Annotated in this window: 193 protein-coding genes, 1 tRNA gene, 2 pseudogenes and 1 riboswitch (2 of these 197 only partly in view); of the genes and pseudogenes, 81 read left to right on the top strand and 115 right to left on the bottom strand. The window is 52.1% G+C overall.

All coding sequences use genetic code 11. From position 1 onward, the window contains the following. On the bottom strand, positions 1 to 1,034 hold the 5' portion of the coding sequence (locus F608_RS0120905; RefSeq protein WP_022667646.1) for an MFS transporter. Its footprint begins 151 nt before the window's first position; only the first 1,034 of its 1,185 coding nucleotides appear in the window; the start codon lies at positions 1,032 to 1,034; its stop codon lies beyond the left edge, outside the window. A 1-nt stretch (position 1,035) separates the two neighbouring features. Then, the gene (locus tag F608_RS0120910) at positions 1,036 to 1,734 is read right to left on the bottom strand and encodes a cytochrome c biogenesis CcdA family protein (RefSeq protein WP_022667647.1); all 699 of its coding nucleotides are present in this window, start codon (positions 1,732 to 1,734) and stop codon (positions 1,036 to 1,038) included. 253 nt (positions 1,735 to 1,987) lie between these two features. On the opposite strand from F608_RS0120910, the gene F608_RS0120915 reads away from it, so the two are divergent. Next, positions 1,988 to 2,248, top strand: a complete 261-nt coding sequence (locus F608_RS0120915; RefSeq protein WP_022667649.1) for a hypothetical protein — start codon at positions 1,988 to 1,990, stop codon at positions 2,246 to 2,248. A 17-nt stretch (positions 2,249 to 2,265) separates the two neighbouring features. Then, complete coding sequence (locus tag F608_RS0120920; protein WP_022667651.1) at positions 2,266 to 2,544, top strand: GIY-YIG nuclease family protein; 279 nt, start codon at positions 2,266 to 2,268, stop codon at positions 2,542 to 2,544. A 123-nt stretch (positions 2,545 to 2,667) separates the two neighbouring features. Here F608_RS0120920 and F608_RS0120925 read toward each other — a convergent pair whose 3' ends face one another. After that, positions 2,668 to 2,865, bottom strand: a complete 198-nt coding sequence (locus F608_RS0120925) for a tautomerase family protein (RefSeq protein WP_022667652.1) — start codon at positions 2,863 to 2,865, stop codon at positions 2,668 to 2,670. A gap of 204 nt (positions 2,866 to 3,069) precedes the next feature. Here F608_RS0120925 and F608_RS35150 point away from each other — a divergent pair, with 204 nt between their 5' ends. From F608_RS35150 to F608_RS0120950, 4 genes are all read left to right on the top strand, one after another. Continuing rightward, entirely contained in the window at positions 3,070 to 4,194 is a 1,125-nt protein-coding gene (locus tag F608_RS35150) for a GGDEF domain-containing protein (RefSeq protein WP_022667653.1), read from the top strand. 186 nt (positions 4,195 to 4,380) lie between these two features. Beyond that, on the top strand, positions 4,381 to 6,189 hold the full coding sequence (locus F608_RS0120935; RefSeq protein ID WP_022667655.1) for an AMP-dependent synthetase/ligase: 1,809 nt from the start codon (positions 4,381 to 4,383) through the stop codon (positions 6,187 to 6,189). Positions 6,190 to 6,500: 311 nt separating this feature from the next. After that, positions 6,501 to 8,513: a methyl-accepting chemotaxis protein gene (locus tag F608_RS35155; RefSeq protein WP_022667660.1), complete on the top strand. Its 2,013-nt coding sequence runs from the start codon at positions 6,501 to 6,503 to the stop codon at positions 8,511 to 8,513. A 190-nt stretch (positions 8,514 to 8,703) separates the two neighbouring features. Then, complete coding sequence (locus F608_RS0120950; RefSeq protein ID WP_022667661.1) at positions 8,704 to 9,189, top strand: cache domain-containing protein; 486 nt, start codon at positions 8,704 to 8,706, stop codon at positions 9,187 to 9,189. A 197-nt stretch (positions 9,190 to 9,386) separates the two neighbouring features. On the opposite strand, the gene F608_RS32830 is transcribed toward F608_RS0120950, so the two are convergent. Then, positions 9,387 to 11,342 carry a methyl-accepting chemotaxis protein gene (locus F608_RS32830; protein ID WP_022667662.1) on the bottom strand — a complete coding sequence of 652 codons (1,956 nt, stop codon included), beginning with the start codon at positions 11,340 to 11,342 and terminating at the stop codon, positions 9,387 to 9,389. A 778-nt stretch (positions 11,343 to 12,120) separates the two neighbouring features. On the opposite strand from F608_RS32830, the gene F608_RS0120960 reads away from it, so the two are divergent. Genes F608_RS0120960 through F608_RS32835 form a run of 5 tightly spaced genes read left to right on the top strand, consistent with a single transcriptional unit; the run spans position 12,121 to position 17,356 of the window. Further along, positions 12,121 to 14,049, top strand: coding sequence for a TonB-dependent receptor plug domain-containing protein (locus F608_RS0120960; protein WP_161626882.1), 1,929 nt, complete (start codon positions 12,121 to 12,123; stop codon positions 14,047 to 14,049). 14 nt (positions 14,050 to 14,063) lie between these two features. Further along, the gene (locus F608_RS0120965) at positions 14,064 to 14,552 is read left to right on the top strand and encodes a hypothetical protein (RefSeq protein WP_022667666.1); all 489 of its coding nucleotides are present in this window, start codon (positions 14,064 to 14,066) and stop codon (positions 14,550 to 14,552) included. Next, positions 14,549 to 15,559, top strand: a complete 1,011-nt coding sequence (locus F608_RS0120970) for an ABC transporter substrate-binding protein (protein ID WP_022667667.1) — start codon at positions 14,549 to 14,551, stop codon at positions 15,557 to 15,559. The genes F608_RS0120965 and F608_RS0120970 overlap by 4 nt, the downstream gene beginning before the upstream one ends. Beyond that, positions 15,552 to 16,562: a FecCD family ABC transporter permease gene (locus tag F608_RS0120975; RefSeq protein ID WP_027362976.1), complete on the top strand. Its 1,011-nt coding sequence runs from the start codon at positions 15,552 to 15,554 to the stop codon at positions 16,560 to 16,562. Before F608_RS0120970 ends, F608_RS0120975 begins: the two co-directional genes overlap by 8 nt. Beyond that, positions 16,562 to 17,356, top strand: coding sequence for an ABC transporter ATP-binding protein (locus F608_RS32835; protein ID WP_051148613.1), 795 nt, complete (start codon positions 16,562 to 16,564; stop codon positions 17,354 to 17,356). The genes F608_RS0120975 and F608_RS32835 overlap by 1 nt, the downstream gene beginning before the upstream one ends. A gap of 10 nt (positions 17,357 to 17,366) precedes the next feature. Here F608_RS32835 and F608_RS0120985 read toward each other — a convergent pair whose 3' ends face one another. The 15 genes from F608_RS0120985 to F608_RS0121065 form a co-directional block, all read right to left on the bottom strand. Further along, complete coding sequence (locus tag F608_RS0120985; RefSeq protein ID WP_022667672.1) at positions 17,367 to 18,974, bottom strand: acyl-CoA carboxylase subunit beta; 1,608 nt, start codon at positions 18,972 to 18,974, stop codon at positions 17,367 to 17,369. Beyond that, positions 18,962 to 19,474, bottom strand: a complete 513-nt coding sequence (locus F608_RS35160) for an acyl-CoA carboxylase biotin carboxyl carrier protein subunit (protein WP_022667673.1) — start codon at positions 19,472 to 19,474, stop codon at positions 18,962 to 18,964. Before F608_RS35160 ends, F608_RS0120985 begins: the two co-directional genes overlap by 13 nt. Before the next feature lies 1 nt (position 19,475). Then, on the bottom strand, positions 19,476 to 20,954 hold the full coding sequence (locus F608_RS34205; RefSeq protein WP_022667674.1) for an acetyl-CoA carboxylase biotin carboxylase subunit: 1,479 nt from the start codon (positions 20,952 to 20,954) through the stop codon (positions 19,476 to 19,478). A gap of 30 nt (positions 20,955 to 20,984) precedes the next feature. Next, positions 20,985 to 21,797 carry a TIGR03084 family metal-binding protein gene (locus F608_RS0121000; RefSeq protein WP_027362977.1) on the bottom strand — a complete coding sequence of 271 codons (813 nt, stop codon included), beginning with the start codon at positions 21,795 to 21,797 and terminating at the stop codon, positions 20,985 to 20,987. A 23-nt stretch (positions 21,798 to 21,820) separates the two neighbouring features. Further along, positions 21,821 to 23,152 (bottom strand): phenylacetate--CoA ligase family protein, encoded by a 1,332-nt coding sequence (locus tag F608_RS0121005; RefSeq protein ID WP_027362978.1) that lies wholly within the window; start codon positions 23,150 to 23,152, stop codon positions 21,821 to 21,823. A 42-nt stretch (positions 23,153 to 23,194) separates the two neighbouring features. Then, positions 23,195 to 23,959 (bottom strand): enoyl-CoA hydratase/isomerase family protein, encoded by a 765-nt coding sequence (locus tag F608_RS32845; protein ID WP_022667677.1) that lies wholly within the window; start codon positions 23,957 to 23,959, stop codon positions 23,195 to 23,197. Positions 23,960 to 23,980: 21 nt separating this feature from the next. Then, positions 23,981 to 25,282: a TRAP transporter large permease gene (locus F608_RS0121015; RefSeq protein WP_022667678.1), complete on the bottom strand. Its 1,302-nt coding sequence runs from the start codon at positions 25,280 to 25,282 to the stop codon at positions 23,981 to 23,983. Further along, complete coding sequence (locus F608_RS0121020) at positions 25,279 to 25,809, bottom strand: TRAP transporter small permease (RefSeq protein WP_161626883.1); 531 nt, start codon at positions 25,807 to 25,809, stop codon at positions 25,279 to 25,281. Before F608_RS0121020 ends, F608_RS0121015 begins: the two co-directional genes overlap by 4 nt. A gap of 71 nt (positions 25,810 to 25,880) precedes the next feature. Further along, complete coding sequence (dctP, locus tag F608_RS35165; RefSeq protein WP_022667681.1) at positions 25,881 to 26,951, bottom strand: TRAP transporter substrate-binding protein DctP; 1,071 nt, start codon at positions 26,949 to 26,951, stop codon at positions 25,881 to 25,883. Positions 26,952 to 27,002: 51 nt separating this feature from the next. After that, complete coding sequence (locus F608_RS0121030) at positions 27,003 to 27,614, bottom strand: TetR/AcrR family transcriptional regulator (RefSeq protein ID WP_022667682.1); 612 nt, start codon at positions 27,612 to 27,614, stop codon at positions 27,003 to 27,005. 537 nt (positions 27,615 to 28,151) lie between these two features. After that, positions 28,152 to 28,574, bottom strand: a complete 423-nt coding sequence (locus F608_RS0121035; RefSeq protein ID WP_022667683.1) for a bacteriohemerythrin — start codon at positions 28,572 to 28,574, stop codon at positions 28,152 to 28,154. 302 nt (positions 28,575 to 28,876) lie between these two features. Continuing rightward, entirely contained in the window at positions 28,877 to 29,233 is a 357-nt protein-coding gene (locus tag F608_RS35170; RefSeq protein WP_022667685.1) for a PTS sugar transporter subunit IIA, read from the bottom strand. 10 nt (positions 29,234 to 29,243) lie between these two features. Then, entirely contained in the window at positions 29,244 to 29,561 is a 318-nt protein-coding gene (locus tag F608_RS35175) for a hypothetical protein (protein WP_153307557.1), read from the bottom strand. A gap of 365 nt (positions 29,562 to 29,926) precedes the next feature. Beyond that, positions 29,927 to 30,610, bottom strand: a complete 684-nt coding sequence (locus F608_RS0121055; protein WP_022667687.1) for a cation:proton antiporter domain-containing protein — start codon at positions 30,608 to 30,610, stop codon at positions 29,927 to 29,929. A 160-nt stretch (positions 30,611 to 30,770) separates the two neighbouring features. Continuing rightward, complete coding sequence (locus F608_RS0121065) at positions 30,771 to 31,904, bottom strand: PQQ-dependent sugar dehydrogenase (RefSeq protein WP_022667689.1); 1,134 nt, start codon at positions 31,902 to 31,904, stop codon at positions 30,771 to 30,773. A gap of 418 nt (positions 31,905 to 32,322) precedes the next feature. Here F608_RS0121065 and F608_RS0121070 point away from each other — a divergent pair, with 418 nt between their 5' ends. Beyond that, positions 32,323 to 32,643: a helix-turn-helix domain-containing protein gene (locus F608_RS0121070; protein ID WP_022667690.1), complete on the top strand. Its 321-nt coding sequence runs from the start codon at positions 32,323 to 32,325 to the stop codon at positions 32,641 to 32,643. A gap of 92 nt (positions 32,644 to 32,735) precedes the next feature. Beyond that, complete coding sequence (locus F608_RS35185; protein WP_027362980.1) at positions 32,736 to 33,395, top strand: class I SAM-dependent methyltransferase; 660 nt, start codon at positions 32,736 to 32,738, stop codon at positions 33,393 to 33,395. Between the two features lie 122 nt (positions 33,396 to 33,517). On the opposite strand, the gene F608_RS35190 is transcribed toward F608_RS35185, so the two are convergent. Then, on the bottom strand, positions 33,518 to 34,186 hold the full coding sequence (locus F608_RS35190) for a 4Fe-4S binding protein (protein WP_022667692.1): 669 nt from the start codon (positions 34,184 to 34,186) through the stop codon (positions 33,518 to 33,520). A 110-nt stretch (positions 34,187 to 34,296) separates the two neighbouring features. Here F608_RS35190 and F608_RS0121085 point away from each other — a divergent pair, with 110 nt between their 5' ends. Both F608_RS0121085 and F608_RS0121095 read left to right on the top strand, forming a co-directional pair. After that, complete coding sequence (locus F608_RS0121085) at positions 34,297 to 34,878, top strand: TetR/AcrR family transcriptional regulator (protein WP_022667693.1); 582 nt, start codon at positions 34,297 to 34,299, stop codon at positions 34,876 to 34,878. A gap of 238 nt (positions 34,879 to 35,116) precedes the next feature. Continuing rightward, positions 35,117 to 35,515 (top strand): hypothetical protein, encoded by a 399-nt coding sequence (locus F608_RS0121095; protein ID WP_022667694.1) that lies wholly within the window; start codon positions 35,117 to 35,119, stop codon positions 35,513 to 35,515. Positions 35,516 to 35,639: 124 nt separating this feature from the next. Here the strand turns inward: F608_RS0121095 and F608_RS0121100 are convergent, their stop codons facing one another. Continuing rightward, entirely contained in the window at positions 35,640 to 36,860 is a 1,221-nt protein-coding gene (locus F608_RS0121100; protein ID WP_022667695.1) for an aminotransferase class I/II-fold pyridoxal phosphate-dependent enzyme, read from the bottom strand. A 137-nt stretch (positions 36,861 to 36,997) separates the two neighbouring features. On the opposite strand from F608_RS0121100, the gene F608_RS0121105 reads away from it, so the two are divergent. The 4 genes from F608_RS0121105 (at position 36,998) to F608_RS35200 (ending at position 39,845) form a co-directional block, all read left to right on the top strand. Beyond that, positions 36,998 to 37,498, top strand: coding sequence for an Lrp/AsnC family transcriptional regulator (locus F608_RS0121105; RefSeq protein WP_022667696.1), 501 nt, complete (start codon positions 36,998 to 37,000; stop codon positions 37,496 to 37,498). 179 nt (positions 37,499 to 37,677) lie between these two features. Beyond that, positions 37,678 to 38,208, top strand: coding sequence for a GbsR/MarR family transcriptional regulator (locus F608_RS35195; protein ID WP_022667697.1), 531 nt, complete (start codon positions 37,678 to 37,680; stop codon positions 38,206 to 38,208). Positions 38,209 to 38,217: 9 nt separating this feature from the next. After that, complete coding sequence (locus tag F608_RS0121115; protein ID WP_022667698.1) at positions 38,218 to 39,405, top strand: ArsA family ATPase; 1,188 nt, start codon at positions 38,218 to 38,220, stop codon at positions 39,403 to 39,405. Further along, positions 39,402 to 39,845, top strand: a complete 444-nt coding sequence (locus tag F608_RS35200; protein ID WP_022667699.1) for a hypothetical protein — start codon at positions 39,402 to 39,404, stop codon at positions 39,843 to 39,845. Before F608_RS0121115 ends, F608_RS35200 begins: the two co-directional genes overlap by 4 nt. Positions 39,846 to 39,945: 100 nt before the next feature. Here F608_RS35200 and F608_RS35205 read toward each other — a convergent pair whose 3' ends face one another. The 5 genes from F608_RS35205 to hrpA all read right to left on the bottom strand — a co-directional run bounded on the left by F608_RS35205 (position 39,946) and on the right by hrpA (position 50,410). Continuing rightward, on the bottom strand, positions 39,946 to 41,646 hold the full coding sequence (locus F608_RS35205; RefSeq protein WP_022667700.1) for a methyl-accepting chemotaxis protein: 1,701 nt from the start codon (positions 41,644 to 41,646) through the stop codon (positions 39,946 to 39,948). Positions 41,647 to 41,993: 347 nt separating this feature from the next. Continuing rightward, entirely contained in the window at positions 41,994 to 42,869 is an 876-nt protein-coding gene (locus F608_RS0121130; protein WP_022667701.1) for a methylenetetrahydrofolate reductase, read from the bottom strand. 244 nt (positions 42,870 to 43,113) lie between these two features. Further along, the gene (gene selD, locus F608_RS0121135) at positions 43,114 to 44,184 is read right to left on the bottom strand and encodes a selenide, water dikinase SelD (protein ID WP_084681217.1); all 1,071 of its coding nucleotides are present in this window, start codon (positions 44,182 to 44,184) and stop codon (positions 43,114 to 43,116) included. 226 nt (positions 44,185 to 44,410) lie between these two features. Continuing rightward, complete coding sequence (locus tag F608_RS0121150) at positions 44,411 to 46,021, bottom strand: ABC transporter substrate-binding protein (protein ID WP_022667704.1); 1,611 nt, start codon at positions 46,019 to 46,021, stop codon at positions 44,411 to 44,413. 369 nt (positions 46,022 to 46,390) lie between these two features. Beyond that, positions 46,391 to 50,410 (bottom strand): ATP-dependent RNA helicase HrpA, encoded by a 4,020-nt coding sequence (gene hrpA / locus F608_RS0121155; RefSeq protein ID WP_027362983.1) that lies wholly within the window; start codon positions 50,408 to 50,410, stop codon positions 46,391 to 46,393. A gap of 195 nt (positions 50,411 to 50,605) precedes the next feature. On the opposite strand from hrpA, the gene F608_RS35885 reads away from it, so the two are divergent. The 5 genes from F608_RS35885 to F608_RS32885 all read left to right on the top strand — a co-directional run bounded on the left by F608_RS35885 (position 50,606) and on the right by F608_RS32885 (position 57,598). Further along, positions 50,606 to 51,925 (top strand): (Fe-S)-binding protein, encoded by a 1,320-nt coding sequence (locus F608_RS35885; protein ID WP_084681264.1) that lies wholly within the window; start codon positions 50,606 to 50,608, stop codon positions 51,923 to 51,925. Positions 51,926 to 52,096: 171 nt separating this feature from the next. Continuing rightward, complete coding sequence (locus tag F608_RS0121175; protein WP_022667707.1) at positions 52,097 to 52,858, top strand: ParA family protein; 762 nt, start codon at positions 52,097 to 52,099, stop codon at positions 52,856 to 52,858. Positions 52,859 to 52,871: 13 nt separating this feature from the next. Next, positions 52,872 to 53,744: a ParB/RepB/Spo0J family partition protein gene (locus F608_RS0121180; protein ID WP_022667708.1), complete on the top strand. Its 873-nt coding sequence runs from the start codon at positions 52,872 to 52,874 to the stop codon at positions 53,742 to 53,744. Beyond that, positions 53,741 to 55,456 (top strand): 4-hydroxy-3-methylbut-2-enyl diphosphate reductase, encoded by a 1,716-nt coding sequence (ispH, locus tag F608_RS0121185; protein ID WP_022667709.1) that lies wholly within the window; start codon positions 53,741 to 53,743, stop codon positions 55,454 to 55,456. Before F608_RS0121180 ends, ispH begins: the two co-directional genes overlap by 4 nt. Positions 55,457 to 55,537: 81 nt before the next feature. Next, on the top strand, positions 55,538 to 57,598 hold the full coding sequence (locus F608_RS32885; RefSeq protein WP_161626884.1) for a FapA family protein: 2,061 nt from the start codon (positions 55,538 to 55,540) through the stop codon (positions 57,596 to 57,598). A 26-nt stretch (positions 57,599 to 57,624) separates the two neighbouring features. On the opposite strand, the gene F608_RS0121195 is transcribed toward F608_RS32885, so the two are convergent. Together F608_RS0121195 and F608_RS0121200 are read right to left on the bottom strand one after the other, a co-directional pair. Then, positions 57,625 to 58,515, bottom strand: coding sequence for an acyltransferase (locus tag F608_RS0121195; RefSeq protein ID WP_022667711.1), 891 nt, complete (start codon positions 58,513 to 58,515; stop codon positions 57,625 to 57,627). Between the two features lie 20 nt (positions 58,516 to 58,535). Further along, positions 58,536 to 60,011, bottom strand: coding sequence for a sigma 54-interacting transcriptional regulator (locus F608_RS0121200; RefSeq protein WP_027362987.1), 1,476 nt, complete (start codon positions 60,009 to 60,011; stop codon positions 58,536 to 58,538). A gap of 329 nt (positions 60,012 to 60,340) precedes the next feature. Between F608_RS0121200 and F608_RS0121210 the strand changes: the two genes are divergently transcribed. Next, on the top strand, positions 60,341 to 72,088 hold the full coding sequence (locus F608_RS0121210) for a type I polyketide synthase (RefSeq protein WP_022667713.1): 11,748 nt from the start codon (positions 60,341 to 60,343) through the stop codon (positions 72,086 to 72,088). Between the two features lie 100 nt (positions 72,089 to 72,188). Here F608_RS0121210 and F608_RS35210 read toward each other — a convergent pair whose 3' ends face one another. After that, on the bottom strand, positions 72,189 to 73,670 hold the full coding sequence (locus F608_RS35210; protein ID WP_153307558.1) for a HAMP domain-containing protein: 1,482 nt from the start codon (positions 73,668 to 73,670) through the stop codon (positions 72,189 to 72,191). 367 nt (positions 73,671 to 74,037) lie between these two features. Then, positions 74,038 to 74,649: a short chain dehydrogenase gene (locus tag F608_RS0121225; RefSeq protein WP_244154311.1), complete on the bottom strand. Its 612-nt coding sequence runs from the start codon at positions 74,647 to 74,649 to the stop codon at positions 74,038 to 74,040. A 204-nt stretch (positions 74,650 to 74,853) separates the two neighbouring features. On the opposite strand from F608_RS0121225, the gene F608_RS0121230 reads away from it, so the two are divergent. Together F608_RS0121230 and F608_RS0121235 are read left to right on the top strand one after the other, a co-directional pair. Then, positions 74,854 to 75,495 carry a GntR family transcriptional regulator gene (locus F608_RS0121230; protein WP_022667717.1) on the top strand — a complete coding sequence of 214 codons (642 nt, stop codon included), beginning with the start codon at positions 74,854 to 74,856 and terminating at the stop codon, positions 75,493 to 75,495. 87 nt (positions 75,496 to 75,582) lie between these two features. Next, positions 75,583 to 75,804: a hypothetical protein gene (locus tag F608_RS0121235; RefSeq protein WP_022667718.1), complete on the top strand. Its 222-nt coding sequence runs from the start codon at positions 75,583 to 75,585 to the stop codon at positions 75,802 to 75,804. Positions 75,805 to 75,873: 69 nt separating this feature from the next. Here the strand turns inward: F608_RS0121235 and F608_RS32895 are convergent, their stop codons facing one another. Both F608_RS32895 and F608_RS0121245 read right to left on the bottom strand, forming a co-directional pair. After that, the gene (locus tag F608_RS32895; RefSeq protein ID WP_022667719.1) at positions 75,874 to 76,353 is read right to left on the bottom strand and encodes a thioredoxin family protein; all 480 of its coding nucleotides are present in this window, start codon (positions 76,351 to 76,353) and stop codon (positions 75,874 to 75,876) included. 41 nt (positions 76,354 to 76,394) lie between these two features. Continuing rightward, the gene (locus tag F608_RS0121245; RefSeq protein ID WP_022667720.1) at positions 76,395 to 77,183 is read right to left on the bottom strand and encodes a TIGR00266 family protein; all 789 of its coding nucleotides are present in this window, start codon (positions 77,181 to 77,183) and stop codon (positions 76,395 to 76,397) included. Between the two features lie 445 nt (positions 77,184 to 77,628). Here F608_RS0121245 and F608_RS0121250 point away from each other — a divergent pair, with 445 nt between their 5' ends. Beyond that, on the top strand, positions 77,629 to 78,252 hold the full coding sequence (locus F608_RS0121250) for a PAS domain-containing protein (protein WP_022667721.1): 624 nt from the start codon (positions 77,629 to 77,631) through the stop codon (positions 78,250 to 78,252). Here F608_RS0121250 and F608_RS0121255 read toward each other — a convergent pair. Beyond that, positions 78,247 to 78,633: a VanZ family protein gene (locus F608_RS0121255; RefSeq protein ID WP_022667722.1), complete on the bottom strand. Its 387-nt coding sequence runs from the start codon at positions 78,631 to 78,633 to the stop codon at positions 78,247 to 78,249. The genes F608_RS0121250 and F608_RS0121255 overlap by 6 nt on opposite strands. A 12-nt stretch (positions 78,634 to 78,645) precedes the next feature. Next, positions 78,646 to 80,559, bottom strand: a complete 1,914-nt coding sequence (thrS, locus tag F608_RS0121260) for a threonine--tRNA ligase (protein ID WP_022667723.1) — start codon at positions 80,557 to 80,559, stop codon at positions 78,646 to 78,648. 84 nt (positions 80,560 to 80,643) lie between these two features. On the opposite strand from thrS, the gene F608_RS0121265 reads away from it, so the two are divergent. The 5 genes from F608_RS0121265 (at position 80,644) to F608_RS0121290 (ending at position 89,643) form a co-directional block, all read left to right on the top strand. Further along, the gene (locus F608_RS0121265; protein ID WP_022667724.1) at positions 80,644 to 81,768 is read left to right on the top strand and encodes a ribonuclease D; all 1,125 of its coding nucleotides are present in this window, start codon (positions 80,644 to 80,646) and stop codon (positions 81,766 to 81,768) included. 29 nt (positions 81,769 to 81,797) lie between these two features. Continuing rightward, positions 81,798 to 82,658 (top strand): diaminopimelate epimerase, encoded by an 861-nt coding sequence (gene dapF / locus F608_RS0121270; protein WP_022667725.1) that lies wholly within the window; start codon positions 81,798 to 81,800, stop codon positions 82,656 to 82,658. 602 nt (positions 82,659 to 83,260) lie between these two features. Beyond that, positions 83,261 to 85,501 (top strand): vitamin B12-dependent ribonucleotide reductase, encoded by a 2,241-nt coding sequence (locus tag F608_RS0121275; RefSeq protein ID WP_022667726.1) that lies wholly within the window; start codon positions 83,261 to 83,263, stop codon positions 85,499 to 85,501. A gap of 510 nt (positions 85,502 to 86,011) precedes the next feature. Then, positions 86,012 to 89,038, top strand: coding sequence for an AfsR/SARP family transcriptional regulator (locus F608_RS0121280; RefSeq protein ID WP_022667727.1), 3,027 nt, complete (start codon positions 86,012 to 86,014; stop codon positions 89,036 to 89,038). A 212-nt stretch (positions 89,039 to 89,250) separates the two neighbouring features. Beyond that, positions 89,251 to 89,643 (top strand): hypothetical protein, encoded by a 393-nt coding sequence (locus F608_RS0121290; protein ID WP_022667728.1) that lies wholly within the window; start codon positions 89,251 to 89,253, stop codon positions 89,641 to 89,643. A 249-nt stretch (positions 89,644 to 89,892) separates the two neighbouring features. On the opposite strand, the gene F608_RS0121300 is transcribed toward F608_RS0121290, so the two are convergent. From F608_RS0121300 to F608_RS0121360, 13 genes are all read right to left on the bottom strand, one after another. Next, positions 89,893 to 91,023 (bottom strand): homocitrate synthase/isopropylmalate synthase family protein, encoded by a 1,131-nt coding sequence (locus tag F608_RS0121300; RefSeq protein ID WP_244154312.1) that lies wholly within the window; start codon positions 91,021 to 91,023, stop codon positions 89,893 to 89,895. Positions 91,024 to 91,046: 23 nt separating this feature from the next. Next, positions 91,047 to 91,355, bottom strand: coding sequence for a (2Fe-2S) ferredoxin domain-containing protein (locus F608_RS0121305; protein ID WP_022667729.1), 309 nt, complete (start codon positions 91,353 to 91,355; stop codon positions 91,047 to 91,049). 110 nt (positions 91,356 to 91,465) lie between these two features. Continuing rightward, positions 91,466 to 92,752 (bottom strand): nitrogenase cofactor biosynthesis protein NifB, encoded by a 1,287-nt coding sequence (gene nifB / locus F608_RS0121310; RefSeq protein WP_022667730.1) that lies wholly within the window; start codon positions 92,750 to 92,752, stop codon positions 91,466 to 91,468. A gap of 14 nt (positions 92,753 to 92,766) precedes the next feature. Further along, positions 92,767 to 94,161 (bottom strand): nitrogenase component 1, encoded by a 1,395-nt coding sequence (locus F608_RS0121315; RefSeq protein ID WP_022667731.1) that lies wholly within the window; start codon positions 94,159 to 94,161, stop codon positions 92,767 to 92,769. Continuing rightward, positions 94,158 to 95,519 carry a nitrogenase iron-molybdenum cofactor biosynthesis protein NifE gene (gene nifE, locus F608_RS0121320; protein WP_027362991.1) on the bottom strand — a complete coding sequence of 454 codons (1,362 nt, stop codon included), beginning with the start codon at positions 95,517 to 95,519 and terminating at the stop codon, positions 94,158 to 94,160. The genes F608_RS0121315 and nifE overlap by 4 nt, the downstream gene beginning before the upstream one ends. Positions 95,520 to 95,687: 168 nt before the next feature. Continuing rightward, positions 95,688 to 97,064 carry a nitrogenase component 1 gene (locus tag F608_RS0121325; RefSeq protein WP_022667733.1) on the bottom strand — a complete coding sequence of 459 codons (1,377 nt, stop codon included), beginning with the start codon at positions 97,062 to 97,064 and terminating at the stop codon, positions 95,688 to 95,690. Positions 97,065 to 97,126: 62 nt separating this feature from the next. Further along, the gene (gene nifD, locus F608_RS0121330; RefSeq protein ID WP_022667734.1) at positions 97,127 to 98,773 is read right to left on the bottom strand and encodes a nitrogenase molybdenum-iron protein alpha chain; all 1,647 of its coding nucleotides are present in this window, start codon (positions 98,771 to 98,773) and stop codon (positions 97,127 to 97,129) included. A gap of 38 nt (positions 98,774 to 98,811) precedes the next feature. After that, a complete protein-coding gene (locus tag F608_RS0121335) occupies positions 98,812 to 99,192 on the bottom strand; it encodes a P-II family nitrogen regulator (protein ID WP_022667735.1) in 381 nt (126 codons plus the stop codon). Beyond that, complete coding sequence (locus tag F608_RS0121340) at positions 99,189 to 99,542, bottom strand: P-II family nitrogen regulator (protein WP_022667736.1); 354 nt, start codon at positions 99,540 to 99,542, stop codon at positions 99,189 to 99,191. The genes F608_RS0121335 and F608_RS0121340 overlap by 4 nt, the downstream gene beginning before the upstream one ends. A gap of 36 nt (positions 99,543 to 99,578) precedes the next feature. Further along, positions 99,579 to 100,403 (bottom strand): nitrogenase iron protein, encoded by an 825-nt coding sequence (nifH, locus tag F608_RS0121345; RefSeq protein ID WP_022667737.1) that lies wholly within the window; start codon positions 100,401 to 100,403, stop codon positions 99,579 to 99,581. Positions 100,404 to 100,735: 332 nt separating this feature from the next. Beyond that, the gene (locus tag F608_RS0121350) at positions 100,736 to 101,206 is read right to left on the bottom strand and encodes a GNAT family N-acetyltransferase (protein ID WP_022667738.1); all 471 of its coding nucleotides are present in this window, start codon (positions 101,204 to 101,206) and stop codon (positions 100,736 to 100,738) included. A 78-nt stretch (positions 101,207 to 101,284) separates the two neighbouring features. Further along, positions 101,285 to 102,157, bottom strand: coding sequence for a thioredoxin domain-containing protein (locus F608_RS32900; RefSeq protein WP_022667739.1), 873 nt, complete (start codon positions 102,155 to 102,157; stop codon positions 101,285 to 101,287). Positions 102,158 to 102,318: 161 nt separating this feature from the next. Further along, the gene (locus F608_RS0121360) at positions 102,319 to 102,510 is read right to left on the bottom strand and encodes a hypothetical protein (protein ID WP_022667740.1); all 192 of its coding nucleotides are present in this window, start codon (positions 102,508 to 102,510) and stop codon (positions 102,319 to 102,321) included. 269 nt (positions 102,511 to 102,779) lie between these two features. Between F608_RS0121360 and F608_RS32905 the strand changes: the two genes are divergently transcribed. The 4 genes from F608_RS32905 to F608_RS0121380 all read left to right on the top strand — a co-directional run bounded on the left by F608_RS32905 (position 102,780) and on the right by F608_RS0121380 (position 107,191). Further along, a complete protein-coding gene (locus tag F608_RS32905; RefSeq protein WP_022667741.1) occupies positions 102,780 to 103,652 on the top strand; it encodes a LysR substrate-binding domain-containing protein in 873 nt (290 codons plus the stop codon). Positions 103,653 to 103,932: 280 nt separating this feature from the next. Continuing rightward, positions 103,933 to 104,778 carry an aminotransferase class IV gene (locus tag F608_RS0121370; protein ID WP_022667743.1) on the top strand — a complete coding sequence of 282 codons (846 nt, stop codon included), beginning with the start codon at positions 103,933 to 103,935 and terminating at the stop codon, positions 104,776 to 104,778. Next, positions 104,778 to 105,944: an alanine racemase gene (alr, locus tag F608_RS0121375; RefSeq protein ID WP_022667744.1), complete on the top strand. Its 1,167-nt coding sequence runs from the start codon at positions 104,778 to 104,780 to the stop codon at positions 105,942 to 105,944. The genes F608_RS0121370 and alr overlap by 1 nt, the downstream gene beginning before the upstream one ends. Positions 105,945 to 105,958: 14 nt before the next feature. Then, complete coding sequence (locus F608_RS0121380; RefSeq protein WP_022667745.1) at positions 105,959 to 107,191, top strand: CapA family protein; 1,233 nt, start codon at positions 105,959 to 105,961, stop codon at positions 107,189 to 107,191. Between the two features lie 19 nt (positions 107,192 to 107,210). On the opposite strand, the gene F608_RS32910 is transcribed toward F608_RS0121380, so the two are convergent. Beyond that, positions 107,211 to 108,404 carry a pyridoxal phosphate-dependent aminotransferase gene (locus F608_RS32910; RefSeq protein ID WP_022667746.1) on the bottom strand — a complete coding sequence of 398 codons (1,194 nt, stop codon included), beginning with the start codon at positions 108,402 to 108,404 and terminating at the stop codon, positions 107,211 to 107,213. Between the two features lie 46 nt (positions 108,405 to 108,450). Beyond that, positions 108,451 to 109,290 (bottom strand): 3-methyl-2-oxobutanoate hydroxymethyltransferase, encoded by an 840-nt coding sequence (gene panB, locus F608_RS0121390; RefSeq protein ID WP_022667747.1) that lies wholly within the window; start codon positions 109,288 to 109,290, stop codon positions 108,451 to 108,453. Positions 109,291 to 109,852: 562 nt separating this feature from the next. Between panB and F608_RS0121400 the strand changes: the two genes are divergently transcribed. Next, the gene (locus tag F608_RS0121400) at positions 109,853 to 110,272 is read left to right on the top strand and encodes an acyl-CoA thioesterase (protein WP_022667749.1); all 420 of its coding nucleotides are present in this window, start codon (positions 109,853 to 109,855) and stop codon (positions 110,270 to 110,272) included. Positions 110,273 to 110,438: 166 nt separating this feature from the next. Here the strand turns inward: F608_RS0121400 and F608_RS0121410 are convergent, their stop codons facing one another. The 4 genes from F608_RS0121410 to F608_RS35215 form a co-directional block, all read right to left on the bottom strand. Further along, positions 110,439 to 111,044 (bottom strand): hypothetical protein, encoded by a 606-nt coding sequence (locus tag F608_RS0121410; protein ID WP_022667752.1) that lies wholly within the window; start codon positions 111,042 to 111,044, stop codon positions 110,439 to 110,441. Then, on the bottom strand, positions 111,044 to 112,252 hold the full coding sequence (locus tag F608_RS0121415; RefSeq protein WP_022667753.1) for a (Fe-S)-binding protein: 1,209 nt from the start codon (positions 112,250 to 112,252) through the stop codon (positions 111,044 to 111,046). Before F608_RS0121415 ends, F608_RS0121410 begins: the two co-directional genes overlap by 1 nt. A gap of 20 nt (positions 112,253 to 112,272) precedes the next feature. Then, positions 112,273 to 114,750 carry an FAD-dependent oxidoreductase gene (locus F608_RS0121420; RefSeq protein WP_022667754.1) on the bottom strand — a complete coding sequence of 826 codons (2,478 nt, stop codon included), beginning with the start codon at positions 114,748 to 114,750 and terminating at the stop codon, positions 112,273 to 112,275. 121 nt (positions 114,751 to 114,871) lie between these two features. Continuing rightward, complete coding sequence (locus tag F608_RS35215; RefSeq protein ID WP_051148616.1) at positions 114,872 to 115,786, bottom strand: rhomboid family intramembrane serine protease; 915 nt, start codon at positions 115,784 to 115,786, stop codon at positions 114,872 to 114,874. Between the two features lie 106 nt (positions 115,787 to 115,892). On the opposite strand from F608_RS35215, the gene F608_RS0121430 reads away from it, so the two are divergent. Next, positions 115,893 to 116,696, top strand: coding sequence for a fumarylacetoacetate hydrolase family protein (locus tag F608_RS0121430; RefSeq protein WP_022667757.1), 804 nt, complete (start codon positions 115,893 to 115,895; stop codon positions 116,694 to 116,696). Positions 116,697 to 116,784: 88 nt separating this feature from the next. Here the strand turns inward: F608_RS0121430 and F608_RS32920 are convergent, their stop codons facing one another. Next, positions 116,785 to 117,279 (bottom strand): Spy/CpxP family protein refolding chaperone, encoded by a 495-nt coding sequence (locus F608_RS32920; protein WP_022667758.1) that lies wholly within the window; start codon positions 117,277 to 117,279, stop codon positions 116,785 to 116,787. Positions 117,280 to 117,761: 482 nt separating this feature from the next. On the opposite strand from F608_RS32920, the gene F608_RS0121445 reads away from it, so the two are divergent. From F608_RS0121445 to F608_RS0121455, 3 genes are read left to right on the top strand one after another with little or no spacing between them, the layout of a single operon-like run. Beyond that, on the top strand, positions 117,762 to 119,576 hold the full coding sequence (locus tag F608_RS0121445; RefSeq protein ID WP_022667760.1) for a two-component system sensor histidine kinase NtrB: 1,815 nt from the start codon (positions 117,762 to 117,764) through the stop codon (positions 119,574 to 119,576). Next, the gene (locus F608_RS0121450; RefSeq protein WP_022667761.1) at positions 119,573 to 120,922 is read left to right on the top strand and encodes a sigma-54-dependent transcriptional regulator; all 1,350 of its coding nucleotides are present in this window, start codon (positions 119,573 to 119,575) and stop codon (positions 120,920 to 120,922) included. The genes F608_RS0121445 and F608_RS0121450 overlap by 4 nt, the downstream gene beginning before the upstream one ends. Next, on the top strand, positions 120,919 to 121,128 hold the full coding sequence (locus F608_RS0121455) for a hypothetical protein (protein ID WP_153307559.1): 210 nt from the start codon (positions 120,919 to 120,921) through the stop codon (positions 121,126 to 121,128). The genes F608_RS0121450 and F608_RS0121455 overlap by 4 nt, the downstream gene beginning before the upstream one ends. Positions 121,129 to 121,148: 20 nt before the next feature. Here F608_RS0121455 and F608_RS0121460 read toward each other — a convergent pair whose 3' ends face one another. Both F608_RS0121460 and tyrA read right to left on the bottom strand, forming a co-directional pair. Then, entirely contained in the window at positions 121,149 to 122,276 is a 1,128-nt protein-coding gene (locus F608_RS0121460; protein WP_022667763.1) for a hypothetical protein, read from the bottom strand. A 113-nt stretch (positions 122,277 to 122,389) separates the two neighbouring features. Next, positions 122,390 to 123,532: a bifunctional chorismate mutase/prephenate dehydrogenase gene (gene tyrA, locus F608_RS0121470; RefSeq protein ID WP_022667764.1), complete on the bottom strand. Its 1,143-nt coding sequence runs from the start codon at positions 123,530 to 123,532 to the stop codon at positions 122,390 to 122,392. Positions 123,533 to 123,639: 107 nt separating this feature from the next. Here tyrA and F608_RS32925 point away from each other — a divergent pair, with 107 nt between their 5' ends. Further along, the gene (locus F608_RS32925; RefSeq protein WP_022667765.1) at positions 123,640 to 124,515 is read left to right on the top strand and encodes a DMT family transporter; all 876 of its coding nucleotides are present in this window, start codon (positions 123,640 to 123,642) and stop codon (positions 124,513 to 124,515) included. 97 nt (positions 124,516 to 124,612) lie between these two features. Here F608_RS32925 and F608_RS0121480 read toward each other — a convergent pair whose 3' ends face one another. Continuing rightward, positions 124,613 to 125,521, bottom strand: a complete 909-nt coding sequence (locus F608_RS0121480; RefSeq protein ID WP_022667766.1) for an MBL fold metallo-hydrolase — start codon at positions 125,519 to 125,521, stop codon at positions 124,613 to 124,615. Positions 125,522 to 126,159: 638 nt separating this feature from the next. Between F608_RS0121480 and F608_RS36290 the strand changes: the two genes are divergently transcribed. After that, the gene (locus F608_RS36290; protein ID WP_022667768.1) at positions 126,160 to 126,909 is read left to right on the top strand and encodes a VPLPA-CTERM sorting domain-containing protein; all 750 of its coding nucleotides are present in this window, start codon (positions 126,160 to 126,162) and stop codon (positions 126,907 to 126,909) included. Positions 126,910 to 126,984: 75 nt separating this feature from the next. Here F608_RS36290 and F608_RS0121495 read toward each other — a convergent pair whose 3' ends face one another. The 5 genes from F608_RS0121495 to F608_RS0121515 are packed head-to-tail and all read right to left on the bottom strand — an operon-like array spanning position 126,985 to position 131,765. Continuing rightward, positions 126,985 to 127,776 carry an ABC transporter permease gene (locus F608_RS0121495; protein WP_022667769.1) on the bottom strand — a complete coding sequence of 264 codons (792 nt, stop codon included), beginning with the start codon at positions 127,774 to 127,776 and terminating at the stop codon, positions 126,985 to 126,987. After that, positions 127,773 to 128,645 (bottom strand): ABC transporter permease, encoded by an 873-nt coding sequence (locus F608_RS0121500; protein WP_022667770.1) that lies wholly within the window; start codon positions 128,643 to 128,645, stop codon positions 127,773 to 127,775. Before F608_RS0121500 ends, F608_RS0121495 begins: the two co-directional genes overlap by 4 nt. Continuing rightward, positions 128,632 to 129,852, bottom strand: coding sequence for an ABC transporter substrate-binding protein (locus tag F608_RS0121505; protein WP_022667771.1), 1,221 nt, complete (start codon positions 129,850 to 129,852; stop codon positions 128,632 to 128,634). The genes F608_RS0121500 and F608_RS0121505 overlap by 14 nt, the downstream gene beginning before the upstream one ends. A gap of 15 nt (positions 129,853 to 129,867) precedes the next feature. Beyond that, positions 129,868 to 130,815 (bottom strand): ABC transporter ATP-binding protein, encoded by a 948-nt coding sequence (locus tag F608_RS0121510; RefSeq protein ID WP_022667772.1) that lies wholly within the window; start codon positions 130,813 to 130,815, stop codon positions 129,868 to 129,870. Next, complete coding sequence (locus F608_RS0121515) at positions 130,791 to 131,765, bottom strand: aminoglycoside phosphotransferase family protein (RefSeq protein WP_022667773.1); 975 nt, start codon at positions 131,763 to 131,765, stop codon at positions 130,791 to 130,793. Before F608_RS0121515 ends, F608_RS0121510 begins: the two co-directional genes overlap by 25 nt. 431 nt (positions 131,766 to 132,196) lie before the next feature. On the opposite strand from F608_RS0121515, the gene F608_RS32930 reads away from it, so the two are divergent. The 5 genes from F608_RS32930 (at position 132,197) to F608_RS0121545 (ending at position 138,830) form a co-directional block, all read left to right on the top strand. Next, positions 132,197 to 134,626, top strand: coding sequence for a M14 family zinc carboxypeptidase (locus tag F608_RS32930; protein WP_022667775.1), 2,430 nt, complete (start codon positions 132,197 to 132,199; stop codon positions 134,624 to 134,626). Between the two features lie 194 nt (positions 134,627 to 134,820). Continuing rightward, positions 134,821 to 135,255, top strand: a complete 435-nt coding sequence (locus tag F608_RS0121530) for a GNAT family N-acetyltransferase (protein ID WP_022667776.1) — start codon at positions 134,821 to 134,823, stop codon at positions 135,253 to 135,255. 119 nt (positions 135,256 to 135,374) lie between these two features. Next, positions 135,375 to 136,550 (top strand): acetylornithine transaminase, encoded by a 1,176-nt coding sequence (locus tag F608_RS0121535; protein WP_022667777.1) that lies wholly within the window; start codon positions 135,375 to 135,377, stop codon positions 136,548 to 136,550. A 76-nt stretch (positions 136,551 to 136,626) separates the two neighbouring features. Then, complete coding sequence (locus F608_RS0121540) at positions 136,627 to 137,124, top strand: hypothetical protein (protein WP_022667778.1); 498 nt, start codon at positions 136,627 to 136,629, stop codon at positions 137,122 to 137,124. 113 nt (positions 137,125 to 137,237) lie between these two features. Further along, positions 137,238 to 138,830, top strand: a complete 1,593-nt coding sequence (locus F608_RS0121545) for an aldehyde dehydrogenase (NADP(+)) (protein WP_022667779.1) — start codon at positions 137,238 to 137,240, stop codon at positions 138,828 to 138,830. Positions 138,831 to 138,845: 15 nt separating this feature from the next. On the opposite strand, the gene F608_RS32935 is transcribed toward F608_RS0121545, so the two are convergent. After that, the gene (locus F608_RS32935) at positions 138,846 to 140,066 is read right to left on the bottom strand and encodes a M23 family metallopeptidase (protein ID WP_033398945.1); all 1,221 of its coding nucleotides are present in this window, start codon (positions 140,064 to 140,066) and stop codon (positions 138,846 to 138,848) included. Between the two features lie 510 nt (positions 140,067 to 140,576). Here F608_RS32935 and F608_RS0121555 point away from each other — a divergent pair. The 3 genes from F608_RS0121555 to F608_RS0121570 all read left to right on the top strand — a co-directional run bounded on the left by F608_RS0121555 (position 140,577) and on the right by F608_RS0121570 (position 143,244). Continuing rightward, on the top strand, positions 140,577 to 141,017 hold the full coding sequence (locus F608_RS0121555; protein WP_022667781.1) for an Hsp20/alpha crystallin family protein: 441 nt from the start codon (positions 140,577 to 140,579) through the stop codon (positions 141,015 to 141,017). Between the two features lie 39 nt (positions 141,018 to 141,056). After that, complete coding sequence (locus F608_RS0121560; RefSeq protein ID WP_022667782.1) at positions 141,057 to 141,443, top strand: Hsp20/alpha crystallin family protein; 387 nt, start codon at positions 141,057 to 141,059, stop codon at positions 141,441 to 141,443. Positions 141,444 to 141,726: 283 nt separating this feature from the next. Beyond that, positions 141,727 to 143,244 carry a hypothetical protein gene (locus F608_RS0121570; protein WP_022667785.1) on the top strand — a complete coding sequence of 506 codons (1,518 nt, stop codon included), beginning with the start codon at positions 141,727 to 141,729 and terminating at the stop codon, positions 143,242 to 143,244. Positions 143,245 to 143,537: 293 nt separating this feature from the next. Here F608_RS0121570 and F608_RS0121585 read toward each other — a convergent pair whose 3' ends face one another. Together F608_RS0121585 and F608_RS0121590 are read right to left on the bottom strand one after the other, a co-directional pair. Next, on the bottom strand, positions 143,538 to 144,011 hold the full coding sequence (locus F608_RS0121585) for an L-2-amino-thiazoline-4-carboxylic acid hydrolase (RefSeq protein ID WP_022667788.1): 474 nt from the start codon (positions 144,009 to 144,011) through the stop codon (positions 143,538 to 143,540). A gap of 55 nt (positions 144,012 to 144,066) precedes the next feature. Then, positions 144,067 to 145,056 (bottom strand): dipeptidase, encoded by a 990-nt coding sequence (locus tag F608_RS0121590; protein WP_022667789.1) that lies wholly within the window; start codon positions 145,054 to 145,056, stop codon positions 144,067 to 144,069. A 212-nt stretch (positions 145,057 to 145,268) separates the two neighbouring features. Between F608_RS0121590 and F608_RS0121600 the strand changes: the two genes are divergently transcribed. Then, positions 145,269 to 146,093 carry a nitroreductase family protein gene (locus tag F608_RS0121600; RefSeq protein WP_022667791.1) on the top strand — a complete coding sequence of 275 codons (825 nt, stop codon included), beginning with the start codon at positions 145,269 to 145,271 and terminating at the stop codon, positions 146,091 to 146,093. A gap of 5 nt (positions 146,094 to 146,098) precedes the next feature. On the opposite strand, the gene F608_RS0121605 is transcribed toward F608_RS0121600, so the two are convergent. From F608_RS0121605 to F608_RS0121615, 3 genes are all read right to left on the bottom strand, one after another. Continuing rightward, a complete protein-coding gene (locus F608_RS0121605; RefSeq protein ID WP_022667792.1) occupies positions 146,099 to 147,124 on the bottom strand; it encodes a B12-binding domain-containing radical SAM protein in 1,026 nt (341 codons plus the stop codon). Positions 147,125 to 147,248: 124 nt separating this feature from the next. Then, on the bottom strand, positions 147,249 to 149,387 hold the full coding sequence (locus F608_RS0121610; protein WP_161626885.1) for a xanthine dehydrogenase family protein molybdopterin-binding subunit: 2,139 nt from the start codon (positions 149,385 to 149,387) through the stop codon (positions 147,249 to 147,251). Between the two features lie 15 nt (positions 149,388 to 149,402). Continuing rightward, positions 149,403 to 149,864: a (2Fe-2S)-binding protein gene (locus F608_RS0121615; RefSeq protein WP_022667794.1), complete on the bottom strand. Its 462-nt coding sequence runs from the start codon at positions 149,862 to 149,864 to the stop codon at positions 149,403 to 149,405. Positions 149,865 to 150,110: 246 nt separating this feature from the next. Between F608_RS0121615 and F608_RS0121620 the strand changes: the two genes are divergently transcribed. The 3 genes from F608_RS0121620 (at position 150,111) to F608_RS0121635 (ending at position 152,791) form a co-directional block, all read left to right on the top strand. Further along, positions 150,111 to 150,725, top strand: a complete 615-nt coding sequence (locus F608_RS0121620; protein WP_022667795.1) for a TetR/AcrR family transcriptional regulator — start codon at positions 150,111 to 150,113, stop codon at positions 150,723 to 150,725. Beyond that, a complete protein-coding gene (locus F608_RS0121625) occupies positions 150,726 to 151,601 on the top strand; it encodes an alpha/beta fold hydrolase (RefSeq protein ID WP_022667796.1) in 876 nt (291 codons plus the stop codon). A gap of 446 nt (positions 151,602 to 152,047) precedes the next feature. Next, complete coding sequence (locus F608_RS0121635; protein WP_022667798.1) at positions 152,048 to 152,791, top strand: sulfotransferase-like domain-containing protein; 744 nt, start codon at positions 152,048 to 152,050, stop codon at positions 152,789 to 152,791. A 211-nt stretch (positions 152,792 to 153,002) separates the two neighbouring features. On the opposite strand, the gene F608_RS35220 is transcribed toward F608_RS0121635, so the two are convergent. The 10 genes from F608_RS35220 to F608_RS32955 form a co-directional block, all read right to left on the bottom strand. Further along, a complete protein-coding gene (locus F608_RS35220; protein WP_084681220.1) occupies positions 153,003 to 154,802 on the bottom strand; it encodes a two-component system sensor histidine kinase NtrB in 1,800 nt (599 codons plus the stop codon). Positions 154,803 to 154,963: 161 nt separating this feature from the next. Further along, positions 154,964 to 155,377, bottom strand: a complete 414-nt coding sequence (locus tag F608_RS0121645) for a DUF2000 domain-containing protein (protein ID WP_027363000.1) — start codon at positions 155,375 to 155,377, stop codon at positions 154,964 to 154,966. 152 nt (positions 155,378 to 155,529) lie between these two features. Beyond that, the gene (locus tag F608_RS32945; protein ID WP_022667801.1) at positions 155,530 to 155,958 is read right to left on the bottom strand and encodes a helix-turn-helix transcriptional regulator; all 429 of its coding nucleotides are present in this window, start codon (positions 155,956 to 155,958) and stop codon (positions 155,530 to 155,532) included. Continuing rightward, on the bottom strand, positions 155,873 to 156,259 hold the full coding sequence (locus tag F608_RS35890; protein WP_084681221.1) for an AraC family ligand binding domain-containing protein: 387 nt from the start codon (positions 156,257 to 156,259) through the stop codon (positions 155,873 to 155,875). The genes F608_RS32945 and F608_RS35890 overlap by 86 nt, the downstream gene beginning before the upstream one ends. A gap of 242 nt (positions 156,260 to 156,501) precedes the next feature. Then, a complete protein-coding gene (locus F608_RS0121670; protein ID WP_022667805.1) occupies positions 156,502 to 157,164 on the bottom strand; it encodes a hypothetical protein in 663 nt (220 codons plus the stop codon). A 144-nt stretch (positions 157,165 to 157,308) separates the two neighbouring features. Continuing rightward, positions 157,309 to 158,718 (bottom strand): permease family protein, encoded by a 1,410-nt coding sequence (locus F608_RS0121680; protein WP_022667807.1) that lies wholly within the window; start codon positions 158,716 to 158,718, stop codon positions 157,309 to 157,311. A gap of 126 nt (positions 158,719 to 158,844) precedes the next feature. Continuing rightward, a complete protein-coding gene (locus F608_RS0121685) occupies positions 158,845 to 160,152 on the bottom strand; it encodes an acetyl-CoA hydrolase/transferase family protein (RefSeq protein ID WP_022667808.1) in 1,308 nt (435 codons plus the stop codon). Next, positions 160,088 to 160,417, bottom strand: a complete 330-nt coding sequence (locus F608_RS32950) for a hypothetical protein (protein WP_033398552.1) — start codon at positions 160,415 to 160,417, stop codon at positions 160,088 to 160,090. Before F608_RS32950 ends, F608_RS0121685 begins: the two co-directional genes overlap by 65 nt. Positions 160,418 to 160,427: 10 nt before the next feature. Beyond that, the gene (locus F608_RS0121695; RefSeq protein WP_022667810.1) at positions 160,428 to 161,876 is read right to left on the bottom strand and encodes a 4-hydroxyphenylacetate 3-hydroxylase family protein; all 1,449 of its coding nucleotides are present in this window, start codon (positions 161,874 to 161,876) and stop codon (positions 160,428 to 160,430) included. Positions 161,877 to 162,199: 323 nt separating this feature from the next. Then, on the bottom strand, positions 162,200 to 163,936 hold the full coding sequence (locus F608_RS32955) for a sigma 54-interacting transcriptional regulator (protein ID WP_022667812.1): 1,737 nt from the start codon (positions 163,934 to 163,936) through the stop codon (positions 162,200 to 162,202). Positions 163,937 to 164,139: 203 nt separating this feature from the next. On the opposite strand from F608_RS32955, the gene F608_RS0121710 reads away from it, so the two are divergent. Genes F608_RS0121710 through F608_RS0121720 form a run of 3 tightly spaced genes read left to right on the top strand, consistent with a single transcriptional unit; the run spans position 164,140 to position 167,534 of the window. Next, positions 164,140 to 164,976: a flagellin N-terminal helical domain-containing protein gene (locus F608_RS0121710; protein WP_022667813.1), complete on the top strand. Its 837-nt coding sequence runs from the start codon at positions 164,140 to 164,142 to the stop codon at positions 164,974 to 164,976. A 4-nt stretch (positions 164,977 to 164,980) separates the two neighbouring features. Continuing rightward, positions 164,981 to 165,874 (top strand): DUF362 domain-containing protein, encoded by an 894-nt coding sequence (locus F608_RS0121715; RefSeq protein ID WP_022667814.1) that lies wholly within the window; start codon positions 164,981 to 164,983, stop codon positions 165,872 to 165,874. After that, complete coding sequence (locus F608_RS0121720) at positions 165,813 to 167,534, top strand: 4Fe-4S binding protein (protein ID WP_022667815.1); 1,722 nt, start codon at positions 165,813 to 165,815, stop codon at positions 167,532 to 167,534. The genes F608_RS0121715 and F608_RS0121720 overlap by 62 nt, the downstream gene beginning before the upstream one ends. Here F608_RS0121720 and F608_RS0121725 read toward each other — a convergent pair whose 3' ends face one another. Next, on the bottom strand, positions 167,535 to 168,365 hold the full coding sequence (locus F608_RS0121725; RefSeq protein WP_027363002.1) for a DUF2279 domain-containing protein: 831 nt from the start codon (positions 168,363 to 168,365) through the stop codon (positions 167,535 to 167,537). It lies immediately after the preceding gene. A 280-nt stretch (positions 168,366 to 168,645) separates the two neighbouring features. Between F608_RS0121725 and F608_RS0121730 the strand changes: the two genes are divergently transcribed. Together F608_RS0121730 and F608_RS0121735 are read left to right on the top strand one after the other, a co-directional pair. After that, positions 168,646 to 169,179, top strand: a complete 534-nt coding sequence (locus F608_RS0121730) for a MerR family transcriptional regulator (protein WP_022667817.1) — start codon at positions 168,646 to 168,648, stop codon at positions 169,177 to 169,179. Next, positions 169,166 to 170,395, top strand: a complete 1,230-nt coding sequence (locus F608_RS0121735; protein WP_027363003.1) for an MFS transporter — start codon at positions 169,166 to 169,168, stop codon at positions 170,393 to 170,395. The genes F608_RS0121730 and F608_RS0121735 overlap by 14 nt, the downstream gene beginning before the upstream one ends. Here the strand turns inward: F608_RS0121735 and F608_RS0121740 are convergent. Both F608_RS0121740 and F608_RS32960 read right to left on the bottom strand, forming a co-directional pair. Next, entirely contained in the window at positions 170,367 to 170,867 is a 501-nt protein-coding gene (locus F608_RS0121740) for an acyl-CoA thioesterase (RefSeq protein ID WP_161626886.1), read from the bottom strand. The genes F608_RS0121735 and F608_RS0121740 overlap by 29 nt on opposite strands. Before the next feature lie 200 nt (positions 170,868 to 171,067). Then, positions 171,068 to 172,075, bottom strand: a complete 1,008-nt coding sequence (locus F608_RS32960) for a hypothetical protein (protein ID WP_033398553.1) — start codon at positions 172,073 to 172,075, stop codon at positions 171,068 to 171,070. Positions 172,076 to 172,628: 553 nt separating this feature from the next. On the opposite strand from F608_RS32960, the gene F608_RS0121755 reads away from it, so the two are divergent. Together F608_RS0121755 and F608_RS0121760 are read left to right on the top strand one after the other, a co-directional pair. Then, positions 172,629 to 173,606 carry a TAXI family TRAP transporter solute-binding subunit gene (locus tag F608_RS0121755; RefSeq protein ID WP_022667822.1) on the top strand — a complete coding sequence of 326 codons (978 nt, stop codon included), beginning with the start codon at positions 172,629 to 172,631 and terminating at the stop codon, positions 173,604 to 173,606. A 48-nt stretch (positions 173,607 to 173,654) separates the two neighbouring features. Beyond that, positions 173,655 to 175,439 (top strand): TRAP transporter permease, encoded by a 1,785-nt coding sequence (locus tag F608_RS0121760; RefSeq protein ID WP_027363005.1) that lies wholly within the window; start codon positions 173,655 to 173,657, stop codon positions 175,437 to 175,439. A 170-nt stretch (positions 175,440 to 175,609) separates the two neighbouring features. Here the strand turns inward: F608_RS0121760 and F608_RS0121765 are convergent, their stop codons facing one another. Continuing rightward, a complete protein-coding gene (locus F608_RS0121765) occupies positions 175,610 to 176,500 on the bottom strand; it encodes a sirohydrochlorin cobaltochelatase (protein WP_244154313.1) in 891 nt (296 codons plus the stop codon). 250 nt (positions 176,501 to 176,750) lie between these two features. After that, a riboswitch (cobalamin riboswitch) is annotated at positions 176,751 to 176,940 on the bottom strand. Positions 176,941 to 177,049: 109 nt separating this feature from the next. Between F608_RS0121765 and F608_RS0121775 the strand changes: the two genes are divergently transcribed. Both F608_RS0121775 and ybaK read left to right on the top strand, forming a co-directional pair. Then, complete coding sequence (locus F608_RS0121775; protein ID WP_022667825.1) at positions 177,050 to 178,048, top strand: methyltransferase; 999 nt, start codon at positions 177,050 to 177,052, stop codon at positions 178,046 to 178,048. A 38-nt stretch (positions 178,049 to 178,086) separates the two neighbouring features. Further along, entirely contained in the window at positions 178,087 to 178,554 is a 468-nt protein-coding gene (gene ybaK, locus F608_RS0121780) for a Cys-tRNA(Pro) deacylase (RefSeq protein ID WP_022667826.1), read from the top strand. Between the two features lie 4 nt (positions 178,555 to 178,558). On the opposite strand, the gene F608_RS0121785 is transcribed toward ybaK, so the two are convergent. Further along, on the bottom strand, positions 178,559 to 179,314 hold the full coding sequence (locus tag F608_RS0121785; protein ID WP_022667827.1) for a methyltransferase family protein: 756 nt from the start codon (positions 179,312 to 179,314) through the stop codon (positions 178,559 to 178,561). 277 nt (positions 179,315 to 179,591) lie between these two features. Between F608_RS0121785 and F608_RS0121790 the strand changes: the two genes are divergently transcribed. Further along, on the top strand, positions 179,592 to 181,994 hold the full coding sequence (locus F608_RS0121790) for a penicillin acylase family protein (protein WP_022667828.1): 2,403 nt from the start codon (positions 179,592 to 179,594) through the stop codon (positions 181,992 to 181,994). Positions 181,995 to 182,133: 139 nt separating this feature from the next. On the opposite strand, the gene F608_RS0121800 is transcribed toward F608_RS0121790, so the two are convergent. The 8 genes and pseudogenes from F608_RS0121800 to mttB all read right to left on the bottom strand — a co-directional run bounded on the left by F608_RS0121800 (position 182,134) and on the right by mttB (position 190,535). Then, positions 182,134 to 183,447: an aspartate aminotransferase family protein gene (locus F608_RS0121800; RefSeq protein ID WP_022667830.1), complete on the bottom strand. Its 1,314-nt coding sequence runs from the start codon at positions 183,445 to 183,447 to the stop codon at positions 182,134 to 182,136. Between the two features lie 110 nt (positions 183,448 to 183,557). Next, positions 183,558 to 184,955 (bottom strand): annotated as a pseudogene (gene mtbB, locus F608_RS0121810) ([dimethylamine--corrinoid protein] Co-methyltransferase). A gap of 43 nt (positions 184,956 to 184,998) precedes the next feature. Then, positions 184,999 to 185,370 (bottom strand): pyrrolysine--tRNA(Pyl) ligase small subunit, encoded by a 372-nt coding sequence (gene pylSn / locus F608_RS0121815; protein WP_022667831.1) that lies wholly within the window; start codon positions 185,368 to 185,370, stop codon positions 184,999 to 185,001. Between the two features lie 4 nt (positions 185,371 to 185,374). Continuing rightward, positions 185,375 to 186,571 carry a methylornithine synthase PylB gene (pylB, locus tag F608_RS32965; protein WP_022667832.1) on the bottom strand — a complete coding sequence of 399 codons (1,197 nt, stop codon included), beginning with the start codon at positions 186,569 to 186,571 and terminating at the stop codon, positions 185,375 to 185,377. 242 nt (positions 186,572 to 186,813) lie between these two features. Next, complete coding sequence (locus F608_RS0121825; RefSeq protein WP_022667833.1) at positions 186,814 to 187,467, bottom strand: cobalamin B12-binding domain-containing protein; 654 nt, start codon at positions 187,465 to 187,467, stop codon at positions 186,814 to 186,816. Positions 187,468 to 187,594: 127 nt separating this feature from the next. Then, positions 187,595 to 188,392, bottom strand: a complete 798-nt coding sequence (locus tag F608_RS0121830; RefSeq protein WP_022667834.1) for a methyltetrahydrofolate cobalamin methyltransferase — start codon at positions 188,390 to 188,392, stop codon at positions 187,595 to 187,597. Positions 188,393 to 188,443: 51 nt separating this feature from the next. Next, positions 188,444 to 189,082, bottom strand: coding sequence for a cobalamin B12-binding domain-containing protein (locus F608_RS0121835; RefSeq protein WP_022667835.1), 639 nt, complete (start codon positions 189,080 to 189,082; stop codon positions 188,444 to 188,446). Positions 189,083 to 189,098: 16 nt separating this feature from the next. After that, positions 189,099 to 190,535: pseudogene (mttB, locus tag F608_RS37000) on the bottom strand ([trimethylamine--corrinoid protein] Co-methyltransferase). A 744-nt stretch (positions 190,536 to 191,279) separates the two neighbouring features. Here mttB and F608_RS35225 point away from each other — a divergent pair. The 7 genes from F608_RS35225 (at position 191,280) to F608_RS36295 (ending at position 199,622) form a co-directional block, all read left to right on the top strand. Further along, the gene (locus tag F608_RS35225) at positions 191,280 to 192,539 is read left to right on the top strand and encodes a trimethylamine methyltransferase family protein (RefSeq protein WP_161626887.1); all 1,260 of its coding nucleotides are present in this window, start codon (positions 191,280 to 191,282) and stop codon (positions 192,537 to 192,539) included. A gap of 860 nt (positions 192,540 to 193,399) precedes the next feature. After that, positions 193,400 to 194,422, top strand: a complete 1,023-nt coding sequence (locus F608_RS0121865; RefSeq protein ID WP_022667839.1) for a glycine betaine ABC transporter substrate-binding protein — start codon at positions 193,400 to 193,402, stop codon at positions 194,420 to 194,422. Positions 194,423 to 194,590: 168 nt separating this feature from the next. After that, the gene (locus tag F608_RS0121870) at positions 194,591 to 195,802 is read left to right on the top strand and encodes a quaternary amine ABC transporter ATP-binding protein (RefSeq protein WP_022667840.1); all 1,212 of its coding nucleotides are present in this window, start codon (positions 194,591 to 194,593) and stop codon (positions 195,800 to 195,802) included. Between the two features lie 20 nt (positions 195,803 to 195,822). Further along, positions 195,823 to 196,674: an ABC transporter permease gene (locus F608_RS0121875; protein ID WP_022667841.1), complete on the top strand. Its 852-nt coding sequence runs from the start codon at positions 195,823 to 195,825 to the stop codon at positions 196,672 to 196,674. 174 nt (positions 196,675 to 196,848) lie between these two features. Then, positions 196,849 to 198,246, top strand: a complete 1,398-nt coding sequence (locus F608_RS32975) for a sigma-54 interaction domain-containing protein (RefSeq protein ID WP_022667842.1) — start codon at positions 196,849 to 196,851, stop codon at positions 198,244 to 198,246. 254 nt (positions 198,247 to 198,500) lie between these two features. Beyond that, the gene (pylSc, locus tag F608_RS0121885) at positions 198,501 to 199,337 is read left to right on the top strand and encodes a pyrrolysine--tRNA(Pyl) ligase large subunit (protein ID WP_022667843.1); all 837 of its coding nucleotides are present in this window, start codon (positions 198,501 to 198,503) and stop codon (positions 199,335 to 199,337) included. A 114-nt stretch (positions 199,338 to 199,451) separates the two neighbouring features. Then, a complete protein-coding gene (locus F608_RS36295) occupies positions 199,452 to 199,622 on the top strand; it encodes a hypothetical protein (protein ID WP_022667844.1) in 171 nt (56 codons plus the stop codon). Positions 199,623 to 199,704: 82 nt separating this feature from the next. On the opposite strand, the gene F608_RS0121895 is transcribed toward F608_RS36295, so the two are convergent. Continuing rightward, positions 199,705 to 200,634 carry a hypothetical protein gene (locus F608_RS0121895; RefSeq protein ID WP_022667845.1) on the bottom strand — a complete coding sequence of 310 codons (930 nt, stop codon included), beginning with the start codon at positions 200,632 to 200,634 and terminating at the stop codon, positions 199,705 to 199,707. 173 nt (positions 200,635 to 200,807) lie between these two features. On the opposite strand from F608_RS0121895, the gene F608_RS0121900 reads away from it, so the two are divergent. The 5 genes from F608_RS0121900 (at position 200,808) to F608_RS0121925 (ending at position 208,567) form a co-directional block, all read left to right on the top strand. Next, the gene (locus F608_RS0121900; RefSeq protein ID WP_022667846.1) at positions 200,808 to 201,302 is read left to right on the top strand and encodes a DUF4442 domain-containing protein; all 495 of its coding nucleotides are present in this window, start codon (positions 200,808 to 200,810) and stop codon (positions 201,300 to 201,302) included. Positions 201,303 to 201,495: 193 nt separating this feature from the next. After that, positions 201,496 to 202,989, top strand: a complete 1,494-nt coding sequence (locus F608_RS32980) for an efflux transporter outer membrane subunit (protein ID WP_022667847.1) — start codon at positions 201,496 to 201,498, stop codon at positions 202,987 to 202,989. 33 nt (positions 202,990 to 203,022) lie between these two features. Then, complete coding sequence (locus tag F608_RS0121910) at positions 203,023 to 204,174, top strand: efflux RND transporter periplasmic adaptor subunit (RefSeq protein ID WP_027363013.1); 1,152 nt, start codon at positions 203,023 to 203,025, stop codon at positions 204,172 to 204,174. Next, positions 204,171 to 207,341: an efflux RND transporter permease subunit gene (locus tag F608_RS32985; RefSeq protein ID WP_022667849.1), complete on the top strand. Its 3,171-nt coding sequence runs from the start codon at positions 204,171 to 204,173 to the stop codon at positions 207,339 to 207,341. Before F608_RS0121910 ends, F608_RS32985 begins: the two co-directional genes overlap by 4 nt. 260 nt (positions 207,342 to 207,601) lie before the next feature. Next, positions 207,602 to 208,567: a class I SAM-dependent methyltransferase gene (locus tag F608_RS0121925; RefSeq protein WP_022667851.1), complete on the top strand. Its 966-nt coding sequence runs from the start codon at positions 207,602 to 207,604 to the stop codon at positions 208,565 to 208,567. A 1-nt stretch (position 208,568) separates the two neighbouring features. On the opposite strand, the gene F608_RS35230 is transcribed toward F608_RS0121925, so the two are convergent. Beyond that, positions 208,569 to 211,115, bottom strand: coding sequence for a response regulator (locus tag F608_RS35230; protein WP_051148619.1), 2,547 nt, complete (start codon positions 211,113 to 211,115; stop codon positions 208,569 to 208,571). Positions 211,116 to 211,299: 184 nt separating this feature from the next. On the opposite strand from F608_RS35230, the gene F608_RS0121940 reads away from it, so the two are divergent. Then, complete coding sequence (locus F608_RS0121940; RefSeq protein WP_022667853.1) at positions 211,300 to 212,604, top strand: helix-turn-helix domain-containing protein; 1,305 nt, start codon at positions 211,300 to 211,302, stop codon at positions 212,602 to 212,604. Between the two features lie 54 nt (positions 212,605 to 212,658). Here F608_RS0121940 and F608_RS0121945 read toward each other — a convergent pair whose 3' ends face one another. Continuing rightward, positions 212,659 to 214,317, bottom strand: a complete 1,659-nt coding sequence (locus tag F608_RS0121945; protein WP_022667854.1) for a glutamate synthase-related protein — start codon at positions 214,315 to 214,317, stop codon at positions 212,659 to 212,661. 306 nt (positions 214,318 to 214,623) lie between these two features. Here F608_RS0121945 and F608_RS0121950 point away from each other — a divergent pair, with 306 nt between their 5' ends. Continuing rightward, positions 214,624 to 214,836, top strand: coding sequence for a hypothetical protein (locus F608_RS0121950; RefSeq protein WP_022667855.1), 213 nt, complete (start codon positions 214,624 to 214,626; stop codon positions 214,834 to 214,836). A gap of 12 nt (positions 214,837 to 214,848) precedes the next feature. Here the strand turns inward: F608_RS0121950 and F608_RS0121955 are convergent, their stop codons facing one another. The 10 genes from F608_RS0121955 to F608_RS0122005 all read right to left on the bottom strand — a co-directional run bounded on the left by F608_RS0121955 (position 214,849) and on the right by F608_RS0122005 (position 223,951). Beyond that, on the bottom strand, positions 214,849 to 215,340 hold the full coding sequence (locus F608_RS0121955; protein ID WP_022667856.1) for a GNAT family N-acetyltransferase: 492 nt from the start codon (positions 215,338 to 215,340) through the stop codon (positions 214,849 to 214,851). A 13-nt stretch (positions 215,341 to 215,353) separates the two neighbouring features. Continuing rightward, positions 215,354 to 215,863 (bottom strand): MarR family winged helix-turn-helix transcriptional regulator, encoded by a 510-nt coding sequence (locus tag F608_RS0121960; RefSeq protein WP_022667857.1) that lies wholly within the window; start codon positions 215,861 to 215,863, stop codon positions 215,354 to 215,356. Between the two features lie 420 nt (positions 215,864 to 216,283). After that, positions 216,284 to 216,475, bottom strand: coding sequence for a rhodanese-like domain-containing protein (locus tag F608_RS0121970; protein WP_022667859.1), 192 nt, complete (start codon positions 216,473 to 216,475; stop codon positions 216,284 to 216,286). 124 nt (positions 216,476 to 216,599) lie between these two features. Continuing rightward, entirely contained in the window at positions 216,600 to 218,237 is a 1,638-nt protein-coding gene (locus F608_RS0121975; protein ID WP_022667860.1) for a hypothetical protein, read from the bottom strand. 84 nt (positions 218,238 to 218,321) lie between these two features. Beyond that, entirely contained in the window at positions 218,322 to 219,479 is a 1,158-nt protein-coding gene (gene dsrP / locus F608_RS0121980) for a sulfate reduction electron transfer complex DsrMKJOP subunit DsrP (protein ID WP_022667861.1), read from the bottom strand. 11 nt (positions 219,480 to 219,490) lie between these two features. Next, positions 219,491 to 220,315 carry a sulfate reduction electron transfer complex DsrMKJOP subunit DsrO gene (gene dsrO, locus F608_RS0121985; RefSeq protein WP_022667862.1) on the bottom strand — a complete coding sequence of 275 codons (825 nt, stop codon included), beginning with the start codon at positions 220,313 to 220,315 and terminating at the stop codon, positions 219,491 to 219,493. Further along, positions 220,312 to 220,707 carry a sulfate reduction electron transfer complex DsrMKJOP subunit DsrJ gene (gene dsrJ, locus F608_RS0121990; RefSeq protein WP_022667863.1) on the bottom strand — a complete coding sequence of 132 codons (396 nt, stop codon included), beginning with the start codon at positions 220,705 to 220,707 and terminating at the stop codon, positions 220,312 to 220,314. Before dsrJ ends, dsrO begins: the two co-directional genes overlap by 4 nt. A 1-nt stretch (position 220,708) precedes the next feature. Continuing rightward, positions 220,709 to 222,370, bottom strand: a complete 1,662-nt coding sequence (gene dsrK, locus F608_RS0121995) for a sulfate reduction electron transfer complex DsrMKJOP subunit DsrK (RefSeq protein ID WP_022667864.1) — start codon at positions 222,368 to 222,370, stop codon at positions 220,709 to 220,711. 3 nt (positions 222,371 to 222,373) lie between these two features. Continuing rightward, on the bottom strand, positions 222,374 to 223,381 hold the full coding sequence (gene dsrM / locus F608_RS0122000; protein ID WP_022667865.1) for a sulfate reduction electron transfer complex DsrMKJOP subunit DsrM: 1,008 nt from the start codon (positions 223,379 to 223,381) through the stop codon (positions 222,374 to 222,376). A gap of 54 nt (positions 223,382 to 223,435) precedes the next feature. Beyond that, the gene (locus F608_RS0122005; RefSeq protein WP_022667866.1) at positions 223,436 to 223,951 is read right to left on the bottom strand and encodes an RsbRD N-terminal domain-containing protein; all 516 of its coding nucleotides are present in this window, start codon (positions 223,949 to 223,951) and stop codon (positions 223,436 to 223,438) included. Positions 223,952 to 224,174: 223 nt separating this feature from the next. Between F608_RS0122005 and F608_RS0122015 the strand changes: the two genes are divergently transcribed. Beyond that, positions 224,175 to 224,690 carry an acyloxyacyl hydrolase gene (locus tag F608_RS0122015; protein WP_022667867.1) on the top strand — a complete coding sequence of 172 codons (516 nt, stop codon included), beginning with the start codon at positions 224,175 to 224,177 and terminating at the stop codon, positions 224,688 to 224,690. Between the two features lie 60 nt (positions 224,691 to 224,750). Here the strand turns inward: F608_RS0122015 and F608_RS0122020 are convergent, their stop codons facing one another. From F608_RS0122020 to F608_RS0122085, 11 genes are all read right to left on the bottom strand, one after another. Continuing rightward, a complete protein-coding gene (locus F608_RS0122020) occupies positions 224,751 to 224,966 on the bottom strand; it encodes a DUF3820 family protein (protein ID WP_022667868.1) in 216 nt (71 codons plus the stop codon). Further along, positions 224,963 to 225,214 carry a YheU family protein gene (locus F608_RS0122025; RefSeq protein WP_022667869.1) on the bottom strand — a complete coding sequence of 84 codons (252 nt, stop codon included), beginning with the start codon at positions 225,212 to 225,214 and terminating at the stop codon, positions 224,963 to 224,965. Before F608_RS0122025 ends, F608_RS0122020 begins: the two co-directional genes overlap by 4 nt. A gap of 646 nt (positions 225,215 to 225,860) precedes the next feature. Further along, positions 225,861 to 225,996: transfer RNA gene (locus tag F608_RS36300), tRNA-OTHER, on the bottom strand. Positions 225,997 to 226,067: 71 nt separating this feature from the next. Further along, a complete protein-coding gene (locus tag F608_RS0122035) occupies positions 226,068 to 226,949 on the bottom strand; it encodes a tyrosine-type recombinase/integrase (RefSeq protein ID WP_027363017.1) in 882 nt (293 codons plus the stop codon). 52 nt (positions 226,950 to 227,001) lie between these two features. Beyond that, on the bottom strand, positions 227,002 to 227,478 hold the full coding sequence (locus F608_RS36520) for a hypothetical protein (RefSeq protein WP_161626888.1): 477 nt from the start codon (positions 227,476 to 227,478) through the stop codon (positions 227,002 to 227,004). A 27-nt stretch (positions 227,479 to 227,505) separates the two neighbouring features. Then, positions 227,506 to 227,670 carry a hypothetical protein gene (locus F608_RS36305; RefSeq protein ID WP_022667873.1) on the bottom strand — a complete coding sequence of 55 codons (165 nt, stop codon included), beginning with the start codon at positions 227,668 to 227,670 and terminating at the stop codon, positions 227,506 to 227,508. A 75-nt stretch (positions 227,671 to 227,745) separates the two neighbouring features. Continuing rightward, on the bottom strand, positions 227,746 to 228,372 hold the full coding sequence (locus F608_RS0122050) for a hypothetical protein (RefSeq protein ID WP_022667874.1): 627 nt from the start codon (positions 228,370 to 228,372) through the stop codon (positions 227,746 to 227,748). A gap of 41 nt (positions 228,373 to 228,413) precedes the next feature. Next, positions 228,414 to 228,887, bottom strand: coding sequence for a hypothetical protein (locus F608_RS0122055; protein WP_022667875.1), 474 nt, complete (start codon positions 228,885 to 228,887; stop codon positions 228,414 to 228,416). Between the two features lie 115 nt (positions 228,888 to 229,002). Then, on the bottom strand, positions 229,003 to 229,665 hold the full coding sequence (locus F608_RS35235) for a DUF5131 family protein (protein WP_022667877.1): 663 nt from the start codon (positions 229,663 to 229,665) through the stop codon (positions 229,003 to 229,005). Positions 229,666 to 230,496: 831 nt separating this feature from the next. Next, the gene (locus F608_RS36310; RefSeq protein ID WP_022667880.1) at positions 230,497 to 230,661 is read right to left on the bottom strand and encodes a hypothetical protein; all 165 of its coding nucleotides are present in this window, start codon (positions 230,659 to 230,661) and stop codon (positions 230,497 to 230,499) included. A gap of 11 nt (positions 230,662 to 230,672) precedes the next feature. After that, positions 230,673 to 230,686: the final stretch of a hypothetical protein gene (locus tag F608_RS0122085; RefSeq protein WP_022667881.1), read on the bottom strand. Its footprint extends 340 nt past the window's final position; only the last 14 of its 354 coding nucleotides appear in the window; the start codon falls outside the window, past its right edge — the gene reads right to left on this strand; it ends in the stop codon at positions 230,673 to 230,675.

Raw genomic sequence — 230,686 nt, forward strand, 5'->3', positions numbered from 1 at the left:
ACGGCGTAAAATGCCGACAGGGTGGACGCCCGGAATTCCGGGACCAGTTCCGTGGCCAGGCCCATGGATGTGACAAGGGTAAATTCAAAAAAGAAAAAGACCAGGAACAGCCCTGCCAGAACAAAGACAAGTCCCCGGTCCAGAACAGGCAGGAGAAAATAGGCCCCGCTGCACAGGACTCCTCCCAGGAGAATGGCCCGTCTCAGTCCCAGGCGGTCGGAGATCAGGGCCGTGCATCCTTCCCCCAGAAGTTCGGCCAGGCCGATGAGGATGGTTCCGAAGCCGATGGCGGCCAGGGAAAGACCATAGGATTGTTCCAGCCAGGCCCCGTACACGATGAACAGATTGTCGGAGCCAAGGGACATGAAAAAGGCGAATCCCAGCATCCCCAGGACCTTGGGGTTTTTCATGATGATCTTCCAATTGGACAGGAACAGGGCGCGGGAAGGGTGCTTTTGAGATTCCGGGATCTTGTCCCGGGCCATGAATTTCAGGATTCCCACAAAGCAGAAAACGGTCAGCACGCCCAAGATCAGGAAAGGGGCATGCCAGGAGAACCGGGCGATGACCAGTCCGGCCAGGGGGATGCCCATCAGGGTGGAGCCGGCCCAGGCGATTTCCATGATCCCGATATACCTTCCCCGCTGCTCATAGGGAACCGATTTCCCGATATAGGCCTGGAGGGTGGGATCAAAGATGCACTTGGCCAGACCCCCGAAAAAGAGGCAGAGGGCCAGGGTGGTGTAAAAGGGGAAAAAGCCCACTCCAAAGGCTCCGATAGCGGCCAGGACCAGGGCGGCCAGCATGACGCGCTTGTATCCGTATCTGTCGGCAAAGGCGGCGCCCACGGGTCCCAGGACTCCGGTGATCTGGTTCAGGGCAATGATGGGGGTGATGGCTGCCAGGCCCACCCCGGTTCCCCGGGCAAATTCAGGGGCAAAGGGATAGACCAGCCTCCGGGTGATGTTGAGCAGGAGCTTGGTAAAGGTGGCCACGCCGATAAAGGCGTGGAACTGCCTGGGTGTCTGATCCATATTAAATAACGGCCAGGAGCCTGAACTTGTCAAAGATCAGGAGCAGCCCGATGAGAATCAGCAGGGCCCCGGCAATCCGGTTGATGATCCCGATCATTCGGGTGGCCTTTTTCATGAAATCCAGCATGGAGTTGATGAAGATGGAGATGAGGATAAAGGGCAGTGCCATTCCGGCCGAGTATACCGCCAGGAGCCAGACCCCCTTGAGCACGGTTTCCTGGTTCCCGGCCACGATGAGGATGGTTCCCAGCATGGGGCCGATGCAGGGGCTCCACCCGGCCCCGAAGGCCATTCCGATGAGAAAGGTGCCGAAGAGGTGGAGGGGTTTTTCCTTGACATGAACCCGCTTTTCAAACTGAAAAGCCTTGATGTTGATGAGGCCCAGAAGGTGGAGGCCGAAGATCAGGATCACCCCGCCGCCCACATATCTGACCACCCAGGAGTATTCCGAGGCCAGCTTTCCCAGAAATGAGGCCGAGGCCCCGAACAGGATGAAGATAAAGGAAAAACCTGCCACATAGGCCAGGGTGGAGAGGATCACCTTTTGCCGGATCTCTTTTCTGTCTGCGGTCATTTCATCCAGGGAAAGCCCGGTGATAAACGAAAAATAGGCCGGAATCAGGGGCAGAACGCAGGGAGAGAGAAAGGAGAGCAGACCTGCTGCAAAGGCTGCCGGGAATGTAATGGTCTCGGTGAACATGGGGTATCCTTACATAAGGGTCAAAAGTCTAAAGCCCAAAGCCAAAAGCAGAAAATTTCAGGGTGTTCAACTCTGGTCGACTACGCAGGGGCCGGTTCATAACAAACTAAGCCATCTGCCTTCTCGTTTCAAGGGAGGGGTTTGTTTTTTTATTTCAGGCTTTTTACAGAACCCGATCTCTGATATGGTTTTACCAGGTTTATGCGGATTTATCTTTAAGAAAAGGTGCCAGAAACTTGGGGAATCATCGATCATGATCATAAAAACCCAGAAAGGCCGGTCCATTGATACGGCAGTTGACCTGGGTCCGGCGGAACGCCATATCCTCCAGAAACTCTTTGCCTGGCAGTCTGTGGTCGATTCCATTTCCCTTTTTAGGGAGAAAAAAGCCAGGGCCCTGGAGGTCGGATGGAACGATTCCGGTCCGATCCGGGAGAGCCGGGCCCTTTCCCTGGTTATTCAGGAGATGGAAGAGCAGATCCTCAACCGGTTGAAGAAGCATCCTTCTTTGTAACATAGGGGCATTTGGCATTGAAAAATAAGACAGAGGCCAAAGACTGGCAGGTTTACCTGCTGACCTGTTCAGACGGCTCTCTCTACTGCGGGGTCACCAAGAACCTTGAAAACCGCCTGGCTCTCCATAACCTGGGCAAAGCCTCCAAGTACACCCGGTCCAGACGGCCCGTAACACTGGCCGGGGCCACAAAGGGGATGACAAAAGCCATGGCCTTCCGGCTGGAGTACCGGATCAAGCAGTTAAAGCCCGGTGAAAAACTGGCCGCTCTGGACCGGGAGGCTTCCCTTGGTTAATCCGGGGACGGAATCCATCTTGTAAGGACCTTTTGAATGAAATCTGTTTTCGCCCCGGTTGGGCTTCCCGGGCTATTTTCCTGCCCAACTGTTTGAGGCGGAGCGCTTTTCAGCCCCTTATTTTTACCTCTTCCTTATGGAAGTGACGGTTTCACCTCCGATTCCCCAATTGTCGGTATTAACTTCCTCTATGATGACAAAGGTGGTCTTGGGATTTTTCCCCAGAACCTTCTGCAGCAGGTCTGTTGCCCCCTGAATCAAAGCGGTTTTCTGTTCTTTGGTCACCCCTTCATCCGTTATCTTTATATTTACGTAAGGCATATGTTTTTCCATCCTTTTCAAATGATTCAAAAGTAATCATCCCGGTTTCGCCTGGAAATAGCAAGCTCAAAACAGGGATGCCGCCCACTGGGCTCTTGATTTTCAGATTCTGCTCCGGATATTGAATATTCCCTGGTGAACTGGTAAAGAATCCTCTATAAAAGGCATGATTTTCATTTTACCCATAACCTGAGTATAGCCTGGATGTGGAACCGCTTAAATAAAGTAAAGATATTCAATGATTTTCCCCTGGACAATGATGACGGGAGAAGACGGCGGCTGACCGGGATGCTGCTCATTGCCGGATCAATGGTGGCTGCCGGATTGATGGCCCAGGACATTGCCGCCGGAAATTTTGTGGAAACAGGCATTGATCTTTTTATCCTCTTTTCCTTTGCCCTCTGTTTTATATGGCTGCCTAGAGTCCGGAGGGCGGAATGGATCTATCGGCTCGCCGTGGGGAGTCTGGCGACCGGGCTCCTGTTTATTGCCTTTACCGATGAGGATCAGACCAAATTCCTTTTGCTTTTATTGTTTCCCCAGCTCTTTCATTTCATCCTGGGTAACCGGGAAGGGCTGGTCTGGAATATATCCACCCTGGTTCTCATAATGGTCCGTCTTACCGCCTTTGCCTTGTCCGGAGAGGCCTATCCCCTGGCATTTATCCTGCGGTTTTTCATCGCTTATGCCTGCATCTCCCTTGTGGCCTATACCCAGGAATGGATCCGGGCGCTTTATTTTAAAAAACTGATCGATGAAAAAGAAGAACTGAACCGGGCAAATCGTGAAATCCGGAAATTATCCTGCATTGACAATCTGACCGGGGTTTTCAACAGGGGCTACCTGGACCGGCAGCTGGAAAAGGAATTCAAGTATTCCCGGAGATCTGAAAAATCCCTTGCCGTTGTGCTCTGCGATATCGACCATTTTAAAAGAATCAATGACCAATACGGCCACCCGGTGGGGGATCAGGTGCTGAAAATCATATCCAATGTCTTTTCAGAGGGAGTCCGAAGGGATATCGACTGGGTTTCCCGGTACGGAGGGGAGGAATTTCTCCTTGTCCTTCCGGGAACCGATACCCCGGGGGCCAAAAAGGTGTCCGAGCGTATCCGGCTGCGCATTTCCCGGGGCAACTACGAGGTGGACGGCATTTCCATCCGCACCAGTGTAAGCTTTGGGATCTCGGTGCTGGACGACCCTTTAGCCTCGACAATATCCAATCCCGAAGTTCTTTTGAAGATGGCGGATGATGCCCTCTACCATGCAAAGCAGACCGGCAGAAACAAGGTGATCTGCCACAGCGATCTGGAAGGACGGACCGGCTGAAGTTACAAGATGGGATGGGCCTTCTTAAAAAATCCCTGCCCAGTTGAAATTAATGTACGGACCCGGATCCTAGGCATCATATCCGGGCAGAAGTTCTTTTAAATAAGAATAGATTGTGGAAGGTGTAATGAAAAGCCAGATTCCATCATTCCGGCAATCCTAACTTACAATTTCAGGGGAAAGGCAATGTCATACGAGCATATCGGCAGGATCATAACCAGGGGCTTTGCAGATCACGCGACCCGGACCGCTTTAAAGTACAAAGAGGGGGAAGAGTGGATTCATCTCAGCTACGGCGATCTAAAAGAAAGAATTCATCTTGCGGCGTGCGCCCTGATCCGGGCCGGTATTGAACCCGGGGACCGGGTGGGGATCTATTCCGCCAACCGGTATGAATGGGCTATCACCGATTTTGCCTGTGTCCTTGCCGGGGCCGTGTCCGTTCCCATCTATGCCACCAATACCCGGGAACAGAGTCTTTTCATCATCCGGAATGCCGGTATCCGGCTGCTGTTTGTGGGAAATGCCTTCCAGCTTGACAATACCCGGGCCCTGGGGTCAGGGGAGGATCCAATTAAAATTGTCTCCTATGATTCCGGCCTGGCCGCTAAAACCTCCCATGCGGTCTCCTTTGAGGCCTTTATCCGCCCGGATATCTCCGGCCGGTTTGAACCGGAACTGGCCCGCCGGGAAGCCTCTATCCAATCCAAGGATATCGTCACCATTATCTATACCTCGGGAACCACGGGCAATCCCAAGGGAGTCATGCTCAGCCACGCCAATTTCCTTCATCAGTTCAAGGCCCTGGACATCCATTTTTCTGTAACCCGGGAAGATGTGTCTCTCTGCTTTCTGCCCTTAAGCCACGTGTATGAGCGGGTCTGGTCCTATTATGTTTTTTCCAAGGGGGCCCTGAACACCTATCTTGAAGATCCTAAAAAGGTCATAGAAACCCTGAGAATCGTCCGGCCCACGGCCATGGTTTCCGTGCCCCGGCTCTATGAGAAAATCTATGCTGCCGTGAACAATGCCGGTGAAACCGCATGGCCGATAAAAAAATATTTATTTAAAAAGGCCGTTGAGACGGGCTTTGCCTATCACACATGCCTCAAGGAAAATAACCCAATCTCTTTGGGGCTCAGGCTTAAATTCAGGATTCTGGACCGGCTGATTCTGTCCAAGGTCAGGGAAATCGTGGGCGGTCCCAAAAATTTCTTTTCCGCCGGCGGAGCCCCCCTTGCCCAATCCATTGAAGAGTTCTTTTTTGCCTGCGGCCTGCTCATCTGCCAGGGGTACGGGCTGACGGAAACCGCTCCCATGATTTCTTTTAATACCCCCGGGGACTATAAATTCGGCACCGTGGGCAAGCCTGTGCCCGATTGTGAGGTCCGGATCGGTGCACAGGGGGAAGTCCTGGTCAGGGGAGGGCAGGTCATGGCCGGGTATTTTAACAGCCCGGAAAAAACCGCCCGGGCCATTGTGGACGGCTGGTTCAAGACCGGGGATATCGGTCGGTTTGACAGGGACGGATTTTTAAGGATCACAGACCGGATCAAAGAGCTGATCATCACCTCGGGGGGGAAGAACATTGCCCCCCAGCATATTGAAACCCTTGTGGGAAAAGATTATTTCATCGAACAGATCGTGGCCATCGGCGATGGAAAAAAATTCATATCCGCCCTGGTGGTGCCGGCCATGGAAGCCCTTGAAAAATGGGCCGAAAAAAAGCAGATCACCTGGCATTCCGTGGAAGGACTGATCAACCGGCCCGAGGTCAAGGCCCTTTACCGGAAACGAATCGACCTCAACTCCGGAAAACTGGCCCGGTTCGAAACCATTAAAAGCTTTACCCTCCTGCCCAGGCCCTTTACCGTGGAGACGGGAGAGATCACCCCCACCATGAAATTAAAACGTAAAATCATCAATGAGAAATATTATGAACTCATTGAATCCATGTACCAGAAGGCCGTTGCAGGGCCGTCTCCGACTGCCTGAACAGGGAAATTCATCGCGCTCCTGATCATTTTTCGGCCCTTTTCTGACGAAAAGCAAGTTTCATTTAATCCGGCTGCTGTTGAATTGTTAAAATTTGATAAAAATTGCGAATTTTGTTGCATTTTTTTAGAAATTCTATAATATCCATCCAATTTTTTAAGTTATTAGTATTAAAGTTATGAAATAAAACCCGGATGCGCCAGGGGGTGAGGCCCGGGATACCGGCGTGTTTTTTAAAGGTCCGGAACTGAATTTCAAATCTTAGATGTAATGCCGCGTCTGGAAAATCCTGCCGGCAGGGGAGATATATCATGCTCAAATCAATCCGGTCAAAGCTCATTGTTTTTTCTTTTTCTTTGATTCTGATTACCATTCTTCCGGTGGTTGTTGCCGTGAACATTCTGATCAATACTTCGGTTCATGGCACCTACCTTGAAAATGTGGCCCAGCAGGTAAACACCATCGAACAGATACTGGAGGTGTTTTACGATGATCTGGACCGAAATATTGATATGTTCGCCAACCTTGATAAGGTTAAAGCTGCGGACCCGACCCTGTCCAGATATTTTACCGGGTATGACGGCAGCACAAAAATGACGCCCTCCCAAAACGGTGGGATTGAGCAGGAGATATTTGAGGCCTTTGACAATTATGCAAAAACCCATCCCGGAACCCTTTACGTCTATATGGGGACCGAAGACGGTGGGTATATTCAATGGCCTGAAACCAAAAACGCCAAGGACTATGATCCCAGAAAGCGGCCCTGGTATACGGCCGCCATGGAGAAAAACGGGAGTATTATCCGGACCAATCCCTATACAGACGCGGTCACCGGTTCCGCCATCGTTTCCAATGCCAGGACCTTTAAGGATAAGACCGGAAAGGTATACGGGGTAATGGCCATTGATGTCTCCTCCGATAAACTGGCCCAGATCATGAAAGGGGTTAAAATCGGGGAAACCGGGTATGTCATGATGCTCCACAAAACCGGTCTGATCCTGGCCGATCCCAGAAATGAAGAAAACAATCTCAAGAACGTCAAGGAGATCGGCATTGACAAAATGGAGACCATTCTGGAAAAGGAAAAGGCCAGCTTTGAAACCACCATAGACGGTATCCCTTTTCAGGTGGATTCATTTCAGTCCGGCAGAACCGACTGGGTCATGGCGGTTCTCATTGAAAAGTCCGAATTATCCCAGGTCTCCACTAAAATAAGAACCATCATCCTGATGATCACCCTCCTGGTGCTGGCCGTGATCGGGGGACTGGCCTATGTGATCTCGGCAAGATTCATCAAACCCATCAACCTCATGGTGGAAGGTCTTAAGGATATCGCCCAGGGAGAAGGAGATCTGACCATGCGCCTGGCCGCGGACAGCCGTGATGAGATCGGTGAAATGGCAAAATGGTTCAATACCTTTGTGGAAAAACTCCAGGGGATAATAAAAAGCATTGCCCAGGATTCCGAGGAACTCAACACCTCTTCTTCCTCTCTTTTGACCGTTGCCGGAAAGGTGTCCCAGGGGGCGGACAATATGTCGGGGAACGCCAATTCCGTGGCCTCGGCAACAGAGGAGATGAGTTCCAATATGACCTCGGTGGCGGCAGCGGTTGAGCAGTCTTCCACCAATATCAGCATGGTGTCGGCGGCTGCCGAGGAAATGACCTCCACCATCGGTGAAATTGCCCGGAACACTGAAAAAACCCGGGACACAAGCAATAAGGCCGTGTCACAGACCCAAAGGGCATCGGAGAAAATCAATGACCTGAACCGTTCGGCCCGGGAAATCGGAAATGTGGTGGAAACCATCAACGATATTTCCGAGCAGACAAATCTCCTGGCCCTCAACGCTACAATCGAGGCTGCCCGGGCCGGCCAGGCCGGCAAGGGATTTGCCGTTGTGGCCGCCGAGATCAAAGAACTGGCCCGTCAGACTGCCGAAGCCACACTTGAGATCAAGGAGAAGATCCAGGGGATCCAGACCTCCACCCATGATACGGTTTCCGAGATTCAGGAGGTTACCGGCGGCATTGCCAGCGTGAATGAGATGATCGACACCGTGGCTGCAGCAGTGGAAGAGCAGTCCGTTACCACCCGGGAGATTGCCGCCAACGTGAGCCAGGCCGCTGAAGGAATCCAGGAGGTGACCCAAAACGTATCCCAGAGTTCCGGGGTGGCCAATGAGATCTCCCAAAATATCACCGATGTGAGCCAGGCTGCCGCAGACATGTCCGAGAGTGCCACTCAAATCGATACCAGTGCCCAGGGGTTAAGCCGCCTGGCCGGCAAGCTTAAGGAAACCGTAACCCTGTTTAAGGTGTAAAAGAGGGCGGATTCAGACGGGTAATAAAATCCGTAATACTTCCACCCTGGTTTTTCAACAGTGGACTATCTTGATCAGCGGCTGGGGTGCGGATATAGGGTCTTGCTATTTGGTTGCGAAAATTCTATACTTGTTTCATTGTCAAAACATCCATAAAATTCGTAACCGATAATCAAGCAAGGAGTCAATTATGCGAAAATTCTTCTGTGTCTTTTGTTTTGTAACGGTCCTGGTTTTTTCTTTTCAAAACGTAAATGCCCAAGATTCTGCAACCCCTGAAGAGGTTTATCAACTGGTGCTAAAAGCCTATCCAGTGCTCCAGAATCTCAAGGAGGAATCTTTTTCTGCTTTTAACGATCCAAAAGGGGAATTCGTTTACAAGAACACCTATGTGGTGGTGATCAAATGCCCCAGCCACACCATGACCCATCCCTTTGCGGAAAATGCCAGAGGGATGGAAATGCCTGAAAGATTCAGCTGGTTTCCAACGATGTGTGAAGCGGCGAATCACCCCAATGGGAAATGGGTGGAGTATGAATGGCCCAAACCCGGAGAGACCGAACCGTCAAGAAAGATTTCATTTGTTATTGCCGTGGAAGGCACTCCCTTTGCACTTGTGGCAGGGATATATACGGATTCCGGTTCGGTTGACGATCTGAACGCCACCCTGAAATAATACGCCGGATCCTGTTCCAAGGAGTTGCAGACTGTCCGGTAAATATAATTTTAGAGTTTGGTAAGGTCCTTTTCCTATTATCCTGGGAACCTTGTCCAGCCAGCTCGAATTATTGTCCGGAACTGAGAGCAATGGAAAAGGAGGAGGAGACGCCCGCATGGGCTCATTCGTTTTTTGACGGATGAATCTCCATTGTCTTATATTTTAAACCGGCCAACCATCTGACTTAAGGTATCGGCCAGATCGGCTAGTCCTGATGCGCTGTCGCTGACTTTTTCACTGTTTTGGGAGATTTTAGAAGTGCTTTGGCTGATGTCGGTAATCTCCTGAGAAATCTGAGAACTGACTGTATTGGTATGGGCGATATTCTCATTCACCTCATTAATCCCCAACGAAACCTGGGATACATTCTCAGCGATTTCTTTTGTGGTGGCGGATTGCTCTTCCACTGCCGCAGCGATGGTTGAATTGATGTCGCTGACCTCTTTAACGACGCTGCTGATTTTATCAATCTGTGAGATTGTATTTTCCGTGGATGCCTGTATATTTTGAGCTCTTTCCTTGATTTCGCCGGTGGCACCGGCAGTCTGCCGGGCCAGCTCCTTGATTTCATTGGCGACAACGGCAAATCCTTTGCCCGCTTCACCGGCTCTGGCCGCCTCAATAGTGGCATTCAGTGATAAGAGGTTGACCTGTTCGGAAATATCTGTAATCGTTTCAACCACCTCATCAATCTCTAGGGCGGCCTTCCCGAGTTCTTTCATCTGGACCGAAGACTTCTCGGTCTGTTCAACGGCATCGAGTGCTATGCCGCGTCCCTTTTCACTGTTAGCGGCTATCTCATTAATGGTTGCCGTCATTTCTTCTGTAGCAGAGGAGATCATATGGATATTGGTTGTGGCCTGTTCCATGGCTGCTGCCACTGCATTCATATTTTCACTGACCTCTTTTGTGGATGAGGCAGCAGAATTCGTTTTTTGGGAGGTATTGGCCGCGCCCTCGGTCATTTGCATGGCAATTTCAGACAATCTGCCCGACGATGTTGTCAGACGTCGTGCATTGTCGGCCACATCCTTGATAATAATCTGGACCTTTTCGGCAAATTCGTTGAACCACCTGGCCAGTTCGCCGACTTCATCACTGCTTTTGACATCCAAACGCTTGGTCAGATCCCCCTCACCCTCTGCCGCATCCTTGAGGCCTGCGACCACGGCGTTGATAGGACGGACAATGGTTCCGGCGATCACCCAGACGATCCCGGCGGCCAGAAGGGTGACAAGGACCGAGGTGATAAGGGTGAAACGGGTGATGGCTGTGATGGGCGCAAATATTTCTTCATCATCCGACTGGACCACAATCATCGCATTGAGCTTGGCAGAATGCCGGAACGCATTATGCACCTCTTTTCCATCCGCGATTGCAGCCATATATCCGTTTTTTTCATTGATTATTTTCCGGCCGTAATCCGTCTTTTTCAGGTCAAGATGATTGATCTTGGTTTTATCCGGATGAGCCACGACCATTCCCTTATCGTCTATAATATATCCATATCCCTTTTCACCGATTGTAATGGAATCCGTGAATTTTTTGGAAAATGCCATCAGATCCACCACGGCAAACAGCACCCCTTCAACACCGCTTTTACCCTTGATGGGCGCGGAAATTACAAAGATCGGGTTCCCGCTGTTCTTGCTGATCAGGATCGGTGACAGGGAGATCTCCCCGGCCATGGATCCCTTGAAATATTCCCTCGTTCCTATATTGATCTTCCCGATAACCGTGGTCGGAAATCCGGCGATGATTTCTCCGGATAGATCGGCCAGGCTGATTCCCTCATAATATCCGTAGCTTTTTCGCCATTCCCCAAACATGTTATTTATATTTTTACGGGCAGCTTTCCCCACAAAGGAATCTTTTAATGCGGTCTGGCAGATCTCCAGCGTACTCCAGGTAGCGATATCCTGGGTCCGGTCAACCACCCACGAATCCATGGTTGCAAGGGTTGACCCGCAGATGGTGACAATCTGTTCGGTTATGCTGTTTTTTAGCGCATTTTTGGCTTTTGAGCTGGAAATAAAGCCTAAAGCGCCCAGGCCCAGTATGATCAGGATCAAAACGGGAAAAACGATTTTCTGTTTGAAATTTAGCTTCACGGCTCCTCCATCGTATATGTTTTATTAAAACACCCAAATCAGAACAGACTAATGTCCCAAGCTGCCTGAAAACAATTTCTCTTATATATTGTCACACAGAGGTGTGACGAATATGGATTCGTTTTTTTATTGATGATGTCTATTGTGTATTTTTTTAACTTTACATGAAATCGTTATAGAAAACAAATCCTATTTTCTGCTGTAACGCCAACCCAGAAGGACAAATGAATCATTACGGGATGATGACAGGAGGGTGCGTTTTATCAATAAAAGTCTTTAAACAAAGAGAAACCCAAGTGCAAATGATTATTAATACTGCCAAAAAGCAAGGCTGAATTGAGGCAGAATCCACACAATTTAAGGGTTGACTTTTCTTTTCTCCTATCATATCTGAAACAGCACAAAAATTGGCGGCAGAAGCCGCCGGCAGAACAGACCCGGCAAAGCCGGGGAAAGATAGCCATAAACTCGAATGAGGCCATGAAGGTCCGTTCCCATTCAGGGAAGCCGGATGTTCATGGCCTTTTTTTGTGGTTTTTCAAGCGAATAAAGAGTCGGATCCCATCAATACTGCCGCAGCAAAGCAGAACAAGGAGGGGTCACTGAAAAGTTGTTATTGAACGTGGATTGGCAGCAGAGAAGATTCTGCTGCATTTTTAAGGAGCTGAAGATGAGAGCGTACATACGGTTTGGATGGATACTCGGGATAATACTATTGTTGCAGCCTGGGTTTCTTTGGGCAGATGAAAGCATCAATGGACAAAGCGGAAACCTGGAAATGGATGAAATAGTCGTCACTGCTTCAAAAACACCCCAGTCTCCGGGCAATGTCACCCAGAAGGTCAGAATCATCGACAAAGAGAAAATCGATAAGATGGTAACGGGAAAGAGTAATCTTGCAGAACTTCTGACCTGGGAGCCGGGCATTTTTATCAGCGCTTTGTCCAGAAATGACGCCAACTGGGGATCCAGCGGTGGTCTGGGCGGGGATTATAACACCTATATGCTGGACGGACTTCCCGTGGACAGTTATGTGGATCCCCAGGCCCTGTCCCTCAATGCCGTGGAACGCATCGAGGTTCAGCGGGGGCCGGCTTCGGTGCTGTATCCCAATTATATGGCCATGGATTTCGGCGGAAATCAGAGTCCGCTGACCGGTACCACCAATATCATACTGAAAGACCGGATCGATAAAACCATGACCCAGGCAGAGGCCTATTACGGATCTTACAACACCTTTGGAGGGAAGTTCTACCACCAACAGGGAATGGACAACCTCCATTTCCTGGTGGGAGGCGACTATGAATCCTCCGATTACACCAACTACGGAACGGACGATTCATGGCTGAACATGCTGGATGATCCGGAGTATGAAAAGAGCAAATTGTTTTTTAAAACCACCCTGTTCTTTGATAAAAATGAAGATCACAAATTATTTCTGTTCGTGAACCGGGCTCACCACGAGGGGGATACCGGCCGTCCCAACCGGGATTTTGATCATACCTACTGGACGGTGAATTCCGGATATACCCTGCCAATAAACGACAGCCTCACTGCCGCGTTCAAGATTGGTCTCCGGGACTATGCCCGGACCTGGGAAGAGGACAACTATCCCACAAATCTGGCCCTGGCCTCGGAAAACGGGGTGGACCAGCAGGTTATCCCGGCAGACCTCTCCTTTTCCTTCCGCCATCTGGAAGATGCCCGGCTGACCCTGGGTACGGATTTTCAGGCCGTTTCCTATGAAACCTGGTCCGAAGCCGGTACAAGAACCATGGGGAACGATGCCGACGCTTATCAGTACGGAGTATATGTCCAGGAAGAACTGCCCGTGTCCGATTTTATCCTCCGGTCAGGGCTCCGCTACAGCTATACCCGTCATGAGATTGACCTGCTCAGCGGCAGTGTGCCGGGAAATGACAACGAGTCCTGGAATGAACTGCTCTGGAGTCTGGGAACCCGGTATCACTGGACCCCGGCCCTGTCCGTCTATGCCAATGCCGGTACAAGCTTTACCGCGCCCTCATTGAAATCCGTGGGCGGCACTATTTCCGAGTCAGATATGGGAGTGGCTGGAAGGGACGGACAACTGCCGAACCCGGACCTTAAACCAGAATCGGGTACCGGGCTTGATCTGGGCCTGGACATCAAACCTTGGGAGACTGTTAAAATGGGGGTCCGCGGATTTTATAATAAGGTGGATGACCAGATCGTGACCGTTGTCGTCAGCAATAGCCCTTCCCAGACCAGGGATATCAACGCCGGAGACACGACAAGCTGGGGTCTTGAGCTTTCCTTTACCCACTCTCCTCTGCCGTGGCTGGACTGGTTTGCCAATTATACTTATACTTCTTCCGAGATCAGTAATGATACCGACCCGGACCAGGATGGGAACGAGGTTTCCTTTGTGCCCGAGCACATGGGCAATATCGGTGCCACCCTGAATCTCCCCCTGGAGATCCAGTGCTCGGTTTATCTTCATCTGGCAAGTGAGATCTATGACAGTACGTCCAGCGCCAGCCGACAGAAGTTCAGCGGGTATGAACTGCTCAATGCCAGCCTGAAAAAGAAGATTAACCTGAGCCAGTCCTATGATGCGGAAATTTATCTGGACCTGTACAACCTGACGGACAACCGGTTTGAAATGCCCTGGCAGTATCAGGATCCAGGCATTTCAGGGGTGGGCGGCATCAGAATTACCTTTTAAGAGAAGAATGAATTATGCAGGTTATTCTTGAACTTTTCATATGTGCCCATGATGGTGATTCCCGGGTCTGTTTCCAGAAACACTGTCTGAATGTCAGTCAGAGCACCCGGGATCCGGACCGGGAGCTTGGGAGCTTCCTGGAGTCCATGGGGTTCCCTTTGGAGCTGGACAAGGCCTGTGCCCATTCCACCAGCTGGCGGTATCATGACCAAGGTATCGTTCTCACCTACCTGGTTTGGGTAGGTAAAGAGGCCATCCCTTTGGCTGCCCGTGAATATCTGAACCTGGATGGAGCTGATCCGCCAGGTTCCCGGGGGCCTTTTCGCCCCCGGCCAGCCCGGATCGAGGAGGAGGATGTCCTGGTACACGGGCTCCGCCACCTGAGCCACCTGGTCCGGAACCAGGACCCCTTTGTCACCCGGGCGGCGGAAAAGACAAGGGCCATCCATTTTTTCCGGTCCCTCACACCGGTATTGGCCGGCCAGTACTGGCGGGCCTCATGACCATGACAAAAGTGAAGCAATTGGTCCTGGTCCTGGCTTTCTTTCTGGCAGCCGGATTGCCGGCCCGGGCCGGAACTTTGACCGTCACCGATTTTTCAGGCCGGACCCTCACCCTGGATTGTCCGGCCCGAAGGGTGGTCTGTCTCATTGAAAGCGCCCTTTCAGGGATCTATATGCTCGGGGCCCAGGATCAGGTGGCCGGGGTTTCTGCCCAGGTCTACCAGGAAGGGATTTTTAAATATTATGCGGCCATGGATCGACGCATCGCCGAAAGGGAAATACCAAGCCCGGGGAGCTGGGATCATGTGAATCTGGAAAGTCTGGTCAGCCTCTCTCCGGACCTTGTCATCATCTGGGCTAACCAGACCGAGGCCATTGAGGCAATTGCCGGCAAGGGCATTCCCGTTTACGGGGTTTCCCTGTCATCCATTGAGGATGTATTGAAAGAGATCGGCGATCTGGGGCAACTGCTGGGAAAGAATGATCGTGCGGCAGTCCTCCGGGGCTTTGCCAGGCAGGAACTGGACCGGTTTGCCCTGGCCGAGAAAAAGTTCAGACACCGGCCGGAGGTTTATTTTATCTGGTCCCAGGGACTGCTGGAAACATCAGGCTCCCCCAGCACCGTGGATGACATGATCACCCTGGCAGGCGGGCGAAATGTCTGCGGTCATATCCCCCTGGAACATACGGTGATCAATCAGGAGACCCTGATTTCCCTTAAGCCGGACATCATGATTTTGTGGCCCAATAGCCGCCTTTCTCCTGAAGATATTACCGGACATCCAATATGGCGTAATCTGCCGGCATCAAAAAACAAACAGGTGTTTGAACTGCCTTCCCCTTTTTTCTGTGATCTGTGGACCTTGAAGTGCTTCTACGTCATCGACCGGATCCAATCGGTTTGCCAGCCGGCGGCGTCAGGACCCTTTGATGAGAAACGGGAGAAGCGACAGCTGATGACGGTCCTGTACGGACCTGAACTGGGACAGAGGATACCGGTTGAATAGCAGGGTTAAATTCTGGTTGCTGGCGGGGCTGCCCCTGCCTGTGCTTCTGTTTTCTCTGTTTGTCGGGCCTTCCGAGGTGGTGGGTCCAAGGGATACGGCCGACTGGATTGCCGGGTTCCTGGGACTTCACATCCCCGGCGGTAAAGGAAACAGTGACATGGTCCGCCTTATCATGGCCCAGGTCCGCCTGCCCCGGATTCTTCTTTCCTTTCTGGTGGGAGGATCCCTTTCCGTCACCGGCATAGGGCTTCAGGCCCTGTTCAGAAATCCTCTTGTTTCATCCTATATTCTGGGGCTTCAGTCAGGTTCGGCCTTTGGGGCGGCCCTGGCCCTGGGAACCGGGTGGCTGCCGGTCCAGCCCGCGGCATTTTTTTTCGGCCTGGCCGCTGTGGGATCCTCTTTTTTCCTGGCCAGGAAAAACGGGGTCGTATCCGGGGTGACCCTGATTCTTTCCGGCATCGTCGTTACCGGGGTTTTTACCGCTCTTCTGACCATCGTACAGTTCCTTACCGATCCGTTTAAGCTACAGACCATTGTACACTGGACCATGGGTAATCTTCATACCGCATCCTGGGACAAGCTGGCAGTTACCTGGCATATGATGGGCGCCGGTATCCTGGGATTGTTTTTGCTCCGGTGGCGGATGAACGTCCTGGCCCTGGGGGATGACGAGACCCGTTCCGTTGGGCTGAATCCCGAGCGTCAGAAAGCCCTGGTCCTGATCTTTTCCTCCCTGGCCGCTTCCGCCGCTGTTTCCGTTGCCGGGGTCATCAGCATGGTGGGCCTGGTCGTTCCCCATATGGTACGCATGATCATGGGAGCGGACAACAGGGCCGGGGTCCCTGTCTGCTTCACCTTTGGCGGTTCCTTTCTGCTCATGGTGGACAATATTTCGAGGACGGCGGCAAGCTTTGAAATTCCCATCGGTATTTTCACCACCCTGATCGGAGGGCCTTTTTTCATATTTTTGCTGAAAAGGACCCGGGTGGGATGGGAGATGTGATGGCGATTCAGGTCAAAAATCTAAATTTTTCCGTCGGGAGGCGTCGGATCCTTACCAATATCTGCCTTTCTGTTCAAGAGGGATGCTTTACCGTAATTCTGGGGAAAAACGGAAGCGGAAAATCCACCCTGTTCCGCCTCATCACCGGCTGTCTAAAGCCGGACAAAGGGCAGATCCTGATCCAGGGCAGGCCGTCCCCAGAGTTGAATATCCGTGACCGGGCCAGGGTTCTGGGATTTCTCTCCCAGCACCACCGGCCGGTATTCCCGTTCCGGGTCAGGGATGTGGTGCTCACCGGTTGTGCCGGACAGGCCGGGCTTTTACCCGGCAGAAACGAGAGAAGAAAAGCCGATGAAGCCATGGACCGGATCGCTATCCGGCATCTGGAAAACCGTTGTTTTACCGAACTGTCCGGTGGAGAGCAGCAGCTGGTCATGATTTCCCGGGTTTTGGCCCAGGACCCGCCCGTGATTCTTCTGGATGAGCCGGTTTCCCACCTTGATTTTTATTTCCAGGCAAAGGTTATGCAGACCATCCGTGACCTTGTGGATCAGAATTATACCGTGGCAGCCATTCTCCACGATCCCAACATCGCCGCCTGTTACGGAGACTGGTTTATCTGTCTGAAAAACGGAACCGCTCTGCCCAGACAACATCCGCCCCTGGACCCGGATCTGCTGGAGTCCATTTACGGAATGGACCTGGAACGGATCAGTTACCCTTCCCGGACTTTTGTGCTTCCGGCGCGTTCTATTGCAGCTTCTGGGCAGATTCCGGGCTTCCCGGACAGATGAGAACTGATCCTTAGATTCGCAATATCCCGTCCGGGGTTTGACTGAACTCCCGGTTCAGGGCTGCGGAAAGGGATATCCCCAAAACCCTGCGGGTGTCGGCAGGATCGATGATACCGTCGTCCCAGAGTTCCGAGGTGGAGTAATAGGCGCTGCTCTTTTCCAGGTAGTCTTGGGCCATTTCGTCCCGGATACTCTCCCGGTCGGTTTCGGACAAGGCCTTTCCCTGCCTCTCCAGGGTCCTGAGGCGGATCTGGGTCAGGGTCTGGATGGCCTGCTCCATTCCCATGACCGAAATCCTTGCATTGGGCCAGGAAAAAAGGAACCGGGCATCATAGGCCCGGCCGCACATGGCGTAGTTGCCGGCCCCGAAACTGCCGTTGGTCATGATGGTGAGTTTGGGCACATCCAGGTTGGCCTGGACCATGAGCATCTTGGCCCCGTCCTTGGTGATGCCTCCGTGTTCATACTCTTTGCCCACCATGAATCCGGTGATGTTCTGCAAAAAGATAATGGGGATCCGGTCCCGGTTGCAGAGCTGCATGAACTGGGTGCTTTTCCGGGCGCTCTCGGAAAACAACACCCCGTTGTTGCCGATGATCCCGATTTTCCAGCCGTATAAAAAGGCGAATCCGCAGACCAGGGTGGGGCCGTAGCCGGGTTTAAACTCATGGAACCGGCTGCCGTCCACGATCCGGGCGATCACCTCTTTCATGTCAAATTGTTTTTTAATGTCGTCCGGGAGGATGCCGTAAATCTCCTGGGGATCGTAATAGGGGGCCTCGGGCTTCCGGCGCTCCACATCGGCCTTGGTCGGTTTGGGAAAGGTTCCCACAATCTCCCGGACCAGGGCCAGCCCTTCCTGTTCGGAATCCACGGCATAGTCGGCCGTGCCGCTCACAGTTGTATGTACGTCGGCCCCTCCCAGTTCGTCTGCAGTCACCTCCTGGCCCGTGGCGGCCCTGACCAGGGGAGGGCCCCCCAGGAATACGCCCCCGGTTCTCCGGACCATGACGGAAAAATCGCTCAGGGTGGGGATATAGGCGCCTCCGGCCGTGGAGTGACCCAGGACCAGGGCCACCTGGGGGATTCCCATGGCGCTCAGGACGCACTGGTTCCGGAACATGCGGCCGGCCATGTGCCGGTCCGGAAAGAGCCCGGACTGGAGGGGCAGGAATGCACCGGCCGCATCCACCAGGTGGACCACGGGCAGATGATTCTCCATGGCAATGTCCAGGGTCCGGACCATTTTCTTGACCGTAAGGGGATACCAGGCCCCGCCTTTGATGGAACTGTCGCTGGCCATGATCAGCACCTCCCGGCCGCAGACCATGCCGATGCCGGAGACTACGCCTCCGGAAGGGACTTTTCCCCCATAGGCCATGTTGGCGGCCAGGCTGGACAGCTCCAGAAAGGGGGTGCCCGGATCCAGCAAAAGATCGATGCGTTCCCGGACCAGGAGCTTGTTCTGTTCTCTCAGCCGGTTTACATCCCTTTCCGGCCGGTCAGACCGGGCCTTTTGCTGAAGTTTCCGGAATTCAGCCACCCGCCTGCGGTTGCAGAGTTCATGGGCGAGGAAGGCAGGAGACTGGGTGTCTATACTTGATTTTATCCGTCGCATGGGGCCTCCGTTTGGGCCATGGTGATGAGCACGGCGTTCCGGTCAAAGGTGTCGCCCGGGTTGTAATGGATTCGGGCCACTTCATCGGGCCCGGCCGCGGTGAGAACGGTCAGGGTCTTCATGCTTTCGATGGTCATCATGGCCCGGCCCCGGGAGAGAGCCTCTCCCGGAGCGGCATGGACCTCCACCACGGTGCCGGGCATGGGGGCCCGGATGACGTCGCTGGTCTTTCCCGATTCCCGGCGGGCCTGGTCCACGGGATCAAGGATCTCAAGGGCAAGGGTTCTGCCGAAGGCCCGGATATATGCGGTCTCTCCTTTGACACTCATTTCCACCCGGGCTTCCCGGTCTCCCAGGCTGACCATATACTCTTTTTGCCCGGCACGGGTCAAAGAAACCGGACGGGATTCCCGGGTCCCGACTTTCAGGCGCCTCTCTTGGGGGTCGCCTGTAAGGGTGACCTGGTAGGGTTGGCCAAGAAGATCGATCCAGCGTCTCATATCAATTCCTCCAGTTTCCCATGGTCCCGTGGGGGGGATCCGGGTCAAAGGCCGGATCAGTGAACTCCCGGCTGGCCAGGGCTGCTGCCGTCAGGAGAAGTTCCCTCTGTTCCTGGCTCAGGGGGGGAGGGGTGAGTTCTTCCCCATACCGGTCAATAAAGCCGGTATGGATTTTCCCGGCAGCATAGGCCGGAAGGGACAGGATCCGGGCCAGGAAGTCAATATTTGTGGGCAAACCCAGGACCAGGGTCTGGTCCAGGGCCCTGCAGGCCTGTTCAATGGCCCGGGTCCGGTCATCTCCCCGGACAATGATCTTGGCCAGCATGGGGTCAAAGGCCGGGGAGATCTTCATTCCCCGGGTGAATCCGTTTTCCACCCGGATATCTTTCCCTTCAGGCAGATTATAGGTCACCAGGGAGCCCGGTGCAGGGGAAAAATCATCGTCCGGATCCTCGGCACAGATGCGCAGCTCAATGGAGTGCCCCTTTGCTTGGATCTCGTCCTGGGCCAGGTTCAGGGCCTCTCCCCGGGCCGCCCGGATCTGGAGTTCCACCAGGTCCAGGCCGGTGACCATCTCTGTTACCGGGTGCTCCACCTGGAGCCGGGTATTCATCTCAAGGAAAAAGAAATCTTTGTCCGGCCCGAGCATGAATTCAACGGTTCCTGCGTTGCAATATTCTGCCCTGCGGGCGATGTTTACGGCCGTGTCGCAGATTTTCTGCCGCAGTTCAGGCGTGAGACCCGGGGCAGGGCTCTCTTCCATGATCTTCTGGAAGCGGCGCTGGATGGAGCAGTCCCTCTCTCCCAGGTGGATCACCCTGCCGTGATGGTCGGCCAGGATCTGGACCTCGATATGGCGGGGATTTTCAATATAGCGTTCCGCGTAGATCTCATCGTTCCCGAAAAAACGCTGGGCCTCTGCCCGGGCAAGCTCCAGGGCCGGTTTCAGATCCTGAAGATCCCGGACAATGTGCATTCCCTTGCCCCCGCCCCCGGCCGCCGCCTTGATCAGGAGGGGAAGTCCCAGGTCCTTTGCCCCGCTGATGAAATCTTCCTCCCCTTTTGTCCAGGTCTTGGAGGGCAGGACTGGAAACCCATTGGCCCGGCAGAAAGCCTGTGCCCTGACCTTGTTGCCCATGAGCTCCATGGTTTCAGGCATGGGACCGATAAAGGTGATGCCCTTTTTTTCCAGGCTCCGGGCAAAATCCGGGTTTTCAGCCAGAAACCCGAATCCCGGGTGAACCGCGTCCGCGCCGGTCTTTTCACAGGCCTGGATGATCTTTTCCATATCCAGATAGGCCCCTGCCGGGGTTTTCCCCTGGATTCGCACGGATTGGGCCGCCATTTTAAGGGCCGGGGATCCGGCATCCACGGGATGATAAACAAGGACCCCCGGGATCCCCATGCGGTCCAGGGTCTTAAGGATCCGGCAGGCGATCTCTCCCCGGTTGGCAATCAATACTTTGGTGATGTCTGGCATGGAATTTTCCTTTTCAGGGGAAAACCCGGGTCAATCCCGGGGTTCATATTCGACGACGCGGACACCCGGCAGGGGAGGGTCCTGGGGGATCCCGGCAAAGGCCTGGGCCATGGAGAGCCATTCCCCCACCCGGTCGCCCTCCCATTTTAAACGGGTGTCTGCCAGGTTCCGCCTCTGGGTGACCACCAGGCAGAACTCTTCGGCCCTTCCCCGGACCTTGCCTTGGCAGCCGGGTTCATTCCATTCCCAGGATTCATTGCCCGGCCCCAAAAGAAGAATGCAGGGGGTATGGGCAGGCGGGTCCTGTCCCCGGATTCTAAAACTCCATCCAAAGGTGGTGACACCCATGTGGGCCACATGATAGAGCCTGGCCCTGTTTTCCCTCTTCTTTCCAAGGGCGTCAAAGATGTCCTGGCCGTGGGCCCAGGTTTCCATGATCCGGGCAGAGGCCAGGGAACGGGCGCTCATATCCGGGCCGTACCAGGGCAGGCGGTCTTGGGGGTCCAGTCTGGCAAGGCGCTGAACCAGGCGGGCTCGGACGGTGCGCCAATAGGAGAGCAGCCCTGCCGGGCTCCGGACCCCTGACATGGTTTGGGTCCATTGGGGCCAGGGTTGCCCGGACCCGATGTGCCCAAGGATCTTTTTTGCCCTTTTTCTGAACCGGTCCGGCTCTTTAAGGGCAAGCAGGGCTTCATGGTCGAAAAAGGCAATGTGGAGGACCTGGTCAAAGAGGGTCCAGTCGTAAAATAGGGTTGGCAGATCCCATTTTCTCCGGTCCAGGGTGAAGACAAGGCTGTCCAAGGCCTCGTACTCCTGTTTCAGGTCTGAACAGATCTTTTGCATATGAAAAATTGCCCGGGACGGGTTCAATAGTTCCGGATCACCCTTCTGGCCTTGCCCATCCGGGTCCTTTCAATGGAATCGGGTTTGACCAGTTCCACGATTCCCCTGAAGTTCAGTGTCTCTTTGATGGCTGTTTCGATTTTAAGTTTCAGGTCCTCCATCTCTTCGGGCCCGACCAAGGCCCCGTGCTCCACTTTGATATTGAGGCTGGTGTAGGGGGACGGGTGGTCCAGAACGACCTGGAATTCCCCGGTGACCCGGGGAACCATGTTTTCCAAAACCATGGCAATGCCGTTGGGAAAGACATTGATGCCCTTGACGTGCATCATGTCATCGGCCCGGCCCACGATCCGGAACCTGAACCCGGTCCGGCCGCATTCGCAGGGACCGGTCTCCAGGATCTCCATGAGATCGGAGGTCCGGTACCGGACCAGGGGCTGGGCCTGTTTTTTGAGATGGGTCAGGACCATTTCCCCCACGGCCCCGTCCGTGATGGGGATGTCCTCCAGGGTCAGGGGATCGATGAGTTGGACCAGGAGACCTCCCTGTCCCAGGAAATGGAGTTTGTAGTTGTCCGGGCAGACCGAGGCGAAATTACAGAGTACGTCGGAAACCCCGTAATTGGCGTTCTGGGCCTTCATTCCCCAGGTGGCCTCCATCCGTTCCCGGTAAACCGGATTTTCCAGCCCGGGCTCTCCCCCGAAAAGTCCCAGTTCCAGCCCCAGGTCCATGGGCTTTATATCGAACTCGGCGGCCAGGACCTTTTCCAGGTGTTTGGGATAGGAGGGGGTGGAGGAAATGGCGTTGATCCCGGCGTCCTTGATGACCTGGATCAGCTGTTTGGAGTTGCCTACCCCAAAGGGGATAACTGCGGCGCCGGTGGCCTCCAGGTTGGCATGATCCGTGTATCCGCCCATCCACATGCAATAGTTGAGACAGTGGATCACCCTGTGGTGGGGGCGCAGGCCCCCGGCCCAGAAAGCCCTGGCCCCGCAGTCATGGGTCAGGTCAAGGTCCTGGCGGGTCAGGGCGGTGTAAATGAAACTGCCCGTGGTCCCCGATGTCCTGTGGACTCGGTTGACCTGTTCCACGGGCGCGGCCAGAAAATCCCCGAAAGGGGGCTGCCTTTTCTGGGATTCCCTCAACTCCTGTTTGGTGGTAAAGGGAAGAAGACAAAGGTCCCTGGGATCTTTTATCTTATCCTTATTGATCCCGGCCTTGGAGAACTTTTCCCGGTACATTGGGCTTTGGCTGTATACATAATCGATCTGTTCCAGGAGCAGGGATCTTTCCAGGTTTTTCCGGTCAGGTTCGGACATGGATTCCATGTCCGGATTAAACATTGTTCGTTCCATTTTCTCTCCTGTGAAGTCTGCCCTATTCTCAAAGGGCGGGTCTTATTTTTGATTCATCTCCCTGAGCCGTTTTTCCGCAAACTGGGTTCCGCTCTGGGCGCAGATCAATAGATGGCTTTTTTCCAGTTCCATGGTCTGGTCAAACCCGGCTTCCATCCCATGGTCAATGGCAATCCTGGACAGGCTTGTGGCCAGGGGGGAACGGCCGGCGATCTTATCGGCCATGGCCAGGGATTCCTCCATGAGGTTTTCATGGGCCACCACCCGGTTGACCAGACCGATTTTCCCGGCCTCGGCCGCATCAATGAAATCCCCGGTGAGCACCAGTTCCTTGGCCTTTCCCAGGCCCACCAGGTGGGTCAGCAATTTGGTGCCCGCGTTGGTGACGGTCATGCCCACCGTGGTTTCGGGAAACCCCAGCACGGCCTTTTCCGAGGCAATACGGATGTCGCATCCCATGGCAAACTCGCATCCGCCCCCCAGGGCGTACCCGGGAATGGCCGCGATAATGGGCTTGCCCAGCTTCATGGTCATCCGCTGGACCTCCTGGAGCCTCTCGGCCTCATCCATCCATTGCTCCAGGGACTTGCCCTCTGCCGTCTCCTTTAGATCTTCACCGGCACAAAAGGCTTTCCCCTCCCCGGTGAGGATGATCACCCGGGCCTGGGTATCCTGTCTGGCCCGGTCCAGCTGTTCCATAAAATTCTTGAGCAGGTCAAGGTTGATGGCATTGAGGCGGTGGGGACGGTTCAGGGTGATGATGCCGGCTCTCTCCTTCCGGCAGTACAATACGGTCTGGTTTTTCATAACGCTCTCCATAAATTCAAATTACCTTAAAAACAGATCAACTAAAAACAATGCAAATTCAGGTACATATGTTACCATGAGGATCACGGGCAATGCCCCGAAGATCATGAAACATCCGGCGGGTTTGATATACTCGTTCAAGGGCAGATTGCCGCCGATCATCCCGGCCAGATAGAGCATGGGGGCGCAGGGAGGGGTGACGTTGCCCAGGGAAAGATTGGTCACGGATATGGCGGCAAAGTGGACCGGGTCTATGCCCACGGACTGGGCCACGGGCAGCAGGATGGCTGCGGAAAGGATGTTGCCGGACACGTCATCCACCAGCATGCCCATGAGCAGGAGGATGATATTGAGCATGAGAAGCACCCCCCACTTATTGGTGGTGATGCTGAACATGGCCTGGGTCAGGTGCTGGGGGACCTGCTGGGTGACCATGATCCTGGAGACCATGAGGATGAAAAAAAGGAGGATCATGATGGCCCCGGAGGTGATCATGGCATTTTTCACGCCTGAGAACAGCTTTTTGAATGTCATGGCCCGGTACAGGACCAGACCCACGATAACAGCATAGACGGCCGAGACCGCTGCCGCCTCCGTGGGGGTGAAGATCCCGCCGTAGATCCCGCCCAGGACCACCACGGGCATAAGCAGGGCAAAGGCGGCCCGGCGGGTGGAATGCCCGATCTCCTTGAGCTTTTGGCCCGGGGGCTGCCTGGGGGTCATGACCAGGTTTTCCATGCGCCGGCTTAAAAAGATATTGATGAGGCTGTAGCTGGTCATCATTAAAAGCCCGGGGATCAGGGTGCTTAAAAAAGCGGATAAAATGGAGATCTGGGCGGTCATGGCAAAGGCGATCATGGGGATGGAAGGCGGAATGAGCAGGGCCAGCATGGAAGAGGTGGCCACAAGGCCGGTGGCGTATCCCCGGGGATACCCCTGCTCGGTCATCTCCGGGATCATGATGGAGCCGATGGCGGCAATGGCCCCCGAGGCAGAGCCTGAGATGGCCCCGAAAATGGTACAGGTGACCACACAGACCACGCCTAGGCCTCCCTTTGTCCGTCCCACAATGGACATGGTAAAGTTGAGCAGTCTTCTGGAAATCCCGGATTCGCTGATCAGGGCCCCGGCCAGGATAAACAGGGGCAGGGCCATGAGGGTATAGGATTCAATGGAGCGAAATGCCGCCGGCATGGCAAACCTGGGATCAATGCCCGTGAAAAACAGGATGGCAAATCCGCCAAGGCCGAAGGCAAATCCCACGGGAACGCCCATGAGCATCATGATCACAACCACTGCCAGGATGGAAAATACAATTGTCACGGGAGCACTCCTTTATCCGGTTTCTGATAGTTGATTGCGACAGCCGCGTATTTGATCAGATTGGCCAGGCTGTAGAGGGTCATGAAAAAGGCACCGAAAAACATGGAGCCCACGCTGATAATCCTGGGCCACCAGAGCCCCGTGGTCCTCTCCCCGGTTCCGTAAATCCACCAGGAATAGGTCCCGGAATGGTAAAGAAATAGCAGGCAGGTCAAAAGGCTTAAGGTCCAGACAATCGCCCTCAGAATGATCCTGGCCCTCTCTCCCTTGATATATTTGTTGGCCACATCCCCCTGGACATGGTTGTCGGTTTTGGTGCTGAAAATCGCACCCAGAAAATAGATCCAGATGGCCACCAGACGGGAGAACTCTTCCAGGCCGAACAGGGGCTGCTTGAACACGTAGCGGAGCAGGACCTGGACCACCACGGTCAGGGTCATGAGGGTCCCGCCCAGGACGATGAGGAATGAAAACCCATGGGTGAGGATGCGGTCAACGGCGCCGAAGGTGTTTAGAACAGGTTTCATGGACATGTTTTATCCTTTGATCCTGTCCGGAAAGATTTTGGCTTTTTCCGGACAGGATTTTCTTTGGATCTTTACTGGGAAATGGGGGTGGCATGGGATTTGATCTTGGCCATGAGATCGGCTCCCAGAAGCTCCTTTTCAATGATGGGCCATGCCTTTTCCCGGCAGGCTTTTGCCGAGGTCTTCCACTCCTGGTCGCTGACTTGATATACCTTGACACCGGCCTGGGTGAGTTTGTCCATGAAGTCTTTTTCATCCTGTTCCGCTGCAATGGCCTGGTCGGCCATGACCTTGTCCGCGGCTGCGGTGAGAAGGGCCTGGTCTTCGGTGGAAAGGGAGTCCCACAGTTTTTTGTTCATGGTCAGAAACCAGTACTCAAAGGCATCCCGGGTGGCCACGTAGGTTTTGATGGCATCCCTCATCACATAGGCCTCCACTGCCGGGCAGGCGGATCTGGCATCCACGATTCCCGTCTGCAGGGCCGTGAAGGTTTCCGAATAGGCCACCGGCGTGGATATGAATCCCAGGGTGGGGATATAGACTTCAAAGATCCGGATGGGCGGGACCCGCATCTTGATGCCCTTGGCATCGGCCGGAACCTTTACCAGGTTTTTCACCCGGCCGGTATAGGCCATGCCGTCCCAGGCATTGAGATAGATTCCCAGAACCTTGAGCCCGATGCCTGAGTAGAGTTCGTTGAATATGGGGGTGAGCCATCCCGTGGAGCCGATGGCCGCCCTTGCCTCGTCCCAGGAGGAGAAAAGATAGGGCATGAACATGAGGTTGGTCTTGGGATCATAGGAGGTGGAGCCGGCATTGAGGCCGATTTCCAGGGTTCCCATGCGGTTGGCTTCGATCTGTTCCGACCAGTCCCCCAGGGCCCCTGCCGGAAAATAGGTCAGCTTCATCTTTCCATTGGATTCTTTTTCCACGATCTTGGCAAACTGCTTGCAACGGGCCGAGGCCGGGTGATCTTCGGCAATTCCCTGGCTGATCTTCCATTTATAAGACTTTCCTGCAAAAACCGGGGAGCCTGTCACGGCCAGGGAAAAGAGCAGGGCCGACAGGATAATGACTGCCTTTGGGATAAACCCTGCTTTCTGCCGGATCATTCGGATACCATTAGATTTTTCCTTTTTCATTTTACATCTCCTTTGTTTGGATGAAGCATTGAAATGAAATGTCCCGCATGGCTATTCTTTTACCGCAGAATCTTCAAAAGCGTGCAGCGGGAGGGATTCTCTTAAAAGCCTTGTGACGACCAGTTCTTCGTAAATATGGGAAATCTGTTCTCCTGTGAGGCGCCCTTCAGAGTTGAACCAGATGGCCACGGCCGTGCACATGGTCAGGATGGCATAGGAGATCACCTTGGCGTCCCCTGCGGCAAAGTATCCCTGGTCCATACCCTGGACGAGCATCTCCTGGAATATCTTTTCATAGGCATCCCGCTTGGCCACAAAACTTTTGAAATTGTTGGCCGTGAGCCCCCGAAGTTCGCTGTCAGCGATGAGCACCTCTTGCTGCCGGTCGCAGTGGAATTTGACATGGGCCCGTACCGCGGCCCGCATCCTATTCTCTATGTTTTCAATTCCTTGGAGGCTGGATTCTATGGTTGCGGTCAGATCCTCCATGGTGGACATGAGGATATCAAAGAGAATGTCTTCCTTGCTGGCGTAATGGTGATAGATGCTGGCCTTGCGGATATTGCTGTCCAGGGCGATATTGCTCATGGCCGTGGCAAAATAACTTTTTTTATAGAACAGGTTGATGGCGGCTTTTTTGATGATCTCTTTTGTGTCGGTCACGGATATAAATCCTCCTTGGGGGTTGCATACCAATTCAGGTTCAGTTCAGGATGGGCTCAGATCAGCAGGTTCGGGTGAAGTGGATAACAATTTACCGTACGTACGGTAGGTAAATAAGTATTTTAAAAAATAAAACTATAGAAAAGATATATTAAAATATCTGAGATTTTTCTACCTACCGTACGGTAGGCTTCCTATGTCTTATTGATAGAAAATTTATTTGTCAACAGTTTTTTTGTGAAGTTTATTTTTATTTTGGTGTGGGATTTACAGATATGCCTTTGGAGAAGGATTTGCACGGCCTTTGCTTTTTTTTGCATTACCAAGGGTTTTCGGTAGGATTTCGTTTTTTACAACGCTGTTTTTGATGCTGAAAAGTGCAAGCTAAACGCGAATAAACGCTATCTTTGAAACACATTTAACGGAAATACAGATAGTTAATTTGGTCCGGCAAGCGACCCGGATATTGGCAAGCGACCCGATCAAGGGCGTCCAACCAGGATCTCGAGCCAGAGCCAGTGATTCATGGCATCGAACTCATTTTTCGTTTTTGCCCAGCCGCTGAGCTTTTTCGGCAGACAGGATGTGGGCCCCCAATTTTTTATCATCCCCGAGAATATGGTTAAGGATCCATTCTTTGATCTTGGTCATGAGTTCATCCATGGCTTCTTCGGAGTATGTTTTATGGTTCGCACGGAATGATTTCAGGGTTTTGATATATGACCGGTGCTCCTTTTTATGGTCCTCCCGATCCGGATAATAATACAGATCCATGTATTCCTCTTCCAGCTTAAAGTGATGATTGATGTACATGGATAAAAAGGCAATGGTAAATCTGAAGGCATCTCTGTCTGTTTTATCCGCCCTGGCCTTTTTCAACTTGATGAAAAGGTCCATGAGTTCCTTGTGCTGAAAGTCCTGCCAGACGACACCGGTGCTGTACTTTTGATCCAAGGTCATGGGAATTCTCCTTTTTGGGATAAGGTCAACAGATAAGGAAAAATACCATGCTGCCGATAAAACGGCAAGATCCAGACCTAAAACAAACAGAGGATATGGGCCGGGGGCCTGGGGTCAGGGCCTGGTCAAACCTTGATTATTGCACTATGCAAATTTTGACATCTTTCTAGGATGGTAAGACAGCGAGGACTACTCGTCTGACAAACCATGCTTTTTTGGGGTCACAAAAATCAATCTCAAACAACTTTAATTTTATGTGCCGTTATTTGGGGGAAAACAATGAAGTGAAATAATGATTTCTCTTACATTTTTGCTTCACGCCGGTGATCGGATTGAAGAACGAGATCCTTTAATGCCTGCCGGTTCTTTGCCCGCATCCATTTTTTTTCAAATCTCGGATCCATGACGATTTGTGCAATGAATGAAAGGGCTCGAAGGTGAAACTGCCTTTCGTCCTTTGATCCTATTAGGACAAAGACCGCATGGACTCGGGGTTTGGAATCTGAAAATTCAATGCCTTTTTTACAGCGGACCAAAAGGATGGAAAATTTTTTCTCCCCTTCAACGATAATATGGGGAACCGCAAGCCCTGGAACCAGAATCGTTGTTGCCTCCTGCTCCCGTTTTGCGAGCAGATCAAAAATTGTGCTTGAGGACATTTTAAGTTTATCAGACAGGGTGTGCTACCATATCAAAAAAAGTATTCAAATCCATAGACGGCTTCAGGTCCATCACCCTGCTCTCTTTCACCAGAAGATCAAAACGCTTGGCTGCCGTTTGATGCTGGGATGAGACGATCCGGCTGACTTCCGGTAAAACCGGTTTCTCCTGTTTTAACTCCCTGGCCGCTGTCCGCACGACCAAATTACTCACAGCCTGTTTTGAATTCACATCAAACCGCAGGGAGAGCTCATGAATGGATGTTTCAGAACCGACAATAGTAACACGATCACCCCGGTTCCAGCCGGGTAAAGCTGTGGGGAACAAACAGGCCCCCCCCCGGCGTCTGACAGACATGATTATAGTGTCAAAGGGCAGGCGCAAATCCCGAAGCGCAAGCCCGGCCATATCCGCATTTTTAATGTAATATCTAAGATTTTGCGTTGAGTGTGCATCCCCAGGAACAGGCTGGCAGCCCCCGGTGATCTCACAAAATGATATAGCAGACCAACAATGGCCGTTGAAGGATCCACGATCAATACTCCGATCTTTTCAAACCGTTCAATATTTTCTTTATCAATCGATTCAATTTGCAACACGGAAATTTGTGAAATTTCTGACGGGGAACCTTCCCTTCCAGGGGATGGAACTATACAGGTCTGCCATCCTTGGGATGCCAGGGAGAGTGCCGGTCAGGGTAAAAAAAGCAATATAAGGAGCAGGACTCTTGACAGGGCATACCCCATGAATACCCATACAATGATTTCAAATACCAATAGGATGAGAAAGCCAAAATTGAATGCCAGACCAGACAACAGGGCATCCACGACAGATGAGTTCGCAGAAAACAAAAGGATGACAATTACATCCATAATAACCGTCACCCCCAGTACTGTCTGGGTGAATGGACCCTTCGCCCTGAGTTCATTGGCAATCGCAATTGCCGATGAAGGCGATCGGGCCACCAGTATAGCACCGGCCAACAAGGATACGGATACTTTTCCTTGGATCGACATATCAGCCATAAACGGGACAAAACCAGAAACCAGGAAAAGGGTGAGTGACGTCAGGCAGAATGTTGACACCACAAGGCCGGTGGTGACACTTAAAATTGAGTTTATTCGACTGCGGATTTCTTTGAGATAAAGCTCAGCTCCTGCTGCAAATGCGATAAATCCCAGGGAAATTTCATCTATAAAACGCAGATGTTCAATGGCTGGTTTTGATATCAATCCCAGCACATAGGGTCCGGTCAAGATACCGGTAAATAAAAAAATACTGATCCGCGGAAGACCTGTTTTTGCAAGCTCCTGACCCATCTGCCGGGATGCAAGGGCAATCCGGACAAAACCGGCTGCAAAGGCTGCGATTTCCATTGCCTTGAAAAATCCTTAAAAATTAAATTTTAGTTGGCCAGGAAAATGGATGTTATCAATCTGAATTTGGAAAAACTGCCAAAGGTGGCAACAGAATATCTCCGGCCGGCACGGATATATCCGGATGATAATTTTTGATTTTTTTTATAACAATTTCAGGTCAGGGCGTCAGGCGCAGGAGCCGTCCTCCTTTTTTATCCTCCAGAACCCAAATAGCGCCGGTGGGCCCCTCCTCAACCTCACGGATACGTTTGTCCATGCCAAAGCGTTCGACTTCATGGGCATTATCCCCCTCAATCTCGATCCTTACCAGAGCCCTTGATCTAAGCCCGCCTAAAAAAGCGTTGCCCTGCCACTGAGGGAAGAGTGCTCCGTCATATATGATCAATCCGGATGGCGCCACGGTTGGAACCCAATATATCTCGGGCGCATTAAATTCAGGACGCGTGTCGTGGTCCGGAATGGGAATCCCGGAATAATGATCCCCCCATGACACAAGGGGCCATCCAAAATTACCGCCTCCCCTGGTCAGGTTGAACTCATCCCCATGCCTGGGGCCCATTTCATGGGTCCAGAGCCGGCCCTGTTTGTCAAAAGCGATGCCAAGGAGGTTGCGGTGGCCTATTGACCAGAAGGTTTTGGCCAGTGCACCCTTATCCTGGAAAGGGTTATCGAGCGGAACGGAGCCGTCCTCATTCAGGCGGATAACCTTGCCTAAATTCTGATTCCAGCTTTGGGCCGGTTTTTGTTGTTGACGGTCGCCGGAAGTTATGAATAATTTTTTTTCGGGGCTGAAAGCCAAACGGTGTGAGTAATGCCCTCTGCCCTGAGTCTTGGGCTCTTGCCGCCAGATGACATCAACCTTTTCTATTCTTGGTTCGGCAGAGCCCAAATGAAGTTTTGCCCTTACAACTACGGCTCCTCTTTTTCCCCATGTATCCTGTTCAGCATATGAGAGGTAGATCCAATGATTGACCTTGTATTGAGGATGGAGAATAACGTCTCCCAAGCCTCCCTGACCGCCGTATGCAACCAATGGCACCCCTTTGACGGCCACCCTGGACAAGTCCCTTGGCCGGACAAGAAACAAAGTGCCGGGTTTTTCAGTGACCAACAGGTCTCCGTTGGGAAGAAAGGTCATCGCCCATGGTTCATTGAATTCTCCAAAACTTGTAACAACAAAACTAGAACCAAGACTGCCTTGAATGACATTGTCAGTGGATTTGGATAAACCGCTGCCGGTAAGCAGGAAAAATAACGGAATTATATGGCATATTATACGTAATAATTTCATAGTGTTCTCCGGACAAGGACTTTAGTTAGGAGCACGTTGAGTTTCAATATAGAGGATACAACGGGCATGTTTAATGTCTTACTCTTATTAAAAAAATAATATAAGTGCCGGGTATTGAATATAACAATATGCCACAATGTGGCATGAGTCAATGTATGCAATGTCCGAATTTGCTGGATAAGATGTCAGGAGGGAGGTTTTAACTAGGCCATATTCATTGTTGATTTATGATATTATCCGCGACGATCAAATTTCCGGATACGGCGACAGCTGATACCGGTGCGCACCGGCATCAGCCCATTGAAACTTGAGGGGTGTATCACAATGAGTTATAGTTTTTCCATAAAAAAGCTATGCACGAAGCGGTTGAAAATTTAGAAAAAAGAAGAGCCGGTTTTGTTTGATCCGGAGGAATAAAATGAGAGATTCAATTAAAAAAGCGATCGGTGATACTGTTCAGGGTATGATGAATTCAGGATTCAAAACCTCTCTTACGGAAAAAGAGCTTAATTCATTGGGCGTTACAATTCCTGAAGTACAACTTACAACACACCAGATAAAAGAAATAAGAGAAAATTTAAAGTTGAGTCAAACAGTTTTTGCCAAATTATTAAACCTAAACCCATCTTCAATACGGCAGTGGGAACAAGGAAAAAGAAAGCCGGCCGGCTCGACAAGGGTACTTCTTGATCTGCTTAGAAGATCTCCTCATATTCTAGACTACAGGCTTGAACTGTAAAGTGCAGACAGATCCAGGTCTATGTTTGAACAACAAGAGCTCTGGTTATGGAGGGCAGTAACCACATCAAAACGAATTCATCGGGGATAAAAATGGAATATGACGCTGAGCAGGTAACCCTGGGGATGATTCAAAAGCAAGCCGTCTTTAAGGGGAAGACCGTCCTTGAGATCGGTTGCGGCGACGGGAAAATATCGTCGCTTCTGGCAGATGATACAGAGCTGTACATCGGTATTGATCCGGATGAAAACACCATCCGGGAAGCCAAAGAAAATTATGATAACGTGGATTTCAGGATTGGGAATGGAGAATCCCTGGTGTTTGAAGATTCTCTTTTTGATCTTGTGCTCTTTACATTGTCACTGCATCATCAAAACAGCTCAGTCGCATTGAAAGAGGGGTACAGGGTTTTGAAAAATAATGGGAAACTTGTTGCTATCGAACCATCGGTAAAAGGTGAATTCCAGCAGTTTTTCCACCTTTTTGACGATGAAACCGGAAAAATACAAAAAGCATATCAAAGCATTATGGACAGTGCCTTTACACTGGAAAATAAAGGCTTTTTTGAAGCCATTGTTCGATTTGAAGGGAAAACAGATCTTTGTTGCTATGATTTTGACCGTGAAAGGGTTTCACCTGGAGATGAGAATCGGATTATGAATAAATTAGAGCAATTGCAGCCGGGGGCCTCAAACCTTTCTCCCATTATCCTGAAAGAGATGCTTGATATTTATCTTATGGCCAAAGCGTAAAAAGAAAGAGGGTTGCATTTGACCTTTATAGACCCCTATAGAATCAAAGCGGATTTTCTGAATTTCAGGCCAGGCACCAATAAGAGGAACAGCGCCTGGTGACCCGGAATAGGATTCTTTTTTTACCGGCCTGCCCTGAGCTTCATCTGAATGGCATTTGATCCGCAGGTCGTGGCACACAAACCGCATCCAAAACATTTACCCTGATGGAATACCAGGGATCCCGATTCCCAGCTCTGGGCGCCAAAAATGCACCGTTCCGCGCAAACCCCACACTGGACGCATGCGTCCGTGTCCACCACGGCGACATAATCCGCCTGGGCAATCAGATCGGGCCGCCCGAGACTCTTCATAAACTGAACATCATGACAACAGCATTCGCAGCAACTGCAGAGCGCATACACATGCTGCTCAGGATTATAGATCGTCAAATGGATAAGTCCATGCGCATTGGCCAGTTTCAGCACCTCCACCGCCTCCTGCAGATCGACGTGGCGGGCCTCACCTTTTTCCACTTTTTTGTCTGCCACATCGTTGGTATAAAAACAGACCTCCAGAGGATTGTCGCATTGTTTATGCTTTGTTCTGCACAAACAGTTTGCCAGCGCGAAGGATCGCGAATTCCGCAGGATCTCAAGCACCTTTTGCGTCGGCAATACCCATTGCAAAAACTCCAGAGACTGTTGCACCGGAATCACCTTTGATGAGCACGGAATCTTCCCCTCCTTTACCCATCCATCAAACATATGCATCCTTTTTTCAAGCTCTTCATCCTGGTTTTCTTTTTTCATACCGCACCCCGCTATGGTTTGATGCTCCTGAATTGATCTTGACCTCAAGGTAAATTCGAATCAGAATAAAGTACACTCACTTGTCAGTATACTTATGGAGGAGGAATCACATGCGCAGGAAATCTGCAGAAACGCGGCAGGAAATCATTGATGCGGCCTATACCCTTTTTTATCAGAAAGGCTTTATGCGTACCGGTGTTGATGCCATTGCCAATGCCGCAGGCATTACCAAAAGAACACTATATCAGCACTTTGGCAGTAAAGATGAATTGATCGGAGCGGTGCTGGAACATCAGCATCAGATCGCCCTCGAACGTATCCGGAGGTGGGCCGATTATATGACCGGGACCCCGGCTCAAATGGTGATGGCGCTTTTTGAGAAACTCGTCCAATGGGCGGCTGAAACCGAGTGGCAGGGATCCGGCTTTACCCGGGCGGCTATGGAATTTGCCGATCTGCCGGGGCATCCGGCCAGAAAAGCAGCGCGTCGGCAAAAGCAAGAGATCGAAATGGTTCTGACAAAAAAATTTAACGGACAGGGTTTTGATGATGCTGAAAAATTGGTGCGCGAAGTCCTGTTGCTGATCGAAGGGTGTCAGTCCCTTGCATTGATTCATGAGGATTTGGACTATATTGATGCTGCCCGCCATGCCGCCCTGATCCTGGTCCGGAACTATCAATCAGATATCTAGCTGCACACCGACGCAGCCGCGATCCTTTAGGAGGTGCCATAGGGCCCTGTATGGTGAAATAAAGCTAAACTTGATTAAATATCATTATTCTGTTTTCCCCTGCCAGGGTTGGAATCAGCCCGGGGTTCAAGCCCCCCATGGATTTGCCCTGTTTCCGCCGGATTGGCACGGATGTTGTAACCCTTGTTCGCTGTTGACACTTGAGCTCCTAATGCGCAGATGAGGAAAGAGAGGAATAATGGAATACATTTCAAAAGAGCTGAAAAGAGAAATTGCACGGTCCAGACCCACCCTTTATAAACACAGACGAAAAAGCAAAGTGATGGTGATCGATAATTACGGAGAAATGAAATCCGGTTCCTATCTTCGGATTCTGACCTATTTTTTCTCCACAGTCACCCTGGTTTTCGGGCTTTCCATAGCCGGATTTTATCCGCTTTACAATCATCAGGCCCGGTCCTTTGATGAGCTGACCCAAAAGGTGACTATCCTGGAGCAAAAGACAAAGAATCTGGCCCAGGAAAAAAATATCTATATGGCCAGGCTGGTGATATCTAACCCAAAGAAGATTGCCCCGAGGGTTGTGGATGTGCCAAAGGCAAAGCGACCTGCCAAAGTCAAAGAAAAGAAATCTTAAATCAAGATGCTTGAAATTGTTTTTTTTTAAAAGGGGTCTGCTGCAAAGGCAGGCCCCTTCTGGGTTTGCCGGCAGTGGATCTACAGCAGTTCGTTAAAATCATCCCGTCTTGTTCTTTCCCCTATCAGACAGACAATACCTTTTTCACAGCCCGTTTCATCTGGTCCAGGCGGGTCCTAAGATCTCCTGTATATCCGAGGGCGATGCGCAGCAGCCCGGGAGACAATCCCATTTTCTGCTGGTCCTCAATATCGATTTCAGAGGAAGTGGAGGAGCCGGAGCAGCTGATCAGGGTATCGAAATATCCCAGGGAAACGGCAATCATGCCAAAAGACTCTTCATTCTGAAGGACCTCCATGAGTTCTTCGGCCTTTTCCCGGGAACCGCAGTCCAGGGCCAGGATGCCGCCGAGGCCGTATCCTTCATTGCCCAAGTTTGTGGACAGCTCAAACTGGGGATGGTCCGGCAGACCAGGATAGGTGACCTTTACCTTCATCTCTTTTAGCATTTCAGCCATGGCAATTCCTCTCCGGCTGTGCTCCCGCATCCGGATGGGCAGATGGGGGATTCTCTGTGCCACGTCAAAGGCCACCCGGGGATCCATGGTGGGCCCCAGCAGCATGACCCGGCCGGTATGCAGATCCATCAGCTCCTGGATAAAGGATCTGTCTCCGCAGATGGCCCCGGCAATGAGGTCGCTGGCACCGTTGATGTACTTGGTCAGGGAATAAACCACCACATCGGCTCCCAGCGCCTTTGGGGTAAAAATCAAGGGGGAAAAGGTATTGTCCACCACCAGCTTGATACCCTGTTTGTGGGCTTCATCGGCCAGGGCCGGGATATCGGCGATGGAGAGAGTCGGGTTGCCCATGGTTTCCGTGTAAATGATTTTGGTCTTATCGGTGATGGCCTCTTTGACCGCTCCAGGATCCGTGATGTCCACAAAGGTGGTCCGGATGTCCATCTGGGGCAAGAGGGATTCCAGCAGAGCATGGGTTCCACCGTAAATCCCCTGGCTGGCCACGATATGGTCTTTGCTTTTGCAGATCTGCAGGATGGCGCAGGAGATGGCGGACATGCCGCTGGCCGTGCAGATGGCCGCCTCGGTTCCTTCCATGGCGGCCAGGTACCGGGAGAGTACGTCCACCGTGGGGTTGAAGTGGCGGCTGTAGAGAAAACATCCGCCCTGTTCCGGTCCTTTGAGACCGCTGAAAATTTCCGGCATGGTCCGGGGATGCATGACGGTAAATGTGGCCGAGCGTGAGATGGACGGAGCCACGCCTCCGTGCTCTCCGAATTCCCTGCGTGCTTTGAGCAATGCCTGTTCCGGATTATAAGATTTCATGGCAAACCTCCTTTGAATTTTATGTTCTCCATAATGAAAACTTACCAGAAACGAAGTGAAATGTCCTTGCTTTCTGGTCTGAATTTTGAATAAATTATAGAGGATTATTTCAAAAATAATAAATCGGGAGAAAGAATTTGCCGGATTATACGCTTGATAAGACGGATATTGCCATGCTCGATCTGCTGCAAAAAGAGGGGCGGATGTCCAATGTAAAACTGGCGGAAAAACTGAATCTGAGTGAAACCCCCTGCTGGCGCCGCCAGAAACGCCTGGAGGAAGCCGGTCTTATTAAAGGATATCAGGCAGACCTTGATCCCCGGCTCCTGGGTTTCGGGGTGCTGGCCTTTGTCCAGATCTGCTTTTCCATCCATACGGATGATTCCCTGGCGCAGTTTGAAAAGGCGATCCAGGAAATTCCCCAGGTTCTTTTCTGTCACAATATCTCTGGGGAAGCCGATTATCTGCTCCAGATCGTATCGGAAAGCCTGGAATCCTATGAAAAATTATCCCGAAACGTCATCCGGAGACTTCCCGGAGTGACTTCCATAAAGACAAGTTTTTCCCTGAGAGAGGTAAAGGCCACCCAGAATCTGCCCATAATTGACCATGGCCCCTCCGGGGAGAAATTCATTTGAGGGCATTCCTGCCTTGTAACAACCGGCAAATCAAGAAACCGGCACCCCTTCCGACAAGAGCAATTTAGTCTATAATTAGAAAGAATTTTCATTTTTGGCTTGACTTTATATATTTATAACATACAATACATTCATTACGTTCAGTATGTACTGAACAAAATAAAACTCAGGAGGTCGGTATGAAAAAAGACATTGAAGATATCCGGAATGAACTCATTCATCTGATTGGGGAAAAGGCCGAGCGGTTTGGCTTTTCACGTATTGCCGGACAATTGGAGGGCCTGCTCCTCTTTTCAAAGTATCCCATGAGCCTGGATGAAATGGCCCAGAGGCTGGAGGTATCCAAAGCCTCGGTATCCACCAATATCCGGATTCTGGAGCAGTGGAAAATTGTCAAAAAAGTCTATCATAAGGGGGAGCGCAAAAATTTTTATGCCATCCGCGGAAGCATATGGGAGATTGAAACGGAAATCATGTCCACCGTAGCCAAAGACGAGATTGACCGGGTGAAACGAATTTTGTCCAACAGCAGCAATGATTTGAACAGGCTCCAGGGCGGCACCGAACAGGAATCAAAAGAAATTTCATTTCTTAATGAGCGATTTGCCGAAATTGATGAGTATATTGAATCCATGGAATACCTTCTCAATTTATTTTTAAAACAAGGGGAAATCTCACCCGCTGTGGTGAAAAAGATAACCATTTCATAAGGGGAGCCCATGCGGACCATTTTATTTATCGGCAAGGGTGGCGTGGGCAAATCGACCAATGCCTGCGCCACGGCCGCCCTGGCAGCCGCCGGCGGCAGGAAAACCCTCCTGGTCAGTTCCGACCTGGCCCACAATCTGTTCGACATCCTTGACGTTCAAGGAAGACCCGGTCTGGTCAAGGCCTCTGACCACTTAACCCTATTGGAGGTGGATATTCTCCTTGAAATCAAGGAGAACTGGGATTCGATTCAGCAATATCTGGCTGATTTTTTATCCTACCTGAATATGGATCGAATGATTGCCGAAGAGATTTCTCTCATCCCGGGCATGGATGCCCTTTTCCTGCTCACCCGGATCTTAAGGGAAATCGAAAGCAGCAATTACGATGTGGTGGTTATTGACTGCGCCCCCACGGCAGGCACCCTCCGTCTTCTCTCCCTGACCGATTCATCCAGCAATAAATTAAACCAGATCATCAGCGTGGAACGCAGCATCTTAAAACTGGTCCGCCCCTTTGGGCGGCATATCAAAGGGATCAAACAGATTCTGCCCGAGGATGATCTCTATATTACCTTTGGCCGGGTCATTGAGGATATCGGCCGGTTGGGCGACATCCTGCGCGACCCCGGACAATCCTCCATCCGTCTGGTTCTCAACCCGGATAAGATCGCCATTGCCGAGTCCAAAAGAGCCTTTACCTATTTTGCCCTGTTCGGATTTCCCGTGGATGCGGTCATGGTGAACAAGCTGCTTCCCGAAGAACTCAATCAGGGGTATTTTAAAAATTGGTTTCAGCTCCAGCATGAGCAGATGGGGGTTCTGGAGAAATCCTTTCTCAACACCCGGATTCTGCCCATTGCCCACTATAGCCAGGAACCCATCGGTTTGGCCCGGCTCGAGGAAATGGCCCGGGATGTATACGGGGACCTTGACCCCTGTGATGTGCTTTCCGATGTAAATACCATTGGTTTTGAAAAGCAGGACAACCAGGTTATTTTGTCCATGCTTCTGCCCAACCTGGATAAATCCATGCTCGATATCGGCCGGAAAGATGGGGATCTGCTGATTACAGCAGGGACTTATTTACGGATATTGACCCTGCCGGATTCCCTGACAAAGGATGAAGTCACCAGCGCCGAATACAAGGGAGACACCCTTAGAGTGACCTTTACAAAAAAGGAAAACCACCCGACATGAAAGATTATCAACGATCTCTTAAAAGGGCAGGTCTGTTCTGCTTTGGCCTGTCCCTGTTCCAGGCCGGGATCGGGTTTTCCCCATCCCTGAGTTTATACTTTGGCGCACCCGAGACCCTGGTACAAAATTATCCTGGGCTGATCATCACAAGCCTTTTGATCGCCGGATTCCTTGCCCTGTTCGGTCTCTTTGCCCTGTCCGGCGCCGGATTGATTCAAAGGCTGCCGGCACTCCGGCCGGCTCTTGTCCTGATCAGCCTGATCTTTCTGGTCCGCGGCCTGTTGATTTTACCTGAACTGCTCGCTGTCACCGGTTTAATTGAACTCTCCATTCCAATGGCCATGCGGTTTGTCTTTTTTTCAGGGGGTTCCTTACTCATTGGGTTGATTTTTGCCAGGGGTACGATTGCCGGCTGGCCTTGGTTTCCGGTCTCATCTTAATGATAGGTCAAGTCTGCTCTCGACCCTTTGGAACTCCTTGGATGACCCAGGTTTATTTGAAAATCATTTATCCCCATATCTTCATCAACGCGGATCTATTTTAGATTTTAAATTGATGGACCATTACATCAAGATTTTCTGCCAATTTAGATAATTCAGATGCACTCGTACTCACACTCTGGCTGCCATTGCTTATCTCACCTGCCGCCTGACTCACCTGTGCGATATCTTGGGACACTTCGCCAGCTACGGCGGAGGTTTGATTCACACTCTCATTGACATCCTGAACCCCCGCTGCAGCTTGGCTCACGTTGTTTGAAATTTCCTGAGTAGTGGCAGACTGCTCCTCAATAGCCGTTGCTACGGTGGTTACAATATCATTTATCTCATTAATAACAGTTACAATTGATTCGATTGCGTTAATGGATTCAGCTGTGGTTGCCTGCACATCTGAAATTTTTTCATTGATCTCACGGGTCGCCTCTGCTGTCTGTTGTGCAAGTGCCTTTATCTCTCCGGCAACAACGGCAAACCCTTTTCCGGCCTCTCCTGCCCTTGCCGCCTCAATTGTTGCATTCAAAGCCAGAAGGTTTGTTTGTTCTGAAATATCCGATATGGTTTCAGTGACTTTGTTGATATCTGAAGCAGCTCTGCCAAGTTTATCCACTTTCCCGGATACCTCCTTGGCTGCTTGAACTGCCAGAGAAGTTGTTTCACTGCCTTTTGATGTGTTGTTGGCAATTTCATTGATTGTAGCGGTCATCTCTTCAGACGCAGAAACAATCATTTGAATGCTTGCAGATGTCTGTTCAATGGCAGCAGAGACGCTGTTCATATTTGTTGTCATTTCTTCGGCAGCGGCAGCAACGCTGTTTGATCTTTCCGCTGTCTGCGTCGAATGGGTATTCATTTGTTCCGAGACGGATGAAAGTTCTGTGGAAGAAGAGGTAAGGGTGCCAACGCCGGTGGATATATCCTTGAATATTTTTCGAAGGCTCATGGACATAGAATCCATTGCACTCAGAAGCTTTCCGATTTCATCTTTCCGGTCAATTTTCAGGCGTTGAGTCAAGTCACCTTTGGCAAGCGCATTGGCAAAGATGACAGCAGAATTAATTGGTTTTTCTATTGAAAATGAAATCATAATACCAAAGAAAACACTGGTACAGACACCTATAATTAATAAAATACCGATAATTGTTTTGGATCTTTTTCCCTCCGAAATAACCCTTGTTGAAACATGATGAACCATTTCGAGTCCAGCCTCCAAGAGGACTTCAGCACCGGACTCAAATTTATAAATATTTTCTTTCAGGGGTTTCATTAACCCGTTTGCCTTTTGAGGCGTGATACTCTTGTCAGATAAAACGGTCTTGGTCAGCTCTATAAACCCTTCCGTATATTTGGCATATGATAACCGGGCTTCGAGAATCGCTTTCTTTGCTTCACCAGAAAGGTGAGGATCTGCTTCAACTATCTTAACCAAGTCCTCAATAAGGGCCGCAGTTTTCTTTTCAACCTTTTGAAATTTATTGATATAATCGGTCTGTTTTTTATTTTTCCCGATATTAAGAAAAAAATCCTTCTCATATCGTCGATGCTGCAATGCGAGAATTTTTAATTCCTCGGATTTCTGAAAAAAAAGAAGATCCTTTTCAACCATGTCACCCACATTTGAAACACTGCTGGATATGCGGATAAATCCGATTCCCCCAACGACAACCACAATCAAAGAAACGAATAAAAAGCTGCCAATCAACTTTTTTCCGATGGACAAATTAGCAAACCATTTTATACCCATGGTCACCCCCTTAAGCGGCAAATAAATTTGGATAATTTTTGAACTTCTTTACTCTTTTGGGATGTAAGCTTCCATGCCTCTATTGTTGCTCCGACGATTAAATATCTTATCTTTTAATCCCCTGACCGGAGGCTCAAGCCCATGTGAAAATGGGAAATAAAAAATCAAACCCGGATGGGGGTGTATTGAATTTCTGAAACAATAATAGAGCTGAAAGTCTTTGATTTTTATATGTTATCTTTACTTTGCGGGAAAAGCAAGATCGTTTTAAAGCAGCATATAAGAATCGATTCTTTTTAAGAAAGGCCTGCCGCGAAGGCAGGCCTCCTGGTTTGCTGATAGGTGATTTACAGCAGGCCCTCCTGTTTCAGCCGGGTGAGGATCTCCCGGGTGGAGCGGCTCCGGTTCATGGTGTAAAAATGGAGACCGCCCGCGCCCCTGTCCAGAAGGCCTCTGCATTGCTCTGCGGCAAAGTCGATTCCCAGGTCGAGTACCGCATCGGCATCATCGGGATCAACCCCGTCCAGTTTTTCCTGTAAGGGGGGGACAATGCTCGATCCGCAGACCTTGGACAATATCCGGGTCAGCTTGACCGTATAGACCGGCATGATGCCCGGGATAATGGGAATGGTGACCCCGGCCTTCCGGCATTGGTCCACATAGGAGAAGAAAAAATCATTGTCGTAAAAGTATTGAACCACCACGTACTCGGCACCGGAGTCCTGCTTGAGCTTAAGGAATTCAATGTCCTTTTCCAGGCTGACGGCCTCCACATGGCCTTCGGGGTAGCCGGCGCAGCCCAGGGTAAAATCATATCTGGATTTGATGAATGCCAAAAGATCGGATGCATGGGGAAAACTGTCCGGATGGGGGGTGAAATCCTTGTCCTTGGGCTTGTCGCCCCGGATGACAAAGATGGTTTCCACACCCAGGGCCTTATATTTGTCCAGAACATCTGTGATTTCATCGGGACCCAGACCGTACCCGGCAATATAGGCTACGCCGGGCAGGTTTTTTTCTTTTAATACGGTTTTAACGGTCTGGTATGATCCGTCCCGGGTGGATCCTCCGGCCCCGAAGGTCACGGAATAATAGTCCGGGTTCATGGGAGATAATTCATCAAGGGTGGTATGAAAACCTTCCCGGGTTTTGTCGTCCCGGAAGGGGAAAAATTCCATGGAAACAATCGGCTGTCTGTTTTTATAGAGGTCTGTTACGCGCATGAATAATCTCCTTTTAATGACTAAAAATTGACTTGTTCAATCAAAACACTTTTTGTAATCGCTGCAAAGCCCATGCCTGAAAGGGCAGGGGGAATTAGAATTGAATAAAAAACGGCGGGTCGCCTTATTTAAAGGAGGGTGCCCATCTTCCTGTCCGATTCTCCCATTGGCCGGGACAGGGAAAATAGATGCAGGTTTGAGACTCTTTGTCGCAGGTGTGAGGCTGAAATTTCAGGTGATTTCATCAGGCCACGGTAATGCCCGGCGATTTGGTTTCCCGGACCCGGCCGACCAGGGCGGCATGTTCGACGCCTGCATCTTTGAGGCTTTTGATCAGTTCTTGGGCCTGCCTCTCCGGGCATCCCATGAGCAGCCCCCCGGAGGTCTGGGGATCAAAGAGGATATCCCGGGTGATGGGGGTGATGCCGGGCTCAAGGGTAACCATGTCCTGGCGGAACCGCCGGTTGGCATGGGCCCCGGCCGGTACCAGCCCCATGGAGGCAAAGTCCTCAACCTCATCCAGAAGGGGGATGGCCCGGTTCTCCAGAATAACGGACAGGGATGTTCCGTCGATCATCTCGGCCAGATGTCCCAGGAGGCCGAACCCGGTAATGTCGGTGCAGGCGGTGATGGGAAACCGGGCCATGACAACGGCCGCATCCTTGTTGAGCATGGCCATGAGGCGGATGGCGGACCGGGTGGCCCGGTCCGAGGCCAGGCCGCCTTTGATGGCCGTGTTGAGGATCCCGGTCCCCAGGGGCTTGGTCAGGACCAGGCAGTCCCCGGGGCGCAGTCCCTGGTTGGCCAGTATCTTTTGGGGATGGACAAATCCGGTGACGGACAGGCCGTATTTCAGTTCTTCGTCTTCAATGCTGTGGCCCCCCAGGAGAACGGTCTCTGCTTCCCTAAGCTTGTCAATACCCCCGGCCAGGATCTCCTTGAGAATATCTCCCCCCATTTTCTGCAGGGGGAAGGCAACTAGGTTCATGGCGGTTTTGGGGACCCCGCCCATGGCATAGACATCGGAGAGGGCATTGGCCGCAGCAATCCGGCCGAACTCAAAGGGATCATCCACGATGGGCGTGAAGAAATCAACGGTCTGGATCAGGGCCAGGTCGTCGGAAACCCTGTACACACCTGCATCATCCGCAGTTCCAAGTCCGATGATCACATCTTTGTCTCCCGGGATGTCAAGTCCGCACAATGCCTTTGCCAGGTCCCCCGGCGGCAGTTTGGACGCTCATCCGGCCCCTTTTACGGTGCGGGTGAGAAAAATGTCCCTGGGATCTGTTTTTATTTTTTTATCTGTTGCCATGGAGCTTTTCCTGATTTCTGGATAACGGCCTGTGAAACTCTTCTCCGGCACCCGGACACAAACGAATCCGGGGTATCATCAAGTTCTGTATGAAGAATAACATGGGATTCCATTATCAGGCCCAGGGGGTTTATGCAAATGAAAAATACCGGGATCCCTTCCGGCAAAAGGTCTGAAAGGGAAAATGGGGCAGGTCCGGCTGCTTGAAATTCTCAAATCTCTGGTTTTAATTTTTCAAGAGCCGGGTCTTTTCCGTAAACTGGGGGTAGAGGGCCATGGAGGAGTACAGGGGGTGGCCGTAATCCACGGAATCCCACCGGAAGCTGAGCATCTTGGCGTACATGACCGGATAGGCCACGGCGTCGCTCAGGATTTTGATCTGGGCCTGCTGCCATAAAAGGATCTGTTTTTTGGGGTTGATCTCCAGGCGGGCTTTTTCAATGAGATGGTCGATGCCCGAGTAATGGGCAAAATTGGTGTCCGGCCGGATCCCGGTTACAAGGATGGAGTCTGAATGGAAAAACCGGGTCAGGAAGACGTCGGCATTGGGCCGCCATGCCGCATAGATCACAATGGGGCGGGGATGGTTCCGGATCACCCTATGCATCCCGGAGTGGGGAAGGATATCCACCCGGCACTCAATCTTGATCCGGGCCAGCAGTTCCTTTAAAATCCGGTAATAATGGCGGTAGACCCGTTTTTCAGATCCCACCAGGTCGAGACTAAACCCATTGGGGTATCCGGCTTCGGCCAGCAGCTTCCCGGCCTTTTCAAGGTCTTGTTCATAGAGGAGCCCCAGTTGATCCACCCCGGTCCGGGTGAGTCCGCCTGGAAGAAACCGGGCCGGTACCGGGGAGAAGACCGGGCCTCCCAGGTTCTTGCTGTAAACCTCCAGAAACGCCTTCCGGTCCAGGGCATACATAATTGCCTTTCTCACCCGGATGTCGTCCATGGGCGGGATCCGGGTGTTGAGGTAAATAACGGCCACCTCCCCGGGGCCGTGGGCATCGGCCTCAATACCTCCATGCCTGAGCAGAGACCGGGTAAAACCCTTTTCTCCGGATCCGATGATCACGTCCAGGGAGCCGTCCAGCAGCCCCTGTTTTCTCTTTTCCGTTTTGGGGACAAAAAGAATATCCACCCCGTCCAGAAGGGGACTGCCCCTGAAATACTCTTTATGGGCGCGTAAACAAAGCTTTTTGCCCGGAACATGGGATTGGAACATGAAAGGGCCGGTGCCCACCGGGTGCTGCTGATGGGCCTCATATCCCATTTCTTCCACGGCTCTTTTGCTGAGGATGAATCCTCCGTTGTAGTTGGTGATCTTGGGGAAAAACAGGATGGAGGAGATGGGATCGTCCAGGATGAACCGGATCGTATAGGCGTCCTGCTTTTCAAGGGAAATCCCCTTGTACTCGCCGGCATAGGCGGATCGCTTCTCATCGGCCGCCTTTGCAAAGGAAAAGAGTACATCGTCCGCGGTCAGTTCATGGGCCGGGGTTTTCGGGCCGGGATGAAACATGACTCCTTTGCGAAGCTCAACCGTCCAGACCTGCCGGTTGCCCTCCATGGTCAGCTTGGGCATCCGGACTGCCAGGTCCGGCTCAATGGCCGGAGCATCCCCGGGTTTATACCGGAGCAGGCCGTTGAAGACCATGTCGGCAAAGGCCCGGTCCTGGGAACCGGCCGCATAATGGGGATCCATTTTTCCCATGCCCGAGACATGGACGGCAAATTTCAGGATTTTATCCTGCCTGCTCCGGCTGGAATAGGCAGACCCGTTCCCCAGTAATAAAGGGATCAGGATCAATGCGATGAATGATTTGACGTAGGCCATGGAATCAATCCCTGGATCGTTTTTTTGAATGTAAAGGTCCGGTCCCCAAACAATAGGACGCGGGTCAGTTTCTTGTCAAGGTAAAACAGCTCAAACCAAATCTCCTTTAAGCACTCGGCCGGGGAAGGGGAAAACTTAACCTTAGAGGGGGCAAAAATCGGAAGAGATTCAGCTTCGGGAATGGGGCCAAACCATCCGTGGATCTCTACCGGAAAGGTCCGGTAACAAAGGCGATGGGGCCTTTCTGGTTTTCAAGAAAGGAAAAATCTGAAGGGGGGAAAGGCGAATTCAGAACTCCCTCTTTTTCATGATATCTGACATGATTTCAAGTGCTTTCCTTTTTTGCAAATTTTTTATTTAAAACTGGAATTAAATCATGGTGGAGATGGCAGACATCTCTTTTTCCAGAATTTTTGCCGATACCTTGACCCGGGTCTTGATTTCCTGGGCAAAGACGGAGATCTTGTACTCCTCCAGGAGCCAGTAAAAGGCCTCTGCCCGGTCGGCCTTTTCCCGGGAAGAGGTGTCGGAAAGGGAGGCGACAAGGGTTTCCAGCTGACGCTGAAAAGGCTGGATCAGGGAGGATTTCTGGCTCTCCCGAACCGGATTGTCCGCTCCCCGCTGGGCCCGGATCCGGATGCAGGCGATATAGCGGTGAAGTTCCTTGATCCGGTCAAGGTCGTAGAGTTCCAGGAAATTGGGGGGGACCAGGTTTTTCAGGTCCTGGAACAGACGGGTGAGGATCGTGAATGTGGCCGGGCTTTTTTCATGTTTCAGGGAAAGCTTCTGGATCAGGGAAAAGCATTCCCCGTACTCCTCTCCCAGGGCCAGGACGGTACGGATAAACTCCATGGTGAGATTGTACAGATCCGGCCGGACTGCCTGGGCATGGGCAAGGAATCGGGCCCGGGTCCGTATGTTTTCTGCAAAGAGGGCCCGGACCAGGGCCCGGGTCACGGAAGAAGTGAAATCACCGGGGGTGCTGAAATAGGGCGCGATCTGCCGGAGACCCGATGCCATTTTAATATCTTTTTTCATGGCCTTGAAATCCTCGGGAAAACAGATTTGAAAAAGCCTGGCAACGCCCCGGGCATGTTCTTTTTCCGCCTGGGCCCTGGAGGTAAAGAGCCGCAGGCAAAGGTCATCTCCTTCGATTTTCAGGCCCGGGTAAAGTTTCTGGCTGAGCCCGTTGGCCAGGGGGATGTCTTGAGGTTCAAGGTCGGGAAAAGACCATTCCCGGATCCCGGTGCGTTCAAATTCCTTGCGGACCCGGTCAACGGCATCCGTCTCCGGCTGTTTTTTCCGGTCCGGAAATTCTCCCAGGATGGACAGATCCCTCATGGTCTTGATGGGTTTTCCCTTTTCGTCCTGGATGGAGATCCTCATCTTCAGGTGGTCGGCCAGATTATCCTCGGACCAGACAGATGCCGGGATGGTCAGATGGAGTTTTTCCCGGATCCAGGAAGAGAGCAGGGTGAATAAGGGTTTATCCTGCCCAATGATGTCCCGGGCGATCCTGGCGGCCGTTTCCTGTACCGGCACCAGCCTGACCCGGTATTTTTTGGGCAGGTTTTTGATCAGGGCAATTATCTTTTCCTCCAGCAGCCCGGGTACCAGCTTGTCTAAGCTCTGGCGGGGTACCTGGGTGACCTGGGAAACCGGGACCTTAAGGGTAACCCCGTCGTCTTCAGCCCCCGGGTTAAAGGCGTATTCCAGGGCAAACCGGCCCTGCTCGGTTTCCAGGGTGTCCGGGAAAAGGGCCAGTTTCTCCTCGTTCACCCGGGATCTCTGGAGCTCCTCAAGACTCATGTGGAGGAAGGCGTCATCCTCCAGTTCCTTGATGTATCTGGCAAAGGTGCGGATATTGAAAAAGGGCCTGGGAAGCCTGGACTGGTAAAAGAGGAAGATATCCTCTTCCGAGGCCAGGATATCCCTTTGCCGGGTCTTATTCTCCAGGTCTTCCAGGTCTTCCATGAGGGACTGGTTGTTGTCCATGAATTTGAACCGCATATGGGTTTGACCCTGGATCAGGGCCTGGCGGATAAAGATCTCCCCTGCCTCATCCGGGTTGATCCTGCCGTAGGCCCTTGGCCGTCCGCTGACAATGATCAGTCCGAACAGGGAGACCTGTTCGTCGGCCACTACCTCTCCCCGTTTCTTTTCCCACCGGGGATTGGAATAGGTATAGGTGCAGATCTCTTTACCTACCTCTTCCAGCCAGGCCGGATCGATATTGGCCACGCCCCGGGCAAAGAGCTGGGTGGTTTTGACAAATTCCGCGGCCACGATCCAGGAGCCGGCCCGGTTAAAGAGGCCGGATCCCGGGAAGATCATGGCCTGCCTGCCCTTGGTGGCATTGAAGATATTCTTTTCCTTTTTATGGGCAATATGGCCGAGGTAGCCGGCAAGAAGGGATTTATGCAGGGCAATATAGAGGGGACCGCCCAGTTCGAATTCCTTTGATTTGAGCCCAATACTTGACTTGGGCGGGTCCAGGGATTGGTCCGGGGAAAATCCGTGCTCCCGGAGCATCCGGGTGATCTGGCGGTGGATGTCCTGCCACTCCCTTATCCGTTTAAAGGAGAGGAAATGATCTGTGCAGAATTTTTTGAGTTTGGACCGGGTTTGCAGTTTTTTTTCAACCTCTTTATAGGCGTTCCAAATATTGAGGAGGGTGATGAAATCCGAAGACGGATCCCGGAACAGGCCGTGTTTCTGGTCGGCGGCCTGGGCCTTGTCCGCCGGTCTCTGGCGGACATCGGAGATGGCCAGGGCCGTGACAATGACCACGGCCTCCTTGAGACAGGCGTTCTTCTGGGCTTCGATCAATATCCTGGACAGCTTGGGGTCCACCGGGATTTTGGCCATGAGCCTGCCGGTCCGGGTCAGCTCATAGGCTTTTTTCCCCTTTTTATCGCCATTGGTCCGGACGTTTTTTGAGGAAATCTTTTTTGCCCGTATGGCGGAAAGCTCCATGAGGGTGTCAAACCCGTCCCGGATGCTCTTGGGAGCCGGGGGATCGATAAAGGGAAACTCGGCCACATCACCCAGGTTCAGGGAGATCATGCGCAGGATGACTTCGGCCAGGTTGGATCTCAGAATTTCCGGGGCCGTGAAAAAAGGGCGGCCGCTGAAATCCTCTTCGTCAAAGAGCCGGATGCAGACCCCGTTCTCCACCCGGCCGCACCTTCCCAGGCGCTGGTTGGCGGAACTCTGGGAAATGGCCTGGACCGGAAGGGCCGTGGTCCGGGTCCGGGGGGAGTAGCTGGGGATCCTGGCAAGGCCGGTATCCACCACATACCGGATCCCCGGAATGGTCAGGGAGGTCTCGGCCACGTTGGTGGAAACGATGACCTTGCGTCCCGGGGAGGATGAAAAGACCCTGGCCTGTTCCTTGGCGGACAGCCTGGCAAACAGGGGCAGGATGGATACGCCGGGGTGATTTTTCCCCCTCAGGATCTCCATGGTTTCCCCGATATCCTGTTCCGTGGGCATGAAGATCAGGATATCCCCGGACCGGGTCCGAGAAATCAGGGCCTCGGCCTCTGCGGCTGCCGCCTCCACATAGGCCTGGTCGTCCTGGGTTTCCCCCTGGCTGTCGATCATGGGCCTGTACAGGGTCTCCACCGGGAACATGCGTCCCGAAACTTCAATGACCGGGGCCCTGTCAAAGGCGGCTGAAAATTTTTGTGTATCAATGGTGGCCGAGGTGATGATGAGTTTCAGGTCTTTGCGCTGTTTGATCAGGCGCCGGAGAAGCCCCAGGGTAAAGTCGATGTTCAGGCTTCGTTCATGGGCTTCGTCCACGATCAGGGTGTCGTATTGGGTTAAAAAACGGTCCTGCTGGGTTTCGGCGAGGAGGATCCCGTCGGTCATGAGTTTGATATGGGCATGGGCCGGGGTTTTGTCGTCAAACCGGATCTTGTAGCCCACGGACCGGCCCAGGGGCTGGTTCAGTTCAAAGGCGATCCGTTTGGCCACGTTAATTGCGGCGATTCGCCTGGGCTGGGTGCACCCGATCATGCCGGCGGTTCCCCGGCCCGCTTCCAGGCAGAATTTGGGGATCTGGGTGGTCTTGCCGGACCCGGTTTCCCCGGAGATGATGATGACGGGATTTTCCTGGACCGCCCGGATGATCTCCTCTTTTTTTCCGGTAATGGGCAGATCCGGATTGTATTCCAGGGGCAGGGGCATGGCCTCCATCCTGCGGTTTCGCTGGTCAGCCGATCGCCGGGCTGATTTTAAAAGCCTGTAAAGCCTGGAATCCGCTTTTTCCCGGCCCTCTTTTTTTTTCATCTTCTTTACCGCCCTCAACTCCCTGAACAGGCGGTTCCTGTCCCGGCACATGCAGTCTTCGGCGATGGATTCTATTTTTTTCAGCATTTCCATGGAAGGGGAGTTTACCTCAGAAACGGGAAAAGTCAAATTTTCTTGAAGGGGGGTAACCCTCTGATTTGTATTTTTTTATTGACATGGTTCCCATAATAGGAGAAAAAGAACATTGTTCCAAAAATATGGGTATGGGAGAGAAGAAGTCCTTTGGATTGAAATGTAAACTGATTAATCAGGGGAGAAATGAATCATATGGGAGATAATGTTATCAAAATCGGAGGCGCCAGGAAAAGCGTCTTTAAAGATAAGGTCATGGAGATCCTTCCCGACGGCGGGAACCTCAATGCCTGCCTGACATGCGGGGCCTGCGCCTCGGGCTGTCCGGCAACCGGACTCGAGGGAATGGATCCCAGAAAGTTCCTCAGAATGGCGGCACTGGGGATGGATGAAGAAATTTTAAGCACCAATTGGGTATGGATGTGCTCCATGTGTCAGAGATGCATCTACGTCTGCCCCATGCAGATCAATATCCCCCAGCTGGTCTTTTACGCAAGGGCTTCCTGGGACAGGGAAGAAAAGCCCAAAGGAATCCGGGGTTCCTGTGATATGGCCCTGAGGAACGATACCTGTTCCGCCATGGGTGCCACGGAAGAAGACTTTGAGTTCGTCGTGGAAGACGTCCTGGAAGAGTACCAGGAATCCCAGCCGGAGTTTGAAGAGATGAGCGCCGACGTGAACCGGGAAGGGGCCTATTACTTTCTGAACCAGAACTCCAGGGAGCCGGTGACCGAGCCCGACGAAATGGTCCCCCTCTGGAAGATCCTGCACCTGGCCGGTGCGGACTGGACCTACGGATCCAAGGGATGGGCAGCAGAAAACTACTGCATGTTCATGGCCGAGGACGAGACCTGGGAGAAGATCGTCAGGATCAAGGCAAAGGCGGTGGATGATCTGGGCTGCAAGGTCTGGCTCAACACCGAGTGAGGGCACGAACTTTTCGCAGTCCTGGCAGGACTGAAAAAATTCAACATCCCTCACAAATTTGAAATTCAATCCATTATCCAGCTCTATGCCCAGTGGATCAAAGAAGGCAAGCTCAAACCTTCCTCGGACTGGAACAAGGAAAGACAGATCAAGTTCACGGTACAGGATCCCTGCCAGCTGGTCAGAAAGACCTTTGGCGATCCCGTGGCCGAAGACCTGAGATACGTGGTCAAGGCCGTGGTCGGGGAAGAAAATCTCATTGAAATGACCCCCAATCGGTCCAACAACTTCTGCTGCGGCGGCGGCGGCGGCTACCTCCAGTCCGGTTTCCAGGAACAGAGAAGGGCCTATGGACAGACCAAGGCCAACCAGATCCTGAACACCAAGGCAACCTATTGTATTACCCCCTGCCACAACTGCCATGCCCAGGTCCACGACATGTCTGAAGTCAATGACCATGCATGGGAAACCGTCCACCTCTGGACCCTGCTCTGCCTCTCTTTAGGCATCCTGGGACCCAATGAGAGGGAATACCTTGGGGACGACCTCAAGGAAGTGGATGTGTTTCATCCCGAATCCGCCATGTAGCATTAAAGATTCAGATAAAGTTAAAAACCCGGCCGGCATCAATGCCGGCCGGGTTTTTGTCTTTAAAGGGGTCTGGATATCGGATATGGAATTTTAAGGCCGGGATCCTTTTTCCATCTGTTTGACTATCTGATTGCCTCAATCTTTTAATTATGATAAGAAATTCTGATTATGGTTCAGATCATCAGCATAGCAAATCAAAAAGGCGGAGTGGGCAAAACAACTACAGCAGTGAATCTTTCCGCTTCCCTGGCCAAACTCGGGAAAAGGGTTCTTCTGGTTGACTGTGATTCCCAGGCCAATGCCACCACAGGTCTTGGGATTGAAAAACCCGACCTTGAGCTTTCCCTTTACCAGGGGATGATCGGGGAAGCAGATGCCCGGGATATCATTCTTTCCACCATGCTGCCCAAGCTTAAACTCATCCCTTCCAATGTCGATCTTATCGGATTTGAGATTGAAATGGTTTCAGATCCCAGGAGAGAGGCCAAGCTCAAGCAGTTCCTTGTTCCGGTACAAGAGGAGTTCGACTTTATCATCATTGACTGCCCCCCGGCTTTAAGTCTTCTGACCCTGAACGCGTTCACCGCTTCCCATTCCGTTTTGATTCCCCTCCAGAGTGAATTTTTTGCCCTGGAAGGCCTGGGACAGCTTCTGGATACGGTCAAACGGGTAAAATCTTCATTTAATCCGGGATTGAAAATAAAGGGCATTCTTTTAACCATGTTTGACAGGCGGACCAATCTGGCCCAGAACGTGATGGAAGATGCCAGGCAATACTTCAAAGACCTGGTCTTTAAGACAAAGATCCCCAGGAACGTCAAATTGGGAGAGGCCCCGAGTTACGGCCTGCCTGCCCTCTTATATGACAAGGCGTCCCAGGGATCTAAGGGGTATATGGCATTCGCAAGGGAGCTGTTAAGAAAATCTTGAGAGTGGAAGGATCATGAAGAAAAAAAAGAAAAACACCGGCCTGGGCAGGGGAATATCTGCGTTGATTCCCGATCTGGATATGGATTCTCCCGAGGGCGGATCTGATTTTTTCATGTGTCCTGTCGAGGACATCTCACCCAACCGGTATCAGCCAAGAACCCGATTCAACGAGGAAGAGCTGGCAAGACTCCGGGATTCAGTGATTCAGCAGGGGATTCTCCAGCCCCTTCTGGTCAGGAACATGGACGGGGGGTATGAACTCATCGCAGGGGAACGGAGGCTTCGGGCCGCCAAGGCAGCCGCCCTGACCAATGTTCCCGTGATCGTGAAAGATCTCACCGATGAACAGGTCCTGGAAGTCTCCATCATAGAAAATATCCAGCGGGAGAATTTAAATGTCCTGGAAGAGGCAGAAGCCTATGCCCGGCTCATTGACGAGTTCGGATACACCCAGGAAAAGGTGGCCGGCAAAATCGGTAAAAACCGTTCCACCATTGCCAATCTGCTCAGGCTGAGGTGTCTTCCGGATAAAATCAAGGAGAGTCTCCTGGCGGAGAAGATCTCCATGGGCCATGCCAGGGCCCTACTGGGCGGCGGATCTGAAGAAGATCAGATTCAATTGTTTGAACAGGTTCTGGCCAAAGGACTTTCCGTGCGCCAGACCGAACAATTGGTCAAACAGGCCCGAACCCTTACCCCCAAACCGGTGCAGACCCTCTCCCCCGACGACAGAAAATTACTTGAAACCACATCTTCAGACCTCTCCGGCCGGATCAATTCCCACGTCAAAATCAGGATGAACGGGGACAAGGGCAGGATAGAGATCCAGTTCAAGACCCGATCGGAATTTCAACGCCTCGTGGACCTTTTGAGCACTATTTCATGAAAATAACCATTGCCAAGACGGCCGGCTTCTGCATGGGCGTCCGCAGAGCAGTGGACATGGTTCTGGACGCATCCAACACGTTTGACGGTCCCATCTATACATACGGTCCCCTGATTCATAATCCCCAGGTCCTGGAAATGCTGGAGGGGAAGAAGATCTTCCAGCTGGATTCCATTCCGGAAAAGGGGGAAGGACTTGTCCTGATCCGGGCCCACGGGGTCCCTCCCGAGGATGAAATTGCATTAAACCGGGCCGGGTTCAGGGTAATGAACGCCACCTGTCCCAGGGTCATCCGGGTCCAGGTCATCATCGATAAACATGCGAAAAAGGGGTATTCCACCATCATCGTGGGAGATCCGAAACATCCCGAGGTTGTGGGACTTCTCGGGTATACCCGGGGAAGTGGGTACACGGTGACCTCCATGGACCAGCTCAGGGCCCTTCCCCGGTTCGAGAATGCGGTCCTGGTGGCCCAGACTACCCAGAACACGGCTTTATACGAAGAAATCAAGGAATGGTGCACTGAAAACGCCCCCCATTACATGCTCTTTGATACCATCTGCGGGTCCACGGAAAAACGCCAGGCCGAGGCCCGGGACCTGGCCGGGAAAAATGACGCCCTCATCGTGGTGGGGGGAAAACAGAGCGGCAACACCCGGCGGCTGGCCCAGGTGGCCGCTGAAACCCAAATTCCGGCCGTCCATATTGAAGATGTATCCGAACTGGACATCAGCCGGCTCATGGATGCCGGATCCATAGCCATTACCGCCGGGGCCTCCACACCCAACTGGATCATCACCGATACCTGTGCAAAAGTGGAAAAAGCCTTTCAGCAGAGACGTCCGGTACTGGGCGCTTTTGTCCAGGCAAGGGACTTTTTGACCAAGACCAATCTCCTTCTGGCAGCCGGGGCCGGAAGCCTTGCCTATGCCTGTTCCGTTCTCCAGGGCTTTTCCCAGACCCTGGATCATTCCGTCATCGCCATGCTCTATGTCCTGTCCATGCAGGTGCTGAACAATATCTTTACCATCAAGGCAGACCGGTATAATAATCCCGACCGGGCCGTGTTCTATGAGAAATATCTCAACTACCTGAGGGCCATGGCCCTCTGTTCAGGAACCGCAGGGCTGTACATTGCCTATTCAACCGGTCCGGTTCCCTTTTTTATTCTCCTGATCATGAGTCTTCTGGGACTGGCCTACAACAGCCTCAAGATCTCCCCTCTGCTGTTCTGGAAAAAGAAAAAATCGAGGATAAAAGACATCCCCGGTTCCAAAACCGTTCTCATCACCCTGGCCTGGGGAATTGTCACCTGCATCCTGCCGGCGGTTTCCAACCGGGGCAGCTTTTTTCTGCTGGCCCTTGCATTTTTATTTTCCACTGGATTGGCCTTTGCCCGGACCGCCTTTTTTGATATCCTTGCCATCCAGGGGGACAGAATCAGCGGCAAAGAGACCCTTCCCATCCTCCTGGGGGAACAAAAGAGCTTCCATCTGATCATGGGTCTGCTGATATTCGATATTGTTCTGATGATGGGGGCTTCTTTTCTGGGATTATTGCCGGAAAATGCATTCTGGCTTGCATTGGTGCCCCTTTTCATGGTTTTATTGATCCGGGTCTCCAAAAAAGACAAATTGCTGTCCGGGGGACAGTACGAGTTCCTGATTGAATCATCATTTCTTGCAGCCGGGGGGTTGGCTGCCGTAATCTGATCGGAAAAAAGGAAAAAAGAGGAGAGTATGTCAAGCGGGCATGATAGTTCAAATAAATGTCCTTTAATCGGACTCCTGGCAGTGAAAAATCTCTTGATCTCCAAGGCGGAGCTGGAAAAAGGGCTTTCCGCCTGTGCCGGTTCAAAAGATCCTGAGGCGGATTTGAAGGCCTATTTCCTTTCCAATGAAATGATATCAACGAAAAATATGGATCGCCTGGCCAGGATGGCGAAAACCCTTGAGATCCGCAGAAAGGAGATCCTGTTCGGCTCCATGGCCGTGCGCCTGGGCTTTATCAATCAGAGCGTGGCAGATCTTGCCCTGGAAGAACAGGAAGAGGATATCAAAAGCCAGAAGCGGCCCATAAGAATCGGAGATATGATGGTGATCTCCGGCTTCATGACCGAAAGACAGCGGGATTATATCCTCAAGCTCCAGAAAAGGGAGAGAAGGGAAATCTCCCTGCCCCAAGAGACCCCGGTACCGGATCCGGGCAAGGAAAAAGAATCTGTGAAAAAAGAGGACGGGAAAAAATCCCTGCCCGAGACCCTGCTTGAGCCCGAGATCATTACCGGCGGAATAAAACTCCAGGTTTCCGGAGACATGATGGCTGCCTTTTTAACCAAGACCCCGGAGTTTAACGAGGATGTCACTGTCGGTGAAATCAAAGATGCCCTGTTTGAAAGGGAGATCGTTTTCGGCCTGGTCAAGGACGATCTGATCCAGGGGTTTATCAATTCCAGCGGCTTCAAAACCCAGTCCTTTAGAGTGGCCAGGGGAATAAAGCCTGTTGAGGGAAAAGATGCCAAGATAGAGTTTTTCTTTAATACGGATTATCTCCAGGCCGGTGGCCTGGACTCCGAAGGGAACATCGATTTCAAACAGAGGGGGGACGTTCCCCATGTGGAAGAAGGGACCGTGCTTGCCGAAAAAACCCCCTGTGTGGAAGCCCGGCACGGCCAGAACATATACGGAAACCAGGTGGCCACCGAGACCGGAACCAATCATCCCTTAAAGTTCGGAAAAGGGGCCAAACTTTCCGAAGACGGCCTCAAGGTTCTGGCGGCTGTCACGGGATTTCCCAAATACTCCCTGTCCGGGAATGTATATGTTCACCAGGAGTATACCACGGGCGGAGATGTGGATTACGAAACCGGACACATTGATTATGACGGGAACGTCAATGTGAAAGGGTGTATCAAATCCGGATTCCAGGTAAAGGGAAACGATATCCAATCCATTGAACTGGACGGGGGCAAAGTGGAGGCGGACGGCAATCTCACGGTGACCGGGGGAATCGTTGAAGGCAAGGTCTATGCCAAGGGGGACGTGAATGCCAAGTTTGTCCGTAAGTCGGAGATCGTCTGTATGGGCAATGTCATTGTGTCAAAGGAGATCGTGGATTCCACCATTATCTGTTCCGGTTCCCTGATCCTGGAAAACGGGAAAATCATCTCCTCCGTTGCCACGGCCAAAATGGGGGTCTTTGCCAGGCATGTGGGATCGGAGACCGCATCCCCCTGCAGGATAAAGGTCGGCCATGATGCCTTTGTCGAAAGAGAATTGAAAAAGATCAATGTCCAGATCGATGAAATCAAGGGAAAAATCAAGGACTGCAACAATAAAAAAGAGGTCATGCTCCAGGAGAACAAGGAACTCCAGCTGGAGATCACAAGACTGGCCCATATCCAGGACCGCTCCCAGTTGGAGCAGGAGGAGATCGGCGGCAAAATCGCCTCCCTTGAAGGCAAGTCCGGTCTGGGAAACACCATAGAGGAACTCCGGCAACAGATGGATGAATTAAAGAAGAACGCCGATACCGCGGAGAAAGATCTGGATAATTGTTTTGACAGAACCGAAAGTGTTGAGAACGGAATCGAAGTTCTGGAGAAAAAAATAAAGGAACTTGAGGATCTGGAAGAAGAGAAAAAACTGGAAAAGAAAAACCTGATCCAATGGACCAAAGAAAATAAAAGCAATCCCGTTGTCAGGGTTGAAGGCGCTCTTCAGCCGGGAACCCATATCCAGGGATCCCAGAGTGAAATCAAGGTGAAAAATCTGATCCGCCATGCCAGGATCGCTGAAACCAAGGAGGACGGCGCGGGCGGGGGCATTTATCAGATGCAGGTGGTCAATTTCTAGATTTTGGGTTCAGAATTTTCAGGTGTTCAGTTTCGGGTCAATTGATCGATTTTAGCGTCCTTTTCTTTCCATATTCCATTGAGCCAGCAGCAGAATCCCTGCCTGAATTCAGGATCGTTAAAATAATCTCCCTTTAAATCCAGCCCCACATCTAGGACCTGGAAATCCACGACGATCCGCCGGGTTCTGCCGGAAATGAACTCCCAGAAACTGGGGACCTTGTCCGGATAGACAATGGTCACATCTATGATCTTATGGAGATACTCTCCCATGGTGCTCAGGACAAAGGCGATCCCCCCGGCCCTTGGGTTGAGCAGATGAACAAAGGCCGAGTCCTGGCGATGCTTCTTGTCCGGGGTAAATCTCGTGCCTTCCACAAAATTCATGATGGAGACCGGGGTGTGTTTGAATCTTTTACAGGCCTTCCGGGTGCTTTCCAGGTCTCTGCCCCGAAGATGGGGATTCTTATGGAGAAATTTTTTCGAATACCGTTTCATGAACGGGAAATCCAGGGCCCACCAGGCAAGACCCAGAAAAGGGACCCAGATCAGTTCTTTTTTCAGAAAAAATTTAAGCATGGGAATTTTCCGGTTCAGGATCTTCTGGAGCACCAGGATATCCACCCAGGACTGATGATTGGACAGCACCAGGTACCATTCTTTTTTTTTCAGGTTTGAAAGTCCCCGGATATCCCAGTCAATCCGGCAGAAAAGGTCGGTGTTCCAGGAGTTGATGCTGATCCAGAGGGTGGCAATGGAGATGAGCAGTTTATCCAGGCCCACGATGAAAGAGCGGACCGGCAGGATGAATTTCAAAAGAGAGGCCAGAATCAGGGGCACGGTCAGTAAAACAGTGTTCAGGGTATACAAGAGAAAGGAGAGGCTTCCCTTGATCCGGGGGGGCAGAAAAAAGAGCATGGCTAGTTATTCATTTTCCATCAATTGCGGGTTATATGTTTTTTAACGGTCCGCCGGTCCAGGCCCGTTGCTCTGGCCACCTTTTCATAGGTGCCCAGGGTGTCGTAAAGAAGTCTGCAGTATCCTGCCACCAGTTCGGGCACGGCAATGGACTGGTCCGACACTCTCCGGGCCAGGGTCAGGGCAGGGGAGGCATCCTGTTCGGCTGCATCTTCTTTTCCCTTGTAGTCCCGCCGGAGAAGGACGCTCCTGACGCACTGCTCAAGCTCTCTGACGTTCCCAGGCCATTGATAGTCCTTTCCCAGACCCCGGTCAATAATTCTTTTGACTTTATTTAACAATTTTTTGGACCGCATCCCGGTCATGCGATGGATGGTAAAGCTTAAAAGATCGTCCAGTTCCGAGGCCTTTTCCCGGATCCGCGTCCTCAGGGGCGGAACTTCAATGATATCCGAGCAGAGTCTGTAGTAAAAATCATCCCGGAATACTTTTCCGGACATGATGTCCTTCCGGGGCCGGTTGGTGGCGGCAATAACCCGCCCATTGAACCGGAAAGAGGCATGGGAGCCCACCGGAGAAAAGTTTCTTTCCTGGAGGACTCTCAGGAGTTTTATCTGGACGTGATTGGGGATTTCCCCGATTTCGTCCAGCAGGATGGACCCGTGGGGGCTGCACAGGGCAAACACGCCCTGGTAATCTTCCACTGCCCCTGTGAAGGCTCCCTTGGTATGGCCGAAGAGTTCCGATTCCAGGAGGGTTTCCGGGTACTGGGAAAGGTTCAGGGATGAAAAGGCCCGGGTAAAGCTCTGGGTAAAACAATTTTTCTTTTCATCAAAGGGAATGAATCCGCTCTGGCCGATGGCCTTGGCTGCCGTGCCTTTGCCCGTGCCGGTTTCGCCCAGGAGCAGGGTGGAGAAATCCTCCATCCGGTTCCAGAGATATTGATCGTAGAGGTCCATATTATAGGTAAAAACATTGTACCAGAGGTGTTTTTTCAGTTTTTTCATGCAGGGGCTCGTGCCCACAAGGGTCTGGGAGATGAAGTAGAATGCCCGTCTCAGCTGAAAGGAGAGGGCAAAATAGTGCCAGAACCGGTGATCGCTGAACCCCTTGTCCACGACCATCTGCCGGGCCTGTTCGGCGAATTCCACCTTTACCGGGGCATCTCCGGCTTTGATCTGGTCTTTGATGAGCTGGTCAAATTCATCCCTGAACTTGTGAAAAATATCAAAGAGATAAACCACCCTGAGGATCTCCCGGTCCTCCCTGGAATACTCGTTTATATTTCCCTTGCCCAGGGCCTGAAGTTTTTTCAGCCGCTGGTTCACCTCCCGGATACACATGTCCGTGGCTTCCCGGCTGTCTGTCCCGGGGATCATTCCGGCGATCTTCCGGTCCAGCTTTTCCCTCAGCTCGCTGAAGGGATTGGCAAAGGCGGCATTGTATACGGTTCTAAAAAATTTTTTTTCTTCCGGGTCCAGCATGTTTTTCGGCATAAAATTTATCCTCTGGCCGGGCAGGTCCTGACTTGTGAAAGAGAGATCTTCATGGTCTCCAAGCCGTACAAACCTCTGACCATCCTTTTTTATCTTCAATCATGGAGCAAATATGCATTTTTGTACTTCCCCTGTGCATAAAATGCAAGTTTAATTCGGAGAGAATGTAAGGGAAATGGCTGCTGAAGTGTTGATTCACTTTTATATCATTGGGTTACGGAATCGTGAAGGTGTTGGCATACTCTTTGATAGTGAATATGGGGATTTAGAGATTTAAACGGCTTCATGGCTCTGCCATGGGAAAAAAATAAAAAAATGGAGACATATCTATGATTACCAGAATACTGAATTCAAGACTGCCTTTGATGATTTATACCCCGGTCAAGGTCTTTGATATCAGGTATTTTAATTCAATTTATTCTGCCGGCGCCCTGCCCGTATTTGATACGGAATTCCTGAGCCGGGACGACATCCTTCAAAAGGCTTTGCTCCTGTCCAGGGAGGAGTTCAGTTTTGGAATCCGTCTCTCCACCCATGATCAGGATATTCTGGAGGCCCTGAAACGGGAAAATATCATCAACCTGGATCTGGTGGTCATCCCCGCTTCAAAGGAAGATCCGGGCCAGGAATTTTCAGGATTCGGGGACACAAAGCTTCTCATGGAAATCAAGGATATCAATCTCAAGGAGTCCATATCCAAGGCCGATCCCCACGGAATCATCATCAAGGGCAACGAGGCGGCCGGAAATGTTTCCAAGTACTCTTCCTTTATTCTCATGCAATGGTACTTAAAAAATACAGACGTTCCCCTGTTTGTCCACGGCGGCGTGGGAAAGTACACGGGGGCGGGGATGCTGGCGGCCGGCGCCTCGGGATTTGTCATGGATTCCCAGGTACTGCTCTGTGATGAAGCACCGGTGTCCCAGAATTTTAAGACCCTTCTTGCTGCAGTGGATGAAGGGGATTCCACAGAGATCATCATTCCGGGCAAGGATCCTTTCCGGGTATTTGCCAAGCTGGGCACAAAGATCGTAAAAGACCTCAAACAGCAGGCCGTGCTCCTCATTGACGACCCAAAAGGGCAGGAAAAACTATACTCTCTCATGGCCGAGCAGATCACGGCCCTGGACAACCCGGATGTCGCTTTTATCCAGTCCCTTTTCTACCTGGGCCAGGACGGGATCTTTGCCAAGGAGTTTGCTAGAGAATCCACCCGGCTCAGGGATATCGTTGAATCCTTTTTCACCACCATGGGAGATCACCTGGACTGCATCGACCGATTCGACCCCATTGTCCCGGATTCGGAATTCGCCAGGGATCAGAACACACGTCTGCCCCTGATCCAGGGACCCATGGCCAATATCTCCGATAATGCGGACTTTGCCTCCATGGTTCTGGACCAGGGGGCATTGCCCTTTTTTGCCGTGGGCAGCCTGCCTGTAAATCTGGCCGATACCATGCTCGGTCAGGGTGCCAAAAAAGTGAAGAATTTCGGTGCGGGCCTGGTGGGAATCGAGGCCTTCAACCCCATGGTTCACGAACATCTGGATATGGTGAAAAAGTACAAGGTTCCCTATGCCCTGTTTGCCGGGGGGATTCCCTCCCAGGTGGCGGAACTGGAAAAGGCCGGCACCAAAACCTATCTCCACACCCCTTCGGTTTCCATGATGGAAAATGCACTGGAGAGCGGATGCCGGCGTTTCATCTTTGAAGGCGGAGAAGCCGGGGGCCATGTGGGCTCTCTATCCTCCATGGTTCTCTGGGAGGCGGCCGTTTCCAAGCTCATCTCCAAGGGCAGGGATCTGTCCGATCTCCACCTGGTTTTCGCCGGGGGGATCTCCACCTGTTTTGCTTCCTTTTTTATTTCCGGGCTTGCCTCTTTTCTGGCGGCCAGGGGGGCCAAGATCGGCATCCAGGTGGGAACCGCCTATCTGTTCACCCGGGAGATCGTTGAGACCCAAAGCGTAAAAAAACTTTACCAGGACATCATCATTGAAAAAGATGAAACCGTTGTAATCGGAAAGACCCTGGGGCTTGCCTCCCGGACCGCTCCCACGGGATTTGCAAAGAAGATGGTGGAGCACGAGGCCGAGATGATCCGGGAAAAGAAGCCCCTGGACCAGCGCAAACGCTCCTTTGAAAAGAAAAATATCGGATCCCTGCTCATCGGAGCCAAGGGGTTTCTCCCGGATTTCAAGAACCCGGGAAAGGAGAATTACACCTGGTTTGAGGGGGAAGAACACCGGGAAAAGGGCAATTTTCTGGTGGGGGACAGCCTGGCATTTTTCAAGGACAGCCTGTCCATCAAGGCCGTCCACGATACCTATACCGCCGCAAAGAACCGTTTGTTCAGAAATATCGGCCAGCTGGAGGTCTTTTCCAGCCCCAGGAACCGGATCAACGACGAGATCGCCGTGGTGGGCATGGGCTGTACCCTGCCCGATGCGGACAACCCGGCCCAGCTCTGGGAGAATATTCTGGGCAAAAAATATTCCATCAGGGAAATGCCGGACGAAAGGTTCAACCGTGAGTTCTACCGCTCCGACGACCGGTCTGTGGAGGACACCACCTATACCACCCTGGCCGGTCATATAGAAGACTTTCAGTTTGACGCCGAGCGGTTCGGTTATTCTGAAAAAAAGGCGAACCGGCTCTCCAGAAGCCAGAAAATGGTTCTCCAGACCGCTTACAAGGCTGTTGAAAGCGCCGGACTCCTGGGTGAAGACAATTGCCTGATCTGTGATGATCCGGCCCGGACCGCCGTGATCATTGCCACCTGTCTTTCCAATGAACTGGGAAATGACCTCCAGCTCAAGTACTGGTACCCGGAACTGATTTCCATGCTGGAAAAAACAAAGAGATACCAGAGCCTTGAACCCGAAGAAAAGGAGAAGATCAACCAGGCCCTGCTGGAGGGCATGGAAGGGGAGAACAAGGGGTATGATCCGGTCCACGGAATCCTGTTGAACATCGAGGCCTCAAGGGTGGCCCGCCACCTGGGGGTGAGGGGAACCAACTATATCGTGGATGCGGCCTGTGCCTCCTCGGTCACGGCCCTGGATGCGGCCGTGGGTGAGCTTCTTTCCGGAGAACATGATCAGGTCGTGGTGGGCGGGGTAAACACCCACTTGGCCCCGGAATCCTTTATCGGATTCGCCAAGATGGGCACCCTGTCGGCCAAGGGATCCTATCCCTTTGACGGCCGGGCCGACGGATTCATCCTGGGGGAGGGGTCGGTGATCTTTGTGCTCAAGAGGATGAAAGACGCCATCCGGGACAGGAACAAGATATTCGGGATCATCAACGGGATCGGAGCCAGCTCAGACGGCAAGGGCAAGGCCATTGCCGCGCCCAATCCCAAGGGACAGGTTTTGAGTGTCCAGCGCTGCTATGAGAATACAAGGGAGGATGTCCGGCCCGAGGATATCGGGTTCATCGAGGCCCACGGCACCTCTACCATCATCGGGGACCAGGCAGAGCTTGAAACCCTGAAGAGCATGTACGGAAAAGCCGATGCCGGGATTTCCTCCATCAAATCCCAGATCGGCCATCTTCTTGGATGCGCCGGTTCCGCAGGCCTGCTAAAGGCTCTTCTGGCGGTCCAGGAAGGGGTCCTGCCCCCCAACGGTCAATTTGAAAAATTGTCCAAAAACCATGACCTGTCCGATTCTTCCCTGTTCATCGTCAAAGAGGAAAAGCCCTGGGAACCCCGGGACGGACGCGCCCGCAGGGCAGCGGTTTCTTCCTATGGATTCGGGGGCATCAACTACCACATCGCCCTGGAGGAGATGACCGATTCCTATACACCTGTTCCCAGGCATATCTTCAGGGATTTGTCCTACGATTTCAACGATGACCGGATCGTGGTGTCCGGCCTGGGCGTGTTCCTGCCCGGTGCCAGTAACACGGAAGAGTTCTGGGAAAAACTGGTCTCCGGAGAAAAACAGCTGGACCGGATTCCGGAGGACCATTTTGACAACGAGGCCTATGCCTCCCTGGAAAAGGACTCCTTTTTCCATCTGCCCAGGCTCAAGGCCGGTGTGGTCAAGGGGTATACATTCAACAACCTGAAGTACCGCATGCCTCCGACAATGGTCAAATCCATAGAGCGGGGACAGATCTTCGGCCTGGAAGCGGCCGGAGAGGCAATGGAATCATCGGGCCTGCTGAACCAGGACGGAGCCGGGGCAAGGACCGGTGTGATCCTGGGCACCATTCCCGGGGAACGCCAGAGCAAGAATATCCTAAGGGTGAGAAAACGTTTTGTGGGAAGTCTGATTGAAAAGGCCAGAGGCCTGGACCCTGATATCGGCAAAACCGTCTCCCAGGAGCTGGTGGACGCCATCCGTTCGGCCATACCGGAAAACAACGAGGATACCACCCCCGGACTTCTCTCCAACATCATCTCCGGAAGAATTGCCAACCACTTCGGGCTCAACGGGGCCAATTACGTGATCGATGCCTCCTGTGCCTCGGCCACCATTGCCATCCGGAACGCGGCCCGGAACCTGAAACAGAAAGATTTGGACTATGTCCTGGCCGGGGGCGTGGACTGCAACCTTTACCCTGCGGTTCTCATGGCCTTTAAACGGCTGGGCCTGTTGTCCTCCGGGGAGTGCAATTTTTTTGACGACCGGGCCGACGGCTATGTCATGGGAGAAGGGGCGGCCATCCATGTTTTGACCACCTATAAAAAGGCAAAACAGGCCGGCATGGAGATCCTCGGGGAGATCAACGAGTGTGCGGTCCGGTCTTCCGTGCCCGACCATCTTCTGGCCCCGTCGGAACATACCTTTGTCTCCACCATCAATGATGCCTATAAAAAGGCCGGGATCCGGAAACAGGACGTCTCCCATCTCGATTTGTTCGCCTTTTCCAATATCTTCGGGGATATGATTGAAAACCAGGTGACCCAGGCCTGTTTTTCCCACGAGATGCACTGCGGCAACATCAAGCCCCAGTTCGGATATTTCAAGGCGGCCAACCCGGCCGTGGCCATGGCCAAGCTCATACTCATGAACGCCAAGGGAAAGATCCTGCCCGATTTCAATTTTGAACGGGATCACTCCATTATCAAAGAGGGAAGTATCCTGAAACCGGCCCAAAAAATCAAGGACGCAAAACCGGGTCAGCCCCTTCGGTTTGCCGCCAATGTCAACGGCATCGGGGGAAACCACGCCCATGTGATCATGGGGGCCCTTCCCATCCGGCTCACAGACCCAAAAGCCGCCGCACAAAATGTGATCGAGGCCGATTTCAGGGCCGAGACCGGGGATGACCGCCTGTTTTCCGATACGGCCTGGTCAGCCGGTCCCGGAGGAAAGAAGCTGCGCATGGTGGCCCTGCTCTCGGGCCAGGGCGCCCAGCGGCCCGGTATGATGAAGGAGCTGTCCGAATCCGATACCCATATCCGGGAGGTCCTGGAAAAGGGAGAGGCCATTTTTAAAAGGGAGAGGGGATACTCCCTCCTGGATCTCATGTTCGGTGAAGAGGATGCCCTCAACTCCACCCAGAACACCCAGCCCGCTGTTTTCCTTTCCTCTGCGGCCGTGTGCAGCCGTTTGGCCGTGGAAGGGTTTTCCCCGGATTATTTTATCGGCCACAGCGTGGGGGAATATACAGCCCTTTTCTGTTCGGGCATACTGGGGTTTGAAGACGCCATGCGCCTGATCATCAAACGGTCTGATCTGATGTACGAGAGTACCCTGAAACAGCCCGGCAAGATCATGGTGGTATTCAAGAATGAAAAGGAGACCGGTCAGCTGATCCGGGAATCCTTTATCTCCAATATCTATATCACCAATAAAAACAGTGAAAAACAGACCGCCGTATCCGGCAAGGCCGATGATATTGAAACCTTCTGCAGCTTTTTGAAAGAACAGGGGGTCATGTTCAAGAAACTCAACCTGACCGGGGCCTTTCACACCCCCCTGCTCAAGGAGGCCTCAGAGCAGCTGAGGGATTATCTGGACAGCCTGACCTTTAACCGGGCCAAATACGGAAGGATCATCTCCAATACCCTGGCCGGTCCCTATCCTGAACGGCCTGAAGAGGTCAAGGATCTGCTGGCCCGGCAGATTGTCTCTCCGGTGGAGTTCATAAAATCCATTGAACATGTCTATGTATCGGGCAAAACCCATTTCATCGAGATCGGCCCGTCCCGGCTCCTGGTTAATCTGTTGAAAAATATCAATATCGGAGAGTTTGGAACCGCGGTTTCCGTGGATGCCAAAAAAGGGGAAGTCGAATCCTTTGAGGAATGCCGCCAATACCTCATGTCCTGCAACGCTGTATTTGAGCCCAGGTCCGTATCCATGGCTCAGGAGCAGACGGATTTGTCCGGAGTTGGAGGCATACAAGACCAAACCGAACCAAAGAAAGAGGAACTTCCCATGGTGGAGATGTCCGAAGATTTTGACACTTTTAAACTCAGCAACCAGGCACTGGTCGACCGGATCCTGTACAAGGAATTCCAGCAGCAGAAGCGGAATGCGGCCATAAACGCCCTGGAACGCTATGATTTCAATACCCGCCGCATCCTCATCTCAGGGGTGTCCGTGGGCCTGCCCGGCAAGGCCCGCCAGGTCTTTGCCAAGGATAACTTCGATGCCATCCTCAACGGCAGAAACTTTATCGAGCCCCTGACCCTGGAAGACCAGGAAAGAATCACCGATAAGAACATCACCAAGCTGTTTAAAGAGCCCGACGGCAATGCCAGGTTCGTCCAGATCACCAAGACCGAGGACGTGATCCATCTGGCAGGGCAATTGGGATACTTCAACCTCAACGACGAGTACGGGATCAAGGAGGAGTACGACATCGCCATGGCCCTGGGGATCGCCGCAGGCATCGAGGCCCTCAAGGACGCCAATATCCCCCTGGTCATGCAGTACAAGAAGATGAAGGACGGACGGACCATGATTCCCGACGGGTTTGCCCTGCCCGAGGAGATGCAGGAGGATACCGGCGTTATCATCACCTCCCTCTGGCCCAACGGCGAGACCCTCATGGCTGAGATGGAAAAGTACTTCTATGAAAAGCTTTTCTTAAAACCCTATGAAGAGTTTGAGAAGATCTACTATTATCTCATGGAAAAGGTCGAGGATATCGCCGTGAAAGAGGCGATTACGGAATGGTTTTTCAAGGCCAAGTCCAGGAAACGCTCGGATTTTGATACCTATAAATTTGACCGGAACTTCCTGGCCAATGCCTGCCCCCTGGGGTCGGCCCACCTGGCCCAGATCATCAAGGCCAAGGGGCCGAATACTCTTGTTTCCTCTGCCTGCGCCTCCACCACCCTTGCCATCGGAATTGCCGAGGACTGGATCCGGGTGGGCCGATGCAAGAGGGTCCTGGTGGTGGGCGGGGAAAACGCCACCTCATCCCGGCAGACCCAGTGGGTGGGATCGGGCTTCCTGGCCCTTGGGGCGGCCACCATTAAAAAACGGGTGTCCGAGGCAGCCAAACCCTTTGACGAGGACCGGAACGGCACCATCCTGGGCGCCGGAGCCGTGGGCCTGGTCGTTGAGGATGAAAAATGTGCGGCCGAGCGCGGCATGAACGGCCAGTGCGAGATCCTGGGCACCCATATTGCCAATTCAGCCTATCACACATACAACATTGACGTGCCCCACATGGCCCGGGAGATGACCAAGTTTATCAATAAGGTGGAAAAGCAGAACGGCCTGAAAAAGGAAGAGTATGCGGATAAGCTGCTCTTCATGTCCCATGAGACCTATACCCCGGCCCGGGGAGGTTCGGCAGATGCCGAAGTTACGGCCCTTGAGACCACCTTTGCCGGTCATCTCAACTCCATCTGCATCTCCAACACCAAGGGATTCACCGGCCATACCCTGGGGGCGGCCATCGAAGACGTGGTCCTGGTCAAGGCCCTGCAGAAGCGCAAGGCCCCGCCCATTGCCAATCTCCAGAAGGTTCCCGGCCATTTCAGGAAACTCAATTTTTCCGGTCAGGAAAAGATCGATTCCGAGTACGGCCTTCACCTGTCCGCCGGATTCGGCTCCCACTTTGCCTTCATGTTTGTGAAGCGGGTGAAGGAGAATCCGGTAAAAGGGAATCTCCTCTATCACAAATGGCTCAGGAAGATCACCGGATCCCAGAAACCGGAACTCAAGGTCATTGACAATACCCTGTGCGTGGTGGCCGGAGATGAAGCCGCTCCGGCCCCGGCCCCGGAAAGGGAAAAGACAGCACCCCCTGCCGTGGCCACCTCGGCATCCTGGGCTGCCCAGGCATTGAAACCTGAAACCGCTCCGGAAGCACCGGCCCCTGTCCTGGAACCTTCGGTCCTGCCCGTGGCCAAGATCCAGGAGATCATCGCCCGCCAGACCGGGTATACGGCCGACATGCTGGAGGGGGACCTGGACCTGGAGGCGGATCTTGGCATCGACACGGTAAAACAGGTGGAGATCTTCGGCACCATAGCCACGGAATTCGGATTTTCCGTTCCCGACGACCTCAAACTCCGGGACTTGAACACCATTGATAAACTGGGCGCCTATGTGGCCGAAAAAACCGGGGTAGAAAGCAAGCCCAGCCCCGTTGAAAATATCCCGGCCGCAGCAGGGGCTGCAGAATCCCCTGTTGAGACCGTCCGGGCCGTCATTGCCGAGCAGACCGGGTACACGGCCGACATGCTGGAGGGGGATCTGGACCTGGAGGCGGATCTTGGCATCGACACGGTCAAGCAGGTGGAGATCTTCGGCACCATTGCCTCAAAATTCGGATTTGCCGTTCCCGATGATCTCAAGCTTCGGGATTTGAACACCATTGATAAACTGGCAGACTATGTGGCCGGAAAAACAGGCCCAAAAACCCAGGCCCGGCCCGGGGCAGAAGCCGCAGAAGCTTCTCCTGCCCCAGCAGGAGCTGTTGGTTCGGCCATTGATACCGTCCGGGCTGTCATTGCCGAGCAGACCGGGTATACAGCCGACATGCTGGAGGAGGATCTCGACCTTGAGGCGGATCTTGGCATCGACACGGTCAAGCAGGTGGAGATCTTCGGCAAGGTAGCCTCCCATTTTGGATTTTCCGTTCCCGACGATCTTAAACTGCGGGATCTGAATACCATTGCCCGGCTGTCCGAATATATCGAGGCCCAGACCGGAAAGGCAGACTCGGTTTCCGGGACCCCGGGTTCCGCACCTGCGGAAGCCGGTGTGGAAACCCGGGCAATGACCTCCTCCCCGGTTCCCGGGAAGGATGCCGCAGACCGGGTAAAGGAGATCATTGCCGAACAGACCGGGTATACCGTTGATATGCTGGAGGAGAACCTGGACCTTGAGGCGGATCTTGGCATCGACACGGTCAAGCAGGTGGAGATCTTCGGCAAGCTAGCCTCTTCTTTTGGATTTGCCGTTCCCGACGACCTTAAACTGCGGGATCTGAACACCATTGCCCGCCTGGCCGAATACATAACCGCCCGGACCCATGCAGCCGAACCTGTGGAAAGGGAGGCCATCCCGGCAACCGGTTCCATCACACCTTTGGGTTCAGCGGAAAAAGAAACCGTTGGCTCATCTGATGAAAATGATGAATTCCCGGACCCGGCCTCTCCCATCAAGCGTCTGGTGGTGAGGGTGGATGAAGCGCCCATGCCCGGGGTCGGGGAAGCCGGTTTCAAGGGAAAGAAAATTCTGGTTTCCCTGGACAGCCATGGCTTTGCTGAGGGCTTCATGGAAAAGATCACATCCCTGGGCGGAAAGGCAATCAGTCTGGGCCTGCCAAAGGCCAAGTCCGGCCCGAAACCGGACATAAAGGCGGACCTTACCGATATCGAGGCGGTAAAAGAGGCGGTCAAGGATCTGCAGACCTCCCACGGGGATCTGGACGGGTTTATCCACCTGGCCTCCCTGGACGCCTATTTTGACCGGAAAAAGAAGGGATTTGCCGAGGATCCGGAACTCAACGCCACGGTAAAGGCCGGGTTTATCCTGATCCAGGGGCTTTACGAGATCCTGGATAAAAAGGAAAGTCTGATCGGAACCCTGACCTTTGATTCGGTGATCTTCCCCTACACAGAAGAGTGCGGGGAGATCCATCCCATGTTTGCCGGGCTGTCCGGCCTGCTCAAGACCGTGAACAAGGAGATGGAAAAGACCCGGGTCAAGGTGGTGGATTTTTCCTATAAACAGCCCAAGAAGAGCCTGGCCCGGATTGTTGATCTTTTTACGGATGAACTGCTGTCCGAGGATCCCAGGTGCGAGGTGGGGTATAAGAATAAAAAACGGTATGTTCTTTCCATGCATCCGACCCCTGCCGACCGGGCCGATTCCATCGTATCTGACAAAGATACCCTGCTGGTCACCGGCGGGGCAGGGGGGATCACCTATGAGATCATCAAGCAGATCGTCGAAAAGTACAAGGTCAACCTGGTGATCCTGGATATCAACGATATCTATGCCACAGATCCCAAACTATTGAACAAGGAGGCAAGCGAGCCCGAACTCATGGCAATGCTCCGGGAGGATATGGCCGGGAGCAAGCCCGTGGAGATCAAACGGGCCCTGGACCGGCTGCTCCGGGTGCGCCAGTCCGTTGAAAACCTGGAATATCTCAAGTCCCAGGGGGTTGAAGTTCAGTATATCTGCACCGATGTCACGGATTTTGACGCGGTCAAAAAGGCCGTTGACCAGTGTGAACGCATTGACGGTATCTTCCACGCCGCCGGCATGGAGATGAGCCAGTTCATCCCGAAAAAAGAACTCTGGTCCTTTGAGCTGGTGGTGGACGTCAAGGTCAAGGGAATGAGGAACCTGCTCAAGGCAGCTGAAAACAGGGAGTATAAGTACTTCTTTACCTTTTCCTCGGTCACGGCCCGGTTCGGAAACCAGGGCCAGGTGGATTACACGGCAGCCAACGACTTCCTGGGCAAGACCCTTTTCCGGGAAAAGCAGGTCCACCCGGAACGGACCTATAAGGTCTATGCCTGGACCGCCTGGGGGGGCGTGGGAATGGCCACCAATCCCACGGTGAAAAAGGTGCTCGAAGACAGGGGGATCCAGTTTCTGCCCATGGATCAGGGGGTGAAGTTTTTCATGGCCGATCTTCTGGACAGAACTGAATCGGAAATGGTCTTTTCCGGCCTGGATTATGATTTTGACATCGACGGCCTCCTGGGAGACCCCAATGACCGGCCCTATCCCTTCCTGGATGAAATCATTGAGCAGACTGAGGATTCCAGGACCTGGGTTCGGACCCTGGATCTGGAGCGGGATATTTTCCTCCACGACCACACCATGGGGGATGTGCCCCTGTTTCTCGGTTCCACCGGAATCGAGACCATGGCCGAGGCAGCCCGGAACCTGTCCCGGGACCGGGAGTATCTCACGGGCTTAAAAGAGTTTTCCATTCCCTACGGGATCAAACTGCTCAAGGGGCGGCCCAAGGAGTTGATGATCTCCGGCCGCACCCGGGGAGACGGGATTGAGTGCGAGATTTCCTCTGTGTTCAAGAATCCCCAGGGCAGGATCATGGGAGATCCCAAACGCCATTACCAGGGGATGTTTGAGTTTTCCAAAACCCGGCCGGAATCCAAAACCATTGACCTGCCCGAGTTTTCTCCCCTGTCCTGGGAGGGGGACCTGGAATCCCTGGTATACCACCCCAGCCGGCTCTTCATGTTCGGCCTCTTCGGAACCATCACGGATATCAATTCCTTTGACGGGACCACCCTGGTTACGACGATAGAAGACAAGAGCGATGCCGAGTTCTTTAAAGGAGTGGCCGACCCCAGGTTCCAGGCCGCTCCCGTTATGGTGGACGCCATGTTCCAGACCGGAGGACTTCTGGAGTTCTTGACCAGTTCGAGGACAGTGCTGCCCTACAAGATCCAGGAGATGAGATTTTATGAAACCCCCGGGAAAAACAGGCCCTTTTACTGCATCACAAAAAAGAAAGATGCAGGAGAGGAGACCAATACCTATGACCTGACCCTGGCCGATACTTCGGGCCGGGTCTATATCGAAATCAGGGGATTTCAGATGGTTAAGCTCAACCCCCTGGATGAGCCGGACCGGATCGCGGATAAGTTTTCCTGGGAGACCCAGCCGGCCTGAATACCTGATTCGGGAGAATAGAACCCAAGGGGATCCTGTGCCATGGAGGGTACAGGATCCCTTTGTCTCTTATGGGAAGTATTTCCCTGGGCCGGTCAGCCTATTCTTTCTTTTTCTTATCTTTCATCTCAATGTACCAGTCTTCCTCCCCGTATAGTTTTTCAGAACATTCCGGGCACATGCTGTGGGAGAACTTTGCCTGGGTGTGTTCCTGGATATAGGCATCGATCTGGCTCCAATACCCCTTGTCATCCCGGACTTTTTTGCACGAGGCGCAGATGGGAAGCAATCCGCTCAACTGCCTTACCTCTTCCAGGGCAAGCTTTAGGCGGTCATTGGATATCTTATGGGCCTCAATCTCCCTGATCAGGCTTTGGTTCTGCATGGACAGCTTTTCCGTCAGGGATTTTAACCGGCCGGACATCTCTTTTATAAAACCGGCCAGATCTCCGATCTCGTCTTTGGATCCGATTTCAATGGGAATATCAAAGTTGCCCTTTCCGATCTGTTCGGCAGCTGATTTGAGCCGGTGGATCTGATCTGTCATCTTCCGGGAAAACACCAGGGAGAGCAGAATGGAAATGATAAAACCGAAGATCACCACAAAAAGGCTGATATACTTGAAAAGCCAGGCCTTTTGAATCAAATCGGCCCTTCTTTGGGTCTCCAGGTCCACGTTCATCTTCTCGACCTTAACCCCGGCATCCCGGAGCCAGCGGGCCGCGTCATGGACCCGTAAGAATTCCGTCTGGAACCGGCTCACCCGGAAAGGGCCGCCCAAAGAAACCTGCTCATCGTAGAGGGCAAGGATGTTCTCTCCGGCCAATTCAAGCTCTTCTGATTTTATTTTCATTTGATCGATGATGTTCCGGGCAATGAAATGATCCCTGTCTGCCGTAAGGTTTTGGATATGCTCATTCAAGGATTTTACCCGGGCAAAAAACTTCCTGCGGTCCGCATCCCTGTGCAGGCTCAGGAACAAAAGCAGAAGGGTTTCCGCCCTTTTGGCATAACTGCTGATCTCCACGGCCGAGGTAATGGATGTCTGCCGGTTGAGAAACTGGGTCATGAGCCGGGTCAGTTGAACACCATCCCTGCGCAATGTCGAGGCGGATTCATGGAAGGCCCGGATGGGCAGGGAGTGGTCTGAAAGCCGGAATTCTTTTTCCAGGGCCGCGGCCTGATCAAATATTTTTTTTAGAATCTCTCCTCTGGAGGATAATCGCCCGGCTTCCTCTGCTATCTTGGAAACGATGATTTCCCCATCTTTGTCCTTGATCCGGCCCTGAAGTTTTCGGATCTGGGAATTGATATCGTTCAGGCAGGAGAGATATTCTTCATACTCCTTTGGATCCTTGAAAATCAAAAAAAATAGAAGACGGCTCTCGGCTTTTTTGGCACAGGCGTTTATCCGGGTGGCGGTATTGATAATGGAACGGAAATGCTGATGCTCGAATTCTATCTCCTGGATGAAATTGTGGGATGACCAGATGGAAATTATTCCCACAATGATCATGAACAGGGCAGTCATTGAAAAACAGGCCAGCAGCTTTCTGCGTAAATTCATCTTTAAAAATTTCAATTCAGTCTCACCTTTGGCCTTGGACGGCCGCGGCAACAAAGGGATAATCCTGTCATACCGCGAGCGCCATGCCCGGAAGCCGTTTAAAATTTTTATTTTGCCCGCCAAACCGGCCGCAAGAGAAAAAGAGATGAGAGAGAGGGACTGGAAAAAGAGACCGGAATTCACCAATGCCCGGTACTGCTTCCGGCATTGGAAGGAAAGAATAAAGATATCTCCCCATGGAGCCCAGCATACCTCAATTCAAAGGGGTTGGGAATAAAAAAATGAACCAAAGAAAAAGGCGAAGCACGGGTTCAATCTTAGGGCCGGTCCTTTCAAACCGGCCCTAAGATTGAACCCGTGTCAACGATTGCCCAGGGATTCCTCAGCAATTGTCATAGATCCTGATGATCTCTCCGCTGCCCGCACCCTCAATGCTTTTGACAAAGCCGTTGACGACTTTTTTCATGGGAATGGGATTGTGACCGGGAAAATAGTCTTGGTAATGGTCCACTGCGTCTTCAACCAGTCCCGATGAAACCACGTTGATCCGGATCTGGTTTTTCAATTCAAGGCAAACCGCTTTGACAAAACTGTGGATCGCCCCGTTGACCATGGCCGCACTGGTGGTCATGAGGACCGGATGATCCGCCAGGATCCCCGTGGAAAGGGTAAAGGATCCCCCCGGATTCATATACTCTTTGCCGACACTCACCAGATTGACCTGCCCCATGAGTTTGCTTTTGATGCCGATGTAAAAGTCTTCTTCGGTCATGGCGTCAAAATCGGCCCATTTGGCTTCCCCGGCCGTGCAGACGAGGGCGTCGACTTTTCCGGTTTTTTCAAGCATGGCTTTGACGGATCTGCCGTCCCTCATGTCCACATTCACATCCCCTGAGTTTCTCCCGGCAGTGATGACCTCATGTTTTTTTGAAAGATGGTCCCTGACCTTTGAGCCGATGGTTCCGTTTCCGCCGACGATCAATATTTTCATCATATCTCCTTTGAATAAAGATCTTTGTTCCTGGATATTAAATTATGTCTGACCGGGGCATTTGTCCAATAAATAGATCTAAAGGAAGCCATCAAACCGGGTATGATGATTCTGCAAAGGATAAAAAGAAAATTGTAAAACCGGCTTGACATTTATCTGATACATGATATTATCGATAATAGATAACTCGAAGGGAGCCAGGTGGATATGAAAGATAGGATAAAGCGGGAAAGTCTGACCGAGCAGATTAAATCCATCCTCATCGAGAGAATTGTTGACGGAACCCTTTCTCCCGGGGACAGGCTCAAGGAGCTGCAGCTTGCAGATGAATTCGGTACGAGCCAGGCACCTGTGAGAGAGGCCATCCGAAGTCTTCAGGCCCTGGGGTATGTGGAGCATAAACTTCATGTGGGCTCCCTGGTAAAGACCTTCAGCAAAAAAGAAATAGAAGAGGCCTTCCAGATCCGCCAGGCCCTGGAAGGGCATTGTCTGATGACCCGGGGCAGGGAGACCCAGGCGCTTGTTCTTGGGCTAAAAGCCCGGCTTGACCGGATGTCCCGGGCCCTTCCGGCCGGGGATGTCAGGGTCTTTACAGAGGCGGACAACGGGTTTCACCGGGCCATTATCGAGCATTCACAGAATAACCGGATGCTTGAAATATGGGAGTCCCTCAAGATCCAGCTCCAGGTGATCGCCACCATTGCAGAGGCGGCCATGCCTCTGGATGAACTCCATGCCCTGCATCTGCCCATTGTCGCCGCGCTGGAACAGGGAGAGCCGGAATTGGCGGTAAAGCATCTGGCCAACCATTATGAAGAGATCGGAGGGTATTGGAAAGAGCTTCAATAGGTGAAGCTCAGATGACGCCGGACGGAATTTTGAAACCATATATCAAATTATCGATAATAGGTAATATATAAAAAATAAGGAGGAAAGATGAAACAGAAAAAACAATCCAACGGATCTTTTTCATTTGATTTTGAAGCAATAACACTTGAGCATGTAAATAGTATAAAAGAGCGGAGCGAGTTTCTCCACGATGAAGCCGTGGCAGAAGCCTTTACCGGTTTTTTTCAGAAAGCGGAACGTTTTTTTACGAGCAGATGGAATATGTTGCACTGCGGCCACACCCAGTGTGAGGATGCTTCCCTGGGATAGCGAATCCTCCCTGTGCCGGTCCCGTAACAGGGCCGGCACAGGGCATTCCCGACAATGTCCATCTATCGGTTATTCTTGTTTGGATTTGTAATATTCCATGGGAGCCATGGTCTTGTAGCTCTCTGTCTGGATATAGTCCATGAAGAATTTGAAGGCCAGGGGATCGACAAATCCGGGCAGTTTATAGGCCGGGTTCATATCAGAGTCCAGAAACCGGCTGTCGGGAAATCCAGTGACCCTGTACTTTTCCGTGATGGCCTTTTCCCTGTCCCCGTCCACCTTTATGCTGACAAAATGCCGGTTCAGAAAGGCAATGACCTCCTCGTCCTTAAAGGTGGTGGCATTCATTTTCTTGCAGTATCCGCACCATTGGGTCATGAAGTGGAGAAAGATCTTTTTGTTTTCTTGTCTGGCTTCCCGGATGCCGGCGCCATAGGTCTTCCAGTCGATGGCCTGGCCCAGAGCAGGACTGTACAGAAGTGGGAAAACCAGAAGAATCATGAGAATAATCCTGGGGGTGGAATCCAAACTGTTTTGCAGAAATTTCATGGAAAAAGACCCTTTACTCAAAAATCAGCATTCAAAAATTTTTAATCCCCGTCCAGAAGCCGGCCGATGCCGCCCAGGAGGGAGCCTTCTCCCTTGGCCGTTCCCCCTGCAGACGGGGCATGGGCAATGATCCTATCCGCCAGCCTGGAAAAGGGAAGGCTCTGGAGAAAGACGGTTCCCTGGCCGCTCAAGGTGGCGAGGAAAAGGCCTTCCCCGCCGAAGAACATGGATTTAAGGTTCCCGGCCCTTTGGATGTCATAGTCGATCCCTGGACTGAACCCCACGATGCAGCCCGTATCCACCATGATGGTTTCATGGTTGAGTTGCTTTTCTACAATGGTTCCGCCGGCGTGGACAAATGCCATTCCGTCTCCCTGCAGCCGCTGGAGAATGAATCCTTCTCCTCCGAAAAATCCGGCCCCCAGCTTTTTATTGAATGCGATGCTCACACGGGTACCCAGGGCTGCGCATAGAAAAGCATCTTTCTGGCAGATGAGTTCCCCGCCCATTTTATTCATATCCAGGGGAATGATCTTTCCGGGGTAGGGGGCTGAAAAGGCCACCCGCTTTTTGCCCCGGCCCTGGTTGGTAAAATGGGTAAGAAAAAGGGATTCTCCGGTAACGGCCCGCTTGCCGGCATCCAGGAGTTTGCCCATGAGCCCCCTGTCCGGCTGGGATCCGTCCCCCATCTTGGCCTCAAAAGAGACTCCCTCTTCCATCCAGTTCATGGCTCCGGCTTCTGCGATGACGGTTTCTCCGGGATCCAGCTCCACCTCCACGGTCTGCATGTCATCCCCGAAAATTTCAAAATCCACTTCGTGGCATTTCATTTGATCTCTCCTTTATCCATGTTCTAAATCAGGCTCATTGCCTTCAGGTTCTAAAAGAACCCATATCATACATTTTTTCGGGGGAATTGTATAATGGGTTTTGGATTTTAAAGGGCAGTCGGTTTATTTTCCAGCGCCCCTGGTGAACATGTCCATATCTTCCCGGGTAAAAAAATCCAAATGCATTGGCCTGTGAACCCGAGTTCCTTCGGTGTCATGTCGATAAAATGGTTGTTTTTAATTGGAGGGCAGGGCAATCCCGCCGGAACACCCGCCGGAATAATTGAAAAGGCACACCTTACAGCCAAAGGCCTGGGGGCCATAAGAGGCCTGTCCCGCCGATGGTAGGGTTTCCCTTTTCCCCACAGGTCCGATTTATGCATCGATATTATCAAGGTCAAAATTCAGGAAAGACCTTTATGGGATATAAAAAAGGGGGGAGACCATGGATCTGAAAGAGGGAACAGGCCGGAAAATCAGGTTTTCCGGGAAGGTTCCGGGAAAACTCAAGGAGGGAAATGATTTCAGCAGTGTTGTACTGAACCACACGGGGGACGGGGTTCTGGCCCTCACCCTGGAGGGGGAAATCCTCTATGCCAATCCCGCAGCCATGAATTTGTTCGACCTGTCCTTGGAAAACCTGAATGCCAGGCCAATTTTAGAGAGTATCAGTCCGGACCAGCACCGGTATCTTCCCGGGTTTTTGATCCATCCCGGATCCGGACTGCCGGAAAAAGGAGAGGCCGGTCTGGTTCGGATAAATACCCGGAATCTGATTTTTAAATTCATCCCCATGAGCGCAGAGACCCTGGACTGGATTCTGCTGATCATCCATGAGATCCGTCAGGAGGATTGTAAGACCGCGGAAAAGACCTCCGGCCCAGACCGTCTGGGAGCCTTGAGGGGCCTGATTCCCATCTGTGCCAGCTGCAGGAGAATTCGAAATCCCGAGGGACTTTGGGACCCCATGGAAACCTTTATCCAGAAACATTCCGACGCCGTGTTCAGCCACGGTATCTGTCCGGAATGCTCCAGACTGCTCTACGGCAGTCATTCCGAAATCTCATAGAACCCTGGAAACCGGGTTTTTCCCGGATCGGACCCGGCCGTAGATCCAGACTCCCAGAAGAGCACCGAGAATGTCGGCGGCCCAGTCCATGACAGAGGCGGATCTGGACGGTACAAAAGCCTGGTGAATCTCATCGGACAGGCCGTAAAAAGAGGCGAACAAAAGAGCCAGGATCTTGATTCTCGAAAGGGGCAGCCCTTTTTTTTCCCGTGGGATCCACCGCGCCGCAAGAAGGGCCATCAATGCGTAGGCCGCCAAATGCATGACCTTGTCGTCATGGGGAAACAGGGGCTCTGAAATCAGACTGGGGCAGCCGGACTGCCAGAAGATGAAACCACAGAACAGGGCCAGGGGAAGCCGGTAAAACAGATTCAACTTCATGGATAGGCCGGATCAGAACACGGATTCATCCAAGGTCCTGTTTTTGATATGTTCCCGGACCGGTTTGATAAACTCATCCATGGACAGCCCCATCCTGACCTTACCGTCCAGGGTCCGGACAGACAGGGTCCGGCTCTCTTTTTCCTTGTCCCCGATGGTGATGATCAGGGGCACGTAGTTGAGCTGGGCCTCCCGGATCTTCTTCTTCAGGGTCTCGTTCCTGGCGTCGATTTCGGTCCGGATGCCCAGGAAGTCCAGTTCCTGACGGACAGACCCGGCATACTCGGCCAGGTCCTGGTTAATGGGCAGGACCACGGCCTGGACCGGGGCCAGCCACAGGGGGAATTTCCCGGCAAAATGCTCCACCAGGATGCCGAAGAACCGCTCCATGGAGCCGTAGATCACCCTGTGGATCATGATGGGCCGGTGCTTTTCATTGTCCTGGCCCTTATAGGTCAGGTCAAACCGTTCGGGCAGGGACATGTCCAGCTGGACCGTGCCGCACTGCCAGGTTCTTCCCAGGGCGTCCTTGATATGGATGTCGATCTTGGGGCCGTAAAAAGCACCGTCCCCCTCGTTGATCATGTACTCCTGTCCATAGTCCTCAAGGGCCTCCTTAAGTCCGTTGGTGGCCGTTTCCCACTGCTCGTCGGTTCCGATGGATTTGTCCGGCCGGGTGGAGAGCTCCAGGTGAAAGGTCAGGCCGAAACGCCGGTAGATTCTTTCGGCCAGCCTGAGTACACCCAGAACCTCGTCCCCGATCTGGTCCGGGGTCATGAAGATATGGGCATCGTCCTGGTGAAAGGCCCTTACCCGGAAGAGACCGGACAGGGCACCGGACAGTTCGTGGCGGTGAACCAGGCCGATCTCGCCGGACCGCAGGGGAAGGTCCCTGTAGGAATAGGACCGGGTTTTGTAGAGGAGCATGCCCCCGGGACAGTTCATGGGCTTGATGGCGTACTCTTCATCGTCAATGACCGAGGTGTACATGTTTTCCCGGTAGTTTTCCCAGTGGCCGCTTTTTTCCCAGAGTTTCCGGTTGAGCATGACCGGGGTCTTGGTCTCCACGTAACCGGCGGCCTTATGCTCCTCCCGCCAATAGTCCAGCAGGGTGTTCCACATGGCAATGCCCCGGGCATGGAAAAAGGGCATGCCCGCAGCCTCGTCGTGAAAGGAATAGAGATCCAGCCGGGTGCCCAGTTTTCTGTGATCCCGTTTCTTGGCCTCTTCGATGAAATTGAGGTATCTGTTCAGTTCTTTTTTGTCAAAAAAGGAAATCCCGTAAAGCCTCTGGAGCTGTTCCCGGGACTGATCGGCCCGCCAATAGGCCCCGGAGATCTTGAGCAGCTTGAGTCCTTTGATCATACCCGTATGGGGGATATGGGGACCCCGGCACAGGTCAATGAAATTTCCGTTTTGATACAGGGAGATCTCCTCATCCCCCGGCAGCTCATTGATCAGTTCTATCTTAAAGGGATTGTCTTTGAAGAGTTCAAGAGCCTCTTCCTTGGAGACCACCTTTCTTTCAAATCCGGCCTTGGCCTTGACGATTTTTTTTATCTCCGCCTCAATGGCAGGCAGGTCATCCTCGGAAATGGGAGCCATGTCAATGTCATAGTAAAACCCGTCTTCCACCACAGGCCCGATGGTAAGCTTTGCATCGGGATAGATATTGAGTACGGCCTCGGCCATGACATGGGCCGAGGAGTGGCGGAGGATATCAAGCCCTTCCTTTTGCTTTGTGGTGATCAATTCAATTTCGGAATCTTCTTTGATTTCAAGGCTCAGGTCCAGGAGCCTGTCGCTGATTTTCATTGCCACGCAGTTTCTGGCAAATCCTTCTGAAATGCTTTGGGCCACGTCCATGCCGGTGGGGTTATTTTCAAAGCTCTTTATCGTCTTGTCCGGAAATGTTATGCTGATCATCTTATTTCCCATTGTGTTTAAGCGGTTTTAAATATAAAGAAAGAAATTCTAAAAGAACTAATGTAAACAATCAAGGAAAAATATTTGAATTTTAAGTTTATAGAGTCGGATCAGGAACTGGCCCGGGTATGTGAGTCCCTTGGGAGGGAAGAAATCATCGGTGTGGATCTTGAAGCGGATTCCATGCACTGCTTCAAGGAAAAGATCTGCCTGATTCAGATTGCATCCCCCCAGGGGGCGTTTCTGGTGGATCCCTTTATCATCAAGGGCATGGGACCTTTCGTGGATGTGCTGGGAAATCCTTCCATCATCAAGGTCTTTCACGGTGCGGATTTTGATGTGAGAAGCCTGGACCGGGAGTACAGCGCTCGAATTGCCAATCTCTTTGATACGGAAATTGCCTGCCGGTTTTTAAATGTCAGGGAAAGGGGACTGGGAGCCCTGTTAAAAGAACACTTTAATGTCTACGTGGACAAGCGCTTCCAGAAACAGGACTGGTCCAGGCGTCCCCTGAATCCGGAGATGATCGCCTATTCCGTCGGGGATGTGGCCCATCTCATCGATCTCTATAAGACCATCCGGCAGCGTCTGGAAAAGGCCGGCCGCCTGGACTGGGCCCAGGAGGAATTTGAGCTCCAGGCCGGGGTGAGGTATGAGTGCAATCATCAGCCGCCCCTTTTTAAAAAGTTCAAGGGAGCCGGGAAACTGGACAACAGGAGCCTGGCCGTACTTGAAAGTCTGTTGAGGTTCAGACTTGAAGCGGCTGAAAAAAAGGATCAGCCCCTGTTCAAGATCATATCCAACCAGTCTATTCTTACCCTGACCACCCTCAGGCCCAAAAACGTGGAGCAGATGGTGACAAAAGGAGCTTTGAGCAAAAAACAGGCCGCCATGTACGGAGCCCAGTGTCAAACGGCCATAGAAGAGGCCCTGGCTCTTCCCCACAAGGATCTGCCCTCCTATCCCCGGGTATCCACCCCCAGGAAAACACCCGTGGTTCAGGATCGGATCAAGAGATTGAAAAAGATGCGGGAAAAGCAGAGCGTTGCCATTGGAATGGAGCCTGGATTCCTGATCAATAACGCCAGTCTCACGGCCTTGGCATTTGATAATCCGGATAGTCTGGAAAAGCTGATTTCCATACCCGGTTTTAGGAAATGGCAGGTGGAGGCTCTGGGGGATGAAATCCTTAAAACCTTGGGACATTAAATAAGAAAGAACTACGGAGGATCAGGAAGATGGAAATTCCCTTTGTTAAGATGGAAGGCCTGGGAAATGATTTTGTGATCATGGATGACCGGCAGGGAGGGATCCGAAAAGAGATCTCCTGTTCCGACCTGGCAAAAAGACTTTGTGACCGCCATTTTGGAATCGGCGGGGACGGAATCATCCTGGCCGGGGAATCCCGGGATCATGATATTGAATTCATCATCTTTAATTCAGACGGATCCGAAGCCCAGATGTGCGGAAACGGCATGCGCTGCTTTGCCAAATTTCTTTTTGAAAGACAGATCCTGCCGGGAACCCGGTTTCGTGTGGCCACCAGGGCCGGAACCATAGAACCCGAGGTCCTGACCGATGAACACGGCCGGGTGGTTTCCGTGAAAGTCGATATGGGAGAGCCGGTTCTAAAGCCGGAGCTCATTCCCTTTGTTCCTTCCTCTCCCTGTGAAATCGCCATGGAAGAGAAAATAGATCTGGAGGGGAGTCAGATGACTGCCACCATTGTCTCCATGGGCAACCCCCATACCGTGGTCTTTACGGAAGACCTCTCCTCCTCGGATGTGGAAAGAACCGGCCGGGCCGTGGAAAATCATTCCCAATTTCCTGAAAAAACCAATGTGGAGTTCATTGAAGTGCTCAATGACCGGGAACTGAAGATGAAGGTCTGGGAGCGGGGAGTCGGCATTACCCTGGCCTGCGGAACCGGAGCCTGCGCCTCCCTTGTGGCGTCGAACCTCACCGGACGGACCGGGAACCGTGCCGTGGTCCACCTGGACGGAGGAGACCTGGAGATCTTCTGGGACCGGGAAAACACAGGTCGTGTGTACAAGACCGGACCTGCGGTTCAGGTGTTTGAGGGCCGGATCAACATCTGATTTTCCCCTGGATGTTATTCCTCAAAAAAAGATCCTTGCTTTTTGGCGTCTGAGGCTATGAAATTCAGAAGGGATAGAATAAAAGACTTTCTGATCTTAATTCAAGTCGGGCGTTCCGCCCTTCCTGCTGTCTGAGAACTACAGAGGGTCGAGAAGACATAAACTCCATTGCCTGCCTGCTGAAAAACTCCATAGAACAACTCTTGTCAAAAGGATCTGAAAGCGATGGCCGGCAGAAGAAGTCATAGGATAGAATGGAAAAACAACTTTCCACTCACAATCATAGACAGAGTCAACAGACCTGCTGATACTTTAATGCGGTACTGACCGGCGCCGTGAATATCTCAAATAACAGGCTTGCCAGTGTTCATTTGGATTGTTGAAACCTATAATGCAACAATCAAGGTTTGAGCCAGACCCCAACCGCCCCTTTGACCCAACAAAAAACATGAAATCTTCATCCCTTTGATGACCTGCTCAAACAAAACCACATATTGTACTTGTTCTTTGTTAAACAACTATATATAGTAGCGCCTGTCAGTACAAGCCAAGAATCTTTTTTTAAGTTCTGAATTATCAATAATTCCAAAGGAGTTCGCTCAATGGGTACAAAAAAAGAACAGGCAGGCCAAATAGATTTTTTAACTGAAAATGCCAAAACGGTTCTGGAACGGCGCTATTTGAAAAAAGATGCATCCGGGAAGATATGTGAATCACCGGAACATATGTTCAGACGGGTGGCCGCCCATATTGCCAAAGCTGAAAAAAATTATGATACAGCGACAGATGTCCGGGAAATTGAGGATCAATTTTACAGCTTAATGGCCGAGTTCAGGTTTTTGCCCAACTCCCCCACCCTGATGAATGCTGGCAGGTCCCTGGGACAGCTGGCCGCCTGTTTTGTCCTCCCGGTGGAAGACAGCATTGACGGAATATTCGATGCCGTTAAAAATGCAGCAACCATACATAAATCAGGAGGGGGGACCGGGTTTTCATTTTCCCGGCTGCGTCCTGAAAACAGCAAGGTCGGTTCCACCGGCGGTGTGGCATCCGGCCCGGTCTCCTTTATGAAGATTTTTAATATCGCCACGGAACAGGTCAAACAGGGCGGAACCAGGAGAGGGGCAAATATGGCCGTTCTTCGGGTGGATCACCCGGATATCATGACCTTTATCACCTGTAAGAACAATAAAAAGGAACTGAACAACTTTAACATATCCGTGGGCGTGACAGATGAATTCATGGCCGCGGTGGCGCAAAAAAGGGATTATGACCTGATTGATCCCCATTCAGGGAAAATGAGCGGCCGTCTCAATGCTGATGCAGTCTACAATGAATTGATCTCACAGGCATGGGAGACAGGCGATCCGGGAATCATTTTTTTAGATGAGATCAACCGGTTTAATACCACTCCGGGTCTGGGGGACATGGAATCAACCAATCCCTGCGGGGAGCAGCCGCTTTTGCCCATGGAGGCCTGCAACCTGGGTTCCATCAACCTGACTCGGTTCATCACTGGAACCAAAAAACAGCCTGAGGTGGATTATGAAAAGCTTCTGGAGACCATCCATCTGTCTGTCCGGTTCTTAGATAACACCATCGATATGTCCAGATACCCCATGGATGAGATTGATAGGATGGTCAAGGGAAATCGGAAAATCGGTTTGGGCATCATGGGGTTTGCAGATCTTCTCTATATGCTTGATACGCCCTATGACTCAGAAGAGGCGTTGGCCCTTGCCAAAGAAATCATGTCCTTTGTTCAGACAGAATCCCACAAAGCCTCCTGTGATCTGGCAAAAACCAGGGGGGTATTTCCCAATTTTGACCATAGTGTTTTTAAAGGCAAAAAAGGCCAGCAGAGGCGCAATGCCACAACCACGACCATTGCCCCCACCGGAACATTGAGTATCATTGCCGGCTGTTCCAGCGGTATTGAGCCTGCCTTTGCATTGAGTTATGTGAGAACGGTAATGGACAATGACCGGTTGATCGAGGTGAACCCGGTGTTTAAACGGCTGGCCATTGATAAGGATTTCTACTCTGATGCCCTAATGGAGGAAATTGCTGAAAACGGCACGGTGAAAGGGAACCTCAATGTACCGTCTGACCTGCAAAAGGTTTTTGTTACCGCCCATGACATTAAGCCCGAACATCATATAAAAATGCAGGCTGCCTTTCAAAAGTATACCGACAATGCCGTGTCAAAGACGGTGAATCTTCCCCACGACGCCACCCAGGCAGATGTCCGATTTATCTATGACCAGGCTTTTAAGCTTAAATGCAAGGGGGTTACCATCTACCGGGACGGCAGCAAGGATAACCAGGTGCTTTCGGTGTCAAAAAAGGGAGAAAAGGTTGAGGAAAAGGATGATTTCCTACTGGCCGGGCAACAAAGGCCCCAAACCCTTGAAGGGTTTACCGAAAGAATAAAAACCGGGATGGGCAATCTCTATATCACCGTTTCAGAGTATAAAGGCAGACCCTTTGAACTCTTTGCAACCGTGGGTAAATCCGGAAAATCAACCCAAGCAAAAACAGAAGCCATCGGCCGCCTGATTTCTTTGGCCCTGAGGTCTGGAATTACAGTGGATGACATCATTGGACAGATCAGCGGGATTCGCGGAGAGCATGCGATTTTCCAGGATGGAGGTCTTGTTTACTCCATCCCGGATGCCATTGCCAAGGTCCTGGAAAAACGGTATCTGCCCAAAAATGGAAACGGGAAAAAGCAGTTTAAAAACAACCTTAAATCTGATCTATGCCCGGAATGCGGCCAGGCCATAATCTTTGAAGAGGGATGTAAAACCTGCCATTCATGCGGTTATACCAAATGCGGTTAACTGCATATTTGTAAATAAACCAGACCTGATGCCGGCATATGAGATTCGGCACCAGGTCTTATTTTTTAAATCTTATCTGTAATTTATAACCGTCTTGAAATGGCGATCCATTGATGCCCTCAAAAATTCCGGAAAAAGGGTCTGCCGCATAATTTGGGGGACACGAAACAAAATTGCCATGAATTAAATGGCGCTCCCCCGAATAACGCATCGTTTTCAGATGCAACGAAAATCGCATGCCAACTCGGGTGCCGTCAGAAGAATGCCGGGTTTGTTAAGGCCGGAATCACCTCATTGATTATCGGTGGCCGCCAAAAATTTCAAAGAAGCTTTAAGTAACAAAACAATGTTGAAACCGGCAGGATTATACATTGGCCATCAGATATGCTATGTAATTGCAATCGGTTCAGCCCTGTTTTTAATTCTATGAATTAGTGTAAAAATATGTCGGGTGAAATCGCAAAAATATCACGTCCGTCCCTGCGAAATGTATTGGAACGAAAGGAGAAATTGAACCGGCTGGAGTCGGCTCTGGACTCCCCTGTGGTATGGGTGGCCGGTCCTGCGGGAAGCGGCAAGACAACATTGGTTTCTGATTTTGTCCGCAGCCGCAAAAGGCCCTGTATCTGGTACCAGGTGGACGAGAGGGATGTGGATCCCGGTACTTTTTTCCATTATATGGGGCTTGCCGTCAAAAAGGCATTTCCGGAAAATAAAAAACATGTCCCTGATTTTTCACCTGAATCCCTTTCCGGGTTAATGGGGTTTACCATCACTTTTTTTGAGAAGATCTTTGATACGTTAAAAAAGGGCTCCCTGCTGGTATTGGATAATTATCAGATGATGCAGGCGGATGCCCATCTGCACCGCTTAATGAAAAGGGCATTGTCGATTATCCCCCGGGGCATGAACATCATCATCATCAGCCGGAAATCTCCCCCAAAAGAACTTGTTGGATTCCTGGCCGACAATACAATGGCTGTTCTGCTGTGGGAGGACCTGAAACTGACCCTGGATGAAGCCCGGGATATTTTGGTCCTGAGAAGTAAATATCATTATTCAAAAAAAGAAGTTCAACATCTTCACGAGATCACCAATGGGTGGGTGTCGGGTCTGACCCTCTGGGTCCATGCCTCTTTATTCTCGCCATCCGCCCCTGTTCAGGCGGCCTACGATACCCCGGAAGAGATATTTGATTATTTTGCCAGTGAAATATTTTCCAATACTTCTCCGGAGATGAAACATTTTTTAATGGCAACTTCTTTTCTGCCGAAGATGAATATTTCCATGGCCGATGAAATCGCCGGTACGCAGAACGCCAGGGACATCCTGCTGAACTTGGTCAGACAGCAGTACTTTATTCTAAAATATGGACGTTTAGACCGATTTTATGCCTACCACCAGCTCTTCAGATCTTTTTTGCAGGCCCGGGCCCTGGATACCCTGACCCGGACAGAATTGAACCATTACCGGAAAAAAGCGGCCCTGTTGTTGATCAAGAACGGGGATATCGATGAGGCGGCAAGGCAATTGATTGAGTGTCAGGCCTTTGATGAACTGGCTGAATTGATTACAACCCATTCTTTGACTCTGATTGGGCAGGGACGCCATGCCCTGATTATCGAATGGGTGAGTACACTTCCCGAAGAAATAGTGATGAAAAACATCTGGCTCGTATACTGGTTGGGCGTTGCCCGGTTGGTGATATCCCCGGAGGAGAGTTACCGGAATTTTGAGATTGCTTTTCAATTTTTCTCTGAAAGCGGGGATGTTTTAGGAAAGCTGCTTTCCTGGTCCGGTATTATCGACGCCCTGGCGTTGCAGTTCAGTAATTTTAAGGGATTCGATAAATGGATACAGGTATTTGATCAAATCAAAAAGGATTATTTGTCCATATCCGACGAAGAGATTCAATGCCGTGTGGCATCCAGTTTTTTCAAGGCATTGGTGCTTCGGCAGCCCCACCATCCAAGTGTGGAAATGTGGGCAAAGCTGGCTCTGGTAAGAGGCAATGACAGAGAAACGCTCAATATGCGTTCTTGGACCTATGTCCGTTTGCAATTTTATTATCTTGCCATCAAAACCGACACCCGGAAGCTCGAAGAGATCGCGGAAGAATTAAAAAGAATCGCTGCTGCCCACCCCTACACAAGTCCCATGGCCACGATCAATGTCCTGTACACGGAAATGGTTGCCCTTCAATTTACCGGCCGGCTGCAGCAAAGCCTGGCCGTCCTTAGTAAATACAGGATCGTTGCCGGAAAAAGCGGCATTCATCTGTTTGATTTTTTCTTCTCCATGCATGAAGCCAGTATTTATCTGGACATGAACAATGTCGGCAAAGCCGCCCGGGTGCTGAAACAAATGCAGTCCCATGAAGATGTCATGAATCCGTGGGTAAAGAGCTTTTACTATTTCCAGAAGACAAGGCTGGGCATGATGAAACAGGATTGTTCCGGTATAGAGGAGGACAACAGCAAAGCCCTGGCGCTGGCAGAAGAGGTTGGATGCCATTTCACGATTCTCGTCTGTCTGCTCCAAAAAGTCTATGTTTACCAGGCCAGAGGACTCAGAGAAAAAGCCGGGATCTTATTAAAGGAATATTTTGATCGAATTGAAAACCGGGAATCGGCTCGAGACCATTTTATGGGGCTTCTGACCCAGGCCCATCTGTTTTTTGAATCCGGAAAAGAAAAAAAGGGGCTCGCGGCCCTGCGTAAGGGCCTTGCCATTGGAAAAAAACATGAACTGCTGTTTAATTTTTCAGATCAGCCCGCCGTTACCGCCGGGCTCTGTATGAAAGCGCTGTCGGAAAATATAGAAGTCTCCCATGTCCAAACCATTATCAAAAAAAGAAACCTTCAACCCGAAGTCCCGCCGGTTCACCTGGATAACTGGCCCTGGCCGGTTAAAATTCAGTCTTTCGGCAGTTTTGAGATTTATATTGAGGGTCATCCGATTCATCTTTCCCGGAAATCACCCAGGAAAATATTCAAATTGCTAAAGGCAATCATCGCCTACCCCAATGATAAAGTGCCGGCAATATGGCTCATGGACAGCTTATGGCCGGATGCAGACGGGGACCGTGCAATGGAATCCCTGAAGGTTTCAATAAAAAGATTGCGCAAACTGCTGGGCAATCCCCAGGCTGTCCAATGGAAAAAATCAACGGTATGGCTGAATCCAAAACTTGTCTGGGTAGATCTCATCGCATTTGAATCCATCAATGAAGAGATCAACCGGCAGACCAGTGATCCCCGCAGCCATCCATTCATACGCAGCAGAATAGATTCGGCTGTCAATCTGGTGATGGGGCCCTTCCTTGAAGGGGATGACAGCCTGCCTGTGTTCATCTCCCGTCGGTCGGAGCTGGAGATTCTGCTTGCCCATCTTTTTCAACTGGCCTTGACCCATGCAAAATCAAAACGAAAATTGGTGAAGATGATCACGCTTTGTAACAAAACGGTGAGCAACCCAAGCCTTTCCCAGGCCATCCATCAGAAAGTCGTTGCATGGATGTCAAAAAATGGTGAATGACACCAGAGTTTTCCTTCCTTAAGACCACAAAAATTGAAAATAAAACCTGCTATTTGTCCCTGATCTGTCCCCGCCGGTAGAGTAAAGATCTAAAAAAGAGACTCCGTGCCGGAGAGAAGTCTCTCCGGTTATACGGCCAGGGCCTTGATTGTGAGGGCATGGCTGACGGGTCGATTCGAGTGATTGAAAATTGTAAAAAAGGGGAGGGGGCGATGAAAAAATTAATGGGGATCATTTTTCTGGGGATCATGCTCATGAATCCGCCTGCAATACCGGCCGGGGAAACAAAGAATCAGGCGGCAGTAGACGCAAAGGATACGCAAGTAGAGGGCAAAGCATACTTTGACAGCCGGACAGGCCATCGATATGTAAAAGCAGAGAATCAGACCTACATGGAATTTGACAGAAAAGGCCGGTTCCTGAAAACAGTGCCGGATACTTTGCCCCTTCTTTTACAGAGCCGGTCCATCCATCCCATATCCGACGAGAATTATATTCTGTATAAAAAATGCGTTCAGGGGAAGATCTGTTTTAAGTCATTGCGTGCGGTTTCACCCCATCCTGAAGGCTGGTATGCCGATAAACTTCTCCTTGCGATTAACTAAAAGAGAGATGGGGTTGTAAAAAGGATGATGAATCCGTTGAGTTTCTATCTATTTCCATTATGGCCGGGCCTGGAGTGAAGGGCTTTGGACTTTCCATGACCGCTGTTTGGATACTGTTGCCGCCTTTTTTAAAAAATTCAAAGGGCACCTCCAGGCAACAGTATCCAACCCCACAAAATCGCAGATTCTTCTGATCCGGGATGACCTGGAAAAAAGGGTCAAGTGCCGGTGACAATATGGACCCAGTTGTCAGAGCCGGAAATACAATTCGGCCAGTTCCCCCGAGGATACGTTCTTCTTCCCGGCCAGGGCGGTTTCCCGCACCAGGGAAAGGAGCTTTTCCCCCTGGGTTCGGTTGATGGAGATGCCCCGGGATTTGAGGGTATGGCGGATAGAGGCAAATCCGGAATGGTAGCCGGCCAGAAGCCTGGATTCTCCTCCCCCCACCATCCCGGGATCAAAGGGCTGGTAAGAGGATGAATCCCTGAGCAGGCCGGCACAGTGAATGCCGGATTCATGGCAGAAGACCTTGCTGCCCACAATGGGTTTTGAGGAATGGATTTTCCGGCCCGAGGCCCGGGAAACCAGGCGGCTGAGATCGGTCAGGCAGGAGAGGTCGATCCCGGTGAACATCCCCTCTATACCTGCCAGGGCCACGGCAGCCTCTTCCAGGGGGATATTTCCGGCCCGTTCTCCCAGGCCGTTGACGGTAACGCTTAAACTCTTTGCCCCGGCCTGGGCCGCGCTCACGGCATTGGCCGTTGCCATGCCCAGATCATTGTGGCCGTGGAAACCCAGTTCAAGGCCCGGCATTTTTTTCAGCAGGCAGGCGACCCGGGTCATGACCATGGAGGGATGGGCCGTTCCCACGGTATCGGCCAGACTGATCCGGCGGATCCCGCAGTATAAAGCCCTTTGTGTAAAGGTTTCCAGAAAATCCATGTCCGTCCGGAAGGCATCCTGGGCTCCCAGGGAGATCCGGTCAAAGTATTTTTTCGCCTGTTCAATAGATTCTTCCATCTGCTCCAGGACCCAGGCTTCATCCTTGTTAAAGGTCCGGAGCAGGATGGAAGAAACGGGAAAGCTGATATGAACCCCGGCAGTACCGCACTCCGAGGCTTTGTAAATGTCCTCCTTTCCCGCCCTGCACCAGGAAACAAGAGTACAGGGCAGCTTCAATTGAATTAACTGTCTGATCTGGCTGAAGGCAGGCTCCCCCATGGCCGGGATGCCTGCCTCGATTTCATCAACTCCGGCCCGGGCCAGGCTTTCTGCAATCTCAAGTTTTTCTTTGGTGCTGAAGACCACGCCCGGGGCCTGTTCCCCGTCCCGCAGGGTCGTATCTGCGATCCGGATCCTGATGCCATCTTTTTCAGCCATTTCCATTTTTGATCTATCCGTTCTCAATTCAATACATAGTCCTTGGCAATTTCCCCATCCTCCAGGGCATCCAAAATCTCGTCAATGGCATCCTCGGAGTCCACATTCCCATACCAGGTGTTTTCCGGGTAGATTACCATGACCGGTCCCTGGTCGCAGAGTTTGAGACAGCAGGTGGAAGATACGATTACATCTTCCAGCCCCCGGTCGATAATTTCATTTTCAATATAGGGCAGATAGGCGACACTGTTTTTTCTATGACATTTTCCCTTGAGTTCTCCATTGGGCCGGAAACTGGCGCAGACCAGAATGTGGTGTTTGGGTTTTTCCATTTGTTTTCCTCAATTCAATCGTTATAAGTTTTCAGATAGCAGATTCAAAACAGGCAACCGCCGTTTTTTCCTGACAGCTTTCAACTTTAGCCTTTTGACTTTCAGCTTCTTTACATACATCCCATACCCGATCCCTGGCAGGTTGCTCCGCAGTCGGTCCTTTCCCTGACCTTGAGGTGGCTGATGCTGGTCTTGTTTTTGATATGGGTCAGGACTTCGGTGATCAGGCCGTTGACTTCCAGGACCCGGACTCCCCCGCGGGTTAAAATGGTCTTGGGGGCTTGCCCGATGCCGGAAACCAGGAGCACTCCGCAGTCCTTTATGATTTCGGCAACCTGCATCCACCGGATATTCCGCCCCCCGGGTTCCGGTAAAGAGCGTTTGTCCACCATCACGGGGACGTCGAGACCCAGGTCGTAGATATTCAGATGGGTGGCCTCTCCCAAATGCTGGTTGACCAGAACCCCTTCCCGGGTGGCCACAGCGGCAAGGCGGGGCTTTTCAACAACCGGCTCGGGAGCTTCCTTTTTAGGTTCATCCTCTTTGATCATGGCCTGGGCAATCATGTTGCCCATGAGGTCTGTGTCTTCTTTCTCACCCAGTTTTCCAACGGCATCTGCCCGGCACCTGGCACAGTGAAGCATCTGGGGAAGATGGGCCCCGGTTTTTTTTCGGATGGCCTGGATCATCTTTTTGGAAGGCTCTTCCAGGTCGGCCAGGTTGGAGCCCTGGCTGGGATAATAGGCAATGCAATTGTGAAGATCTGCCTTGAGACCGGCCATCTTTTTTGCAATGGCCTCGGCATGGTGATCATTTATCCCGGGCAGGATAATGGTGTTGATCTTAACGATGATTCCCCTTTCCTTGAGGCCCTGAACCGCTTCCAGCTGTTTTTCAAGGAGAATCTCGGCCCCTTTTCTCGGGCCCACGGAGCGTTTCCCGGTCCTGACCCAGGAATATACCTTTTCCCCGATTTCAGGGTCCACGGCATTGACGGTGATGGTCACATGGCTGACCTTCAGACGCTTGATCTCGTCCAGATACGGGAAAATATTGAGCCCGTTGGTGGAAAGGCAGAGGATCATCTCCGGGTATTTTTCCCGGACCAGGGAAAGGGTGGCCAGGGTCTGGTCCGGATTGGCAAAGGGATCACCCGGGCCGGCAATGCCGACCACGGCAATATCTCTTTTTTGTTTAAATACCTCTTCCAGATAGTTCATGGCCTGGAAGGGTTTTAAGATGGTGGAGGTGACGCCGGGCCGGGTTTCGTTAACGCAGTCAAATTTTCGGTTGCAGAAGTTGCACTGGATATTACACCGGGGTGCCACGGGCAGATGGACGCGGCCGAATGATTTACAGGCGCCGGGATTAAAACAGGGGTGGTTTTCAAGGTTCATGAATCAATCCTTTACTAGAGATAGGAGTATCCAATGGATGAGTTGTCCTGACGGGCATGCAGGAGTGAGTTGACAATGGTATCAAAAAGCTGCTGGGCTCCTTTGTAGCCGATGTGCAGAATTCTTGAGCCGCCCATGCGGTCATGGATGGGAAATCCAAGCCGGACCAGGGGAGTTCCCATTCTCCTGGCCATGGCATACCCCTTGGAGTTGCCCAGGATAAGGTCGGGGTTGAGGGTTTTTGCCCTTTCTTCTATCTCCTCAAAATCCATGTTGTCCTGGATATTTACCTGGTCCAGAATATTGGGAGGCAGAATCTTTTGTAAGGCCTCTTCAAGGAGTCCGCTTCTTCCTCCGGATGCACAGAGCACCGGGATGATCCCGATCTCCCCCAGGAATCCGGCCATGGCCGCCACAAAATCCTCTTCCCCGTAGATCACGGCTTTCTTTTTGGAAACGTACTTGTTTCCGTCCACATAGGAATCCACCAGGCGCCATCTCTGTCTCAGGTATTTTTCGGGCATGGGCTTTCCGGTTGCCGCCTCAAGTTCCTGGAAAAAGAGGTCGGTCGCCTTGACACCGACTGGGATGCCCATGCGGGTCAGGGGGATCTTGAACCGGTTCTCAAGGAGGGCTCCGGCGCTCCCCTTGCCCGGTTCAATGGTCCGGGGAAAGGTGGTGCCGAATTCCATGCTTTTGACGGCCAGATGCATTTTTTCTATTTTTTCAATGGGGGTTCCTCCTTCCTGGATGGGCTGGTACTCCTCCCAGGAAGGACCTTCCAGCCTGTCCGAGACATCGGGCAGGATCACGCAATGGGTCTTGATATCGTCAAAGATTTCCTTGAGATGGCGGATATCTTCGTTGGAGAGCATCCCCGGAAAAAGGTTGATGGTCTTCTTTTTTTTGGGTCTATAGGCGATTTTTACATCTTTGGGGTTGAACCGGTCCACCACCGCTCTAACCGCCTGGTGGAATCCGTCAATATGGGTGCCGGAATAACTGGGTGTGGATACATGGACCAGGGCGGTCCGGCCGATCTTTTTGTCCATTCCGTCCAGAATCATGTCCACGTCATCCCCGATGGTTTCGCTCAGGCAGGTGGTGGCGATTCCGATCATGGAAGGGGCGTATTGGCGGGCCACATTTTCGATGGCCAGTTTTAAATTGGCTCCGCCTCCGAAAATGGCGGTCTCCTCGGTGAAATTGGAAGAGGCAATGTCCACGGGCTCCTTATAATGGCTGATCAGATACCGCCTCATATAGGTGGAGCAGCCCTGGGACCCGTGGAGCAGGGGGACAGCACCTTCAATTCCCTGGAAGGCCAGGGCCGCACCCAGAGGGGTGCACATTTTGCAGGCATTGGTCGTGGCGGTATAGGCCGGGATTTCTTTGGATTTTGTTTTCATCGTACTTTCCTCCCCGCCCGTCTGGGAACCAGGTCCCAGACCGGACTGGTAACGGTCTGGTGGACTTCCTCGGCAAAGTTTTTCATGCCGGCAAATCCGGCCAGGGGGATTTTTCTTTCATGGTTGTGATCGCAGAACCCAATGCCCATCTTATAGGCAATGGGACGTTCCTTGACCCCGCCGATAAAGAGGTCTGCATCCTTTTCCAGGATATACTTGGCAAGTTCTATGGGGTTGGCGTCATCCAGGATGACGGTGCCGTCACTGCACATCTCCCTGAGGATCTTATAATCTTCTTTGGTGCCGGTCTGGGACCCGGCCAGGACCACCTCCATGCCCAGATGCTTCAGCGCCTTGATCAGGGAAAAAGCCTTGAATGCGCCGCCCACGTAAATGGCCGCTTTTTTGCCTTCCAGGTCTTTTCTCTTTTTCACCAGGTCGGGCATGATGTCATAGGTCTCCCGGAACACCAGTTCCTTGGTCTTCTGGAGGATATTTGGATCCTCTTTGAAGAATTCCGCCACCTGATACAGGGCCTCTGCCGTATCTTCAATGCCGAAATAAGAGACCCGGATATAGGGGATGCCGTACTCTTTTTCCATCCACTGGGCCAGATGGGTCATGGCGCCGGAACACTGGACCACGTTGAGACAGGCGGACGCCGCGGTTTTTACCTCGTCCACCCGGCCGTCCCCGGTAAAGACCGACACCACATTGACTCCCATGGCCTTGTAATAGTCCCGGATGATCCAGGTCTCTCCCCCGATGTTGAATTCCCCCAGAATATTGATGCTCCTGGGGATTTTTTCGGGGGCGGGGGTTCTTGAGATCAGTTCGCTTAAGGCATCGCAGGCTGCCTTGTATCCGTCCTTTTTGGTCCCTTTGAACCCCTCGGAATGAACCGGGAGCACAGGGATGTTTTTAAGGGCCTCCACCTTTTTGCATACGGCATCCACATCGTCACCGATGATCCCGATGATGCAGGTGCAATAGACAAATGCCGCCTTGGGAGAGTGCTTGTCAATGAGTTCGCACAGGGCTTTTTCCAGCTTTTTCTCCCCTCCGTAGATGATATCGGTCTCGGACAGATCCGTGGAAAAGCTCATCCGGTGAAGCTCGGGGCCCGAGGACAGGGCCCCCCGGATGTCCCAGGTGTAGGAGGCGCATCCAATGGGGCCGTGGATCAGGTGAAGGGCATCTGCAATGGGATAGAGTACCACCCTGGAACCGCAGAACACGCAGGCCCTCTGGCTTACCGACCCGGCCAGGCTCTTCTTTTCACAGGTGATGTCAAAATCGTCTTTTCCCTTGCGGAAGATCTGATTTTTTCTTTCTTTTAATACACTCAGGCTTTCCATGATGTCTCTTTCAAGTTTTTTTTCGTGGTGTTTCAATATTGAGCGTTTGGATGAAAATTTGTCCATATCTAAGGCGCAAGGGAATTTAAAACCGGAGTGTACTGGCAGTACATGGGGATTTTAAATTTCTGCAGCAACGCAGCAGATGGGTGGATTTTCGTTCAAACACTACATGACCAGTTCAAAGCTCTCCTCTGGCGCATCCCTGTCCTGGCGTTCCAGGAGCACATCCAGCATCTTTTCCAGGAGCCGGATTCCGCCCTTGTAACAGGTGGTGGGAAAATAGGAGTGACCCACCCGGTCCAGAATGGGAAATCCGTACCGGACAAAGGGAAGATCCTCATCCCTGGCAATGTACTTGCCGTAGGTGTTGGCCAGGAGCAGGTCCACAGGCTCGTTCTTGATCCACTGGTGGAGGAGGTACATGTCGCCGCCGGCCTTTACATTGACCTTGCAATCAAGGCCGGCCGTAATTTCGTTGATCCTGCGTTCAAAACTCTTTCCCGGGGTGCCCGTGACAATGTGGCAGGGCTTCATGTCCAGGGAGACCAGGAACTCGGTCAGGGGGATGAGATGGTCGGGGTCCCCGACCAGGGCTACCTTTTTTCCGTAAAAATACTGGTGCATGTCCGTGATCACATCAATGAGCTGCCCCCGTTCCGTGTTGACGGTTTCGGGAACACTGACTCCGGCAACGGTTCTCAGGGCGTCAATGAACCGGTCCGTGGCCAGAAGCCCTATGGGCAGGTCAAGAACCTGACAGGGAACCCGGTGCAGGCTGTCCAGGGCCCGGACCGCGTCGGCAGATGCCAGTTCTCCCAGGGCGATGCTTCCCAGGCTGTCGGCCGAGCTTTTCAGCTCATCTGTGGTGACCCCGCCGGAAGGAAACATCTTGTACTTTCCGGTCTGGGGGCCGTTGAGTACATTTGAGGTATCCGGCCACATGATGGGCTTGATACCCAGTTCCATTACCATCCGCTTGATTTCCGCCATGTCCGAGGGCTCAACATATCCGGGGACGATGTTGAAGCATCCGTTGGATTCTCCGGTTTTTTCCGCAAACTGAATGGCCATGGACTTGGCCATGGTGGCAAAACCGGTGACATGGGAGCCCACATAGGAGGGAGTCGAGGCATGGATGACCCGCTTTCCCGGGGGGATCTTTCCGTCGGCCAGGGCCTTGTTGACAATCTGACTGACATCGTCTCCGATGGTCTCGGAAAGGCAGGTGGTATGGACGGCGATCACATCCGGGTCATAGGCATTGAATATGGTATCAATGGCCTGGATCAGATTGGCCTGTCCCCCGAAAACGGAAGAACCTTCCGTAAAGGAACTGGTGGCCGCCATGACCGGCTCCCGGAAATGGCGGGTCAGGGCGGATCTGTGATAGGCGCAGCATCCCTGGGAGCCGTGGCTGTGGGGCAGGCAGTTGTGAACGCCTAAGGCCGCGTACATGGCCCCGATGGGCTGGCAGGTCTTTGCCGGATTCACCGTCAGGGCTTTTCTTATCTTTATATCTTTATTGGTGTGTCTGAGCAGCATGTGTTTCTTTCTCCAAATTAAACTGATAATCTAAAATCCGATTTCCAAAATCCAAGATCCCCTTATTCCCAGACAAATTTTGCCGACAGTTCGGGATTTTTCTGCCAGGGGGGTTGAAAGAAATTCCAGATCTGGGAATTGACCATTCTGTCAATTTCTTTGTAAAAGTTCATTGCGCCATTGAACCCGGCATAAGGGCCTCCGGAATCATAGGAATGGAGCTGCTTCATGGGGATCCCGCTTTTCTGGATGGCATATTTTTCCTTGATCCCGGCGCAGTAGATATCGGGCTTGTAGATTTCCAGAAGCTTTTCGGTTTCAAACTGGCTCACATCGTCAATAACCAGGGCATTCTGATCCATTTCCGGCATCATTCCCTTGTAATCTTTAAAGGTCAGGCCCTCTTTTTCAAGGTTTTCCATCTGGGCATCGGTTTTCCTGGGATTGTATTTTTCCTCGTCTTTGTTCACTTCGATTTCTTCAATATTTCTGGAATCCGCGTCGATCTTGATATCCGGAATGACCTTTCGGCCTTCGTAGTCGTCCCTGTGGGCAAACTCATATCCGGCAGACACAATTTTCATGCCGATCTCCTTGAACAGCTCCTGGTAGTGATGGGCCCGGGAGCCTCCCACAAAGAGCATGGCCAGTTTGCCTTCACAGCGGGACTTTACCTCTTCCCTGACCGCCTCAACCCCGGGAAGTTCTTCTTCAATCACCTCTTCCACCCGTTTGGTGAGCTTGGGATCTTCAAAGTACTGGGCGATTTTCCTCAGGGATTTTGCCGTGGCTTTGGCGCCGATGAAATTGATTTTTATCCAGGGAATGCCGTATTTGATTTCCAGCATGTCGGCCACATAGTTGATGGACCTGTGACACATGACCGCATTCAGGTCAGCGGTATGGGAGTTGGCAAACTGATCATAGGTGGAGTTGCCGGAAAAAGTAGATACAACTCCGATGCCGCATTTGTTCAGGATCCGGTCAATTTCAAATCCGTCGCCCCCGATATTGTACTCTCCCAGCAGGTTGATCTTGTACTCCGCCTCCATGATATCGTCGTTTTTACCCACCACATGTTTGAAGATTCCGTTGTTGGCGATGTGATGGCCGGCGGACTGGCTCACTCCCCGGTATCCTTCACAGGAGAAACCAAAGATGTTGATCCCTAGTTTTTCCTTCATCTCCCTGGCCACGGAATGGACATCATCTCCGATGAGTCCGACGGGGCAGGTGGAGAAAATGGAAATGGCCTTGGGTTTAAAGTTGTCATAGGCTTCCTGGATGGCTGCCTTCAGCTTTTTCTCCCCTCCGAAGACAATATCTTCATCCTGCATGTCCGTGGAAAAGCAATAGGTCATGAAATTGTCTTCCTGGTCGCCGGTGGTCCGGGTCTGGTTCCTTCGGGTCAGCCAGGAGTAGAACCCGCATCCGATGGGACCGTGGGTGATGTTGACAATGTCCCGGGTGGGACCGAGGATCACCCCTTTACACCCGGCATAGGTACAGCCCCTCTGGGTGATGATGCCGGGAACGGTTCTGACATTGGCACCTATGGGGGCCACGTTTCCCTCTTCGTCGATTCTATTGATCTGGATCTGCTTGGAGCGTTTTCTGGCCACCTTGGCCGGATACTTTTCCAGAAGTTCCTTTTTTACTTCAGCCGGATCAATGGCCGGTCCGATATCGTCTAATATTTCTACACTCATATCTATATACTCACCTTGTCTTGTTTAGATTCATCCGGTTAGAACTCGTCCAGAACCGTATCTCCCTTTTGGGAAGTCCGGACCGAAATGGCTTCCGCGGTCGGCATGACCCAGATCACCCCATCTCCTGATTTTCCGGTTTGGTTCACATCGATCAGGGTTTTTACGGTTTTTTTGACCAGTTTGTCCGGAACCACGATGAAGATGATCCGCTTGGGGATGAGCCGGCTGGTCTGACCCAGCTGGGCAATGGCCTCTTCATATCCCTGTTCGGCCCCCTTGAGCAGGTTCATGTCCACAAGGCCCTTTCCCCTGCCAAGGGCTTCCAGGGCGGTCATGGATGAGACCCCGGCCTCAATCAGGGCTTTTTTTGTTTTATTGATCATGCTCATGCGGATGACCGCCATTACCTCTTTCATGCCGTCACCTCTTCAGCCTCTTCCGGTTCCCTGATTCCCGAGCTGATGGTATAGGTCTCTTCCACGGGACTGACAAAGATCTTACCGTCTCCGAATGCCCCCTTTTCCCCGCTTTTCGCCGTGGTCATGATGGTCTTGAGGGCAAAGTCCTTGGCTTTCTCATCAATGACCGTAATCAGCATTTCCTTGGGGATTTCATCGTAGGTGATCTCCCCGATCTTGATTCCCCGCTGCTTTCCGCGGCCGGCAACACTGATCCTTGTTACGGCGGGAAACCCCGCCTCCATGAGGGCGGCCATGACGGCGTTGGTCTTTTCCGGTCTGATAATGGATTTGATCATTATTTTCATTGATAAATATTTCCTTTGGTTTTCTAAGTTTTTTATTTAAGCGGCGATTCCATAGTCAATGAGCAGGGATTCCAGTTCTTCAATGGCAATGGGTGTGGGGATGACAAAGTTCTCATTGGCATCTATTTTTTTGGACAGAGCCCTGTACTCGTCTGCCTGGGGATGGTCCGGTGCAAAATCAATGACTGTTTTTCTGTGGATTTCCGCCTGCTGGACCATGTTTTCCCTGGGAATGAAATGGAGCATCTGGGTGCCCAGTTTTTTGGCCAGGACTTCAATCATCTCCTGTTCGTTCTCCACTGCCCTGGAGTTGCAGATGAGTCCGCCCAGGCGGACCCCGCCGGAATTGGCGAACTTCACGATTCCCTTGCAGATGTTGTTGGCCGCATACATGGCCATCATTTCACCGGATACGACGATGTAGATCTCCTGGGCCTTCCCCTCACGGATGGGCATGGCAAAACCGCCGCAGACCACATCCCCCAGAACATCGTAGAACACGTAATCCAGGTTCTGATCCTCGGAATAGGCCCCCAGCTGTTCCAGCAGATTGATGGAGGTGATAATCCCCCTGCCGGCACAGCCTACGCCCGGTTCCGGACCGCCGGATTCCGTGCACAGGGTTCCGCCGTATCCAACCTTTCTGACATCGTCCAGGAGAACGTCTTCGCCTTCTTCCCTCAGGGTGTCCAGAACGGTTTTCTGGGCAAGGCCGTTGAGAAGGAGTCTTGTGGAGTCTGCCTTGGGATCGCATCCAACAACCATGATATTTTTTCCTGCTTCCACCAGGCCGGCAACTGTATTCTGGGTTGTGGTTGATTTTCCAATGCCGCCTTTTCCGTAGATGGCTATTTTTCTCATTTCTTTTTCCTTTAATTTAAGGTTTTGTTTTAAACGACCATTGTCGTGTTTCGTGAAAACCTAATAGAGCAATAGGTGTTCCAAAAAGGATGGGCTAGGGGAAAAACTTTGTAAGGTATTGTTCAAAAAGGAAATATTTTTTAGGAAAGAGAGAAAGGTTTTGTTTAAATCGTGCAGAATAGTTTGTATCTAAGAATAAAAATACATATTTGTTTTTTACATAATTCAAATATGTAATATTTATGAGGTGTCAGAGGGTGTTTTTTATGGAATATTGAAAAGCAAACGCCGGGCTTGTTCCATCAAAACCGGAGTGTTTTCATGATTCTTGATTATTCATTCCCAATGGTTTTGGTCATACAGATCAGGTTTGTGGAATCCCACTTCCGGTCGGTATAAAATTGCAGGGCCGGCCGGTTGTCCTTGTCTGCAAGAAGCCAGAGATGCTCTATCCCGTGTTCCCGGCTCCAGGAATAGGCAGCGTTTATCAGATTTTTGCCGACACCTTTTCCCCTGTGCTCAAGGTCCACAACCAGGTCCTCCATAATTCCGCAGATTTTTCCCCTGGCCGTTGAGATCCGTGTCTGAACCGAAACCATGCCGATGACCCGGCCTCTGTCACAGGCCGCCAGGATGGTCCGGTGTTTTCCGCACCCGTCCAGCATCAGGGCAAGGCCCCTTGCCTGGAGGTCTGCATCAAACAGAAAATCCTCTTCAATGGAAAAGAGCTGTTCCAATAAGTTTACAAGAAAGGGAATGTCATCGGGGGTGGCGTTTCTGATTTCCAGGGAAGTTTCTTTCATCTTTGTCCTCTTTTAAAAAATAAATCATCCCGGGTTTCAGGATTTTAATAGTAAGGGGATCATATCGACTCTTTTGTTTTATTCTTTCACGGGAGGGGGGGCTTCCGGCGCACAGCCCTCACCGGGACTGGATGTCTGTTCATGGGCGGCCAGGCCCAGCCGGATTCTCACCTCTGTGATATTACTGCCCTCCACCACCCATGACCCGTCCTGGGCCACCACCATTGGGACAAAGCCAATGCCGGCGGATTGAAACAGGGCTCTTGTCTTTTGGATTCTATCCCGGGCCTTCTCACATGAGATCAGGTCTTCCTGCCCGGTCATGGCCCTGTAGTCCCCATAGGAATAACCGCTGCAGATGGTATGGGCAACTATTTTCTCACTTTCAGGACCGAGCAGGGGATGGAAAATGACCTTGAGAGCCAGATCGGCCTCAAAGACAGCTGTTTCAAGCTCGGGTAGAAGGGCCTTGCAATGGGCGCAGTTCGGGTCGGTGATCACATAGATCGCTCCTGTGGATCCGGCCGGCTGAAGCGATATCGATACAAGGGAAGAAAGGGTGTCTATATTGTTTTTCAGAAAGGTTTTCCGTTCTTCAGCCGCCAGGGCCTTTTTTTCTTCAGCCTCCTGCCTTACCCGGTTCGCCACATGGGAGAGGGAGGTCAATGTGTCCCGGGTCAGGTCTTTTTGCTGCCTGAGCATCTGGCCTGCCACAATAAAATCTTTTCCGGCGTATACCGGCACCAGACGGCCTTCCATGGCCAGAACCACTTCGCAGATTCCTCCCCGGTCCTTTTTAAATACAATTTCAGCATCCGGCGTCAGGGGGGCCTGGGAAGAGATCCAGGCCAGGTCAACCCAGCTGCATGGCGGCCCTGCCCAGGCCCGGGGCAGGATCCATAAAAGCATCCATATGCCGGCCATTATCCTTATTGTTCTTTGGATTTTCATCTGATCACCCTTATTTATACTCAGGCTTCCATAAAAATGCCCTTGTTTCTACCATACTATTCCTCCGGGATTCAAGGATATCCGGTCTGTTCTCCCGAAGTTGCATCAATTGACACTATACAGGATATCGCCTAGTAAAAAAGGGCCGGTTGAACCGGGGATCAGAACAATAATTCCAGGAGGCATGAGACGGCCGCGCCCATGCCGATAATGGATAAAATAATTTTATATGCCCTGTACCGGGGCCGGGCCGGTTTCCAGTACACTGCTTTTTTCCGGTGTCTGCCTGTCCATGCTTCATGTTCCTTATGCTGTATTTTGCCCAATTCAAAATTTGTCATGGGATCATTCATGATCAACCTCCTCTATTTTCCAGTTTTTTTAAATCTAACAACAGCCCGTTACACCAGCGTCTACGGCATCGTTAATTGAACATCTTTTTTAGCCGTCAAATCCTTTTTTCAATAAATTTTCATTGATCCGCGGTTCGGAAGATAAGTGGCGGCTTTAGCGGAGTTTTTTATTTAGGGTTTGATTTTGGATTGAAAGTACTATAAGTATTTCGAATAAAAAAATGAAATATAATGATCAAAATGATTAGAATTCTAGATGGTATAACCCCATGCACATTCCCATAGACCTTTTACACACCTTTATGGTGGTGGCTGAAACAAGGAATTTCACCAAGGCCGGCAAACATATCCACCGATCCCAATCGGCCGTCAGCATGCAGATCAAGCGGTTGACTGAAATCGTGGGCAAACCCCTGATCGAGATGGAAGGAAAACAGATCTATCTCAGCCCCATGGGGGAACTGGTCTTGGAACATGCCCGAAAAATATTGAAAGCTCATGATGCCGCCATGACGGCCATTCATCACTCAGAGCTGAAAGGACGGGTGAGATTGGGCGCCCCTGAAGATTATTGCTCCCTCTATGTCCCGCAGATCCTGGCCGGTTTTGCCCTGGATTACCCGGATATCCGCGTGGACGTAATCTGCCGGCCAAGCGCAGATCTGTACAGGGATTTGCTTCAGGAAAAACTGGATCTGGCCATCTGTACGGCTTTGGACATTGACGGGGAGAAAATCTTTCAGGAACCTGTTGTATGGGTAGTGGGAAATAATCCGGCTGTCCTGGAACAGGATTCACTGCCACTGGCGGTTTACAGCCATAATTGCCTCTACCGGAAGTGGGCAACCCAGGCATTGGATAAAATCTGCAGACCCTTCCACGTGGCCTATATGAGCCCAAGTATCTCCGGCATTCTGGCTGCTGTAAGGTCCGGTCTTGCAATCGCACCCATGGGATTGAGCGTGGCCGGACAAGATACCCGGGTCGTGGGGCCTGAATATGGGTTTCCGGCTCTGCCGGTGGCGGATGTCTGTCTGCACGGAATTGGAGATTCAAAAAATCCGTTGGTGAATAATCTGGCAACCCATGTACGGGAGTCTTTTTATGCACGGAAAAAGAGAGGAGCCGGCCTGCCGGCCTGATGCTGATCCCACTCCGGGAAACCGGATACCAGGGATAAGCCGATTTTATGCAAGAAACATATCTTAAATGGATTTCAGTATGGCCATTTCAATGAAGAATACGGCAAGCCGGGGATTACCGGAGCAATTCCCCTTCCTGCGAAGTACATTGAAACGGGCTCAATTTTTACCAATGCTTGAAATTTTTATTTGAAATGGATAATAGTATCCTGGCGGCTTGGGAGGCCCGGGAAGGACAGGGCCGATTCGAATTTATCAAGAGAATAAAGGCGGTAGAAAATTGGACATATATTATGTGGACGGTGAGTTTGTAAGGGCCGAAGATGCCCGGGTGCCGGCCGGCGACCTGGTTGTTCTGCGGGGATTCGGGGTATTCGACTTCATGATCACCTATAACCGGCGGCCCTTTCACCTGGAAGATCATGTGGATCGTCTTGGGAACTCCGCCCGGGAAATCGGCTTGAAAATCAACAAGAGCCATGAAGAAATCTGCGGGATCGTCAGGGAAACCCTGGAAAAGAATGCCCACCATGAAGAGTCCTTTGTCCGGCTTCTCCATACCGGAGGGGTGAGCGATGACGGGGTCACCCCCCGGGACAACGGGATCTTCATGGTCATGGTTACGCCGAGACGAACCATGGAGGCGGGTTTTTATGAAAAGGGAGCCTCCATAATCACCGTTGACATGGCCCGGTTCAAACCCACGGCCAAGAGCACAAATTATCTGTCCGCCGTATTTGCCCTCCAGGAAGCCCGGAAATCCGGGGCCGTGGAGGCCGTATATGTGGACAGGGATCACCAGGTATCCGAAGGCACCACCTCCAATATCTTCGGGGTTAAGTCAGATACCCTTGTCACCCCCGATAAGGGTCTTCTTCCCGGGATTACCCGGAAAGTGGTTCTGGATCTGATCAAGGATGAGTTTGAACTGGAACTCCGGCAGGTGGCCCTGCCGGAATTAATGGAAATGGACGAGGTCTTTCTGGCCTCCTCCAACAAGGAAGTCATGCCCGTGGTCAAGGTGGATGACCAGACCATCGGAACGGGCCTGCCCGGTAAAGTTACAAAAAAGGTCATGGCCCTTTTCAGGGAATATACAAAAGCATACGGAGAGGGAAAAGTCTGATGAGGGAGGAGAGTGCCGGAGCGCTCCTGCCCCAGACCCGGGTCCATGTCGACCGGGACGCCCTTGCCTTTAATGTCCGGGCCTTGAAGAAGAGATGCGGGGAGGGAGTTGCCCTCATGGCCGTGGTCAAAGCCAATGCCTACGGCCACGGGGCGGTTGAAACGGCAAAAACCGTCCTGGCCGCCGGGGCCTCTTTCCTGGCCGTGGCAAGGATCTCCGAGGCCGTGGAACTGAGAATAGCCGGTATTGAGGCCCCGATTCTTCTCTTCGGAGACATCCTGCCGGACCAGGCCAGGTATGCGGCCGCAAACAATATCCGCATTACCCTGGTATCCCTGGACACGGCAAAGGAAATCTCCCGGGCCCTTAAGGGGACGGGCTGCCGGGCCAGGGTTCACATCAAGGTGGACACGGGCATGGGCCGCCTGGGATTTGTTCCGGGTCCGGATGGGGGCCCGGATGACCTGGTGGAAGAAATTTGGGCCATGGGTGAACTAAAGGAACTGGAAATCGAGGGGATTTACACCCATCTGGCCAGTGCAGATACCGGGGATAAGGCCCATGCCCTGGAACAGATTCACCTCTTCTCCCGGATCCGGGAAGCCCTTTCAAAAAGGGGGCTTGGCCCTTTGATTGCCCATGCGGCCAACAGCGCGGCGGTCATTGATATGGTCGAGGCCCATTTTGATATGATCCGGCCGGGCATTTCCCTTTACGGGCTGTGGCCCTCCCCGGAGGTCAACCGGGATATTGTGGACTTAAAGCCGGTCATGTCCATAACCTCAAGGATCATCCAGTTGAAAAAGGTTCCCCGGGGATTCGGGATCAGCTACGGGTCCACCCATGTCACGGAAAAACCCACCCAGATCGCCACGGTACCCATTGGATATGCAGACGGGTACAGCCGGCTTCTTTCCTCCAGAGGCTCAATGCTGGTGAGGGGGATAAAGGCCCCTGTGGTGGGCCGGGTCTGCATGGACTTCACCATGATCGATGTGGGACATATCCCCGGGGTCAGGCCCGGGGACGAGGTGGTTGTCCTGGGAGAGCAGGGAAAAGAGTCTGTTACTGCCGATGAGATTGCCGGCCTGATGCAGACCATCAACTATGAGGTGGTGACCGGGTTCAGCAGGCGGATTCCCATTGAGTATGGAAGGGAAAAATAAAAAGGAAGAAAGGTTTGGCACCTGCAAACGAATTTGATTTTGACCGGGGTCTATGGGCAAGGCCCTCTGGAGACCCGGGGATGAAGCTTTGTATCGCCGGGGACTGGGCGCCGGTCAGGGCCTTTGCCAGGATCCTGGAGGATGATCCTGAAAAGATCTATGGGGATCTTTTACCGGGAATCCGGTCGGCCGACCTGTCCGTTGTCAATCTGAATGCGCCTTTGAGTGCATCGGGGCAGGCGGCAATTAAAAGCGGTCCGGTGTTCAAGGGAAAGAAAAAACATGCCCAGGCTTTGAAGGCAGTTCCCTTTACTGCAGCTACCCTGGCCAACGGCCATGTAATGGATTACGGCCCCAGGGCCTTTGATGAAACCCTGAAGGCCCTGGATCAGGCCGGAATCAGACGGACCGGGGCCGGCCGGGACCTGACCGAGGCCGCCGCACCCCTGGTGCTGGAGAAAAACTGCCTGAAGATCGGGATTGTCAACTTCAGTGAGGCCGAGGATCTTACCGAAGCCGGGCCGGATAAGCCGGGTGTTGCCGGCTGGGACCTGGACGGGGCCGAGCGCCGGATACAAAGGCTTAAGGGAAAGGTCAACTGCATTCTGGCCATTGCCCATTGCGGCATTGAGTATATCCCCTTTCCCCCGCCTTACGTGAACCAGGCCTTTGAGCGCATGGCCGATGCCGGGGCCGACATTGTCATCGGCCACCATCCCCAGGTGCCCCAGGGCGTCAGATTTTACAACAAGATTCCCCTTTTTTTCAGCCTGGGGAACTTTGTTTTTTTCCAGCCCACGGATCTGAAGTTCAGGAAACTGGGCTATACCCTGGATATCGGGTTGGATAAAGAGGGATTGGCTTCCGTCGCGGTGAAGCCCTACGCCATCGGGGATACGGGCCTTGAACTGCTGAAGGAAAAGGCAAAAGAGACTTTTTTCCGCAGTTTCCGGGAGATCTCCCTTCCCCTTCAGAGCCGGGCAACCCTGGAGCAGGCCTGGCATGCCTTTCTCTGTTATTACGGGAAAAAGGGATTTTTAAATGAAATCGAGACCATCATCATCCGGATCAAAACCCGGCCCCGGAAAGGGGCGGCCATGATGAGGAACCGGCTGACCTCCCCCCGGCACCGTCACCACTGGAAGGACATGATGACCGGAATCATGGAGGGAAGCCTCAAAGATCCCTCGGAATGGGCCGAAAGAATCATCAAGCAGTATTACACCGATACCGGGCATCTCCATTAATCCATTCAAACAGTCTTGATCATGCAATTTCCTTCCGGACCGGATCGGCCGGTGAGAACACGGTTTTGAGTTTTTCAATGGCCTGGTCGATGATTGCAGGTTCCGTGGCATAGGAGAAACGGAGATATCCCTCTCCGGCGGCTCCGAAAGCGGTTCCCGGGACCGTGGCCACCCCGGCCTTTTTCAGGATATATTCGGTGCACTCCTGGCTGGTCATGCCCGTGCCCCTGATATTGGCAAAGGCATAAAAGGCGCCCCTGGGCATCCGGCAGGAGAATCCCGGCACCCGGTTGAGACCCTTGACCATATGTTCCCGTTTCATGGCAAACCGGTCCATCATCTCTCCGATGAACCCCTGGTCCCCGGTCAGTGCCTCCACACCGGCCCACTGGGTGAATGAGGCGGTGCAGGATACGGCAGAGACCAGATAGTCCCTGAGTCTTTCGGCCATTTTTACCGGTACGACCATATATCCCAGGCGCCATCCGGTCATGACATAGCACTTGGAAAATCCGTCCAGAAGAACCGATCTTTCCAGGGCCCTGTCAAAGACAGTGATACTGGGGGCCTGGATCCGGTTATAGGTCATCTTGGAGTAAACTTCGTCGGAGAGGATGTAAATGTCGTGGGCTTTGGCCAAATCGGCAATGGCCTTAAGTTCATCCTCTGTCATCACCGAGCCTGTAGGATTCTGGGGAGAGTTGATGACAATGAGCTTGGTCCTGGGAGTGATTCTTTTTTCAACATCCTCCGGTGCCATGCGGAATTCGTTTTCCTCCCTCAGGGGGACCGGCACGGGAACGGCGCCCACCATGGCCGTCACCGACCCGTAGGTGGGGTATCCGGGGTCCGGAAAGATCACCTCATCCCCGGGGTCGATAATGGAAAGCATGGAAAAAAAGATGCCGGGTTTGAGGCCCGGGGTGATCACCACCTGGTCGAGAAGGGGGCGAAACCCCCGGGTCTTTTCGATTTCATCTGCCACAGCCCTGCGGAGCGGGTCCAGGCCCAGGGAAGGGACGTACTTGGTCTTTTTTTCCCGGATGGCCCGTATTGCCGCTTCTGCGATAGGGTCCGGGGTGTCCATGTCCGGCTCTCCGATTTCAAAGTGCAGGATCTTTCTTCCCTGCTGTTCCATCTGCTGGGCCCTTGACAGGACTTCAAAGGCGGCCTCTCCGTATATGCGGTTGGCGCCAAGGCTTAATTCAGGCATGGGTGTACTCCTTTTAAGCGGGGTTTTTCGGGACAATAAATTCTGATCAGATCTTATCCATGAACTTTGAAAATTCGCCTTCAACCATCTTGTAGGTATGAATTTCTTCGGGAAACCGTCCCTGTCGAACGTCGTCGGCATATGCCTTGAAAGCCTTTTGAATTTCAGATCCCAGGTCGGCATACTTTTTCACAAACTTGGGGGTAAAGGCCTGGAAAATTCCCAGGACATCGCTGGAGATCATGAGCTGGCCGTCGGCATCCATGCCTGCACCGATGCTGTATACCGGTATGGAAAGCTCATCCCGGATCACCTTGCAGACTTCCGGGGGGACCGCCTCCACCAGCAGGGCAAAGGCTCCGGCCTCCTCAATGGCTTTGGCATCTTCCAGCAGTGCCCTGGCCGTTTCTGCCGTTCTTCCCTGGGCTTTGAATCCGCCCAGCTGCCCGGAACTCTGGGGGGTCAGGCCGATATGGCCCATGACCAGCATTCCGCCGTCGCAGATGGCCCTGATCTGGGGAATGACCCGCATCCCGCCTTCCAGCTTGATGGCGTCCACCCCGGCTTCCTTGTGGAACCGGCCGGCATTGCGTACGGCCTCTTCCACACTGACCTGGTAGGATAAAAAGGGCATGTCCCCGATAATAAAGGTCTGGGCAGCCGCCCGCCGGACCGCCTCGCAATGGCAGATGCACTGGTCCATGGTCACGGGAACGGTTCCCTCATATCCGTAGATGCACATGCCCAGAGAGTCCCCCACCAGAATCATGTCCATGCCGGCCTGTTCGGCAAACATGGCCGTTGCGTAATCATAGGCCGTGATCCAGACGGCTTTTTCCCCGGCATCTTTTTTTTTCTGCAGGTCAAATCTCGACTTTTTTTTCATTTTATTTCTCCTCTAATCCTTCCCGTTTTTATCCCGGTCCGGGAAGGATCTGCCGCTCCCAGGCGGCAGGGCCATGTTGTCCCGGATCGGAATCAAAGGCTTAATGTATCAATACCATAAAATTGATATATTAAACTCGATTATTAGCACATCTTATCGTAAAATCAAGTACAAATTATATTAAATCCATAAATTGATATATTTTTTTAAGAAATATAGATAATTTTATAGGAATTTAAGCCAGAACGAAAAAACAAGCCAATGAAGACCGCCTGGAGAGAGCAACGCCCGGAGGTCGGACATTTTTTTTAAACAAGGACTATCTTGGTCATTCCAAAGGTTTTGACATGGTCTGGGAACCGGAAAATTCTGCCATCATCCAAGAAGAAGGTGAGAAGGATTCTCCCTGATAAAATGAACTGAAAGCATTCCACCACAACCCTAACGGAATAAAAACGACAGACCCGGTCCAATCCCTGGATAAAATTTGATTTGGATGATAAGATTCCGGTTCGTTTTGACAATTCCAGGAAATCAGATCAAATGGATTGGAGTGATATAGATGGATCCGGAAATCAAAATCAGAGGATATCATACAGACCTGTACGGCCACGTGAACAATGCCCGCTATCTTGAATTTTTAGAAGAGGGCCGGTGGCAGGTTCTTGAGGACTCCATGGATTTAAAAGATTTCATGGGCAGGGGGTTTTTGTTCTTTGTGGTCAATATCAATATTTCATACCTGAGCCAGGCATGGGTCAATAATTTGGTTTCGGTCCGGTCCGGCCTGGGGAAAATTGGAAATAAAAGTGCGGTGATCCGACAGCAGGTCCTAAACAAGACAACCGGGAAAATATGTGCATCTGCCGATGTCACCTTTGTGATTTCAGACTCCGGAGGCAAAGCCCTGAAGCTGGAAGGAGAACTTTTGGAGATTTTGAGACAGGTTCCTGACTTTGAAGATGGGGCTGCCGGGGAATAAGGCCTTTATTGAAAAACATTCCCATGCATCCTTCAGCCACGGTATGTGTCCGGAATGCCGGGAAAAATTATACGCGGCCAGAAATGGTATGACAAGCGGAAAAAGTCTGACCAAAAATCCGTATAAATTGGGGGGCTGACGCCGGGAACAAAAGACCCGGTGTCAGTCAGTTTTTTTGTCCCATCCATTGATTCAATCGATGGGTCCAGGTCAGATAGAGGGGCCTGGAAAAATTTTCAGATTCCCGGTTCATGAACCCATGGAGACCTGATTCTTCCCTTATGCAGGACACCCCGGGGATGACGGCCAGTTCTTTCATCAGCTCTGCTACATCAAAACCGGGCTCTGATTCCGGGAAGATCAGATCCATGGGAAAGGCCGGGCAGATCTCCCTGTGATCCCGGATCCGGGACCCGTAAAAACAAAAGGCCCGTTGAATCCCGTTGAAACCGGAGTCTGCCGATATCTGCCAGATCGCTGTCGCTCCGATGCTGAATCCCGCCAGGACCACTGCCCGGTTCTCTATTTTCGGAGATTTAAGATAAGCCTTGATCTTTTTGGCATAGGCCGGGATGTCCGTGGTCTGGGTAAAGTACTCATAGGCCCTGGCCTCGTTGGTGAATTCCCGGTCATGGGGGGACAGAATATGAATTCGGTCCGCTTTCAGCCGGGCGGCCAGCCGGTCCAGAGCCGGGGTGTGTCCGAAAATGTCCGATGCAATAAGAATATCCATAAAAGAAGGAGGGGGCGGGTTTGCGCCCCCTTTTTCCATCAGAGAACCAGGGATTCCGAGGCAATGGCCGCCACGGTATCCACCTTCATCTCCAGTTTATAGTGTTTGGAAAGTTCCCCGAGCTGGCGATGGCAGGACAGGCAGGGTGCGGCAATGTGTTTGAGGCCCGTGGCCTTCATCTGGTCGGCCTTGGGCTTGCCCGAGATCATCCTCTTTTTGGTGGTGGTGGAATCCTGGAGCAGGCCGCCTCCTCCCCCGCAGCAGATGCCGTCCTTCCGGTTGGGAACCAGTTCCTTTACCCCTTTACAGCAGAGAGCCAGCAGTTCCCTGGGGGCCTCGTACCCGTTTGATTTCCGGGCGATATTGCAGGGGTCGTGGTAGGCGATTTCATAGGGGTGGACTTCGGGGTCAAACTTGAGAACCCCCTTTTTTGCATATTCCAGGCAGAGTTCGGGAATGCTCATCACCTTGAATCCGGGCTTTCTGCCGATGATTTCCTCCAATAAATATTTCAGCACATGGTATCCGTGGCCGCATTCGCTCAAAACAAGGGTCTCAATCCCCAGTTTTTCAGCCGGCTCCACCACCATCATGGCCATTTCCCGGGTGATGTCGTCCTTGCCCACGAAGTATCCCCAATTGGTCACGTCGGTGTGAAAGGCCGACAGGGTCCAGGTTTCCTTCATGGCGTAGAAGAGCTTTCCCATGGCGGTCAGGTGAAGGAGGTTGATGCCCAGTTCCCGGGGGTTGGGCAGGTAGAGAAATTTTGATCCGGCAACGTCATGGGGGATCTCGGCTTGGTCGTCATCCACATCGTCCACAAACTCTTCCGAGACCCATTCCACGGTCTCCACAAACTCTTCCTTGGTCAGTCCGTTGACATCCCCCAGCTCCAGCTTGTTCTTGATTCCGGTCTTGATGTCCTCCGGGATCTGGCCGTCGGCTGCGGCAAGGCTCCGGGCCTTTCTCACCACCACGTCCATCTGGATTCCCATGGGGCACTCCTGGGTGCACCGATTGCATACCAGACAGTCCCAGAGCATGCCCGAGTCGATCAGGGCCTGATCCAACCCCAGGGCCGCCATGCGGACGATCTGCCTGGGAAGGGGGCCCTCTTCCCCTTCAAACCAGGTACACCGGGAACTGCAGGCACTGCAGGTCAGACATTCCAGGCTGTTGTCCCCCAAAGATAAATTGTTGAGCAGCCGGCTCAGCTCGGATTCCATATTGATTTTTACACAATCCATGATTCATGTCCCTTTGGTCTTTAAATATCAGAAATGATGCGGGAAAATTTTTGGGTTTCATTGGCGGCCACAGGCTCCCAGGCCACCTTTTCCGGAGATATCCCGGGAAACTTTAAAACCCTTTCAACGCCTTCCAGGGCCGCGGCCGTCCCCTCCATGGACCGGCAGTTTTCCCCATGGCATCCGCTGACAATGACCCGTTCCGCACCGTTGATCAATGTCTTCAGGATCAGTTCCGGACTGATCCGGCAGGCACAGGGAAGGGAAATCAACCGGATGTGATCCGGCAGATCAAGGGGGGCTGCCGCTAGGACCGAAGAACGTTCACAGGCCAGGACAACCACAGGTCCTTTCAAGTCTTTCCGGGATTTTCCCTGGCCGGCCAGGCCGTCGGTGCTGAACTCCTGGGATTCAATGGCGCATGCCGGACAGGAGGCAACGCAGAGATGACAGGAAAAACAGGCATCCGGGACGATCACGGGCCTGGATTTTTCATTGAGGACAATGGCCCCGTGGGGACAGATCCTGTAACAGGTCAGACACTTGGCGCATTTTTTCTCGTTGATTGTTACCCCTGAATCTTTTAGGGGCAGGGTGAAATCATCGGTTTCAAGGATGGATAGAATATCTTTGATCTCTGTTTCCAGATCCCGGCCGTCTGCTTCGTCATGGCAGGATCCGCAGTAAAAGATCCCCTTTCTGGGGCTTTGGGTGATCCTGTGGCGGACATTCGGGGACTGGAGAAAGCCCTCCCGGTCGGTTCCGTCATTTAACAGGGCTGCCAGGGCTTCAAATCCCGGGGCCGCCTTAATGGAAGGGGGAAGAACCAGGTCTGCGCTTCCCAGATCCAGGCCCAGGCCGGGCAGGGTGGCTTCCCTGAGTTGAATGGAAAATCCTTTTTCCCCCGGGGTAAGGGTCAGATCCTCAGGTGTGTTGTACCGGAAAAATCGGATTCCCTGTTTTCTGGCCCGGTCGTAGAGCTGCTGGCCCGTGGGGGAGTGAACCAGCATATTGTTCATGATGACAAAGACGGTTTTCCCGGCTTCCCCGGCCGCCAGGGCAGAGGTCAGGGCCTTCCTGGCCTCGGTCTTGAATTCAGGCCCGAAATAGTCCAGGAGGATGGCGGCCCGGTCCGGCAGTTCATCCGGCCCCATCCCGGAGAAATTCTCCAGGTCCAGGGCCTTGGAAAACCCTTTCTGAAGTCTGTTGCCCTGTCTTAAAGGCTCTGGCGCGGCGATGATGGCCGCGCAGGAAAGCTCCTTTTTTTTCCCGTTTTCGTCGTAAAGGATATTGAAGTTTCCGGCGGTTCCGCCAAGGGAAAGGATCCGGGCCTTGTCTTTGAGATCGATCCCGTCATGGGCCTGGGCTTTTGCCCTGCCAAAACAGACCACCTTATATCCCCGGTCTGCAGCGGTCCGGGCCGCGGTTCCGGCCTGGGGGCCGTTCCCGGTGATCACAATCCTCATGTTTTTCGGCCGGGTCATCCCCAGGTCCTTAAGAACCCTTGCCCCGGCCAGGAAGCCTTCCTGGCGGGATCCCAGAATATCCTTGGGACCGGCCGCGCATCCAGCCACATAGACGTCTTTCTGGAGGCCGGCCTCTTTTGTATTGAAAAAACCCCAGGAATTTGGATTGAGGTCGAGAAACCCGGCCGTTTCATCGAGGTGTTCCGAGGGTTCCATGCCCACGGAAAGAACCACCAGATCAAACTCCCTTTTTACCCTTGCCCGGCTCTTTGGATCTTCCAGAATCATGGACAGGGTTTTGGTTTCCGGGTTTTCCAGAATCTCAGCCGGAACCCCCTGGACCAGATCCACCTTACCGGAAAGGGCTTTGGCCATGACCCGGGTTTCCTTGCCGATGATCTGGAGGTCCATGTAAAACAGGGAGATCCCGGCATCGGGCACCAGAGCAAGCAGTTTATGGGCATGGCGCATGGAGATCTTGCAGCAGACCTGGGAGCAATAATCATTTTCAAGTTCCCGGTTCCGGGAACCCACGCATTGGATAAAGGCGATCCTGGGTGCCGGGTTTTCTTTGAAAAGGTCTTCCAGGCGCTCCTCCCGGATCAGGGTGTTGAGCCGGGCCGTGGTGACCACATGGGAAGGGGTGCCGGGCTGAAGCGAGGGAAGCCCGGCCGGATCAAAGGGGGAGAACCCTGTGGCCATGACGATTTTATCCGCTCGGATGGATTCCCCTGAGGTCAGGACGGCGGTAAACCCTTTCTCCGCCCGGGTCAGGCTCTGGATTCTATTGCCCAAAAAAAGTTTGATATTGTCCTGGCCAAGGGTCTGGTCCACCATTTCAATGCTCAGACAGGCCCCGCAGTTGGCGCAGGTATCCGTGGCCATGCAGGCCCAGTCTGCGGCGTGGCCTCCAAGGGTGGTGCGCTCTTCAACGAGAAGGATCCGGACATTCTTGCGGTCAAGGGTGCGGGCCGCTGCCATACCGGCTACGCCGCCGCCGATGATCAGAATCACGGAAGAAGGATCATTCATATTTTCCTCCAATTAGAATTCGAATTTCGCACTCAGGAGCATGGAGAACAGGTGCATAGTAAAATGTCTTATCATAAACCCTGGATAAATCAAAAGATTTTTCCCGTTGAAAAAGAGTCGGTCACCAGGGTCCCGGTTCAGCGGCCAGGCCCGAAAGGATCGCAGAAACCAGGATAAGAATGGAGATGCCCAGGAATACCGGCTCCTTGAGTCTGTGTTCAAAGGTCCGGTGAAAGGGGAAAAAGAAAATCCCCAGGCCCAGGCCCGTGATAAAGCCGAAGAGGTGGGCGGAGACATCTGTGTTCTCCCCGTGGCTGAACATGGCCACCAGGGTGGCACAGGCAAAAAAGGGAACCAGACGGTTCCAGATCCGGGTCCCGGCTCGTTCTGTCCCGGAACCGGCTTTTTTCCGGGTCATCTGAAAGGCGGCAAGGCACCCGGCTGCCCCCATGATGGCGGTGGATGCCCCTATGGACAGCCGGGCATTGCCCTGGAACCAGGCATTGATCAGGTTGCCCCCGGTGCCGGCAAAAAGAAGCAGAAAAGGTCCGGTGCCATATCCGGAAAGGCTGATCAGGGGAGCGCCGAAGATGAGAAGACCTCCCAGGTTCCCGAGAAGATGCCGGGCATCGGCATGGAGAAACAGGGAGGTTACGGCTCTGAAGGTCTCTCCCTGGAGGATGTACAGGGCGGAAGAACCGAATTCCAATACCAGGGTGTGGTGAATCTTGTGAATCTCCCCCATGACATGGATGAGAATGAGCAGACCCATGATGACAAAGGCGGTGGGGGAGTAAAAAGAGGAGACCCTGAAGATCGGGTCCAAGCCCGGAGTCCGGGTCAGGCAATTTTCCATGAAATATTGGTTCACATGGAAAAGAGCCTGGGAGGTCTGGTCCAGGGGGACAAAGAGGTCCAGATCCTGATCTTCCGGCCCGGGACAAGGCCGGATCATGGGAGTGATTCCCTGGGATGCCAGGACCAGCAGGATGATGTCGGCCTTTTCCCGGGCCAGGCCTGTAAATAATTTTACCATGGCTTCCAAAAGGGTTGGGAGCAAAGAGAAGGCTTTTTACTTGCTCCGGATTTTAATCGTTAGTATAACCCGGATATAATATCCAAAGATAAGGAGAAAAGAAAGCATGAAGATCATTCGATTTCTGACATCTGAGAACGTCGTTTGCCTGGGATGCGGGTATGACGGAACCACGGCAATGGAGCTGGAAGGCAGCATTTACGAGGATGTCCGGGAAACCGGCCAAAGAATCAAGGTTGAGAAATTGCTGGCCCCGGTTGATCCCAGGGCCATCATCGGCATCGGCCTGAACTATAAGCTCCATGCCAAGGAGACCGGGGTTCCCCTGCCCGAACATCCTGTGGTATTCATGAAAAATCCGGGAGCCGCCGCAGCCCATGAAGATCCCATTGTTATCCCCGGGGTCTGTGCGGATAAGCCGGAAGTGGATTATGAAGCGGAACTGGCCGTGATCATCGGCAGGGACGTAAAAAATGTCTCTCCGGAAAATGCCCTGGAGTCTGTCCTTGGATATACCTGCGCCAATGACGTATCTGCCAGAAGATGGCAGAAGCACGGGGGGGCCGGCCAATGGGTCAGGGGCAAGAGCTTTGACGGATTCTGTCCATTCGGCCCTGTGCTTTTTACCCGGGACGAGATCAAAGATCCCCAGGATTTGGGGGTTCAATGTGTCCTCAACGGGGAGACCATGCAGGACAGCCGCACCAATGACATGATCTTTTCCGTGGCCGAAATCATAGCCTATCTGTCCCAGTCCACAACCCTTAAGGCAGGCACTCTGGTCCTGACCGGCACACCCGAAGGCGTCGGGTTTACCCGGAAACCCCCGGTCTATCTTAAACCGGGCGATGTGGTGGAAATCAAACTGGAGGGAATGGACACCCTTAGAAACAAGGTTGTATCAGAATAGGCAGGGGACTTTAAAAATCGGCCGGGAGAGCCGGGTTAATACCCCGGCCCTCCCGGATAATCAGCAGGGCAATTGAACTGCTGAGGTTTTATTCAGGGGTTTGCGTATCCGGAAGCCTGGGGCAGTCACCAAATCCGAGCCCCCCTTTTCCGCCGTGTCTGCCGTACCCGCCATGGCCCATTCCAAAGCCCATGGCCATTCGTAATTCAGGGGCGATCGTCTTGGCGGCCAGTTGGAAGTCAATTCTTTTTTCACCGAGTTCCTTTCTCAAATCGGCAAGTTGGGCAGATAAGTCCAGAAGCCTGTCCCTGTCGGGCTGGGAGGTTTCCATCATCATCCGCATCTCATTTCTGATGCTGGCCATGGAAGCCCTTTGCTCATAGGTGTCGTCAATAAACTGCTGGCGAAGGGCCTTGAGCTGGGCCTGCTGATCCTGGGTAAGATCCTGCCAGGCAGAGTCCATATATCGGGGACAATCCCCTCCCATGCGAGCCCGGCCCTTGCCGTGCCCCCAGGAAAACGCATTGGTTGTCATTAAAGCGATTGCCGCAATTGAGATGATGAGCATCATTGATTTTTTCATGTGTAGGTCTCCTGATCTAAAGTTTAATCTTGTTGGTTTTTTGGGTTGCGATGATCTTTGTCACCTGTTTGAGAATTTTAAAAAGCAAGGGGTGTGCCATTGCGGATAAAATATTTTAACTCTCTGTAATTATAGATTAATCGGATTTGTGTCTCCTGTCAGGCAGGGGGCGGGGTGACCGGGATTTTTCGGATGTGTATATTTTTTACCCGGCATGGGGTATACAGGTGGTTAGAAAATACCCACCAGGCATCAGAGCAGGTCTAAATGGTTCCGCTTTTTATGCCTCTATAAGGAAAAGCCGGGCCTTTTTCCGGTGATCGTGGTTCAACGGGAAAGGTTCCGGGAAGCATCCCATGGTGGCCAGGGCCGCCGGGAATATGAAAAAGACAGCCTTTATCTGTTGTGGATCAGGTATGTTTCTTGCTTTTTAAAACCGGTTATTGGTTCGGAACTCAAATATATGCAAGAGTACAGAATAGATGAAATTTAAAAATAAAATCCCCGGCATGATCTCCCCTTTTATGATGGCCGGCGTATTGGCGGTTCTTTTGCCCATATTCGTATTTGTCACCCTGGACAGGATAGAACGACAAAGGGTTCATGTCCGGGAAAGATTGCTGGCAAAGGGAAGTTCTTTGATCCGGACCTTTGAGGCCGGGACCCGGACCGGCATGCTCTCCATGGGCTGGGGGCTGAGAAGGATTCAGGCCATGCTTCTGGAGACCTCTTTTCAGCCGGAGATTTCCTATATCATGATCACCACAAAGACCGGGGAGATTCTGGCCCATTCCGATGCCTCCATGAAGGGAAAAATCTTTGGGGCCATGCCGGACCTGAAACCCCTGAACGAGGATATCCTCTCTTTTTCCTCCCGGATCAGAAACCAGGGGGATGAGCAGGTGTTCGAGGTTTATAAACGGTTCACCCCTCTGCGGGGCCGGTTCAGAGGGCGTCATCCAAGACCCTGGTACCGGATAGGAAGAATGAGGCACCATTTTTTCAGCCCGGACAAACCGGAACCTCCGGAAGAAGACCCTGCCGGGTCAGAACCCGGCACCTACGGGAAGGTTCCGGATCAGCCCGGTTTTTCCGAGGCCGAGGAACATTACATCTTTGCCGGACTTTCCATGGAACAGGCCAATATCATCCAGAAAGAGCTGGTCAGGCATACCATTGGAATCGGGATCCTGCTTTTCTGCCTGGGGGGACTCGGGGTCATCGGTCTCATGGTCTTCCAGGCCTACCGGTCTGCCAAGGCCAGCCTTACCCGGGTCCAGGCCTTCTCGGACAATGTGGTCCAGAACATGCCCTCGGGCCTGGTAACCATAGACCGGGAGAATCAGATCACCTCCATGAACCGGGCCGCCCGGCAGATCCTGGGCCGGGACCTTACGGCTCCCTTTCCCCAGATGATCGATCTTGCCGGGGAAATGGCCTCCTTGAACCGGCCTGTTTCCAGGGAGTTCAACCTGTCCGGAGAAGGGGACCTGCGCCTGGATATGACCGGATCCCCCATTCTGGACCGGGACGGGGATTTAAAGGGATTTTTATTTTTGTTCCGGGATCTGACTCAGATCCGGGCATTGCAGAGGGAAGTGGAGACCACCCGGCGTCTGGCGGCCATCGGCAAGCTGGCCGCGGGCGTGGCCCATGAGATCCGGAATCCCCTGAGCTCCATCAAGGGGTTTGCCACCTATTTCATGAAGCGGTATGAGAAGGAGCCCCGGGATGTGGAAACCGCCAATATCATGGTCCAGGAGGTGGAGAGGATCAACCGGACCATTACCCAGCTTCTGGAATTTGCCAAGCCCCTGGCCGTGGAAAAAAAGGATGTGGACATCCATGATCTGATTTCCCATTCCCTGCGTTTGGCCGATCACGACTTTGGCCGGAAGTCCATTATCACCCATGTGGAGATGGAGACAAAACAGACTCTCTTTCATACGGATCCGGACCGGCTCAACCAGGTCCTGCTCAATTTATACATGAATGCGGTCAATGCCATGGATAAGGGAGGCCGGCTGGCCATACGGGTGAGTGACGGGCCCGGCGGAACCGGGCTCAAGATCCGGGTGTCGGACAATGGATGCGGCATGGACCCGGAAACCCTGGACAATATTTTTGATCCCTACTTTACCACCCGGTCCCGGGGAACCGGACTCGGACTTTCCATCGTTCACAGGATTGTGGAGAATCTGGGCGGGGATATCCGGGTGGAAAGCGAGCCCGGGCAGGGAACGGATTTTATTCTCTTTTTCCCTTGGGATATACCGGAAGCGAGGACAGACAGATGAAGAAAAAAATTCTTGTTGTGGATGACGACAGGGCCCATGCCAGGATGCTGGATACCCTGATCACGGACTGGGGGTATGAGGTGTTCCTGGCGGAAGACGGGGACAGGGGCGTGGACATGGTCCAAAGCCAGGCCTTTGACATGGTTCTCATGGATATGAAGATGATCCGGATGTCGGGCATGGAAGCCCTGGGCCTGATCCACGAGTACAACCCCTCTTTGCCCGTGATCATGATGACGGCTTTTTCTTCCGTGGACACGGCGGTAAAGGCCTTGAAAATCGGGGCCTATGACTATCTGACCAAGCCCATTGACTTTGACAAGCTCAGGTTGACCATCGAACGGGTCATGGAACGTATATTTTTAAAAACTGAAAACAAGACCCTTAAAGACCGGCTTAAGCAGGAGCGCTTCCACCACGATATCCTGGGCAAGAGCCAGGCCATGGCCACCCTCTTGGACACCATTCAGATGGTGGCCCCCACCGATGCCAACGTGCTGGTCACGGGAGAGTCGGGAACCGGAAAGGAACTGGTCTCCTCGGCTCTCCATGAAAACAGTCCGAGAAAGGATCATGCCTTTGTGCGGATCAACTGTGCGGCCATCACGGAAACTCTCCTGGAGTCGGAGTTGTTCGGACATGAAAAAGGAGCCTTTACCGGGGCGGAAAGAAAGAGAAAGGGAAAATTCCTCCAGGCCGACAAGGGCAGCATCCTCCTGGACGAGATCGGGGAGATGAGTCTGGGGATGCAGGCCAAGCTGCTGCGGGTGATCCAGGAAAAAGAGGTCGCCCCGGTGGGCAGCGATCAAAGCACCCGTGTGGACGTAAGGGTGATTGCATCCACCAACAGGGATCTGAAGGCCATGTCCCTTGCGGGCGAATTCCGTCAGGATCTTTACTTTCGCCTGAACGTGGTTTCCATTGACATCCCGGCCCTGCGGGAGCGGACCGAGGACATTCCCGAGCTGGCCCTTCACTTTCTGGAACAATTTTCCCAAAAGAACAAAAAGGATGTCAAAGGGTTTTCCCCGGATGCCATGGATGCCATGATCCGGTATGAATGGCCGGGCAATGTCCGGGAGTTGATGAATGCCGTGGAAAGGGGAGTGGTCATGGCCCGGTCCGATTATATCCTCAGGGAGGATCTCTCCTTTATTCAACCGGATCCTGCCGAGTCCGGCTCCCTGGAATCCGGCCTTGAAAATTACAGCCTGTCCGAGATCGAGGAAAAGACCATTTTATCCACCCTGGCAGCGGCCGAAGGCAACAAGAGCGAGACGGCCCGTCGCCTGGGTATCACCAGAAAAACTCTGTTGAAAAAACTTAAACAATATGGAAAAGCATGATGAAAGAGAAGATTGAAAAATCAGGCCCTGTCCAGGTGGATCCAGCCCTGGCCAAGGCGTTGGAAAAAATAGAAGAGTTTGTTGAAAATGCCACAGGAGCCAAGCCCACGCCCGAAGAACTGGCCCCGGCCCTGACAAAATACTTTGTTCTGAAGGAGATCCTGGAATTTGTCCGGCTTTCCCGGGAAGCGTCCCAGGAAACCTGAACTCCTATGGAAGGTTCAGGTTAGCTGACACCCGGATCACCGGGAAAGCGGATATCGATTCCGGGAGTTTCTTCCATGATCCGGATTGCCTTTGACAATTCAATTCTTTCCGGATTTGAGGAACTCTGGGAGAACAGGGCCTCTGAGATCTGGCGCTGTTCAAATATCATCTGTTCTCCCTGGCGGGTTTGAATATAGGCGGCCCAGGGAATAAATTTGGTCAAAGGAAAGACCTGCCCCTCACCGGGAGAGATATCAATGTTGATTCCGGCGATGAATGCCAGGTTTTTCCCCTGGTAGCCGGGTTCCTTTACGATTGTACGATACGCCCGGTCAAATTCCGTTCGTGTATTGGCCACGGCAGAAGAGAGCGCAGGATATTCAGAGGTGACGATCTGGGGCATGAACCGGACTAGATTCCGCTCCAGTTGATCCCGTCCTTCAACCGTATTGGAAATCTTCCTTTTGAAATAGAATAGATCCGGTGTCAGTTCATTTCCAATGGCCGCCCAATGTTCGGCTGACCCATGGGAAGGGCGAATCTGAAATCCGCTGCGGAGCCGGTACACCTTTGAGGTGCTCAGTACACGTACGGGGCCGGCTTTCAAGTCGATTATACGGTCAAGGTCGAGGAAAAGGCCCTGGTTCCGTTCTGAATCCAGAAACTGATTGTCAATGGCAAGGACGTCCAGACCGTCCACAACATTAAAAAATAGGTTTTTTCTGGCAAATTTATATTCCCTTTGATACCAGTTTAGGACTGCATCTATCTTTCCGCAGGACGGAGTATTGGACGGAGGGCAGGTCTGCAGTCTTCGGTAAACACCGAATTCTTCTGTGTTCGGGTCATACCCCACATGGCTGGCCTGGATGATGACCAGGTCTTTCCCATGGTGGGCATGGGGCCCGTGGCGGTCCGTTGCAACGATCCCCCCGACCAGTCCGTGGTTGAAAGGAAATGCACCAAAATGCTTTGCGATGATGATGACGGGGAATCCCTGGCTTTCATCGGAGCAGAACGCCCGGGAAGGCATCATCCTTCCGGATTCAAATCCATAGGATTTACATAGATTGTAAAAACGGGGCACAAAACTGCTGAATCGCAGCATGTACTTTTTGAATCGGAAATCTCTCAGGACATTCTGCATGGGGTCCCCCTTTGACAAGCCCGGCCCTTCCGGGATCACCTCGGGAAACTGCTTCCGGGAAGTGTACCGGATTACAGGATCTTAGAAAACTTTAATTTTTTTAAATTTCCCTGTTAAAACCGCTCAATCAATTTGTTGATCAAAAAGGTGCTCTCCCGCATGGCCTGCCCCCCAAAGGGTCCGAACCACTGGGCGATCTTCCTGAACCGGTCAATAAACAGGTCTTTATCATTTTTTTCCAGCATGTCAATGTGCTGTTCCATGGAATCGATAAAATCCCTGAGCAGTTTGCGCCGTTTCGGGGTGGCAAAGATGATCTCCGAATAAAGACCCGGATCCTGGGCAAAAAGCCGGCCCACCATGCCCAGTTCCAGGCGGTAGATGGGGCTTGAAAATTCCAGGGTCCGTTGGATGTCCGCCTTCTTCTGGAAAAGGAACCGGCCGAAGCAGAAAGTGGCAAAGTGGCGCAGGGCCTGGACCAGTTCCATGACTTCGTCATGTTCTTCGGGAGTGGCTTTCACAACGACCGCCCCCCAGAGGCCCAGCTGGTCCATCAGCCATTGACACTCTTCGAAATTTCGGCCCGGGCTCACCACGATGATCTGTTTGTCCAGGGAGCCTGAACTGGGTCCGAACAGGGGATGGATGCCCATGACCGGTCCTTTGTGGGATGCAAGCATCTGGGCCACCGGCTCCTGTTTGACACTGGTCAGATCGGCCATGAGGGTCCGCTCCGGTAAAAAGGGAGCGATTTTTTGGATGACCTGACCTGTTTTTTCTATGGGGACCGAAACCAGGACAAGATCAATGTCGGAGCAAAGGTCCGGGGCATGGTCCCAGTCCGGTTCGCCCAGGATCCTGACCTCATACCGGGATTTTTTAAAAAGCCCGGCAAACAGGGATCCCATCTGGCCGGTCCCCCCGATGATCAGCACCTTTGCGCCGGGCCGGACAGCCTTATGCTCCATCTGCCGGGTCTGCTTCACCCTGGACTGGCGGAGAATCACCCGGTAAAGGTCTTCCAGGAAATCGGGATCCACCCCGGTTTTGACGGCTTGAATTCTGAGTTTGGAAATCAGGTCCTCTTCCCGGGCCGGATGGTAGACCTGGACCTTGCAGGCTTTTTTCAGGGCAACCACCTGTTCCACCTGTTCCTGGCGCCGGACCAGCAAAGAAAGAATATCCGCGTCGATCCGGTCGATTTCATCCCTGAGGGGCTTGATCTGTTCCTGAAAATTTTTATTGTGTTTTTCCATATTATCTATATTCTTAATCCGTTGTTTTATTCCTATCCAGATCCCGAAAGGAGCTTCTTTGCAAGGTATCAAGTTCGTCCACAATTATCAATTATCAATTCTCAATTATGAATGTTAAAACCCTTCTGGGTTGTCTTTCCATATTTGCTTCAGCCTTCTTTTTTTACCTGGCCACCGTTATCATCAAATGGTCAAAGGTGTCGGGGCTGACCCTAGATTCGGCCATGTTTGTCATAGCCAGGTTCGGGTTCGGTTTTGTTACCGTGGTCCTGGTCATGGCCCTGGGAAAGAAAAAAATCAGGATAAGAAAAAAAAGACTGCTGGTGGGACGGGCCCTGGGCAACGCCTCTGCGGTCTATTGTTTTTTCAAAGCCGTGGACCTGACCACCGTGGCCCAGGCCAATATTCTGAACATGACCTATCCTTTGTTCATCGCCGTTTTTTCATGGATCTTTCTCAAGGCCCAACGGGACTGGATCGCCGTCCTCATCGTCCTGACCGCCTTTGTCGGGGTCTGGCTCATCCTGTCCCCGGGGACCATGTCCTATGATATCAACTCCCTCTGGGGCCTGGGTTCGGGTATATTCGCCGCCTTTGCCATCATGTATCTCAACCTGGCCAGGCAGGTCCACGATACCCATACCACCCTGTTTTTCATGTTCGGCCTGGGCGGTGCCGTGATTTTCTGCCTCTTCTTCAATAAAATGGTCATCCCCACCCCCGGGGAGATGAAGTATCTGTTCTGGTGTTCGGCCATTGCCATTGCCGGCCAGTACCTGATGACCATCGGGTTCAAGTTTGTCTCGGCCATTGAAGGGGGAATTATCTCTTCCACACGGATTCTGCTGGCCGCCATTCTGGGACCTTTTTTGGCCACGGATCCGGCCATGACCCTGTCCGGGTGGGTGGGCGCTTTTTTAATATTTTCAGGCAATGTCTATCTGACCCTGAGAAAGGCCAGAAAAAAGACTAACCCTCTCTAATCCTTGAAAGCCATAGACTCAAGAGGATCCCGGCCCTACCAGGATCAGCACCAGTCCCCAGGGAGTTGACTCTTCCTTCGAGAGGGATGGGGCCATGCTATTCCGTCTTCCGGAAATCTCTGGCCCGCTTGATCAGAAGATAGGAGCAATTTTTAATATTTTCTTGGGTGTACAGGGTGAACTCGTCTTTATAACTTTCCCGGAAAAGGTCCATGACCAGATCCTTGTCCGGCAACCGGGAGGCCTTTACCCGGCGGATGACGGCATGGGTGGTCTCCATGGCCTCCTGGATCCCTTTTTGTGCGGCTTCCCCCTTCAGGGGCCCCTGGTGGGCCGGGCAGATGATGTCCGGGGAGAGATCCCGGATCAGGTCGAGGGTCTGCAGATAGGTCTCTGCCCCCGTAAAAAACAGGGGCCAGAATCCCCGTCCTGGAAAATGAAACCCCAGGCTGTCGGAACAGAGCAGGATCTTCTCCTGCCTGACCCGGCCCATGAGGTTGCCCGGGGAATGGCCTGAAACCGGAATCAGCTCCAGAAGAGTTCCTCCCAGATCGATTTCTGTCCTGCCCGGGATCACCCTGGATCCGCTCAGATCCGGAATCCTTTCCAGGGAAGGGCGTCCCGGCATAATCCCCATTTTTTCAAGGGAGAGGGAGAGGAACCTGTCTTCGTTGATCAGGAGGGGGCCGGCCTTGGGATGGGTGACGAATTCGGCGGCCCCGGCCGCCGACAGGATCTCGGCCTTGGGAAAACGTTCAGCCAGGCCGGGCAGTCCGGTGATATGATCGGAATGGGGATGGCTTGGGATCAGATAGTCGGGTTCAACTCCAAGGCTTTCCAACTGGTCAATCACCCGGTCAACAATGCCGGAAATTCCGGTTTCAAACAGGGCTGATTTCTTTTTTCCCCGAACCAGGAAAAGGTTGAAAAAATAATTGCCCAGCAAGGTCACCCCGGGGGTCAGCACCATGGGGAATTCATTTTCCGGAATAAGGTGATCTTTCATGGGATATCCTGGATTTTTTTTTGCCCGGGCATGGCGTCTCCTCTGTTCCATTGTTTTTGAAAGTTATAACGTAAAGATCGGGCCCGGAGTTGTCAAGACAGGGAAAAAACAGGCCTCTTTTTTCATTGGATCCGGCCGTCCAAAGTAAATAAAAATCATCGGGACCGGTTCTGACCGATCCGTTTCTCCCCAATATATCGCTTATGCGGTCTCAATGTATGGTGTTCCCTGCACCGGTACAGGAGGGTCTGTCAGGAGGCCCCAGGTGAAAGATCCACGGGCACGACGGTTTTGACCCTGCAGGCTGAAAAATAAAGAATATCCCAATGGTCAAAATTTGCAGGGTGAATGTTTTTTCAGACACCCGGACTGTCTAATAAACCAGGCCGGAGCGGGTTGGTTTCGCCGGTGGATGAAAACCGGAGAAAATTGAGTGTATGAAATATCATTCATAATCGGATGGGGAGGAGGTTTTAAACCGGGCCTTCTCAGTCTATAATATGAGTTTTTCTCTGTTTTTTCAAATGCTTATCGTATCCGTATTCTCCTGGCATCTATCTTGCTCACTTCAGGTGGCAATAGGCGAGGAAGAGGAATGGAATTGCAGATGAAAATAATTATTATTTAAGGAGAAGGCCATGAAGAAATTGTTGACAGGCATTGTTGTCTTTTTATTTGTTTTGGGATCTACTTCGGCAGTGCAGGCGTACTCGTATTCGTTTGATATTCAGAGCGGGAGTCTGAATATGACAGTGGCACAGGGGTATGAAAATCTGACTATAGCGACTTCGACCTCCCTGGTCGTCGGGTATGATTCGATTCCGGCATTGGATTCAACCATGGACTATGATTATAGCCTGGGCGTTGATCTGGGACTTGTTTATTCAGTTACGATTCCAGTTCCAGATCTATTTGGCGGTGCTATCAATATGACTGATTCTATCTCCTTCAACCAAAGTTTGGTTCTGGGGGGCCAGGGGATAAACCTGGATGAGTGGATCACACTTGGCGGGACCTCAATCTACAATGATTCTGTGAGGCTTAACGGCGAATTTGAAGGCTACACCCTGAACAATGTGCTTCTGAGCTATAACCTGTCCATTGTGAATGATGCGGCCGTAGAAATGCTTGCTCTCAATATCACCAGCGTGAGTCTTTCCGAGGGAAATATTGCTGATACCCTCAGTGCTCTTGCTTCTTCTCTGACCATGGAACTGGTTGGGACGGATTTATCCGGATTCATTTCTGCCTTTGGTCTTACAGCTGAAGTGACCTTTACCTCGGGAACCCTTGATCTGGCAGCCACCCCGGTCCCGACCCCGGCTACCGTATGGCTTTTGGTTTCCGGTCTTGCAGGGCTCGTGGGCCTGAGAAGAAGCCGGGCCTGATCCCCTCCTGTTTTTTTGGCAATTTGTAAAAAGGTCTGCCGGCCAACGCCGGTGGGCCTTGTTTTTATGGAAAACTCAATTCCGGAGTATTCCTTTTTTCCGGTAGACCCGCATCAGGGCCGTATCCATCATCACAAAGAGAAGAACCGGCAGGAACAGAAAAATCAGGCTCAGGATGGAGGCCAGGGAGCGGTTGGAGGAGTTGAGCAGGGGAAAGAGGGTGCCGGTGAATGAGGGAACGCTTCCCCCGCCGATGAGAAAGACCAGGAAGTATTCGGAAAAGGCCACCAGAAAGACCACGCTGCCCCCGGCTGCCATGGCCGGCAAGAGCATGGGCAGTTCCACCCGGATCAGGGTTTCAAGGGTTCCGGCCCCCAGATTCCGGGCGCAGGTCTGGAAATCTTGTCCCAGGCTCTGGAATCCGGCCACCAGGGCCCGGAACATGTAAGGATAGGAGAACATGGACAGGATGATCACCACTCCGGTAAAGCTGTCTGCCAGGGAGAATTTGATAAAGACGAAATGAAGGCCCATGGCAAAGGTCATGGACGGCACCAGGGCCGGGGTGAGCAGGAGTCCTTCCAGCAAGGCCTTGGCGAAAAATCGGGTCCGGCTGAAGACCATGGCCGGAAACAGGCAGAGGATCAGGGTGACCAGCACCGTGGCCAGGGAATAGGCAAAGGAAGAACCCAGGCCGGTGAGGATCTGGTCCCGGTTCTGGACAAGAAAGACAAGTCCCCGAGTGTTGAATTCCCGGGGCCAGACATGGGGGAACCTCCAGCCCGGGGCCAGGCTTGAAATGATGAGCACGACCACGGGCAGGACAAAAAGGAGAGTCAGGACAAGGAACAGGGGCAAATGCTTCATAATTTCCTCACCCCGCTTTCCAGGCGGCTGACGATCCGTGAGTAAAGCATGATAAACAGAACGGCAAAGCAGAACATGAGGGTCAGGATGGCCATGGCCTCGGGCCGCCGGGCCAGGTCGTGTTTAAAGTAGAGATTGTATACATGGATGCTCAGCATCCCGGGCCGGCTTTCACTCAGGATATAGGGAATGTCAAAGGCCCCGAAGCTGTATAGAAACAGGATGATAAACCCGGTGTGCATGGCCGGGGCCAGCCTGGGCAGGACGATTTTAAATAAAATTACGGTCCTGGAGGCCCCCAGCATGGCTGCGGTCTGAATCTGCCGGATGTCAAACCGGGAAAGCAGGGCCATGACCAGGATCATGGCAAAGGGGGTGCCCTTGAGTCCATAGGCCAGGATCATTCCCAGACCCTGGCCCGAATAGAGCAGGTTGGGAAACTGGTTCATGTCTTGGATCAGGCCCAGGGAAAATGCCCCGGAGGCCAGAATTCCGGACCGGCTCCAGAAGACCTGGACCACAAAGGCCACGGCCACATGGGGCAGGATCAGGGGGATTTTATATACCAGGGCCGGACCCTGGAGTTTTTGGGGCAGTTTCCAGATCCAATAGGCCAGAAGGGTTCCCAGGGCCACCGAGCAGAATGCCGAAACCGCCCCTACTTTCAGGGAGAAAAAAAAGGAATTAAAAAACCATGGACTGTCCAGCAGTCCGGCATAGGCGTCAAAAACTCCGCCGTTGTGGGGCAGGGGGGTTAAGACACCAAAGGACTGGCAGAGGGTCAGAAATACCCCGCCGCAGAAAATCACGGCAAAGGGGAGAAGCAGGGGACAAAGCCCCAGGATCAGGCCTTTTCTAGTCCAGGACATGGGTCTTCCAGCCCTGTTCCAGGGCTTCAAGATAGGGGGCCGGGATCTCGGGAACTGCTGCCGGGTTGAGCTGGGCCGATCCCAGGGTGGCCGGTCCCAGGTCCACCTCTTCAAAGGCCTTTTGCTCTTCAGGAGTCAAGCGGGAAAGATCCAGGGCCGGGAAATCCCCCCAGGTCTTGGGATGGTACTTGGACAGCTGGGCATCCGCCGAGATGAGAAAATCGGCCAGCACCATTGCTCCGGCCTTGTTGGGGGCGTTAAACGGGATGGCCGTAAAATGGGTGTTAAAGATGGAGCCGTCCTTCATCACAAAAGTTCTTATTGTGTCGGGATAGGTCCCTTCCAGGATCTTGTTCTGGGCATGGGGCGGATGGTAGCTCATGCCCATGGCCACCTCTCCCCGGGAGAAAAGGGTGTCAAGGGCGGCACTGCTCTGGGGGTAGGTCTGGCCCTTTTGCCATAAAAAGGGTTCGATTTCGTTGAGCCAGGCCCAGAGCAGGGGGGCCTTGGCTTCAAATAATTGGGCATTAAAGCCGTTCATATACTGCTCATGCCCGCCGGTGGCCGCGTAGAATACCTGGCGAATAAAGGCGGATCCGGTGAAATCCGGGGGCTGGGGATAGGTGAACCGGCCGGGGTTGGCCTTTATCCATTTTTTCAAGGCCTCCATGGTATCCGGGGGGGAGGCCAGGGAGGCGGTGTCGTATTCAAATACGAACTGGGCCTTGCCGTAAGGCACCTCATACCCGTCCACGGGATATCCGAAATCAAAGGCCGCACTTTTGGGGTCCACATTTTTGATGACATTGGGCAGGTTCCGGGCAAAGGGTCCGAACAAAAGTCCGGCTTCCCTGGCATTCTTGAAGTTTTCCCCGTTGATCCATAAAAGGTCGATGTTTCCCTTTTCTTTACCGGCGGCCTTTTCGTTGAGCAGTTTATTGACAAAAACACCGGCATCCATGGGGACCCGGACCAGGCGGATATTGAACCGTTTTTTCATTTCCCCTGCCACATAGGTGTCCACCCAGGCGTTGACATGGGCCCATCCCCCGAACATGTACCACCTGACTTCGGTCCCCTCTGCTTTTGTCTTGAGGGTCTCAAAGGGGGTTTGTAAGAGTTCGGCATCCCGGGCCCGAACCTGGCCGGTCAGGCCCAGGCAGACCAGGATCATCAAAACAAGTCTGATCAGATTCTTTTTTTTCATCTTGTCTCCCAAAATTTAGATGGTTTTCAGTGAAAGTCCTACCTTTTGGTCTAGTACAAAGTTATCGTCCTGGCAGTATACGGTGAAGATCTTGTTTTTCAGCTCCACCCGATAGGCAATGTAATGGCCGGCAAAGGTTTTTTCCGTGATTCTTCCGGGCCCCTCATCCCGGGATACAATGGCCAGGTTCTCCGGTCTGGCCAGGATTTCCCCTTTACCGCGGGGTTCTTTTATGCCGAAAACCGGAAAAAGATCCAGGGGGATAATGTTTACAGGTCCCAGGAATTCAGCCACCTGTCGGGAAACAGGGTTAAAGTAAACCTGTTTGGGGGAATCGTATTGCCGGAGCCGCCCCTCCAGCAGGACCCCGATCCTGTCCGACATGGCAAAGGCCTCGGAAAGATCGTGGGTGACGCTGATGGTGGGGATGCCGAATTCCTTCTGGGTGCGGCGGATAAACCGGGCGGTTTCCATTTTCAGGTTCCGGTCCAGATTGGCAAAAGGCTCGTCCAGGAGAAGGACCGCCGGATTGACCACCATGGCCCGGGCAATGGCCACCCGCTGTTTCTGTCCCGCGGAAAGCTGGGCCGGGTAATGGGATCCGTGTCCGGTGAGCCGGAAATATTCCAGCATTTGATCCACCTGTTCCCGGACTGCGGTTCCGGCCATGCGCCTGGTCCTAAGGCCGAACCCGATATTGTCCCGGACCGTCATGGAGGGGAAAAGAACATAATCCTGGAACACCATGATCACCGGATGGGTCTTGGACGGGGGATCGGAAAAAATCACCTTTCCTGCATCGGGTTTGTCAAGGCCGGCAATGATGTTGAGCAGGGTGGTCTTTCCCACCCCGGAAGGGCCGACAATGGATACCAGTTCACGGCATCCCACATCAAAGTTGATGTTCTCCAGGACGGTTCCGGCCCGGTATCGCTTGCCTATGCCACTGAGTGTAAGATCCATGGAATATCGGAAAGATACTGCCTGATTTTGGTAAAGGTTTTTTGATTTTGCAGGGCACGGTCTGTCCGGGTATATTCATAAAAGGCCATGAAACACCAGGAAAGGGCCCTCAGCAAAATGGTTTTTTCCATGATCCGGGTTTTCTGGATCAGTTCCTCTGTATCCATTTTAAGGCCGGCTTCCCTGTGGTAGGCCTCAATAAATCTTCTTTTTTCTTCCGGCCCCAGGCAGGTATCGGTTTTCCACAGGGTGGTGGTGGGAACCAGGAAATGACCCAGGTCCTGGTATCTGTAGGAGACCACGGCCTTTTCCCAGTCCACGAGAAAGGCTCCTTTTTCTGAGATCAGAAAATTGCCCGAGTTGACCTCGGTGTTGACGAGACAGAGGGATTCGTCCCGGAACAGGGCCCGACTCTCTTCCGCCAGGGACATGATTTCATCGTGGTAGGCCAGGATCCTGTCCCGGACTTCCCTTAAAGGGTGATCCGGAAACCGCTGGATCAGTCCCAGGGATTCCCGGGCAATGTCCGTTACCGGGTCTGCCTGGACAATGAGGTCATCGGGCACGGGCTGGGAGTGAATCCGGGCAAAGATACCGGCGGCCCGGTCAAGATCCTCTTCATAGACCAGGGCTTTGCCGGGCAGAAATTCCATGAGTAGGCTTCCCCCTCCCAGGGGCTTTGGATCCGGAAGGCAGGCCAGGGGCTTCGGGGTGACCCCGGAGCTTTCAAGGGCCTTGAGCACCCTGTATTCATATGAGATCTGGTCCTGCCCCAGACCGAGCTGGCTGCCGTGGTTGATCCTCAGGACAAACCTTTTGGATCGGCCTTCCACAAGGTAATTGGCATTGTACTCTCCGGCGGCCAGGAACGAGACAGATCTGAACCCGGGAACCCAGCCCGTCCGGTTTAAAAATTCTTCTATCCTAGAAATTATCTCGTCTTTCATCATGACGGGATCCGGTTTTCCCCATTTAAAATTCAAGGTCTGCTGCGTACCGGGAATCGTTATGACTCTCGGTTTTATTCAATCCTGCCTCTATATCATATTTTCCCGGGGATCGCCCAGGTACCGGGTTCGTTCAATCCTGCCTGTCTACCGCAAATTTCTTTAGCGGATCAGCTTTTTGTCCAAGGACAATTTTTTAATACTACATGGTTTTAGCCCCAGAGTAAAATCAATGATTATTACCATGTTGAGCGGCCATATATCCAGCCATATAAAACTTGACAAAGAAACATATCCTGTCCTATTGAATCGGGTAACACATATTTCCCAGTTTCGCATATTCTATTTTATCGCATCTCATTTTTGAAACGGTCGCTCCATAAAAGCATTTCCGCGGCCTGAATTATTCATATATTAACAGAGGAGGAAAGAAGATGGAGAGTAAACAGCGTTTTTTGACGATTTTAACCTTGCTCTTGCTTGTTTTTCTGTTGACGACACCCCAGGGACTGTGGGCTGGCAAGAACAAAACAGGTGGGAAATCGTCCGGGACCTCCTGGTGGAATGTGGAGCCGGAAGATGAAGTTCCTTCAAGTGCGTATGATTCAATACTTTATTCCCAGATCGGCCCGAAGCTCAGAGAAATCCAGAAAAACAGCAATCGGGTCGCGGTTGAGGTGATCGGTCAATCGGCAGGCGGACGCAACCTGTTTCTTGTTACGGTTTCCGCACCCGGTACGTCCGGGCGCTTCGGGCACTACAAATCATTGCGAAAGATGATGATCAGGGATCCTGAAAAAGCATTGAGAAAACTGGATCAGTACAAGGATTTCAAGGTTCCGTTTTTCGTCAACGGAAGTATCCACGGGGATGAGTATACGGGCACGGATGCATGTATCCGGCTGATCGAGAAACTCGCATATGATGACAGTGAAGAGGTCAAGGCCATTCTGGACAACATGATCATTCTCTTCAATGTCGTACAGAATCCCGACGGCCGTGTGCTGGGAACCCGTAGAAATGAATCGGGGTTTGATGTGAACCGGGATTTTATCTCCCAGACCCAGCCAGAATCCAAAGCCACGGCTGCCCTGATCGCCGAATGGAATCCCATGGTTTTCTTGGATCTTCACGGGTTTGTTTCTCCCATGCTGATTGAACCCTGCAGCCCGCCCCATAACCCCAATTACGAGTATGACCTGTATATAAAATGGGCCCTGGAACAGGCCAAGGCCATGGAGAAATCCGTATTTGACAATACAGGACATACCTCCCAGATTCCTTTCAGAGACTGGGATTTCAGTACGGCGGGATATTATTGGGATGACTGGCCTCCGATTTATACCCCCATGTTTGCCATGTATCACGGTGCCTATGGTCACACCCTGGAAACGCCTTCAAGAGCTGAAGACGGGGTTGACGCACACTACTGGGCCGTCTGGGGGGCTTTGAACTTCTGTGTCGAAAGCAAGGATGAAATGATCCGGGATCAGATCGAAATTTTCAGGCGCGGTTTTCTGGACCTGCCCCAGGCGGTTGTTCCAGCGGATATCATTTCCCAGGCAGCTTACCCGGATTTTGAGGAACTGGATATCTTTCTCCAGGAATTTCCTGCGGCCTATGTCATCCCCGAGGCCGGTCCCATGCAGTTGAGCCCTCACCAGCCCGCCAAACTGATCCAATTTCTCCTGGACAACGGGGTTGAGGTTGAAAAAGCAGTGGCGGATTTCGTGCTGAACAGTGTCGAATATCCAAAAGGGACCTATGTCATATGGATGGACCAGGCCAAGCGGGGCCTTGCCAATACCATCCTTGAAGACGGGTTGAATGTTTCAGACCTAGGGATTGAGGACCTGGTTTTCTATTCTCCGCCAACGGCCTGGAGCCATCCTCTGCTGTGGGGCGTTTTTCGTGGAAGAATGGAAGAGAAAATGGCCATCAAGACCAGCAGGGTGACCAGAGCCGACAAGGTCAAGGGGAGTATGGAATCCGGAAGTGTCCAGGGATACGCCTATGCCCCGACCAGCATTGCTGCTTTCCGGGCAACCAATGACCTGCTCACCAGAGGGATAATGGTCAAGCGGTTAAAAACATCTTATCTGGATGCCGGGCAAGAACTGGGTCCGGGAACCCTTATCATTCCCAATGATGCCGTGCTTGCCGATGAACTGGTCAATAAATGGGGCCTGGATCTTTTGGCTGTTGATGAGGTTCCGGAAGAGGCCGTGGCTTTATGCAAAAGGCGGATTGCCGTTTACGGAGATGAAGGCGTAAGGTATTGTCTTGAAACACTGGGATTTGAATACGAAACTGTTTCACGATCCGACCTGAACGCCGGGGCCATAACCGGATATGACCTTTTCCTTAATAAAAGCAGGAGTTGGGGAGGGCTGAATGAAGCGGGCCAGACATCCATGGTGGAATTTTTTGAAAACGGGGGTGACTATATCGGTCTGGGTGGAACGGGCATTCATTTTGCTAATGACGCTGGCCTGACCGATTTCATTCCTGAATTCAGCTGGGACCCCGACGCCATCATTAAACTCGACTACCACATGCCGGATGGGATTGCAGCAGGATTCAATCCAGTCGACTATGCCTATGTCCTGGGCGCAGCATGGTTTGATGAGGAGAGCCTTCCCGAAGGGTTTTCCATCACAGCATCCATCGCAGCCGGGGATTTCTTGACTTCAGGGTTCTGGCCCGGCTGGAATGCATCCGGTGCTGCCGGGATGCCGGTCATTATCCATGGAGAAAAAGAGAGTCGGGACATTGTACTCATCGGTATTGACAGCACTTTCCGGGGACATCCGGAAAATACATTCCGGCTTATTGGGAATGCCATCTATGACGGTATGGAATAAATTGTATTCATAAATGAACCGGGCAGGATGAGGATCATCCTGCCCGGTTCATTATCAGCCCGCCCCTTAAAAAAATTCCCCCCTCGGGTTATGCTCTGCATTGACTTATATATCCCAGCAGGTAAAATGCTCCCGGCCATGCAGTCGATGTTTCGGCGAATCTGTCAAAAAAATATGGGTAAGGAATTTTTTCGATGAATATTTCAGAAGTACAACCTGCCGATCTGGAGCCATTATCAAGGCTCTATCAGCAGCTGATTCCCAATGATGTCTCCCTTGAAAAGATGAAAAAGATCTTTGAACGGAACCGGGACAATAAAAATCATATTGTCCTGGCGGCAAAGGAGCAGGGAACCCTGGTGGGGTCTCTGCTGGCAAGTATTACGGAGATGTTTTTCGGCCAATGCAGATCATTCATGGTGATTGAAGATTTTGTGGTGGATGAAAGCCGTCGTGGAAAGGGCATAGGAAAAGCCTTGATGAAAGAGGCGGAAAGAATCGCGGCCCAAAGAGATGTATCCTATATCATGCTCATCACCGATTCCATTCGGGAAGACTCGTGCCGGTTTTACCACGGGATCGGATATCAGAGTGAAGGCTATTGCGCATTTAAAAAACATCTGGGATAATTTGCCGGTTACAGCCCCTGGCAAAAAGGCAAATGCAGGGAAAATAGCCAGGAGATATTTGACGCAGGTTGGATTTTATTGGATGATAAATGATCAGGCAGATGAAACGGAGCTAAAATATGAAGGACAACCCTTTTACTTCAAATGACCTCATGGAGATCACTTCACGCCCCCCCATTCTCTTTGTCCGGGGAAAAGGATCGTGGTTGGTGGATCATGAAGACAGACGCTATCTTGATTTTGTCCAGGGCTGGGCCGTGAACTGCCTTGGCCACAGCCCGGAGTTGATCACGGATGTCCTTGCCGAACAATCGCGCAGGCTTCTTACGCCCAGTCCGGCATTCTATAACCAACCTTCCTTGGATTTGGCCCGCCTCATCGTGAAGCACAGCTGCTTTCACCGGGTGTTCTTTGCAAATTCAGGGGCAGAGGCCAATGAAGGGGCGATCAAGCTGGCCAGAAAATGGGGGGAACTCCATAAAAACGGGGCCTATGAAATCATCACCTTTGAAAATTCATTCCACGGCCGGACCCTTGCCACCATGTCTGCATCGGGAAAGCCTCAGTTTGAAAGATTGTTCGAACCCAAGGTAAAGGGGTTTCCAAAGGCCAGGATCAACGATCTCGGGTCGGTGGAGCGATTAATAACCGATCAGACTACAGCGGTCATGCTGGAGCCCGTCCAGGGGGAGGCCGGAGTCGTTCCTGCCCGGGATTCCTTTCTGAAGGAACTTCGGGAGCTGACCCGTCAAAAAAATATATTGCTGATCGTGGATGAGATCCAGACCGGAATGGGCCGTACAGGCAAGCTCTGGGGGTATGAACATGCCGGGATAAAACCGGATATCATGACCCTGGGGAAAATGCTCGGAGGGGGTGTTCCCCTGGCCGCCCTGGCCGCAACCCAATCAAAATCCTGTTTTGAACATGGGGATCAGGGCGGTACTTTTAACGGCAATCCCCTCATGACCGCCGTGGGCTCTGCCGTGATAAAGACTGTGGTCAGTCCCGGGTTTCTGGAAAATGTGGATGCCCTCGGCAGGTATATGATGCAGGGACTTACGGATCTGTCCAAACGCCGCTCCCTGGGCAGGGTCCGGGGGCGGGGCCTGCTGCTGGCCCTGGACCTTGGGCAGGATATTGCCGTCAAGGTGGTTGAACGGGCATTGGATGCGGGTCTGATCCTGAACGCGCCCCGGCCAAATATGATCCGGTTTATGCCGGCATTGAACGTGACCCTGGATGAAATCGATCAGATGTTGAACCTCTTTGAGAAAGTCCTGACCGGGCAGTAAAACAGATTTTCTTGCCCGGACGGTTTGGCGCGGATGCGCGTTTATCCTTAACCTATATTGGAGGGGACAAAGGTAAATGGAGATATTTCAGCCCAATCAGACAAGCGCAAGACTGCTGGTCACCTATGCCAAAGAAAAGTATTTCAAGGTTCAGGAAAACAAAAACATTGAGAAGTATTTGATCGTTTACGACATTTTCATTAAGGCCAGAAGTTATTATATCATTAACAAGATCTTTTTTTTCCTGGCCCTGCTGTCGGGCATTGTCGTTTTGCTGTGGCCTTCCCTGGCCATCTTTGCCAAGGATTTCGGCTGGGAAAAAGGGTTTCTCAATTCGGCAATCGTTCAGACGACCGTGACCGGAATCGCCGCACTCACCTTTGCCATTTACAGTCACTACAAAAAAAGACAGATGTACGCTGAAAATCTGATGCGGTTTACAATCTTTTCAGAAGAACCCTTAATCAATATTAAAGATTATGTCGTCCAGGAAATGGAAAGGATAGACAGTGGGTTCAGTTTTGGGAAAAGTGTACTCAAGGAAAAAAAAGATCAGAAATCGGCAAAAGGCTGATTGTCCCAGGGATATTGGAAGACAATAATCGGATGAAAATTTATTTGTTTGTATATACAACAAACGACTCCGGATAAAGCCGGACAGAATTTAGGCATAAAAGGAGGTCTCTTTTGCCGGTAACCGGGAAGATATTGATCAACGGAGAGTGGGTCAAGGGTGGGGCCGGGACATTTCAGGCGATGGATCCCTCAACCGGGAAAGTCCTGGAACCTTCCATGGGAAAGGCCTCCCAGGAACAGGTGAATATCGCTGCTGCGTCGGCCCAGGCCTGTGCCGGTGAATTCAGGCGCAGTTCTTTGGACAGGCGGGCCCGGTTTCTGAACGCCTGTGCAGATGAGATCATGGGGCTTGGGGATGATCTGGTGCAAAGGGCCATGGCAGAGACCGGGCTGCCCCGGGCCAGGATAGAAGGGGAAAGGGGACGGACCTGTTCCCAGCTCAATCTCTTTGCCGAAACCGTGCTTGAGGGTGATTTTCTCGATGTCAGGATCGACACGGCCATGCCGGAGCGTAAGCCCTTGCCCCGTCCTGATCTTCGCTATATGAACCAGGCCATCGGGCCGGTGGCGGTGTTTGGGGCCAGTAATTTCCCCCTTGCCTTTTCCGTGGCCGGCGGAGACACGGCATCTGCCTTTGCTGCGGGCTGCCCTGTCCTGGTCAAGGGCCATTCCTCCCATCCGGGGACCAGTGAGCTTGCGGCCCGGGCCATTGCCCGGGCCGTTACAAAATCAGGCCTGCCCGGCGGGATCTTTTCCCTGATCATGGGCTCGGGGTCTGAGGTTGGTTCCGCCCTTGTCAGGGCGCCGGAAATCAAGGCCGTGGGGTTTACCGGCTCCTTTGCCGGGGGAACCGCCCTGGTCAGGCTGGCCAATGAGAGGCCGGAACCCATCCCTGTATATGCTGAAATGGGCAGCATAAACCCGGTGCTTCTGTTGCCCAAACAGCTTGAATCCAGTGCCGAGGAAATCGCTGCCAACTTTGTCGATTCCCTGAATATGGGCGTGGGTCAGTTCTGCACCAATCCCGGGCTGGTAGTGGGAATGGAAGGAAAGAGCCTGGACCGGTTTATCCGGGCCGCATCCCTTCGCGTGGAGGGCCTGGAGGCCGGGGTCATGCTCAATAGGGGAATCTGCCGGGCATATGATCAGGGGATTGCCAATATCACAGGTCAGCCGGGCGTTGATCAGGAGGCGGCCGGTTTAAGGTCAGAGGACAGGCCCGGGTTCCGGGGGCAGGCGTTTTTGATGACGGTTTCGGCAAAAGAGTTTGCTGCCAATCCAAAGTTGAGGGAAGAGGTGTTTGGCCCGGCCTCCCTGGTGGTCAAATGCAGGGACAAAGCTGAAATGACAGGGGTGGTAATGCGCCTGAAGGGGCAGTTGACCGGAACGGTTCATGGGGAACCCGGGGAAATGGCAGATCACGGGGAAATGATCGATATTCTTTCCCAGAAGGTAGGGCGCCTGCTAGTCAATGGGTTTCCCACCGGGGTCGAGGTCTGCCATGCCATGGTTCATGGGGGACCTTTCCCTGCAACCAGTGATGTCCGAAGTACTTCGGTGGGGACGGCAGCCATAAATCGTTTTCTTCGCCCCGTCTGCCTTCAGAATTATCCCCGGAACCTTCTGCCGGAACCCCTGCAGAACGAGAATCCGCTCAGGATCCGGCGCCGGGTCAATGGGAAGCAGACCCGAGAGGCCATATAGGAAGGGGGAAAAAGATCAAGATTGGGCGGTTTCCTTTGACGGATCAGCAGCGGCAATCATCTTTTTGAACAATATTTCGGTTCTTGCCAGAAATCGATCCATTTCCCGGGGACTCACCGGTGCGCCAGAGGGACATTTATAGGTGAGGGGGTTCACCGGATTCCCATTCCGGATCATCCGGAAACAAAGATGGGGACCTGTTGCATACCCTGTCATTCCCACATATCCGATGACCTCTCCCTGGGCGATTTTCCGGTTTCTTTTCATGCTCCGGGCAAATTTATTCATATGGTAATATCGAGTGGTGTATCCCCCGCAGTGGCGGATGACCATGAAATTGCCCATGCTTTTGCTGTATCCGAATCTCTGGATCACCCCGTCTCCCACGGATTTGACGGGGGTTCCTATGGGTGCTGCATAATCTATGGCCGGATGGGGCCTGTATTTTTTCAACAGGGGGTGCATCCTCTTCAGGGTAAAAGTGGATGAAATTCTTGAAAAGGCAAGGGGAGCCTTTAGAAATGCCTTTTGAAGGGAATCCCCATTTTCATCATAATATCCCTGAACTCCATTTGAATCCTCATGTAAAAAGGCCTTGAAAGTACGGCCCTTATTGGTAAAGAAAGCTGCCTCCACCTTTCCATAGCCCAGAAGGTTTCCCTCATGATATTTTTTCTCCACAAGGACCTGGAATCGGTCTCCGGCCCGGATGTCTCGGATGAAATCAATATCCCAGGCAAAAATATCGGCCAGCTTCCAGGCCAGTTCGATTTCTTCCCCTGATTTTCTGACGGCCTCAAACAGGCTGGACGTGATCACAGCAGAGATGGTCTCTGTTTTGACATTGTACTCAAGGGGAGCCTTTTGGATGGAAAATTGCTTGTTTTTCTTCTCAATGACCAGTTTGTTTTCCCGGTCTATTCTATATTCAAATCCAATCAATTGACCTTCCTGGAGAAAGATCTTGTAGGGCTGCCCCTTTCTGAGCCGGCTCAAGGGAAAGATATCATTGCTCCGGCGGCTGATTGCATAGATGGTTTTCAGGGGAAGATATGGGGCCAGCAGGGAAGATGCGGTACTTCCGGGACTGACAACCCCTTTTACAATCTGAATATCCAGGGGAGCCGACTGGGACGGGGGAGAGACCAGGGAGTGGGATTCGGAAACATCGGAAACCGCCGGTGTCATAAAAAGGGTGAGGAAAAAAAGGGCTGTTGCAAATTTATTGGCAGGCATGATCAATGGCTCCTTTGGGACATAAAAATTAAAATGGAATGGTCTGGTTTCCGCATTTTCCAAGTCTGTCTGCCGAACAAGAAGTTCAACTTTTATGCCAGCCGGGGGCCTGGCCCAAAGCATGGATCAAATAGGGGGCTTTGATCCGGTTTCTCCATATTGGATCTTCCTCTCCTGTCGATTTTACTGGTTAAATTTAACCAAATCTGGCCTTATACGATTAAAATTATCATGGGCCTTGCGTGAAAAAAACAGACTCCTCAGTAAAACCGGATCTCCATTCCCCCTCTGTCTTTGACCGGTTTATTAAAACTCGCTCATTTGTTTTTGGCACTTTTTATTTATCTTTCGGGGAGTATCTATTACTAAATAAAAAAAAATTAAATAATAATGAAAATGTTATTGACATGGTATTTTTCATGCCTAATTTAGGTCTGAATGGAAGCCGGGAAAAGCCCATAAAGCATCCAGGTCCAGGCTTTAAATCACATCATTAAAGGAGGAAGAATTATGTTTACAAGATTTAGTGACATCGACAGATTGTTCGGGACCATGAATCTTCTTCAGAAAAAATTGGACAATCTTTACAGCGATTATGGGAAACCATCCACCTACAGATGGTCATTGGAGGAAACCTCACCCCGGACAAATCTCTATGAAAACGGCGATAATTTTGAAATCAGAGCAGAAGTTCCAGGGCTTGAAAAAGATGATCTGAACGTGAGAATCCAGGGGAACTACCTTGAAATCAGCGGCACCAGAGGTTCAGATGCCCCGGAAGGGTACAAGGCCCACAAAAGGGAAAGAGGAATCGGTTCTTTTTCAAGAAGCTTTACCCTGCCCGCCGACGTTGATTCTTCCAAGGTTGAAGCCACACTCAAAGACGGAATTCTCTATCTTTCTTTGCCGAAATCAGAGGCGGCAAAACCAAAGAAAATCACGGTCGGTTAAAAAAACGGCAGAAAATTTTTTGTTAAAAGGAGGTTTGTCATGGATAAGAGTCAGGAAATAGCCAAGAGAGACGAAAAAAATATTGAAAAAACCAGGGAAGTATACGAGATAATCCCGGCTGTTGACATCTATGAAAATGATGACGAGATCCTGCTCCATGCGGATATGCCGGGGGTCGTCAAGGAAAATGTCTCCGTGAACATCGACAACGGCACATTGTCATTGTCCGGGATCAGAAAATTAAAGACAGATGGTGCGGCATCCTGGGAGGAGTTTACAGATGCGGAATATACCAGGAGGTTTTCCGTACCCCAGACCATTGATGTCGAACGGGTGGAGGCCGAACTCAAAGACGGGGTGTTGAGACTTCACCTGCCCAAATCCGAGTCAGCCAGACCCCGGCAGATAGAGATCAAAACCGCTTAGCCATATGTGGATATGCCATCCCACCCGGAGACGGTCCGCCCATTGGCCGATCCTGGGCCCAAAAGGCCTTCTCCGGGTGGGTTTCTATTTTTTCTTCCCTGGAGATCTTCCGGGTTGACATTCCCAGGTATTCTTTCTGGACAACTTGAAACCCTTTGGGATTTATGCAAAGGTGGTCCTGGCAATTGATCCTGTTCTGATCTTTTCATTCTGTCTGGCCGGACCTGATAAACGCAATTGCCCTTTGTTTTCATATCTATAGGTTGTATCGGGAGGATAATGCATGGGAACTTCATGGAAGATTGGGTTTGCCGGTACGGACGGCCGGACGCTGCTTTCCGCGCTTACGGTCTCCACCTCAAAGGGCAGCGATGATCCTGATGTTTATCGCGGAATCGTCATCCGGGGCACCCCGGCCATGCCCGGGTTTGCCCGGGACATCATGGACTGGGATGTCGGGTTTGTTAAAACCGAAGACAACTCTGTTGAAGAATATGTCCGGGCCATTGAGGCGGCCTTTGCCGCAGGAGAACTGGATTACGTGATTCCCATGCCCGAATCCCTCCTGCTCAACGGCATCGTGGACCGGATGGAGGAAAAGGGGCTGGGAGAACGGGTGGCCGGGCTCAACCGGGCAGGTTCTTATATTGAAGGGGACAAAATCCGATGCAAGGAGTTCTGTGAAAGGGCCGGCATCCCCGTGGCCCATGCCTGGTCCGTGGCCGATGCAAGATCCTTTTCCCAGGTTTCCCGGATCGTTCTGAATTATCTTCACGCCCACGGGGGGGCCGTGCTCAAGTTCCCTTACAGCGCCGGCGGAAAAGGGGCCCGGATTATTTTAGATGCCTGGGAAATCAGGCAGGTCTACGATGAACTGGTCCGGGATTATAAAAAAGCCTATAAACGGATGTTCAAGAACCGGGAATGGCCCGTTTTAATCGAGTCCCGGATGTCCGGGGTGGAGATCAGCTTTACCCTCCTGGTGGACGGGCAGGGGGGCTTTTGCATCCTTCCCACGGCCATGGATTATCCCGAGAGATTCCAAGGTCCTGCATCCTCTGCCAATCCCATTACCGGGGGCATGGGCTCCATCTCCCCCCATCCCTTTGAATCGGAAAGTCTCATGGAACTGGTCCGGGAATCCATTGCCCTTCCCCTGGTCCGTGCCCTGAAACAGGAGGGTCTGCTTCGGCCCTGCATCCTCTATCCCGGCTGTTTTGTTTCCATGGAAAGGACGGCCCAGGGAATCCTGCCCAGGGCCATCCGGGTCTGTGAAATCAATATCCGGCCCGGGGAACCCGAGTTCCAGGCCGTCATCAGAAGGATCAAAAATCCGGGGCAGCTGTTCTCTGCCATGTTCCGGGAGGAGCTGGACCGGGTGGAGCCGGAGATTAGGGAAGACCAGATCTGTATGACAACGGCCCTGGTGACGGGTCCGGGCGGGCCCGACGGCCAGAAGGGATATCCCTGGCGGGTGACGAGGAATGAGAAGCTTGAGATGGATTTTTCCTACCTCAAAAAAAAGAGGCTTCTTTTGATCCCTTCTGCCATGGGGGTTTCCCATGAGAAAGGATTCATCTCCGACGGAACCCGGGTGGCCTATCTTGTTTTGAACGGCTCCGTGGGAAAGGGAGGTTCCAGGGCCGAAACCGCCCAAAAAATGATGAACCGGGTGAAGACTGCCTTTGGAGGCGGCCGGATCCGGGTGATCCCCCGGGAAGATCCGGACGGCAACCGCCTGGCCATGAGGGCCGATATCGGAAGCCATTTTTTATCTGCCCGGGATATCTTTTCGGAATGAGAATCTGAATCAGATCCCCCGGGTCCAGGAAAGGTGCTGGGTTACGGCCTTTTATACATTGTCTTGTCCATTATAGGGAATCTCAAAATAAAATTCCGATTATCGCCGGGAGGAGCAAAGATTTTGCGCTCATTCTCGAAAATCATCCATGATCTTTTCCGGAGAGGGATTCCTTCTCCTGTGGCGCCCTGCCGCCCGAAGGCATCCAATCCGCGAAAACCTTCGCTCCTCCCTGGAACTGCCCAGAGTCCAGATATACGATAAAAATAAAGGGACATATTTTTGAGAACAGTTTAGCTGTCCTGTTCAAGGGTAAACCTGAAGTCACAATATGGAGCCCCCTCCATGAGGGTCTGATGCCTTTCAAACCGGATGTCGGCATTAAATCCCTCTGCAAAGGGTTTGTCTCTACAGCAGGAAAGGCAGGTCCCGAATTCTTCCATCCCCAGCTCCCGGTAGCGTTCCGCATACATGCACCGGGTCACGTTAAAGACATAGGAGGTTTCGGTCAGCTCAATGATCTCCTCTTCCAGGGCGCCTCCCTCTGCCCAGCTGGAGACGATTTCAGCCAGATCCGCCATGGTGTTGCTCCCCCTTTCCTTTGCACAGGTTTCCCCATAGCTCCTGCTCATCTTCTCATGGGTCTGCTGAACCACTGCTTTGGCAGAATCGAGTCCTATTTTTTCACCAAACGCCTTGATCACCGGAACCAGGGCAGACGCTTCGATAACCCTTTGCTCGATCAGATTGACTCTATCTATTCTCATCTTGGTTTCCTTTGTTCATTGATTTTACCGGCTGGTTTATCCATCCAAGAACCCATCAGGCTTTCCAGACCTCGGAAAAGACCCTCATGATGTTTTCTCCCATGATCTTCTTCACATCGGCTTCATTATATCCACGGTCAAGAAGGGCATGGGTGATGTTCGGAAAATCAGCCGAAGATTCAATCCCTTTTGGATTTTTCAGGGGATGATTCAGATTCAGGGCAGGACCTTTTCGGGATTTGCCGGTGAGAATCCAGTCAAACCATTGCTTTGGCTGGTTTTCTGTGAAATCGGTCCCCACGGCAATATGATCCGGACCGATCATATCGGTCATATGGTCGATGACGTCGATGTAGTCGCTGAGAATGGAGTCGTTCCCGGCCGGGAGAAAGGGGGGAAAGATGGTCGCTCCGACCACCCCGCCTTTTTGGGCAACCGCTTTCAGTGCCTTGTCCGGCTTGTTCCGGGGATGATCACACAGACTTTTGGGATTGGCATGGGTAAAGACAATCGGTTTTTCAGAGGCTTCAATGGCTTCAAGGGTCGTCCGATGTCCCACATGGGACAGATCAATGAGAATTCCCAACCGGTTCATCTCTTCGATCACCTCCAGCCCGAATGAGGTGAGTCCGGCATCCAGCCTTTCAAGGCAACCCTGGCCGACCAGGTTCCCTTCCATGTAAGTCAGCTGCATCACCCGGACGCCCAGGCCATGGAAGATCGACAGCAGATCAAGGTCATCTTCAATGGCAGAGGTGTTTTGAAAACCCAGAATGATTCCGGTTCGGTCGGATTCTTTGGCCGCCTGAATGTCGGAGACTTTATGAACCGGCAGGATGAGATCCGAATACCTGTCAAAAGCCCTCTGCCACCAGGCGATGTTTTTCACGGTCCCACGAAAATTTTCCAGAATGGAACAGGTGCAGTTCACGGCGGTCAGACCCCCGAGGCGCATATTTTTAAAAACGCTTTCACTCCAGCGGCTGATTTCCAGACAATCGATCACAAGGGCTTCCCCGTGAAGCGCTTTGGCTTTTTGATCCACTTTGAATGACTCCTTTAATTTGACCCGGTTATCCCCCGGTTCCGGGCCGGTTGGCAGCGCAATCTTTCCTTTTTACCCAATAACGGGTAAAAAAAATAGAAAAATTTGAAGTTGGCCTTTATTCCTGTTTTTGAAGCCGGGGCCCTTGAATCTTTGGGCTTCAACGGTTAAAACCGGATAAAAGATAGAAAATTACAAAACGGAGGAAAAATATGAGCCTGTTCAAGATCGACCTGGATAGATGTGATAAAGACGGGATCTGTGCCATTGAATGCCCGGCCCATATCATTCGAATGGGCCCGGAAGGGCCGGTTCCCGTTGCCGGGGCCGAGGAGGCCTGTATCCGGTGCGGCCATTGCGTGGCTGTCTGCCCTAAAGGGGCTTTTTGCCTGGACTTTCTTTCCCCGGACCAGTGCATGCCCCTTGAAAAGGAGTGGGTCCTTGGTGAGGAACGGGTCGAGCATTTTTTACGGTCCCGCAGGTCCATCCGGCGGTACAAGGATAAATCCGTACCCCGGAACATCTTTGAGAAAGCCCTGGGTATTGCCTGCTGCGCCCCCACAGGGAGCAACCGGCAGCCGGTGAAATGGCTTGTAGTGGATAAAAAAGAGGATGTGGCAAAGATCGCGGGTCAGGTCATCGACTGGATGCGGTACATGGTAAAGGAAATGCCCGAAGTCGCCCGTACCCTGAATATGGAAATCCTGGTGGCCCAATGGGATAAGGGGATCGACAGGATATGCCGGGATGCCCCTTTTATGGTGTTTGCCCATGCGGCCAGTGAAATCGGCAGTGCCGGTGCGGACTGCCATACGGCCCTGGCCTACCTGGAACTGGCCCTGACCGGTTTCGGCCTGGGAAGCTGCTGGGCCGGATATGTAAACTATGCGGCCGGTCATTGGCCGGATCTGAAAAAGACATTAAATCTGCCCAGGGATCATTCCTGCCACGGGGCACTCATGGTGGGGTATCCAAAGTTCAGATATGAGCGGGCCCCCAAAAGGAATCCGCCAGATATCCATTATCTTGGGAGATAAGAGGGTCAGACGACCTGCCGGCGGAGGTCGTGAAAGATCTCCTCAAAGGATCCATTGCTGTCCCGGATCTTTTGGGCCTGTTTTTCAACGAACCGGTATTGAAGCTCGTTTTCCATGTCTGCCAGGCGGTGGTAGTATCCCAGCCGTCTTCCCAGGATAAAATTAGTCTGCCTGTCCGGGGGAAGACCCAGGAAATGATCCAGGACGGCCAGGAGCCGCTCTTTGTCTTGGGGCAGCTGCCCCCGGATTTCCAGGAGCAGGTCCACGGCGTGGTGGTTGGCGTAGTGGCTGTTAATGGTTTCAAGGTTTTCCAGGATCGTCCTCTGCTCGGCAATGATCTCGGCCTCGGACAGCAGACTGAATTTTCCTTCATTCATCTCCTGTTCCAGGCCGGAACCGGGCTTGATCCCGATGGTGAGCACCCGGATATGATCCGGGTTGACCCGGTTGAGGACCCGGGCGGTTTCTTGGGCGTGGTCCCGGGAGAGTTCTTTTCCCCCCAGCCCCAGGATGATGAACTGGGTGGTATGCATGCCCGCCTCCCGGGCCATTTGGGCGGTCTGGATAATCATCTCCGGGGTAATGCCCTTTTGAACCCTCTTGAGAACCCTGCCCGAGCCGGATTCCATTCCGCAGTAAAGCTTGTTGAGCCCGGCCCCGGCGATTTCCTTCATTTCCAGGGCGGATTTTTCCGCCATGGTCCGGGCCCGGCCGTAGGAGCTGATCTGCTTCAGGGAAGGAAACGCGGTTTTTAATTCTGTAAGGATCTGGATCAAATCCCCGGTATCCATGACAAAGCTGTCCCCGTCCTGGAGAAAACAGGTTTCAAAGGGATGACCCTTGAAGTACTCCCTGGCGGCCCGGATATCCTTTTTGATATCCTTTGGGGATCTTATGGAAAACTTCATTCCCTTGTACAGGGTGCAGAAGGTGCAGGCTGTCCAGGGGCATCCCCGGGTGGTGCGGATCAGCAGGCTGTCCGCCTCATCCACGGGTCTGATGGGGCCGGTTTCAAAGGGCATGGATCTCATGGGATCTCCGGGGAAATTTGAATAGGGGTATTATGGTTATCTGCCTTGCCATTTTTCTAAGATAACCCTGGATCATGGATTGTAAACCCGCATTATGGATCCAGCGGAGAATCAGAGGCTGCCCTTATCCCCTCTTTTTCAGCAGCTCGCGGTTAAAGGGCAGTTCCCTGAGCCTGACCCCGGTTGCCCGGAACACGGCATTTCCCACGGCAGGCGCCACCGACGGGAAAACAGGCTCTCCAACGCCCCCGGCCTTGAGATTGTTCTGTGCAATATGCACCTCTATTTCCGGTACTTCGGCCATGGTCAATACAGGATATTCACTGAAATTGGATGTTTTCACACCACCGCCGGCAAAGTTTATCTTTTCATAAAAGGCCACACTCAAGCCCATGACAACACCGGCCTCGGCCTGTGCCCGGATCGCATCCGGGTATACGGCCGTACCGCAGTCTATGGCGCATACCATTCTGTGGACCGTGATATTCCCCTTATTGTCCACCGAGACCTCTGCCATGTGGGCGGCAAAGGATTCAAAACAAGAGGCTACGGCGATTCCCCTTGCCCTGCCTATGGGAGCGGGATTTTTCCATCCGCCCTTATCCGCGACCAGGGAGAGAACCTCTTGGGCCCTGGAGCCTTTTTCCATGTGTTCCAGACGGAATTCAAGGGGATCTTTTCCCGCGGCATGGGCCAGTTCGTCCATAAAGGATTCGACGATGAAGGTATTGAGGGAATATCCAACGGACCGCCACCATCCCACAGAGATGGGAAGCTCAACCATTACGTACTCCACAAGCTGGTTGGGTATTGAATAGACCATGTCCCTGACACCGGAAACCGCATCCGGGTCAATCCCGTTTTCAATGTACTGGGGCATCAGCCGTTTCATGACTGACTGGGCCGCAATCTTGTGGGACCAGGCCGTAATCCGGCCGTCCTGATCCAGCCCAGCCCTGATGCGGCTCTGGTTGGCCGGGCGGAAATAGTCGTTACGGAACTCATCTTCCCGGGTATTCACGACCTTTACCGGACGGTCCAGGGCTTTGGAAAGCAGGACTGCATCAATCACCGGATCCGGTTCCCCGCGCAGTCCGAATCCGCCTCCGGCGGGAAGGATCATGACATCTACTTTTTCAGGGGGCAGGCCGGTGAGCCTGGATGCCGTCATCTGTGCCAGGGTCGCTCCCTGGGTCGGTGCCCATATCCGGCAGCGCTCCTTTTCCACATGGGCGGTGCAGTTTGTCGGCTCCACCTGGGCATGGGAGATGTAATGAAGCCTATAGGATTGTTCCATGGTTTTGCTGGACTTCGCCAGTGCACTGCCTGCATCTCCGGTCTGTTTGGCCAGGCTGCCTTTTTTTTCCAGACTCTCTTGATAGAATTTGTCCAGGAATTCATCGTCCAAGCCGGGCAGGGTGGCTTTGGACCACTTTATCCCAAGGGCATCCCTGCCCGTCATGGCGGCCCAGGTTGTCTCGGCGCACACCGCGATCCGGTTGTTTTCCAGGGGCAGGACTTTGATCACACCTTTCACGGCCAGGGCCGCATCCAAGTCATAGGATTGCGGGGAGGCTCCGGTAAAAGGAGCCCGGGCCACGACCCCGATGCAGATTCCGGGCAGGGTAAAATCAATGCCGAAAACGGTTCTGCCCATCACCTTGTCCGGGATATCCAGCCGGTTTCTCCGGGTGCCCATGATGTGGTAGTCCTTTGGAGATTTAAGGGGCGGATCTTTTGGCACCTCAAATCTTGCGGCACCAGCGGCCAGCTGGCCGTAGCTCAGGGAATGGCCGTCTGGATGAATCACCCTGCCGTTTTTAGTGATACATTCTTCATGGGAAATTTCCCATTTTTCGGCAGCCGATTTCTTCAGCATCTGCCGGGAAGCCGCCCCGACCTTTCGCAGCATGTCCCACCGGTGGCGGATACTGGTGCTCCCCCCGGTGACCTGCATATGCCATACCGGGTCTTTAAAGGGGTCCGAAGCAAGGGCTGTTTTGACCCGGACCCTTTCCCAGGCAGCGTCCAGTTCATCGGCAATCACCATGGGAATACCGGTATGGGTTCCCTGGCCCAGGTTTGTCTGGCCGACCCATACGGTTATGGTGTCATCTTCTGCGATTTCAAGGAAAGCATGGGGTTTGAATGGGAGGCTGTCCGCCGCCTGGGCCGATGAGCAGTTAAACAGGTCCAGATCGCCTGAAACAACGCTTACGGCGATGACCAGGCTGCTCTTTTTTAAAAAGCTCCTTCTTGTCATCTTTGTCTCCATTTTTTATCCTCCCTGGTTTGCATTTATCCGGGCGGCCAGCAGGATCGCCTTTTTGATCCTGGGGTGGGACCCGCACCGGCAGATAACATTGTCCATGACTTCATTGATCAGCTCTTCAGAAGGGTTTTTCTCCCTGGACAGAAAATCGGCAGCCTGGAGCATGATTCCCGGCTGGCAGTATCCGCACTGGGGAACCTGTTTTTCGATCCATGCGACCTTTACCGGATGATTTTCAGGCAGGCCTTCAATGGTCGTGATTTCACTTTCAAGGACCTCTTCCACATTGACCACACAGGAGCGCCGGGCATCTCCGTCAATGAGAACCGTGCACATGCCGCATTCGGAAATGCCGCAGGTATATTTTACACTTGTAAACCCTAAACTCTCCCTCAGTACCCAGAGCAGCGGCGTGCCCGGGTCTGCATCCACCTTTCTTTTTGTCCCGTTTACCTTCAGCGTAATCATCTTCCCTCCTTGATTAAGGGTTTGGAAATTTGTGTGCCTGGTTTTAGACTTCTGACTATGATTTGACGATTCGATCATTCTGTTTTTTCAATTAGATAGGGGTACTTTAACACCCTGTTTTTATTTATGCCACCTGTTTTTGATGATTTTTTTATTGAACAAATATTCAATCAATGATAAACAACGGATTCGTTCGGATATGAGCGCAACAATTATCGTTCCGTTAAACGGGGAAGAAGAGGTCAAATGCCCAGAAGCATCAAAGCAAACCAAAAGATCAGACAGGAAAGAAAAGAGCGTATCCTCACGGGTGCCCTGGAACTTTTTGTGAGAAACGGGCTGACAGGAACAAAGATCAGCGATGTGGCCAGAAAGACAGAGATGTCCAACGGCTTGGTCTACCATTACTTTTCTTCAAAGGAGGAGATCTTCATTGAGTTGATCCGGGTGGCCATGGACCGGATGATTGCGGCATGCAAGGGCCTGGAATCTGCACCGCTTGGGCCCCGCGAAAAGATAAAATATGCCATGGATGAACTGGTTAAAACCATCCGGTCAAATCCCAGTGCATGCCTCTATCATGTTTTGATCACCCAGGCGGCAACCTTGGACAATATCCCGGATAAGGCCAAAGAGGCGATTAAAGCAAATCGCGGCAAACCCTATGAAGTCATCACCAGGATAATTTCCCAAGGCCAGAAACTGGGAACCATCCGGCAAGGGTGTGCAAAAGATCTGTCTTTTTTTTTCTGGAATACGGTCAACGGCCTGGCCATTCACCAGGCCATGTACGGCGATTCTGCACAAAGCCCGGAACTTGAACCCGTCTATCATCTGTTTTTTGATGAAAAAGGAGATTAAATGTCAGGCAGAAATACCATAAGAGTGGCAAAAACAACCTTGGGCCCCATTGAATATCTTGAAAGGGAGGATCCCGGAGACAGCTCAAAAGGGGTGATCCTGACCATTCATGGAGCCATGGGAGGATACGACCAGTCCGATATCCTGGGGCGGACAATCGGCCCGGAAGGGTATAGATACCTGTCCATTTCCAGGCCTGGATATTTAGGGACACCTTTACGGGGAAGGGAAGCACCGGAAGCCCAGGCCGATTTGATCGCTGCGTTTCTGGATTCCCTGGAACTGAAAGAGGCAATCGTGTTTGCCATATCCGGGGGCGGGTACTCTGCTTTGTACTTTGCCTTGCGGCATTTTGAACGCTGCAAAGCATTGGTTTTATGCTCCACCACCGGCGGGAAAAACGAGGTTCCCGTTCCCTTTGCCTTCCATGTGATGAAACTGCTGGCACGCATCCCTTTTTTTCCGGAGATGATGAAAAGAAAAATAGAAAAGGATGTGGAAGGCTCCCTGAAAAAGTCTGTATCCCATCCTGAAATTTTCGACCGTACGATTCAAAATCAAGAGGTTATGAGACTTTTTAAAGAGCTTTCCATGGGCACAATGAACCAAATGGCCAAACGCTTGCCGGGCACGGTCAATGATATCCAAATCACCCGGAGCCGGAATTATCCCTTAAAGGATATCAGGGTTCCGACACTGGTGATCCACGGGAGCGATGATCCCCTTGTCCCCTTCAGGGAACATGGTAGAAGACTGGCCCGTGAAATTCCGGGAGCCCGTCTCTACCTGGCCGAACAGGGAGAGCATGTGACCATTTTTACCCACCGCACTGAGGTGAAAAACGAAGTCTCCGATTTTTTGACAGATCTCTCCTGAGGATCCAGCCATGGCTCGGCTCTTGAATATGGCGGTATCGCATACTAAAAAGCATCGTACACGAGATAATTATATGTTTGTATTTGATGGGTGAAAGATTGAAATGCTTAATTAAAGGGCCGATCTGTTTGAGTGGTCTATTGTTTTAACATTGAGTTCCAAGTTTTTTCTCTGGTTTTTTCAAATTCAAATGATAAATTCGAGATAATGCCCGCATAATTATAGATATCGCCAATATCCTTTGGAAAATATGGAAATATCGCCCTGAAGACATCACTTTTCATCTGTTTCAGTCTCATGCTGACCTACCCCGGTTGATGATCCGGAAAAATTATTAGATAATAACCGGCTGAAATTAAATGATTATTCTTATTTGACACAACAATCCGCTAGATAACCATTCCATACCAATAAAATAAAAAAACCTATAAGGAACCATATATAAGATGAATAATATTATTGCACTCTGGACCCATCCCAGATCCATATCAACAGCCTTTGAACGGGTTATGATGGAACGGGGAGATTTGAATGTACTTCATGAGCCCTTTTCATATCTTTATTACGTCCATGAAGGCGATGCCAGCATTGATCAGCAGTATGTGGATCCGGATCATCCCACAGATTACTCCGGCATTCGGAATCATATTTTCAAGGCATCAGATCAGGGCCCCGTATTTTTCAAGGACATGTGCGCCCATTGTTATGACCGGGTGGTGGAAGATACCGTCTTTCTGGATCGGGTAACCCATACCTTCCTCATCCGGGACCCTGCAAAGGCCATCGCCTCCTACTATGCCATGAACAAGGATGTAGCCCTTGAAGAAATCGGTTTGAAACAATTATGCGGTCTGTTCAAAAAAGTTCAGGCCATGGGTCTGGACACCGTTGTCCTGGATGCCGATGATCTTGAAGATGAGCCCGACGGTACGGTCCAGGCGTATTGCGATGCCATTGACATTCCCTTTATCCCGGAGGCCATGACTTGGGAATCCCGGCATCAGAAAGAATGGGACATCTGGAAAGACTGGCACAGGGATGCAGCAAGAACCACCGGTATTGAGAAGAATGTGGAGACCTTTGAAGTGACGGTGGATAACAATAAACATCTCAGATCTTTTTACGATCATCAGGCCCCCTATTACGAGGTCTTGTATGATCAGCGTTTAGAGCCTGTTTTCAGCGATTGAACAAAGCCGAAAATTCAATTGAAAAATATACAGATTCAGCCCCGAGTGCCTCGGATATGAAATCTTTCTGATTTTTGCAAGAATGGTAAACTTGGGATTTAATTTTCACACCAGGGCAATCGTATAAAAAAGATGAATCCGCCATCCGGCAATTCGCGCAGCTTCCCAGGGCGCATCGCTCCAACTTAAACAGGATGAAAGCTCTTTTCCATTATTCCCGGCATTCCATATCAGACCGGATTGGAAGTTTGATGGTAAAGCATGTGCCCTGGCCCGGAACCGAGGCCACCTCCATCTGGCCGCCATGTTCCCTAACCATTATGTAGTATGAGATGGAAAGGCCCAGTCCGGTTCCCTTATCCTCTTTTGTTGTGAAAAAGGGCTCAAAGATGTGTTCGCATGTTTCCGGATCCATTCCAATGCCGTTGTCCTCCACCTGGATATGGATGTTCTTCTCTCCCCGGTTCAGCCGGAGAATCAACCTGGGGGAGTCATCCGTGTAATCCTTTCCATTCATTGAATCCGAGGCGTTGGTTAAAAGGTTGAACAGCACCTGCTGAATCTTGGTCTTTTCACAGAAAACAGCCTCAAGACCGGGGGAGTATTCCCTCAGGATTTCCATATTTTTGAGGCTGTATTTTCCTTTCAGGCCATGGTCATGGCCGGCAAGTTCAATGGTGGCGTCCAGCAGGTCCGGCAGGCGGACTTTCTCCCTGACATGAGTGCTTTTCCGGGAAAAATTCAACATATTGTCAATGACGTTTGCGGCGCGCCTGGCGGCCTTGCCAATATTATCCAGCTGGTTTATCACCCCCCTTTTTTCCACATACTCATGGATGGCTGAAAGGGGAATCCCCAGGGATTCCGCTGTTTTTTGATTGGCCGGACTCTCTTTTCCCAGACGGTTAGAAGCAACCTGGACAGTCTGGATAATCCCGGCCAGGGGATTGTTGACCTCGTGGGCCATTCCCGCGGCAAGACCGCCCAGGGACATCATCTTTTCCGACTGGATCATCATTTCCTGGATCTTTACTTTTTCGGTAATATCATTGACCAGGGAGGCCGCGCCGATGACCCGGCCGTCCGCGTTTCTTAACACCGAGTTGTACCAGTCGCAGAGAATCTTTTTCCCGCTTTGGGTGATGTTCTCGTTGATGCTCCGTTCCCCTCCCTGACCGGAGAGCAGGGCCTTAAAAATTCCGGCAACCGGTTTTTTCATCTCCTCCGGCAGAATCAGGTCGGAGACATGTTTTCCCAGGGCCTCTTTTTTTGTATAGCCGAATATGCGTTCCGCCGACGGATTCCATTCAACTGCCCTGATTTCCAGGTCCCAGAAAATCGCTCCCACCGGAGTTGTCTCCAAGTGATCGGATAATTTTTGCTCACTGTCCAGAAGCGCTTTTTCCGCCTTTTTCCGTTCTGACAGCTCCTCTTTCAATGCTGCCAGGACCTGTCGGTTGACGGCAAACCCCTTGAAAACTACGACAAACACAAAGACCATGGCAACGGCATTATCGAAAAAGTACTCAAGAATCTCCTTTGGGGGAAGGACAGCTTTTGTGTTTAAATGGAAGTTGAACAGAATAAAGAGAAGGGCGTTGATACTGAAATAAACGGCAATGGGGGTCCGGTTTTTGAAGAAGGCGATGTGCATTCCAGAGAAGAGGCCCGTGACCAGAACAATGGTGTCCACCTTGCCCACGGCCGGACTGACCGGGTCAAGGAACAAGACCATCCACAAACCTGCAAAGCCGGAGATGAAAATGGTGTGGATGGCGCATGTATAGTAGCCTTTGACCAGAATCAGCAATGCGCCCACCATCACCAGGGCCGTAAGAATCTGTATCGATAGGGTGAGATTGATATCCTGCAGCCAGATCGCATAGGCCACGGTGAACAGGGTGGCGATAATTACAGATATCGTGACCAGAATGATGAAGCGCGCCCTGAGAAAAAGTTCCTTATCCTCTGTGTCATAGTTCTTCAGAAAGATGTTCAACGACCAGTTCATGTTAAAGCCCTGCCAATTCGGATTGAAAGCAAACCGACCCTTTTTAGCAGATATTCCGGTCAGATGTAAACCTTGGGCAGATCCAGCCACCAATTATCGGCGCCCCATCCAAGTCATAAGAAAGTTCCTGGATCTTTACCAGAGGGCATGGGAGTTATTTTTTACTGGTACAGCTGTAAGGAACCGGTCAACCGGTTGATTTTTTTCCCGGAGCCAAAGAGGCAGAGCCCTGAAAATTCCAGGTCCTGATAATCGGTCCCTGAAAGCTTTTCCCGGTATTCATCGTAGTGTCGGCTTTCCTGGGCAAGGGTATTGAAATCGATCAGGTCAATTTTCTGTCCCTGGTCCCTGTATTGGACGACCTGCTCATAAATTTCCCTGAGCCTGTTCCTGTCTGCCCCAAGAACGGGTATATTTTCCCGGGTAATTCCCCGGTGAATACCGGACGAGGCATCCTCAAGATCCGGACCCAGGATCTTCGGATCTGCATTTCCTAAGGATATCCCCAGCACGGCCGCGGTATTGGCTGCCAGCCCCGGAGAAAGTTCCTTATTAATGATCATGACAATTTTCATTTTATCTCCGCAATAAATATAAACCGCCTGCACCGGCCGGTCAGGAACCGGGTGCCGGTCAGTTTTGTTTTTAATCGTTCTTTGATTTCTACAGGAGAAAAAGGCGGTGGGATTGTAAAAAATTGCGCAAAGATTCAAGAAAAAAGGATGGCCTAGCTGGAATTTTTATATTGAGCCGGGTTGATGCCCGTGAACTTTTTAAAGGTTTTAATGAAATGGCTCTGATCGAAAAAGCCGCATTCAGCGGCAGTATCGGCCACGCTCCGGTCCTTGAGCAGAAGGGTCCGGGCCAGGTTGATCCGTTTGTCCAGAACATAGGCATGGGGTGTCAGATCATAGGCCCGGCTGAAGTCCCGGATGATGGAAAATTTATTCCTGCGGCAGATCTTTTCCAGATCCTCCAGACGGATATCCCCGGTAAAACGTCTGTCCAGAAAGGATTTTATTTTCTGAAGATTTCCCGGTAGGTCCTGATCTCCGGCTTTGGCTTCGGGATCAAGCCCGAAGATATCCAGGAGAATCTTTCCTACAAACAGGAGGGCCCGGGTTTCCTGCTCCAGGCCGTCTTCCCCGGATCCCATGGACGGTAAGACCAAAACTTTTCTGCAGCCAATGGGGATCCAGGAAGACCATGGTGAACCTGAACAGGTCAGGATCACTGGGCTGGCATAAATGAACGGTCCGGGGCGGGATCAGGACAACATCGTCAATCTGGAGTTTCAATTCCAGGGACCGGCACAGGATGGTGCTGGATCCTTTTTCCACAAATCCCAGGGAAAGCTCTTCATGGGAGTGTTTTTTAACGGAATAGGCGGTTTCAGCACCGGTTTTGATCTCCATGAAGGGCAGATGCCTGTTTCTGATGATCCTTGTTTTGTCCATTGGATTCTATCCCGGGTTCTCCAATTGGATTCCATAGTCTGGGTAAAGCTTCTCCAGTTTCCTTGATCTTTAACGCATTCTTTTTTTATTGTCAAAGAGCTATTCGTCGGGCGTTATCAGGGCTTTGCGGTAGATGACTACAGCTTCAGCCCTGGGTGCTTCGAATATGAAACCTTTCTGATCTTTGTAAGGTTGGGATGAAGCTTCCGCCATGGCGTACAGCTTTTTGACAATCGTCATTATCACCGGAGATATCTTTGGGCCAAGAAGAGGGAAAGACTTTTCATGAGCTTTTTGTCCAGTCCGGAATCCGACTTTGATATGCAGTCCGACAGTTGATCCGGCGGTATAACCCCCACTCCCTTATATTCGAATCCCTCTACCCCGGGGATTGCCAGAAGAGGAATTGGCATGATTTCCTTGTCATAGCCTTTTTTGATCAGCATGCGGATCATATGGCAGCGCTGCCACAACTTTTTCGTTTCAATGTCCATCTGCCTGCTGCCTTTATCCAGGGGGCGGTCCGGTGTGCTGATCACAAAAATTCCCTGGGGGGAGACAACGAGGCAGCTGATTTTAAAGAATTCCAGGGTAATCCCCGGAAAGATATCGAAGTCCTCATCCAATTGGGAGAGATCCTTCAGTAGCTGCGGCATCAGAACCTGCCGGGGAAGATCTTTCCGGAATAGGGCAAGCCAGGTCAGTGGATTTTTTTTGAATGCCACCAGAACAAAAAAAAGAACAGCCCCGATGACACTGATCAGAGTGAGGGTATTGTCGGCAGAAAGAGTGTCGGAACCGGTTTTCAGCATCACCCACAGGGTAAGGGCAACGATCAGAGCCAGGCCGATCTGTTTTCCCGGACTCCTGCCGGATCCGGATTCCTGTTTATATATGAATGCCATTTGATTTCCCCCTGGTATTTAGCCCGTTATTTCAGGCCGGTTTTGCCGGATCCATCCGGCTTTGTTTTCCGGTGATTCTTCTGCCTCCCTGCCGGTGATGATTCTGCCGCGGAGCAATACCGCGGCAAAATCAGGTATGCCGGCTTAATCCTCTTCCGAGGTCACTGTGATTCTGTTTCCCGGAAAGGAAGGCTCTTCTTCCATATAGGCCTCTTCTTTCGGGGTTCCCAGGTAGATCAGGGCGCTGAGAATAATGGCAGCTGCCAGCCCCCAGGCCGCTCCGCGGGTGGCCAGGACAGCACCGGCAACCCCCGCGATTCCCAGGTCATTAAAGGATCTGGACTTGAGAACACCGATGCGGACGCTGACATAGCCCTGGACCAGCATTGTGGATGCCAGGCCCACACCGAGGATCGGTTTGACCGTGGCAGTGACAGGGGCCAGGAAATAGCCTGTCCAGGTGCCGAATCTGAAGGAGGCGGCGCCCCCGGTCAGGGAATCCATGGCTTCCGGGCCGTTTTTATACCGGTCGCAGCAGACCACCTGCATGGCTGCCCAGAGCGGACCGCACATGGAGATATCCGGTCCGGCAACGCTCATAAAGGCATTTCTGGCGCCAAAGATGATATGGGCCCTGTCAGGGCTGTAATTGATTGCCTCATCTTTCCGGTATTTCTGGGCATCTTCAATCAGGGCCTGGGTTTGGATAACATCACCAAAGATTACGATATAGGCACTGAGTACCATGGGAATACTGGTCAGAAACAGTTTTGCAGAAGGAAAGGGGATATTGCCCAGCAGGGTAAAGTCCCTCCACAGGCCCGCAAAATCCGGGCGGGTGAAAATAACGGCTTCATAATGGGGCCAGGGGATTTCACCGAACAGGGGGCCGATGAAGATGGCAAGGGCCAGGGCCGGCATCATCCCCAGGTTGGACAGGGTCAAAAGGATCTTGCTTTTGTTTCTGACTCCCTTGAAATGGCTGGAAAACAAGAGGTAAAAGGCAATGCCGATACAGATGGTAATGGTCCAGGGATAGGCGTCAAAGCTTTTCAGTCCCTGTCCGGGTTTGAAGATGAGCATCACCGCAGAAAAACCGGCGCCGATGAGGATTGCCGACTGGACAGCATTGGGGATGAGGGAGATCACCCGTTTGGCAAGGCCTGAGGCCCCGATAAAGATGCAGAATGCCCCGAAAAGCATCTGAAAGGCGATGAGGGCCTGCATCCGCTCCACCCCGGGGGCAAAGGTTTCCACATAGGCAATGAGGAGGGGAATGGCCGGGGTGACCCATCCGGGAACCACAGGGTCGCCAAAGGTTACATGGGCAAGGTAGAGGGTGCCGTTGATAATCACGATGGCCAGGGCGACCTCGTAGGACATGCCCAGCTTGGCCGTCAGAACGGGAATGATGGCAAGGCAGACCGTGCACATGAGAATCCCCTGCAGGTAGTCGGCAAATTCAAAATTGTAGTGGATAAACGGGAGCCTCATTCTCAGGGGCCCTAAAGGGATACCGGGTTGCTCGCTTCCATACTGTCGTTTGATACTCATCGAACCTCCTTATTGTTAAGAATTAATTTGGGGTTATGAAAAACTGGCACCTGCTGCCGGGCCGGGCACCGGAATACCGGCAAAGGACGAAGTTCGGTTTTCATGTCCTGGGGAAGCCCTGGGGTTTCAGGATGCGGCACCAAGGAAAAACAGGGCTTCAAAATCAGAAGAGAGCTGTTCCCTGAATTCCGGATGGGCGATTTCGATCAATGCCCGGGCCCTCTGTTTTACGGTCCTCCCCCTAAGTTGGGCAATTCCGTACTCGGTGACCACATAATCCACATCGTTCCGGGAGGTGGTCACGGCCTGACCCCGGTCAAGGCCAGGCACGATCCGGGATACCTTGCCCCTGGCGGCTGTGGAGGGAATGGCAATGACACTTCTGCCTCCCTTGGATCCCCTTGCACCCCGGACAAAATCCACCTGGCCGCCCACCCCGCTGAACTGCCGGGTGCCCAGGGCGTCCGCCGCCACCTGTCCCAGGAGATCCACAGAAATGGCAGAGTTGATGGAAACCATGTTGTCATTTTCTGCGATGACAAAGGGATTATTGGTGTAGTCCACCGGATAGATCTCAACCATGGAGTTATTGTCCAGCCATTGGTAAAATCCCTGGGTTCCCATGGCAAAGGAGATAATGATTTTGTAAGGGTGAAGATTTTTGTTTCTGCCGGTGATCACTCCTTTTTCGGCAAGGCCCATGACTCCGTCGGAAATCATTTCCGAATGGATCCCCAGATCCTTTTTCTCGTCCAGGAAGTTCAGCACCGCATCGGGTATGGCGCCGATGCCCAGCTGGAGACAATCCCCGTCCCGGATCAATTGTGCCACATTGGCGCCGATGGCCTGCTCGATATCTCCGATGGCCGGCGGGTCCATGGTAATGACGGGGCGGTCTGTTTCCACAAAGGCGTTAATCTGGCTGACATGGAGAAAGGATGTACCGGGTATGGCCGGCATATGCGGGGTGACTTCGGCAATGACGGTTTTGGCACTCAGGGCCGCCTGGAGGGTGTAGTCCACGGAAACCCCCAGGCTGACATTGCCGGATTTGTCCGGGGGAGAGACCGTGATCAGGGCTACATCCACAGGTAAAATATTCTCCTTGAACAGCCCCGGGATATCCTTGAAAAAACAGGGGGTGTATTCTGCCTTGCCCTGGGCAATAAGATCCCGGGTGATCCCTCCTGCAAACAGGGAATGGTGACGGAAGGCCTGCTGGTGTTCGGGCCGGCAATAGTCGCTTTTTCCCATGGAAACCATGTGGACGATTTCAACATCTTTCAGGCGGCTGCTGTTTTCCACCATGGCCGCAAGCAGGGTTTCCGGCGAGCCTGTGGCATGACCGGCCACCACCCGGTCTCCGCTTTTAATTGCCTTGACGGCCGATGGGGCCGTTGTGGTCATTTCTCGGTAATAATTCTGCCAGTTCATCTAAATGCTCCGATTCTATTATTTTGATCAATGGTTCCGCATCTGCCGGGCTGTCCAGGAAAAATAGAGGCATCCGGCTGAAGGCCTCGATATCGGCGCAGGCATTGGGGCAGCCTGAGACCACCAGGATGATGTCGGTATCCGGCAGGTTCCAGGGGACCAGCTCGGCCCTTTTGGCCAGCCTGGTCCTTATCTTTTCGACAAGGGCGGACCGGTCATATTCCGGCATGCAGCCGCCGCAGTATTTCACGCCGATGCGGTACACCTTCCAAGGCCTACCCGGGAGTGATGCCGCAGAGTTTTTTTGCCACTTCCTTTTTGGCTTCCATATTGGTCTGCCGGGCAATCATGATGCGCTGGGCCTGGGGAGATCCTGCCCCGTGCATGGACTCGGTCAGATATCCCACGGCAGCCGTGCCCAGGGTCAGGTTTTCGATGAGACGAAGGATCTTCATCCGGTCCTCTGTGGAAACTTCGGAATTTCCCTTGAAATATTTTTTCATCAGGGGGCCCACCTCCTCGGATCTCAGGTCCTCTTCCGAGGGAAGGGTGACCATGAGGCCGCCGGCAATGTCCTGGGCCAGCCGGGCAATTTCATAGGGAAACCGGGTGACGTTCTGTTTGCAGACGTTGGCCAGAAGGGTGTTGACCAGATAAGTTCCGCTGGGTTCCCTGTGTCCCTGGGCAGCGCAGGCAATGGAACCGCAGAACAGGGTTTCATTGAGATGGTTCATCTCAATGATCTTGTCCTTGATATGGGAGGCCTTTTGGGCACCGTTGTACTCTGCAGCGATCTGGGTGGCTCCGATGAGTACATCCCCGACACCTGCCTTGCAGGCGTAGCTCTGGCGGTGGTATGAGGCAAACTGCTCCACCAGCTGCCCGGCAAATTCATACTCCTTGAACATGAAGACCCTTTCCCAGGGAACAAATACCCTGTCAAAGACCACCAGGGCCTCGTGGCCGCCGTAGATCCGGTTGCCCCGGTCCAGCTGGCCTTTTTCCAGCTTTCTGGTGTCACAGGACTGCCGGCCCATGATATAGGTGATGCCGTCGGCGTCGCTGGGCAGGGCAAAGGAGACGGCATAGTCTGCATCCTCTTCGCGCATGGCAATGGTCGGCATGACAATGATCTCGTGGGAATTTACAGCCCCTGTCTGGTGGGCTTTGGCCCCCTGGACAAGAATGCCGTCGGGCCGTTCTTCCACCACATGGAGGAACATATCCGGATCCGGCTGCTTATGGGGCGGCAGGGACCGGTCTCCCTTGGGATCGGTCATGGCGCCGTCACAGGTCAGGTCCTTTTCCTGGACATGGCACAGGTAGTCCTTGAACCTTTCATAATACCGGGTGCCGTGCTTTGCATCGATGTCAAAGGTGGTCATTGACAGGGCATTCAAGGCATCCATGCCCACACACCGCTGGAAACAGCATCCGGTCAAAGAGCCCATCAGACGGCCCATTTTTGTTTTTTTTATCAGGTCGTCGGTATTCTGGTGGATATGGCAGAACCGGTTGATGGTTTTTCCGGTAAGATGGGATCTGGCCGTCAGCAGGTCTTCGTATTCGGGTTTAAGGGAGAATTCATAGGTGGCGGCAACCGCATTCATGGAGGGTCGTATAATGGGATCATCCACCACATTTTCCACTTTTTTCCCGAACATATAGACGTTCAGGTTCAGTTTTCTCAAGCTTTCTTCGTATTGTTCAGCATTCATCCGCATGACCGACTCCCTTGTTCTTTTTATTTTATTCCCATTCCAAATTCCCTTGGGTTTTAATCAGCAAAACCAATGCCAGCTTTCTTTCCTGCCGGGGCCGGTGCCTGGGATTGGGGGTGAAATATTTCAACTAATTGAATGGATCCAGAGGGTTATGATTTTGTAAAGAAAAAGAAATTCATGATCCAGAGGATGTGAAAGGGGAGAATTTTGATTTTTTTTCGATGCTGTTCTGCATCTATAACATGCTTGTAAATTAAGGAGGCTTATTTGAAAGGTGTCTTTTTCATCGATGCAAAAATGATTCGATGCGATTTAGCATCGAATCAGCGGGAACGGATCTTGTATCGTGCGGCTTTCCGCACGATGGTGGACTGGTTAACCCCCAGAACACGGGCTGCCTTTCTCGTGCTTCCCTGCTCTGCAAGCACCTGGGCGATGATGGATGCTTCAAACTCGTCCAGGGCCGCCCTGAGAGAGGTCTGATGGTACCGGGGCAGGTGGGTTGAATTGTTTTCTTCGGTCAGATGGGCCGGCAGGCTCTCCAGAGTAATTTCCCTGCCCGGGGTGACCACCACAACCCGTTCGATAAGATTTTCCAGTTCCCGCACATTCCCGGGCCAGTCATAATCATAAAGGCAGTCCATGGCCCTGGGTGTAAAGGATTTATCATAATTGTATTTTTTGTTGAGCCGTCTTAAAAAAAATTGGACAAATCCTGCAATGGCCTCTTTTCGTTTCCGCAGGGGAGGGATATGGACGGGCACGACATTCAGCCTGAAAAAGAGGTCTTTTCGGAATTCCTTCCGGGCCACCATCTTCTTGAGATCCCGGTTGGTGGCGGCCAGGATCCTGACATCCACGAAAACAGGCTCGCTGCTTCCGATGCGGATACATTGTTTTTCCTGGACCACCCGGAGCAGCTTGGCCTGAAGTCCCAGGGGCATTTCCCCGATCTCATCCAGGAGCAGGGTTCCCTGGTCTGCCATTTCAAAGAGTCCGGGGCGGCCGGATTTTTTGGCTCCGGTAAAGGCCCCTTCTGAATAGCCGAACAATTCAGACTCCAGAAGGTGTTCGGGAATGGCGGCACAGCTGATTTTCATAAAGGGTTTGTCTTTTCTCGGGCTGGCAGAGTGGATCATGTCCGCCACCACTTCCTTGCCCACTCCCGATTCCCCCTGTATCAATACCGTGGAATCCACCCTGGCCAGGCGCAGGGCAAGGGCATGGACATCTGCCATTTTCTTGGAGATGATAATATATTTTCCATCCCCTTGGTTTCCGTTTTTTAACCGGGTCAATTCCTCCAGATACCTGTTCTGAAGGGATTTCATGTTCTTTAATTCTTTGTGGAGGCGGTGGAGTTCGGTCACATCCCTGACATTGGTTACCACCAGGCTGATCTGCCCGGTTTCATCAAAAACAGGTGTGCCGGTCACCATAAAGGTCTTTCCGGACCTGACCTGCTGGATCAGGGATTCCGGCTGTCTGCTGGACAGCACTTTCAGGGTGACGGATTCATTGAAAACCCCTTCTTCCACCAGCTCGTGCATGGTCCGGCCCAGAAGCTCCTCCCGCCGAAGGCCGGTGATCCGTTCGTAGGACTTGTTGAGGCGGATGGTCTTTGCATTGCCGTCGGTCACATAGATCCCGTCAAAAGAAGATTCGATGATGGCGGTAAGTTCATTGCTCAGATTCCGGGTGGCCATGAGTTCACTGGAAATATGCTCCAGTTCAGATACGTCCTGGAGTACGGCAATTGCCCCGGCGATTTTTCCTCCAATTTTAACGGGAGTCCGGTTGGAAATATAATTTTTCCCGTCAATGGAAATTTTCTGGACAGATTCGGTTTTTCCCGTTTTCAATATGGTGTGGAGTCTGGATGTTTTCAGGATGGAGGTGAGAGGCCTGCCCAGCAGCTCTTTTCTTGGGTGGCAAATGATCCTCTCTGCCGACCGGTTGCAGCCGATGAGGAAACCTGAATGGTCAATGACCAATACAGGATTGTGCATGGAGTCAATAAGGGCCTTCATCTCCTGGGAGATGGTCAGGGGTGTAGTCATTCTTTTTCTATACCAGTTTTACTGCACTCCGGGCAACTAGAACATGGAATTCATGCCCTGCAATCTGCGGTAAAGCGGACGACAAATTCCAACGCCCCATTTTTCATCATGGCATCCGGGTTGAGAACGATTATCATTTGGGGGTTGATTTTATTTCATAATTCCTTATACTTAAACAATATGTCCAAGTATGGGGAGGCATTATGGCATTTAAAATCAATACAAACACCATGGGTGGATTCTCCACCTATCAACTCCAGAAGAACCAGCAGGATCTTTCCAAGACCCTCCAGCGGCTTTCAACGGGGAAAAGAATCAATCAGGCTGCGGATGATGCATCGGGCATGGCCATTGCCGATCAGTTGGCCAGCCAGGCAGACAGCCTGGCCCAGGCAGCCAGGAACGCCAATGATGCCATTTCCATCGTCCAGGTGGCAGACGGGGCGCTGGCCCAGGCATCGGAACTGGTACAGGATATCCGGGTAAAAGCGGTACAGGCGGCAGGACCGGCCCAGAGTACAGAGAGCCGCCAGGCCATCCAGGCGGATATCGACGCTTCCCTGGAAGCCTTGAGCCAGATCGCCGACACCACCAGCTTCAACGGACAGAAACTGCTGTCAGGCACATTCAGCGACAAGGCGTTCCAGATCGGGGCGGCATCGGGTGAGACCCTGGAAATCTCCCTGGGCTCGATCAGTCCGGATCAGATCTCCAGTGAAGATCTGGGTACACTGGCCGACATTGATGTCACCAGTGATGAGGGGGCACAAAACGCCATTGCAATGGCAGACGAGGCCCTGGCCTATATCTCCCAGCAGCGGGCCGCCGTGGGGTCGGAGCAGAACCAGCTGGAGTCCACCATCAACAATCTGTCCAGTACAAGGGTCAATATCCTTTCTTCGGAATCCGAGATCCGGGATCTTGACTTTGCCGAAGAATCCATGAACCTGAACCGGCTGAAGATTCTGGCCCGGGCCAGGGGCTTTGCCCAGACCCAGGCCGCGGAAACCGGCAAGCGGATCATCGACATCCTGGAATAGGACCATGAAAAGACGGGAATTTTTAAAAAGTAGCGCAGGTCTGGCTGCAGGCTTTGCTTTCCGCCCCCTGGGATGGGCGGCTGAACCGGGCCGGCCCGAACTTGTGGGGGTCATGGGCGGGGAGCCCGGCCCCATGTTTGACCGGGGCATGGCTGCCCTGGGCGGGATAAAGGCTTTTGTCAAGCCCAACCAGACCGTGACGGTCAAGCCCAATATCGGGTGGGATAAGGAACCGGATATGGCGGCCAATACCCATCCGGGACTGGTGAAGCAGATCGTTGCCCAGTGCAGGCATGCCGGAGCCAAAAAGGTCTATATATTCGACCATACCTGCGATTCACCCAAGCAATGCTATGTGAGCAGCGGCATCCGCGATGCGGTAAAGGATGCCGGAGGAACCATGGTGCCCGGGAACGCCAAGGCCAGTTACGGTCAGATCGAGATCCCAAAGGGAAAGATCCTGACCCGTGCCCGTGCCCATGAGCTTTTTGTGGAATCGGATGTGTTCATCAATGTGCCGGTGCTCAAAAGTCATTCCTCCACCCGGCTGACCATTGGCATGAAGAATCTCATGGGTGTGGTCTGGAACCGGGGATGGTGGCATTTTTCCGGGCTTCATCAGTGCATTGCCGATTTTTCCACCTTTAGAAAACCCGACCTGACCATTGTGGATGCCTACCGGGTTTTGAAGGTCAACGGCCCCCGGGGGGTCAGCCCCGATGATACGGTTCTCATGAAATCCCTGATCATCAGTACGGATCCCGTTGCTGCCGATGCAGCTGGGTCCAAGATGTTCGGGATTGATCCCGGGGAAATTTCCTATATCCGCCGGGCCCATGACATGGGAATCGGGACCATGGATCTTTCCGGGCTCAATATCCAGAGAATCCGGGTATGACAATGAACAGAGGTTCAAAAGGATTTTCCTGCATCTGCCCGTGAAAAATCTGATTCGAATCCGCCTCAAGACCCTGCGCAGAATCGTCTCCCTGGGAGTCCTGATCCTTTGTTCATTCCTGTTCCTGGATCTGCACGGCATTTTCCCCCCGGAGTTCTTCCGGGGAGTTCTATTTTTTCAGTTTATTCCCTCCCTCCTGAAATTTTTCACCCCAGCCGGGACCGGGGCAGCCGGATTTATCCTGGTGATTCTCCTGACCGGCATTGCCGGGCGGATCTACTGCTCTTTTTTATGCCCCCTGGGGGGTATCCAGGATGTGATCCTGAGATTCAGGTTTTGGAAAAAAAAGAAAAAAATGAGATTTTCGTCCCCCTGGAACAGGGTGCGGTATTCAATCCTATTCCTGACATTGGCCTCACTGCTCCTGGTTCTTGTCTTCTCAGGCTCCATGGTTATGATCAATATTCTGGACCCCTACAGCAATTTCGGCCGGATCATGGCCGTCCTGGCAAGACCCGTTGCCGGGCTGGGAAACAACGGCCTGGCCAAAGTCTTGAGTCTGGCAGATCTTTACTGGATCATGCCCGTATCCATTCCCGTGCCCAACCCCGGTGTCATCTCAGCGGTCCTGGTTTTTGTCCTGATTCTGGCTGTCCTGGTCATCCGCCAGGGCAGGATCTTCTGCAATACCCTCTGCCCGGTGGGGATATTTCTGGGTTGGATCTCCCGGTTTTCCCTTTTAAAACTGGTCATGGACCCGGATTCCTGCACGGGCTGCGGCAAATGTGAAAGAGTCTGTAGGGCAGGGTGCATGGATCCGAAAAACAAGCAGCTTGATTTTCAGCGGTGCGTTTCCTGTTTCGATTGTTTGGAGGTTTGTCCCGAGGGAAGTGTTTCTTTTCAAGGCCCCGGGAAAAAGAAGGGAACCTGCCTTCCCCTGAAATCGAATGGTTCAGGATCTGGAACCGAATCCGAATCCGTTACAAATCCGGGCCGGAGGGCCTTCATGGCCCTGTGCGCCCTTGGGATCGCAGGATTCCACAGGATCGTGGAGGCGGCAGTCAAACCCGTGGTCTATGTGAAGAACAAGATACCGGTGAAGCGCAAACATCCGGTTCTTCCGCCAGGGGCTTTATCCCTGGATCATTTCACTTCCCGGTGTACGGCCTGCCATCTCTGTGTGACCGTCTGCCCCGGTCATGTGATCCAGCCGGAACTCGGCGGTTTCGGAACCCGGGGAATCCTCATGCCCCGGATGAACAATGCAAAGGGGTATTGCAATTTTAAATGCACCCGGTGCGGGGAGGTCTGTCCCACCGGGGCCGTTCTTGCCCTGGAACGGGAGGCCAAACAGCAGGTACAGATCGGCAAGGTGGTCTTTATCCGGGAGAACTGCATTGTGGTCACCCAGAAAACCGAATGCGGGGCCTGCTCAGAGCACTGCCCCACCAAAGCCGTGACCATGGAAAAGGAAGGCGGCCTCAGGGTTCCCAAGGTTCATCCGGACATCTGCGTGGGCTGCGGAGCCTGTGAACATACCTGTCCGGCCCTTCCCCATAAGTCCATTTACGTGGAGGGCAATCCGGTTCATCTTAGGGCGGAGAAACCCAGGAAGAAGAGCCTGGAAGCCTTTGATCCGGACAAGGGATTTCCCTTTTGATCAATCGTTGAGATCTTTTTCCAGGGGGATATAGGTGTAAGGCGCCTGAAAGTAGGTGAAGAATTTTGAGATTTTCGGCATGGACAGGCCCGAGAAGATCTCAGGCAGGGAAAGGCCGATGCCCAGATATATGTTTCTTTCCCGGTCCCCGTCCCGGGAATAGCCCCTGGTATAATACCCCAGCTGGAGCTCAAAATGGCGGGCAAAGGAATCCTGGATAGATTCAAATCCGTTCAGTTTAAGGGCCATGACAAATTTCATGTTCTCATAATCCGTGAACACATCTGCCCGGTCAAATTCCGGGATATACTCAATCCTGAAATTGATTTTTTCAGACAGACTTGGATGGGAGTAAAGAAAATAGCCTGCGGCAGAACCCAGAAGATTCATGATCATATCTTCATGGGAAAATCCATAATCACTGAAGGCGTCCCCCAGTTCCATATATCCCATCATGGCAAAGGATGACAGAGCTCCCAGGCGGGCCGACTTTTCAGTGGAATATCCCCAGTCCTCAAAGGTTCCGGCCAGAAGATGGGAGAGGCCGTAGGAAAAATAAAAATGGCCCCATTTGTCCGCCCCCCCTTCTTTTGTGTTTTCTGAAAACCAGCCTTCACTCCCGGTTGCCGGACTGCTTGAAAAATAATCCCAGTTGGCCGTGCCCCAGACCGTAATGGCAGCAAGTCCGGCCAGATTTGTCATGAGGACCTTTTGGGATTTGGATGGGTTCTGACCATCAAAACCGTGGGCAGGGGGCTGGCCGCTTACCAGAAAAATCAAAAATAGCAGAGTGAGAATTCCTCTTTTCAAGAATCCTGTGAAATGATTCATATTTTCCTCCTGAGCGTTCAGGGAAGCCGGGATGGATTCAAAAATTAGCAGGAGAGGGGCATCTTTAGAGAGAAGAACGGGAAAGAAGCGGAAATGAACGGGAGCTGGCAGATTCAGCAGGGTTCCCAGGTTCGGATTGCAAAGGATCATACCCCAGGAAAGGCGCGTATTCAATCAAAAATTTTAAGCCGGGCCGGATAAAAAATCTATTGACCTGTCTACAACCTTATAGTTTATCCTTTGACTCAATTAACCGAAGAGATGCGAAAATGAGGCAGTCATGTACACCATAGGAAAATTAGCCAAAAAATTCAATTTATCCCGGACCGCCCTTCTCCACTATGACAAGATCGGGCTCTTACAACCCTCTGGGCGGTCAGATGCCGGATACCGGCTTTATTCCGAGGAAGACCGCCAAAAGCTGGACCAGATCCGCCGGTTCCGGGAAACCGGCCTCTCCCTGGAGGAAATCCGGACCGTGACCGCTTCTCCGGCCCCGGACCTTTCCCGGATCCTGGAAAACAGGCTGGACAGCCTGAACCGGGAAATCCGGGAGCTGAGAAACCAGCAGCAGGTGATCATCAAGATCCTGAAGGACAGGAGTTTGACTGCCAGGACCCGGTACATGGACCGGAAAGGCTGGACCCGGCTTCTGAAAACCGCCGGTCTGGATGAAAAGGGGCAGCATAAATGGCATCTGGAATTTGAAAAGATGTCTGCCGAGGCCCACAGGGATTTCCTCGAACAGCTCGGGTTTTCCGAAAAAGAGATTCAAGGCATAAAAAAATGGGTGTTTGAATATGATGAAAAATAAGAATCTTACCCTTCTCCTTTCCGGGCAGCTGGTCTCCCAGACCGGGGACAAGTTCTATATGCTGGCTCTTTCCATGATGGTTCTTGAAACCACCGGGTCTCCTGCCAAAACCGGACTGGTTCTTTTTGCCGGCCTGCTTCCCGTGGTAGGGGCCGGGCTTTTTTCCGGAGTGGTGGTGGACCGGGTCAATAAAAAGACCCTCCTGATTGCAACGGATCTTTTCAGGGGGTTCATCGTATCCTTTGTCGCCTATCAATATATTCAGGGTTCCCTGGGACTTGGAACCATCCTTACCAGCCAGGTCCTCCTGGGGCTTAACTCCGCGTTTTTTAATCCCACCATTCCCAGCATCATCCCGGGGATCGTGAAAAAGGAAAACCTGTCCAAAGCCAATGCCGGGACCCAGTTTGTATCCGGTATCTCCAATATCCTGGGACCGGCTGCCGGCGGGATAATGGTGGCCGGCACCGGCTATTTTATCGTGTTCGGGCTCAACGCCCTTTCTTTTTTTATTTCAGCCGGGTTTGAATCTCTGTTAAAAATCCCGTCCATGACTTCCGGCCCCAGGGAAAGTCTGGGCCGCTCGTTAAAAAAGGGATACCAGTTCATCTATGGGGATTCCAGGCTGATGAACATTCTTTTGATGGTTTTTGTCATCCATTTTTTCGTGGGATGTGTGGAGGTGGCCATTCCGGTCATTGCCGATCTTCTGCCCGGTAAAGGGGCGGCCAATATGGGGGCGATCCAGGCGGCATTCGGGGCCGGATCCGTTGTCATGGCCCTGGCCTTAAGCTATGCCAGGATCAACGGCAGGGAATCTTTCCTGCTCTTTTCGGCGGTGGGGATGATCGGATGCGTCATCTCCCTGATTGGGATCTCCCGGGTTCTGGATCCCAATGTTCTTTTTCCCATGCTCCTGTTCGGGCTGGCCGGCAGCTCCATCATCCTGGCCGGTACCAGTTTCCAGACCCTGATCCAGAACCGGACCGAGCCTCACATGATCGGCCGGGTCTTCGGGGTGGTCAGCTCCCTGGGCAATTTTTCCATCCCCTTTGCCATGCTGGTCTACGGATTTCTCTTTGAAGCTTTTGATCTCAGGCGGGTAATGGGATTTTCCGGGCTCTTGATCATTCTCACGGCAACCGCTTCCTTTCTCTCCTATGGGAAAAGAGAAAAGCTTGCGGAGGCTAAGACTCGCTCAGGATCTCCTGTTTGACCGCTTTGAGACGATCTTCCATTTTTATGGAATAAAGGGGCGTGCCCGGGAACAGGGCGATTTCACCGAACAATCGGACCAGATTCTCATCCGGTTTGGCCGGTTTGGCGTCCCGGATGGAAAAATAGGCGAACTGCGTGTGCATCATTGCCTTGAGCTGTCCGTTTTCCGGGTTGACCATGACGAATTCCACCAGGTTTCTCAGGGTGTCAAAGGTCAGCATCCGGCTCCAGATCTCCAGTTCTTCTCCCAGGAGAGCCGGCTTCATGTACCGGATATCATGGGAAATCACTGCCCAGCTGTTTCCGGTTTTCCGGGAATGCTCAAAGATGTTGAGGACCTTATGGGTCCGCAGCTGCTCTTCCCGGGCGTTGAGAAAATAGTTTAAATACTGGGCATTGTTGAGGTGGGAAAAGGGGTCGCAGTCTTCAAAATTCACCCGTTTGATCAGCTTCATGGTCTGGATCATCATCGGTCTCCGGTTTGTTGTTGCTGCTCCAACGGAGGTTTGCAGGCTCATCAATAGGGGATTGATTCATGGGTAAGCCGGGTCTTGCGTAGAGACATGATCACTCAATATTTTTAATTAAGTGATCATGTCCCTGGTTTGTCCACTGGTTTGTCCATGGTGAGGGAAAACCCTGATTTCCCCGTTTTCATTCTGAGGCAAGGTTATCCTTCTGCCTCTTTTTCGAGTTCATCGAGTTTGTCAGGATCAGAAACGGCAATATCAACGAGGCATTGAGGGATGGCACTTTGCTCACACATCGTCCTGATTTCTTTCTCTACATCGCTGAATTCCTTGATCTCGCGAATGGCTTCGATATGGTCAAGCATATCTTCAGAACTAATATCCTCAAGGGCAGGTCCCGCAGCCTCTGCCTTTTTCCTGGCAGCTTCTTCTTCTGCTTTTCTTTGTTGTTCCTTGATTTCTTCTTCCATGGCTTTTTGGGCCTCTTCAATGGCACCCTTGTCAACGCCCGCCATCTCAATGATCAATTCCTCAGCCACATCATTCGTAATCAAGTGTTTGACCTTTTCCAGATCCGGCTTGCCTTCAACTTTCTCCAGGAGACCGGCCACTCTTGCTCTTTCGGCCTTTTCCTTTGCAATTTCCGCTTCCACTTCAGCCAGTTTTTCTTCTGTAATGGCCAATTTGCGAATGATGTTTTCCCTGGATACGTCTTCTTCAATAAGGTAGCGGACACCTTCATTCTCAGACATCTCTTTTGCTTTTTTTACAATCAAATCGAGTTTTGTCTCTTGGATAATCCGTATGATATCCAGTCTGTTTTCAACTTTCCTGATCTCTTTCCAGGTTTCTCCAAGCTTAGCGATAAAATTAGTGGTCGCTGAATAGGCGTCGAGAACATCCTCCAGTGAAAGTGCCGCAATCGCATCGTTGAAATCCTGCATCAACGGCCTCCCCACTTCCAGCATGTCATCCACGGCCCATCTTAAATGCATTATTTTGCCGCCGCTCTTGGAAACATTATACCCCTCTTCATCAAGTTCTTTTATAATCTTTTGAATCGCTTCCTCTTTGGCGTCTCCTGAGAGGCTCGTGGTATTGAGCTCAAGTAGTTTTTCCTCCCTTGCCAGCCACAGGGGTTTTTGTCCGGTTTTTTCAACAGCCTCTTCTGCCTCTTCAACTTCTTCAACTTTTTCTTCGGTTGTCATATTTAATCTCCTTTCACCGATATGTTTGCCCTGATATCCATAATTCATCCGGATTCCGTTCAAAACCGGTATTTCTTCACAGGGCGTATTATTTTTTATGCTACATGAAAATTATTGTGATATCTATGTAACCTTATTGGAGATTATCTTGATTTTCGGGCTTATGCAACCCTGATTCTTAAAACGCAGGTTTATATTTTTTATTCTGAATTTTCAGGAAGAAGACAGATTAATATTTATGTAAGGATGTATGAATGTTGGCTTGCTTTAGCAACGACCATTGCCCAAAAAAGCAAGACCCCTTAAAAATCCAAAGAATCGGGCACGAATCCCATTCGGGCTCACCCAAGGGCCGTTTGAATTTTTTCATAATGATTGTCCGGGGGGTGAAAGTCAAAAACCTTATGGGCGATCGGCCTTTCCGGGTTTTATTTATTGTCCCCATGTGATATGGAACCCATTTTATGTTCAAGTGTCGGGCAGCATATCAATAGAAATTTGCTTTGATTAAATAAAAGCGCGCGCCTGAATGGAAACCCAAAAAGGAGGTATTATGCAATTGCTTGCCAGAAAAAACACCGGTTTTAACCTTTTTATGGCCACGATGATGATCGTTTTGCTGTTTTTGACCGTGTCGCTGCATGCCGAAACCCGGATAACCTATAAATCGGCTAAAACGACCTCCTCCTATTATCAGATGGCCGTTCAGATTGCCGAGGCCATGAAAAAAGGATCCAACGGCAATATTATCGTCACTGTTGAAGAAAGTCAGGGATCGGTGCAGAACGTAAAGGAAGTCGCTCATCGTTCCGGTAACTACGTTTTCACAACGCCTCCCATGCTGGTCAAACTGGCCCTCAGCGGTAAGAAGATGTTCAGTGATGCCAATCCCAATTACCAGAAGATCCGCTCCTTGTTCACCATCCCTTCACTGACCATGCACCTGGTTGTACGCAAGGATTCCGGTGTGAAAACATTCCAGGATCTGGCAGGGAAGAAATTTCTGATCGGCAAGGGCAGTTTCGGTGCACGTGAAGCGGGAAAATACATTAAAATGTTTGGTTTGGAAGGGAAAGTCAAACTGGTCGATGTGGAATTGAATGCGGCTGTGCCGGCGCTGAAAAACCGTCAGATTGAAGGGTTTGCCACAGCCGGATCCTATCCTGCGCCGAATGTTCTGGAAGCCGCTGCCGGGACGAAAATACATATTTTAAGCATGTCCGATGCCCAGGTTGCCCAAACCAAACGGACCAAGCTTGTAATTCCGGCGGGAACATATGCGGGGGTCGACCAGGATGTGACCACCACATCGCTCCCGGTGGGCGCCTATACAACAACGTCGATGGACGATGAAACTGCGTATCTGTTGACCCAAACCTTCTGGGAACAGAAAAAGGCCATGGGTAAAACCGGACCATGGTGGAACGCCGTTACACTTGAAACCCTGCAAACGCTGGGGGCAAAGCTGCATCCAGGTGCTATCCGCTATTATAAGGAAATCAACGCGTCAATTCCCCAGAAACTTCAATAACCAGAGTCAATGCGCCTGCCCCAGCGGCAGGCGCTGGATGTAAACTTTATGATTTTCAGCTCCATTCAGCGATATACGGTTCTGGTTCTTGCCGGAGTGTGCGTCTATTATCACATCCACCTCATTTTTACCGGCCTGATTCCCAACCTGATCAGCCGTCCGGTTCATCTGGCACTGGCGCTGCCCTGGGTTTTTATTATCGGTGTAACGGGAAGCCGTTTCAAGCGGTTCAGCGGATACGTCCTCTGTTTTCTGGGCATATCCGGTTGCGCCTATATTGCTCTGAATCGTGATATTCTGGTCGAGCAATATGGTTTTATTCAGGGAACCTTTCAATATGTACTCGGTGTGGGTTTGATCCTTGTCGTGCTGGAAATGGCCCGGCGGGCCATCAAACTGGCCCTGCCGATTGTGGCGGTCCTGGCGTTGCTGTATGGATTTTTCGGTCACTATCTGCCCGGCGAGTTCGGTCACCCAAGTATCCCGGCCGGGAGTATGATCGGAACACTGGTCATCGCCGAGGGCGGCTTGTGGGGTCCTCTGACAGGGGTTTCCGTTAACGTGGTGGCCGTGTTCGTCATCTTCGGCGCCTTTATCAGTGCCGGTGACGGCGGATCTGCCTTCATGGCCCTGGCAACCAAACTGGCCGGTAGATTTCGTGCCGGTGCGGCCAAGGTGTCTGTATTGTCTTCGGCTTTTTTCGGCTCCATATCCGGCTCAGCTTCGGCCAATGTGGCATCAACCGGGGCGGTAACATTGCCTGCCATGAAGCGCCTGGGCTATCCGGCAAGCTTTGCTGCTGCGGTGGAAGCAGTGGCATCCAGCGGCGGACAGATCATGCCCCCTTTAATGGGAGCCGGGGCCTTTGTCATGATGGAACTTTTACGGGTCAATTATACACACATCATGGTGGCGGCCCTGCTTCCCGCAATTCTGTTTTTTCTGGCTGCCTGGTTCGGAGTGGATCTATTTGCTCGTTATTACGGCCTGCGGGCCATGACGCCTGATGAAATTCCTTCCGGCCGTGTCGTTCTCAGGCTGGCACCCTTTTTTCTGATCCCGTTTTCGACATTGCTGGCGATCATGTTTTTTACCGGCTACACACCGCAGTTTGCCGCCGGTGTGGCCATTTTTTCATCAATCGCATTATTGATGATTAATGACCATCTTGAATTTTCGATTTCCCGCTTTGCAAGACGCCTCTCTGTTGCCTTGACCAGTGCCGCCGGTCAGATCGCCATGATTGCCTCGATTATCATCTGCGCCGGTATCATTATCGGTGTGCTGAACATGACCGGCCTGGGGGTCAAGATCACTTCGATTATCCTGGGACTTTCCGGCGGTAATTTATGGGTTGCTCTGCTGTTAACCGCACTGGCCTGCCTGATTCTCGGCATGGAGGTGCCCACGACGGCAGCTTATGTCATCTGCGTGTCCGTTGCCGGACCGGCTTTGATCGAACTTGGCCTGCCGCCGCTGCATGCCCATCTTTTCGTTTTTTGGTATGCCTTGCTGTCTACCATTACCCCCCCGGTTTGCGGCACCGTGTTCATTGCGGCAGGGATGGCCCAGACGGGATGGGTGCCGGTGGCCGGCCAGGCCATTCGGCTGGGACTGGGACTTTATTTTGTCCCCCTTGCATTTGTTGCCAATCCTTGTTTAATTCATCTGGAAAACAAGCCTTTGCTGGCCCTTGCTGCATTTTTAAAATGTGCAGCTGGTTTATGGCTGTTGAGTAAAAGTCTGATCGGAAAACAGCCCTGGCGGTTCAGGGTGGCGTTTTTTGCTTCCGGCCTGCTGGCTATCTTTGCTTTTGGAATCGGATCCGTCTAGTCAAAGGTAAAAGGGTCACCCATTCAAGGCCGGAAGACGGCCGGGACCGTCCAACGAGAAAGCAGTGGAAGATCCATGGCAATGGCCGCCGCAAAGGACGTTTGTTAATGGGTTTGCCTTGGATAATCCGGTCCGGGGTGAGATCCCATACCCGGACCGGGAGGTCTTTTTTAAAAGTGGCCCAGGGGTCCCCTGATATGATCCACCCAGATATCCACAAAGGCATCGTATTCGGCTGTGCCCTTGAGAACGGGTTTGCACTTGAAACCGGCCTGGGTCAGGATGGATTTCCAGGAATCCTCTTCATCCCCGGCCATATCGTTTTTGGCATGATCTCCGGCCACGGACATGAAGGGAATGAGCCAGGTGGTCTTAATTTTTTTGGCCTTGAGCAGGGCTTCAATGTCTTCAAGGGCAGGGTATCCCTCTACGGTACCGATAAAGACATTGGGATCTTTGAGCTGGACCTGGAGCATGAGGGCCGCATAAAAGGCATTGGCCGGATGATGGGTCCCGTGTCCCATGAAGACCACGGCTTCCCCTTTTTTCCGTTCCTTGGGAATGGTGCTCAAGAGGGCGGAAACTGCTCTTTCCATGTCTTCCTGGGTGGCCAGCAGGGGATTGCCCAGTATGATGCTTTCAAAGGCGCCCATGGTTTTAAAGCCGGCCACTACCCGGATCAGATCATGGTATTCGGCTCCGCCGATGGTGTGAAGGCTCTGAACAACCACATGGGTAAAGCCTTCATCCGCCATCTTGGCCAGGGCCACTTCGGCTGAATCCAGATGGATTCCCTGTCTGGCCAGTTTGTGGCGGATAATATGGGAGGTATAGGCCCATTTTACCGGGATTTCCGGAAATGCAGCTTTGGTCTTTTTTTCGATGTTTTTAAAGGAGACCTGGGCACTTTCCTCACTGGAGCCGAAGGCCACCAGGAGGATCCCCTTTTTAACCGGTTTTTCCTTGCCGTGGTGACCGGCAAAGACACTGCCTCCATAACACAGGGCAAGACCCAGGATACAAGCAAACAAAACGATTTTTTTCATTTTTCCGTTACACATGTGAGCACCTCATCAAAAAATAAGTAATAGTGATTCTGTTTGGACGTAAATTTGTCCAGATGCAAGGCGCAAACAAGTTTGGACCCGGAGCGTACTGTAGTACGTGAGGATTCCAAAGCTTGTGCAGCAACGCCGCAGATGGATGAATTTACGTCCAAACACCCAATAAAAAACCCCGGATCGATTGTAACAATCGATCCGGGGTATCCCTTTTCTTTTCCAAGATCTTTTCCCCCTGGTTTCCGGGCAGGGGATTTTTAATTTCCAGGCAGGTCTTCTGACTTCCGGATCATCCTATTCACTGCACCTTCCCACCAATCTTCCAATTGGCAGTGGCATGCGGCAGCTTTTGTCCCCGGTTACAGCGGCGGGTCCGTTCCGGATTTCAACCGGATTCCCTATTCAGCCGGTTCATCGGCACCTGAATAGAAAATGCTATAAAAAAACAAAAGGGAAAAAGCAAGAAAATTAAAATATTTTTTCGGATTTCCGGTGTTCATGGGATATAATGGATCAAAGGGATGGGAACCATCAGAAAGGAGGCCACGCATGAGTACAAACAAAATGAATCCGGGCCGGCTGCTGGGGATATCCGGTGCATACTGGCAGACATGCACCCTCCATGCCGGAGTGGAGCTGGACCTGTTTTCCAGGATAAGCCGGGGGACCTGTACCGTGAAGGACCTGGCAGGGGAAGTCAAGGCCGATGAAAGGGGGCTTGCCATGCTTTTGGATGCCCTGTCAGCCATGGATCTTCTTGAGAAGAAAGAGGACCGGTACCGGAATACTCCGGAGGCGGAGATGTTTTTGTCCAGAGAATCCCCCGGCTATGTAGGGTTCATGATCCGGCACCACCATCATCTGGTGGAGTCCTGGTCAAAGCTGGATGAAGCGGTTAAAACCGGTCTCCCGGTCCGGAAGAGGGCATCTTACGGGGAGGAGGAAAGGCGGGAGAGCTTTTTAATGGGCATGTTCAACAATGCCATGGCCACGGCTCCTTTGCTGGTGCCCGGCATCGATCTTTCCTCCCGGACCCGCCTCCTTGATCTGGGCGGGGGGCCGGGGACCTATGCCGTTCATTTCTGCATGCAGAATCCCGGGCTGACCGCAGCGGTCTATGATCTTGAAACCACCCGGCCCTTTGCCGAAAAGATCATCAAGCAATTTTCCATGGAAGACCGGGTGGAGTTCATGCCGGGGGATTACCTGACCCAGCCGGTAACCGGTTCCTTTGATGTTGCATTCCTCTCCCACATTCTCCACGGGGAAAGTCCGGAGGACTGCCGGGGGATCATAGAAAAAGCCGTGAAGGTTCTTGAACCGGGAGGCATGATCATCGTCCATGAATTTATCCTGGACAATACCCGGGACCGTCCCCTGTTTCCGGCCCTGTTCTCCCTGAACATGCTCCTGGGGACCCGAGGGGGACAGGCCTATTCCCAGGAAGAGCTGGTCAGGATGCTGGAGTCGGCCGGGGTGAAGGAGATCGTCCGGACCCCCTTTAAAGGTCCCACGGAATCGGGTATTATCCTGGGGACCCTGAAATAATCCATATGTCGGTTTGAAAATGATGAATGAGGCTCAAGATGACTCCTGCTGTGAACCAGGCCAAAAAGGCAAAGATAAATTTTACACTTCACCAGTATACACACGATCCTTCCTCGGATTCCTATGGGGATGAGGCAGCTGAAAAGCTGGGCCTTTCCCAGGACCGGGTATTCAAGACCCTGGTCATTGAACTGGACAGCCGGGAACTGGCTGTGGCCCTGGTTCCGGTATCCGGGAAGCTGGATCTCAAGTCGGCCGCCGGGCTGCTCAATGCCAAAAAGGCCAGAATGGCGGATCAGAAAGAGGTTGAACGGGCAACCGGGTATATCCTGGGCGGGGTCAGCCCCCTGGGGCAGAAAAAATCCCTGGCCTTTATCATGGACGAGTCTGCCCGGGAATTTGACACTCTTTTTGTCAGTGCCGGCCGCAGGGGACTGGAGATCGAACTTTCCCCCCGGGATCTGGCAGAACTGACCCGGGCCGGGTGGGGCCGGATCCGGAAATAACCGCTCATTGCCCGGATTTTTTCCCGGGGATTTTCCATGGGATGAGCATGGGAACCTCCTCCTGGTACCTGGAATACTTTTTTCCAAAATCGGAAACCAGGTCTTTTTCTTCCCAATGGGCTCCCAGGATGATCCAGAGGGTCCAGAGGATGTTAAACAGGAGCCTGTCGGCCGTCAGAACCGGGCAGGCCCAGATCATTACCAGGACAAAAAAGTATAAGGGATGGCGGACCCATCGATAGGGACCGGTGACTGAAAAGGGCCAGGTTCTCCCGGGCCGGCCCTTGAGATAATCCCGGAGCGGAATGCGGCCAAAGGGATCAAATCCTTTCAGGGAGAAACCGCCCCAGAGAGTTCCGGCAATCCCCAGGAGAAAGATTCCCCTTGCCAACCCCTTTGCAAGGCCCTGAAGTTCAAACAGGACAATCGTTGACGGCTGCCAGAGAAGGACTGCCAGGATCAGAACGAGGCTTGAAGCAATAGTGAAAATGGAATGAACATAGTGGGGCGGGACCGATCTTATCAGCCGGGACTGAAATCCCCTCCGGATCATAGCGCTGTGCTGGACAAAGAAGATCAGTGAGAGCAGGGTATCCCATATCAGCAGACCCTGTTCCGGAAGCTTCAGATCCATGGGATGAAAACGGCCGGAAAACAGAAAGAGGGTAAATAAGAGCAGGGAGATCATACCCAGAAAGGGTGCCAGGATCATGATGGATCCTGCCTTGATTTTTTCCCTGGCGGAGTCTTTTTTTTTCATATTTACTCCCTGTCCGGTCCCGGGCCCCTTAAGCCGCCGGCTTTTTCCCCGGCAGATTCTAAGGATTCGCTACCAGAACCGGGGAAAGATTACAACATGGTTTTGAAAAAATCGTGAATCCCCGCCCCCAGCGGAAAGTGTCTGTTTCGCCGGGCAGGGTCCGGAGAACGGGTCCGTATGCAGCAGGCAGGGCAATCCGGAGCAGGGCGCCTTGACAGGCCCTGGCCAAGAAGCTTATACTGTCCTCCAATCCCATCTCTAAGCCAAGGATTCATAGATGAAATGGTTTCGCATATTCGTGGCACTGCTGGGTCTTGTGGCCCTGGTCGGGGCAGGGCTCATATTGAGTCTGCCCCATTTGAATGATTTCCAGACAAAGGGGGAGATCCGGATTCCCGGGCTTGGGAACCGGGTGAGCCTCCTCCGGGATGAAAAGGGCATGGCCTATGCCCGGGCCCAAAGCCTGGATGATCTTTTCATGGCCCAGGGATTTGCCACGGCCCAGGACCGGCTTTTCCAGATGCAGCTGACCCGGATGATGGTCCGGGGAAGGATCAGCGAACTGGCCGGTTCCCTGGCCCGGGACCTTGACATCCGCATGCGGACCCTCGGTCTCTATGCCATGGCCGAAAAGCAGGCGACCCTTCTGGATAAACAGACCGCCCGGTTCTTTCAATCCTATGTCAACGGGATCAACGCCTTTATCACCCAATGCCCCGGTGATATCCCCGTGGAGTTCAGACTTTCAGGCATCCGCCCCGAGCCTTGGAAAATCGCCGATTCCATCAGCATCCTCTACTATATGGGATTTTCCACCTCAGCCAACCTGGATACGGAGATCATTGCCCAGATGCTTCTGGAAACCCTGGGATATGAGAAGACCCTGGAGATCATGCCCCTGAATTTCAATCCGGACGATCCAGGGGATACCGGGGAACTCAAATTGCCGGCCCGGCCTTCCCTCGGTTTCACCGGGGGGGTGATTCAATACTTGTCCGCCTATACCCGGGACCGGGAGCTTCGTGCCGGGAGCAATAACTGGGCCGTGGCCCCGGAGCGGTCTGCCTCGGGAAGTCCCATCCTGGCCGGAGATCCCCATCTGGATACCCGGATCCTGCCCGGGGTCTGGTATCCCATGGGGCTCTTTTCCCCAAGTGTCCGGGCCGTGGGGGTTACCATCCCGGGGATTCCGGGCATGGCCGTGGGCCGGACCTCCCATATGGCCCTGGCCGTGACCAACAACTACGGGGATATGACAGATCTTTACATTGAAACCCCGGACCCGGAAAATCCCGGCAATTACCTGGAGGGAGATCTCTCCCTGCCCTTTGCTCAGGTCCGGGAGACCTTGAAGATCCGGGACAAAAATGCCGCCGGCGGGTTCAGAACCGAAACCATCCTCATCCGGAAAACCCGCAGGGGACCCGTGGTTTCCGATATTTTCAAAGATCTGAAAACCAATAAAATCATTACCTTGAGATTTGCCCCGGCAGAGTCCATGGGGTCAAAGATCGGCATAATCGATATTCTTAGGGCCAGAAACAGCCGGGATCTCTCCCGGGCCCTGGAGAACTGTCCCATGCTCTGCCTGAACTGGGTCTTTGCCGATGTGAAGGGGAATATCGGCCATCGGGCTTCCGGAAAGATTCCCGTCCGCACCGACGGGGACGGAACCTTTCCCCATCCGGTCCGGGATTCTTCCGACAATTGGCAGGGCTGGATCCCTCCGAACCGGATGCCCGGGACAATCAATCCTGCAAAGAAGTGGATCGGCACCTGTAATCAGAAAATGGTTCCAGGGGATTATCCCTGGTATTATTCCTCCTATTTTGCATCTTCCTATCGGTACCGGCGCCTGAAACAGCTCATGACCGGACCGGACCCGCTGACGGTTGACGATATGTGGGCTTTCCAGCGGGATACCCAGAACCTCATGGCCGAAAAAGTGGCCCCGGTCATGGCCCGGGCCCTGATGAAGAGCGAGTCCACCCGGGACCTGGGGCTGATTCTTTATGCCTGGGATGGGTCGGATAAGGAGAAGGAATCCGCCCCGTCCGTATTCCAGGCAATTTACCGGTATTTTGTTTTGGCCCTGTTTGAGGATGACCTGGGGGAGGACAAGGCCCTGTCCCTGATAAAGCGCCCTTATTTCTGGCAGGAAAGAGTAGAGAAGATGGTGGTTGAAGGCCAATCCCCCTGGTTTGACGATATCCGGACCAAGGATCGGAAAGAGTCCCTGGAGGATCTGATGATCTCCGCCGCCTTACGGGCCAGGACAGATCTGGTTTCCCTGATGGGATCAGATCCAGAAGTCTGGGAGTGGGGCAGGATCCACACCCTTGAACTGGTCAACCCTATCCGGAGAAAAGGCCTGGGCAGGACCCTGCTGGGGACCGGGCCCATGCCCATGGCCGGTTCCGGGGAGACCCTCTACCGGGCGGCTTTCCCGGCGGATAAGCCCTTTTCGGTTTCCTATTGCGCGGCCCTGCGCATGGTGGCGGATCTGGGGGACGGGGAAAAGGTGGCGGCCGTTCTTCCCGGGGGAATCAGCGGCCGTACCTTCCATGCCCACCAGCGGGACCAGGTCGGACCCTTTATGAAAGGGGAGAAACTCTATTGGTGGTTCAGCGACCGTGCTGTTGATGCCCATGCCAGGGCCAAACTGGTTTTGGCCCCCTGAGGTTTACCCCTGGAAAATTGGCCAGATCCATAGGAAATCCCTCGGTAGCATCCGGGGCATCCGGCCCCGGCAATGCAGGCAGAGAGTTCCCTGATAATTTTTTCCTTTGCCGGGTTGCCGGGGGTGGACAGGATTCTGATTAGAGCCTGCTGCAGCTTTCCGCCATGACATCGGAGATAAATTCGATATCTTTTTCTGTTACACAGATCGGGGGATTGATGCGCAGGATATTGCCGTGAACGCCTCCCCGTCCGACGATCAGGCCGCTGTCCTTGTTCATTTCCGCCACCCGGGCCGCTTCATCGGGGGCAGGCTCTTTGGTGGTCCGGTCCTTGACAAACTCAACCCCCCGCATCAGTCCCCTGCCGCGGAAGTCCCCGATGATATCGTGTTTTTCTTTTAAATCGAGCATCCTCTTTTCCAGGAGATCTCCGGTTTCCCGGGCATTTTCCATGAGGCTGTCATCTTCAATGGCCCTGAGTACGGCCCGTCCGGCTGCACTGGACATGGGGTTGGATCCGTAGGTGTTGAAGAATTTTTTCTTGGACATGGCCTCGGCCACCTCCCTTTTCGCCACCACGGCGGCAATGGGATATCCGTTTCCGATACCCTTGGCCATGACCACGATGTCCGGGGTCACCCCATGGGATTCAAATCCCCACATATGGGAGCCCATCCGTCCGAAACCGGTCTGGACCTCATCGATGATGCAGATCCCTCCGGCGGCCCGGACCCGCTCAAATGCGCCGGCAAGGTAGCCTTCGGGCAAAGGAACCACCCCGCCGTACCCCTGGACGGGTTCGGCGATGAATCCGGCGATCTCCCCCGGGGTTGAGGAGTTGATGGTCACCTCGATTTCGTTCACGTAAGGCTCCACGGTGGCCCCGTGGACGCCCCGGTACTGATCCGGGTTGTGGACATGGGTGATTCCCCCGGCAAGGGGGACGTTGTGGCGGCAGGTCTTTACCCCGGTCAGGGCCATGGCGCCAAAATGAAGGCCGTGAAAACTGTTTCTCAAAGCCAGGATTTCAAAATTGCCCGTATATAACCTGGCCATGAGAACGGCCAGGTCATTGGCCTCGGCTCCGGAGTTTACAAAATGGGCCACCCAGTCCTCGCCCGGGGGCATCTTTCCCACCAGTTCCTCTGCAAAATGGGCGGGCACGGCCTGGTAGTACATGGTCGTGCAGTGAACCATTTCATCGATCTGTTTTTTGGCTTCCTCATTCACCAGGGGGTGGTTGTGGCCCACACTGATGCAGAGATTCTGTGCCAGGCAGTCCAGGTACTGCTTGTCGTTTTCATCAAAGACGTACTGCATCTGGGCCCGTTTCAGGATCACCGGCCTGCTGAAGGCCGTAAAGGTTCCCAGAGAGGGAGACATGAACTCATGTCTCCGGTCAAGGGTGGCCTGGTAATCCCAGTCGGTTTCAATGGGTCTGTAGTTGTTCATCTGTATGAATTGTCCTTTCTCTCTGTTTTTCTGCCGCTGCTCCCGGGTTCCCTGTCCGCACCGGGGGGAATCATTCCCGGAACGGACAGGGCAGGCCAGGAGGGCCTTTATCAGACGGAAATGCCGGTATGCTTGAAAAAACGGTTAACGCAGTTGATGTCCATGTCCAGGAGCCTGGATATATTGTACTTGGCGGCAATGCCGTCCACAGTTCCCTGTCCCTCTGAAATCCGGAAGATATTCATATCCTCCCTGATCTCTCCCATGATAATGGGATCGTTGATGTCGTCCAGGGCAATATGGAGTTTATCGGCCACATATTTCTTGGCTGCATCGATTCTCATGCCGCGGTTCAGCTGCAGACGGGCCACCAGATCTCCGGTAGTCCGTACTCCGCCCATCCCCGCAACGAGTGCGTGTGCAGCGTGCATCCCATAGGGATCGCCTACGCCAACCTACAGCCCGTCCAGGCGGCAGATCTCCACGTGGGCCTTGGTCGCCCTTGAAAGGGCATCCACGGGCACGGTCAGAGTCAGGGGGATGCCGCAGACCCCCATGCCCAGATTCGCATGAACCGGGATCTCGGAGGTTTCCGAACAGGCCTTGCAGAAAGTCACGGACCGGGCCACATTCCAGGGAAGGGTTCCGCTGGTAACGATGTTGATGGCCGGACCGAATATGGTGGCCCCGGCTTTCTGGGCCAGTCTGACCTGATCCTGGGGATAGAGCCCGGCAAGTCTGACCCCCTCCCAGGAAAGGTCCCCGTGCATGCCCAGGACAAACTCCCCGGCCATACCCATCTCAATCCCCATGTCCGGATATTTTTCCTTTAGGATTCTGGTCGCCTTGAGGGCAGCCAGAAAATCGGCATCTCCTGCGGCGCCGACGGTATCGATATTGATCCCGTCCACCCCGGCTTCGTACATTTCAGAGGCCACATAAACAATGTCACTCACGGCATATTCAATGGCCTCTTCATAGGCCTGCCTGGCCTCCTCGATCTTCCCTAAGGGGAGGAGATCCGAAGGGTTGGGGCAGGGGCCGTCCGGCTGGCTGTAAAGTCCGAGATTGGGCATGGCTCCGTAAAACACCGGAGCCACTGTGGAGTTGAGCAGCAGGTCCAGGTCGGGCAGTTCAAATCCCACGATGGGCTTTGCCGGTTTAAAACTATAGTCAATGTGCTGGAGTTCCAGGGTATCTGCCCCCAGAGCCCTTTCAAATACCTGGAGGGACTGAATCCGGTCAATGACGATATGGGCCCGCCGGATCTTGGAGGACATGCCGTCGTAGCTCATGACCACTTCCTTGCCCGATTCCACCCCGACAATTTTGTCCGTATTCCGGAACATCTCCAGGATGTGTTCCATTTCATCCCCTGCCAGGGGATCAATGCCGGCCCGTTCGGCCGCATCTTTGGTGCCCTCCTCGATGTCCCTTCTCACTTCGTCTTCGGTCATGACGACCTTGAACCCGTCTCCGGTTCTGGTTAAAATTTCTGTCATACTCATCTCCTTCAAATCCAAGTTATGGTGCTTTTGTCTTCCGGTGTGTTCAGGCCCCTGCCTCCTCTTTGGAGACTGCCTCCTCCAAATGGAGGGCGGAACCGTAATGGCGGCTGAACCGCGTTGTGGAGTACTTGTCCAGTTTCCAGTCCGGGACCGCACAGGCACTGCAGGGCTTGACGAACCACTTGTTGCGCAGCGCCCTGGTTGCCCGGCTGGTTCTCGAATCTCTCACCAGAAATTCCTGGTTGCAATGGGTGGTGATCCTGGCCCGGTCTCCGGTCTGCTCAATGGCTCTGATGCCGTGAAGCACGCCCTTTCTGGACGGCCAAAGCTTCATTTTATGGAGCAGCCGGAACAGGCTGACCCGTTTTTGGTAGGTCCGTTTGACAGGGGTTCCCCTGTCAGGGCAGAGGGACATGGGCCTAATTCTCCATCTGTACAAACGGTCGGTCTTCCCCTCCCGGGGCTATCTTCTCCAGATCCGGGAACAAATCCGGGGAGGAAAGATTGTCAGGCCATGGAAGGCCGCCGGCATGGCCGTTCCGGGTAGATGCCATCCAGGTCAGATAATCATTCCTGGAAGCGGGTTTAAGACTCCTGGCTTCAAGAACGGGCCCAATGGCCCGGGGTGTTCTTCTGGATCCTTCAATATCCAGGGTCTGATGGGCTACCCCGGCCAGCCCCTGTCCGGGGACCACCAGGGAGGTGACCACATTGGCACCTGCATCGAGCCGCTGCCCCAGCCCGGCCAGTCCGTCCACATCCAGGGAGGCGGGAATGAGCCGGTCCGGCAGGACCAGCCTTAAAACCGCAATCACCATGAGTTCTCCCAGTGCGTCAGGGGAATGAAGAAGCTCCATGGGGGTTCCGGCCTGGGGCCTGAAGGTCATTACTCTTGCCTGATCCACATCGAGGGCTTGCATGGCCATGACGGCATCCCCAACATCATCCAGGGTTTCGCCCATGCCCAGCAGGAGCCCCTCTTCAACCAGCATGCCGAGACTGCCGGCAGTTTTTTTCGCTTCCATCCGCCGGTCAAAGGACTGGTCCAGCCTCAGGGTCGAAAAAAGTTCCCTGTTATAGGTTTCCTGGTAACAGGCATACCAGTCTGCGCCGGCGGCTGCCAGTTCTGCCAGGGTCTTTTCCGGAACTACCCCGGGAGAGATCATCAGGGGCAGGCCGGCGGCCCTTTTTATCCCTTTTGTAAGATCAACCAGGGCCTTGAATCCGAGATCGCCCCGGTTATGAAAAAAGGCAGACTCCCCCATGGTCAGATCGATGAGGTGGACCCCGCTTGCGGCCATGGCTTCGGCCGCCTCCAGAATCTCTTCTGGACTCTTTCTGTACCGTATGAGAGATCGGTTTGATCTGCGGTATTTGCAGAACAGGCAGTCGTTTTTACATTCTGTGCTGAAATAGAGAAACCCGTAGAGAAACACCCGGTTTCCAAAGTGACGGCTGCGGATCTGTCGGGCCGTGTCAAACAGCATGGAAATGCTGTCTTCGTCGGACAGGGAGAGCAGAAAAACGATATCCTCCCGGCCGGGTGCAGTTCCGGCCAGGGCATTGGAAAGGATCCCTTTCAATCGAAGGTTATGATCTCTGGTTTGGTGGGCCATAATCCGGTTCTCCTGTTTTAGGCCTTCTCTGATAATCGCCTTTTGGCCTATCCCCTTTGCCTTGAACTCAAACCAAAAGTCTAATTATTAGAGATAACCTTTAATCGTAGGGGGGTGGCACCTGCCCGGGACAGTCTGATCCCGGGCAGGACTGGCAATGGATCTTTTCTTCCTCTGGAATGGGCCCGGCAGTTGCCCCTAAGGATCTGTCCGGGCCGTCCCAGTGCAGAAATCTACAGGCCTCAGGAAAGCCCGAGAAGTTCTTCTGCCTTGCACACACCGTCCTGGGCATCCTCGGCATAGGCATCGGCTCCGATGCGGGTTGCCCAGCGCGGGGTGACCGGTGCGCCGCCGACCATGGTCTTGAAACGGTCCTTCAGACCTTTGCGTTTGAGCAGTTCTTCAAGATCCTTTTGTTTGGGCATGGTAGTGGTCAGCAATGCGCTGGTGCCGATGATGTCCACATCCAGGCGCACGGCCTCTTCAAGGATCTTTTCCGTGTCGATGTCACGGCCCATGTCGTGGACGGTAAAGCCGTTGGCCTGGAAAAGTGAGGTAACGATACACTTGCCGATATCGTGGACATCCCCTTTTACCGTGGCGATGAGGATTTTGCCCTTGGCTTCTTTTTGTACCGCCTGGCTGCTGATGGTTTCATTGACAACATCGGTTACGGCTTTCATGGCATCAGCCGCCATGATCAGCTCGGGAAGGAAAAGCTGGCCCCTGCCAAAGAGTTCTCCCACCTGGTTAATGCCCGGTATGAATGCCTCGTCCATCATGGTCACAGGATCAATCCCCTTGTCCAGTATCTCGCGGGCAAGGGCAATTGCCCCGTCCTTACTGCCTTTCACCAGAGATTGTCCGGCATCGTCAATTATGGCTTGGTCCATCATTGTTCATTTCTCCTTTTTACAAATATTGAATCTGAAAAACTGGCGGGGAGCCCGGGAGTTGCACCCGGCTGCACGGATTTAGAGTCCGCGTGATCCCATCCGATCCACCCCCCGAAAAGAGAAGGCCTTAATTTTCAAAAAGCCCTTCCCGGAAGGCCTTGAGATAATTCATGCAGTAATCGTCTTTTCCGGCCAGAGCCTCGGCTGCAACAATATTGGCCATCATCCTCGTGTCCAGGGGATTGATGATCAGGCCGTCAAGTCCCTTTGAAATGGCCATGACACCAAAAAGCTGGTTCAGGAACTTCCGGTTGGGCAGACCGAATGATATATTGGAAAGCCCGCACATGGTATGAACGCCCTTGAAGCGTTTGACGATCTGCTCAATAGAGTCGAGAAAACCGGTCCCAAAGTCCTTGTTCGTGGAAATCGGCTGAACAAGGGGATCAACGTAGATGTTATCGATATCGACGTTGTTCTGCACCAGGGCGTTCACCAGTTTGTCTGCAATGGTCAGCCGGTCCTCAACGGTTTCGGGCATCCCTTCATCGCTCATGCACAGGGCGACCACCTTGAAATCGGTTCCGGCCACAATGGGCAGCAGGGCATCGTACCGATCTTTTTCCAGGGAGATGGAATTGATCATGGGGGTACCCTTGTGGGCGGACAGGGCCGCTTCAATGGCCACGGGGCTGGGGCTGTCAATGCTGCAGGGTCCGTCCACGACCTCCTGGACGTTCTCCACGAGCCATTTGATATATTCGGGTTCCTCTTCCACAAAGATGCCGGCATTGACATCGATGAAAGCAGCGCCGGCATTGTGCTGTGCTGCTGCAACCTCTTTGATATAGTCTGCATCCTGTGCGCTTAATGCCTCGCCTATTTTTTTCCGGCTGGCGTTTATCAGTTCTCCTACAACAATCATTGAATTTTCTCCATGGTGTTTGAACCCAGGCACCATCACCTGAACCTTGATTTAACCTGCAGCAAACTCTTTGGCCTTCTCCACTGCGTCGGCAGCGTTGAACCCGTATCCGTCCGCCCCGATCTCCCGGGCATACTCTGCGGTTACCGGAGCGCCCCCGACCAGGATCTTTACCGTTTCACGGAGGCCGGCTTCTGTCAGGTGGTCTATGGTCTGTTTCATCTTGGGCATGGTGGTGGTGAGCAGGGCCGACATACAGACGATGCCTGCATTGTTTTCCACTGCGGCTTTTCCAAAATCAGCGGCCGTCACATTAATGCCCAGGTCGATCACTTTAAATCCGGAACCGGACAGCATCATCCCCACAAGGTTCTTGCCGATATCGTGGAGGTCCCCCTCCACGGTCCCCAGGACACAGGTCCCTGCGTTGGACTTCTCTCCTTCGGCCAGGAAAGGGGTGAGAACCTTTAGGCCTGCCTCCATGGTCTTGGCCGCCAGAAGAACCTCCGGGATAAACATCTCCCCGGTCTTCATTCTCTGCCCCACAATGTCCATGGCCGGAAGAAGGGCCTGGTCAAGGATGGTTGCTGCATTGCCTCCTGTGTCCAGGGCCATGTGAACCATTGTCTCCAGCAGGGCACCGTCTCCGGCGATTACCAACTGGGTTATCTTTTCGTTTATTTCAGCCATCTTTTTTTCCTTTCTGTTAGGATAAACCCAACTCCTGTTCCGCTCCCCGGACAATTAACCTGAGCTCTTCAAGAGTACTCTCAGACAGCGGTTCCGGTTTGTGGGTTTTCAAAATCATCCTGGCCGTTTCCATGGCCCTGGCATACATGTCCATGCTTCCGGATGCCACCCAGTCCTCCCGCATTCTTCTGTCCATCACTTTCGGCTGCGGATACATGCGCATATGCTTGTAGGTGTTTTCATGGGCGAGATAATCCTTAAACTGTCCCACCTCCTTGATGAGATCAACTGAAAGTGTTTCGTCGTTCACGGGTATGCCGCCTACAGCAAACTTGATCATCCTTACAAAGTCCGCATCCATTACCATCTGCCCGTAGTCAAATGTCATTCCGCTTTCGATCATTCCCGGTCCGTAAATCAGGTTGGTCCCTGCCAACGCTGCCAGAAGGCCGGTCATGGTCTTTTCATGACCACTTTGGGCATCACATAGTTTGCTGTCGCCCTAGCCACCGGCGGCCCATGTGGGCAGGCCGTAATAATTGCCGAGACGGGCAACCGCCGCATTGATCATACCGCACTCGGGCGACCCGACTGAGGCTGTACCGAATCTCAGGTCCATGGCTGTGGTGGAACTGCCATATATCATGGGGGTTCCCTTTCGGGTCAGCTGTCCCAGGCAGATCCCGGTCAGGACCTCGGCATTATGATCGACCAGGGTCCCGGCCATATTGACCGGGGTAGACCCGCCTGCCATGGCCATGGACAGGACATTGACCGGAATATTGTTTTTGGCGCCTTCCATGATGATTTCACAGGCGTCCCTGACCAGTTTCAGGGGGCTGACCGGGCAGGTGTTAAAGGACATGATCGGCCGTTCTTTCAGTGCCTCTCTTCCTCCGGCAATGACTGCCGCCATTTCGACCAGTTTCTTAACATTAAACCCGTTGATGGGGCCGATAAAGCAGTGTTTGGATGTGTTTGGAAAAAACGCCTCTGCATTGTGAAGCGGTGCCACATCCTGGGGGACTTCGTGGGCCCCGACGGCCCGCAGGTAGACGTCGATCTCATCCAGTGCATCCACCATTTTAGCGGTATCGGCAACATCCTGTTTGTTGGTTTGTCTCAGTTCTCCGGTGTCGGGATCCACGATCTGGAGCCCTTCTCCGAAATTGGTGAATCCCACCCGCCTGTTTTCCATGATGTAGTCGTTTTTGGGATTTCTTCCGGCAAGGAAGATCTTCGGCGGTGCCGTGCGCACGGCATCCTCAATCATATAAGGAGGCAGTTTTACGATCTTTTTCTCTTGGTCAACCTGCGCACCGTTACTGCCGAAAACCTCCAGTGCTTCTTCATCCTCTACGAACATCCCGGTCTTTTCCAGCACCTCAAGGGTGGCCAGATGGATTTCATCACATTCATCATCCGTAAAAACATTGAGGCTGAACCCGCCCATGGATGTTTTTCCAGCCAATAAGTTTCGACCCAAATTTTCACCTCCTTATTCTGTAAACCGCGTAAAAGCCAATCACCTGTTTTGTGTTGCCTGCTATATTCTGCAAGGCATATGCCATTGGACAGGCCTTTGTTTTTGTTGTGGTATAAGCCCTTGAAATCATGGTGTTTGATGCTTATATTTACTAGATATACCATGCTATAAAATGACCGGAAGTGCCTGTCCGGTGCCTTACCCGGCCGGGGCCATTCCTCTATCCTCTTTCTGGGTGAGGGGAGTCCTCATCAATGGAAAGATCTCCTGCAACCCTTTGTTTTCCCTTGGGTTCTCACGCTGCCGGCTTTTTACACCTGGGTCAGACATGGCAGGGAGGTGATCCAATCTCGGAGATCCGGGGCGGTCCGCCCCTGATGCATTATCGCATTATTTACCGAAACCCTTTGCCCCGGTGCATCACTTTTGCGGCAGTCCGGGGGGTGAAATAGAATATTATTGACGCGGTTTCATCTGGCAGAGACGGGCCTGTCTTCAATTTTCCTTGAGCAGAAGCCGGGAGTTTCCGGGCCGTAGTGCTTTCAATCCGACTCCATACATGCTTACGGATTTTCCATGGCACGCACTTTGCTAAACCCAAACCGGGGATGCAAAAAAAAACATCTTCATCACAACAGCCCGGGGTTGTTTGTCAAAGCAGGAAAAGGCCCTTTTTCAGATGATATTGACACATTAAGGGGAGTAGATACCATGGCAACGGACATCGGTAGCAGATGCAAGGAATGTTTTGGCAATTACCCGCTTTACATCCAGATACATGAAGACGCCATGCTGCTGATTGAATCCATCGGATTCAGGGTATCCCCGGCAACGGCAGGAAAAATACTGGACGCGGCAGGCCCTGCTGCAGAAGGGAAAATCACCTATACCGAACCCCTGGGAAAACTCTATCTGTCCAGGGATGTCATAGATGAAGGCCTGGACAGGGTTCGTTCCGGCATGGCCTTCTGGCCCAAGGGCTTCGGAACCGGTGGTATGGCCGCCTATATCGTGGACAAGGGCGGCCCCCGGACGCCTGGTTTAAAAGACATGGAAAGGCTTTCCGAAATCTATGGCCGTACCGATTTTCTGACCAGCCTCCAAACCTCCTTCAACCTGTGCAATAGAATCAAAAAATCGGATTTCCAGGGCAGGGCAGACCTGGAGTGCGGTCTGATTGATATCATGATCCGGTGCAGCAGTGGAAAGCTGGTTACCCCGACCCTGCTGACTGAAAAGGCGATCCGCCACCTGGCCGGTTGGGGTGCAAAGGGGCATAAGGTCGGTGTGGCCCTCAGTATTACCTCCACTTTTCTGAGCATCAGTGATCAGATGGTCGACCCCTTTCTGTCAGCGGTCCGGCAAGGGATCCCCTTTATCATGAATTCCATGCCCATCGGCGGACTCACGGCTCCCTATTCCATGAGCTCCCTGGCCACCCTGGCACACGCCGAGGCCGTTTTCGGCCTGGTTCTTGCCCAATTGATCCATCCCGGCATCAGATGCGTCCATGCTGCCATGCCCACGATTTCCGATTTGAGCAAAAAAGATATGCCCCTGATGTTCGGAAGCCGGTCCAACAGCCTTTTGAATATTCTTCTTGCCGAGCTCAACGCTTTTTTGGGGATCCCGGGCTGCCAAAGCGCCTGCAGCCACAGCCGGGATGTTTACGATGAGGATGCGGCCCGGGAAACCGTGGAGACTTTCAGCCTGGTTGATCGCTACGACTATCATAGCCTGAGACATCTGTTCGGGTTTTCAGCGCAGCTCAATGATTTTTCCATTGACCACCTGGAAAAACAGATTGACCTCTATCTTGATCTAAAAGAGAATCCAATTCCCGTTGAAATTCCGTCTCCGGCAGAATACGATCCCGAAGGCATGGACGCCATCCTGAGCGGGTTGGAACGGGGGGATTTTAGGAATCTGTCCCATACCCTTAAAAATATCGGGCGGTCATTCACCCTCTGATGCGGAGCCGCATCTTTGGCCCGTGATGCATAAATGAGTTGGATTCAGGAAATAATTTCAAATTTGCATCACCCAAATCAGAGATCCCGGGAACCAGAGAGTCTCCAAACCCGTTATACCCGTCCCTTTTCCAGGGGCTCACACCCCTTTCCCCCGGTGACCTGCCTTCCTGTGTCCCTTTGAATATCCAATGAAAATTTACTCCGGAGCAGAACAAGAGACTGAACCCGGCCCATTCGGGAGAACCCGGCCCCAGGCCCGTCTTTCAAGGATCCCTGGGGAAAAAGGAATTTGGCATCATTGTTGCAGACCTTTATGATGTCAGTGAAACGGCAAATCCGATTCAGAAATTGAATAATGGAAAGCTATCCGCCCTGACCGGCGGCATAAAAGGATAAGGATGCATTTTACCCCCTCTCAAAAAATTGATTTCAATATGCTGATCATCCTTGTCCAAGCTGTTTCCCGGATCCGAAATGCCGTCCTGCCGAATTCCAGAACAAAAAAATTGCTAAATATTCACCTGTTTTTCGTATTCCGGGAAAGAACCTGGAAATGGGGTTCCATAACAGACATGGTTGTGGAATCCATCCAAATGATCCGGTTTTTTCCTTTGAATAGAGTTATTGAACCGTTGTGCCCGGTCAGACTCTGCAGAGGGCTTTACCGCCCCTCAGAATGCTGTTCCTGAGTCAGTAGACCCGTATCGATTTGTACACCTGAACCTTGTTGGGTTTGGTGTTTGCCGCCAGGAGAAATCGAACCGGGGAACAACTGATTTTACTCTGGACAAACCAGTATTCTGCGTAGATGATGCAAAGGCATATTCTCATCAATGTTTGTACTGAAAGGAGAAAAACATGTTACTCAAATCAAGACAGGACGGAAAAACAGGATCTAAAATCAGCACAGCCGTAGGGAAACGCCTGGGAACCGGTCTTTTGGCAGCCGTTTTCCTGCTGGGCCTCCTATTCAACTGCAATACGGTCCTGGCGGCCCAAAAGGTGGTGATTGCCGAGATGAATTGGTCCGGTGCCATTGCCGTAAGCCATGTCATGAAACAGGTACTGGAAGACAAGCTGGGAGTATCGGCCCAGCTCCAGCAGTTGAATCCTGCCCTGACCTGGGCAGGGATGGAAAAGGGCAGCGTTGATGTTTTTCCCGATCTCTGGTGGCCCAACCAGAATGCAGGAATAGAAAAATACGTTGAGAAGAAAAAGGCCGTTGAACTGACCTTAAGTTTTGACAATGCCGCCCAGGGCTGGTTTATCCCCACCTGGGCAGCTGAAAAATACGGAATTCACACCCTTGCGGATCTGAAAGATCCTGAAAAAGCAAAAATTTTCGATATGACCGGCAACGGCATCGGTGACATCTGGGCCGGCGGTTTCGGCTGGATGTCCACTGAAATTACCAAGGTGCAGCTCCGTGACTTTGGTCTTCCCCTGGAAAACTACGTGGTGGACCAGTGGGTATTTCTGACCTCCCTCAAAGAGGCCATGCGCCAGAAAAAACCCATGCTTTTCTATTATTGGTCTCCTGAATGGCCTTTTGCCGTGTATGACCTGACAAAGCTTGAATTACCTGCCTATGATCCTGAAAAATGGGTCTACGTGGACAAAAAGCCCGAAGAAAGCAAGATTACCTGTGACTGGCAGCCTGCAAAGGTATATGTGGGCTATAGTGCCAAACTCAAGAAGAAATCCCCCAAGGCCTTCCAGTTCTTTAAACAATGGAATATGCCCATTGAGGAAGTCAATGCCATGATCTCATCCCTGGAAGAGGTGCCCGGCAATCCCAAACAGGATCCGGAAAAGGTCGCCGGTCAATGGATAGCCGATCATCCCCAGATCGTGAATCAATGGATCAAAGGAATCAAATAACCCCGTGATGCATAAGCGCCCGGGCCCGGTCTTAGCAAAGGAACCGGACCCGGGCACAAACACCGGATAAGGTTTGACGGATTGACATCAATACAGACATCAATTCGTATTTTTGAAATGGTCGGACAGACCGTTTCCATTGACGGTATACGCTGAAACGAGGTTAGAATGAGTAAAGGAAAAAAGAGCAAGATTCAATGCCGGAACCTGTGGAAAATATTCGGACCTGAACCGGATCAGATCATTCCCAACTGGGATCAACATCAAGGCCTTAACAAGGTGGAACTCCTGAAGAAAACCGGCTGTGTGGTCGGTACAAGGGACGCCAGCTTTGAGGTGGAGGAAGGAGAGATCTTCTGTCTGATGGGACTTTCGGGCAGCGGAAAGTCCACTTTGCTCCGCTGCATCAACCGGCTTCACATGCCCACGTCCGGGGAGGTGTTCGTTGACGGACTGAATATTACCTCCCTGCCGGACGATGCATTGCGTGGTTTCAGAAGATCCAAGACCGGAATGGTTTTTCAGCATTTTGCCCTGCTGCCCCACAGGCGTCTGATCGAAAACGCCGGGTTTGGCCTGGAAGTGCAGGGAATCGATAAGGCCGTTCGTGAAAAAAAAGCGGCTGAGGCCCTGGAGCTGGTCGGGCTCAAGGGATGGGAAAAAAGTTATCCCTATGAATTGAGCGGTGGGATGCAGCAGCGGGTCGGGCTGGCAAGGGCCCTGGCAACCGATCCTTCAATCCTGCTGATGGACGAAGCCTTCAGCGCCCTGGACCCCCTGATCCGCAGGCAGATGCAGGATGAGTTCGTCAACCTGATCAAAAAGGTCAACAAAACAATCGTTTTTGTTACCCATGACCTGAACGAGGCCCTTCGAATTGCCGGACACATCGCCGTGATGAAAGACGGCTTTATCGTTCAGCAGGGGACTCCGGCAGAACTGGTCCTCCATCCGGAAAGCAGCTATGTTGAGGAGTTTGTCCGGGATCTGCCGAAAATCAAGTTTGTCACAGCCGGGGATATCATGGAAGATGTGGGAGTCTACAGGGTCAAGCCGGAGGATACGGCGGAAAACATCATCAATAAGATGGACCACAATAATTTAAGGTTTGTCTATCTTACAGATTCGGACCAGGGGATTGTCGGGGTTCTCGATTATTTTCAGATTGTGGGCGAGCAGGGGATCTGCCGTACGAAACAGCCCCCTTCAGACCAAAGGATTATCCGGGATTTTCCCGTTGCCCGGACCGATACCTTTCTTGAAGAACTTCTTACCATCGGGTCCGGTTACCGGATACCCATAGCCGTCAGGGACGAAAGAGATCGTCTGATTGGAGTGATCTCCCGGGAAACCCTGCTTACCGCATTGACAAAGGTTTAACTTTAGATGGAGAGCGCATCGTGGATTTTCCAATACGAATACCGATAGGAAGATGGATAGAGGCCGTTGTTGTCTGGTTGACGGATCATTTTGCAGGCATTTTCGACAGCATATCCGCAGTGGTGGGTTTTCTGCTGGTGCAGATCGATAATTTTTTCAACTGGGTCCCATGGCCGGTGATGATGATCGCCCTGATGCTCGTCGCCTGGTTTACCTCGGGCAGGGGCACGGGAATTCTGGTGGGCATCAGCCTGTTTTTCCTGGGGTGCTTTGATTTGTGGGCCCTGGGCATGAGTACCCTGGCCCTGGTGGCAACCGCTGTTTTCATCTCCATTCTGGTGGGGCTTCCCCTGGGGATCATTGCCTCCCGGAGTGAACGCTGGAATTTAATCCTGACCCCGATCCTGGACGGGATGCAGACCATTCCAAGCTTTGTCTACCTCATTCCGGCCATCATGTTTTTCGGTATCGGCAATGTTCCCGGAATCCTTGCCACGGTGGTATTTGCCGTTCCGCCAATGGTCAGGCTGACCTGCCTGGGCATCCAGCAGGTCGATGCAGAGGTGGTGGAAGCCGGTCAGGCCTTTGGAGCGACTCCTTTCCAGCTTCTGATCAAGATCCAGCTTCCCCTGGCCATCCCAAGCATTATGACAGGGGTCAACCAGACGGTGATGATGTCCCTTTCCATGGTAGTGGTTGCGGCAATGATCGGTGCAGGGGGGCTAGGCTATAAAATTCTTTACAGCATCCAGCGCATCGACCTGGGGGTGGGCGTCGAGGCAGGCTTGGGTATTCTGATCATCGCCATTGTGCTTGACCGGATCCTCCAGGGCATTACCCGGAAACAGAAAAAGGCCTTGATGAAAGAGTAGCCGGATTTGGAGCAGGGGGGGGGGAACCGCGTATTCGTTTTCCTAACCTTTTTTACCATCAGAGGAATATTCGGGTTTGAGGATTTCTGAAAACCTGATATGAATGATTCATAAAATGATTCTCGATTAGAGACCATGCACGGGACAGACTGAATTGGTGAAAAAGAGAGTTTGATGACCAAACCCAATTATGTATGCGCAAGCCTGAGTGAGGAAGATCGCAACCGGATTTTCAAGGCCATTATGCAGCGTTCACGGGACGGCCTGTTTGTCACCGATCATACAGGCAAAGTGGTCATGATCAATCAGGCCACGGAAGAGATGTGCGAGATCAAATCCTCCCAGGTTATTGGAAGGAATGTAAAGGATCTGGTGAGAATGGGCATGTGGAATCACGCCGTTGCCCTTCGGGTCATCAATGAAAAAAAGATCATCAGCAGAGTCCAGACCATACATAACAAGAAAAAAATCCTGACCACGGGTATCCCCATTTTTGACAGTACCGGCAGGTTGAGGTTTGTGCTGACCAATGACCGGGATGTCTCCACCCTAAGCTGCCTGTTTGAAACCCTGGAACTCCAGGAGCCCCTGGAAACGCCCCTGAGATTCGAGCTTTCTGAATACAGCAAAGCCGCCGATGAAATGGAGGGGATTATCGTTCACAGTGCCGTCATGGCCAATGTGCTGAACAAGGCCCTGCGTACGGCCCGCTACGATATCCCCCTGGTATTTACCGGAGAGTCGGGTGTGGGAAAATCCATGATCGCCCGGCTCGTCCACCGGATATCCAGCAGGAGGGATCAACCCTTTGTGGACCTGAACTGCGGTGCCATTGCTGAAAATCTATTGGAATCGGAATTGTTCGGCCATGAAAAAGGGGCCTTTACCGGAGCTTCACTCAAAGGGAAAAAAGGGATCGTTGAATGTGCGGACAACGGGACCCTTTTCCTGGATGAAATCGGTGAAATTCCTTTGAACCTGCAGGTGAAACTGCTCAAGTTTATCGAAAGCCGTGAAATCCGCCGGGTGGGCGGTACCTCCTCCAAAAAAATCAACGTGCGCATCATTACAGCAACCAACAGGAATCTTGAGGAGATGGTCAAGATGCGGTCTTTCAGGGGAGACCTTTTTTTCCGCCTCAACGTTGTTCCCATTAAAATTCCTGCCTTACGGGAGCGCCGGGAGGAGATCAAACCCCTTGCCCTGATGTTTCTGAACCGTTTCAACAAAGAGTTCAACACCCGCAAGACATTGTCTAAAACAGTGCTTGAAACCCTGATCCACTATGATTTTCCCGGAAATGTAAGGGAACTGGAAAATATGGTAAAAAGACTGATTGCCATATCCGAAGGAGACCTGATCCGGGTCAAGCACCTGCCCCAGGCACTGAGGAGTGATTTTGCCGATAAACAGGTTTTCGGCGAAGATGCCATGACCGATTACCAGCAGACCGTTGCCGCCTTTGAAAAGCAGATCATCCTGGAGGCCGTCCGCAAGCACGGAAGCCAGCGAAAGGCAGCCCAGGCACTGGGATTAAATCAGTCAACCCTGTCCCGGAAGATCAATAGATGATTTCATCTTCCCTTTGCCTTGGTGCACGTATTTCGGCCACAGCCAATATTGAAAGTCTGTCTAGGAGGATTTTTGATTTTTGAAGTATGATTTTAGATTTAAGGATGCCCTGCCGGGCGCCATTCTGAAACTGGCGGCCTGAAAGGCCATCTACAAATCTAACTTCTAAAATCCAAAATCTTGTAGGGCCTTAAAGACTTGAGGCTTTGAGCTTTTGCCTTTAGACTTTTTCAAAAAAAAGGAGAATTAGAAAGATGGCATGGACCCAGACCCAGGCCCGGAGGTTAAAAGAACTGGGCCTTGATCCCGAAGCTGTTGAGTGCCCGGCATCAAATCCTTCCGAGCAGAACCACCTGTTCCAGCAGATTGAAAAGAAACAGGTCAAAAAGACAAGGGCCGCTTTGACACGGTTTCTTTCAAAGGACCGATTGACAAGGATGGAGCGCCTGTCCCATGACTTGAGCCGGACACTGATCCACCATGGATTCTCCCGGGTAACCACCCCCGTCATTATTTCCAAATCCGCACTTGCCAGGATGACCATCACCGAATCCCATCCCCTGTTCAACCAGGTCTTCTGGATCAACGACCGGCAGTGCCTCAGGCCCATGCTGGCGCCCAATCTCTACAGTCTCATGGTTGATCTGGGCCGCCTCAAAACCCGTCCCATCCGATTCTTTGAGATCGGATCCTGTTTTCGGAAAGAATCGGACGGGGCCCGCCACAATACGGAATTTACCATGCTGAACCTGGTGGAAATGGGAATTGAAATGGACAAACGGGAAAGTCGCTTACAGGAATTGGCCGCCATTGTTGCCGGTTCGGCAGGGCTTGAAAACTATGAATTTCAAACCGAATCCTCGGAAGTCTACGGGACGACCCTGGATCTGGTGGCCGGTCCTGACCGGATTGAAGTGGCCTCCGGGGCTGTGGGCCCCCATTCCCTGGATTCAGCCTGGGGCGTTACCGATGTCTGGGCCGGCATGGGATTCGGCCTTGAACGCTTACTCATGGCCGGGCTGGGAGAGAGAACCATAGGGAAATGGGGGATAAACCTGGCCTATTTGAACGGGAACCGGCTCAATGTCTGATAAATTAAAGCGTCCTGATGCTTTACAAACCCTGCCCAGGGATTATGTTTTAATTAATGGGCGAGAATGAAGTGATTTCATATCAAAAACAAGATCCATATTCAGGAGGCGGTCATGGGAAAAAAAGAATGTCCGGATTGTAAAGGAAGTAAAATCATCGTAGGAAACTGTGAATGCAACAGTGAATGGAGACGCCTGGAGGAAGACAACCAGGTGGACGACTGCATCTGTGATCCGGATACAGAGTGTCCGACCTGTAAAGGAAGCGGATACGTGGATGCCTGAACCCCGGGGATATCCTTTGACTGCTTTTTCAGCGGTTAGGCATTCTGGCTTCCATCAACAATAACCGGCATGCCTTTGGGGCTTACGCCAGGATTATCTCGTCTATATCTGATGAGAGTTTTCTGATGCTCCGGGTGAATTCGGTTTTAAATTGCTCACTCTCGGCATTGGTGAATTTTGCGAAATCAATAAGACCTAAAGTTTTTACCAGGTTCAGCAGGTCCAGCAGACCGGTTTCGGCCAGGGATTGGCAGGCCGAACTCCTTGCTTCCCTGCTCTCTTTATCCCTAATTCTCCCGGGCAGGGATTCGGACAGACCCTTGGGGTCGGCCTTGAACCGCTGGATCAATGCCTCGGTTAAAAGCCTGAACAATGCGTCCATCCGGTCGGTCCGGATCAGGGTGGGGGAATGGAAAAAAGAACGGGTTTCATCCACACTTACATCCGCCCTCCCGAGAAAGACGGTCTTGTCAAACCAGTTCAGGGTATAGGCGATATGATCCCTCTGCTGCCAGGTTCCTTTTTCCCAGGCATGGGCCCGGATTGCCTTTGTTAATTCCTCGATACAGATTTCATGGGACTCATAGTCAAAATTTCCCAGAAAGGCTCCGGACTGGAAAATATCGATTCCCGGGCGACGGGCATGGGCGGAGATCTCTGCACATAGGATCCGGTGTTCTTTTCCCGGCCTTTGAATGATGATTTTATAGGAGGGCGTTCCCTTGTCGACCCGTATCAGTTCTTCAACCGAATCAGGGGGAAGAATCAGGTCGGCTGCACAGGGGGGCAAAAAGGCCGCCCAGAGACCCGGGCTCAGGTCCACCCTTGCCAGGGCCTCCTTGAAAACAGCCATGTCCTTTTCTTCCAGGGAAGATACCGGGGTTAACCGACCTTTTTCCAGGCCGGGCATATAAAGGTCCATCACCGCTTCCAGGCCGGCCTGCCAGCGGGCGCTTCTCGGATCCCTTTTGTCTTTTATCCACTTTTCAGCCTTTGATAAGATCTGGTCCATTCAAACCTCTCTTTGAATTCTCCTGGTTTGGGGTTCTGCCGGATCTATGTAGCATAAAGATCCGTGACGGACAATTTGAATTTATTCATTGCACGCCGTGCCAATTATGATTAAATTGTGAATTTGCAAATGAACTGCCAGACCCGGATGCCGGGAAAAGGAAACACAGGGAATTGAAAAACATATTCACACTGATCAGACGCCCGGGCAATCTGAGTGCAAGGGGATACAAGTTTTTGATGAATATCTGGCCGCCGTACTGGGGATCTGGAATTTTTGTTGAACGCATAGCTCCGGATTTCAAGCGGCTTACAGTGGTTATGAAAATGGCCTGGTACAACCGGAATGCAGTGGGGACCCATTTCGGCGGTTCCCTCTACGCCATGACCGATCCTTTTTTTATGCTCATGCTCATGGGAGTCCTGGGTCCGGATTACATTGTCTGGGACAAATCCGCAGCCATTGATTTTATCCGGCCGGGCAAGGGGAGGGTCAGGGCGGAATTTTTTCTGACCGACAGAGATATCGGCCGGATCCGGCAAGAAACAGGCTCCGGGGAAAAATTCCTGCCAACCTATTCGGTGGACATCGTGGATGAAGACGGAGAAGTGGTTGCCAGGGTCAGGAAAACCCTGTATGTCAGGAAAAAGGAAAATAGAACCGGGTAATTAATAACCAGTTTCAGGTCAGGGGTGGTTATAAAATACCCGCTTTTGAGCTGGCCAAAATGGATTGTTTTTTTAATATACGTATAGATTTAAGCATATTATGAAAATATTTTGCCATCGGGTATGGGATTTGCTTTGAAGGTAATGCGATATCGATCATGGCTTTTTTGAACGGATAACCCAGGGCTTTAAAATGAGATATTGTGCAAAAATAGAAAATGAGGGCAGGCCGGGATCGGTCGTCTGGGGTCTATTCTGTCTCCTGGGGGCTGCCCTGCTGATTTTAAGCGGCTGTAAAACCCTTGAGCCGGAACCCTCCCCCGGGCTTCCAATGAATATGCCCAAAACCTTTTCAGGTCAGGCAAAGAGTCCGATACCCACTGATCTGATCCGGGAGTGGTGGCTTTCCATGGGCAGTGAAGAACTCAATGGTTTGATCCGGGAGGGGCTGGACCAGAGCTATGATCTAAAGGTTCTCCATGCAAAGATCCTCCAGGCCCGGGCCGGTCTTGAAAAGGAAAATGCGTCCCTGAAGCCGGGCCTGGATTTCTCCTTTGGGGGAGAGAGAACCCACACCCGGACCCAGGTCAGCCGCGGCCAAGGCGGTGAAACCAAGGGAGGCCATTCCTGGGACGGCTCCCTGACCGGATCCTACACCGTGGATGCCTGGGGAAAGGCCCGGGCCGCAACAAAGTCCAGTGCCCTGGCCCTGGATGCGGCCCAACAGGATTATGAGGATGCGGCCCTGGAGCTCACCGCTGATATCTCCGGGACCTGGGTGGATATCATTTCCGTCAGGAACCGCAGAAAGATTCTGGAAAATCAGATTAAGCTGAACACCACCCATCTTGAGCTTTTAAAGCTAAGATTTCTCAACGGCAGGGCCAGCGCCCTGGATGTGTCCCAGCAGCGGGAGGCTCTGGCAGAAGCCCTGGCCCTTTCCCCTCTTCTGGAGAAGGAGGAGATCCTTCTTCTCAACACCCTTGGGTTTTTAATCGGCAGAACCCCGGGACAGCCCATATCCGTGGATACCCGGGACCTGCCCGGACCGGCGCCCCTTCCGGGGCCCGGAATCCCTGCCAACCTGCTGGAGAACCGGGCCGATATCCGGGCCGCCTGGATGAGGCTGCTTTCTTCCCGGTTTGAGGTTGAGGCGGCAAAGGCGGATCTGCTTCCCTCTTTTACCCTGTCGGCCAAGGCCCTTTTTTCAAGCGGTCAGCTGGATCTTCTGTTTCACAACTGGGTGGCCAGCCTGGGAGCAGCCGTTGCCGGTCCCCTGTTTGACGGGGGGGAGAAAAAGGCCGAGGTCAAACGGACCCGGGCCGTGGTCCAGGAGCAGTTGAACCTCTACGCCCGGACCGTGGCAAAGGCCATCCAGGAGGTGGAGGACAGCCTGGTCACCCTGGACAAACAGGCCTCTTATATCCGGCAGCTGGAGCTGGAGTTGGAGACGGCCAGACTCACCCTTAAAGACGCCCGTATCCAGTATTTTAACGGGCAGAGCAGCTACCTGAACTACCTCACCGCCCGGGTGGGAATTGAAAAGCTGGAACGGCAGCTGGTCAGTGAGCGGGCAGCGATAATCAAGGAAGAAATCGGATTTTACCGGGTGCTTGGCTGGCAGGCCCCCCTTGGATCGGAACTGGACCAAAACAAGGAACCCGGACAGATAATTGGAGAAAAGTAAAAGATGATTCCCCCTTCAAAAGGCGGTTCTGCATTGAGAAATTTTGTTAAGATTGTCCTGCCCCTGTGTCTGATTCTGGGGGGGGCGTTCGGGTTCAAATATTTTAAGTCCAAGGAAGTGAAGGTCACGCGTAAGCCTCCCCAAAAACATGTCGCCCTGGTGGAGACCCTCCAGATGGAGCCCGCTACCCATGAAACCTTTATCCATGCCATGGGAACGGTTCTGGCGGATAAAGAAATTATTCTCAAGGCCCGGGTTTCAGGGGAAGTGATCTGGGTATCGCCCAAATTCGTCCAGGGCGGCCTGATCCGGGAGGGGGAAATCCTGCTTCGCCTGGATGACTCGGATTATAAGCTGGAGGTTGATAAAGCCCGGAACAGTCTGAATAAGGCCCTGGCAGACCTTGAAATTGAAAAGGGGCAGCAGCTCATTGCCCGGGAGGAACTCAAGCTCATTACCCAGATATCCCCGGAAGGGGTCGGGCCCACAGACCTTGCCCTGAGGAAACCCCAGCTTGCCCAGGCCAGGGCTGCAGTGGCCAGCGCAAGAAACGATCTTGAAAAGGCCGGTCTGGATCTCAAGCGCACAAGGATACGGGTTCCTTTTAACGCATTGATCCTGGAAAAAAATGTGGATCTGGGGTCCCTGGTGGCCTCCCAGGGGGCCCTGACCACCCTGGTGGATGTGACCAAGTACCGGGTGGAAGCTCAGTTGCCCCTGGACCGGCTTCCCCTTCTCAAGGTGGACGAAACCCAGGGAAGTCCTGCCCGGATCCGGTCCCAGTACGCCGATCATGAGTGGGAGGGACGTGTGGTGAGAATCACGGGGAAGACCACCGGCCAGAGCCGGCTGGCCGGAGTGATCATCGAAGTTCCCGACCCCCTGGGCCTGAAAGGAGATTCCCGGCAGAAACTGCTCCTGGATGATCATGTTGAGATCCGGATCACGGGGCAGACCGTTGAAAATGTCTATGCCCTTCCCAGATCCCTGGTCCGGGAAAACAACACCCTGTGGATTTATAATTCCGGTCACTTGAAAATCAGGCCGGCCGATATTGTCTGGAAGGAAAAGGACCGGGTGTTTATCCGTTCCGGGATCCATCCGGGAGACCGGGTGATCGCATCGGACCTTCCTGTGCCGGTCCAGGGAATGGAACTTGCACTTACACCGGGAGAAGGGTCGTGAAAAAAGAGAAGACAGAATCCCGGGGTGCCCTGGCATGGATGGCGGGCAATTCCGTGGCCGCCAACCTGCTCATGGCTGTTCTGCTGGTGGGCGGACTCTTCATGGGATTTACCATCAAGCAGGAGGTTTTTCCGGAATTCAGCCTGGACGTGGTCAATATCTCCATCTCCTATCCTGGGGCCAGTCCGGAAGAAGTGGAAACCGGAATCATCCTGGCCGTTGAAGAGGCCGTCCAGGATCTGGAGGGGATAGATGAAATTACGGCCAGTGCCAATGAAGGCTCGGCCGCAATCATGGTGGAGGCCATGGAGGGCGCCGATATCAACCGGCTCTGGCAGGAGATCAAGAGTGAGGTGGACCGGATATCCACATTCCCGGATGAGTCGGAAGATCCTGTAATCACCATTGTGTCCAGGAAAAGGGAGGTGGTCCGGCTGGCCCTGCACGGGGATGTCCCGGAGACCACCATGCGGGAACTGGCAGACCAGATCCGGGATGAACTTCTCATGGACAAGGGGATTACCCAGGTGGAACTGGAGGGGGTCAGGGACCGGGAAATCCAGGTGGAAATTCCGGGTGCCGTATTGAGGCGGTACGGACTCACCCTGGGCGATGTGGCCCAGGCCATTTCCCAGGCCTCGGTGGAACTGGGAGGCGGATCCATCAAGACCCGGGGCGGGGATATTCTGCTGCGGGTAAAGGACCGGAGGGACTATGCAGCCCAGTATGCCCGGCTGCCCGTCATTATCCAGGAAGACGGTTCAAGGGTGATGCTCGAAGACATTGCCCAGGTGACCGAAGGATTTGAGGAATCTGAGAGCTGGGCCTCTTTTAACGGGAAACGGGCCGTGACCATTGCCGTCCACCGGGTGGGAGAGCAGACCCCCACCCAGGTGGCCAAGGCGGCCAAGGCCGCTGTCCAGCAGATTAACGCCTCTTTGCCCGAAGGCGTGGGGTTAAGTATTGTCAGGGACATGTCCAAGATATTTGCCCAGAGGGCAGATCTCCTGCTCCGCAACGCCTACCTGGGGCTGGGACTGGTTTTCTTTTTCCTGGCCCTTTTTTTGGAGATCCGGCTGGCCTTCTGGGTGAGCCTGGGCATTCCCATCTCCTTTCTGGGATCCTTTCTTTTTCTGGCGCCCACGGGATTTTCCATCAACATGGTGAGCATGTTTGCCTTTATCGTTACCCTGGGAATTGTGGTGGACGATGCCGTGGTGGTCGGAGAGAATGTATATTTTTTCAGACGCCAGGGCCTCTCCTTTCTGGAGGCGGCCATCCGGGGAACCCGGAACATTGCCATGCCCGTGGTCTTCTCGGTGATCACCAATATGGTGGCCTTTATCCCCTTGATGTTTGTGCCGGGATTCATGGGCAAGGTCTTTAAAACCATCCCCTTTGTGGTCATTGCCGTGTTCGGGGTCTCCCTCATTGAAAGTCTGTTTATCCTTCCGGCCCATTTGAGCCATCAGAAAAGAGGTTCTTTTTTCCCCTTAAACATCCTTGAATCCTGGCAGGAGTCCTTTTCCCAGTCCTTTGAGACCTTTGTCAGAAAAGTATACGGTGGCTTTCTCTTCAGGCTTCTGGCCTTCCGGTATGCGGTGATTGCCTTTGGTCTGGCCCTGCTCATGATCACGGCAGGGTATGTGGCCTCGGGAAGGATGGGCATGGTGATGTTTCCCAAAACCGAGTCCAACTACGCTTTCTGTGAAGCGGAACTGCCCTATGGCAGCCCTGAGGAGAATATCAGGCAGATAGAGGCTTTCCTGGTCGAGAAGGCCGGTCAGGTGGTCAAAGAAAACGGGGGAGAAAAACTCTCCACCGGGATTTATTCCTATGTGAGGGACAACCGGATCCGGACGAGGATCTATCTGACCGATCCCGGGGTCCGGCCCAAGAGTACGGCCGAAGTCACCCGGATCTGGCGGGAAAAGACCGGCCGGATTCCAGGGCTTGAGACCATCAGTTTCGAGTCCAACCGGGGCGGGCCGGGCCATGGTAAAAATCTCACGGTCAGCCTCAGCCACAGGGACAAGGCACTTCTGGACAGGGCCGGAGAGGACCTGGCGGCAAGTCTTTCCCAATATGATATTGTCCATGACATAGATGACGGCTCGGCCCAGGGGAAAAAACAATTTGATATTGTCTTGAGCCCGGCCGGGAAACGCATGGGGCTCACCTCCCGGGAGGTGGCCAACCAGGTCCGCCACAGGTACCAGGGGGTCACTGCCGTCAAGAACCAGAGGGGGAGAAACGAGGTCACGGTCCGGGTGAGGCTCAGCCGGGAGGAGAGGATATCCGAGTCTTTTTACGAAGAGATGGTCCTCCAGGCCCCCCAGGGGGAAATCATGCTCAGGGATGCCGTTGAAACCATCCAGGGCAGGGCCTATACCACCATTAACCGGGTCAACGGAAAAAGGGAGATCCAGGTCACGGCCAATGTGAGGCCTCCCTCCCAGGCCGAGAATGTGTTAAGGGATATGAAAAAAGAGATCCTTCCCGACCTGACGGCCCGGTATGCAGGCCTTTCCTACAGCTTTAAGGGTAGGCAGGCCGATATCCGGGAAAGTGTATCTTCTCTTTTAAAGGGGCTGGGCCTGGCCATGCTCTCTATTTTCGCCCTTCTGGCCATCCCTTTTAAAAGTTATTTTCAGCCCCTGATCATCATGTTCTGTATCCCCTTTGGCATGATCGGCGCCATTTTCGGCCATGTGGTCATGGGATACTCCCTTTCGGTCATGAGCCTGTTCGGGCTGGTGGCCATGTCCGGGGTGGTGGTGAACGACTCCCTGGTTCTGATCGATTTTGCCAACCGCAGGGTGAGGGAAGGGGTCCCCCTGCTCTATGCCGTCCAGTCGGCAGGGATCCAGAGGTTTCGGCCCATTCTCCTGACCACCCTGACCACCTGCGGAGGGCTTGCCCCCATTATCACGGAGACTTCCCGCCAGGCCCGGTTTCTGATTCCCATGGCCATTTCCCTGGGGTTCGGCATTCTTTTTGCCACTTTTATTACCCTGGTCATGGTGCCCTGCCTTTATCTGGTGCTGGAGGACATCAAGGAGTTTCTTGCGCCGCCGGCAGATGAACCCGGGGAAACCGAAGAACCCAAAGCAGCGGAATCCCTTCCCGGAACCGGTTCCTTCCGGGAATTTTCCTCCAGGACTTGAACCCGGCGGGTTGTTTCTTATCATTAGGGAATAACCGTTTTGGTTTGGGAGAAAAATCATGCCCTTTGTCCGAATGCCCGGGATTGCAGGGAAGGTTTATATTCCCGGAGTCCCGGAGAAATCCAACAAGAAACATCCCTGCCCGGACTGTTTTTCCTGTGAACACTGCTCGGATGACCGCTGCCGGGTCTGCAGGAAGGAAACAATTTCAAAAGAGGAGCAAAAAAAGCAAAGCAGCGTCGGGCCTGGAAGTAAGAAACATGATTGATGTCAAAAAAAAACAAAAGTATGAAGGCCAGGCCGGAATGCTGGCCAACCGGGTAAAGAAAAGATACGGTCACCTGCGGAAACGGTATGCCCGGCAGAATCTTGATATATACCGGCTCTACGACTGGGATATCCCGGAGATCCGGGCCGTAGTGGACTGGTACGCAGGCCATCTGGTTGTCGGTGAATATGCCAGGAAACAGTCTTCCCCGGACTGGCTTCCCATGATGGGAAAGGCCGTTGCAGGGGCCCTGAATGTCCCGGAGGACAGGCTTCATCTCAAAATCCGGCATGCCGGCATCAAAGAGGGCAAACGGTATGAACGTCTCAATCACACCGATCTGAAGATTCCCATGCAGGAAAGGGATCTGAAATTCTATATCAATCCCTGCGATTATGTGGACACGGGTCTGTTTTCGGATCACAGAAACACCCGGATGATGATCCGGGAAAGGGTCCGGGACAAGTCTTTTTTGAATCTGTATTGTTATACCGGGGCATTTACCTGCTATGCGGCAAAGGGCGGGGCCTGCCGGACCGTGTCCGTGGACCGGTCCGAGACCGCTGTCCAATGGCTCAGACAGAACCTTGAACTCAACGGTCTGTGGAGTTCACGTCATGAACTGGTCCAGAAAGACAGCCTGGATTTCCTTAAACAGGCCGGAAACGAGTACAGGGATTTTGACCTGGCCGTTGTGGATCCGCCCTCCTACTCGACCACCCGGGCCAGCAGCAAACACTTTGACATTGCCCGGGATCATCCGGAAATGCTCAATCTGGTTTTCAGGCGCATGAAGCCCAGGGGAACGGTCTTTTTTTCCACCAACCACCAGAACTTTGATCTGAAGACCGGGGAGTTACAGGCCTCTGATTTTAAAGAGATCACTTCAAAAACCATTCCCGAAGATTATATGAGCAAACGCAGGCAGATCCACCGGTGCTGGAAAATTACCGTATAAATCAGATGACCGGAGCCGAACGGATACCGAGTTTCTGACTCTCTTTTCCCCCATGGGAGTTGATCTTTTTATAGAGGACTTCTGCCTGGATGGGCTTGGCCATATAATCGTTCATACCCGCTTCCAGACAGTTTTCCCGGTCTCCTTCCATGACATTTGCGGTCATGGCGATGATGGGAACCTCTCCGGCCGGCCCCTCCATTTCCCGGATGATCCGGGTGGCCTGGAACCCGTCCATTCCAGGCATCTGGATGTCCATGAGGATGAGGTCGTAGCCGGTTTTCTCCAGGGCCTGAACCGCCTCCTTTCCATTGGCCACCACGTCTGCCGCATATCCCAGTTTTTTGAGCATGATCCGGGCCACGTTCTGGTTGACCGGGTTGTCTTCGGCCAGGAGAATTCGGAGTTTCTTTTTTTTCTGCTCGGCAAGGGTATATTTGGTCACCAGGGGCCTGGCGCTTCTCCCTGTTTTCTGGCTTTCACCTGGGGGGCCGGACAGAACGCTGACAATGGCGTCATAGAGGTCCGACTGTTTGACAGGCTTGCTGAAATAGCCGTCAAACCCGATTTCCCTCATCCGGGCCGCATCCCCCCGGATGCCCCCGGATGAGAGCAGGATCAGTCTGGCCGGGGAAAGATCCGGGTCTTTTTTGATTTTTTGGGCCAGCTCAACCCCGTCCATTCCCGGCATCATCATATCAATGATTACGGCCTGGAAGGGCCTGGAAGCCCCAACTGCTTTTTCCATCTCATCAAGGGCTTCTTTGGCCGAAGAGACCGCTGTTGAGGAGCATTCCCAGGAATCCAGAAAGGTGAGAATGATTTCACGGTTCAGGGCGTTGTCGTCAACGACCAGGATCCGGCATTTTCGGATATCTGCGGTAAAGTGGCCGGCGCCGGGTATTTGTTTCTCCCCGGGCTGTTTTTCAAAGGGAAGTGTGAACCAGAATTCTGACCCTTTCCCCTCAACAGACTCAAAACCGATCTCCCCTCCCATGATCCCGACCAGACGTTTGGAAATGGCCAGACCCAGTCCGGTCCCGCCGAATTGCCGGGTGGTGGAGGCGTCTACCTGGGAAAAGGATTTGAAAAGCCGGTCCTTCCGGTCTTCGGGAATGCCGATGCCGGTATCCTTTACCCTGAAGATCAGTTCCGCAGTCTCTTGGGTTTCATTTTTTGTCTCCACCCGGATACTGACCTGGCCGTTTAAAGTAAACTTAATGGCATTGGCAGCCAGGTTCAGGATGATCTGCCGGAGTCGTCCGGGATCGCCCCTTACCAGGGAGGGGACTTCCGGAGAGACCAAACAGGCGATTTCCAGACCTTTTTCATGGGCCTTGAATCCGAGGAGGTCCATGATTTCTTCAAGGGTGATTCTCAGGTCAAAATCCATGCTCTCACATTCCAGTTTCCCGGCTTCTATTTTTGAAAAATCAAGGATGTCGTTGATGATCTCCAGGAGGGCTTCCGAGGAGATCTTGATATTATTTGCATAGTCTTTTTCGGTTTTACCCAGGCCGGAGTCCAGGAGGAACTGGGTCATACCCATGATGCCGTTCATGGGGGTGCGGATCTCATGGCTCATATTGGCGAGAAACTGGCTTTTGGCCCGGCTGGCATCTTCAGCCTCTTCCTTTGCTGTTTTAAGGGCCTGTTCCGCTTTTTTCCGTTCCCTGTTTTCCGCCTTGAGTTTTTCGTTGGCAATGGTGATCTCCCGGGTTCTTTCGGCCACTTTTTCCTCAAGGCGGTTCTTGTAATCCTTAAGCTTGTTAAAGGAATTCTCCAACTGGCCTGCCATATCGTTGAATGTTCCTGCCAGCAGGCTGATTTCATCTTTCCCCCTGACCACTGCCCTCTGTTCGAGGTTTCCATGGGAAAAGGCCTGGGCACAGTCTTTCAGATCGGATATGGGCCGGGTCAGGCTTTGGGTCAGCAGGATGCCGAGGAAAAGAAGGAAAACCAGGATCAGGACATATCCCGCAATATATAGGATGAGCCGTTCCCTGGCTTTTTGCTGAATCAGAAGACTGGTTTGGGCCACATGCTTTTCCATAACCTCCACCAAATCCTGGATCTGCCGGCCGATCCGGTGGCCGGTTTTTGAAGTCTGAAAGGCCATTCCCACGGGCCGGGCATGCTCCTCGTCCCGGGTGGTCTGGATCTTCTGGATTTGAGTGATAAAACCATCCAGATCCTTTGAAAGGTCGGCCAGGAGAGATTGAGCATCTTTTGCCAGAATCAGCTTTTCCGCCTCGGCAAGAAGCGTTCTTGCTTTTTGGGCTTCATCCAGGGCGTTTCCCGCAGACGGCAGATCATCCTGGATGAACCGGAACAGATCAAGACGGGACTGAACCACCCGGGCAGATGTCATGAGCAGGAGGCGTTCCGAGCGGGTGTCCACCTCGATCAACCGATTCACGCTCTCCTTGTTCAGACGCTGGAACATGGCCAGAAAGAGAATACTGAACCCCATCATCACGGCAATGAGCGTGAACACTGCAATGATTCTCATCCTTACGGACAGGTTTCTAAAGGAAAGGTCTGTCATGCTTGCACTCCATCCTAATTCAAGTCTGAGGTTTAAGGTAAACTTGTTGCGATTTTTATGCAAGGGCAGGATGGATTTGAATGATAAGGTCACGGTTGACAATTTGTCTGCAAAAGCCCAATATTCACTGGAATGTTCTCCGATGAAAAGGGGGACGATTTTTCAGATCTGATATGGGGAATATATGGCTGAGGGGAAAAAACGAATTTCATCGGGCATACCCGGTTTGGACAGGGTGCTCAACAGTTTGTACATCGGGGATAACGTGGTCTGGCACGATACTGCCGGAAGCCTTGCCCTGGATTTTTGCCTGGAGTTTATCCAGAAATCCAGGGAACAGAAGAAATCCATTGTCTATGTTTCCTTTGACCGGTCCCCTAAGAATCTCATCGAAAAACTGGGGGGGCTGGCAGAAAATCAGCAGCTGACCATTCTGGATTGTTTTACCAACGGCAAGGGAGACAATGCCCAGATTTTTAATAAATTTTACGAAAAAGACGGGGCCCAATGGCCTTATCAGGTCATCAAAATCACCCATCCTGAGAATCCTGACGCGGTTTTGGAGGCTATTCTGGGTCTTCATAGGACTCTTGCCAATGACGTTCGTTTTGTTTTTGAAAGTTTGACCGGTATGGCCGATCTCTGGGAGGGAGAAGGTCATGTTCTCAAGTTTTATTCCCATGCCTGTCCCCGCCTGTACGAACTGGATACCATCGCCTATTGGATTCTTGAAAAGGATGCCCATTCAGGAAAGCTTAAAGCCCACATCAATCAGATAGCCCAGGTGGCTGTCGATTTGTCAATTGATCAGGGCCGGACCCGGCTTAAGGTTATAAAGGCAGAAAACCGCACTCCGAAGATGTCTGGTCAGTTCCTTACTTATGTCAAAGATGGGGATGGTTTTTTAATTGAAGGGGAAAAAGATACCGGGCCCCGGCACGACCTGGGAGGGATGATCCGGACCTTCCGGAAACAGCAGGGTATGTCTCAGAAAGAGCTGTCCCGGCTTGTGGGCGTTACCGCCAGTAATATCTCACAGATTGAAACCAATCAGGTGTTTCCATCCATACCTGCCCTCTACAGAATCGCGGAGCATCTTTCAGTTCATGTCAGGGCGTTTTTTCAGGAAGAGGGCCTGGGTGAAAATGTAATTTTCCCCTCTGAACAGGGGATCCCGGTCCAGGTGTCCGGAGGATGCGAAAAAGATATAGAAATATATCAGATCACACCCTTTGACATGGATGGAAGAGCACAGTTGTTTCTGGTCCGGATTTTTCCCGGGGCCCGGTTGACCTCACATTTTTTCCGGCACAAGGGAGAGGAAATCGGCTATGTGCTTTCGGGAGAGTTGGACATGGTATATCAAGGGCAGCGTCAGACTCTCCGGGAGAATGACACGGTTTGTTTTAGGACCGACAGCCCGGCACAGTGGATCAATAAGACCCTGGATTTTACCAGGATTTTCTGGATAAATCTCAAGGGGAATTAGCCGGAAAAGAGACTTATAATAACGCTCTTTCCCGGATAGTTTGACCCTTTGGAATCAGGAGTTCAGAATTTTTTTCGCACTTTCGTTGTTTACATCTGTCACATGGGGAATTCCGGTTTCCTGGGCGGTTTCCCGGTTGCCGGAAAAAATTTCACTCCGGGTGATCTGGTTCAGGGAAAATTTTCTTGCCCCGGCCATAAGCTGCTGGAGACCGCAGCCCAGCTTATCCGCCTGGGTATAGAAGGCAATTGCCCCGTAAGGGATGCGGGCCAGTTCATCCTTGCCCAATTTTTTCTCAAGGTCATGGTAACCGGCAAATATTTCATCCGCTGTTTTTCCGACTTCCAGGACGGTTTTGGGCAGTTCATTCCAGTTGCCGTTGACATCGGCCCTTCGTTCGGGATGGATGGCCCCTTCAATGTTGGCCCCAAGGAAGCCCGGAACCATTATGGCCCGGCCCATGCAGATGAGTTTGGTATAGGGTGCGCCCAGGGCAAGGGCCTTGAATATGTGGTCTTCAAGGGCAAATCCGCCGGCAAAGGACATATCAACCACATTTTTCCCCTTGGCCGACAGAATACCGGCATATTCATGGGCTTTGGCGTGCAGGTGAATTGAGGGCACTCCCCAGCTCTGCATCATATTCCAGGGGCTCATTCCGGTTCCACCACCGGACCCGTCTATGGTCAGAAGGTCTAATTCTGCGTCGGTGGCGAATTTGATGGCCATGGCCAGTTCTTCCATGCCATAGGATCCTGTTTTTAAAGTGATCCTTTCAAACCCAAGTCCTCTGAGGTACTCCACGGAATTCATGAAATCTTCCTGGACCTGGCTTGCCGTGCCCAGGTTGGTCGAGCCCAGGCGGCTGTGGCGGGCAAAGGATTTGATCGCTCCCTGCTCAAAACCCTGCTGGACTTCAGATAGGGATGGGTCAGGGTCAACCACATATCCTCTTTGTTTCAGGAACATGGCATAATCCATACTTCGGACCTGGATCTCTCCGCCGATATTTTTGGCGCCCTGGCCCCATTTCAATTCGATGATGCATTTATCTCCATACTTGTCCACAACGTATTCTGCCACACCGTTTCGCGTGTCTTCCACATTCAGCTGGACAATGATGGCCCCATAGCCGTCAAAATATCTTAAATAGGTCTCGATTCTCCGGTCCAGTTCCGGAGCCCTGAGGATTTTTCCTTTCCGGTCCTGCTGGGGGGAAATTTCCGAGTCGCGGTCCACACCGACTACATTTTCTCCGATAACCACGGGAATACCGATGAGTGCTCCACCTACGGCAAAAGAATCCCAGTACTTTTCAGCGATAAAGGTGGAACCCAGGGCTCCGGTCATCATGGGCATCCGGATTTTTGTTTTTACTCGTTTACCGAACTGGGTCTCAAGATTTACATTGGGAAAAATACAGTCATCCGGATGGCTAGTCAGACCCGGGTTGAGCCCTGAAGCACCATAGGCATATCCCTGAATCCTAACAGAGTTATAAGACACACCGAGATGGGTTGTGTTGTTTGCACCGGCCGTGACCAGGCCGAAGCTCCTCGGGTACAATAATTTTCGTCCCACCATGGAGGACAGCCAGGTTTCGCATTTGCCCTGGCAGTCGGCCCTGCATAGGGTGCAAAGACTTGATTCACATGGATTCCCTCTGTTTTTTGTTCCCAGCGCGTCGTTTCCTTTGGAAAATCTCATTTCCATCCGTCAATCTCCTTTTTGTGAAAAATTTAGGGAAAAATATTTCCATTCGTCAGCGCCCTTGCTGAGAAAAACCATCTGCCAGCCCCTTTGCTGTCAAAAAGCAGTACAGGATACAAGTATATGGAAGAAAAATTTATGTCAACTTAATATTTACTATAATAATTAAGTAATACTGAATAATTATTATAGTAAATATTATATATACTGTTATTTTATAAAAAATAGAGGGGGGCGTAAAAACAAAGGCTATGGCAACGGTAATTCGTCCGATGGAAATACCTGGGACGATTTTTCCGTTAGGCTAAATTGGCTCTGGCCGGTGTGGGGGAAAATCAATTTGTAAGTCAGGAACTCAATGGCTTAAAAGGGCTGTTACCCATTTGCAACGAGTGCAACAGGATCCGGGATGAACAGGCGAAATGGTGGCCTTTGGAAGCCTATATCAGCAAGAAAACAGAAGCCGACTTTACCCACATCATCTGCCTGGACTGCAAAGAGATATTTTACGGCGATTTATAGGGAAGAGAACACCTATAGCTTTAGTTGATAAAATTTTGTATCCACCTTCATGATTGGAAATGATTCCGGCAGGCCCTGCTTTTCAATTTCAATAAAATGATTTTTTTCGTAGAACCGGTGGGCAGCCAGGAACCTGGGAGTTGTCCCCAGATAGATCTCTTTGACGTCTTTTGCCCGGGCCCATGAGATAAGGGTTTGCAAAAGCTTTTTGGCCGTGCCGGTTTGACCGCCGCGAAAGTCTTTCCTGACAAACATCTTCCTCAGGGCGGCCATTTGATTGCCGATGTCCAAAAGGGCAATGCTTCCCACCACATTGTCCCCATGTTCAGCCACCCAGAAATTTCCCTTCCGGGATTGATAAAATTCGGGAATATTCGTTAAATCGGGCTGATCGTCTGCGGTTATGGGAAGGCCGAATTCATTTTGCTGGATATGAACAATGAGATCGATTAGAGCCGGGCCCTGTTCATTTCCAAAGGGGGATATTCTGATGTTTTTTCCCATGGTTCTCCTTGTTTTACTCCCGGTTTAATTCCGGGATCCCCTGGGCCACTTTTTCCAACAGCCGGGTCAGGGTCATCTGTTCATTCCCGGTTAGCCCATCCATGAGATGGTGGATCCGGGACCAATAGTCCGGCAGCAGAGTTTCCAGCACATCCTTTCCCCCAGGAGTAAGTTTTAGGTTCATCTTTCTGCGGTCATTCCCATGGGGAATTCTTTGGACCAGGCCATCCCTGGCCAGTCCTTCAATTAATCCCGTCATGGTGGCACGGGTTACGCCGATCTGTTCCGCCAGAATCGAGGGCCGGGTCAGTTTGTCCGGTTCCCGGTTCATGACAATGAGAATAAGGAAGCGTCCCTGGGACAGGCCGTATCTTCTGAGCAGGGTTTCAAATCCGGTTAAAAGGTCGCTTCCCACCCGAAGGAGGGTCACCGTGGCTTTAACCGATGAGGGATCCATTTCCCTGTACCGCTGGGCAAGATCTTGAAACTCCTTTTGGGTGGGTTGATCCAATAGATAAAACATATGACTTTCTGCCGGTTTATTTGATTAGCTGGCTAACTATATGGGAGCTAATCAAATAAATCAACCTTTTTCCGGCAAATGGGGTTGAAGAATGTATTTTTTAAAGGAGGAGCCCTTATCCCGGGACAATAAAATACCCGCCATGGTGACCCATGGAAAAAGAGAAATTTCCATATGCCCTGCAATGGGCTCAGGGATTGGATACAGCCGGGATAGAGGGCTCGGCCCCAGAAGGGTTGGAGAATTCCGGCCTGAAAAGGGCTTTGGTTTTTTTGTTTGGATGGCCGGCAGAGATTAGAGGATTTCCAGACCTGCCTCTTTCCATCCGCTGATTCCCTTGTCCAAAACCTGGACCCCGGTGTATCCCTGTTCCGTATATTGAGCGGCAAGACCTGCCGCTGAGCTGTCCCCGGCTCAGCCTCAGTAGAAGATAATGCTTGTATCCTTTGACAGATCCGGTTTCATCTTCTCAAATTCGCTCATGGGAATGGCCCCGGCAAGGTGGGCCTGGGCCTTGAATTTGTCGTCGTCGTAGATACAGACCAGAAGGGATAAGCCTGAGTCCACAGCGGCCTTTGCCTCTTGGGCGGATATTCGGTGTATGCGGGTCATCTCAAGAACTCCTTTAGATTAAAGTCTTTGTCCGGGGGGGAATACAGATAATGATATGCATGATCTTTTGATTATCAAATCAAAAAGAGAGGCCGGATTTGCCTGGGAACTGGAGACCGGAGGTTTAGAGGGGAATAAATCGGTCGCTTACGGGATCGAATTTTGAGGGATAACCATCAATGAAATTGACCAGGGCAGGGCAGGGAATCTGAAGAACCAGACATCCCAGGAGAGCCCGGAAAACTTGGAAAAAATATTCCGGATCAGTCCCTTTTTCGTCTGTCAGCAACTCTTCCGGATTCGGAACGGAATTGAATTTTTTTAAAATCCGATCCATCTCATCCCGGATGAGAAAGCAGACGATTCTCTGTCTGACCGGATTTTCTGCCAGGTATTGGACAACAGAGTTTAAAAAAAAGGATGCAGCCAGAAGCTTGGACTGCCCGGCTTTGTCTTTGTCGCAGAAATCGAGATGGGCCCGGATCTCAGCCCGGTAGCGGTGGCGCATGTTTTTAGGAAGATTCCGGTATCCCCGGGATTCTGAAAGATATTTTTGTTTCAGATGGAGAATCACGGACCGGGTCATTTTTTTTCTCTTGGTTCTGGGGCCGTCGTCAAAAATACTAAAGTACTCTTTCAGGCTTCTCATGCCGGGCGGGGTGAGTTCATCGGTTCCGTTATCCAGGAGAATGGACTCCACCTGGACGTCCAGGAGCCGGTCCAGAAAAAAGGGAGTTTTATCCGGTCCCAGAACCTCCAGGGGTTTGAAATAATCCTTGAGCAGGGACCGCCTTCCCAGAAGTTTTACCGGGAAATAGGGAGTATCCCTTGATACGACCAGTTTCTCATGGCCCATGGGAGAGAGGGCGGACGTAAAGGCAGGGAGGATGATAAAGGCGCCTTCAGGGGTGATTTCACTGCCATAGGCATCGGTGATGGAGGGCTTGACCGTAGTGAAATCCTCGTCCTGGCCGGCCGGAATCAAAAGATCGTCCGAGTCATGCTGTTTGGAAAAAATCATTCCGGTTTCCCTTTCAAGGGCCGTGACCCGGTTCCGGTTCCTGGCGGTCAGGCTGACGGAAAAGGGAATTTTCCTCTGGACCAGGGATTTTAGCCTTTTGTTTTTCCCTTTGGGCGCCTTGGTCAGGATGCTGTATCGGATTTTTTTTCCTGAAAGGATATCCTCAAACCCATGGGGCGGGTCTTCCCAGTCCAGGGGATCCGAGGCCCCGTAAAGGGCCAAATCCCGGTTTCCGTGCTGCCCTAAGGCTTCAAGGATCCGGACAACGGCGTCCTTAGAGAAATGGGCCCTGATCTTGGGAAGGGCCCACTCGTTGCAGCGCCGGCAGAAATTGGAACACCCCTTGGTCATCTGAAAGGTGATGGCGGTTTCAAAGAGACGGTGCTCCTGCCAGGGATGAAGGTTCAGATTTTTTGACCAGGTATTGTAATCCACATAATGAACCCGGGAGGATTGCTCCCTGAAGATTCCCCGGAGCAGCGCCCCCAGTTTTTTATCTTCCTTTTTCAGGGAGGGAAAATCTCTGGAAAACCGTTTGAATGCCGTCCGGATCTGGCGGAGGGTCTTTTCATCATTTTCCCGGAGATCCGGACCCTGAAGCTCGACCTGGTCCAGAATTTCCTGGTAGATCCGTTCGGCCCCTGCCGGATCTTTTTCATATGCGGCAACCAGAAACTGATCTTTTAGGCCGGTGAAAAGAGAATCTTGTTTTTTGGCTTTCCGGGAATCCCCTTTGTCCATGTCCTGGGTCCTTCATGGTGAAAAAAAAGGGGGGAGTTCTCAAAGAACTCCCCCCGGATAAAATTTCTAATAATTATGCCCGGATCAGCCGCGCACCTCTTCTTTTACCGTGGTGGCCAGCTTGTACAGAATGGTCAGTACAAAGAAGCCCGTGGCCCATACGCCCAGTGCGATCAGGATCTCCTGGCCTGAGGGGGCATATTCCGATACATGGTGGAGGGGGGAGGGAACAAATCCGCCGGCGATCATGCCCAGGGCCTTGTCAATCCAGGCACCCACAAAGATCATGGCGCAGGTGACCGGAAGCAGAGTGGTATTGTTCCTCAGCTTGGGAACCACCAGGAAAATGGCGCCGACACCCATGAGGATAAAGGCGGACCACATCCAGGGCACCATCATGTTATGACCGTGGAGCCCGAAGAGCAGGTACTCGGTATGCGCCTTATGGCCTGGAATTCCCGAGTAGTAGACCACAAAACACTCGCACAGGAAAAAGAAGATGTTGGCAATGACCGCATAGCAGACGATCTTGGAAAGGGTCTGCATGGCTTCCCAGCCCGGATCAAACTTGGTGAACTTTTTAATGATGTAGCAAAGAATGATCAAAAAGGCCGGGCCTGCGGCAAAGGCGGATGCCAGGAACCTGGGAGCCAGGATGGCGGTCAGCCAGAACCCTCTTCCCGGAAGGCCGCAGTACAGGTATGCGGTAACCGTGTGGATGCCGATGGCAAAGGGGATGGAAACATATACCAGGGGTTTGGTCCACCAGACCGGCTCCACCTGGTTTCTTTCCGCTTCCAGCACCTTCCAGCCCACAACGATGTTCAGAAACAGATAGCCGTTGAGAACGATCATGTCATAGAAGAGCATGGAGTTGGGCGTCGGGTAGAGCAGCACGTTCAGCATTCGGGTGGGCTGGCCCAGGTCGACCACGATGAAGAGCAGGCACATGATCAGGGAAGCCACGGCCAGGAACTCACCCAGGATGGTGATCCTGTGGAACTTTTCATAGTCGTGGAGATAATAGGGAATGACCACCATGACGCCCCCGGCAGCCACACCCACCAGAAAGGTGAAGTTGGCGATATAGAATCCCCAGGTCACGTCCCGGCTCATTCCGGTGATCACCAGTCCGTTCATAAACTGGTCAATATAGGCAATGCCCGCTGCTCCCATGACGGCGAGCAGAAAGACTATCCATAACCAATAATTTTTACTTCCTTTAATAGCTATCTCAAGCATACTCGCCTCTCTTAAACGATGTAGTAAACAGAGGGCTCGGTGCCCAGGGACTGTTTACGTCTGATTGTATAATTTTCAGCCAGAAGTGCCCGAACCTCGGATTCAGGATCTTCCAGGTCCCCAACCACAATGGCTCCCTCAGAGGCCTCGACGCAATAGGGTTGCTCCCCTTGGGCCAGCCGCTCTGCACAGAGATTGCATTTTTCCACCACACCCTTGGTTCTTGTGGGGAAGGTGGGGTTGGTCTCCGCGATAAAGGGCCTGGGATCCCTGAAGTTAAAGCTTCTGGATCCAAAGGGGCAGGCAGCCATGCAGAACCGGCACCCGATGCAGCGGTGAAAGTCCATGATCACGATGCCGTCTTCCCGCTTGAATGTCGCCTGGGTGGGGCATGCCTGGACACAGGGGGCATTCTTGCAGTGGTTGCAGGTGACCAGAAAGGGCAGGTGCTGGAATTTTTCAGCCAGAAACTCATCTTCCTTGTCCGGGAAGGCATTGTGGAAATGTTCCTCCCATATCCACTTGATCTCCTGGGTCTGCTTGGCCGGACGGATGCCGGGATATTTTTCCTCGTCCACCTCATGGGCGAAGTCGGGTACGTTATGGGCTAAATGGCAGGCTTCCCTGGCCGCTTCAGCCACTTCCTCGTTCAATTTGTTGGTATCGATCACCATGCCCCAGCGGCCGGCATGGAGGGCCTCTTCATTCTTGCTCTTAACGGCATGGGCCGGGCCGTGAGAATCAGATGCAGCAAAGTTCATTGCCGGAGCAGCACCCAATCCCATGGCAGCAATTCCCGCTACTTTTAGAAAGCTTCTTCTGCTCTTTTTCATCATTCAATCTCCTTGGGGTTTGTGTGACAGTCCCAGCAATAGGGGCGCACGGATGCGTAGGTGTGGCAGGAATCACAGAATTTGGCCTTGTCTTCATGGCAGCCCAGGCAGGAATTTTCCCCTGTGGAAAGGCTCATGTTAAAGGTGTGGCCGTTGGCTCCCGTGTATTTTCTGTCTGCATCCCTGACCACGGAGTCCCGCCATTCATCCAGAAGGGACATATGGTTGGCCCGCATCTCATATTTGCTTAAAACGCATTTTTTCTCGGTCTTGGCCTTGCCCAGAAGTTCGGGCTCCGGAGCCGCAGCCGTCTCTGTCACGAGATTGAACCAGAAGGGAGAGAGTACGGCCAGGACAAATATCACAAGTCCGACAACAATTGTGTTCTTATTCATCTTATTCCTCCTCCTCGCATCCGGGTAAGGGTTCCATCCTCAGGTCCTCGGTTCTTTCCTTTTCACCCGGGAGAATCAAGGCGTTGCCCACCAGCTCGTGGACACCGGCCACCTCAACCTCGGGTACCCAGTATTCGCAGAGTGTGGAAAGGGCGGCCCGGTCAATGGCACAGATGGTTCCCAGGGTGTTGACCCCGTATTTTTCATGGACATGCTTGAGTGCCGTGGCCCGGGGAAGGGCCCCTGCCATCCTCAGTTCAATGTTTTCGCCGGCATTGAGGCCTGCGCCTGAACCGCAGCAGAAGGTCTGCTCCCGGATGGTGTTGGGCGGCATCTCATAGAAGTTGTCGCATACGTTCTGGATTACGTACCTGGGTTCGTCCAGAAGACCCATGCCCCTGGACGGGTTGCAGGAGTCGTGGAAGGTCATGACCCTATTGGAGTTCCGGCTCTTGTCCAGTTCCAGTTTGCCGTGCTTGATCAGGTCGGCCGTAAATTCGGTGATATGGACCATCTTGGTGGATTTGGCGTTTTCAAATTTGGTGCCGGTAATGGGGCTGACCGGTTCTTCCAAAAAGTCGGCAGGGCCGTTCATGGTATCCATGTACTGGTGGATGACCCGCCACATGTGGCCGCATTCCCCGCCCAGAATCCATTTGACGCCTAAGCGTTTGGCTTCCATGTACATCTTGGCGTTGAGCCGCTTCATGGTCTCATGGGAGGTGAAGAAACCGAAGTTTCCTCCCTCGGAGGCGTAGGTGGACCAGGTCACATCCAGACCGTACTTATCCTTGAGGTACTTGAACAGGATAAGATACCCCTGACAGGTGTAGGTGCCGGGGTCGGCAAATACGTCTCCGGAAGGGGTGATAAAAAGGATGTCGGCCCCTTTTTTCTGGAACTGGGGGGTACAGTCCACGCCGGTGATCTCCTCGATGTCTTCCACAAAGAACTCGAGCATGTCCTTGAAGGCATGGGGCTGAATGCCCAGGTGGTTCCCGGTCTGGTAGCAGTTGGACACCGGGGTGGCGATCCAGTCGATGTTGAGGCCCAAAAGGTTGAGCAGTTCCCGTCCCATGATGGTGATTTCAGCAGTGTCGATGCCGTAGGGACAGAAAACCGAACAGCGGCGGCATTCCGTACACTGGAAAAAATAGTACCACCATTCTTTGAGTACATCCATGGTCAGGGGGCGGGCTCCGTTCAGACGCTGGCCTCCCGGAATCTTCTGGAGGATTTTCCCGGCCGTGGTGAAATCGTTCCTGTAGACCGATCTCAGGAGTTCGGCCCTGAGGACAGGCATGTTCTTGGGATCTCCTGTACCCAGAAAGAAGTGGCATTTGTCGGCGCAGGCTCCGCAGCGGACGCAGACGTCCATGAAGACCTTAAAGGTCCTGAATTTTTCCAGGCGCTCTTTGATTCCTTCATGGAGGATCTGCTGCCAGTTGTCCGGCAGTTTCCAGTCTTCCTCGATGGGGTTCCATTCCCTGGCATTGGGAAGACCCAAGGTCTCCACACTTTCCGCCTTGGCCGCGTAGCAGTACATGCCCGGCCGGATCTGGACGGATTTGGTGGTATCCAGCCAGTTGCCCGGCTCTGCCGGAGATCTGGGGCTGAAATCTATCTTATCTAACAGTTCATCCGGTTTTAGTTCGTCAGCCATTGGTTACTCCTTCTTATCCACTGGGAGGCCCGCTTCAATCATTTTCTCTCTGAAGTGATCCTCATACTGTTCATAGGTATGGGTCGGCACGTCATAGTTCCAGGGGTTCACATGTCTTACGGCACGGGTATTGTTGGCCATATTCCTCGTGGGACTCAGGAAGATGCCGCCCATGTGCATGAGCTTGCTTAGGGGAAAGTAAGCAAAAAGAACGGAAACCAGGAACAGATGAGCGTAGAAAAGCCCCCCGACGCCTTCGGGAATAACGGGCGAAAAGGTCACAAGCCCCATGGTCAGGGACTTGATGCCGATGATATCCACTTTTGTAAAATACCGCATGGCAATCCCTGTACCGGCAATGGCGATGATCAGGAACAGCGGGAAGTAGTCTGCGGCCTGGGAAATATAATTGACCTTTGCGTCAAGAACCCTTCTGGCCAGCAGGAAAAGTGCGGCTCCCAGAAGAACTGCGCCGGACAGAAAAAGTCCGGGAAGGCCGATCTGGACAATACCGTCAAAGTATTCCAGCCATTGAAGGCAGGAGGGAACCGGGGATGTGAAAAATCTGAAATGCCTGAGCAGAACCACCAGGAACGCATAATGGAATGCAAGGGCACCTGCCCAGAGAAAAATTTCCCAGGAATAGGTGAGCCGATTGGATGCATTCCGGCCGAAAGCTGCTTTGGTGTTCCTGAACAGGGACCTGAAGGCAAAGATCTCCAGGAGCATGCGGATGAACACGCCGCCGGAAGTGTCAGGGTTGTCAATGGTGTTCTGTTTGATCCAGGGTAATGACTTCTGTTGCCCGCAGGTCGTGGGGATCCTGAACGGTACAGCAGAGGATGCCCAGCCCAGCACTTTTTTAACAAAGCCTGCCAGGAAGGCTATCACCGCCAGATAGGGAATTACAATCCCGAAGAACCATTGAAGCCCTGCTCCCTCTACCCCAGTGTATGCCACTAGAAAAAGCAGAAAAACAGCTGCAAGGGGGACCAAGTACTTTTGATTCATAATGTTAACCACCTCATCGTTACGTATGACAAACCTTACATTTTGTCATACATGTTAAGATTTATATGAGCCCAGAAGATCCTCTTCCTTGAGCTCGGCTACTAAACCTGCCCTTTCAAAGGCCCTGTGAATGCGTCTTTTGCTTTCAGTGGCCTTTAAAAGGAATATTTCTTCTTTGCATTTCAGGAGTTTATTGAAACCGGCCAGGGCGATATCGTCCACCATCCGGTAGAAATCGATTAATTGGTCCGGTTCAATGAGGGTGTCACCGATTGTTTTCAAGGCAAAGATAAAACTGACGGCATCGGCTGCTGAAAAAGCCTGGACCGCCCGGATACGGATCAGAGGATCCAGGGCCTTTTCCAGGGTTTCCCGGCTTGCCTGGTCCGACAAGAGATCCAGGACCTTTTCCAGGGTTTCCCGGGTGACCGCCCCTACAGGATTGTCAAAGCGGTCCGCGTCTTTGCCCAGGATTCTAGCGCTTTCCTGGGGATAGGTTTCAATGGTTGCCTTGAACCATTGTTTTAAGAATTCCTGCTTTTTTTCTTTAACTGCTTGTTTTGCATCCATATTATTTTATGCCGGTAATTCTGGCGAAATCTTTCATTCTCCATGGGGTAAATTTTAGAAGGATATAAACTTCCTTCTATTTTATGTCAACCCCAGGATTGCATAAAAACCAGATAACTCCCTTATTTCTGCACATCTATTTTCTGTTTATTTTTATCGGAAAATGAGGTATCTAACCCTAATCTTATTTCATGATGATGAATTAAAAATAAAGAAGGTAGTTATGAAAAAAATTGTCTTGGCTCTGGCCTTTTGTCTTTTGGTTGCTTCAAACGTGTTGGCAGACCCCTATGGTATCTCCCTGGGATACGGGGAGGGAAACGGCGGTATCGACGTCTACCGGATCGGGTTTACAAGGGATTTCTCAGCCCAATGGTTTGAAAATGAAACCGGCTTTCTGTCCGGCTATTTTGAGCTTTCCTATAATCACTGGAGCCATGGGGGCGATGATGTAAACGGCGGGGCTATCTCTCCTGTATTTGCCTATTATTTTGAAACGGGCAACCCCACGGTCCTTCCCTATGTGGAAGCTGGAATCGGGGTGGCCTATATTGACGAATATAAAATCAACAACCGGGACCTGAGTTCCCATTTCCAGTTTGAGGACAGGATCGGTGTCGGGATCAAGATCAAAGCCTTTGACCTGAATATGCGGTATATGCATTATTCCAATGCCGGCATTGAAAATCCCAACGACGGAATAGACATCCTCATGGGTACCCTGGCCTGGTCTTTTTAATCTTTTTCCTGCCGGAGGGCACCTGATTTTAGATTTTCAGGACGGAAAATCAAAGTCGATTTATCTGAAAAGGGTTTCAAGTCCGTTTCTTTTGATTTCATAGACGGTCCGCAGGAGTTCCCCGAGTCTTCCCTCGGGGAATCCTTTTTGGGAAAACCAGACCAGGTAGGTCTCCGGAAGATCAACCATGCGCAGCCCCTTGTATTTCCCAAAGGGCATCCTTGCGGTTTTCAGGGCAATAAAAGCTTTTTTATCCGGTTCAAGGGGGATGCTCATGGGATATCCTTTAAAACAGGATCACTGCTTCTTAAGATGTTGCAGGTCCCGGATACCGGGTCAAAAATTAGAACAGCCTTGCCCGATTGGAGCTGGTGAAGGACCTGGGCGATTTTAGTCTCCAGCAGGACCTCTTTTTCTCCATAATCAGTGCCGTCCCGGGTGACAAATTCTTCAATGACACCCTGAAGGGCTTCAGGGCTCAGCTGTTCATATGGGATTTTAACTGCGGCCATTTTGATCTTCATGGATTTTGTTTAAGAACAAAAGTGGGCTGAAACCCGAATCCGGTTTCAGCCCGTATTTCTATTGATGGCGGAGAAGGAGAGGTTCCAACCCTTGGCACAGGTTTTCCCGTACACTCGCCTAACAGGGAAAAAGGAATGATTACCAGGCCATTGCCGCCATTTCCAAACCTGATTTTTTGAAAATGGCCTGCAGCGGAATCAGAAAGCAAAACCACCGATTTTATTCGTTCGCTTCCAGCAGATCTTTGCTATCGGCGCTGATCAATTTCTGGCAATGATGACAAACCATGTTCAGTCTTTCTACGATCCCTTTAAAAAGAAATTTTCCACAGTGAGGGCACCGGTAATTTTTGAGATCGGGATCACTTACCATGGGCGGTATGATGGGGTCTGTTATATTTGAGTTTTGCATTTTTTCTCACTGTATGAATTTATCAAGTGGGGCTGAATTAATATAAGCATAGCCCGGATCAATGCAAGATCTTTAAAAAGGGATCTGAGTTTTTCCCGGGCGTATCTGTTTGTTTTTTTCTTTTTCGTGGGGTCTAAGGGACACCGGAAAAAGAGCGTTTTTTAGAAAAGTACAGACTTGGAATAAAATACGGGCTGAAATCCTGAATTGATTTCAGCCCGTATAGCTTTTTTGTGGCGGAGAAGGAGAGATTCGAACTCTCGGTACAGGTTTCCCCGTACACTCGCTTAGCAGGCGAGTTGTGTATCATCCGGCATTCCAGGCTGTTTTCAGGATTCCTTATTTTACAGGCGTTTTGATTGCCTTCTTCCTGCCCGACCATTCCGGTTCGTGCCTTAAAATCTTGTAAAAGGTCACACAAAAGGTCACACCTTGAGGCCTTCATATTGACTCCGGATAACCGATCAATTTGCCAGTGTTCTGAGTCGGTCTTTCTATGGTTTCAAAGTTGTCCTGATCCAGGGCGCTCAGTCCTTTAGCCAAATTCATGTTGATGATTGATTTGAGATAGGTATCCGTGGTGGAGGCTCTCTTGTGCCGGAGGATTTTTTGCATATCAGCAACTGAATACCCGCAATTTAAAAACAGATGGGCGGCTACGTGGTGCCTGATCGAATGAAAACCAAAAGGTTTGATCTGCCTTTCCTCTGGCCTCGGCCTCCATCTTCCGGCCTTGTCTTTTGTGAAGTTGATGGTTCTGAATATCCTGGGCAGGATTTTATCCAATGTTGTTTTTGGCAACTGCCCCCCGTTATTCCCGGGGAAAACATAGTCACTTTTTGCAATTTTGCTCCGGCGATAAAGAATTTCATAGAGACTATTATTCATCTCCAGGCTGGTCCTGTCCATGGACCCTCCCTTTCTTTTCCTCGTGGAAAACCATACTATCCTGTTGGAGAAGTCACAGTCCGCCACTTTGAGGCGACGGATCTCCACAGACCGGGCCAGGGAATGATAAAATGTCCGAATCAGATCCTTTTCAAACCCGTTTGCTACTTTGAGGGCTGTAAGAATATGCTCCTTTGGCGGCACATACTTTTCAAATGGATCGTCCGCATATTTTTCGATGGGGGTCATTGGATTGTCGAAAATGAGTTTTCTATTCAGCATCCACAGAAATAGCGTGTTCAGCTCTCGCAGTTCCCGGTTTGCTTTTTTCCCGCCCTTGGTATCATATAAGTTATCGAGATATTCTTCTATATCCAGCGTCGTTATAGGGAGGGGCAGATCCTTACGCCAGAAGCCCAGTAAATTTTTGATCATGGCTTTTTTATATCGAAAGGTATTGTGGTTTTTGCAGCGGGTTCGAACCTGTTTAAGATATGGAGTCGATGCCTTCGAGAAGGTTAAAGGGGTCTTCTTCTTCGGCGGATGAACCTGGGTCTCCTCGATCTCCTTCCAGTGATCCTCCTCCCATGCCGAGGCCGCAGTTTTTGTCTTGAAGCCTCTTTTTACCTTCCTGTATTGAAAGGATTCCGGACTGATTTGCTTCCAATGCTTGAATTCCAGGAGGCGACTGAACTCTTCCCCCTTTATAACCTTCTTGACTATCCCGGCCCAGCAGTTGAGCCTTTTGTCTTTGGATGGCATCCTTTTCCTTTTGAGAATAGTCCCTGTCAATCAAGAACGCAAAAATGTCCTCTATAATAAAGCGAGCCGATTTTAGATTCCTGCCCTCGGCTACAAAAACCTTCGGATAATCTTTCCAGGTCTTTTGCAGAGTTCGCTCCTCGACCTTCAATACCTTAGCAAGGGTATGAAAGTCAATCATATGAGAGGACTGTTCGGTCAATCTTAACTCCTGGGCGTATCCTTTTGATTAATGATTTTGAAAGGGATTGATAGTGTTACTTTCATTTTCAATGGCCGCTTTAATTAAACTGACCATTTCCTTAAGTTTATTGCTCTGATCTTCAGTGAAAACCGTATCATCAGAAACAATATCCTCTGCCTTTTTTAAAAGTTCTTCTGTTTGCCAGTTCATTTAAGAAAACCTCTCGTAAAAATTTCCTTTACAATATAAATTCAATCGTTTATCTTATGTTTACGGTCTCCTTTTTTACCGGAAAGGGGCCCTGATTGCAGGCCCCGGTGGTTTCCCGACCCCGGGGCCATTTGTTTCTATATTTTTAGGTGCCTTCACTTTTTCAGGAGGGGGGCTTGACAGAAAGCCACCCATCATGAGTACCCCGTTTATATTCCCAAATAAAAAGGAGACAATACATGCAAAACTGTTTATGCTGCAGAGAAGATATCCCAACTGACAGGCCGAGGAAATGTTCAGTACCAGGCTGTCGTAAAATATTTCGAGGTAGAGGCTGGGAAGGGATTGATGCCCATTGGAGATCGAACCACGAAGAAATAATGACCTATGAAGAATTTTGGAATTCATTGTGTCATGAACATAAAAAATGAATCCATGTCCGATTGATATGTTTTTAATTTCGCCAAGATTTCTCAACACCGTTGGGTTGACTTTGAATTTTGTTGGAGTATCAATTTTATTCTTCTGCTCTTTGCCGATAAGGATATCCCCACAAGGACTATCAAAGGAAAAGCGTGTCTTTAAACCAAGGCCATATGATCCAATGTTAAAGAATCGACCTACTTCGAAAGTTCTCATAGGTGCAGTTTTTCTTATTCTCGGTTTTCTCTTGCAGTTTATTTCAATTTGGCTTTGAGTCATTTCATTATCTTTGATTTGTTTTAAGTCAGCTTTATACAGAGTTAAGTTGCTTTTTCAGCCCACGGTAAAAGATTCGGCATCGTCCGTTTTTCATATGCCACCTGGATCTGGGGGGCCATATAGTCCCCAACCGTGGATCCGTCCGGGAGCATGATATGGGCCATGAATTCATCTTCTATTGTCGTAATTCCGACCTCCACGGCCTCCAGCTTCGCTTTAATGACCAGGGCCAGGGCTCTCCATCTCTGGCGACAGGCTTTTTCCCATTCTTTAAGGGCGGCTGCCTCTGATCTCTCCTTTCCGGTTGGTGTTTCTGTAAAATCTGAGTCAGATTTGTCAGGAAGAGGAAGGGTGAATTTGATCTGCCGGCCGCTCATTGTGAATCCGATCATGGCCTGGGCCTGGTCCCAGCCCGAGATAAACTGATCGGCCCCGTACCTCTGCAAGGTCTTCTCTATCTCGGCTTTGGATTTTTCCACGCTGACGCCGGTGTTTTCTGCGTATCTGGGCATCATCCCTCCTCCTAAAAGCAGATGATTTCCGGGAAACCAAAGACCCATTGATCAAACAATGGGTAATTGACCCAAATGTACAAAATCAGTGAGAGCAAAAACACGATCCATAAAAATTTCATTTTGGAAACTCCTTTATCCTTTCCGGATATCCGTAATTATCTTTTACCCAGACCTTGGCACCCTTATTTTTGGCAGTTTTGAATAGGGTGTATGCCCATTCCATTGGTGTTTTTTTTGCGCCCCGGTTTGAATTGGCTCCAATGATGATCCACTTGATGCCAAATAGGTCTGATTCAACCGGGCCAAGCAAAGGTTCAAATGATAAGAACCGGTTTATCCCGCAATAGGCACTGGTGGCCCATACAAGCTTATGGCGGTTGTCCGCCGTTCTCTCTGTACCGTCAACCGTTGTGCCGAACCAGCAATTGTTTAGCCCCATCAAACTGAAGTCTGCATATCTTTCCGGATTTTTGGTGAGGAACAAAAATGTATGGCGTGGATTCTCCCTGACCTTATCCAGGACTCTCTGGATCCATTCATCGGGGACCCAATCGCCAAACATATCGGTGCTGGATCCCGTGAAGATGACAGCCGGTTTCTTGGGAAAATTCGACTGCAGGTGCTTCTCTTTGATCTGGAGTTCTGCCATGGCAGGGTAGCGCTTCCAGAAGCCCTGCATGTAGCAGTAAGGGCAGTTGTGCTGGCACCGGCCGGAGATTGGATTATAGGTGAAGTCGCAGTAGTCTATTTTTCCGGGGCCTTGTTTATTTAGCTTCATATTCCTCCTGGGACAACCACGCCCTTTCAATGATTTCACACACCTTTGCCAGGTTTTTTTTTGAAAGCCCAACCAGGCAGGATTCAGACACTCCGATCTCTCCGTCCAAGATCGCGTTCTTCAAGTATTCCCAAATGCAGCATAGGTAATAATCAGTGAAGAAGACTTCTACTATTTGGCCGCAATCTTCGCATTGCCGATACCGAGAGAGTTGCCAGTCAGGTTCATACGTATCCACTCTGAAAAAATGGGTTTCCCCTGGCATGATGGAACCCCCACATTCTGAGCATTCACATTCTCTCGATGCTTGGTGGGTCCGCTTGTCGATTAAAATTTTATAATCCAAATCGCAGTCAACTGAACAATCCACTTCGCATGAACACTCCATAATTAAGCGATCCTCCTTTTTAAAGGGCCTTGTTTATTCAGCATCGTCATCCTCCTGATGCCGCCATAACCTTTCAATGATTTCACAGACCCGTTCCATGTTGTTTTTGGAAAGGCCGACCAGACAAGATTCTGACACGCCGATCTCTCCGTCCAGGATGGCATCTTTAAGGGATTCCCATATCTCTCCGATAAAATAGTCGTTGAAAAATACGGTTGCGATCTGGGTGCAATCGCTGCATCTCCGATACCGATCAAGTTCTAATTCTGGATATGACCGGTAAGTTTCGCAAAAATGAGGTTCTCCAGGAGCAATAACTTCTCGACACTCATCACAATCTCTTTCTCTCGGTGATTTATGGGAATCATTCTTAATGAAAGGTTTACAATGATAGTCGATGTCAGAATCCAAATCACAATATACCGTGCATGAACACTCCATAATTAAGCGATCCTCCTTTTTAAAATGATCTGACACTCGATATTATCCGGGCAATTGTGCGCCCAGATAAGTTGATTGTATTTTGTCTGCCGGTACCACTTGCCCATAAAATTCCCGGTGTATTGATCACCGTCCAGCATGAAGTCGAACATATTGAGAAGGAACACGGTTGCCTCCTTTAAAATGGGCAGA

The organism is Desulfospira joergensenii DSM 10085 (genome assembly GCF_000420085.1).
Taxonomy (GTDB): domain Bacteria; phylum Desulfobacterota; class Desulfobacteria; order Desulfobacterales; family Desulfobacteraceae; genus Desulfospira; species Desulfospira joergensenii.

Excerpts from the sequence above, each read along its gene's own strand:
- F608_RS0120910 (WP_022667647.1), bottom strand. The coding sequence starts at position 1,734 with ATGTTCACCGAGACCATTACATTCCCGGCAGCCTTTGCAGCAGGTCTG.
- F608_RS0120915 (WP_022667649.1), top strand. The coding sequence starts at position 1,988 with ATGATCATAAAAACCCAGAAAGGCCGGTCCATTGATACGGCAGTTGAC.
- F608_RS0120925 (WP_022667652.1), bottom strand. The coding sequence starts at position 2,865 with ATGCCTTACGTAAATATAAAGATAACGGATGAAGGGGTGACCAAAGAA.
- F608_RS35150 (WP_022667653.1), top strand. The coding sequence starts at position 3,070 with ATGTGGAACCGCTTAAATAAAGTAAAGATATTCAATGATTTTCCCCTG.
- F608_RS0120935 (WP_022667655.1), top strand. The coding sequence starts at position 4,381 with ATGTCATACGAGCATATCGGCAGGATCATAACCAGGGGCTTTGCAGAT.
- F608_RS35155 (WP_022667660.1), top strand. The coding sequence starts at position 6,501 with ATGCTCAAATCAATCCGGTCAAAGCTCATTGTTTTTTCTTTTTCTTTG.
- F608_RS0120950 (WP_022667661.1), top strand. The coding sequence starts at position 8,704 with ATGCGAAAATTCTTCTGTGTCTTTTGTTTTGTAACGGTCCTGGTTTTT.
- F608_RS0120960 (WP_161626882.1), top strand. The coding sequence starts at position 12,121 with ATGGATGAAATAGTCGTCACTGCTTCAAAAACACCCCAGTCTCCGGGC.
- F608_RS0120965 (WP_022667666.1), top strand. The coding sequence starts at position 14,064 with ATGCAGGTTATTCTTGAACTTTTCATATGTGCCCATGATGGTGATTCC.
- F608_RS0120970 (WP_022667667.1), top strand. The coding sequence starts at position 14,549 with ATGACCATGACAAAAGTGAAGCAATTGGTCCTGGTCCTGGCTTTCTTT.
- F608_RS32835 (WP_051148613.1), top strand. The coding sequence starts at position 16,562 with ATGGCGATTCAGGTCAAAAATCTAAATTTTTCCGTCGGGAGGCGTCGG.
- F608_RS0120985 (WP_022667672.1), bottom strand. The coding sequence starts at position 18,974 with ATGCGACGGATAAAATCAAGTATAGACACCCAGTCTCCTGCCTTCCTC.
- F608_RS35160 (WP_022667673.1), bottom strand. The coding sequence starts at position 19,474 with ATGAGACGCTGGATCGATCTTCTTGGCCAACCCTACCAGGTCACCCTT.
- F608_RS34205 (WP_022667674.1), bottom strand. The coding sequence starts at position 20,954 with ATGCCAGACATCACCAAAGTATTGATTGCCAACCGGGGAGAGATCGCC.
- F608_RS0121000 (WP_027362977.1), bottom strand. The coding sequence starts at position 21,797 with ATGCAAAAGATCTGTTCAGACCTGAAACAGGAGTACGAGGCCTTGGAC.
- F608_RS0121005 (WP_027362978.1), bottom strand. The coding sequence starts at position 23,152 with ATGGAACGAACAATGTTTAATCCGGACATGGAATCCATGTCCGAACCT.
- F608_RS32845 (WP_022667677.1), bottom strand. The coding sequence starts at position 23,959 with ATGAAAAACCAGACCGTATTGTACTGCCGGAAGGAGAGAGCCGGCATC.
- F608_RS0121020 (WP_161626883.1), bottom strand. The coding sequence starts at position 25,809 with ATGAAACCTGTTCTAAACACCTTCGGCGCCGTTGACCGCATCCTCACC.
- dctP (WP_022667681.1), bottom strand. The coding sequence starts at position 26,951 with ATGAAAAAGGAAAAATCTAATGGTATCCGAATGATCCGGCAGAAAGCA.
- F608_RS0121035 (WP_022667683.1), bottom strand. The coding sequence starts at position 28,574 with ATGACCTTGGATCAAAAGTACAGCACCGGTGTCGTCTGGCAGGACTTT.
- F608_RS35170 (WP_022667685.1), bottom strand. The coding sequence starts at position 29,233 with ATGTCCTCAAGCACAATTTTTGATCTGCTCGCAAAACGGGAGCAGGAG.
- F608_RS0121055 (WP_022667687.1), bottom strand. The coding sequence starts at position 30,610 with ATGGAAATCGCAGCCTTTGCAGCCGGTTTTGTCCGGATTGCCCTTGCA.
- F608_RS0121065 (WP_022667689.1), bottom strand. The coding sequence starts at position 31,904 with ATGAAATTATTACGTATAATATGCCATATAATTCCGTTATTTTTCCTG.
- F608_RS0121070 (WP_022667690.1), top strand. The coding sequence starts at position 32,323 with ATGAGAGATTCAATTAAAAAAGCGATCGGTGATACTGTTCAGGGTATG.
- F608_RS35185 (WP_027362980.1), top strand. The coding sequence starts at position 32,736 with ATGGAATATGACGCTGAGCAGGTAACCCTGGGGATGATTCAAAAGCAA.
- F608_RS35190 (WP_022667692.1), bottom strand. The coding sequence starts at position 34,186 with ATGAAAAAAGAAAACCAGGATGAAGAGCTTGAAAAAAGGATGCATATG.
- F608_RS0121085 (WP_022667693.1), top strand. The coding sequence starts at position 34,297 with ATGCGCAGGAAATCTGCAGAAACGCGGCAGGAAATCATTGATGCGGCC.
- F608_RS0121095 (WP_022667694.1), top strand. The coding sequence starts at position 35,117 with ATGGAATACATTTCAAAAGAGCTGAAAAGAGAAATTGCACGGTCCAGA.
- F608_RS0121100 (WP_022667695.1), bottom strand. The coding sequence starts at position 36,860 with ATGAAATCTTATAATCCGGAACAGGCATTGCTCAAAGCACGCAGGGAA.
- F608_RS35195 (WP_022667697.1), top strand. The coding sequence starts at position 37,678 with ATGAAAAAAGACATTGAAGATATCCGGAATGAACTCATTCATCTGATT.
- F608_RS0121115 (WP_022667698.1), top strand. The coding sequence starts at position 38,218 with ATGCGGACCATTTTATTTATCGGCAAGGGTGGCGTGGGCAAATCGACC.
- F608_RS35200 (WP_022667699.1), top strand. The coding sequence starts at position 39,402 with ATGAAAGATTATCAACGATCTCTTAAAAGGGCAGGTCTGTTCTGCTTT.
- F608_RS35205 (WP_022667700.1), bottom strand. The coding sequence starts at position 41,646 with ATGGGTATAAAATGGTTTGCTAATTTGTCCATCGGAAAAAAGTTGATT.
- F608_RS0121130 (WP_022667701.1), bottom strand. The coding sequence starts at position 42,869 with ATGCGCGTAACAGACCTCTATAAAAACAGACAGCCGATTGTTTCCATG.
- F608_RS0121150 (WP_022667704.1), bottom strand. The coding sequence starts at position 46,021 with ATGGCCTACGTCAAATCATTCATCGCATTGATCCTGATCCCTTTATTA.
- hrpA (WP_027362983.1), bottom strand. The coding sequence starts at position 50,410 with ATGGAAATGCTGAAAAAAATAGAATCCATCGCCGAAGACTGCATGTGC.
- F608_RS0121175 (WP_022667707.1), top strand. The coding sequence starts at position 52,097 with ATGGTTCAGATCATCAGCATAGCAAATCAAAAAGGCGGAGTGGGCAAA.
- F608_RS0121180 (WP_022667708.1), top strand. The coding sequence starts at position 52,872 with ATGAAGAAAAAAAAGAAAAACACCGGCCTGGGCAGGGGAATATCTGCG.
- ispH (WP_022667709.1), top strand. The coding sequence starts at position 53,741 with ATGAAAATAACCATTGCCAAGACGGCCGGCTTCTGCATGGGCGTCCGC.
- F608_RS0121195 (WP_022667711.1), bottom strand. The coding sequence starts at position 58,515 with ATGCTCTTTTTTCTGCCCCCCCGGATCAAGGGAAGCCTCTCCTTTCTC.
- F608_RS0121200 (WP_027362987.1), bottom strand. The coding sequence starts at position 60,011 with ATGCCGAAAAACATGCTGGACCCGGAAGAAAAAAAATTTTTTAGAACC.
- F608_RS0121210 (WP_022667713.1), top strand. The coding sequence starts at position 60,341 with ATGATTACCAGAATACTGAATTCAAGACTGCCTTTGATGATTTATACC.
- F608_RS0121225 (WP_244154311.1), bottom strand. The coding sequence starts at position 74,649 with ATGATGAAAATATTGATCGTCGGCGGAAACGGAACCATCGGCTCAAAG.
- F608_RS0121230 (WP_022667717.1), top strand. The coding sequence starts at position 74,854 with ATGAAAGATAGGATAAAGCGGGAAAGTCTGACCGAGCAGATTAAATCC.
- F608_RS0121235 (WP_022667718.1), top strand. The coding sequence starts at position 75,583 with ATGAAACAGAAAAAACAATCCAACGGATCTTTTTCATTTGATTTTGAA.
- F608_RS32895 (WP_022667719.1), bottom strand. The coding sequence starts at position 76,353 with ATGAAATTTCTGCAAAACAGTTTGGATTCCACCCCCAGGATTATTCTC.
- F608_RS0121245 (WP_022667720.1), bottom strand. The coding sequence starts at position 77,183 with ATGAAATGCCACGAAGTGGATTTTGAAATTTTCGGGGATGACATGCAG.
- F608_RS0121250 (WP_022667721.1), top strand. The coding sequence starts at position 77,629 with ATGGATCTGAAAGAGGGAACAGGCCGGAAAATCAGGTTTTCCGGGAAG.
- F608_RS0121255 (WP_022667722.1), bottom strand. The coding sequence starts at position 78,633 with ATGAAGTTGAATCTGTTTTACCGGCTTCCCCTGGCCCTGTTCTGTGGT.
- thrS (WP_022667723.1), bottom strand. The coding sequence starts at position 80,559 with ATGATCAGCATAACATTTCCGGACAAGACGATAAAGAGCTTTGAAAAT.
- dapF (WP_022667725.1), top strand. The coding sequence starts at position 81,798 with ATGGAAATTCCCTTTGTTAAGATGGAAGGCCTGGGAAATGATTTTGTG.
- F608_RS0121275 (WP_022667726.1), top strand. The coding sequence starts at position 83,261 with ATGGGTACAAAAAAAGAACAGGCAGGCCAAATAGATTTTTTAACTGAA.
- F608_RS0121290 (WP_022667728.1), top strand. The coding sequence starts at position 89,251 with ATGAAAAAATTAATGGGGATCATTTTTCTGGGGATCATGCTCATGAAT.
- F608_RS0121300 (WP_244154312.1), bottom strand. The coding sequence starts at position 91,023 with ATGGCTGAAAAAGATGGCATCAGGATCCGGATCGCAGATACGACCCTG.
- F608_RS0121305 (WP_022667729.1), bottom strand. The coding sequence starts at position 91,355 with ATGGAAAAACCCAAACACCACATTCTGGTCTGCGCCAGTTTCCGGCCC.
- nifB (WP_022667730.1), bottom strand. The coding sequence starts at position 92,752 with ATGAACCTTGAAAACCACCCCTGTTTTAATCCCGGCGCCTGTAAATCA.
- F608_RS0121315 (WP_022667731.1), bottom strand. The coding sequence starts at position 94,161 with ATGAAAACAAAATCCAAAGAAATCCCGGCCTATACCGCCACGACCAAT.
- nifE (WP_027362991.1), bottom strand. The coding sequence starts at position 95,519 with ATGGAAAGCCTGAGTGTATTAAAAGAAAGAAAAAATCAGATCTTCCGC.
- F608_RS0121325 (WP_022667733.1), bottom strand. The coding sequence starts at position 97,064 with ATGCTGCTCAGACACACCAATAAAGATATAAAGATAAGAAAAGCCCTG.
- nifD (WP_022667734.1), bottom strand. The coding sequence starts at position 98,773 with ATGAGTGTAGAAATATTAGACGATATCGGACCGGCCATTGATCCGGCT.
- F608_RS0121335 (WP_022667735.1), bottom strand. The coding sequence starts at position 99,192 with ATGAAAGAGGTAATGGCGGTCATCCGCATGAGCATGATCAATAAAACA.
- F608_RS0121340 (WP_022667736.1), bottom strand. The coding sequence starts at position 99,542 with ATGAAAATAATGATCAAATCCATTATCAGACCGGAAAAGACCAACGCC.
- nifH (WP_022667737.1), bottom strand. The coding sequence starts at position 100,403 with ATGAGAAAAATAGCCATCTACGGAAAAGGCGGCATTGGAAAATCAACC.
- F608_RS0121350 (WP_022667738.1), bottom strand. The coding sequence starts at position 101,206 with ATGAAAGAAACTTCCCTGGAAATCAGAAACGCCACCCCCGATGACATT.
- F608_RS32900 (WP_022667739.1), bottom strand. The coding sequence starts at position 102,157 with ATGAAAATCCAAAGAACAATAAGGATAATGGCCGGCATATGGATGCTT.
- F608_RS0121360 (WP_022667740.1), bottom strand. The coding sequence starts at position 102,510 with ATGAATGATCCCATGACAAATTTTGAATTGGGCAAAATACAGCATAAG.
- F608_RS32905 (WP_022667741.1), top strand. The coding sequence starts at position 102,780 with ATGCACATTCCCATAGACCTTTTACACACCTTTATGGTGGTGGCTGAA.
- alr (WP_022667744.1), top strand. The coding sequence starts at position 104,778 with ATGAGGGAGGAGAGTGCCGGAGCGCTCCTGCCCCAGACCCGGGTCCAT.
- F608_RS32910 (WP_022667746.1), bottom strand. The coding sequence starts at position 108,404 with ATGCCTGAATTAAGCCTTGGCGCCAACCGCATATACGGAGAGGCCGCC.
- panB (WP_022667747.1), bottom strand. The coding sequence starts at position 109,290 with ATGAAAAAAAAGTCGAGATTTGACCTGCAGAAAAAAAAAGATGCCGGG.
- F608_RS0121400 (WP_022667749.1), top strand. The coding sequence starts at position 109,853 with ATGGATCCGGAAATCAAAATCAGAGGATATCATACAGACCTGTACGGC.
- F608_RS0121410 (WP_022667752.1), bottom strand. The coding sequence starts at position 111,044 with ATGGAAAAAGGGGGCGCAAACCCGCCCCCTCCTTCTTTTATGGATATT.
- F608_RS0121415 (WP_022667753.1), bottom strand. The coding sequence starts at position 112,252 with ATGGATTGTGTAAAAATCAATATGGAATCCGAGCTGAGCCGGCTGCTC.
- F608_RS0121420 (WP_022667754.1), bottom strand. The coding sequence starts at position 114,750 with ATGAATGATCCTTCTTCCGTGATTCTGATCATCGGCGGCGGCGTAGCC.
- F608_RS35215 (WP_051148616.1), bottom strand. The coding sequence starts at position 115,786 with ATGGTAAAATTATTTACAGGCCTGGCCCGGGAAAAGGCCGACATCATC.
- F608_RS0121430 (WP_022667757.1), top strand. The coding sequence starts at position 115,893 with ATGAAGATCATTCGATTTCTGACATCTGAGAACGTCGTTTGCCTGGGA.
- F608_RS32920 (WP_022667758.1), bottom strand. The coding sequence starts at position 117,279 with ATGAAAAAATCAATGATGCTCATCATCTCAATTGCGGCAATCGCTTTA.
- F608_RS0121445 (WP_022667760.1), top strand. The coding sequence starts at position 117,762 with ATGAAATTTAAAAATAAAATCCCCGGCATGATCTCCCCTTTTATGATG.
- F608_RS0121450 (WP_022667761.1), top strand. The coding sequence starts at position 119,573 with ATGAAGAAAAAAATTCTTGTTGTGGATGACGACAGGGCCCATGCCAGG.
- F608_RS0121455 (WP_153307559.1), top strand. The coding sequence starts at position 120,919 with ATGATGAAAGAGAAGATTGAAAAATCAGGCCCTGTCCAGGTGGATCCA.
- F608_RS0121460 (WP_022667763.1), bottom strand. The coding sequence starts at position 122,276 with ATGCAGAATGTCCTGAGAGATTTCCGATTCAAAAAGTACATGCTGCGA.
- tyrA (WP_022667764.1), bottom strand. The coding sequence starts at position 123,532 with ATGGAAAAACACAATAAAAATTTTCAGGAACAGATCAAGCCCCTCAGG.
- F608_RS32925 (WP_022667765.1), top strand. The coding sequence starts at position 123,640 with ATGAATGTTAAAACCCTTCTGGGTTGTCTTTCCATATTTGCTTCAGCC.
- F608_RS0121480 (WP_022667766.1), bottom strand. The coding sequence starts at position 125,521 with ATGAAAGATCACCTTATTCCGGAAAATGAATTCCCCATGGTGCTGACC.
- F608_RS36290 (WP_022667768.1), top strand. The coding sequence starts at position 126,160 with ATGAAGAAATTGTTGACAGGCATTGTTGTCTTTTTATTTGTTTTGGGA.
- F608_RS0121495 (WP_022667769.1), bottom strand. The coding sequence starts at position 127,776 with ATGAAGCATTTGCCCCTGTTCCTTGTCCTGACTCTCCTTTTTGTCCTG.
- F608_RS0121500 (WP_022667770.1), bottom strand. The coding sequence starts at position 128,645 with ATGTCCTGGACTAGAAAAGGCCTGATCCTGGGGCTTTGTCCCCTGCTT.
- F608_RS0121505 (WP_022667771.1), bottom strand. The coding sequence starts at position 129,852 with ATGAAAAAAAAGAATCTGATCAGACTTGTTTTGATGATCCTGGTCTGC.
- F608_RS0121510 (WP_022667772.1), bottom strand. The coding sequence starts at position 130,815 with ATGGATCTTACACTCAGTGGCATAGGCAAGCGATACCGGGCCGGAACC.
- F608_RS0121515 (WP_022667773.1), bottom strand. The coding sequence starts at position 131,765 with ATGATGAAAGACGAGATAATTTCTAGGATAGAAGAATTTTTAAACCGG.
- F608_RS32930 (WP_022667775.1), top strand. The coding sequence starts at position 132,197 with ATGGAGAGTAAACAGCGTTTTTTGACGATTTTAACCTTGCTCTTGCTT.
- F608_RS0121530 (WP_022667776.1), top strand. The coding sequence starts at position 134,821 with ATGAATATTTCAGAAGTACAACCTGCCGATCTGGAGCCATTATCAAGG.
- F608_RS0121535 (WP_022667777.1), top strand. The coding sequence starts at position 135,375 with ATGAAGGACAACCCTTTTACTTCAAATGACCTCATGGAGATCACTTCA.
- F608_RS0121540 (WP_022667778.1), top strand. The coding sequence starts at position 136,627 with ATGGAGATATTTCAGCCCAATCAGACAAGCGCAAGACTGCTGGTCACC.
- F608_RS32935 (WP_033398945.1), bottom strand. The coding sequence starts at position 140,066 with ATGCCTGCCAATAAATTTGCAACAGCCCTTTTTTTCCTCACCCTTTTT.
- F608_RS0121555 (WP_022667781.1), top strand. The coding sequence starts at position 140,577 with ATGTTTACAAGATTTAGTGACATCGACAGATTGTTCGGGACCATGAAT.
- F608_RS0121560 (WP_022667782.1), top strand. The coding sequence starts at position 141,057 with ATGGATAAGAGTCAGGAAATAGCCAAGAGAGACGAAAAAAATATTGAA.
- F608_RS0121570 (WP_022667785.1), top strand. The coding sequence starts at position 141,727 with ATGGGAACTTCATGGAAGATTGGGTTTGCCGGTACGGACGGCCGGACG.
- F608_RS0121585 (WP_022667788.1), bottom strand. The coding sequence starts at position 144,011 with ATGAGAATAGATAGAGTCAATCTGATCGAGCAAAGGGTTATCGAAGCG.
- F608_RS0121600 (WP_022667791.1), top strand. The coding sequence starts at position 145,269 with ATGAGCCTGTTCAAGATCGACCTGGATAGATGTGATAAAGACGGGATC.
- F608_RS0121605 (WP_022667792.1), bottom strand. The coding sequence starts at position 147,124 with ATGAGATCCATGCCCTTTGAAACCGGCCCCATCAGACCCGTGGATGAG.
- F608_RS0121610 (WP_161626885.1), bottom strand. The coding sequence starts at position 149,387 with ATGACAAGAAGGAGCTTTTTAAAAAAGAGCAGCCTGGTCATCGCCGTA.
- F608_RS0121615 (WP_022667794.1), bottom strand. The coding sequence starts at position 149,864 with ATGATTACGCTGAAGGTAAACGGGACAAAAAGAAAGGTGGATGCAGAC.
- F608_RS0121620 (WP_022667795.1), top strand. The coding sequence starts at position 150,111 with ATGCCCAGAAGCATCAAAGCAAACCAAAAGATCAGACAGGAAAGAAAA.
- F608_RS0121625 (WP_022667796.1), top strand. The coding sequence starts at position 150,726 with ATGTCAGGCAGAAATACCATAAGAGTGGCAAAAACAACCTTGGGCCCC.
- F608_RS0121635 (WP_022667798.1), top strand. The coding sequence starts at position 152,048 with ATGAATAATATTATTGCACTCTGGACCCATCCCAGATCCATATCAACA.
- F608_RS35220 (WP_084681220.1), bottom strand. The coding sequence starts at position 154,802 with ATGAACTGGTCGTTGAACATCTTTCTGAAGAACTATGACACAGAGGAT.
- F608_RS0121645 (WP_027363000.1), bottom strand. The coding sequence starts at position 155,377 with ATGAAAATTGTCATGATCATTAATAAGGAACTTTCTCCGGGGCTGGCA.
- F608_RS32945 (WP_022667801.1), bottom strand. The coding sequence starts at position 155,958 with ATGGGATCCGGGGAAGACGGCCTGGAGCAGGAAACCCGGGCCCTCCTG.
- F608_RS35890 (WP_084681221.1), bottom strand. The coding sequence starts at position 156,259 with ATGGACAAAACAAGGATCATCAGAAACAGGCATCTGCCCTTCATGGAG.
- F608_RS0121670 (WP_022667805.1), bottom strand. The coding sequence starts at position 157,164 with ATGGCATTCATATATAAACAGGAATCCGGATCCGGCAGGAGTCCGGGA.
- F608_RS0121680 (WP_022667807.1), bottom strand. The coding sequence starts at position 158,718 with ATGAGTATCAAACGACAGTATGGAAGCGAGCAACCCGGTATCCCTTTA.
- F608_RS0121685 (WP_022667808.1), bottom strand. The coding sequence starts at position 160,152 with ATGAACTGGCAGAATTATTACCGAGAAATGACCACAACGGCCCCATCG.
- F608_RS0121695 (WP_022667810.1), bottom strand. The coding sequence starts at position 161,876 with ATGCGGATGAATGCTGAACAATACGAAGAAAGCTTGAGAAAACTGAAC.
- F608_RS32955 (WP_022667812.1), bottom strand. The coding sequence starts at position 163,936 with ATGACTACACCCCTGACCATCTCCCAGGAGATGAAGGCCCTTATTGAC.
- F608_RS0121710 (WP_022667813.1), top strand. The coding sequence starts at position 164,140 with ATGGCATTTAAAATCAATACAAACACCATGGGTGGATTCTCCACCTAT.
- F608_RS0121715 (WP_022667814.1), top strand. The coding sequence starts at position 164,981 with ATGAAAAGACGGGAATTTTTAAAAAGTAGCGCAGGTCTGGCTGCAGGC.
- F608_RS0121720 (WP_022667815.1), top strand. The coding sequence starts at position 165,813 with ATGACATGGGAATCGGGACCATGGATCTTTCCGGGCTCAATATCCAGA.
- F608_RS0121725 (WP_027363002.1), bottom strand. The coding sequence starts at position 168,365 with ATGAATCATTTCACAGGATTCTTGAAAAGAGGAATTCTCACTCTGCTA.
- F608_RS0121730 (WP_022667817.1), top strand. The coding sequence starts at position 168,646 with ATGTACACCATAGGAAAATTAGCCAAAAAATTCAATTTATCCCGGACC.
- F608_RS0121735 (WP_027363003.1), top strand. The coding sequence starts at position 169,166 with ATGATGAAAAATAAGAATCTTACCCTTCTCCTTTCCGGGCAGCTGGTC.
- F608_RS0121740 (WP_161626886.1), bottom strand. The coding sequence starts at position 170,867 with ATGATGATCCAGACCATGAAGCTGATCAAACGGGTGAATTTTGAAGAC.
- F608_RS32960 (WP_033398553.1), bottom strand. The coding sequence starts at position 172,075 with ATGACAACCGAAGAAAAAGTTGAAGAAGTTGAAGAGGCAGAAGAGGCT.
- F608_RS0121755 (WP_022667822.1), top strand. The coding sequence starts at position 172,629 with ATGCAATTGCTTGCCAGAAAAAACACCGGTTTTAACCTTTTTATGGCC.
- F608_RS0121760 (WP_027363005.1), top strand. The coding sequence starts at position 173,655 with ATGATTTTCAGCTCCATTCAGCGATATACGGTTCTGGTTCTTGCCGGA.
- F608_RS0121765 (WP_244154313.1), bottom strand. The coding sequence starts at position 176,500 with ATGTGTAACGGAAAAATGAAAAAAATCGTTTTGTTTGCTTGTATCCTG.
- F608_RS0121775 (WP_022667825.1), top strand. The coding sequence starts at position 177,050 with ATGAGTACAAACAAAATGAATCCGGGCCGGCTGCTGGGGATATCCGGT.
- ybaK (WP_022667826.1), top strand. The coding sequence starts at position 178,087 with ATGACTCCTGCTGTGAACCAGGCCAAAAAGGCAAAGATAAATTTTACA.
- F608_RS0121785 (WP_022667827.1), bottom strand. The coding sequence starts at position 179,314 with ATGAAAAAAAAAGACTCCGCCAGGGAAAAAATCAAGGCAGGATCCATC.
- F608_RS0121790 (WP_022667828.1), top strand. The coding sequence starts at position 179,592 with ATGAAATGGTTTCGCATATTCGTGGCACTGCTGGGTCTTGTGGCCCTG.
- F608_RS0121800 (WP_022667830.1), bottom strand. The coding sequence starts at position 183,447 with ATGAACAACTACAGACCCATTGAAACCGACTGGGATTACCAGGCCACC.
- pylSn (WP_022667831.1), bottom strand. The coding sequence starts at position 185,370 with ATGTCCCTCTGCCCTGACAGGGGAACCCCTGTCAAACGGACCTACCAA.
- pylB (WP_022667832.1), bottom strand. The coding sequence starts at position 186,571 with ATGGCCCACCAAACCAGAGATCATAACCTTCGATTGAAAGGGATCCTT.
- F608_RS0121825 (WP_022667833.1), bottom strand. The coding sequence starts at position 187,467 with ATGATGGACCAAGCCATAATTGACGATGCCGGACAATCTCTGGTGAAA.
- F608_RS0121830 (WP_022667834.1), bottom strand. The coding sequence starts at position 188,392 with ATGATTGTTGTAGGAGAACTGATAAACGCCAGCCGGAAAAAAATAGGC.
- F608_RS0121835 (WP_022667835.1), bottom strand. The coding sequence starts at position 189,082 with ATGGCTGAAATAAACGAAAAGATAACCCAGTTGGTAATCGCCGGAGAC.
- F608_RS35225 (WP_161626887.1), top strand. The coding sequence starts at position 191,280 with ATGGCAACGGACATCGGTAGCAGATGCAAGGAATGTTTTGGCAATTAC.
- F608_RS0121865 (WP_022667839.1), top strand. The coding sequence starts at position 193,400 with ATGTTACTCAAATCAAGACAGGACGGAAAAACAGGATCTAAAATCAGC.
- F608_RS0121870 (WP_022667840.1), top strand. The coding sequence starts at position 194,591 with ATGAGTAAAGGAAAAAAGAGCAAGATTCAATGCCGGAACCTGTGGAAA.
- F608_RS32975 (WP_022667842.1), top strand. The coding sequence starts at position 196,849 with ATGACCAAACCCAATTATGTATGCGCAAGCCTGAGTGAGGAAGATCGC.
- pylSc (WP_022667843.1), top strand. The coding sequence starts at position 198,501 with ATGGCATGGACCCAGACCCAGGCCCGGAGGTTAAAAGAACTGGGCCTT.
- F608_RS36295 (WP_022667844.1), top strand. The coding sequence starts at position 199,452 with ATGGGAAAAAAAGAATGTCCGGATTGTAAAGGAAGTAAAATCATCGTA.
- F608_RS0121895 (WP_022667845.1), bottom strand. The coding sequence starts at position 200,634 with ATGGACCAGATCTTATCAAAGGCTGAAAAGTGGATAAAAGACAAAAGG.
- F608_RS32980 (WP_022667847.1), top strand. The coding sequence starts at position 201,496 with ATGAGATATTGTGCAAAAATAGAAAATGAGGGCAGGCCGGGATCGGTC.
- F608_RS0121925 (WP_022667851.1), top strand. The coding sequence starts at position 207,602 with ATGATTGATGTCAAAAAAAAACAAAAGTATGAAGGCCAGGCCGGAATG.
- F608_RS35230 (WP_051148619.1), bottom strand. The coding sequence starts at position 211,115 with ATGACAGACCTTTCCTTTAGAAACCTGTCCGTAAGGATGAGAATCATT.
- F608_RS0121940 (WP_022667853.1), top strand. The coding sequence starts at position 211,300 with ATGGCTGAGGGGAAAAAACGAATTTCATCGGGCATACCCGGTTTGGAC.
- F608_RS0121945 (WP_022667854.1), bottom strand. The coding sequence starts at position 214,317 with ATGGAAATGAGATTTTCCAAAGGAAACGACGCGCTGGGAACAAAAAAC.
- F608_RS0121955 (WP_022667856.1), bottom strand. The coding sequence starts at position 215,340 with ATGGGAAAAAACATCAGAATATCCCCCTTTGGAAATGAACAGGGCCCG.
- F608_RS0121960 (WP_022667857.1), bottom strand. The coding sequence starts at position 215,863 with ATGTTTTATCTATTGGATCAACCCACCCAAAAGGAGTTTCAAGATCTT.
- F608_RS0121970 (WP_022667859.1), bottom strand. The coding sequence starts at position 216,475 with ATGACCCGCATACACCGAATATCCGCCCAAGAGGCAAAGGCCGCTGTG.
- F608_RS0121975 (WP_022667860.1), bottom strand. The coding sequence starts at position 218,237 with ATGGACAAAGGGGATTCCCGGAAAGCCAAAAAACAAGATTCTCTTTTC.
- dsrP (WP_022667861.1), bottom strand. The coding sequence starts at position 219,479 with ATGCTTGAGATAGCTATTAAAGGAAGTAAAAATTATTGGTTATGGATA.
- dsrO (WP_022667862.1), bottom strand. The coding sequence starts at position 220,315 with ATGATGAAAAAGAGCAGAAGAAGCTTTCTAAAAGTAGCGGGAATTGCT.
- dsrJ (WP_022667863.1), bottom strand. The coding sequence starts at position 220,707 with ATGAATAAGAACACAATTGTTGTCGGACTTGTGATATTTGTCCTGGCC.
- dsrK (WP_022667864.1), bottom strand. The coding sequence starts at position 222,370 with ATGGCTGACGAACTAAAACCGGATGAACTGTTAGATAAGATAGATTTC.
- dsrM (WP_022667865.1), bottom strand. The coding sequence starts at position 223,381 with ATGAATCAAAAGTACTTGGTCCCCCTTGCAGCTGTTTTTCTGCTTTTT.
- F608_RS0122005 (WP_022667866.1), bottom strand. The coding sequence starts at position 223,951 with ATGGATGCAAAACAAGCAGTTAAAGAAAAAAAGCAGGAATTCTTAAAA.
- F608_RS0122015 (WP_022667867.1), top strand. The coding sequence starts at position 224,175 with ATGAAAAAAATTGTCTTGGCTCTGGCCTTTTGTCTTTTGGTTGCTTCA.
- F608_RS0122020 (WP_022667868.1), bottom strand. The coding sequence starts at position 224,966 with ATGAGCATCCCCCTTGAACCGGATAAAAAAGCTTTTATTGCCCTGAAA.
- F608_RS0122025 (WP_022667869.1), bottom strand. The coding sequence starts at position 225,214 with ATGAAGATCAAAATGGCCGCAGTTAAAATCCCATATGAACAGCTGAGC.
- F608_RS0122035 (WP_027363017.1), bottom strand. The coding sequence starts at position 226,949 with ATGATCAAAAATTTACTGGGCTTCTGGCGTAAGGATCTGCCCCTCCCT.
- F608_RS36305 (WP_022667873.1), bottom strand. The coding sequence starts at position 227,670 with ATGAACTGGCAAACAGAAGAACTTTTAAAAAAGGCAGAGGATATTGTT.
- F608_RS0122050 (WP_022667874.1), bottom strand. The coding sequence starts at position 228,372 with ATGACTCAAAGCCAAATTGAAATAAACTGCAAGAGAAAACCGAGAATA.
- F608_RS0122055 (WP_022667875.1), bottom strand. The coding sequence starts at position 228,887 with ATGATGCCCAGATACGCAGAAAACACCGGCGTCAGCGTGGAAAAATCC.
- F608_RS35235 (WP_022667877.1), bottom strand. The coding sequence starts at position 229,665 with ATGAAGCTAAATAAACAAGGCCCCGGAAAAATAGACTACTGCGACTTC.